The sequence below is a fragment of the Pseudomonas sp. TWP3-1 genome (genome assembly GCF_049896625.1).
GTDB lineage: Bacteria > Pseudomonadota > Gammaproteobacteria > Pseudomonadales > Pseudomonadaceae > Aquipseudomonas.
The window spans coordinates 184,589-380,434 of sequence record NZ_JAFCUQ010000004.1 but is presented as its reverse complement, the minus strand read 5'-3'; the positions used below and the strand labels follow the sequence as shown (position 1 = coordinate 380,434).

178 protein-coding genes and 4 pseudogenes (1 of these 182 running past the window's edge) are annotated in these 195,846 nt (G+C 58.6%); 71 read left to right on the top strand and 111 right to left on the bottom strand.

Annotated elements, in window-relative coordinates; genetic code table 11:
* Positions 1–204: 204 nt before the first annotated feature.
* The 3 genes from ACP7BN_RS08855 to ACP7BN_RS08845 form a co-directional block, all read right to left on the bottom strand.
* Complete coding sequence (locus ACP7BN_RS08855; RefSeq protein ID WP_426203284.1) at positions 205–1,218, bottom strand: GNAT family N-acetyltransferase; 1,014 nt, start codon at positions 1,216–1,218, stop codon at positions 205–207.
* An 87-nt stretch (positions 1,219–1,305) separates the two neighbouring features.
* A complete protein-coding gene (locus ACP7BN_RS08850) occupies positions 1,306–2,103 on the bottom strand; it encodes a substrate-binding periplasmic protein (RefSeq protein WP_426203282.1) in 798 nt (265 codons plus the stop codon).
* Positions 2,104–2,194: 91 nt separating this feature from the next.
* Positions 2,195–2,818, bottom strand: coding sequence for a TetR/AcrR family transcriptional regulator (locus tag ACP7BN_RS08845; protein ID WP_426203279.1), 624 nt, complete (start codon positions 2,816–2,818; stop codon positions 2,195–2,197).
* Between the two features lie 187 nt (positions 2,819–3,005).
* Here ACP7BN_RS08845 and ACP7BN_RS08840 point away from each other — a divergent pair, with 187 nt between their 5' ends.
* The 9 genes and pseudogenes from ACP7BN_RS08840 (at position 3,006) to ACP7BN_RS08800 (ending at position 12,285) form a co-directional block, all read left to right on the top strand.
* Positions 3,006–4,796 carry an acyclic terpene utilization AtuA family protein gene (locus ACP7BN_RS08840; RefSeq protein ID WP_426203277.1) on the top strand — a complete coding sequence of 597 codons (1,791 nt, stop codon included), beginning with the start codon at positions 3,006–3,008 and terminating at the stop codon, positions 4,794–4,796.
* A 12-nt stretch (positions 4,797–4,808) separates the two neighbouring features.
* Positions 4,809–5,678: an SDR family oxidoreductase gene (locus tag ACP7BN_RS08835; protein ID WP_426203274.1), complete on the top strand. Its 870-nt coding sequence runs from the start codon at positions 4,809–4,811 to the stop codon at positions 5,676–5,678.
* A gap of 3 nt (positions 5,679–5,681) precedes the next feature.
* Complete coding sequence (gene atuC / locus ACP7BN_RS08830) at positions 5,682–7,298, top strand: geranyl-CoA carboxylase subunit beta (protein ID WP_426203271.1); 1,617 nt, start codon at positions 5,682–5,684, stop codon at positions 7,296–7,298.
* A 27-nt stretch (positions 7,299–7,325) separates the two neighbouring features.
* On the top strand, positions 7,326–8,483 hold the full coding sequence (gene atuD / locus ACP7BN_RS08825) for a citronellyl-CoA dehydrogenase (RefSeq protein ID WP_426203269.1): 1,158 nt from the start codon (positions 7,326–7,328) through the stop codon (positions 8,481–8,483).
* The gene (locus ACP7BN_RS08820) at positions 8,480–9,277 is read left to right on the top strand and encodes an enoyl-CoA hydratase/isomerase family protein (RefSeq protein WP_426203267.1); all 798 of its coding nucleotides are present in this window, start codon (positions 8,480–8,482) and stop codon (positions 9,275–9,277) included. The genes atuD and ACP7BN_RS08820 overlap by 4 nt, the downstream gene beginning before the upstream one ends.
* Before the next feature lie 68 nt (positions 9,278–9,345).
* A pseudogene (locus tag ACP7BN_RS08815) lies at positions 9,346–10,813 on the top strand (acetyl-CoA carboxylase biotin carboxylase subunit); the annotation flags it as partial.
* A gap of 134 nt (positions 10,814–10,947) precedes the next feature.
* Positions 10,948–11,307, top strand: a pseudogene (locus tag ACP7BN_RS08810) (acetyl-CoA carboxylase biotin carboxyl carrier protein subunit); the annotation flags it as partial.
* Positions 11,308–11,376: 69 nt separating this feature from the next.
* Complete coding sequence (locus ACP7BN_RS08805; RefSeq protein ID WP_420650511.1) at positions 11,377–11,919, top strand: exonuclease domain-containing protein; 543 nt, start codon at positions 11,377–11,379, stop codon at positions 11,917–11,919.
* Between the two features lie 81 nt (positions 11,920–12,000).
* Complete coding sequence (locus ACP7BN_RS08800) at positions 12,001–12,285, top strand: pyrimidine/purine nucleoside phosphorylase (RefSeq protein WP_249482929.1); 285 nt, start codon at positions 12,001–12,003, stop codon at positions 12,283–12,285.
* Positions 12,286–12,357: 72 nt separating this feature from the next.
* Here ACP7BN_RS08800 and ACP7BN_RS08795 read toward each other — a convergent pair whose 3' ends face one another.
* Positions 12,358–13,164, bottom strand: a complete 807-nt coding sequence (locus tag ACP7BN_RS08795) for an MOSC domain-containing protein (protein WP_426203264.1) — start codon at positions 13,162–13,164, stop codon at positions 12,358–12,360.
* Positions 13,165–13,252: 88 nt separating this feature from the next.
* Complete coding sequence (locus tag ACP7BN_RS08790; RefSeq protein ID WP_420650509.1) at positions 13,253–14,188, bottom strand: chemotaxis protein CheV; 936 nt, start codon at positions 14,186–14,188, stop codon at positions 13,253–13,255.
* Between the two features lie 456 nt (positions 14,189–14,644).
* Between ACP7BN_RS08790 and ACP7BN_RS08785 the strand changes: the two genes are divergently transcribed.
* From ACP7BN_RS08785 to ACP7BN_RS08775, 3 genes are all read left to right on the top strand, one after another.
* The gene (locus tag ACP7BN_RS08785; RefSeq protein WP_426203261.1) at positions 14,645–15,100 is read left to right on the top strand and encodes a hypothetical protein; all 456 of its coding nucleotides are present in this window, start codon (positions 14,645–14,647) and stop codon (positions 15,098–15,100) included.
* 468 nt (positions 15,101–15,568) lie between these two features.
* Entirely contained in the window at positions 15,569–16,462 is an 894-nt protein-coding gene (locus ACP7BN_RS08780) for a sensor histidine kinase (RefSeq protein ID WP_420650552.1), read from the top strand.
* On the top strand, positions 16,459–17,118 hold the full coding sequence (locus tag ACP7BN_RS08775; RefSeq protein ID WP_420650507.1) for a response regulator: 660 nt from the start codon (positions 16,459–16,461) through the stop codon (positions 17,116–17,118). The genes ACP7BN_RS08780 and ACP7BN_RS08775 overlap by 4 nt, the downstream gene beginning before the upstream one ends.
* On the opposite strand, the gene yegS is transcribed toward ACP7BN_RS08775, so the two are convergent.
* Complete coding sequence (gene yegS / locus ACP7BN_RS08770; protein ID WP_426203257.1) at positions 17,102–18,019, bottom strand: lipid kinase YegS; 918 nt, start codon at positions 18,017–18,019, stop codon at positions 17,102–17,104. The two genes, ACP7BN_RS08775 and yegS, sit on opposite strands and share 17 nt — an antisense overlap.
* Before the next feature lie 313 nt (positions 18,020–18,332).
* Between yegS and ACP7BN_RS08765 the strand changes: the two genes are divergently transcribed.
* Entirely contained in the window at positions 18,333–18,641 is a 309-nt protein-coding gene (locus tag ACP7BN_RS08765; RefSeq protein WP_426203255.1) for a hypothetical protein, read from the top strand.
* Positions 18,642–18,698: 57 nt separating this feature from the next.
* Here the strand turns inward: ACP7BN_RS08765 and glp are convergent, their stop codons facing one another.
* Positions 18,699–19,886 (bottom strand): gephyrin-like molybdotransferase Glp, encoded by a 1,188-nt coding sequence (gene glp, locus ACP7BN_RS08760; RefSeq protein ID WP_426203300.1) that lies wholly within the window; start codon positions 19,884–19,886, stop codon positions 18,699–18,701.
* Positions 19,887–19,908: 22 nt separating this feature from the next.
* Positions 19,909–20,448, bottom strand: coding sequence for a molybdenum cofactor biosynthesis protein B (gene moaB / locus ACP7BN_RS08755; RefSeq protein WP_420650504.1), 540 nt, complete (start codon positions 20,446–20,448; stop codon positions 19,909–19,911).
* Positions 20,449–20,527: 79 nt separating this feature from the next.
* Between moaB and mobA the strand changes: the two genes are divergently transcribed.
* Both mobA and ACP7BN_RS08745 read left to right on the top strand, forming a co-directional pair.
* A complete protein-coding gene (gene mobA / locus ACP7BN_RS08750) occupies positions 20,528–21,130 on the top strand; it encodes a molybdenum cofactor guanylyltransferase MobA (protein WP_426203251.1) in 603 nt (200 codons plus the stop codon).
* A gap of 79 nt (positions 21,131–21,209) precedes the next feature.
* Positions 21,210–21,431 (top strand): YgdI/YgdR family lipoprotein, encoded by a 222-nt coding sequence (locus ACP7BN_RS08745; RefSeq protein WP_420650502.1) that lies wholly within the window; start codon positions 21,210–21,212, stop codon positions 21,429–21,431.
* A 74-nt stretch (positions 21,432–21,505) separates the two neighbouring features.
* On the opposite strand, the gene ACP7BN_RS08740 is transcribed toward ACP7BN_RS08745, so the two are convergent.
* From ACP7BN_RS08740 to ACP7BN_RS08730, 3 genes are all read right to left on the bottom strand, one after another.
* Positions 21,506–22,396 (bottom strand): pseudouridine synthase, encoded by an 891-nt coding sequence (locus ACP7BN_RS08740; RefSeq protein WP_426203249.1) that lies wholly within the window; start codon positions 22,394–22,396, stop codon positions 21,506–21,508.
* A gap of 80 nt (positions 22,397–22,476) precedes the next feature.
* Positions 22,477–22,794 (bottom strand): transcriptional regulator, encoded by a 318-nt coding sequence (locus ACP7BN_RS08735; protein WP_426203248.1) that lies wholly within the window; start codon positions 22,792–22,794, stop codon positions 22,477–22,479.
* Positions 22,795–22,966: 172 nt separating this feature from the next.
* A complete protein-coding gene (locus ACP7BN_RS08730; protein WP_420650499.1) occupies positions 22,967–23,203 on the bottom strand; it encodes a glutaredoxin family protein in 237 nt (78 codons plus the stop codon).
* 191 nt (positions 23,204–23,394) lie between these two features.
* Between ACP7BN_RS08730 and ACP7BN_RS08725 the strand changes: the two genes are divergently transcribed.
* The 9 genes from ACP7BN_RS08725 (at position 23,395) to ACP7BN_RS08685 (ending at position 36,672) form a co-directional block, all read left to right on the top strand.
* Positions 23,395–25,107, top strand: coding sequence for a cation:proton antiporter (locus tag ACP7BN_RS08725; protein ID WP_426203245.1), 1,713 nt, complete (start codon positions 23,395–23,397; stop codon positions 25,105–25,107).
* A 252-nt stretch (positions 25,108–25,359) separates the two neighbouring features.
* Complete coding sequence (locus ACP7BN_RS08720; protein WP_420650497.1) at positions 25,360–25,674, top strand: DUF883 family protein; 315 nt, start codon at positions 25,360–25,362, stop codon at positions 25,672–25,674.
* Positions 25,675–25,676: 2 nt separating this feature from the next.
* Positions 25,677–26,066 carry a phage holin family protein gene (locus ACP7BN_RS08715; RefSeq protein ID WP_420650496.1) on the top strand — a complete coding sequence of 130 codons (390 nt, stop codon included), beginning with the start codon at positions 25,677–25,679 and terminating at the stop codon, positions 26,064–26,066.
* Positions 26,063–26,401, top strand: coding sequence for a hypothetical protein (locus ACP7BN_RS08710; protein ID WP_420651172.1), 339 nt, complete (start codon positions 26,063–26,065; stop codon positions 26,399–26,401). The genes ACP7BN_RS08715 and ACP7BN_RS08710 overlap by 4 nt, the downstream gene beginning before the upstream one ends.
* Before the next feature lie 123 nt (positions 26,402–26,524).
* Entirely contained in the window at positions 26,525–27,688 is a 1,164-nt protein-coding gene (locus tag ACP7BN_RS08705) for an EAL domain-containing protein (protein ID WP_420650494.1), read from the top strand.
* 68 nt (positions 27,689–27,756) lie between these two features.
* Positions 27,757–29,085, top strand: coding sequence for a deoxyguanosinetriphosphate triphosphohydrolase (locus tag ACP7BN_RS08700; RefSeq protein WP_420651173.1), 1,329 nt, complete (start codon positions 27,757–27,759; stop codon positions 29,083–29,085).
* A gap of 313 nt (positions 29,086–29,398) precedes the next feature.
* Complete coding sequence (locus ACP7BN_RS08695) at positions 29,399–30,025, top strand: response regulator (protein ID WP_426203239.1); 627 nt, start codon at positions 29,399–29,401, stop codon at positions 30,023–30,025.
* Positions 30,026–30,033: 8 nt separating this feature from the next.
* Positions 30,034–33,678, top strand: coding sequence for a transporter substrate-binding domain-containing protein (locus ACP7BN_RS08690; protein WP_426203237.1), 3,645 nt, complete (start codon positions 30,034–30,036; stop codon positions 33,676–33,678).
* Positions 33,679–33,726: 48 nt separating this feature from the next.
* The gene (locus tag ACP7BN_RS08685) at positions 33,727–36,672 is read left to right on the top strand and encodes an HD domain-containing phosphohydrolase (protein ID WP_426203235.1); all 2,946 of its coding nucleotides are present in this window, start codon (positions 33,727–33,729) and stop codon (positions 36,670–36,672) included.
* Here ACP7BN_RS08685 and ACP7BN_RS08680 read toward each other — a convergent pair whose 3' ends face one another.
* Both ACP7BN_RS08680 and ACP7BN_RS08675 read right to left on the bottom strand, forming a co-directional pair.
* Positions 36,673–37,155: a GAF domain-containing protein gene (locus ACP7BN_RS08680; RefSeq protein ID WP_420646670.1), complete on the bottom strand. Its 483-nt coding sequence runs from the start codon at positions 37,153–37,155 to the stop codon at positions 36,673–36,675.
* Positions 37,152–38,042, bottom strand: a complete 891-nt coding sequence (locus ACP7BN_RS08675; protein WP_420646669.1) for an ATP-binding protein — start codon at positions 38,040–38,042, stop codon at positions 37,152–37,154. Before ACP7BN_RS08675 ends, ACP7BN_RS08680 begins: the two co-directional genes overlap by 4 nt.
* A gap of 165 nt (positions 38,043–38,207) precedes the next feature.
* Here ACP7BN_RS08675 and ACP7BN_RS08670 point away from each other — a divergent pair, with 165 nt between their 5' ends.
* Positions 38,208–40,529 carry a response regulator gene (locus ACP7BN_RS08670; protein WP_426203230.1) on the top strand — a complete coding sequence of 774 codons (2,322 nt, stop codon included), beginning with the start codon at positions 38,208–38,210 and terminating at the stop codon, positions 40,527–40,529.
* Here the strand turns inward: ACP7BN_RS08670 and ACP7BN_RS08665 are convergent.
* From ACP7BN_RS08665 to msrB, 3 genes are all read right to left on the bottom strand, one after another.
* The gene (locus tag ACP7BN_RS08665) at positions 40,513–40,974 is read right to left on the bottom strand and encodes a MarR family winged helix-turn-helix transcriptional regulator (RefSeq protein ID WP_426203228.1); all 462 of its coding nucleotides are present in this window, start codon (positions 40,972–40,974) and stop codon (positions 40,513–40,515) included. The two genes, ACP7BN_RS08670 and ACP7BN_RS08665, sit on opposite strands and share 17 nt — an antisense overlap.
* Positions 40,971–41,456: a glutathione peroxidase gene (locus ACP7BN_RS08660; protein WP_426203225.1), complete on the bottom strand. Its 486-nt coding sequence runs from the start codon at positions 41,454–41,456 to the stop codon at positions 40,971–40,973. Before ACP7BN_RS08660 ends, ACP7BN_RS08665 begins: the two co-directional genes overlap by 4 nt.
* Positions 41,457–41,557: 101 nt before the next feature.
* On the bottom strand, positions 41,558–41,953 hold the full coding sequence (gene msrB / locus ACP7BN_RS08655) for a peptide-methionine (R)-S-oxide reductase MsrB (protein ID WP_426203222.1): 396 nt from the start codon (positions 41,951–41,953) through the stop codon (positions 41,558–41,560).
* A 224-nt stretch (positions 41,954–42,177) separates the two neighbouring features.
* On the opposite strand from msrB, the gene ACP7BN_RS08650 reads away from it, so the two are divergent.
* Both ACP7BN_RS08650 and htpX read left to right on the top strand, forming a co-directional pair.
* Complete coding sequence (locus ACP7BN_RS08650; RefSeq protein ID WP_420646664.1) at positions 42,178–43,389, top strand: pyridoxal phosphate-dependent aminotransferase; 1,212 nt, start codon at positions 42,178–42,180, stop codon at positions 43,387–43,389.
* Positions 43,390–43,693: 304 nt separating this feature from the next.
* Entirely contained in the window at positions 43,694–44,581 is an 888-nt protein-coding gene (gene htpX / locus ACP7BN_RS08645; RefSeq protein ID WP_420646663.1) for a protease HtpX, read from the top strand.
* 55 nt (positions 44,582–44,636) lie between these two features.
* On the opposite strand, the gene ACP7BN_RS08640 is transcribed toward htpX, so the two are convergent.
* Positions 44,637–45,293, bottom strand: a complete 657-nt coding sequence (locus tag ACP7BN_RS08640; protein ID WP_426203217.1) for a thiopurine S-methyltransferase — start codon at positions 45,291–45,293, stop codon at positions 44,637–44,639.
* A 102-nt stretch (positions 45,294–45,395) separates the two neighbouring features.
* On the opposite strand from ACP7BN_RS08640, the gene ACP7BN_RS08635 reads away from it, so the two are divergent.
* Positions 45,396–46,163: a DODA-type extradiol aromatic ring-opening family dioxygenase gene (locus ACP7BN_RS08635; RefSeq protein WP_426203215.1), complete on the top strand. Its 768-nt coding sequence runs from the start codon at positions 45,396–45,398 to the stop codon at positions 46,161–46,163.
* 76 nt (positions 46,164–46,239) lie between these two features.
* On the opposite strand, the gene ACP7BN_RS08630 is transcribed toward ACP7BN_RS08635, so the two are convergent.
* Positions 46,240–47,913 carry a DEAD/DEAH box helicase gene (locus tag ACP7BN_RS08630; protein WP_420646660.1) on the bottom strand — a complete coding sequence of 558 codons (1,674 nt, stop codon included), beginning with the start codon at positions 47,911–47,913 and terminating at the stop codon, positions 46,240–46,242.
* Between the two features lie 421 nt (positions 47,914–48,334).
* Here ACP7BN_RS08630 and ACP7BN_RS08625 point away from each other — a divergent pair, with 421 nt between their 5' ends.
* Positions 48,335–49,126 carry a crotonase/enoyl-CoA hydratase family protein gene (locus ACP7BN_RS08625; RefSeq protein WP_420646659.1) on the top strand — a complete coding sequence of 264 codons (792 nt, stop codon included), beginning with the start codon at positions 48,335–48,337 and terminating at the stop codon, positions 49,124–49,126.
* Between the two features lie 109 nt (positions 49,127–49,235).
* Here ACP7BN_RS08625 and ACP7BN_RS08620 read toward each other — a convergent pair whose 3' ends face one another.
* Complete coding sequence (locus ACP7BN_RS08620; RefSeq protein WP_420646658.1) at positions 49,236–49,991, bottom strand: spermidine synthase; 756 nt, start codon at positions 49,989–49,991, stop codon at positions 49,236–49,238.
* Positions 49,992–50,143: 152 nt separating this feature from the next.
* Between ACP7BN_RS08620 and ACP7BN_RS08615 the strand changes: the two genes are divergently transcribed.
* Entirely contained in the window at positions 50,144–51,490 is a 1,347-nt protein-coding gene (locus ACP7BN_RS08615) for a class II 3-deoxy-7-phosphoheptulonate synthase (RefSeq protein ID WP_210700414.1), read from the top strand.
* A gap of 130 nt (positions 51,491–51,620) precedes the next feature.
* Here the strand turns inward: ACP7BN_RS08615 and ACP7BN_RS08610 are convergent.
* Together ACP7BN_RS08610 and ACP7BN_RS08605 are read right to left on the bottom strand one after the other, a co-directional pair.
* Positions 51,621–52,847, bottom strand: a pseudogene (locus ACP7BN_RS08610) (winged helix-turn-helix domain-containing protein).
* 64 nt (positions 52,848–52,911) lie between these two features.
* Complete coding sequence (locus ACP7BN_RS08605; protein ID WP_426203209.1) at positions 52,912–53,127, bottom strand: DUF1127 domain-containing protein; 216 nt, start codon at positions 53,125–53,127, stop codon at positions 52,912–52,914.
* A gap of 97 nt (positions 53,128–53,224) precedes the next feature.
* On the opposite strand from ACP7BN_RS08605, the gene ACP7BN_RS08600 reads away from it, so the two are divergent.
* On the top strand, positions 53,225–54,079 hold the full coding sequence (locus tag ACP7BN_RS08600; RefSeq protein ID WP_026000633.1) for a LysR substrate-binding domain-containing protein: 855 nt from the start codon (positions 53,225–53,227) through the stop codon (positions 54,077–54,079).
* On the opposite strand, the gene ACP7BN_RS08595 is transcribed toward ACP7BN_RS08600, so the two are convergent.
* On the bottom strand, positions 54,069–54,818 hold the full coding sequence (locus ACP7BN_RS08595; RefSeq protein ID WP_426203207.1) for a sulfite exporter TauE/SafE family protein: 750 nt from the start codon (positions 54,816–54,818) through the stop codon (positions 54,069–54,071). The genes ACP7BN_RS08600 and ACP7BN_RS08595 overlap by 11 nt on opposite strands.
* A gap of 111 nt (positions 54,819–54,929) precedes the next feature.
* On the opposite strand from ACP7BN_RS08595, the gene ACP7BN_RS08590 reads away from it, so the two are divergent.
* The 3 genes from ACP7BN_RS08590 (at position 54,930) to ACP7BN_RS08580 (ending at position 57,414) form a co-directional block, all read left to right on the top strand.
* Positions 54,930–55,892: a LysR family transcriptional regulator gene (locus ACP7BN_RS08590; protein WP_426203205.1), complete on the top strand. Its 963-nt coding sequence runs from the start codon at positions 54,930–54,932 to the stop codon at positions 55,890–55,892.
* 63 nt (positions 55,893–55,955) lie between these two features.
* Positions 55,956–56,420, top strand: a complete 465-nt coding sequence (locus ACP7BN_RS08585; RefSeq protein WP_426203203.1) for a MarR family winged helix-turn-helix transcriptional regulator — start codon at positions 55,956–55,958, stop codon at positions 56,418–56,420.
* A gap of 574 nt (positions 56,421–56,994) precedes the next feature.
* Entirely contained in the window at positions 56,995–57,414 is a 420-nt protein-coding gene (locus ACP7BN_RS08580; RefSeq protein WP_420646652.1) for an organic hydroperoxide resistance protein, read from the top strand.
* 68 nt (positions 57,415–57,482) lie between these two features.
* Here the strand turns inward: ACP7BN_RS08580 and ACP7BN_RS08575 are convergent, their stop codons facing one another.
* Entirely contained in the window at positions 57,483–58,052 is a 570-nt protein-coding gene (locus tag ACP7BN_RS08575) for an elongation factor P (protein ID WP_223483792.1), read from the bottom strand.
* Positions 58,053–58,100: 48 nt separating this feature from the next.
* Positions 58,101–59,243: an elongation factor P maturation arginine rhamnosyltransferase EarP gene (gene earP / locus ACP7BN_RS08570; RefSeq protein WP_426203199.1), complete on the bottom strand. Its 1,143-nt coding sequence runs from the start codon at positions 59,241–59,243 to the stop codon at positions 58,101–58,103.
* 124 nt (positions 59,244–59,367) lie between these two features.
* On the opposite strand from earP, the gene ACP7BN_RS08565 reads away from it, so the two are divergent.
* Together ACP7BN_RS08565 and ACP7BN_RS08560 are read left to right on the top strand one after the other, a co-directional pair.
* A complete protein-coding gene (locus ACP7BN_RS08565; protein WP_426203197.1) occupies positions 59,368–59,781 on the top strand; it encodes a hypothetical protein in 414 nt (137 codons plus the stop codon).
* 2 nt (positions 59,782–59,783) lie between these two features.
* Positions 59,784–60,266 (top strand): GreA/GreB family elongation factor, encoded by a 483-nt coding sequence (locus ACP7BN_RS08560; RefSeq protein ID WP_426203195.1) that lies wholly within the window; start codon positions 59,784–59,786, stop codon positions 60,264–60,266.
* A gap of 8 nt (positions 60,267–60,274) precedes the next feature.
* Here the strand turns inward: ACP7BN_RS08560 and cysB are convergent, their stop codons facing one another.
* The 5 genes from cysB to ACP7BN_RS08535 all read right to left on the bottom strand — a co-directional run bounded on the left by cysB (position 60,275) and on the right by ACP7BN_RS08535 (position 64,233).
* Positions 60,275–61,249: an HTH-type transcriptional regulator CysB gene (gene cysB / locus ACP7BN_RS08555; protein ID WP_093224933.1), complete on the bottom strand. Its 975-nt coding sequence runs from the start codon at positions 61,247–61,249 to the stop codon at positions 60,275–60,277.
* 112 nt (positions 61,250–61,361) lie between these two features.
* On the bottom strand, positions 61,362–61,865 hold the full coding sequence (locus tag ACP7BN_RS08550) for a universal stress protein (protein WP_420646648.1): 504 nt from the start codon (positions 61,863–61,865) through the stop codon (positions 61,362–61,364).
* A 99-nt stretch (positions 61,866–61,964) separates the two neighbouring features.
* Positions 61,965–62,870: a 5'-nucleotidase gene (locus tag ACP7BN_RS08545; RefSeq protein WP_426203191.1), complete on the bottom strand. Its 906-nt coding sequence runs from the start codon at positions 62,868–62,870 to the stop codon at positions 61,965–61,967.
* A gap of 23 nt (positions 62,871–62,893) precedes the next feature.
* On the bottom strand, positions 62,894–63,850 hold the full coding sequence (locus ACP7BN_RS08540; RefSeq protein WP_426203189.1) for a putative 2-dehydropantoate 2-reductase: 957 nt from the start codon (positions 63,848–63,850) through the stop codon (positions 62,894–62,896).
* Positions 63,847–64,233 (bottom strand): thioredoxin family protein, encoded by a 387-nt coding sequence (locus ACP7BN_RS08535; protein WP_426203187.1) that lies wholly within the window; start codon positions 64,231–64,233, stop codon positions 63,847–63,849. The genes ACP7BN_RS08540 and ACP7BN_RS08535 overlap by 4 nt, the downstream gene beginning before the upstream one ends.
* On the opposite strand from ACP7BN_RS08535, the gene ACP7BN_RS08530 reads away from it, so the two are divergent.
* A complete protein-coding gene (locus ACP7BN_RS08530) occupies positions 64,232–64,675 on the top strand; it encodes a PilZ domain-containing protein (RefSeq protein ID WP_426203184.1) in 444 nt (147 codons plus the stop codon). The two genes, ACP7BN_RS08535 and ACP7BN_RS08530, sit on opposite strands and share 2 nt — an antisense overlap.
* A gap of 141 nt (positions 64,676–64,816) precedes the next feature.
* Complete coding sequence (locus ACP7BN_RS08525; RefSeq protein WP_042560279.1) at positions 64,817–65,893, top strand: 3-deoxy-7-phosphoheptulonate synthase; 1,077 nt, start codon at positions 64,817–64,819, stop codon at positions 65,891–65,893.
* Positions 65,894–65,962: 69 nt separating this feature from the next.
* On the opposite strand, the gene ACP7BN_RS08520 is transcribed toward ACP7BN_RS08525, so the two are convergent.
* Positions 65,963–66,244, bottom strand: a complete 282-nt coding sequence (locus tag ACP7BN_RS08520; protein WP_420646642.1) for a GNAT family N-acetyltransferase — start codon at positions 66,242–66,244, stop codon at positions 65,963–65,965.
* 637 nt (positions 66,245–66,881) lie between these two features.
* On the opposite strand from ACP7BN_RS08520, the gene oprI reads away from it, so the two are divergent.
* Complete coding sequence (gene oprI, locus ACP7BN_RS08515) at positions 66,882–67,133, top strand: outer membrane lipoprotei OprI (protein ID WP_003199355.1); 252 nt, start codon at positions 66,882–66,884, stop codon at positions 67,131–67,133.
* Between the two features lie 124 nt (positions 67,134–67,257).
* Here the strand turns inward: oprI and ACP7BN_RS08510 are convergent, their stop codons facing one another.
* From ACP7BN_RS08510 to ACP7BN_RS08500, 3 genes are all read right to left on the bottom strand, one after another.
* A complete protein-coding gene (locus ACP7BN_RS08510) occupies positions 67,258–68,229 on the bottom strand; it encodes a L,D-transpeptidase family protein (RefSeq protein WP_426203178.1) in 972 nt (323 codons plus the stop codon).
* A gap of 137 nt (positions 68,230–68,366) precedes the next feature.
* The gene (locus ACP7BN_RS08505; protein WP_420646640.1) at positions 68,367–68,660 is read right to left on the bottom strand and encodes a hypothetical protein; all 294 of its coding nucleotides are present in this window, start codon (positions 68,658–68,660) and stop codon (positions 68,367–68,369) included.
* Between the two features lie 57 nt (positions 68,661–68,717).
* A complete protein-coding gene (locus ACP7BN_RS08500; RefSeq protein ID WP_420646639.1) occupies positions 68,718–69,323 on the bottom strand; it encodes an arylesterase in 606 nt (201 codons plus the stop codon).
* A 10-nt stretch (positions 69,324–69,333) separates the two neighbouring features.
* Here ACP7BN_RS08500 and ACP7BN_RS08495 point away from each other — a divergent pair, with 10 nt between their 5' ends.
* The 3 genes from ACP7BN_RS08495 to greB are packed head-to-tail and all read left to right on the top strand — an operon-like array spanning position 69,334 to position 73,053.
* Positions 69,334–70,017 carry an ABC transporter ATP-binding protein gene (locus tag ACP7BN_RS08495; RefSeq protein ID WP_420646638.1) on the top strand — a complete coding sequence of 228 codons (684 nt, stop codon included), beginning with the start codon at positions 69,334–69,336 and terminating at the stop codon, positions 70,015–70,017.
* On the top strand, positions 70,017–72,521 hold the full coding sequence (locus tag ACP7BN_RS08490; RefSeq protein WP_426203172.1) for an ABC transporter permease: 2,505 nt from the start codon (positions 70,017–70,019) through the stop codon (positions 72,519–72,521). Before ACP7BN_RS08495 ends, ACP7BN_RS08490 begins: the two co-directional genes overlap by 1 nt.
* A 34-nt stretch (positions 72,522–72,555) precedes the next feature.
* Entirely contained in the window at positions 72,556–73,053 is a 498-nt protein-coding gene (greB, locus tag ACP7BN_RS08485) for a transcription elongation factor GreB (RefSeq protein WP_426203170.1), read from the top strand.
* A gap of 3 nt (positions 73,054–73,056) precedes the next feature.
* Here the strand turns inward: greB and ACP7BN_RS08480 are convergent, their stop codons facing one another.
* The 3 genes from ACP7BN_RS08480 to ACP7BN_RS08470 all read right to left on the bottom strand — a co-directional run bounded on the left by ACP7BN_RS08480 (position 73,057) and on the right by ACP7BN_RS08470 (position 75,580).
* Entirely contained in the window at positions 73,057–73,365 is a 309-nt protein-coding gene (locus ACP7BN_RS08480) for a class I SAM-dependent methyltransferase (protein ID WP_426203168.1), read from the bottom strand.
* A 251-nt stretch (positions 73,366–73,616) separates the two neighbouring features.
* The gene (locus ACP7BN_RS08475; RefSeq protein WP_420646634.1) at positions 73,617–74,051 is read right to left on the bottom strand and encodes a DoxX family protein; all 435 of its coding nucleotides are present in this window, start codon (positions 74,049–74,051) and stop codon (positions 73,617–73,619) included.
* A 107-nt stretch (positions 74,052–74,158) separates the two neighbouring features.
* Positions 74,159–75,580 (bottom strand): transglycosylase SLT domain-containing protein, encoded by a 1,422-nt coding sequence (locus tag ACP7BN_RS08470; protein WP_426203166.1) that lies wholly within the window; start codon positions 75,578–75,580, stop codon positions 74,159–74,161.
* Between the two features lie 235 nt (positions 75,581–75,815).
* Here ACP7BN_RS08470 and ACP7BN_RS08465 point away from each other — a divergent pair, with 235 nt between their 5' ends.
* The 3 genes and pseudogenes from ACP7BN_RS08465 to ACP7BN_RS08455 form a co-directional block, all read left to right on the top strand.
* Positions 75,816–76,622 (top strand): TatD family hydrolase, encoded by an 807-nt coding sequence (locus ACP7BN_RS08465; RefSeq protein WP_426203164.1) that lies wholly within the window; start codon positions 75,816–75,818, stop codon positions 76,620–76,622.
* Positions 76,623–76,719: 97 nt separating this feature from the next.
* A complete protein-coding gene (locus ACP7BN_RS08460) occupies positions 76,720–78,201 on the top strand; it encodes a methyl-accepting chemotaxis protein (protein WP_426203161.1) in 1,482 nt (493 codons plus the stop codon).
* A 235-nt stretch (positions 78,202–78,436) separates the two neighbouring features.
* A pseudogene (locus tag ACP7BN_RS08455) lies at positions 78,437–78,655 on the top strand (terminase); the annotation flags it as partial.
* 44 nt (positions 78,656–78,699) lie between these two features.
* Here the strand turns inward: ACP7BN_RS08455 and ACP7BN_RS08450 are convergent.
* The 3 genes from ACP7BN_RS08450 to ACP7BN_RS08440 all read right to left on the bottom strand — a co-directional run bounded on the left by ACP7BN_RS08450 (position 78,700) and on the right by ACP7BN_RS08440 (position 80,735).
* Complete coding sequence (locus tag ACP7BN_RS08450) at positions 78,700–79,494, bottom strand: acyl-CoA thioesterase (RefSeq protein WP_426203158.1); 795 nt, start codon at positions 79,492–79,494, stop codon at positions 78,700–78,702.
* 120 nt (positions 79,495–79,614) lie between these two features.
* On the bottom strand, positions 79,615–80,379 hold the full coding sequence (locus tag ACP7BN_RS08445) for a CHAD domain-containing protein (protein WP_426203156.1): 765 nt from the start codon (positions 80,377–80,379) through the stop codon (positions 79,615–79,617).
* 77 nt (positions 80,380–80,456) lie between these two features.
* Positions 80,457–80,735 carry a hypothetical protein gene (locus ACP7BN_RS08440; RefSeq protein ID WP_401269573.1) on the bottom strand — a complete coding sequence of 93 codons (279 nt, stop codon included), beginning with the start codon at positions 80,733–80,735 and terminating at the stop codon, positions 80,457–80,459.
* A 215-nt stretch (positions 80,736–80,950) separates the two neighbouring features.
* On the opposite strand from ACP7BN_RS08440, the gene ACP7BN_RS08435 reads away from it, so the two are divergent.
* A complete protein-coding gene (locus ACP7BN_RS08435) occupies positions 80,951–81,997 on the top strand; it encodes a patatin-like phospholipase family protein (protein ID WP_420646628.1) in 1,047 nt (348 codons plus the stop codon).
* 141 nt (positions 81,998–82,138) lie between these two features.
* Here the strand turns inward: ACP7BN_RS08435 and ACP7BN_RS08430 are convergent, their stop codons facing one another.
* From ACP7BN_RS08430 to kdpF, 6 genes are all read right to left on the bottom strand, one after another.
* Positions 82,139–82,837: a response regulator gene (locus tag ACP7BN_RS08430; protein ID WP_420646627.1), complete on the bottom strand. Its 699-nt coding sequence runs from the start codon at positions 82,835–82,837 to the stop codon at positions 82,139–82,141.
* A 48-nt stretch (positions 82,838–82,885) separates the two neighbouring features.
* Positions 82,886–85,537, bottom strand: coding sequence for a DUF4118 domain-containing protein (locus ACP7BN_RS08425; protein WP_420651183.1), 2,652 nt, complete (start codon positions 85,535–85,537; stop codon positions 82,886–82,888).
* Positions 85,538–85,566: 29 nt separating this feature from the next.
* The gene (kdpC, locus tag ACP7BN_RS08420) at positions 85,567–86,112 is read right to left on the bottom strand and encodes a potassium-transporting ATPase subunit KdpC (RefSeq protein ID WP_426203151.1); all 546 of its coding nucleotides are present in this window, start codon (positions 86,110–86,112) and stop codon (positions 85,567–85,569) included.
* 194 nt (positions 86,113–86,306) lie between these two features.
* Entirely contained in the window at positions 86,307–88,373 is a 2,067-nt protein-coding gene (gene kdpB / locus ACP7BN_RS08415; RefSeq protein WP_426203148.1) for a potassium-transporting ATPase subunit KdpB, read from the bottom strand.
* Positions 88,374–88,383: 10 nt separating this feature from the next.
* Entirely contained in the window at positions 88,384–90,078 is a 1,695-nt protein-coding gene (kdpA, locus tag ACP7BN_RS08410) for a potassium-transporting ATPase subunit KdpA (protein ID WP_426203145.1), read from the bottom strand.
* 8 nt (positions 90,079–90,086) lie between these two features.
* Positions 90,087–90,176 (bottom strand): K(+)-transporting ATPase subunit F, encoded by a 90-nt coding sequence (gene kdpF / locus ACP7BN_RS08405; RefSeq protein ID WP_007899818.1) that lies wholly within the window; start codon positions 90,174–90,176, stop codon positions 90,087–90,089.
* A gap of 414 nt (positions 90,177–90,590) precedes the next feature.
* Between kdpF and eat the strand changes: the two genes are divergently transcribed.
* From eat to ACP7BN_RS08390, 3 genes are all read left to right on the top strand, one after another.
* Positions 90,591–91,955 (top strand): ethanolamine permease, encoded by a 1,365-nt coding sequence (eat, locus tag ACP7BN_RS08400; RefSeq protein WP_426203141.1) that lies wholly within the window; start codon positions 90,591–90,593, stop codon positions 91,953–91,955.
* A gap of 130 nt (positions 91,956–92,085) precedes the next feature.
* The gene (locus tag ACP7BN_RS08395) at positions 92,086–92,253 is read left to right on the top strand and encodes a DUF2897 family protein (RefSeq protein WP_426203139.1); all 168 of its coding nucleotides are present in this window, start codon (positions 92,086–92,088) and stop codon (positions 92,251–92,253) included.
* Positions 92,254–92,419: 166 nt separating this feature from the next.
* On the top strand, positions 92,420–92,977 hold the full coding sequence (locus tag ACP7BN_RS08390) for a TetR/AcrR family transcriptional regulator (protein WP_426203137.1): 558 nt from the start codon (positions 92,420–92,422) through the stop codon (positions 92,975–92,977).
* On the opposite strand, the gene fabF is transcribed toward ACP7BN_RS08390, so the two are convergent.
* The 4 genes from fabF to ACP7BN_RS08370 all read right to left on the bottom strand — a co-directional run bounded on the left by fabF (position 92,974) and on the right by ACP7BN_RS08370 (position 97,731).
* Positions 92,974–94,248: a beta-ketoacyl-ACP synthase II gene (fabF, locus tag ACP7BN_RS08385; RefSeq protein WP_426203135.1), complete on the bottom strand. Its 1,275-nt coding sequence runs from the start codon at positions 94,246–94,248 to the stop codon at positions 92,974–92,976. The genes ACP7BN_RS08390 and fabF overlap by 4 nt on opposite strands.
* A gap of 33 nt (positions 94,249–94,281) precedes the next feature.
* Positions 94,282–95,076 (bottom strand): SDR family NAD(P)-dependent oxidoreductase, encoded by a 795-nt coding sequence (locus tag ACP7BN_RS08380; protein ID WP_426203133.1) that lies wholly within the window; start codon positions 95,074–95,076, stop codon positions 94,282–94,284.
* A 214-nt stretch (positions 95,077–95,290) separates the two neighbouring features.
* The gene (locus ACP7BN_RS08375) at positions 95,291–95,626 is read right to left on the bottom strand and encodes a ComEA family DNA-binding protein (RefSeq protein ID WP_426203131.1); all 336 of its coding nucleotides are present in this window, start codon (positions 95,624–95,626) and stop codon (positions 95,291–95,293) included.
* Positions 95,627–95,736: 110 nt separating this feature from the next.
* Positions 95,737–97,731: a polysaccharide biosynthesis protein gene (locus ACP7BN_RS08370; protein ID WP_426203128.1), complete on the bottom strand. Its 1,995-nt coding sequence runs from the start codon at positions 97,729–97,731 to the stop codon at positions 95,737–95,739.
* A gap of 352 nt (positions 97,732–98,083) precedes the next feature.
* Here ACP7BN_RS08370 and cysC point away from each other — a divergent pair, with 352 nt between their 5' ends.
* The 3 genes from cysC (at position 98,084) to ACP7BN_RS08355 (ending at position 100,952) form a co-directional block, all read left to right on the top strand.
* Complete coding sequence (gene cysC, locus ACP7BN_RS08365) at positions 98,084–98,677, top strand: adenylyl-sulfate kinase (protein ID WP_426203127.1); 594 nt, start codon at positions 98,084–98,086, stop codon at positions 98,675–98,677.
* Positions 98,674–100,056 carry an FAD/NAD(P)-binding protein gene (locus ACP7BN_RS08360; protein WP_426203125.1) on the top strand — a complete coding sequence of 461 codons (1,383 nt, stop codon included), beginning with the start codon at positions 98,674–98,676 and terminating at the stop codon, positions 100,054–100,056. Before cysC ends, ACP7BN_RS08360 begins: the two co-directional genes overlap by 4 nt.
* Positions 100,057–100,187: 131 nt before the next feature.
* On the top strand, positions 100,188–100,952 hold the full coding sequence (locus ACP7BN_RS08355; protein ID WP_426203123.1) for an SGNH/GDSL hydrolase family protein: 765 nt from the start codon (positions 100,188–100,190) through the stop codon (positions 100,950–100,952).
* Positions 100,953–101,010: 58 nt separating this feature from the next.
* On the opposite strand, the gene ACP7BN_RS08350 is transcribed toward ACP7BN_RS08355, so the two are convergent.
* The 22 genes from ACP7BN_RS08350 to mtnA form a co-directional block, all read right to left on the bottom strand.
* Entirely contained in the window at positions 101,011–101,991 is a 981-nt protein-coding gene (locus tag ACP7BN_RS08350; RefSeq protein ID WP_426203121.1) for an NAD-dependent epimerase/dehydratase family protein, read from the bottom strand.
* A gap of 247 nt (positions 101,992–102,238) precedes the next feature.
* Positions 102,239–107,515, bottom strand: a complete 5,277-nt coding sequence (locus ACP7BN_RS08345) for a glycoside hydrolase family 99-like domain-containing protein (RefSeq protein ID WP_426203118.1) — start codon at positions 107,513–107,515, stop codon at positions 102,239–102,241.
* Between the two features lie 102 nt (positions 107,516–107,617).
* On the bottom strand, positions 107,618–108,994 hold the full coding sequence (locus ACP7BN_RS08340) for an ABC transporter ATP-binding protein (protein WP_426203116.1): 1,377 nt from the start codon (positions 108,992–108,994) through the stop codon (positions 107,618–107,620).
* Positions 108,984–109,802 carry an ABC transporter permease gene (locus tag ACP7BN_RS08335; protein WP_402811597.1) on the bottom strand — a complete coding sequence of 273 codons (819 nt, stop codon included), beginning with the start codon at positions 109,800–109,802 and terminating at the stop codon, positions 108,984–108,986. The genes ACP7BN_RS08340 and ACP7BN_RS08335 overlap by 11 nt, the downstream gene beginning before the upstream one ends.
* A gap of 811 nt (positions 109,803–110,613) precedes the next feature.
* Positions 110,614–112,572, bottom strand: coding sequence for a glycosyltransferase family 2 protein (locus ACP7BN_RS08330; RefSeq protein ID WP_426203113.1), 1,959 nt, complete (start codon positions 112,570–112,572; stop codon positions 110,614–110,616).
* Between the two features lie 283 nt (positions 112,573–112,855).
* Positions 112,856–113,887 (bottom strand): MraY family glycosyltransferase, encoded by a 1,032-nt coding sequence (locus ACP7BN_RS08325; RefSeq protein WP_426203111.1) that lies wholly within the window; start codon positions 113,885–113,887, stop codon positions 112,856–112,858.
* The gene (locus ACP7BN_RS08320; RefSeq protein ID WP_426203109.1) at positions 113,884–114,846 is read right to left on the bottom strand and encodes a UDP-glucose 4-epimerase family protein; all 963 of its coding nucleotides are present in this window, start codon (positions 114,844–114,846) and stop codon (positions 113,884–113,886) included. Before ACP7BN_RS08320 ends, ACP7BN_RS08325 begins: the two co-directional genes overlap by 4 nt.
* Positions 114,843–115,766 carry a glycosyltransferase gene (locus ACP7BN_RS08315; RefSeq protein WP_426203106.1) on the bottom strand — a complete coding sequence of 308 codons (924 nt, stop codon included), beginning with the start codon at positions 115,764–115,766 and terminating at the stop codon, positions 114,843–114,845. The genes ACP7BN_RS08320 and ACP7BN_RS08315 overlap by 4 nt, the downstream gene beginning before the upstream one ends.
* Before the next feature lie 56 nt (positions 115,767–115,822).
* Complete coding sequence (gene rfbA / locus ACP7BN_RS08310; RefSeq protein WP_402811585.1) at positions 115,823–116,713, bottom strand: glucose-1-phosphate thymidylyltransferase RfbA; 891 nt, start codon at positions 116,711–116,713, stop codon at positions 115,823–115,825.
* Positions 116,710–117,603, bottom strand: a complete 894-nt coding sequence (gene rfbD / locus ACP7BN_RS08305) for a dTDP-4-dehydrorhamnose reductase (RefSeq protein ID WP_426203105.1) — start codon at positions 117,601–117,603, stop codon at positions 116,710–116,712. Before rfbD ends, rfbA begins: the two co-directional genes overlap by 4 nt.
* Positions 117,600–118,676: a dTDP-glucose 4,6-dehydratase gene (gene rfbB / locus ACP7BN_RS08300; protein ID WP_426203103.1), complete on the bottom strand. Its 1,077-nt coding sequence runs from the start codon at positions 118,674–118,676 to the stop codon at positions 117,600–117,602. The genes rfbD and rfbB overlap by 4 nt, the downstream gene beginning before the upstream one ends.
* 230 nt (positions 118,677–118,906) lie before the next feature.
* Positions 118,907–119,146 (bottom strand): lipopolysaccharide assembly protein LapA domain-containing protein, encoded by a 240-nt coding sequence (locus ACP7BN_RS08295; protein ID WP_426203101.1) that lies wholly within the window; start codon positions 119,144–119,146, stop codon positions 118,907–118,909.
* A 27-nt stretch (positions 119,147–119,173) separates the two neighbouring features.
* Positions 119,174–119,470 (bottom strand): integration host factor subunit beta, encoded by a 297-nt coding sequence (gene ihfB, locus ACP7BN_RS08290; RefSeq protein ID WP_003189779.1) that lies wholly within the window; start codon positions 119,468–119,470, stop codon positions 119,174–119,176.
* Positions 119,471–119,619: 149 nt separating this feature from the next.
* On the bottom strand, positions 119,620–119,898 hold the full coding sequence (locus tag ACP7BN_RS08285; protein WP_420646597.1) for a hypothetical protein: 279 nt from the start codon (positions 119,896–119,898) through the stop codon (positions 119,620–119,622).
* Positions 119,899–120,111: 213 nt separating this feature from the next.
* Positions 120,112–121,803: a 30S ribosomal protein S1 gene (gene rpsA, locus ACP7BN_RS08280; protein WP_420646596.1), complete on the bottom strand. Its 1,692-nt coding sequence runs from the start codon at positions 121,801–121,803 to the stop codon at positions 120,112–120,114.
* Between the two features lie 119 nt (positions 121,804–121,922).
* Positions 121,923–122,612 (bottom strand): (d)CMP kinase, encoded by a 690-nt coding sequence (gene cmk, locus ACP7BN_RS08275; RefSeq protein WP_426203099.1) that lies wholly within the window; start codon positions 122,610–122,612, stop codon positions 121,923–121,925.
* Positions 122,609–124,816, bottom strand: a complete 2,208-nt coding sequence (locus ACP7BN_RS08270) for a bifunctional prephenate dehydrogenase/3-phosphoshikimate 1-carboxyvinyltransferase (RefSeq protein ID WP_426203296.1) — start codon at positions 124,814–124,816, stop codon at positions 122,609–122,611. Before ACP7BN_RS08270 ends, cmk begins: the two co-directional genes overlap by 4 nt.
* Before the next feature lie 28 nt (positions 124,817–124,844).
* Positions 124,845–125,957: a histidinol-phosphate transaminase gene (gene hisC / locus ACP7BN_RS08265; protein WP_426203096.1), complete on the bottom strand. Its 1,113-nt coding sequence runs from the start codon at positions 125,955–125,957 to the stop codon at positions 124,845–124,847.
* Between the two features lie 13 nt (positions 125,958–125,970).
* Positions 125,971–127,065, bottom strand: a complete 1,095-nt coding sequence (gene pheA / locus ACP7BN_RS08260; protein ID WP_426203095.1) for a prephenate dehydratase — start codon at positions 127,063–127,065, stop codon at positions 125,971–125,973.
* Entirely contained in the window at positions 127,065–128,150 is a 1,086-nt protein-coding gene (gene serC, locus ACP7BN_RS08255; protein ID WP_426203093.1) for a 3-phosphoserine/phosphohydroxythreonine transaminase, read from the bottom strand. The genes pheA and serC overlap by 1 nt, the downstream gene beginning before the upstream one ends.
* Before the next feature lie 103 nt (positions 128,151–128,253).
* Positions 128,254–131,043, bottom strand: coding sequence for a DNA gyrase subunit A (gene gyrA / locus ACP7BN_RS08250; protein ID WP_426203092.1), 2,790 nt, complete (start codon positions 131,041–131,043; stop codon positions 128,254–128,256).
* Positions 131,044–131,467: 424 nt separating this feature from the next.
* Positions 131,468–132,544, bottom strand: a complete 1,077-nt coding sequence (mtnA, locus tag ACP7BN_RS08245) for an S-methyl-5-thioribose-1-phosphate isomerase (RefSeq protein WP_420646591.1) — start codon at positions 132,542–132,544, stop codon at positions 131,468–131,470.
* Positions 132,545–132,652: 108 nt separating this feature from the next.
* On the opposite strand from mtnA, the gene ACP7BN_RS08240 reads away from it, so the two are divergent.
* The 5 genes from ACP7BN_RS08240 (at position 132,653) to ACP7BN_RS08220 (ending at position 137,481) form a co-directional block, all read left to right on the top strand.
* On the top strand, positions 132,653–133,987 hold the full coding sequence (locus ACP7BN_RS08240; protein ID WP_426203089.1) for a TRZ/ATZ family hydrolase: 1,335 nt from the start codon (positions 132,653–132,655) through the stop codon (positions 133,985–133,987).
* Positions 133,988–134,044: 57 nt separating this feature from the next.
* Positions 134,045–134,743, top strand: a complete 699-nt coding sequence (gene ubiG / locus ACP7BN_RS08235; protein WP_420646589.1) for a bifunctional 2-polyprenyl-6-hydroxyphenol methylase/3-demethylubiquinol 3-O-methyltransferase UbiG — start codon at positions 134,045–134,047, stop codon at positions 134,741–134,743.
* A 4-nt stretch (positions 134,744–134,747) separates the two neighbouring features.
* Positions 134,748–135,419 (top strand): N-acetylmuramic acid 6-phosphate phosphatase MupP, encoded by a 672-nt coding sequence (gene mupP, locus ACP7BN_RS08230; protein WP_426203087.1) that lies wholly within the window; start codon positions 134,748–134,750, stop codon positions 135,417–135,419.
* A 33-nt stretch (positions 135,420–135,452) separates the two neighbouring features.
* The gene (locus tag ACP7BN_RS08225; RefSeq protein ID WP_420646587.1) at positions 135,453–136,193 is read left to right on the top strand and encodes a YciK family oxidoreductase; all 741 of its coding nucleotides are present in this window, start codon (positions 135,453–135,455) and stop codon (positions 136,191–136,193) included.
* Positions 136,194–136,554: 361 nt separating this feature from the next.
* On the top strand, positions 136,555–137,481 hold the full coding sequence (locus tag ACP7BN_RS08220; RefSeq protein ID WP_420646586.1) for a GGDEF domain-containing protein: 927 nt from the start codon (positions 136,555–136,557) through the stop codon (positions 137,479–137,481).
* 55 nt (positions 137,482–137,536) lie between these two features.
* Here ACP7BN_RS08220 and ACP7BN_RS08215 read toward each other — a convergent pair whose 3' ends face one another.
* Both ACP7BN_RS08215 and ACP7BN_RS08210 read right to left on the bottom strand, forming a co-directional pair.
* Entirely contained in the window at positions 137,537–138,331 is a 795-nt protein-coding gene (locus ACP7BN_RS08215) for a TenA family transcriptional regulator (protein ID WP_420646585.1), read from the bottom strand.
* A gap of 46 nt (positions 138,332–138,377) precedes the next feature.
* Positions 138,378–140,837 carry an EAL domain-containing protein gene (locus ACP7BN_RS08210; protein ID WP_426203083.1) on the bottom strand — a complete coding sequence of 820 codons (2,460 nt, stop codon included), beginning with the start codon at positions 140,835–140,837 and terminating at the stop codon, positions 138,378–138,380.
* Positions 140,838–141,130: 293 nt separating this feature from the next.
* Between ACP7BN_RS08210 and ACP7BN_RS08205 the strand changes: the two genes are divergently transcribed.
* Positions 141,131–145,528: a hypothetical protein gene (locus ACP7BN_RS08205; protein WP_426203081.1), complete on the top strand. Its 4,398-nt coding sequence runs from the start codon at positions 141,131–141,133 to the stop codon at positions 145,526–145,528.
* 1 nt (position 145,529) lies between these two features.
* Here the strand turns inward: ACP7BN_RS08205 and ACP7BN_RS08200 are convergent, their stop codons facing one another.
* The 5 genes from ACP7BN_RS08200 to ACP7BN_RS08180 all read right to left on the bottom strand — a co-directional run bounded on the left by ACP7BN_RS08200 (position 145,530) and on the right by ACP7BN_RS08180 (position 150,028).
* On the bottom strand, positions 145,530–147,347 hold the full coding sequence (locus ACP7BN_RS08200; RefSeq protein WP_426203079.1) for an ABC transporter ATP-binding protein: 1,818 nt from the start codon (positions 147,345–147,347) through the stop codon (positions 145,530–145,532).
* Positions 147,340–147,942, bottom strand: coding sequence for a DsbA family protein (locus tag ACP7BN_RS08195; RefSeq protein ID WP_426203295.1), 603 nt, complete (start codon positions 147,940–147,942; stop codon positions 147,340–147,342). The genes ACP7BN_RS08200 and ACP7BN_RS08195 overlap by 8 nt, the downstream gene beginning before the upstream one ends.
* A 36-nt stretch (positions 147,943–147,978) precedes the next feature.
* On the bottom strand, positions 147,979–148,920 hold the full coding sequence (locus tag ACP7BN_RS08190) for a rhodanese-related sulfurtransferase (protein ID WP_426203076.1): 942 nt from the start codon (positions 148,918–148,920) through the stop codon (positions 147,979–147,981).
* A 274-nt stretch (positions 148,921–149,194) separates the two neighbouring features.
* Positions 149,195–149,494 carry a BolA family protein gene (locus tag ACP7BN_RS08185; protein WP_426203074.1) on the bottom strand — a complete coding sequence of 100 codons (300 nt, stop codon included), beginning with the start codon at positions 149,492–149,494 and terminating at the stop codon, positions 149,195–149,197.
* A gap of 12 nt (positions 149,495–149,506) precedes the next feature.
* Positions 149,507–150,028 carry a DUF2059 domain-containing protein gene (locus ACP7BN_RS08180; RefSeq protein ID WP_064676461.1) on the bottom strand — a complete coding sequence of 174 codons (522 nt, stop codon included), beginning with the start codon at positions 150,026–150,028 and terminating at the stop codon, positions 149,507–149,509.
* A 193-nt stretch (positions 150,029–150,221) separates the two neighbouring features.
* Between ACP7BN_RS08180 and ACP7BN_RS08175 the strand changes: the two genes are divergently transcribed.
* Positions 150,222–151,616: a class II fumarate hydratase gene (locus tag ACP7BN_RS08175; RefSeq protein WP_420646579.1), complete on the top strand. Its 1,395-nt coding sequence runs from the start codon at positions 150,222–150,224 to the stop codon at positions 151,614–151,616.
* 105 nt (positions 151,617–151,721) lie between these two features.
* On the opposite strand, the gene ACP7BN_RS08170 is transcribed toward ACP7BN_RS08175, so the two are convergent.
* Positions 151,722–152,681 (bottom strand): DMT family transporter, encoded by a 960-nt coding sequence (locus ACP7BN_RS08170; RefSeq protein WP_426203071.1) that lies wholly within the window; start codon positions 152,679–152,681, stop codon positions 151,722–151,724.
* A 208-nt stretch (positions 152,682–152,889) separates the two neighbouring features.
* Here ACP7BN_RS08170 and ACP7BN_RS08165 point away from each other — a divergent pair, with 208 nt between their 5' ends.
* On the top strand, positions 152,890–153,084 hold the full coding sequence (locus tag ACP7BN_RS08165) for a DUF6316 family protein (RefSeq protein WP_426203069.1): 195 nt from the start codon (positions 152,890–152,892) through the stop codon (positions 153,082–153,084).
* Positions 153,085–153,221: 137 nt separating this feature from the next.
* On the opposite strand, the gene ACP7BN_RS08160 is transcribed toward ACP7BN_RS08165, so the two are convergent.
* Both ACP7BN_RS08160 and pap read right to left on the bottom strand, forming a co-directional pair.
* Positions 153,222–154,406 carry a thiolase family protein gene (locus ACP7BN_RS08160; RefSeq protein WP_426203066.1) on the bottom strand — a complete coding sequence of 395 codons (1,185 nt, stop codon included), beginning with the start codon at positions 154,404–154,406 and terminating at the stop codon, positions 153,222–153,224.
* A 103-nt stretch (positions 154,407–154,509) separates the two neighbouring features.
* Positions 154,510–156,024, bottom strand: a complete 1,515-nt coding sequence (pap, locus tag ACP7BN_RS08155; RefSeq protein ID WP_426203064.1) for a polyphosphate:AMP phosphotransferase — start codon at positions 156,022–156,024, stop codon at positions 154,510–154,512.
* A 340-nt stretch (positions 156,025–156,364) separates the two neighbouring features.
* Here pap and mnmC point away from each other — a divergent pair, with 340 nt between their 5' ends.
* The 5 genes from mnmC (at position 156,365) to ACP7BN_RS08130 (ending at position 163,674) form a co-directional block, all read left to right on the top strand.
* Entirely contained in the window at positions 156,365–158,344 is a 1,980-nt protein-coding gene (mnmC, locus tag ACP7BN_RS08150) for a bifunctional tRNA (5-methylaminomethyl-2-thiouridine)(34)-methyltransferase MnmD/FAD-dependent 5-carboxymethylaminomethyl-2-thiouridine(34) oxidoreductase MnmC (protein ID WP_426203062.1), read from the top strand.
* Between the two features lie 158 nt (positions 158,345–158,502).
* The gene (locus ACP7BN_RS08145) at positions 158,503–160,275 is read left to right on the top strand and encodes an N-acetylglutaminylglutamine amidotransferase (protein WP_426203059.1); all 1,773 of its coding nucleotides are present in this window, start codon (positions 158,503–158,505) and stop codon (positions 160,273–160,275) included.
* 3 nt (positions 160,276–160,278) lie between these two features.
* On the top strand, positions 160,279–162,027 hold the full coding sequence (gene ngg, locus ACP7BN_RS08140; RefSeq protein WP_426203056.1) for an N-acetylglutaminylglutamine synthetase: 1,749 nt from the start codon (positions 160,279–160,281) through the stop codon (positions 162,025–162,027).
* A gap of 169 nt (positions 162,028–162,196) precedes the next feature.
* Entirely contained in the window at positions 162,197–163,387 is a 1,191-nt protein-coding gene (locus tag ACP7BN_RS08135; protein WP_426203054.1) for an osmoprotectant NAGGN system M42 family peptidase, read from the top strand.
* A gap of 59 nt (positions 163,388–163,446) precedes the next feature.
* Positions 163,447–163,674 (top strand): YheU family protein, encoded by a 228-nt coding sequence (locus ACP7BN_RS08130; RefSeq protein WP_205892131.1) that lies wholly within the window; start codon positions 163,447–163,449, stop codon positions 163,672–163,674.
* A 5-nt stretch (positions 163,675–163,679) separates the two neighbouring features.
* Here ACP7BN_RS08130 and csrA read toward each other — a convergent pair whose 3' ends face one another.
* The 3 genes from csrA to ACP7BN_RS08115 form a co-directional block, all read right to left on the bottom strand.
* Positions 163,680–163,868, bottom strand: coding sequence for a carbon storage regulator CsrA (gene csrA / locus ACP7BN_RS08125; RefSeq protein WP_426203052.1), 189 nt, complete (start codon positions 163,866–163,868; stop codon positions 163,680–163,682).
* Between the two features lie 149 nt (positions 163,869–164,017).
* Complete coding sequence (locus ACP7BN_RS08120; RefSeq protein ID WP_426203050.1) at positions 164,018–164,350, bottom strand: YnfA family protein; 333 nt, start codon at positions 164,348–164,350, stop codon at positions 164,018–164,020.
* A gap of 63 nt (positions 164,351–164,413) precedes the next feature.
* Entirely contained in the window at positions 164,414–165,229 is an 816-nt protein-coding gene (locus ACP7BN_RS08115) for an SDR family oxidoreductase (RefSeq protein ID WP_426203048.1), read from the bottom strand.
* A 268-nt stretch (positions 165,230–165,497) separates the two neighbouring features.
* Here ACP7BN_RS08115 and ACP7BN_RS08110 point away from each other — a divergent pair, with 268 nt between their 5' ends.
* Positions 165,498–165,656: a DUF3309 family protein gene (locus ACP7BN_RS08110; RefSeq protein ID WP_191626519.1), complete on the top strand. Its 159-nt coding sequence runs from the start codon at positions 165,498–165,500 to the stop codon at positions 165,654–165,656.
* A 62-nt stretch (positions 165,657–165,718) separates the two neighbouring features.
* Here the strand turns inward: ACP7BN_RS08110 and ACP7BN_RS08105 are convergent, their stop codons facing one another.
* From ACP7BN_RS08105 to ACP7BN_RS08060, 10 genes are all read right to left on the bottom strand, one after another.
* Entirely contained in the window at positions 165,719–167,812 is a 2,094-nt protein-coding gene (locus ACP7BN_RS08105; protein WP_426203047.1) for an LTA synthase family protein, read from the bottom strand.
* 315 nt (positions 167,813–168,127) lie between these two features.
* Complete coding sequence (locus ACP7BN_RS08100; RefSeq protein WP_426203046.1) at positions 168,128–168,733, bottom strand: START domain-containing protein; 606 nt, start codon at positions 168,731–168,733, stop codon at positions 168,128–168,130.
* 41 nt (positions 168,734–168,774) lie between these two features.
* Positions 168,775–169,029, bottom strand: a complete 255-nt coding sequence (locus ACP7BN_RS08095) for a YkgJ family cysteine cluster protein (protein WP_420646564.1) — start codon at positions 169,027–169,029, stop codon at positions 168,775–168,777.
* A gap of 166 nt (positions 169,030–169,195) precedes the next feature.
* Positions 169,196–169,642: a translation initiation factor 2 gene (locus ACP7BN_RS08090; RefSeq protein WP_426203043.1), complete on the bottom strand. Its 447-nt coding sequence runs from the start codon at positions 169,640–169,642 to the stop codon at positions 169,196–169,198.
* Between the two features lie 74 nt (positions 169,643–169,716).
* Positions 169,717–171,156, bottom strand: a complete 1,440-nt coding sequence (locus ACP7BN_RS08085) for a PLP-dependent aminotransferase family protein (protein ID WP_426203041.1) — start codon at positions 171,154–171,156, stop codon at positions 169,717–169,719.
* A 202-nt stretch (positions 171,157–171,358) separates the two neighbouring features.
* Positions 171,359–172,171 carry an OmpA family protein gene (locus tag ACP7BN_RS08080; RefSeq protein ID WP_426203037.1) on the bottom strand — a complete coding sequence of 271 codons (813 nt, stop codon included), beginning with the start codon at positions 172,169–172,171 and terminating at the stop codon, positions 171,359–171,361.
* Entirely contained in the window at positions 172,168–172,524 is a 357-nt protein-coding gene (locus ACP7BN_RS08075; RefSeq protein ID WP_426203035.1) for a DUF4398 domain-containing protein, read from the bottom strand. The genes ACP7BN_RS08080 and ACP7BN_RS08075 overlap by 4 nt, the downstream gene beginning before the upstream one ends.
* Before the next feature lie 9 nt (positions 172,525–172,533).
* Positions 172,534–173,355 (bottom strand): substrate-binding periplasmic protein, encoded by an 822-nt coding sequence (locus tag ACP7BN_RS08070; protein ID WP_426203034.1) that lies wholly within the window; start codon positions 173,353–173,355, stop codon positions 172,534–172,536.
* 80 nt (positions 173,356–173,435) lie between these two features.
* The gene (locus ACP7BN_RS08065) at positions 173,436–174,365 is read right to left on the bottom strand and encodes an electron transfer flavoprotein subunit alpha/FixB family protein (protein ID WP_426203032.1); all 930 of its coding nucleotides are present in this window, start codon (positions 174,363–174,365) and stop codon (positions 173,436–173,438) included.
* A gap of 2 nt (positions 174,366–174,367) precedes the next feature.
* Positions 174,368–175,117 (bottom strand): electron transfer flavoprotein subunit beta/FixA family protein, encoded by a 750-nt coding sequence (locus ACP7BN_RS08060; protein WP_024776877.1) that lies wholly within the window; start codon positions 175,115–175,117, stop codon positions 174,368–174,370.
* A gap of 550 nt (positions 175,118–175,667) precedes the next feature.
* Here ACP7BN_RS08060 and ACP7BN_RS08055 point away from each other — a divergent pair.
* Positions 175,668–177,332: an electron transfer flavoprotein-ubiquinone oxidoreductase gene (locus tag ACP7BN_RS08055; RefSeq protein ID WP_426203029.1), complete on the top strand. Its 1,665-nt coding sequence runs from the start codon at positions 175,668–175,670 to the stop codon at positions 177,330–177,332.
* Between the two features lie 93 nt (positions 177,333–177,425).
* On the opposite strand, the gene ACP7BN_RS08050 is transcribed toward ACP7BN_RS08055, so the two are convergent.
* On the bottom strand, positions 177,426–178,316 hold the full coding sequence (locus tag ACP7BN_RS08050; RefSeq protein WP_426203027.1) for an AraC family transcriptional regulator N-terminal domain-containing protein: 891 nt from the start codon (positions 178,314–178,316) through the stop codon (positions 177,426–177,428).
* Between the two features lie 190 nt (positions 178,317–178,506).
* Between ACP7BN_RS08050 and ACP7BN_RS08045 the strand changes: the two genes are divergently transcribed.
* Positions 178,507–179,559, top strand: coding sequence for an NAD(P)-dependent alcohol dehydrogenase (locus ACP7BN_RS08045; RefSeq protein ID WP_420646555.1), 1,053 nt, complete (start codon positions 178,507–178,509; stop codon positions 179,557–179,559).
* A gap of 4 nt (positions 179,560–179,563) precedes the next feature.
* Here the strand turns inward: ACP7BN_RS08045 and ACP7BN_RS08040 are convergent, their stop codons facing one another.
* The 10 genes from ACP7BN_RS08040 to ACP7BN_RS07995 all read right to left on the bottom strand — a co-directional run bounded on the left by ACP7BN_RS08040 (position 179,564) and on the right by ACP7BN_RS07995 (position 187,593).
* Entirely contained in the window at positions 179,564–180,367 is an 804-nt protein-coding gene (locus tag ACP7BN_RS08040) for an IclR family transcriptional regulator (RefSeq protein ID WP_426203025.1), read from the bottom strand.
* A gap of 152 nt (positions 180,368–180,519) precedes the next feature.
* Positions 180,520–181,668, bottom strand: a complete 1,149-nt coding sequence (gene dgoD, locus ACP7BN_RS08035; RefSeq protein WP_426203023.1) for a galactonate dehydratase — start codon at positions 181,666–181,668, stop codon at positions 180,520–180,522.
* Between the two features lie 60 nt (positions 181,669–181,728).
* Entirely contained in the window at positions 181,729–182,349 is a 621-nt protein-coding gene (locus ACP7BN_RS08030) for a 2-dehydro-3-deoxy-6-phosphogalactonate aldolase (RefSeq protein ID WP_420646552.1), read from the bottom strand.
* A 19-nt stretch (positions 182,350–182,368) separates the two neighbouring features.
* Positions 182,369–183,358 (bottom strand): 2-dehydro-3-deoxygalactonokinase, encoded by a 990-nt coding sequence (locus ACP7BN_RS08025; protein WP_426203021.1) that lies wholly within the window; start codon positions 183,356–183,358, stop codon positions 182,369–182,371.
* 89 nt (positions 183,359–183,447) lie between these two features.
* A complete protein-coding gene (locus ACP7BN_RS08020) occupies positions 183,448–184,368 on the bottom strand; it encodes a hypothetical protein (RefSeq protein ID WP_426203018.1) in 921 nt (306 codons plus the stop codon).
* A 188-nt stretch (positions 184,369–184,556) separates the two neighbouring features.
* Entirely contained in the window at positions 184,557–185,054 is a 498-nt protein-coding gene (locus ACP7BN_RS08015; protein WP_426203017.1) for a hypothetical protein, read from the bottom strand.
* 17 nt (positions 185,055–185,071) lie between these two features.
* Entirely contained in the window at positions 185,072–185,776 is a 705-nt protein-coding gene (locus ACP7BN_RS08010; protein ID WP_426203014.1) for an alpha/beta hydrolase, read from the bottom strand.
* A gap of 26 nt (positions 185,777–185,802) precedes the next feature.
* Positions 185,803–186,297, bottom strand: coding sequence for a PAAR domain-containing protein (locus ACP7BN_RS08005; protein ID WP_426203012.1), 495 nt, complete (start codon positions 186,295–186,297; stop codon positions 185,803–185,805).
* A complete protein-coding gene (locus ACP7BN_RS08000; RefSeq protein ID WP_426203010.1) occupies positions 186,294–186,953 on the bottom strand; it encodes a hypothetical protein in 660 nt (219 codons plus the stop codon). The genes ACP7BN_RS08005 and ACP7BN_RS08000 overlap by 4 nt, the downstream gene beginning before the upstream one ends.
* A gap of 157 nt (positions 186,954–187,110) precedes the next feature.
* Entirely contained in the window at positions 187,111–187,593 is a 483-nt protein-coding gene (locus ACP7BN_RS07995; protein ID WP_420646545.1) for a GNAT family N-acetyltransferase, read from the bottom strand.
* A gap of 111 nt (positions 187,594–187,704) precedes the next feature.
* Here ACP7BN_RS07995 and ACP7BN_RS07990 point away from each other — a divergent pair, with 111 nt between their 5' ends.
* The 3 genes from ACP7BN_RS07990 (at position 187,705) to ACP7BN_RS07980 (ending at position 189,102) form a co-directional block, all read left to right on the top strand.
* Complete coding sequence (locus ACP7BN_RS07990) at positions 187,705–188,373, top strand: HD domain-containing protein (protein ID WP_426203007.1); 669 nt, start codon at positions 187,705–187,707, stop codon at positions 188,371–188,373.
* 82 nt (positions 188,374–188,455) lie between these two features.
* Positions 188,456–188,800 (top strand): hypothetical protein, encoded by a 345-nt coding sequence (locus ACP7BN_RS07985; RefSeq protein ID WP_426203004.1) that lies wholly within the window; start codon positions 188,456–188,458, stop codon positions 188,798–188,800.
* A 47-nt stretch (positions 188,801–188,847) separates the two neighbouring features.
* Positions 188,848–189,102 carry a hypothetical protein gene (locus tag ACP7BN_RS07980; protein WP_420646542.1) on the top strand — a complete coding sequence of 85 codons (255 nt, stop codon included), beginning with the start codon at positions 188,848–188,850 and terminating at the stop codon, positions 189,100–189,102.
* Positions 189,103–189,229: 127 nt separating this feature from the next.
* On the opposite strand, the gene ACP7BN_RS07975 is transcribed toward ACP7BN_RS07980, so the two are convergent.
* From ACP7BN_RS07975 to araG, 6 genes are all read right to left on the bottom strand, one after another.
* Positions 189,230–190,159 (bottom strand): PfkB family carbohydrate kinase, encoded by a 930-nt coding sequence (locus ACP7BN_RS07975; RefSeq protein WP_426203001.1) that lies wholly within the window; start codon positions 190,157–190,159, stop codon positions 189,230–189,232.
* Positions 190,152–191,618: a purine-cytosine permease family protein gene (locus tag ACP7BN_RS07970; protein WP_426202999.1), complete on the bottom strand. Its 1,467-nt coding sequence runs from the start codon at positions 191,616–191,618 to the stop codon at positions 190,152–190,154. The genes ACP7BN_RS07975 and ACP7BN_RS07970 overlap by 8 nt, the downstream gene beginning before the upstream one ends.
* A gap of 66 nt (positions 191,619–191,684) precedes the next feature.
* Entirely contained in the window at positions 191,685–192,683 is a 999-nt protein-coding gene (locus tag ACP7BN_RS07965) for an ADP-ribosylglycohydrolase family protein (protein ID WP_426202997.1), read from the bottom strand.
* Positions 192,680–193,393 carry a GntR family transcriptional regulator gene (locus tag ACP7BN_RS07960; protein ID WP_420646538.1) on the bottom strand — a complete coding sequence of 238 codons (714 nt, stop codon included), beginning with the start codon at positions 193,391–193,393 and terminating at the stop codon, positions 192,680–192,682. Before ACP7BN_RS07960 ends, ACP7BN_RS07965 begins: the two co-directional genes overlap by 4 nt.
* Positions 193,394–193,621: 228 nt before the next feature.
* Positions 193,622–194,590 carry an L-arabinose ABC transporter permease AraH gene (gene araH, locus ACP7BN_RS07955; protein ID WP_420646537.1) on the bottom strand — a complete coding sequence of 323 codons (969 nt, stop codon included), beginning with the start codon at positions 194,588–194,590 and terminating at the stop codon, positions 193,622–193,624.
* Between the two features lie 12 nt (positions 194,591–194,602).
* Positions 194,603–195,846 carry the 3' portion of an L-arabinose ABC transporter ATP-binding protein AraG gene (gene araG / locus ACP7BN_RS07950; protein ID WP_426202994.1) on the bottom strand. 301 nt of this gene lie beyond the right edge of the window, so 1,244 of the gene's 1,545 nt are visible here — the last part of the coding sequence; its start codon lies off the right edge, out of view — the gene reads right to left on this strand; the stop codon is at positions 194,603–194,605.

Here is a 195,846-nt window from a genome sequence, read left to right as displayed (position 1 = left end):
GGCCCTGGTGATCCTGGCCCGCAAGCTTGCCCGAGTGGTATTTGCACTGTTGAAGGGGGAGGACGAATACCAACCGAAAGTCGGTTGAGGGCTTCCCCTCAACCATAGAATCTCCCACATAGTTCCGTGTACGCATAACCAATGTGGAAGCCAGCCTGCTGGCGATGGCGGCCCCAAGATCCCAGAGATCTTGAGGCCTGATCATCAACCCAACGTGCACCGATCAAAAAAACGTTCACGCCCGAGCATCATCAGCGCCGCGCGTTTGTGCGGGAAGTCGAATTCTTTTTCGCAGTGGAAACACTGGTTGTGCATGTGGCCGATCATCTTCGCGTTATCGGCACGCGGCTCTGCGACCACACGTTGCGTGCGCGGATCGTCCAGAAACAGATAATGCACCAGCGCCGACAGCCAGCTCGCAACCTTGTGCGGGCCACGATGGCTCTCCTCCCCCACCAGCATGTGGATGCCACGGTCGTAATTGTCGGCATCGTAGAACGGCGCGATGCGATCTTCCTTGGCCCAATAGGCTTCGAAATAGGCAAACGGCTGATCGTCGAAACAGCCGATCAACGTCAGTGTGTGCGGGTCAGCCTCGAGCTTGCTCAGATACTCGCGATGCTTTTCGATGCTGCCTTCTTCCTGCCAGAAACTGGCGACGCGCGGGCTGTTCTGCCAGCGGTTGAAGCGCGGCAGATCTTCTTCGATCTCTACCGTGCGCAAGGAAATCCACGCACCAAGACGCGAATCGAAACGCCGATAAACCTCACCGCGCGGTTTGACCGGGCGCAATGGATGGCGTTTGCCATTGCTGATGACCATCTGCTGCGGATAACTGCCAGTCAACGAAGTGCCGAGCCATGGCTGGGGCAATTGCCAGAACAGCGTGCGCTCGCAACGGTATTCGCCAGCCACCTCCGTGCTCACCAGCAAGCCGCTGAGCAAGGCTTCGGTCGGCGGCTGATCGAGCTGCCAGACCAATTGCTGACGCGCCGGATCGCGGCTGAACAACCAATAACACGCCGCCCACAGCGCCTGGCCTGGCGGCAGTGCATAGCGTTCGTCAATCTGGATCGGCCCTTGCGCCTCACGATCAAGGCGCAGGCGGATCAACGGTTGCCCGTCCAGGCTCAGGCTCAGACGGCTCTCGGTGGCATCGGCTTGCAGTTGACTGCCCGAAGGCAGGGCCAGGACAGTCAGGTCATTCAGATTGGACATGGGTCGGGCTCACGATAATCGTCGACAGTTCAACGATGTGACGTGATCCGCAGGGCAAAATTTAGGGTGCCCGGGTAAATCCGTCGTTCAATTGCCGGGCACCGGCACCACGGCAATCTTGTACGGATCAAAAATCTTCAACATCTGGCCGTTGTCGCGCAGGCGTTTGAGCATCGCGCCAAACGCCTCGCCGGTGATCGGCGCGGCCGGACGCAGAATCGCGTAGTGGTGATAGATCTGATCGATGCGCTGCGACACCAGCAATTCGTCGCGCACCTTTTCGTTACGCAGCAGGTAATCGAACAGATATGAACGTGTCACCAGCGCAATGTCGGCGCGACCGCGCAGCACCATCAGCAGGTTGCTGTCGTGAGAATAGGTCAGCGTCGCGCTGTAGGTTTCGGCGAGATATTTGGGGTCGGCCTTGAAGTTGGCGAACTCATAGTGATAACCGCTGTAAAGCGCCAGGCGTTTGCCCTTGAGGTCGGCGAAGTAGGCTTGCTGCCGACCAGGCTGGTTCTGCGCGACAAAGATTTCCGCGTCTTCCAGGCCCATATCGACGGTGGTGTGGGGAATGTCTTTCCAGCCCCATTCGGGATTTTCGAAGATCGCCATGTCGGTACGACCATCCTTGAAGTCACCGAAGCGGCGCGGAATAGAGGTTGGCACCAGCTCGAAACGATAGTCGCTCTGCAGGTCGTTCAACGCGGCGACCAGCTCCGGCAACAGACCGGTGTCGGCGCCGTTTTCCGGGCGAATGGTGTACGGCGGAAAATGCGCAGCGCCCACCCGGACAACTTGCGCCGCTGGAGCGGGCTGTACCCATATTGCAGCCAGCGCTGCGAGCATCAGCCCCGCGGCTGTCCGAATTGGCGAAGACTTCAAAACACCCCACTCCCCGAAAAAATACCGATCAATCTACTCAAGCTAGGCGGTTTCGCCCAGTTAGCCAGTTTCGCCGCACGATAGAAAGCGTCTAACGCTCCTCGAGTACCAGAATCAACGCCTCATCGGCCAGCTGATCGAGGCTCAAACTGCCGCCCGCGCGGAACCAAGTGGTGGTCCACGACAACGCCCCGGTTAGAAAGCGTCGGGTTACGAACACATCGCCACGGATGAACCCGGCGGCCTTGGCCTCGCCGAGCACTTGCAGCCACAGGTCCTCATAAATGTCGCGCAACGCCAGCACCTGGGCCTGCCCTTCTTCGGACAGCGAACGCCATTCGTAGACCAGCACGGCCATGGCTTCGCCGCTGCCCCCCATGATCGACTGCAATTCACAGCGGATCAGCGCCAGCACCCGTTCGCGCACGCTGCCGGCGTCGGCGAGTGCCGCACGCATCAGTGCAGTGTTGTAGCGGATGGTTTCTTCCATCACCGCACGGAGGATTTCGTCCTTGCTTTTGAAGTGATGAAAAATGCTTCCCGACTGAATGCCCACGGCACCGGCCAGATCGCGCACGGTGGTGCGTTCATAGCCTTTGTTGCGGAACAGGTGGGCCGCGACTTGCAGCAATTTGCCGCGCGCGCTGTCCGGGTCGGTCAACTGGCCAGCGTCCACCAGTTCGCGCATTACCCGCAGGGCTTTTTGCTCGTCCACCCGTTCTCTCCTACAGTCGATCAGTCGGCTGCCGCCTCGAAACCACAGGCTGGCGCGGGCAATTTAAGCCGCCGGCCGCGACCAAGCAAGCGCTTGGGCAGAAGATAATTTCAGCTGTTTACAAACCAAGCGCTTGCTTGGTAGCCTCGTCGCACTTCTGTCGCAGGTTTCTGAGTCGGAGACAACAATGCCAACAACAATCCGCATCGGTTGTGCCAGCGCGTTCTGGGGCGACACCTCGACCGCCGCCGCGCAGTTGGTGGAAGGTGGGCAACTGGACTATCTGGTGTTCGACTACCTGGCCGAGATCACCATGTCGATCATGGCCGGCGCACGCCTGAAAGATCCGCAAGCCGGTTTCGCCAGCGACTTCATCGAAGTCCTCGCCCCGCTGCTGCCGCAACTTACGGAACAAAAAATCCGCGTGATCAGCAATGCCGGCGGGATCAACCCGCAAGCCTGCGCCGCCGCGTTGCAAGCGGCGTGCGACAAGGCCGGCGTCGCGCTGAAAATCGCCGTGCTGCTCGGTGATGACCTGCAACCGCAGTTCAACCAGCTGCAAGCCCAAGGCATCACCGAAATGTTCAGCGGCGCACCGCTGCCGCCGATGTGCATCTCGACCAACGCCTATCTCGGCGCGCCGGGCATCGTTGAAGCGCTGCGCCTGGGCGCCGACATCGTGATCACCGGGCGCGTGGTCGACAGCGCGGTGGTGAGCGCGGCACTGGTGCATGAGTTCGGCTGGTCGTGGCAGGACTACGACAAACTCGCGCAAGCAGCGCTGGCCGGGCACATCATTGAATGTGGCGCGCAGTGCACTGGCGGCAACTTCACCGATTGGCGTGAGGTGCCGGACTACGAGCACATCGGCTTTCCAATCGTCGAGGTCAGCAACGACGGCCAGTTCATCGTCAGCAAACCCGAAGGCTCCGGCGGACTGGTCACGCCGCTGACCGTTGGCGAACAGATGCTCTATGAAATCGGCGATCCGCAGGCCTATCTGCTGCCCGACGTGGTCTGCGATTTCAGTCAGGTCAAACTGCAGCAGCAAGGCAAAAATGCGGTGCAGGTGCACGGTGCCAAAGGCCTGCCACCCAGCGACAAATACAAGGTCAGTGCGACGTATCTCGACGGCTTCCGCTGCACCGCCAGTTGCCTGATCGCCGGCATTGATGCGGTGGACAAGGCGCGCCGCGTCAGTCAGGCGATCATCGACAAGACCGCAGAGATGTTCAGCCAGCGCGGCTGGGCGCCCTACAGCGAAACCCATGTCGAATTGCTCGGCAGCGAAGCCACTTACGGCCCCCACGGCCAGCGTCGCGACAGCCGTGAAGTGGTGATCAAACTGGCGGTGCGCCATCCGAATAAACAGGCGCTGGTGCTGTTCTCGCGGGAAATCGCCCAGGCCGCGACTGGTATGGCGCCGGGGCTGACCGGGATCGTCGGCGGACGGCCGACGGTGTATCCCCTGATACGCCTGTTCTCATTCCTGATCGACAAAAGTGCCTGCACGCTGCAAATCGACGTTGCCGGGGAGCGTCATCCCGGCACCCTGCCCGTCCTCACCGCGCTGGACAGCGCAGAGCTGCCGATCTCCCACGAACCGCCCAAACCCGAGGGACGCGCCGACGCCAGTGTGGCGCTGGTGAAACTGGCCGTGGCGCGCTCCGGCGACAAGGGCAACCACAGCAACATTGGCGTGATGCCGCGCCGTCCGGAATACCTGCCGTGGATCGCCGAAGCGCTGAGGCCGGAGGTGATTGTCGAGTGGATGAGCCATGTGCTCGATCCGATTCATGGCCGTGTCGAACGCTGGTATCTGCCGGGGACGAACAGTCTGAACTTCCTGCTGGAAAACGCTCTCGGCGGCGGTGGCGTGGCGAGTCTGCGCATCGATCCGCAGGGCAAGGCATTCGCCCAGCAACTGCTGGAAATCCAGATCCCGGTGCCGCAGAGCATCGCCGAACAGCTCGACTAGAGGATTTTCGTCATGGCTTACGAGTCGATTTTCCGGGCTGATCTGTTCAGCGGACAGACCATTATTGTCACCGGTGGCGGCAGCGGCATCGGCCGCTGTACCGCACATGAACTCGCGGCCCTCGGCGCCACGGTGATTTTGGTCGGACGCAAAGCGGAAAAGCTGCAATGCGTCGCCGCGGAAATTGCCGAGGACGGCGGCCTCGCGCACTGGAAGGCCTGCGATATCCGCGATGAAGAAGCGGTCAAGGCACTGGTCAGCGAACTGATTCGCGAACACGGACCGATCCACGGACTGGTCAACAATGCCGGCGGCCAGTACCCGTCGCCACTGGCCTCGATCAATCAGAAAGGCTTCGAAACCGTGCTGCGCACCAATCTGGTCGGCGGTTTTCTGATGGCGCGCGAAGTGTTCAACCAGTCGATGAGCAAACACGGTGGCAACATCGTCAACATGCTCGCCGACATGTGGGGCGGCATGCCCGGCATGGGCCACTCCGGTGCGGCGCGTTCGGGCATGGACAACTTCACCAAGACTGCCGCGTTCGAATGGGGTTACGCCGGGGTGCGAGTCAACGCCGTGGCGCCGGGCTGGATCGCTTCCAGCGGCATGGACACCTATGAAGGCGCGTTCAAAGCAGTGATCCCGACCTTGCGTGAACACGTGCCGTTGAAACGCATCGGCACCGAATCGGAAGTCAGTGCAGCGATTGTGTTTCTGCTCAGTCCGGCAGCGGCGTTCGTCAGTGGCAGCACGCTGCGCATCGATGGCGCGGCGAGTCTGGGCGGTCGCGCCTGGCCGTTGCACCAAGCCACGCACAGCGAATCGTTCAACGGTTTTCACCGCGCGTATTTGCCAGATGTGCTCAAGGACAAGGAATAAGTCATGGCGCAGATCCAGTCCGAACTCGACCCGCACAGCGAAAGCTTTGCTCGCAATCGCGCGGCGATGCTCGCGGCTATCGAGCATGTGCAGCAACTCGAACAGAACCTGTTGAACAAAGCCGCCGAGGCTAAACCGAAATTCGACAAGCGCGGCCAATTGCTGCCGCGTGAGCGCCTGAATTTGTTGCTCGACCCCGGTTCGCCGTTCCTCGAACTGGCCAGCCTCGCCGGCTACAAATTGCACGACGACAAGGACGGCAGCTCGGCTGGAGGCGGTCTGATCGCCGGCATCGGTTATGTGTCCGGCGTGCGCGCGTTGGTGGTGGCGAACAACAGCGCAATCAAGGGCGGGACCATTTCGCCTTCTGGCCTGAAAAAATCCCTGCGCCTGCAACAGATCGCGCAAGACAACAAATTGCCGGTGATCACCCTCGCCGAAAGCGGCGGCGCCAACCTGAATTACGCGGCGGAGATTTTCGTCGAAGGCGCGCGCAGTTTCGCCAACCAGGCGCGGATGTCGGCCATGGGTTTGCCGCAGATTACGGTTGTGCACGGCTCGGCCACGGCAGGTGGAGCGTATCAGCCGGGGCTGTCGGATTACGTGGTGGTGGTGCGCGGCAAGGCCAAGCTGTTTCTCGCCGGCCCGCCATTGCTCAAAGCGGCGACCGGCGAGGTCGCGACTGACGAAGAACTGGGCGGCGCCGAGATGCATGCGCAAGTTGCCGGCACCGCCGAATACCTCGCCGAAAACGATGCCGATGGCGTGCGTCAGGTGCGCGAGATCGTCAGCCTGCTGAACTGGAACGAGCAACTGCCGTGGCTACCCGAGCCGCAATACAAAGAGCCGCTGTACCCCATCGAAGAACTGCTCGGCCTGATCCCGGACGATGCGAAAAAGCCCTACGACGTGCGCGAGATCATTGCGCGCATTGCTGATGAATCGCGCTTCCTTGAGTTCAAGGGCGAGTTCGATCAGCAGACCATTTGCGGCCACCTGAAAATCCACGGCCGTGCTTGCGGCTTCATCGGCAACAACGGCCCGATCACGCCCAACGGTGCGAGCAAGGCTGCGCAATTCATTCAGCTCTGCGACCAGAGCCAGACGCCGCTGCTGTTTTTTCATAACACCACCGGTTTCATGGTCGGCACCGAGTCAGAACAAAACGGCGTGATTAAACACGGCTCGAAACTTATTCAAGCAGTGGCCAATGCGCGGGTGCCGAAACTGACGATTGTGGTCGGCGGTTCCTATGGCGCCGGCAACTATGCGATGTGCGGGCGCGGTCTCGATCCGCGTTTCATCTTCGCCTGGCCCAACAGCCGCACGGCAGTAATGGGCGGCGCCCAGGCGGGCAAGGTGCTGCGCATCGTTACCGAAGCCAAACAGCTCAAGGACGGTCTGGTGCCTGATCCGAAAATGCTCGACATGCTCGAACAGGTCACCGCACAGAAACTCGACAGCCAGTCCACCGCGCTCTACGGCAGCGCCAACCTGTGGGATGACGGCCTGATCGATCCACGCGATACGCGCACCCTGCTCGGTTACCTGCTGGACATCTGTCACGAAGCCGACGTGCGCAATCTTTCGCCCAACAGCTTCGGCGTCAGTCGCTTCTAACGCCTCGATTTCAGGAGAACAATAAAAATGATCTTCACCCAGGAACACGAAGCACTGCGCCGCACTGTCCGCCAATTCGTCGAACACGAGATCAATCCGCACGTCGACGAATGGGAAAAGGCCGGGCGTTTTCCGATTCACGAGATCTTCCGCAAGGCTGGCGACCTCGGCCTGCTGGGAATTTCCAAACCGGAAAAATTCGGCGGCATGGGCCTCGATTACAGTTATTCGATTGTCGCCGCCGAAGAGTTCGGCACCATTCATTGCGGCGGTATTCCGATGTCGATCGGTGTGCAGACCGACATGTGTACCCCGGCTCTCGCGCGTTTCGGCTCGGATGAATTGCGCGAAGAATTTCTGCGGCCGGCGATCAGTGGCGAGCAGGTCGGGTGTATCGGCGTCTCGGAAGTCGGCGCCGGCTCCGATGTCGCTGGGCTCAAAACCACGGCGCGCAAGGACGGCGACGATTACCTGATCAACGGCAGCAAGATGTGGATCACCAACTCGCCAAGTGCCGATTTCATCTGCCTGCTGGCCAACACCTCGGACGACAAGCCGCACATTAACAAGTCGCTGATCATGGTGCCGATGAACACACCGGGGATCAGCCTCAGTTCGCATCTGGACAAACTCGGCATGCGCAGCTCGGAAACCGCTCAGGTGTTTTTCGACAATGTGCGGGTGCCGCAGCGCAATCGCATCGGCCACGAAGGCGCGGGTTTCATGATGCAGATGCTGCAATTTCAGGAAGAGCGGCTGTTCGGCGCGGCGAACATGATCAAGGGCCTGGAATACTGCGTCGACAGCACCATCGAATACTGCAAGGAACGCAAAACCTTCGGCAACGCACTGATTGACAATCAGGTGATCCACTTCCGCCTGGCCGAATTGCAGACCGAAATCGAATGCCTGCGCGCACTGGTGTATCAGGCCACCGAGCAATATGTGAAAGGCCAGGACGTGACTCGACTGGCGTCCATGGCCAAGCTCAAGGCCGGGCGGCTTGGCCGGGAAGTCAGTGACAGTTGCTTGCAATACTGGGGCGGCATGGGCTTCATGTGGGACAACCCGGTGGCCCGCGCTTATCGCGACGTGCGACTGGTGTCGATTGGCGGCGGCGCCGACGAAATCATGCTCGGGATCATCTGCAAACTGATGGGCATTCTGCCGGGGAAAAAGAAATGAGCGTCCTGCCCGATTGCCAGACGCTGTTACTTGAGGCCCATAACGGTGTGCTGCATATAACCCTCAATCGCCCCGACAGCCGCAATGCGATGAGCCTGCAAATGGTTGCCGAATTGCGCGCGGTGCTGGCGGCGGTGCGTGATGATCGCAGCGTTCGCGCGTTGGTGATCAGCGGTGCCGGCGGGCATTTCTGCGCTGGCGGCGACATCAAGGACATGGCCAACGCCCGCGCCCAAGGTTGCGAAGCTTACCGTGACTTGAACCGTGCTTTTGGCGCTTTGCTCGAAGAAGCGCAGCACGCGCCGCAAGTGCTGATCACCGTGCTGCAAGGCGCAGTGCTGGGCGGTGGATTCGGTCTGGTGTGTGTCAGCGATATTGCGATTGCCGATCACCAGGCGCAGTTCGGCCTGCCGGAAACCAGTCTCGGATTGTTACCGGCGCAGATCGCGCCGTTTGTGGTGCAACGCATCGGCCTGACTGAAACCCGCAGACTGGCGCTGACTGCCGCGCGCTTCGACGGCACACAGGCCAAGCGCATGGGGCTGGTGCACTTTGTCGAGCATGATCCGCAAGCATTGGCGGAACGGCTGGATGAGGTGTTGGCGCATGTTTTGTGTTGCGCGCCCGAGGCGAATGCCGCGACCAAAAAACTGCTGCTGGCCAGTGCCGGTCAGCCGTCGAGTGCATTGCTCGATGAAGCGGCGCAGTGGTTCAGCGCGGCAGTGACTGGCGCCGAGGGAATTGAAGGCACGATGGCCTTTATGCAAAAGCGTAAACCACGGTGGGCCACCTGACCCCTGTGGGAGCGGGCTTGCCCGCGATGAGGCCGCCACTTTCAGCGCAAATCTTCAGGAACCCCACCATGCCCGCTATCCAGAAAATCCTGATCGCCAACCGCGGTGAAATCGCCTGCCGCATCCAGCGCACCGCGCAAGCCTTGGGTTACCGCACCGTCGTGGTATTCAGCGACGCCGACACCGATGCCCTGCATGTACAAATCGCCGATCAAGCCGTCAACATCGGCCCGGCGCCCGTGCAACAGTCTTACCTGAACATCCCGGCAATCCTCGACGCCGCCCGGCGCAGCGGCGCCGACGCGATTCATCCCGGCTACGGCTTCCTCTCGGAAAACGCCGAATTCGCCCGCGCCTGCGAGCAGGCCGGCCTGACCTTCATCGGCCCCAGCGTCGAGGCCATCGAACTCATGGGCAGCAAACGCCGCTCGAAAATTGCCATGCTCGCTGCCGGAGTGCCGTGCATCGCTGGCTATCAAGGCGCCGAGCAAGATGACGCAACGTTGCTGCGCGAAGCCGAGCGCATCGGTTATCCGCTGATGATCAAGGCCAGTGCTGGCGGCGGTGGTCGCGGCATGCGTCTGCTGCACAGCGGCGATGATCTGCCAGCGCAGTTGCGCACGGCGCGCTCGGAGGCATTGAACGGCTTCGGCAGCGATGAACTGATCCTCGAACAAGCGCTGATCGAACCGCGCCACGTCGAAGTGCAGCTGTTCGGCGATCAACACGGCAACCTGATTTACCTTGGCGAGCGCGACTGCTCGATCCAGCGCCGCCATCAGAAAGTCATCGAAGAAGCGCCCTGCCCGGTGCTGACCGCCGAGCTGCGTCAGGCGATGGGCCAAGCGGCGCTCAAGGCCGGGCGCGCGGTTAACTATGTCGGCGCCGGCACCGTGGAGTTTCTGCTCGATGCGCGTGGCCAGTTCTACTTTCTGGAGATGAACACCCGGCTGCAAGTCGAGCATCCGGTGACCGAGTTAATCACCGGTCTGGATCTGGTCGCCTGGCAGTTGCTGGTCGCCGAAGGTCAGCCGTTGCCGCTGACCCAGGATCAAGTGCAACTGCACGGACATGCGATGGAAGTACGGCTATACGCCGAAGACCCGGCGCAAGGTTTTCTGCCGCAGACCGGGCGCATCGAAGCGTGGGAGCCGGCGCTGCAGGCAGGCACGCGGATTGATCACGGCTTGCTCGAAGGTCAGACCGTCAGCCCGTTCTACGACCCGATGCTCGGCAAACTGATCGCCCATGGCACTACCCGCGAAGAGGCGCGGCGCAAATTGCTGCGTGCGGTGCAGGACAGCGTGTTGCTTGGCGTGCAGACCAATCAGCGGCTGCTGGTCGAACTGTTGCAGCATCCGCAATTCATTGCTGGCGAATTCAGCACGGCGTTTATTGCGCAGCAGTTTGCCGATCACTCGTGTCTGCAAAAGCATGTTCCGAGTACCGAACAACTGGCCATCGCGGCGCTGCTGTTCTATCAATTCTCGGCGCAACGACATCGCGCGCCACTGGTCGGCTGGCGCAACAACGCCAGTGTGCCGCTGGATTACCGCCTCGGTCTGGAGGGGCAGGATTGGCATGTGCAATTACGCGCTGCTGCGAATGACACCTTTTCCGTACAGGTTGCTGAACATAGCTGCACCGTGAAGCTTATTGAACACAGCGACCGCGCCGTAACCCTGGAGATCAACGGCCTGCGCCAACGCCACGCCTATCGACTCGAAGCCGACCAGCTCTGGCTGTTCACCCACCCCGGCAGCCTGCGCCTGGAGGATCGAACTCACGCGGTAATCGACAGTCAGACCAGCGTCAGTTCCGGCACCCTCAAGGCACCGATGGACGGCGCGATCATTGATGTGTTGGTCAGCGAAGGCAGCCCAGTCAGCAAAGGACAGTTGCTGGTGGTGCTGGAGGCAATGAAAATGGAGCACCCGCTCAAGGCCGGCATCGACGGCGTGCTCAAACGGGTGCAGGTGAAAGTCGGCGATCAGGTAAAAAATCGTCAGGTTCTGTTGCAGGTCGAGTGAGTCACCGGGCGCATCCGCAAGGTTTGACTACGCTCTGAACATCAGAACGCGTAAATCAGGAACCCTGCGATGCCCCATTGGCTGGTCATAGATTTGGAAGCCACCACCGATGACGGTGGCTGGCCGGTTACGGAGATGGAAATCATCGAGATCGGTGCGACCCTGGTGGATCGCGCCGGCCGCGAGCAGGATCACTTCCAGCGTTTTGTGAAACCGACGCGGCGGCCGTTGCTGACGCCGTTCTGTCGCGAGCTGACGCACATCACTCAGGCAAATATCGACGCAGCACAGCCGTTGGAAGAGGTGTGGCCGGCGTTCGAGCGCTGGCTCGGCCAGCATCAGACCCGTCTTGAAGGCTGGGTCAGCTGGGGCGATTACGACCGCAAGCAATTACTTCAGGAATGGCAACGGCTGCAAATCGACAGCGCGCTGGGTCGCGTGCCGCACATGAACCTCAAACAGCGCTTTGCCAAGGCCCGGCGCCTCGAGCGTCCGCTAGGACTCAACGGCGCGCTGCAACTGGCCGGCATGCAATTCAGCGGTCAGCAGCATCGCGCGCTGGAAGATGCGCGCAACACCGCGCGATTACTGCCGCTGGTCTTGCCACTTTAGACAGATGACGACGCCGAGAGCCTTGTGCATACTGGCCGGCCATTTTCAGCCCTTTTATGCCCTTTTCGAGAGGAATCGCCCATGTTTAAAGTCAACGAGTACTTCGACGGCACCGTCAAGTCGATCGCCTTTGGCACTGCTGAAGGTCCGGCGACCATCGGCGTCATGGCCCCGGGCGAATACGAATTCGGCACCAGCCAGCGTGAAATCATGCACGTGGTTTCCGGCGCACTGACTGTAAAACTGCCAGACAGCAGCGACTGGGAAACCTTCGCCGCCGGCAGCCAGTTCAACGTACCGGCCGACAGCAAGTTCCAGCTGAAAGTCGCGGTTGATACCGCTTACCTGTGCGAATACCGCGGCTAAACCCGCAGGTATTCACAGCCATGAAAAATGCCCGTGTCGTTGGACACGGGCATTTTTCGTTGTGGCGCCGGGTTATTCGAGAATTTCCACCGGCATGCCGACTTCAAGTCGACCATCGCTGTCGTTGACCAGGTTCTGCCCAAACATCGCGCCATCCGCCTCGGAGCGGTATTTCTGCAAGGTCGCCAGCGGTTCGCGATCAGCACTGCGCTCGCCGCTCTGCGGGTCGATGGTGGTCAGGATGCACCGCGAGCAGGGCTTGACCACGCGGAACTCGACATCGCCGATACGGATGCGTTTCCAGCTGTCCTCGGCATAAGCCTCGCTGCCTTCGATCACCAGATTCGGCCGGAAACGCAGCATTTCCAGCGGACGTCCGACTTTCTGCGACAGATCCTGCAACGACGCTTCGCCAATCAACAGCAGCGGGAAACCGTCGGCGAATGCCACTTGGTCGTCATCTCTGCCGTAACCGGATTGCGTGCTTCGGGCGCGATCCAGCGGCACTTGCACCAGTCGCGTCGGTTTGCCGATGAACTCGCTGAGCCATTGCGCAGCCTCATTGCCGGCATCCGGCACGCGCAGAGTGTCACGCCAGATCGTCACGCCACGAAGCTCGGCGTTGGCGCCGGGCAAGTCGATATTGATCGGCGAATGGCCGGGTGCAGCCAGGGTCAGGCCACCGGTGGCATTCCACAACGCCGACAACTGACTCAACTGCGCCACGGCACGCTGGGTCAGGAAGCGCCCGCTGGCCTCGTCCACCAGCATCCAGCGTCGGTCGCCAGCCAGCCCGAGCTTGTCCAGAGCGATCTCTTGCAGAGTCTCGCCCTTGGCGGATTTCAACGGGTAACGATAAAGCGCACTCAGACGCAGCATGGCCAGCTCCCTGATGGGCAAAAACGCCACCCTATACGAGCTGAGCGGCGAATCAAAGGCTGACGCGAGATCAGCCTCATCCGGTGTGTCAGGCCGGTACTTCGTCGAGCATCAGGCGCTGGCGCACCACGTCGACCAGCTTGTCCGGCTGGAACTTGGAGAGGAAGTTGTCGCAACCGACCTTCTTCACCATCGAATCGTTGAAACTGCCGGACAGCGAGGTGTGCAGCACCACGTACAAACTGCGCAGACGCGGATCGTTGCGAATTTCGGTGGTCAGGCGATAGCCGTCCATTTCCGGCATTTCGGCGTCGGTGAAGATCATCAGCAGTTTTTCGGTCATGTTCACGCCGGTATCGGCCCACGCCTTGAGCATGTTCAGGGCTTTCAAACCGTCGCTGGCGATGTGCATCTTCACGCCCAACTGGCCGAGGGTGTCGCGCAACTGCGACAGTGCCACTTTCGAGTCGTCCACCAGCAGCACTTCGCGGCCAGCGGCGCGTTCGAGTACCGGGTCTTCGAGTTTCTCGCGCGATACCTTGGCGTTGTACGGGACGATTTCGGCGAGGACTTTCTCGACGTCGATGATTTCCACCAGTTGATCGTCGACCTTGCTGATTGCCGTGAGGTAGTGCTGGCGACCGGCACTAGTCGGCGGCGGCAGGATGGCTTCCCAGTTCATGTTGACGATGCGATCGACACCACCGACGAGGAACGCCTGCACCGAACGGTTGTACTCAGTGACGATGATTGTACTGGTCGGGCTCGGCACCAATGGGCGCATGCCGATCGCCTGCGACAGGTCGATCACCGGCAGCGTCTGCCCGCGCAGGTTGACCACACCGCAGACGAACGGGTGTCGCTGAGGCATCAGGGTCAGCTTCGGCAGTTGCAGGACTTCCTGAACCTTGAACACGTTGATCGCGAACAACTGACGTCCGGCCAGGCGGAACATGAGGATTTCCAGGCGATTCTCACCCACCAGTTGCGTGCGTTGGTCTACCGTGTCGAGAATGCCGGCCATCAATGACTCCTGGGCTTGTACTGATGAATTCACTATTGGGTGGTTTATCGGCTGTATCGCGCGATTCTTGATAGCCGCGAAAAGCGCTATCAAAATGCCACGCCAAAGCATTGATGTCACATTAACATCATGGTTTACTGAGGCCGCTGAATTCATCTGCTGCATTCCTCTCCAGCGCGACCTCGGTTTGCGCAACAGGTTCCCGCGCCTAAGGGTTTCCCCTAGGAATCATCAGGCCCAACCTGATGTTCGCAATATCCAATAGCCATTAATGTGACGCCATTCTCATTGCATGAACGGAGTCAGGCTTTTGTGTGCGATCGCAGGTCAGTGGATATCCACCCTCACGAAAATCCCGGCCAGAGCCATGGCACTGTGGGGCGCGATCTCACGACGATTCATGATCGTCGACACACACGACATTCGTCCATCAGACATGACGTTGTGGAGATAAGCATGCCGAACGACCGTAACGAGTGGGCGCAGCAATTCGCCGAGTTTCTCGTCGAGGCTGAAACGCTCCTGGCCAAGTCCGAAGAGTGCCTGAGCCACTTGCAACTGATCCGTAACGACAAGGATGCCGTCGATTGCATGCTCAGTACCCTGCTCAAACTGGCGAGCAAGGCCGATGCCTTGGCGCTGGAGCCGGTCTCCGGGTTTTCGCTGCATCTGCACGGGCTGCTCACTCAGGCACAAGACCATGTTGATCTGCACGCCCAAGCGCTTGAGGCACTGAAAGACTGCTTCACGTTGATCGCCTGGCAACTGGAACTGGTCGATCTGAGCACCGGTCAGTTGAGTCTGGATGACAGCGAACAGACTTCCCTGATTGAAGCGTTCGCCTTTCAGGTAGGACAGAGCCAGTTCCAACCGCCGATGCACGCCAAACCACTGTCGCTTGTCTCCTGCTAGGAGCGCGGCGCAGATAGCTTGAGCTGGCGATGTCGCAAATACATCTTTCATGCCTGCCAGCGACAATCAAAAATTAAATATCACTCTTGAGCGGCGCGAAGCTCTTCCGCCGGTGTCAGGGTTTTCCTGTGTACAACAAGCCCAACTTGTACAGCGTCGATATCTATAGAGTCCGGCTAATAACTTTCCATTATGGAACCGACGTCCAATGCAGAGGCATTCCTGACTCTTTGAACATATAGCGCGAACGCGACCAGCGGTATGTTAAGTGGTATTATCCCGCCCGTTAGTTGCTCGCGGTTAATGGCACTGTGACTTCAGCGATATGTTTTCCATAAAAGTTTTCGGCCGATTGGCAGTTAAAAAGCCCTTCGAAAGCGCCACATGAACAACAGCAGTTTCAGACAGAGATCGGCCAGCCTCGCTGCACGATCTACCCGCAGCGAACATTCATTGGCTCCATCCGCTATGTACGCCAGCCTCAAGTCAATCACCACATGGCCGCCCTCGCGAGCAAACGCACGCCGCTTCACGCTGTTGCTGTGCGTCGGCTCAGCGCTCGGCAGCGTGCTCACCTTTGGCCTGTCCGCTCCGCTGTCGTTCGGTCTGCTGGTGCTCAATGTGAGCGCTGCCGTTTGCGTCTTCGTCCACCATCGCTTGTCGCGCAAGTCGATCAAATTCCAGCCGCAGGAACTTGCCGACCGTTTACTGGAAGTCCAGGAAAACGAGCGTCATCGACTCAGCCGTGAGTTGCACGATGATATCGGCCAGTTGCTGACCGCCGCCAAACTGCAAAGCGACTGGCTCAAACGCCGCTTGCCCGATGACTTGCAGGAGCACTGCGCACTGCTGAGTACGACGCTGGATGAAACGCTGGATAAAGTGCGCGACGTATCGGCCATTCTTAATCCGCGACAGCTGACCAGTCTGGGGCTGGAGGCGAGTCTGCGTGCGCACCTGCTCAAGACATTGACCAACACTTCGCTGCACTGGAGCCTCGACTGCCAGCAGCGTCTGAACGGATTGCCGGAAGAAATGGCGGTTGCGGCGTTTCGCATTGCTCAAGAGGCAGTCACCAATATCTTGCGCCATGCGCAGGCGAACAATCTGTTGATCCGGGTCCAGCGTCTGCCCAAGGGTCTGACCTTGCTGATCAGCGATGACGGCCAGGGATTTGCGCCTGCCGCCGATCCCGGTCGCGAAGGACAACGTGGCATGGCCGGGATGGCCGAACGGATCGAGCAACTGGGTGGCACCCTGAACGTCACGAGCGAACCGGGCAAAGGCACTCAAATCGAAGCACTTTTCCCCTGGGCGCCGCGGGCACTCGAGCGGGCCAGTACGAATAAGGTTATGCGTTGACTTGTAACTTACTTCTGGTGGATGACCACTCGCTGATCAGGGCTGGCGTACGCGCTCTGGTGCTGGATATTCCGGGTTATGCGGTAATCGGCGAGGCCAACGATGGCTCGCAGTTGCTCGAAATGGTCGAGCAACTGAATCCCGATATTGTCTTGCTCGATATCTCGATGAGAGAAACCGGCGGCCTTGAAGCCTTGCAACGACTGCGACGCGTGCGCCCGCAGAGCAAGGTGCTGATTCTGTCGATGCACACCGACCCTGCGCTGATCATGCAGGCACTCGAATCCGGTGCGCATGGCTATCTGCTCAAGGACACCACCGCCACCGAGCTCGAGCATGCACTGGAAGCCCTGCGCAATAATGAACGCTACCTGAGTCCGGCCATCGCTCACACGGTGATCAACCAGGCATTGACCCGCAATCAGAAGCATCAGCCGGAAGTCGCCGAATCGCACAACCTGACGGCGCGCCAGCTGGAAATCCTGCGTCTGATCGTACGCGGAAAATCCACCCGCGAAATCGCCAACGGCCTCGGCCTCAGTATCAAGACTGTCGAAACCCACCGCTCGCAGATCATGAAGCGTCTGCAGATCTACGACGTGGCGGGCCTCGTTCTATTTGCCGTACGTGAGCAGATCATCAGCCTTGATGACTGATCGCCTGCGCTGAACTCAACAACGGCGAGTCTTGCGGCAAGTGCACCTGCAGCGCCGCCGGGCGCGCAGTAAAACGCATGTTCTCGCCTTCCAGCGGTTCGCCGTCGAGATTGATGTAAAGGCCCTCCGCAGCCTTGATCTCAACCCACGGCAACCGCGCTCGCACGAACATGTTGTCCAGACCGAAACCATCGCTGAGCAAGGTTTTCAGCGTGCCGACCAATTCCTGTGGCGCTGGCAAAATGCTGACATCCAGCAATCCGTCATCGGCCAATGCCTCGGGGCATAGCACGTGACCGCCGCCCGCCTGCCGACCGTTGCCGATACCCAGCGCCAGCATCTCCCCACTCCAATGAAAATCCGGCCCCTGCAATTCTCCGTAAGCAGCATGCAATTCACTGAAGCGTGATAACCCGGTGAACAGATAGGCTGCGCCACCGAGCACCTTTTTCAGATCTTCGGAAGTATTGGCGGTGACCTGACTGCCAAATCCGCCGGTGGCCATGTTCAGGAAAATCTGCCCGCCGACTTCACCCAGGTCGATTTTGCGAGGTGGCGCGTCCAGCAAATCGAGAGCCTCTTCGGGTTCAAGAGGGATGCCGGCAGCGCGGGAAAAGTCGTTGGCCGTGCCCAGTGGTAACAACACCAGACTGGCTTTGTCCGGGTGCGCGGCCAAGGCTTCGGCGATATCGCGCAATGTCCCATCACCACCGCCGGCGATAATTTTCGTGTATCCCGCTGCCAGCGCCTCCTCTACCAGACGTTGCGCATCACCGGCCTCCCAAGTCACCCGCACTGCGAGCTCCCAACCTTGTTCACGCTTGCTTTCGACGGCAGCACGCACCGCCTCGTTGAGTGCCTGCTTGCCATGCAGAATTAACAATGCCCTGCGTTCACTCATCAAGGTAGCTCCTAAAATTGAATCAGTTCGGGACATCTTGACCACTCAGACACGCAAAAAAGTCGCACGAATAACATTTAATTCTGATTTCCGGGCGGCTCGTCCTACAGGACGGTATCTTTTCTTACGAAATAACAGGAATTGGCTCAATTGACCGGGTGCAGTGTTTGCTTCAACGTGGCTCGGCGGTATCAATTTCCAACCCGACCACACAAGGATGTGCATGTAATGAATGGATACACTCTTAGTACTTTCGACTGTTCGAAAAACGGCGGTAGCCAACCGGCATCAATAGCATTGCATGGAGACGTCCATGCCAAGTCATGAAACCAAAGCAACCGCAAGTGCATTTATCCCACTTGCCGATAGTCGCGCCAATCATCAAAGCGAATTCAAAGGTACTGCCAAAAACGCTGGAGATACCGGAATGGAACCTCGCGTTACCGAACTGGAAACCCATCTGAAGTACATCCGTCGGGACATGGACGAGGTGCGGGGCGATGTAAAAGCCATCAAGCATCGCCTCGCCTATTCGGCTGGTGCGGCTGCTGTGGTAATGGGTCTGGTAGGCTGGGTGGCCAACAGTCGATTCGACCAATTGGTTGCACTGCTGGCCCGTTGAATGCATGAGTGCAGGCGATGGCTGTGGCGAGCCGCGCCTGCACACTCACGTACAGCGTCAGCCCAGCAACTCGGTCAGCGGGATGAAAGTCACCTCATCCCCTGCGGTCAACGTACGCCCCTCAAGCACTTCCACTAACCCGTCTGCCCACGCAGCACTGCGCAGGACGCCCGAACTCTGGTTCCGGTAGATGGTGGCCTTGCCCTGTTCCAGACGTCCGCGCAAGTATTCACGGCGATTGCCGGCCTGGGGCCAAGCGAACCCTGCCGGAACCTCGAACTTCAGTGGCTCGACATCCTGCACGCCCTGGCGGCGTAACAGATACGGCCGCGTCAGCAGGGCAAAAGTCACCAGAGTCGACGCTGGATTGCCGGGCAGGCCGATGACCGGAACCCCACGGAAATGGCCGACAGTCAGTGGCTTGCCCGGTTTGATCGCGAGTTTCCACAGGGTCAGCTCACCTTCTTCCCTGAGCGCGATGCCGAGAAAATCCGCCTCGCCCACGGACACGCCACCGGTCGACAGAATCAGGTCGACGTCCTGCAATTCGCCAAGCTTTGCGCGGGTGGTCGGCAAATCATCCGGAAGAATCCCGGCATCGATCACCTCACAACCCAGGCGCTGCAACCAGCTGCACAGCAACACGCGATTACTGTTGTAAATCTGCCCCGGGCCCAGCGCTGTACCCGGCTCGACCAACTCATCGCCAGTTGACAGAACAGCCACGCGAACCTTGCGCACCACATCCAGCGCGGCACAGCCCAAGGACGCGGCCAGACCCTGCTCGATCGGTCCCAGTCGGGTGCCTGCGGGCAAGACCAATTCCCCAACCGTGGTTTCCTGGCCCTGCGGGCGAATGTTTTGCCCCACGATCATCGGCTCAGTAAACACCACGCGCTCGTCGGCCAGCACCTGAACGTTTTCCTGCATTTCAACGCAGTCAGCACCCGCAGGCACCGGCGCCCCCGTGAAGATTCGCGCGCAGGTTCCGGGCTGCAATGGTTCTGGCGCCTGTCCGGCAAAGATTTTCTGGCTGACGAACATCGGCTCGCCACTCCAGTCCGCCAGGTTCAGGGCGTAACCGTCCATGGCACTGTTCGGCCAGGGTGGCAGGTCCAGCGTAGCAATCAGATCCTTCGCCAGCACCCGCCCTTCAACCTCGGCCAATGGCAGATGCTCACGCTCGCGAATCGGCGCAGCTTCGGCCACTTCCAGCAACCGCGCCAATGCCGCTTCCACCGGCATCAACGCCCCGGTTTTGCCCGGCTTATCCGCGGGATTCACAAGGCGCCGCCTGTTTCAGATGAGGCACGAAATTGCACGGGCGATGCCGCGAATCCAGTTGCTCGGCGAGAATGCCGTCCCACCCGGTGCGGACCGCGTTCGTCGAGCCCGGCAGGCAGCAGACCAGCGTGCCATTGGCCAACCCGGCCAACGCACGGGACTGCACGGTTGAGGTGCCGATATCGGCCACTGAAATCTGGCGGAACAATTCGCCGAAACCATCAACCTGTTTGTCGAGCAAACAGGCAACCGCTTCCGGGGTGCTATCTCGGCCGGTAAAGCCGGTGCCGCCGGTGATCAACACCACCTGCACCACATCGTCGGCAATCCAGTTGGCAACCTGGGCGCGAATTTTATACAGATCATCCTTGAGCAAAACCCGCTCGGCCAGGTTGTGGCCGGCAGCGCTGAGGCGGTCGACAAAGACCTGGCCCGAGGTGTCGGTTTCCAGGGTGCGGGTGTCGCTGACTGTCAGCACCGCGATATTCAGCGGTACGAAAGGTACATCAGCCTTGGCTTTCATAGGCTCGTCCAGTTGTAGGAAAAACAGCCCGGTGTTATATCACAGCGCTGCATTTTTTCGCCGCCCCGGGAGAGTTGCCATGACCTCGAATCCGCCATTGCCGCCCTGCTCCATCTTGCTCCTGGCAGGCGGACGCGGCCAGCGCATGGGTGGCCAGGACAAGGGCCTGATCGAGTGGCAGGGTGAACCGCTGATTGCACATCTGCAGCGCAAGGTGCGTCCGCTCACGGACGATCTGATCATCTCCTGCAACCGCAATCGTGAACTGTATGCGCCGTTCGCTGACCAGTTGGTAGCGGATGGAGAGGCTGACTTTCCCGGCCCGTTGGCCGGGATTCTTGCGGGACTCAAAGCTGCACGTCACAGCCACCTGCTGGTTCTGCCGTGCGATGTACCGAGCATTGATGAGCCGCTGTTGCGCGACATGCGCGAAACCGCCAATCAGCATCGTGAAAAACCTTTAATGTTGCGCCATGACGCGCATTGGGAACCTCTGCTTTGCGTAATACCGAAGGCGCTGTTGCCGGTATTTGAAGAGGCCTGGAACGCCGGCGAGCGCAGCCCCGGGCGGATCATGCGCAGCCTCGGCGCCAGCGCGCTGGAATGCCCGGACCACGACCCGCGACTGGCCAACCTCAATACCCCCGAACTGTTAAGTGCGCACAAGTCTGTGTCAGACTGACACCATGCAAGGAACTTGCACGCTTCGGATACGTCTCAAGCTCAGTAACCAAAAGAATTATCCCTTCGGAGACACACTCATGACTCAACGGACTCTCGCCACTTTCATGCTCGCACTGGGCCTCGCTTCCCTCGCCGGTTGCGCTTCGCCAACAGTGATCACCTTGAATGACGGTCGCGAAATCCAGGCTGTCGACGCGCCTAAGTACGACGAAGATTCGGGCTTCTACGAGTTCGAACAGCTGGACGGCAAGCAGACTCGCATCAACAAGGATCAGGTCCGCACCGTTAAAGAGCTGTAAGCTCTCAGGTTCGCATTTGATACAGAAAAGCCCGCATTCTTGCGGGCTTTTTCATGGGCGAAAGAAAAACGTGATCACCAGTGCAAGGTGATTTCACTCGCGAATTCACGTTGCTGCTTCGTCACCGGATCAACAAATCGTAACCCTTGCGCCAGCAACTTGAGCGGATTGGCGTAATCATCCTCGATGTCTTTCAAGACCTGCGGATAAAACGGATCGTTGCAGATACTCGCACCCAGCGCAGTCATGTGCACGCGTAACTGATGCTTCTTGCCGGTCACCGGATACAGCCCGTAACGCCACAGATCGCCATTCATTTCCCGCACTTCCACTGCCGTTTCAGTGTTGCTGACACCCGGCCCTTCCTGCATGCGGAAAAACGGTTCGCCATCGACCAGACGGCTCTTGTGCACCAACGGGAAGTTCAGTTCGGGCAGCGCAGCGGCAATCGCCTCATAGCGTTTTTCGATCTGCCGCGTCGGAAACAACGACTGATATGCCGAGCGCGTCTGCGGATTGGCCGAGAAAATCACCAACCCCGCCGTGTGCCGGTCAATCCTGTGCAAAGGCACCAGATGCGGATTATCCAAACGCCGGATCAGCCTGCGTAGCAGGGTCTGCTCGACGTATTCACCCGCCGGGGTCACCGGCAGGAAATGCGGTTTGTCCGCCACCACCAGATGCTCATCGGCGTAGAGAATCGACTCGAGCACCGGAATCGGTTTTTCATCCGGCACTTCGCGGAAGTAGTGAATGCGCAGGCCTTCCTTGTATGGCAAGTCCAGCGCTATAGGTTGCCCTTCGGCGTTCAGCACCCGGCCGCGGGCAATTCTGTCCAGCCACTGCTCGCGGCTGATAGCACGAAAATGTTCGCACAGACAATCAAGCACCGTAAGCCAGGGACCCGGTGGCAGATACAGCGTGCTGGCCTGATTGTGTGCCGCGGAAAATGTTGAACTGGACATACGAAATTCGAACCCTCAATGCAGACAGGCATTATCCAACACGCCGCGAAACGAACCTAGCGCCGATTCCTCTGCGTGATTCAGGCCGGAATCGATTTGAGCGCTGCGGCTTCGGTGAATTCCTTGAGCCAGCGCAACACATCGACGGCTTCCCAACGCTGCGGATCGTACAAGGCGTACAACAACCCCTGATAGCCAACCACATCCAGCTGCTTGTGGTAGCCGGCACGCTGGAACAGCGCCTCGATTTCGGCGAAACAGGTGTTGAAGTGCAATTTGTTGAACGGCGTCTTGCCCTCCGTGACCAAGCCGTCCAGGCGTAATTCAATGACGGCCTCGCGCACCACCTCTGCCGACATCCGGTTCACGCTGCTCTTCAACTGTTCGACATTGACCACGGTGCTGCCCTCTGACTTCCGGTTCGCCTGCCTGCCGCAAAAAAGCAACGATCCGAGCAGGCCAATCCAATTACTGTATGCACATACAGTAACCGAATAAACCCGAGAGTGCCAACCAAGGGGCGACCGATTGCGATCAGCGGAGTATTAAGCGATCAGGGGCAAGGAGCGCTTAACTGAGAAACGCCACGACCTCATCGGCACTGAACGGCCAACCCAGTTCCGCACCGGTATCGACCCGACGCAATACCGGAATCCGCAGGCTGTAAGCCTCGAACCAGCTTTCGTCTTCGGCAATATCCACCAGTTCAACCAGCAGGCCATGCTCGACAAAAGGCATCAGCTCGGCCTCGGCGACTTCACACAGATGACACCCCAAGGTGCCGAACAATTGGCATTCAGGAGGCATGATTGCTCGTCCAAAAATTCGAGTGCCCATTCTAAGCCTGCGTCGAAAGTCCGTCGACCCGCCTATGTGGCTCGATCCCGCCCTGCGCAAAATCCTGACGCAAATCAGTCAGGCGAATTCTGATTTGCAGCATGCTCCGGTGTTTTTTACTTCTACGCTTGAAATGCTTGACCCTGCCTGCGGAGTGTTTTGTGTTTGCCAACCTGTTGATCATTCTTGCGTCATCCCTGGTGATGATTGCCCTGTTCCGCCGCCTGCGCCTGCCGCCGGTGCTCGGTTACCTGTGCGTGGGCCTGATGGTCGGGCCGACCGCGTTCAACTGGATCAACGAAAGTGAACACCTGCCGGATCTGGCTGAGCTGGGGGTGGTGTTTCTGCTGTTTTCCCTTGGGCTGGAATTTTCGCTGTCGAAAATGATTGCCCTGCGCAAGGTGGTGTTTCGTCTGGGCAGCCAGCAGGTGTTGATCAGCGCGATCCTGCTCGGTGGCGTGTTGATGCTGCTGGGCATGCCGCTCACCCCTGCGCTGCTGCTCGGGGCAGGCCTGTCGCTGTCATCCACCGCCATTGTGACCAAGGAACTGGGCAGTCTGGGCGAGATATTCAGCAGCCACGGCCAGAATGCCGTCGGTGTTCTGCTGTTTCAGGATGTAGTGGCGGTTCTGCTGCTGACGCTGGTGCCAGTGTTCGCCGGCAGCAGTGAGCAAGCCTGGTATTGGGCGTTGCCGCTGACGCTGGGGAAAACCGTGGTGTTGTTTCTCGGCCTGCTGCTGGCCAGTCGCTGGCTGTTGCCGCGTTTGTTTCAGGAAGTGGCGGCGTCGAAGTCGGCGGAGCTGTTCGTGCTGCTGGCACTGGTGATTGTGTTGCTGACCGCATGGCTGACGCACCTGCTCGGCCTGTCCCCGGCTCTCGGCGCATTCCTTGCCGGTATGTTATTGGGGGAAAGCCATTATCGGCATCAGATCGAGGCCGATATCCGACCGTTTCGCGACATCCTGCTCGGGCTGTTTTTCGTCAGCATCGGCATGCTGATCGACGTGCATTTGTTCGTCAGCCACAGCCTGTTGATCGTCGGCCTGACCCTCGGCCTGCTGTTGATCAAGGGCACTGTAGTGGCGTTGCTGGTGAAGTGGCGCGGCAGCGACAGTGAAACCGCCTGGCGCAGCGGTCTGGCACTGGCTCAAGGCGGCGAATTCTGTTTCGCCTTGATGGCGCAGATGCAACAGAACCGCTTGTTGCCCGACGATCTCGGCCCCCTGCTCCTCGCCGCAACCTTCTGTTCGATGCTGCTGACGCCGTTACTGTTGCGTGCCGCCCCGCGCGTTGCCGGCGCACTGCACCGCAAACCGAATCAGGAAGCGCAGATCGAACAGATCAGCGCACTCAATGCCGGGCTCAATCAGCACGTGGTCATCTGTGGCTATGGCCGTGTCGGCCAATCCATCGGCCGCTTCATGCGCAACGCCGGCCAACCTTTCATTGCCCTGGACAGTGATCCGGTGCGCGTGCAGGAAGCCGCGGCTGCCGAAAGCGACGTGCACTACGGCGACTCCACGCGCGGCGAGCTGCTGACAGCTGTCGGCCTGCTACGCGCAAGGCTTTTGGTGATTGCCGTAGATCAGAGCGATATCGCCTTGCGCGTGCTCAAGGAAGCGCGGCAACTCAATCCGCGCGTGCCGATTCTGGTACGCACCCGCGATGACGGTCAGTGGGCGGAACTCAAAGCTGCCGGCGCCACTGAAGTGGTGCCGGAGCTGCTGGAATCGAGCCTGATGCTCGCGTCTCACGCCTTGATCCTGCTCGGGTTGCCCGCGCATCAAGTGCAGGAGAAAGTCGATCAGGTGCGCATTGACCGCTATCGCTTGCTACACGGCTTTTACCCGGGGGCTGAGGATGAAGAAAGTTAATCCTGCCTTACCGCGCCGATCGTGCGCAGCGACAGATCAGCACCGGAAACCGCGAAGCCGCCGCTATTATCCAGACCGGAATTTGTCCGGCTGCACGCCCGGCAACAGCGCATGGCAGTCGGTCAACGCACCACGACACAGCAAAAATTGTACCTGCGACTTGTAATGAACCTTCACGCATGGCTCATACTCGAACGCTTCAGAACGCGGCTTTTTACCGAAGCTATGAACAGCCAATTACGGAGATCACCCATGGCCAGCATCAAGGCAAAGACTGCTCAAGAAATCCTGATGAACGACTTCCAGACTCTGGTCAGCGACACCGAACGTCTGCTTGAACACACGGCAGCTATCGCCGGCGATCAGGCCGACGAGTTGCGCGATCAGATCCACGACAGCCTGCTGCGCGCGCGCGAAACGCTGAAGTTGACCGAGGACACCTTGCGCGATCGCGGTCAGGCCGCGGTTACCGCCACCGAGGACTACGTGTCGGCCAATCCTTGGCAATCGGTGGGCATCGCCGCTGGCGTGGGCTTTCTGATCGGCCTATTGGCCACTCGGCGCTGATTATGTCGATCGGCGAATCCGGCCCGTTTGCAGCGGGCACCAGTTCCTCCACGCGGCGTCTGGGCGCCGCCGTCCTCGGCTTGCTGCACAGTCATGTGGAATTGTTCGGCATCGAATTGCAGGAGCAGAAAGCCCGCACCGTCAGCCTGCTGTTGTTCGCAGGCCTGGCTTTAGTGTTTGGCTTGCTACTGCTGGTAGGTTTGTCGACTCTGGTGTTGATCGTGTTCTGGGACACCTATCGTCTGGCCGCGATCATCGGGCTGTGCGTGTTCTACACCCTGGCGGCAATTTTCTGTGGATTGCGCCTCAAGGCGGCGATCTTCGATGAGTCCTCGCCTTTCCACGGTACTTTGGAAGAGCTGGCCAACGACCGGGAGCGCCTGCTGCCATGAGCCTGCCTGAACTTCCACACAATGGCTCACGCCGGGAAATGCGCAAGGCGTTGATCCGTCTGCGCATGGAGATGCATCGCCAGGAAATTCGTCATGAAACTGCGCAAGTGCTGCAACCCTTGCAGCGCATGCGCGGCATGACGCAAAACCTGCAAGGTGGTTTCGGCATCAAGCACGCGCCGCTCTGGGGCGTAGCCGCTGTCACACTGCTCGGTTTCATCACCGGCAAAGGCGCGAAAAGCGGCGGTGTCGGTGGTCTGACCCGATTGGTTCGCCTGGGCACCAGCCTCGGGCCGCTGATCAAACTGGTCATGCAGAGCTCGGGCAAACGCTGACGCCGCGCATCTGGCTGCATTCTTGCAAAGGCTGCGGGATTGAATCTCTTATCCGGAGGTTCAATCCCGCGCGCCTATCCGGCCGACTGGAACATCCAGAACAAGAATGACTAAGGAGGCCCCGTGATCGACGGGCAACCGCTCGCCTGCTTTCAACCTTTCATCGACACCGCTACCGGACGCATTGCCGGCGTTGAAGCACTGGGGCGGCTGCGTCAGGCCGATGGTCAACTGACCTCGGTCGGCCCGCTGTTCGCCGTCCCGCACACTCCGGCAATTGCATTGCGACGCCTCGACCGACAGATTCGTGACAACGCCTTGAGTCGCCTGCATGAAGCGCCGCCCGACTGGTTTCTCAGCCTGAACATATCGCCGCGCTGGATCAGCCGCCTGCGCGCCGATCAGGATTTGCCGAGCCTCAAACAAATCGCCCGACACGGCGTCGATCCGCAGCGCATCGTCTTCGAAATCACTGAGTTGGGCGGCAACAGCCAGCGTCTGGTCGAGGTGGTCAAGCGCTACCGCGATGCCGGGGCGCGGATTGCCATCGACGATTTCGGCGCCGGGTATTCGCAACTGGACCGCGTGCTGGCCTTGCAACCGGACATCCTCAAGCTCGACATGCGTCTGTTTCAAGCGGCAGCCCTCGGCGGGCCGAGCAGCGATGTGGTCAAGGCACTGGCGCAAATGGCCGAGAAAACCGGCTGCTGGATTATTGCCGAAGGCGTGGAAACCGAAGCGCAGCTGAATTTCGCACTCGAATGCGGATCGCGCTACGTGCAAGGCTTTCTGTTTGCACGGGCGGAGGAAGCGTTTTTCTCCACCGACGCATTCGTCCCGCGCTTCGCCGAACTGCGTCAGCGCTATGTAAAACAGAAACTGGCCGAACGCGGTCAATTGATGAGCATGCGCCGCCAACTCGGCGAGCTGATGAGCATTCTGCAAACCTGGGCTCAAGCGCGCGCGCCACTCAGCGCCCTGCCGCAATTGGACGCCTTTCCGTGGCTGTTGCGTTTCTACCAGTGCGATCGGCATGGCACGCAACTGACGCCGAATCTGGAATGGCGCGCGAGCGGCTGGATCGCCGACAACCGTTATCTGGGCCACAACTGGTCGTGGCGACCGTACTTCTATCATCTGCTGGCAGAGGGCTGGGAAGAGCGTCGACTGACGCTGTCCAACACCTACCGCGACGCCACCAGCAACCAGTACTGCCTGACTGCCGGACAGTTTTTCGACAACGGCGAACGCCTGCTGCTGATCGACATCGACGCTGCGGGTCTTTAGTTGCGCTTGCGGATGCCAGCGCGAACCGGGAAGCTACGGCATCAGTCACCTGACGGAGAGAATCAGCCTTGGATTGGCAGACCCTGCTCAACCGCGAACGCCTCGGAAAACCGCTGCACAGCCCGCAAGAACTCGGCCGCAGCCCCTTCCACAAAGACCATGACCGGATCATTTTCTCCGGCGCCTTTCGCCGTCTGGGGCGCAAGACCCAAGTGCATCCGGTGTCGAGCAACGACCACATCCACACACGCCTGACCCATTCGCTGGAAGTCAGCTGTGTCGGCCGCTCGCTGGGCATGCGTGTCGGCGAAACCTTGCGCAGCGCCCTGCCCGACTGGTGTGACCCGAGCGACCTGGGCATGGTCGTGCAATCGGCCTGCCTGGCGCACGACATCGGCAACCCGCCATTCGGCCACTCCGGCGAAGATGCGATTCGTCACTGGTTTCAGCAAGCGGCCGGACGCGGCTGGCTCGATGCGATGAGCGAGGCCGAACGCGGCGACTTTCTCAATTTCGAAGGCAACGCCCAAGGCTTTCGCGTGCTCACCCAGCTCGAGTATCACCAGTTCGACGGTGGCACCAGGCTGACCTACGCGACTCTCGGCACTTACCTCAAGTACCCGTGGACTGCGCGCCACGCCGACGCCCTCGGCTACAAGAAACACAAGTTCGGTTGCTATCAGAGCGAGTTGCCGTTGCTCGAACAGATCGCCCACAAGCTCGGCCTGCCGCAGATCGAAGACCAGCGTTGGGCGCGCCATCCGTTGGTGTACCTGATGGAAGCGGCGGATGACATCTGCTATGCGCTGATCGATCTGGAAGACGGCGTCGAAATGGAGCTGCTCGAGTATTCCGAAGTCGAAGCCTTGCTGCTCGGCCTGGTCGGCGACGATCTGCCGGAAACCTATCGCCTGCTCGGGCCGGAGGATTCGCGCCGGCGCAAACTGGCGATCCTGCGTGGCAAGGCCATCGAACACCTGACCAACGCCGCCGCCCGGGCATTCGTCGAGCAGCAGGACGCCTTGCTCGCGGGTACCTTGTCCGGCGACCTGGTTGAGCATATGCATGGCCCGGCCAAACGTTGCGTGTTGAACGCCAAGGACATCGCCCGCCGGAAAATCTTCCAGGACAAACGCAAGACTCTGCATGAGATCGGCGCCTACACCACGCTGGAAATCTTGCTCAATGCGTTCTGTGGCGCGGCCCTGGAACAACACAATGGGCGAACGCCTTCGTTCAAGAGTCGCAGGATCCTCGACCTGCTCGGCAACAATGCGCCAGACCCGCAAGGTCCGTTACACGCTTCGTTCTTGCGCATGATCGATTTCATCGCGGGCATGACCGACAGCTACGCCAGTGATATGGCGCTGGAGATGACTGGACGCTCCAGCCATTGAAACACTGCCCGGGCCGCCAGTGATTGACCGGCCCAAGCATAATAAAACCTCAAATAACAACTGAAGATTAGTCTCCAGCTGTTATTTGAGATTAAACAAACAGACTTTCAGCAATACACGCAGCCCCCATCGAAATATCACAACTGCCGAAGCCACTTCTCTACCTACGTCATACCTAGTTCGCGCGTAGTCACATTCCTCATTACTTGTAGGATTAATCCTAGATTGCCGCTGAAGGCCTGTCAGTCCATGCGACCACTCGTCCATCTGAGCTAAGGTGCGCCCTTTATTTGCGCTCGTATGGGATTTGATTATGAACTCCGTTTTTATTGTCGACGATCACCCGGTCATTCGCCTCGCGGTTCGAATGTTACTGGAACATGAAGGTTATAAAGTCGTCGGAGAAACCGATAACGGGGTCGATGCCATGCAGATGGTTCGCGAATGCTTGCCCGACCTGATCATTCTCGATATCAGCATTCCCAAGCTGGACGGCCTGGAAGTCCTCGCCCGCTTCAACGCCATGAGCTCGCCATTCAAGACTCTGGTACTCACCGCGCAGTGCCCGACCTTGTTCGGTATTCGCTGCATGCAATCCGGGGCGTCGGGTTATGTGTGCAAACAGGAAGACTTGAGTGAACTGGTCAGCGCGATAAAAGCCGTACTGTCCGGTTATAACTACTTCCCGAGTCAAGCCTTGAACCCTGTTCGCAATGATGATGTGCGTTATGCAGAACTGGAACTATTCAAATCCGTCAATGACCGCGAACTCATGGTCTTGCAACTATTCGCCCAGGGACGTACCAACAAGGAAATTGCCAAAGGCATGTTTCTGAGCAACAAGACCGTAAGCACTTATAAAAAACGTCTGATGCAGAAGCTCAAGGCCAGGTCCCTGGTAGAACTTATCGAAATGGCCAAACGTAACGCACTTGTGTGAGAGCCAACATGCCCCGCGGTTTAAAGAATTTCCTGATTGCACTTGGCGCTGGTTTTTGTTTCAGCACTTTTGCGACCGCCACGCCCAATAGTGCGCAAGAGCTCACTTTGCTCAGTCGCTCAATGAAGGGATCAATACCGCTCTTGCTTGACCCCTCGCAACAGGAATGGCTGCGCACGCGCAACGAGTTGATTCTGGGCACGTCAGCTCCAGACTACCCACCGTTCGACATGACCGCCGGTGGCAACGATTATGAAGGTTATACCGCGGACTATGCCGGCCTCGTTGGCCAGGCGACGGGGCTACCCATCAAGGTCAAACGCTTTGCCTCGCGCGATGCTGCAATTCGTGCATTGATCGATGGCAATATCGACATGCTCGGTACCGCCAACGGCTTCGAGGCCAGTAACGCGAATATCGTCCTGTCGCGACCCTACGCCATCGACCAGCCAGTACTGGTGACCCGGGAAGGCGAAACCCGCGCCCTGTCGGAGGGGTTGGCCGGCTTGCGCCTGAGCATGGTTTATCACTATCTCCCGCTGAACGAGGTCAGGACTTTATACCCCAAAGCCCTGATCACCTCCTGGCCGTCCTATCAGAACGCGATCAATGCGGTCGCCTTCGATCAGGCCGACGTGTTCCTCGGCGATACCATTTCCACTCACTACATGATCAACAAGGGTTACCTGAACAACGTGCGGATGGCCAACTTCGGCAAGCACGAGGCCCATGGGTTCAGCTTCGCAGTGCTGCGCAGCAACGTGCAACTGCTGGGCGTCATCAACGCAGCGCTCAAGGCTGTGTCGGGCAACGAACGGGAAAACATCGCCAAGCGCTGGAGCGCCGGCAGCGACATATTGCTCACCGATCAAAAACTGCAACTGACCACACGCGAAGAGCAATGGCTGAAAAAGAACCCGGTGGCCAGCGTAGTGGTCAACGAGGCGTTCGCGCCGCTGACGTTCTTCGACAGCGAGGACAACTTCCGCGGCATCAGCGCTGACTTGCTCGAATTGATCCGCCTGCGCACTGGGCTGCGCTTCGAAATCCGTCGCAGCCGCAGCGATGCAGAAATGATCAAACAGGTTGAAAGTCATCAGGCAGATTTGATTGCAGCCTTGCTGCCAACCGATCAGCGTGAGGAAACCCTGAATTTCAGTCGTCCCTACCTCGAGAATTCCTACGTGCTGTTGACCCGCAAATCGGCCGACAGTCCAACCCATCTGGGACAGCTCAAACGCAAGCGGCTGGCGATTGCCCAGGGCAACCCGATGATCGCGTACCTGCGCCGCGAGTTTCCGCGGATTCAGTTGATCGAAACACCTGACACCTTCAGCGCAGTGGCAATGCTTGACGAAGGCCAGGTCGAAGGCGCGGTCAATTCGTTGGTCATTGCCAACTATTTCATCGGCTCACGGATCTTTGAACATCCTTTGCAGATCACCACCACCATAGGCACGCGCCAAGCGGCTTTCTCGCTGGCGACCGCCAAGGACAGCACCGAGCTGGCTTCGATCATCGACAAGACTTTGATGAGCATCACGCCTGAAGAGCTGGGCATCATCAACGGTCGCTGGCGCGGTTATTCGAGCCTTTCGCAAGGCACCTGGCGCCATTACCAGCGCCTGTTTTATCAAGTGATCGGCACGGGCTGTCTGCTGTTGCTGCTGTCACTGCTGTGGAATGCCTACATGCGCCGCCAGATCAATCAGCGCAAGGCCGCCGAGCGGGCGCTGAACGACCAGCTGGAGTTCATGGGTTCGCTGGTCAATGGCACGCCGCACCCGATCTACGTGCGTGACCGCCAGGGTTTGCTGCAAAGTTGCAACGACAGCTATCTCCAGGCGTTCAATGCCCGCCGCGAAGACGTGATCGGCAAAAGCGTGATGCAGGGCGCAATGAACAACGCTTTCGAAGCCAGGGTTTATCAGGCGGACTATCAGCGGGTGGTGGCCGAAGGCAAGGCGCTGGTGCTCGACCGGCCACTGCATATCGGCAATCGCCGGCTGACGATCTATCACTGGATCCTGCCGTATCGCGACTCCAGCGGCGAAGTGCAAGGGATCATCGGTGGCTGGATCGATATCAGTGAACGCCGCGAACTACTGGACGAGCTACGTAGCGCGAAAGAGCGCGCGGACGATGCCAATCGGGCCAAAAGTACCTTCCTGGCCACCATGAGTCATGAAATCCGCACCCCGATGAATGCCGTGATCGGCATGCTTGAGCTGACACTCAAGCGTATGGATCAGGAGCATCCGGACCGCTCCAGCATTGAAACCGCCTACCACTCGGCCAAAGACCTGCTGGGCCTGATCGGCGATATTCTGGATATTGCGCGGATCGAATCCGGGCGCCTGAGCCTGAGCCCGGAGCGGATCAATCTGATCGACACCATTGGCTCGGTGATCAGAATTTTCGAAGGTCTGGCCCGACAAAAAAGGCTCACCCTGCTTCTGAGCGTCTCGCCGGCGGAGTTGAACGTTGACGTCTGCCTCGACCCGTTGCGCTTCAAGCAGGTACTGTCGAACCTGATCAGCAATGCCATCAAGTTCACCGAAAGCGGGCATGTGCGGGTCACGCTGGATCTTCTGGCCAGTGATTCCCCGAGTTGCTCTCTGGTGCAGTTGACCGTCCAGGACAGCGGCGTTGGTATCAGCGCCGAAGACCAGCGCCAACTGTTCCAGCCTTTTACCCAGGCGCACAATCCCGGACTGAAAACCGGAGGCGGCGCGGGCCTTGGCCTGGTCATCAGCCGCAACCTGTGCGAAATGATGGGCGGCAAACTGCAGCTGAGCAGTCAGCCCGGAATCGGCACGCAAGTAAGCGTTTCCCTGCCCCTGAACATTCTGCCCGCCGAGGTCAAATCAGCAACCAGCCAACCTGAAATCCAGCCTGCCGCTGCGCCCCTGAGCGTGCTCGTGGTCGACGATCATCCGGCCAATCGCCTGTTGATGTGCCAGCAACTGGAGTTTCTCGGGCATCACTTCTGCATCGCCGAAGAAGGCGGCAGCGGGCTGGAAAAATGGAAGAACGGCTCGTTCGACCTGGTCATCGCAGACTGCAACATGCCGGTCATGAACGGCTACGAGCTGACCCGCGCGATTCGCCGACATGAACAGCACACTCGACGCCCGCCGTGCACCGTGCTGGGCTTTACCGCCAACGCTCAACCCGAGGAGATTGTGCGTTGCAAGCAGGCCGGCATGAACGATTGCCTGTTCAAGCCGCTGAGCCTGAGTGTCCTGAGCGAGTGGGTCAACAGCATCCAGCCGCTGTTTCAGACCCCGGCATTCAATGTGCAGGGCCTCAACCTGCTGACGGGCGGCAACCCACTCCAGGCGCGGCGCTTGCTGGCCGAGTTGCTCAACAGCAGCCGGATCGATCGGCAAGACCTGCTGGCACTGTCCGCCGAGCATGATCGTCAGGCGCTTGCGGCGATTGCCCACAAAATCAAGGGCGCCGCGCGCATTGCTCAGGCGACGCGCCTGATCGACAGTTGCGATGCACTCGAAGAAGCCTGCCTGCAAGCAATGCCGCTGGAAGAAATCGAACGGCGCTGCAAAGCAAGCAGCCTGGCTATCCTCGAACTCGAGCGGGCACTCGAACAACAACTTGTGCTGAGTGAGCAAAGCGAAATGAGCCCGGGTTAACTATGCTTGGGCGCTGAGCAGTGTGTTTAACATCACGGAGCGACCGCAATGCCCAGCCCACTGCGCCCGGATCAACGCCGGTTTCCTCTGCACGTACACATCAGCGTCATGTTCACCTTTCTGCTGCTGCTCACCGGAATCGTGCTCGGGCTGTTCAATTACCGGCAGACCACGCAGATCATCCTGTCGAGCAGCGAAAAGCTGTTCAACCGCATCGAGCAGGATGTGCGCGTTGACTTGCAGACCACTTACGCACCAATCCGCCATCTGCTGAGCCTGCTGGCGGATAACCCGGCCACCGAGGCGTCCGGTCTCGAACAACGGCTGGCGTTGCTCAAACCCTTTGCCCGCTCACTCACCGACAACCCGGATCTGGCGTCGCTCTACCTCGGTTATGCCAACGGTGATTTTTTCATGGTGCGGCCCTTGCGCAGCGCAGCACTGAAAACCTTGCTCAAGGCGCCAGAAACCGCGGCGTATCAGGTGTGGAGCATCGAGCATGACGCCACCGGCGAATCGCGTTCTCAATCCTTGTTCTTTGATCAACTGCTGGTGCCGCTGGGCCGCCAGGACAATCCTGACGACGCCTATGATCCGCGCAGTCGCGCCTGGTACAGCAACGCGCGGCAACAAACCGAGCAGATCACCACCGAACCCTACGTGTTTTTTTCCACGCACAACGTCGGCACCACCCTCGCCCGCCGCAGTGGCGACCATGCCGTCATCGGCGCCGATCTGACCCTTGATACCCTTTCCGCAACCCTGACCAAACACGTGGTGACGCCAGCGACGGAGATCGTCCTGTTCGATGCCGACGGCAACGCCGTGGCCTACCCCGATAGCAGCCGACTGATCGTCGATGATCGCACTGCGCGCCTGGCCAAAGCTGCCGACCTGAGTCCGAGCCTGCATGCACTGCTGACTGGTGAACATACCGGCAACCGCCTGGAAGCCGAGGGTCGGCAATGGATCGTCGCCCGCAGCAGCCTGCAGGAAGGCGGGCCGCAAGGTCTGCAGATGGCGTTGCTGGTGCCCGAAGACGAATTGCTGGTCGACGCTTACCGCATGCGCTGGCAAGGCGCGCTGATCACCCTCGCGACCTTGCTCCTGTGCCTGCCACTCGGTTGGCTGATTTCGCGCATTCTGGTCAAACCACTGCACGCACTGGTCAAGGAAGCCGATGCGATCCGCAGTTTCGATTTCAATTTTCCCGTGACCCGCCGCTCCCCGGTGCTGGAGGTCGATCAGTTGAGCGTGTCGATGGCGCGCATGAAGGAGACACTCTCGAGCTTCTTCCGCATCACCGACAGCCTGACCGCCGAAACCCGCTTCGCCCCGCTGCTGCAACGGGTGCTGTTCGAAACGGTGCAGATTGCTCAGGCCCAGGCCGGCCTGATCTACCTGCGCGAGAGCGACGGCAATCGCATGGAGCCTTCCGGATTGGTGATCGACGGGACTTCGCAAGCGCTGGCGTCGTTCGATATCCAAGGCCAGAGTCTCGACGCCGCGCAGAGTCCGGCATGGTTTGAGCAACTGACGAACGCCGACAATGTGGTGAGCAACCTCGGCTTCGAACAGGCCGCCGATTTGCAAAAAGTCCTGCTGGCCATGGCTGCGCCGCGTGTGCACCTGATCGGCATCCGTCTACGCAATCGCCACAATGAAACCGTTGGCCTGCTGATTCTGTTGATCAATGACAGCGGCGCTCAGGCCGATCTGGAGAAGCTGCGTCCTGACCGCATCGCCTTCCTGCAAGCGGTGTCCGGCGCGGCGGCGGTGAGTATCGAAAGCCAGCGCCTGCAAGCCAGACAGAAACAACTGCTGGATGCGTTCATTCAATTGTTGGCCGGGGCGATCGACGCCAAAAGTCCTTATACCGGCGGGCACTGTCAGCGCGTACCGGAACTGACGCTGATGCTCGCGCATGCCGCCGCTGCCAGTCAGAAAACCCAATTTCGTGACTACCAACCCAGCGAGGATGAGTGGGAAGCCCTGCACATCGCTGCGTGGCTGCACGACTGCGGCAAGGTCACCACACCGGAATACGTGGTGGATAAAGCCACCAAACTGGAAACCATCAACGATCGTATCCATGAAATCCGCACCCGCTTCGAAGTGCTTAAACGCGATGCCTGGATCAGTTACTGGCAGGCATTGGCCCTTGGCGGCGATGAAACGCAGCTGGCCAAATTACGCGACGAACTTCTCGCCGGTCTGGACGATGACTTCGCCTTCGTCGCGCGCTGCAATCTGGGCAGCGAAGCCATGGCGGAAGCCGATCTGCAACGCCTCGCACAAATCGCTCAGCGCACCTGGAGCCGCACGCTGGACGACCGCCTGGGCGTGTCCTGGGAAGAGAACCGGCGTCAGGCGCAAACACCGCCACCGATCTTGCCGGTCAGCGAATCGTTGTTGGCGGACAAGCCCGAACATCTGCTCGAACGCGCCGACAGCGAACTGATTCCGGCGGACAATCCGTGGGGTTTCAAACTCGACGTGCCGCGTTATAAATACAACCGCGGCGAGCTGTACAACCTGAGCATTACCCGCGGCACGCTGACGCGCGAGGAGCGTTACATCATCAACCATCACATGGTGCAGACGATCCTGATGCTCAGCCACCTGCCCTTCCCCGGCCACCTGGACAGCGTCGCGGAGATCGCCGGCGGTCACCATGAAAAAATGGACGGCAGCGGTTATCCGAAACGTCTCAAGCGCGAAGAGATGAGCCTGCCGGCGCGGATGATGGCGATTGCCGACATCTTCGAAGCGCTGACCGCCGCCGACCGCCCCTACAAGAAGGCCAAGACTCTCAGCGAGGCGCTGGGAATCATGGCCACCATGTGCCGCGAGGCGCATATCGATGCCGAACTGTTCGGGCTGTTCATCAGCGACGGCGTGTACCTGCAATACGCCCTGCGTTTTCTCGATCCAAAGCAGATCGATGCAGTCGACCCCGACGCCGTGTTGCTCAAGGCCGGGATCAAGCCTTGATCAGCAGTCGGTCAGACGCAGAAAGATCGCCGCCAGTTGCTCGATACCGGCCTGATCAGCAGCACCGAATCGGGCAATTTTCGGACTATCGAGATCAAGCACGCCGATCAGGCGACCATCCTTGACCAACGGCACGACCAATTCACTGTTCGACGCACTGTCGCACGCGATATGGCCGGGGAACGCGTGAACGTCTTCCACTCGCTGCGTCTGCAAACTCGCGGCCGCTGCGCCGCATACACCCCGACCGAACGGAATGCGCACGCAAGCGATCTGGCCCTGAAACGGGCCGAGCACCAGCTCTTCGTTGCGGTTGAGGTAGAACCCGGCCCAGTTCAGATCATCGAGCTGGTTAAACAGGAACGCTGAAAACTGCGCCGCGTTGGCGATAAAATCGCGCTCGTCCGCCAGCAGCGACTCCAGTTGCGCGGCCAACATGCCATAACCTTCCAGGCCCTGGCCGCTCTGTTGCAAATCAATCATGCCTTGTGCTCCAGCAATTTCAGTCCCACCCAATATCGGGCGAATTGGTACGCGCAGCGTCCGTTGCGATTGCCGCGGCCAGTGGCCCAGCGCACGGCGAGGATGTCCAGCGCTTCGTCGCGCTGCCAGCTCAGATTGGCCTTGGCCGCCAACTGGCCGATCCAGTGTTCAACGACGTTGAGGAAATGTTCTTGGGTAAACGGATAAAACGACAGCCACAGGCCGAAGCGATCCGACAGCGCGATCTTGTCTTCCACCGCTTCACTCGGATGCAGTTCGCCGTCGACGCGCTTCCAGTTTTCGTTGTCGCTTTCTTTCTCCGGCACCAGATGGCGACGGTTGGAGGTGGCGTACAGCAGCACATTGTCCGGCGCCTGTTCCAGCGAGCCATCGAGCACGCTTTTGAGTACGCGGTAATCGCCTTCGCCAGACTCGAACGACAAGTCGTCGCAAAACAACACGAAACGTTGCGGCAGCTTGCCGATCTGCTCGACCACGCGCGGCAAGTCTGCCAGGTGGTCGCGCTCGATCTCGATCAAACGCAGGCCGGCGCTGGCGTGTTCAGCCAGCAGCGCGCGCACCAGCGAGGATTTTCCGGTGCCGCGCGAACCCCAGAGCAAAGCGTGGTTGGCCGGCATGCCATCGAGGAACTGCCGGGTGTTGCGCCCCAGTTGCTCCAGCTGCCGATCCACGCCGATCAGGTCGGACAGCCGCATGTCGAGGCTGACGTCCAGCGGCAGCAAATAGCCCGTGCGGCCGTCACGCTGCCAGCGGGCGGCGAGGCAGGTGTTCCAGTCGATGACCGGGCGTGTTGCCGGCAACAACGGTTCGATACGTGCCAGAACCGACTCGGCGCGCTCAAGAAAAGCATTCAATCGGGAATCCACGTCTTCTCCTCGGGCTCGTTCACAGTGATGATGGCGATGCGGCGATGATGTACAGCGTTCGACACCGGCCCGACCCTTGTTACAAGGCGATTCGGGAACCCCGTTATCCGTACGTGATCGACTATGCTTGAGCAGCGAAGGGAAACGGAAGTGGTTCAACACCCCATGGATATCAAATTCACCCACCGGCTGTCATACAAACAGGCCCGGCTTACCGTGCTGGTCGGGTTCATTCTGGGCACGCTGCTCAGCCTGCTGCAAATCGGTATCGATTATGCCAGCGAAGACGCCTCCATCAACCGGGAAATCCTCTCGTTGCTGGAAATCAGCCATAACCCGGCATCGCGCATCGCCTACAACATCGACGCTGAACTGGCGCAAGAGCTGACACTGGGCCTGCTGCGCTCGCCCGCAATCATCTCCGCGCAGTTGACCGACAACAACCAGACGGTGCTGGCCAGCGTCAAACGCCCGGAGCTGCAAAGCGGTTACCGGATGATCAGCGACTTTCTGTTTGGTGCCAAACGCCAGTTCGAGGACCGCCTGTACCTCGATCACTTACCCAACGAATCCCTCGGCATCCTCAGCCTTGAAGTCGACACTTACGCGTTTGGCAGCCGCTTCCTGCGCCGGGCCGAGATCACTCTGCTCAACGGCTTCGCCCGCAGCCTGATCCTCACCGGGATACTGCTGGCGTTGTTCTACGTGATGCTGACCAAACCGTTCGTACGGGTGATCCGCGAACTCAGCAGTCGCGATCCGCGCAGCGCCGAACCGACCACACTGGAATGCCCGGCCGGGCACGCCAATGACGAAATCGGCGTACTGGTCAAAGTCGCCAATCAACAGTTTGAAAACATCGCCACGGAAATCCAGCAACGGCGCAACGCCGAAAATCGCCTGACCGAATACCTCGCGCGACTGGAAGACATCGTCTCGGCGCGCACCGCTGAACTCAAAGCGATCAACGCCCGGCTCAGCCAATCCAATCAGGAACTGGAAGTCGCGCGCAGCACTGCGCTGGACATGGCCGAAGCGCGCTCGGCATTTCTCGCCAACATGAGCCATGAAATCCGCACGCCGCTGAATGGCTTGCTGGGAATGATTGCGCTGTCGCTCGACGGCCCGCTCAACGCCGAACAGCAACAGCAACTGTCGATTGCCCACGACTCGGGCAAGGTCCTGGTGGAGTTGCTCAACGATATTCTCGACCTGTCGAAATTCGACGCCGGGCAACTGGAGCTTGAGCACATCCCGTTCGACCTCGGTTCGCTGATCGAAGACACCGCCAACCTGCTGTCGCAGAACGCCGCTCCTAGCGTCGAGCTGACTTGCCTGATCGATCCGCATTTTCCGGCGCTGGTACTCGGCGACCCCACGCGGGTGCGGCAGATCGTCAGCAACCTGCTGTCCAACGCGCTGAAATTCACCCGCTTCGGCCGGGTCGACGTGCGCTTGTCGACCTGCAAGGACGGCGTGCGCATTGAGGTCTGCGATACCGGCATCGGTATTGCGCAGGACGCGCAGGTGAAGATCTTCCAGCCATTCACCCAGGCCGGCGCCGGCATCACTCGTCAGTACGGCGGCACCGGGTTGGGTCTGGCGCTGACCTACAACCTGTGCGAAGCGATGCAGGGGCGCCTGACCATCAGCTCCGAGGCCGGGTTCGGCAGTCAGTTCTGCGCTGAGCTGCCGCTGCCCTGCCACACCCGCGCGGTAACGCCCCCGCCATTGAACGGCAAAATCCTCGCTATCACAGGCACCAGCAGCGGTCTGGCAGAAATGTTGAAAACCCAGCTGCCGGTCTGGGGGCTGAGTTATGAACAACGCACGATTGATGACTCGCTACTGGGCCTGGCGCCGGATGTGCTGATCACCGATTGCCCGGAATGCCTGTTCGGCCTGCGCCCGACGCTGACTGCGCCGATTCTGCTGGTGACGGCCTACGGCAGCTTTCTGCCCAGCGAAGAGGCCGCTGCACTGGCGCCGTTGCAGCAGCAGGCACGGCCGCTGGCGCGCAATGCGCTGTATCAGAATCTGCGCCGCACCCTGCAACCGGACATCGCCACGATCGACGACACGCGCCTGATAGCGCCGCCATCGCGACGACGCGGGCGCGTGCTATTGGTCGAAGACAATCCGGTCAACCAGTTGGTGGCCAAAGGCATGCTCGGCAAACTCGGTTGTGAGGTGGTGGTGGCCGCGCACGGCGCTGAAGCGCTGGATCAGCTGGAACATGACGAATTCGATCTGGTGCTGATGGACTGCAACATGCCGGTGATGGATGGCTACGAGGCGAGCCGGCAGATCCGCCAGAGCGGCCGCTGGCCAGCCTTGCCGATTGTCGCCCTGACCGCTAATGCGATGTCCGAAGAACGCGAACGCTGCCGCCAGGCGGGCATGAGCGACTACCTGGCCAAGCCGTTTCGCCGCGAAGAACTGGCCGCGCTGCTGGATCAGTGGATTCCCGCTACGCCAGCGCTTTGATCTGCCCCAACAGGTGATCGAGGCCGTTGCGCAAATCGTTGAGCTGATCCAGATCGACCCCGCTGTCACACAGCAAACGGGCCTTGATCGGCCCGACTTGCTCACGCAATGCCTGACCATCGGGCGTGAGGCTCAGATGCACCTCGCGCTCATCCCGCGCCGAACGCTGGCGCTGCACCAGTTGCAACTGCTCCAGGCGCTTGAGCAGCGGCGTCAGCGTTCCGGAGTCCAGTGCCAGACGTTCGCCCAGCGCCTTCACCGTCGGTTGCTCCGGCGCCGCGACCTGCCATTCCCACAACACCAGCATTGCCAGGTATTGCGGGTAGGTCAGGCCGAGCTGATCGAGCATCGGCTTGTAGGCGCGGATCACCGCGCGCGATGCGGCATACAGCTTGAAACACAGCTGGTTATCGAGCTGCAGCGAATCAACCGACAGCTTGCTCATTTGAGCAGGGCTTCGATCTCGCTGCTCAGATCCTGCGGCTTGGTGGTCGGGGCGAACCGCTTGACCAACTTGCCGTCCTTGCCGATGAGGAACTTGGTGAAGTTCCACTTGATGCCCTGTGAGCCGAGCAGACCGGGTGCGCGTTTCTTCAACTGCACGAACAGCGGATGCGCGTCGGAGCCATTGACGTCGATCTTCTTGAACAGCGGAAAGCTCACGCCGTAGTTGATCTCGCAGAACTCGCTGATCGCGCCCTCATTGCCCGGCTCCTGCTTGCCGAACTGATTGCACGGAAAGCCCAGGACCACCAGCCCTTGGTCCTTGTAGGTCTGCCACAACTCTTCAAGACCTTTGTATTGCGGGGTAAACCCGCACTTGCTCGCGGTGTTGACCACCAGCACCGCCTTGCCGGCGAAATCGGCGAGGGTCTTCTGCTCACCCTTGATGGTGGTGCACGGGATGCTCAGCAGGTTATCGCTCATGGTGCGCACTCGAAATAGTTGAGAAGCGCTAAAAGTAGCGAGCAATTGAATTGTGTGCAATTTAATTATCCGAAAGGCGACCCGTGGATCGCCCGGACACCCTATTCGCGCGGCACCAGATCCAGGCATACCGAGTTAATGCAGTAGCGCAGGCCAGTCGGCGCCGGGCCGTCGGGGAATACGTGACCCAGATGCGCATCGCAGCGCGCGCACTTCACTTCGGTGCGGATCATGCCGTGGGTGGTATCACGGATTTCGCTCATCGCATTGTCGCCGATCGGCGCGTAGAAGCTCGGCCAGCCGCAGCCCGAATCAAACTTGGTCTTCGAATCGAACAGCGGCTCATTGCAGCAGATGCAGTGGTAGACGCCGTCGGTCTTGGTGTCGTTGTATTTGCCGGAAAACGGTCGCTCGGTCGCACTCAGACGGCAGACGTTGTACTGCTCCGGATCGAGCATGGCTTTCCATTCTTCCAGGGTTTTCTGCAACTTTTCCATCATCACACCTCAGCGGCTGAAAAAGCCCGATCTGTACCTTTTCCACGGATCGGGTGGCACGTATGATTGCGCCTCGTCATACGCCAGTCTGGCAGCGGGATCCTGCGCATTCAAACGGATTCTGGTAACCGCCACTCAAGACACTTGCCTGTGTGAAGACGCAGCAATCCCAGCACGGTAGTCCATCCGCCGCCTGGATCGTTCATTTTCGGGATCACATCGCCATGCAGTTCAGCAAATCGAACAAGCTCGCCAACGTCTGCTACGACATTCGCGGCCCGGTGCTCAAGCACGCCAAACGTCTGGAAGAGGAAGGCCATCGCATCCTCAAGCTGAACATCGGCAACCCGGCGCCTTTTGGTTTCGAAGCGCCGGACGAAATTCTTCAGGATGTGATCCGCAACCTGCCGACCGCCCAAGGCTACAGCGACTCCAAAGGCCTGTTCAGCGCGCGCAAGGCCGTGATGCAGTATTACCAGCAGAAGCAGGTTGAAGGCGTCGGCATCGAAGACATCTACCTCGGCAACGGTGTGTCCGAGCTGATCGTGATGTCGTTGCAGGCACTGCTCAACAACGGTGACGAAGTGCTGGTGCCGGCGCCGGACTACCCGCTGTGGACCGCTGCGGTGAGCCTGGCTGGCGGCAACGCGGTGCATTACCTGTGCGACGAGGGTGCCGCCTGGTTCCCGGATCTGGCCGACATGAAAGCCAAGATCACCCCGAACACCAAAGCCATGGTGATCATCAACCCGAATAACCCGACCGGCGCGGTGTATTCGAAAGAAGTATTGCTGGGCATGCTCGAACTGGCACGCCAGCACAATCTGGTGGTGTTCTCCGACGAGATCTACGACAAGATTCTCTACGACGACGCCGTGCACATCTGCACCGCTTCACTGGCGCCAGACTTGCTGTGCCTGACTTTCAACGGTCTGTCGAAGTCGTATCGCGTGGCGGGCTTCCGCTCCGGCTGGATCGCGATTTCCGGTCCCAAGCACAACGCCCAGAGCTACATCGAAGGCATCGACATGCTGGCTAATATGCGCCTGTGCGCCAACGTGCCGAGCCAGCATGCGATCCAGACCGCCCTCGGCGGCTACCAGAGCATCAACGATCTGGTGTTGCCGCAAGGTCGTCTGCTGGAGCAGCGCAACCGCACATGGGAGTTGCTCAACGACATTCCCGGCGTCAGCTGCGTCAAGCCGATGGGCGCTTTGTACGCGTTCCCGCGCATCGATCCGAAAGTCTGCCCGATCTTCAACGACGAGAAATTTGTCCTCGACCTGCTGCTGTCCGAGAAGCTGCTGGTGGTCCAGGGCACAGCGTTCAACTGGCCGTGGCCGGATCACTTCCGCGTCGTGACCCTGCCACGCGTTGATGACCTCGACATGGCCATCGGACGCATCGGCAACTTCCTCAAGTCCTACCGCCAGTAACTGGCCATCAGTGCGCAACGGCCCCGGACGTTGCGCACTGTCTGATTCAGCAACACTTCTGCGCCCCCCATTCCTATACGCCTTCTACACTTGCGCTGCGTCTGCACTGCATGCGTCTGACGTAATGCCGACGGGGATTGCCTGTGCGTCGTCCATGTCGCTATTGCTCGTGGGAAATGCCTGCGGAGCACGGAATTCGCTGTAGGACACAGTTTGAAATAGTCACCCGGTTGAATAGCCCGGTGCCGCACCTTATATACCCCGCAGTACGCTACATCTTTAGCTCGAGGAGATTTCTACAACCATGATGCGCATCCTGCTGTTTTTGGCCACTAACCTGGCGGTCGTGCTGATAGCCAGCATCACCCTGAGCCTGTTCGGCTTCAACGGGTTCATGGCGGCCAACGGGGTTGATCTCAACCTCAGTCAGCTGCTGGTTTTCTGTGCGGTCTTTGGTTTCGCCGGTTCACTGATTTCGCTGTTCATCTCCAAGTGGATGGCGAAGATGAGCACCAGCACCCAGATCATTACTCAGCCGCGCACGCGGCATGAGCAATGGCTGCTGCAAACCGTCGAGCAACTGTCCCGCGAAGCCGGGATCAAGATGCCCGAAGTGGGTATTTTCCCGGCCTACGAAGCAAACGCCTTCGCCACTGGCTGGAACAAGAACGACGCACTGGTCGCGGTCAGCCAGGGTCTGCTGGAGCGTTTCTCGCCAGATGAGGTGAAAGCGGTTCTGGCCCACGAAATCGGTCACGTGGCCAACGGTGACATGGTCACCCTGGCGCTGATCCAGGGCGTGGTGAACACCTTTGTGATGTTCTTCGCACGGATCATCGGCAACTTCGTCGACAAGGTGATCTTCAAGAACGAAGGCGGCCAGGGCATTGCCTACTACGTGGCGACCATTTTCGCCGAACTGGTATTGGGTATCCTGGCCAGCTCGATCGTGATGTGGTTCTCGCGCAAACGCGAGTTCCGCGCGGACGAAGCCGGTGCCCGCCTGGCTGGCACCAGCGCGATGATTGGTGCGTTGCAACGCCTGCGCGCCGAACAGGGCCTGCCGGTGCATATGCCTGACACCCTGAACGCCTTCGGCATCAACGGTGGCATCAAACAGGGCTTCGCCCGCATGTTCATGAGCCACCCGCCGCTGGAAGAGCGTATTGACGCCCTGCGTCGTCGCGGCTAAGTGAACAGGCAGTAACAAGAAGGCCCGCAGCGATGCGGGCCTTTTTGTTGGTCGCTTACTTGCTGCCGATCCGATACACCCGCTCCGCCAGTCGCGTCGCCCCGGCCTGAAGGAATTTGTCGCTCTCGGCGAGTACGTCCTGCTCTTCCACAACTTCAACCGGCCATGCACCGGCAAACAAGCGCCGCACCTCGGCATCATCCACCGAAAACGGCGGCCCCGGGATTTGCGTTTGATCGTAATCCAGCGTCACCAGCAGTCCTCGGCATGCCGCTGGCAGGATCGCGTGCAGATGCGCCACATAGCGCTCACGCATCGGTGCCGGCAGGGCAATGATCGCGGCTCGGTCGTACAACGCCGAGCAACCGGCAACGTCGTCAGCCGTCAGCGCAAAGAAATCCCCGCACCGCAGTTCGATGGCACCGGCGCGATAAACCTTGAACGCACCCTCCTCGCTGATTTCCGGCTCTAACTGTTGCTCGCGAAAGAAATCCTCGACGGCTTTTTGCGTCAGCTCAACGCCGAGAACCTGATGCCCGCGCCCGGCCAGCCACAGCAAATCCAGACTTTTCCCACACAACGGCACCAACACGCGCGCCTGCGCCGGGATATCCAGCTCTGGCCAGTGCCGCGCCAGATACGGGTTCACCTCAGGCTGGTGAAAGCCGATCTGATTCGCTTCCCACTTCTTGTGCCAAAACTCCGGTTGCATGCATACCCCCAAAAATTCGATCAAAAGGCGTTAAAACTTATATTAGATTCAGATCAATCATCTGACTGAAGATGGGTCATCTTAACGCTCAGGAACCCTTCCATGTTTCCCAGCCTGTTTATCTCTCACGGTTCACCGATGCTCGCGCTGGAACCCGGGGCCAGCGGCCCGGCTCTGGCGCAACTGGCGGCCGAACTGCCCAGACCGCAAGCCATCGTTATCGTTTCCGCTCACTGGGAAAGCCACGAGCTGCTGGTCAGCAGCCATGCGCAGCCGGAAACCTGGCATGACTTCGGCGGTTTCCCCCGCGCCCTGTTCGAAGTGCAGTATCCGGCGCCGGGTAATCCGCAACTGGCCGCGCAAGTCGCCGAGCTGCTGACCGCCAACAACCTGCCGGCGCGCCTCGACCCGCGACGGCCATTCGACCATGGCGTGTGGGTGCCGCTGTCGCTGATGTACCCGCAAGCGGACATCCCGGTGGTGCAGGTTTCGCTGCCGACTCGTGGTGGCCCGGCGCTACAGACGCGCGTCGGCCAGGCACTCGGCAGCTTGCGCGCTCAGGGCTATCTGCTGATCGGTTCCGGTAGCATCACCCACAATCTGCGTGAACTGGACTGGCACGCCGGTCCGGAAAGCGTCGAGCCATGGGCGCGCGACTTCCGTGACTGGATGATAGAGAAACTCGCAGCCAATGATGAAGCGGCGCTGCACGACTATCGCCAGCAGGCACCGAATGCCGCGCGCAGCCATCCAAGCGACGAACACCTGCTGCCGCTGTACTTTGCCCGGGGTTCGGGTGGCGAGTTCAGTGTCGCGCACCAAGGCTTCACCATGGGCGCGTTGGGTATGGATATCTATCGCTTCGGCTAAGCCTGAATCGCAGGCAAAAAAAATCCCCGAACCAGTCGGGGATTTTTTATGTTCGATCAATCAGCCCAAGGGCGGATCAATCTTCGCGGTAGCGACGCAGCTTCAGCTGCTTACCGGCAACGCGAGTGTCCTTCAGCTTGGCCAGGAGTTTCTCCAGACCATCTTCCGGCAGCTCGACGAGGCTGAAGCTGTCACGCACCTGGATGCGACCGATCGCTTCACGGGCCAGACCGCCTTCGTTGAGGATGGCGCCCAGCAGGTTTTTCGCAGCGATACCGTCACGCGCACCCAGCGCAGTACGGCAACGAGCACGGCCTTCGCCCAAAGGCATTGGCGCACGACGCTCGCGCTCACCACGATCAGGACGATCACCGGTACGCTCAGGACGGTCGCCACGCGGTGCGTTGTTCGGCACCAGTGGACGTTCCTTCTCGATCGCAGCCAGAGTCAGCGCCTGGCCATTGGTGGCCTTGCGCAGCAGAGCAGCGGCCAGTGCACGCGGGGTGCAACCGATGTCGGCGGTCAGGCGATCAAGCAGATCACCGTGAGTCGCTTCGGCATCAGCCACCAGCGGCGACAGGCTGTTGGTCAGTTTCTTGATGCGCGCATCGAGAACGGCCTGAGCGTCCGGCAGACGGACTTCAGCAACTTTCTGGCCAGTTACACGCTCGATCACTTGCAGCATGCGGCGCTCACGCGGAGTCACCAGCAACAGTGCACGACCTTCGCGACCAGCACGGCCGGTACGGCCGATACGGTGCACGTAGGACTCTGGATCGTACGGCATGTCAACGTTGAACACGTGAGTGATACGCGGAACGTCGAGACCACGAGCAGCTACGTCGGTCGCTACAACGATGTCCAGACGGCCATCTTTCAGCGAGTCGATGACGCGCTCACGCTGGTTCTGGGCGATGTCACCGTTCAGCGCAGCGGCTTTGTAGCCTTTGGCGTCAAGGGCGCTTGCCAGATCCAGGGTCGCTTGCTTGGTGCGTACGAACATGATCAGTGCGTCGAAATCTTCCACTTCCAGCAAGCTGAGAACGGCCGAAGTCTTCTGGTCAGCGTGAACCAACAGGTGAGCCTGTTCGATCGCGGTAACGGTCTGGGTCTTGGTCTGGATCTTCACGTGTTGCGGATCGCGCAGATGGCGTTCGGCAATGGCGCGGATCGACTGCGGCAGGGTCGCCGAGAACAAAACGGTCTGACGGGTAGCTGGCAGAGCCTTGAAGATAACTTCCAGGTCGTCCATGAAACCGAGTTTGAGCATTTCGTCCGCTTCGTCGAGAACCAGGTGGTTCACGGTCGACAGGACTTTTTCGTCACGACGCAGGTGGTCGCACAGACGGCCCGGAGTGGCGACAACGATCTGTGCGCCATTACGGATTGCTTTCAGTTGTGGGCCCATAGGCGCGCCGCCGTAAACGGCCACAACGGTAACGCCCGGCATTTGCTTGGCGTAGGTTTCGAAAGCGGTTGCTACTTGCAGCGCCAACTCACGGGTTGGCGCCAGGATCAGGGCTTGCGGTTCGCGCTTTGCAGGATCGATGCAATGGAGAATTGGCAGTGCGAACGCGGCGGTTTTACCCGTACCGGTTTGCGCCTGACCGATCATGTCCTGGCCGGCCATGATGATCGGGATCGATTGCTGCTGAATAGCCGAAGGCTCTTCGTAGCCAGTCGCGATGACGGCTGCAAGAATGTTCGGATTAAGATTAAAAGCGGCGAATCCGCCGGTTTCCTGGGTCATGGGTCTGCCTCTAAGTGCATCCGCAAAGACCCATGCTCCAAAGCTGCGCATGCCGTGTAAGACTCAAGAGTCGCCCTGGCAGCTTTGTCGGCGGGGATTTGCGAAAACGAATGAAAGAAAAAAAGAAACGTCCTGGAAGAGCCCGCAGTGCGGACATGCAGCCGAAGCTGACTTCGGTAATTGCGCTACCTTGACGCGGCCCGGCTAAAGGCCGGCGCGCACTATACCGGAAATTACCGAAAAAGGGAGCTTTTTTTATCGCCTGAATCCGTCTGTCACCGCTGTGTCACGGGCTTTTGCGGATAATCGCGCAAAGGACTATTTTTCACAGGCCCGGCCCTGCTGGCGATGGCGCTTAAACGATTCACCGACGTGCGGCATGTGGTCGCTGCACTTTCCCTTCCCGCTCGAGGAAACTCCCATGAATCAGCCCTGTCCCGGCCGCGTCAGCCGTGAACGTCGTGGTCACGTCCATCTGATCGGGCTGGATCGAGCGGCCAAACGCAATGCCTTCGACCTCGACCTGCTGAACGAACTCAGCCTGGCTTATGGCGAGTTCGAGGCCGACAGCGAGGCGCGTGTAGCGGTGGTGTTCGCGCATGGCGAGCACTTCACCGCCGGGCTGGATCTGCTAAACGCCAGCGCCGCCCTCGCCGACGGCTGGCAAGTGCCGCCCGGCGGTTGCGATCCGTGGGGCGTGTTCGTCGGGCCACGGGTGAGCAAACCGGTGATCGTCGCGGCGCAGGGTTATTGCCTGACCATCGGTATCGAGTTGATGTTGGCCGCTGACATTAACCTGTGCGCGAGCAATACGCGCTTTGCGCAGATGGAAGTGCAGCGCGGGATCTTTCCGTTTGGTGGTGCGACATTGCGCTTTCACCAAGTTGCGGGTTGGGGCAATGCGATGCGCTGGTTGCTCACCGGTGATGAGTTCGATGCACATGATGCTTTAAGACTGGGGCTTGTGCAGGAGGTGATGGCCAGCGAAGACTTGCTGCCGCGCGCGATTGAACTGGCCGAACGGATTGCCCGACAGGCGCCGTTGGGAGTGCAGGCGACGCTGGAGTCAGCGCGGCAGGCGCGTTATGAAGGCGAGACGGCAGCCGCGCAAGGTTTGCCGCCGCTGGTGAAGAAGTTGCTCGCCAGTGAAGATGCCAAAGAAGGTGTGCGCTCGATGGTGGAGCGCCGACCCGGGGTTTTCAAAGGCATTTAAACACTCCCTGTAGGAGCTGCCGAAGGCTGCGATCTTTTGATCTTGTTTTTAAGGTCAAAGTCAAAAGATCGCAGCCTTCGGCAGCTCCTACAGGGGGGTATCGCCATATTCAGGTGGCGGGGCGAATCGCTTTGATCAACGACTGCAACGAGTAACCCAACTTGGGCGCCAGCGCTTCAGCTCGGGCGCTCAGTGCGTCCATGTCCAGTTCCTGATCGAGATCCGCCGGCACGATCAGAATCACGTTGCCCTCTTTCACCGGCAGTTCCCAGTAATGCCGGTGATAGAGCCCGCGCAGCAACGCCGCGCCTAGCGGCTTGCCGTCATCGGTGGCCCACTGATTGATCACCAGCCAGCCACCCGGATTCAGACGTTTCTGACAATCGCCGAGGAAATTCCACGCCAGATGCGCAGCGCCGGGGCCGACGTCGGTGTACAGGTCGACGAAGATCAGATCCGCAGGCTCGGCGGTCGGCAGCAGATCCAGCGCATCGCCAACGCGTATATAAAGCCGCGGGTCATCATCCAGCCCAAGGTATTCGATTGCCAGACGCGGCACATCCGGGCGCAACTCGATGGCTTCGACGTCTTCCAGCGGCAGAAACTTCAGGCAAGCCTGAGTCAGCGTTCCCGCCCCCAACCCCAGAAACAGCGCGCTCTCCGGATGTTCGTGGCACAGCGCGCCGATCAACATTGCACGGGTGTAGTCGTACTCCAGCCAGCTCGGGTCGGCGGTGAATACGCAGCTTTGCTCGATGGCATCGCCGAATTCCAGAAAACGGTAGTCGGCGACTTCCAGCACGCGAATCACGCCGAATTCATCCTGTACTTCGGCGAGCAACAGCTCGACGCGCTCCTCAGTCATTTCGTCTCCTGATGGTCACCGGGCGCGGTGACGCGATGGCGCACCGATGGCGCCGTGGCAAAGCGGCGATTGTCGGCGATGCGGCGCGAGCAGGTCACGCACTAATTGCTGCTAACATGGCCGTCCGTGCGTAGAACCTTTTAGAGAACATGATGAGCCAACCCTGGAGCCCTGACAGCTGGCGCGCCTTGCCGATCCAGCAACAACCCCAATACCCCGACGCCGCGCACCTGCGCCAGGTCGAGCAGACGCTGGCCAGCTATCCGCCGCTGGTGTTTGCCGGTGAAGCCCGGGAGTTGCGCCGTCAGTTTGCCGAAGTGACCCAAGGCCGCGCGTTCCTGTTGCAGGGCGGCGATTGCGCCGAGAGCTTCGCCGAGTTCTCCGCCGCGAAGATTCGCGACACTTTCAAAGTACTGCTGCAAATGGCTATCGTCATGACCTTCGCAGCCGGTTGCCCGGTGGTCAAAGTCGGGCGCATGGCCGGTCAGTTCGCCAAGCCGCGTTCGGCCAACGACGAGACCATCGACGGCGTGACCCTGCCGGCCTACCGTGGCGACATCGTCAACGGCATCGGCTTCGATGAAAAGAGCCGCGTGCCGGATCCGGAACGCCTGTTGCAGTCGTATCACCAGTCCACCGCCACTCTGAACCTGCTGCGCGCGTTCGCTCAGGGCGGGTTCGCCGATCTGCATCAGGTGCACAAGTGGAACCTCGACTTCATCGCCAACTCGGCGCTGGCCGAGAAATACAGCCACCTCGCCGACCGTATTGATGAAACCCTGGCGTTCATGCGCGCCTGCGGCATGGACAGCTCGCCGCAATTGCGCGAAACCAGTTTCTTCACCGCTCACGAAGCACTGCTGCTGAACTACGAAGAAGCCTTCGTGCGCCGCGACAGCCTGACCAACGATTACTACGATTGCTCGGCGCACATGCTGTGGATCGGCGACCGCACCCGTCAACTGGACGGCGCCCACGTCGAATTCCTGCGCGGGGTGAACAACCCGATCGGCGTCAAAGTCGGCCCGAGCATGAATCCGGACGATTTGATCCGTCTTATCGACGTGCTTAACCCGGACAACGACCCGGGCCGCTTGAACCTGATCGCGCGGATGGGCGCGAACAAGGTCGGCGATCATCTGCCAGCGTTGATCCGCGCCGTGCGCCGCGAAGGCAAGCAAGTGCTGTGGAGTTCCGATCCGATGCACGGCAACACGATCAAGGCCAGCAGCGGTTACAAGACCCGCGACTTCGCGCAGATCCTTGGCGAAGTGAAGCAATTCTTCCAGGTGCACGAAGCGGAAGGCACTTACGCCGGCGGCATTCATATCGAGATGACCGGGCAGAACGTGACCGAATGCATTGGCGGTGCGCGGCCAATTACTGAAGACGGCTTGTCGGATCGCTATCACACCCACTGTGATCCGCGGATGAATGCTGATCAGTCTCTGGAATTGGCGTTTTTGATTGCTGAAACCCTTAAACAGGTTCGACGCTGAGTTCCGAAATCTTCACTGATTGAACTGGCCTCATCGCGGGCAAGCCCGCTCCCACAGGATTGGTGTCGTACATTTATTTTGTGAACGACACGGACACTGTGGGAGCTGGCTTGCCAGCGATGAGGCCCGATCAGTCGCAGCCGATGTGAATCATAGCCACCCGGAGCCGACTGGCACTCTCGCGCTGACAATTGAGCTGCACTCGCTCAAGCCCCAACCAATCGGCCATCCGCCGCAGATTCAGCGCCAACGCCTGCATCCCCGCGTCATCCAGCCCCTGCTCCTCTTCATGCAGCGCATGCACCGCCAACCGCCCCAACGCTCGCTCCGCCCGCAGATCAACCCGCGCGGCAATCCGTTCGTTGTGCAGAAACGGCAACACGTAGTAGCCGAACACCCGCTTGTCCTGCGGCGTGTAGATCTCCAGCCGATAGCGGAAATCGAACAAGCGCTCAGTGCGGCTACGCTCCCAAATTAGCGAATCGAACGGTGACAACAGCGCACTGGCCTCGACCTTGCGCGGGATTTTCGACTCGGGCAGGCAATAGGCGATTTGCCGCCAACCGGCGACCTCGCAAGTCAGCAATTGCCCATCCTCGACCAGCTCAGCCAGACGCGGGCGGGCATCGCTGGGGTTCAAGCGGAAGTAATCACGCAGATCTTTCTCGGTGCCGACGCCCAACGCCGTTGCAGCGTGCAGCAACAAACCGCGTTGCGCCTCGGCCTCATCCGGCAACGGCTGTTGCAGGATTGACGCTGGCAGCACGCGCTCCGGCAAGTCATACAAACGCTCAAAACCACGGCGCCCGGCGACGGTGACTTCGCCCGCCGCGAACAGCCATTCCAGCGCATGCTTCTCGGCGCTCCAGTCCCACCAAGGCCCGGCCTTGTCCTGACGGGTCGAGACACTGCCCGCCCCTAACGCGCCCCGCTCCTCGACCAATCCCAGCACGCGGCGAATGGTTTCCTGCTGCTCACGACCAAACCGCGCCAATTGCTGATAAATGTCCGCGCCTTGTTTGGCGCGCTGCATACGCCAGTGCATCAGCGAATACATCGACAGCGGCAGCAACGACGCTTCGTGGCCCCAGTATTCGAACAAAGTACGACGCCGGCCCGAACTCCAGGCAGCCTAGTCGAGCAATTCAGAAGAGTAAGAACCAAGGCGGGAAAACAGCGGCAAGTAGTGCGAGCGCACCACCGCGTTGACGGAATCGATTTGCAGCAGACCGAGCCGTTCGATCAGCCGGTTGAGATGCGGCGCTTTGACGACCGGCGGCTGGCGCCCGTTGAACCCTTGGGCGGCCAGTGCCAGACGTCGAGCCTGTTTAATGGAAAAGGACAAAGTCGCGGGCATGAGCATCTCCGTGTCTGCTCGCAACCTACCTCACCGCAAAGGGTTTTGTGTAGCGCCGCCCTCATCATTTATGCATCGGATCGTCCCAGAACGGCCGCACTAACTCATGCTCGACATCGGCACGGCTAACGCCGATATCCTTCAGCGCTTCGTCGCTCAGGCTGGCGAGCAGTTCACGCTCGCGGTGCAGTTCGTACCAGCGGTTGAATTTATGCAACAGATCGGAAATGAGATGGACCGAAACGCGCTCATCACTTACATACGCTTTTTGACCTTTCATCGTGTCGCCCTCCTTTAGGGATGGCTTCAGTCTCGCGCCAGGACTACGATCAATCCAACGAATGTTTCTGATGGCAAGCATCACGGAGATTCATCAATTGTCCGCCTACCCCAGTATCGATACCGATGTTCTGCGCACCTTTGTCGCGATTGCCGATCAGGGCGGTTTCACCCGCGCCGGCGAAATGGTCAACCGCACGCAGTCGGCGGTGAGCATGCAGATGAAGCGTCTGGAAGAAGACGTGTTGCAGCGCCAATTGTTCGAGCGCGACGGGCGTCAGGTGCGACTGACTGCCGAAGGCCAGGTTTTGTTGGGTTACGCACGACGCATCCTCAAGCTGCACAGCGAGGTGTTCAACACCTTGCGCGAGCCGCACATGGTCGGCACGGTGCGGATTGGCACGCCGGACGACTATGTGATGCGCTTCCTGCCGGGGATTCTGTCGCGCTTCGCCCAGTTCTATCCGCTGATCCAGATTGAAGTGCATTGCGAATCGACCAAACAGTTGCTGCAACGTACCGATCTGGATTTGTCGATCGTGACCCGCGAACCGGGCAACGAGATTGGTCAGTTACTGCGCAAGGAGCGTTTCGTCTGGGCCGAGGCGCAGAATTTCAGCGCCCACGAGCAGACGCCGTTGCCGCTGGCGATGTTCAACAGTGACTGTTTCTGCCGCTTGTGGGCGTGCAATGCGCTGGACGCAATGGGCCGCGATTACCGCATCGCCTACAACAGCACCAGCCTGTCGGCGCTGATGGCGGTGGTCAGCGCGGGTCTGGCGATCACCGCGCAACTGGAAAGCCTGATCACCCCGGACATGCGCATTCTCGGCGCTGCCGAAGATCTGCCGCTGCTGCCCGAGGCGAGCATCATGCTGATCCGCAACTTGAACAATCCGTCGCCGATCACCGAGTGCCTGGCCGAGCACATCGTCGAAGGCTTCAAACTTTAAAGGCGAGCATCAGCGCGCACAGCACCAGAAAACCGCAGAACAGCCCACGCAGGAGTTTTTCAGGCATCGCGTGGGCGATCTTCACGCCCCAACTGATGCTCAGTAAACCGCCAACCGCCAACGGCAGGCCGATCATCCAGTCCACCTCGTGATGCACCGCGTAAGTCACCAGCGTGACGCCAGTGCTCGGCAAGGCAAGCGCCAGCGACAAACCCTGCGCGACCACTTGCGTGGTGCCGAACAGGCTGGTCAAAACCGGCGTCGCCACCACCGCCCCGCCCACTCCGAACAAACCGCCCATGGTGCCGGACGCCGCGCCCAGCACGCCAAGCCACGGCCATGAGTAGCGCATTTCGGAAGTGGTCGACGGCCGCGCGCCGAACATGCGGATCAGGTTGTACGCCGACAGCACCACCAGAAACGCGACGAAGCCGATGCGCATGGTTTGTGCGTCGATGCCCACCGCCCAGATCGAACCGAGCCAGGCAAAACAGAAACCCATCAGCGCCAGTGGCAACGCGTGGCGCAGTTCGATGCGATTGCGCTGGTGATAACGCCACAGCGCCAGCATCACGTTGGGCACCACCATCACCAGCGCCGTACCTTGCGCGAGTTGTTGATCGAGGCCGAACCACACGCCGAGCAATGGAATCGCGATCAGGCCACCGCCGATACCGAAGATGCCACCCAGGGTGCCGAGGGCGGCGCCAAACAACAGGTACAACAAGAACTCGATCACAGCACCATCCTCATATGTCAGGCGAGTCATCCTACGCAGTCGACGCTGGCACGGAAACGCACAGCAACGCACAATGGCTGTGCCAACTTCGCACAAGCAGCGGTTATAGCCATGAATCCCAATCAACTGACCGACCAGCTCGGCTTGTTTCTCGATGTTCTTGAGAGCGGCAGCTTTTCCGCCGCATCGCGCCGCCATCCGCTGACACCTTCGGCGGTCGCACGGCGTATCGACAGTCTCGAAGCGGCAGTCGGCAGTCAGTTGTTTATCCGCAGCACTCATGCGGTGCGCGCCACACCGGCCGGTCTGGCATTTGCTGAACGGGCGCGGCGGATTGTTGCCGAGCTGCAACTGGCTCGAGCGGAAGCCGTGTCGCTGAGCAGTGCACCGGAAGGCTTGATTCGGGTCGATGCCCCCGCCGCGTTCGGCCGCCGGCATCTGGCGCCGGTGATTGCCGATTTTCTGGTGCTGTACCCGGGGCTCGATGTGCAGTTGCATCTGATCGACAGTTTCGTCGACATGGGCGGCTCGAACCTGGGCAAGGTCGATCTGGTGCTGCGTGCCGGACAACTGGCTGACACGCGACTGGTCGCCACGCCGCTGGCGAGCATGGTGCGCATCGCCTGCGCCAGCCCCGAATACCTGCATCGGCGTGGCGTACCGAGCGATCCGGCGCAACTCGGCGAGCATGACGGCCTCGACTGGGAAGGCCTCGCCCCGCCCTTCGCCTGGCGCTTCGAACGCGACGGACAGATGCAATTGCAGCGTCCAGCGCGGATTCGCATGAGTGCCAACAATGCCGAAGCGCTGGTCTGTGGCGCACTCGCGGGGCTGGGCATCGCGCACTTGCCGACGTGGCTGGCCAGCGAATACCTGTTGCGTGGCGAATTGCTGCCGCTGTTTTGCGAGAACGGCCTGCCGAAGCCGGAATCCACAGGTATTTATGCACTGCGTCTTGAGCAACAAGCCAGTTCGCGCAGCCGTTTGTTGCTGGAATACCTGAAAACCCGCTTCAGCCCGGTACCGCCATGGGACTTGGCGCTGCAACGGGATCTGCAGCGGCACGCTGGCTAGAATTATCTGGCGCGTTAAAGATTCGGACGCTAGATTCATCCCATTACTGATCAAGGCTTTGACATGACCACCGACCGTACTACCACCGACCATTGCGCAGAACTGTTACTGGACAACCAGGCGTGCTTCGCGCTGCATTCGACTTCGCTGATGATGACCAAGGTCTATAAGCCGCTGTTGCAAGCGCTGGGCCTGACCTATCCGCAGTATCTGGCAATGATGGTGCTGTGGGAGAAGGATGGTTTGACTGTCGGAGAAATCAGCACGCGTTTGTTGACCGATCCGGGATCATTGACGCCGTTGCTCAAGCGACTTGAAGTCGAAGGTGTGCTCAGCCGCACTCGGAGCCGTGAGGATGAGCGGGTGGTGATTGTCGAACTGACCGCCAAGGGCCGAGCGCTGCAGGAGCAGGCGCGGAGTGTTCCGCCGTGCATCCTTGGCGCCAGCGGTTTTAGCCTGGAACGGTTGCAGAATCTACAGAGCGAATTGCAGGCGTTGCGCGGTCATCTGCAGGAAAGCCTGATCTAAGGCCTGCACCTGACTCCTGTGGGAGCTGACTTGCCAGCGATGGCGTCGGGGCGGGCGGTGGTTTTTTTTGGTGTGCATATCCGTTGCTGCGGTGATGGCTTATCGGGGTTCCGCCCTGACGGCGGGTCACTTTGGCAAATGCCCCAAAGTAACCAAAGGTCTTTCACCCTGACGTTAGGCCCTCGCTGTGGCTCGGGTTCCTTCGCTCCGGGATCGATCCGGGGGCATCGCCTACGGTTTGCTTCGCTGCACCTCCTCTCGATGTGTTTGGCTGCGCCAAACGTCGCTTCGCTCCCTCCCCCGGATCAATCCCTCCACTCAGCCTGCCGATGGGCGTTTGAGATCAAGAGCTTTACTCGAGCTAACGCTCATTGTGTTGAGTGGTGAAAAGCGAAGTGCGGTTCTCGGGTGTATCCCAGCCCTGTGGTAGCTGGCTTCCACATGATTTCCCACGAGACAGAAAAATCTGAATATTTATCTTGCGCACTAAACATTAGCGCGATACATTCGCCTCGCACTTAGTTAACGCGCAAACAATTAGCGCACATAACCCACATCGTTCGAGGCTCAGACCATGCAAACTCTCTACACCGCAATCGCAACCTCCACTGGCGGCCGTGACGGTCGTGCGATTTCCAGCGACAACGTGCTCGACGTAAAACTCGCCACTCCGAAAGAACTCGGTGGTGCCGGCGGTGCAGCGACCAACCCTGAGCAACTGTTCGCTGCGGGCTATTCGGCCTGCTTCATCGGCGCGCTGAAATTCGTTGCCAGCCAGACCAAGCGCACTATCCCGAACGACGCCGCGATCACTGCGCATGTCGGCATCGGCCAGATCCCTGGCGGTTTCGGTCTGGACATCGACCTGCACATCAGCCTGCCGGGCCTGGAACAAGCCGACGCACAAAGCCTGGTCGACGCCGCCCACCAGGTTTGCCCGTACTCCAACGCCACTCGCGGCAATGTCGAAGTACGTCTGCACGTCACCGTCTGACGGCAAATCGCAGGCACAAAAAAGCCCGACTCGATGGTCGGGCTTTTTCTTTCCGTAAAAAACGGTGCTTATTTGGCACGGCCTTTGTAGGAACCGCCTTCGCGGGTGTCGATCTCGATCTTGTCACCGATTTCGATGAAGTCAGCAACTTGCAGCTCGGTACCGTTGCTCAGCTTGGCTGGCTTCATTACTTTGCCGGAAGTGTCGCCGCGAGCCGAACCTTCGGTGTAGTCAACTACACGTACGATGGTGGTCGGCAGTTCTACCGAAACCAGACGCTCTTCGAAGAAGATCGCTTCGCAAACATCGGTCATGCCTTCTTCAACGAAAGGCAGAACAGCTTCGATGTCTTCAGCGTTCAGCTCGTACATGGTGTAGTCAGTGGTGTCCATGAACGTGTAGGAGTCGCCGCTGATGAAGGACAGGGTCGCTTCTTTGCGGTCGAGGATCACGTCGTCCAGTTTGTCGTCGGCGCTGTAAACGATCTCGGTCTTGTAGCCGGTCAGCAGGTTTTTCAGCTTGGTCTTCATGATCGCGCTGTTACGGCCCGACTTGGTGAACTCAGCTTTCTGCACCAGCCAAGGATCGTTTTCGAGACGGATCACCATCCCGGGTTTCAGTTCTTTACCAGTTTTCATTACGAATATCCGAATTTGGATGGGATTTACAAAAATCTAGGCCGCGTATCATATCCAATTTAGGTAAAAGCTTACCAGCGCTGCGGCAAGATCAGCCTGCAAGGCCTGTTCCAGACACCATTGTTCGGCATGCTTTTGCAGCTCGGGCCAATGTTCGCGGGCCGCGAGCCAGTGCGTGTCGATGGGTTGGCCGGCGTTCCAGGCGTGCCACAGACCGTTGATCGCCTCGGCCGCAGCCGGCGAGAGACCTTTCGTATAGATATTCAGGAAGGCGTCGAGCTTGTCCAGATGGATGTCTTCGTCTTGCTGATAGATGTGCCAGAGCATCGGTCGTGCGGCCCATTGCGCGCGCACGAACGAATCTTCGCCGCGCACCGCGTTGAAATCGCAGCACCAGAGCAATTGATCGTATTGATCCTGGCGCACGAACGGCAGCACCTGCACGGAGAGTGACTGACGCACGTGCAAAGCGCCCGCCGCCAGCGAATCCGCACCGAGCCAGCGCGCTACATCGCCGAGAATCCGCCCTTCCGGCACCAGCAAATGCGTTGGCGTGGCATCGGCGGCCAGCACATCCAGCCAACTGGCCAGCCCGGCGTTTTCGTAGGCAAACAGCGAAATCAGCTGTGATCCGGGGGCAGGGTCGATCCCCAGCTCTTGCAGGAATTGTCGCTGCGCTTCCGGATCTTGCTGAAATGTCTGACGCCGCTCCAGCAATCCGTGCTCACGCAACAACCCACCAGTGTCTGGATGAAAGCCAGGAAAGAAGAAGATCTTCTGCACCGACTTGTATTTCACCGACGGCAGACCATGGCAACCGACTACCCAGTCTTCGGCGCTGAGGTAATCGAGATTGAGCCACAACGGTGGCTTGTCCCGCGCGGCCATGGCGTCCATGTAGGCGCCGGGCAATTGGCAGGCGAACGCGGCGATCACTACGTCGGCAGAATCTGCTTGCGGCCACTCGCTTGGCCAGTGGCGAACCTCCACGCCTTGTTGGGTTTGCTGTTGAAGACTGGCGTCGATCTGCGGGCAGATCTTCTCGAACGCGCGCAAGTCATCGACCCATAACCGCACGTTCACTGCATGCTCGGCCACCAGTTGCCGGGCCAGTCGCCAGGTCACGCCGATGTCACCGAAGTTGTCGACCACGGTGCAAAAGATGTCCCAGCGGGTGTTCACTTGCGGCATTCCTGACTCCCGTTGGCAAAAGTGCTGATTGTCCGCATAAATCTGTCGGTGCAGAAGAGCCGACGGCGATTAATCTTTCTGCGACAATCGCCACTTGCCCGCATTCATCCGCCAGGAGGCAGTCATGCCCTACCGTCCCAACCCGCGTCGCCCCTTGCCTGTTCAGCTTAGCGCGCTGCAATTGACCGGCAGCATTGCCTTGGGACTGTGGCTGGGTTTCCTGGCGATCGCACTGACCTGCTGGCTGGCCTCGATGCTCTTTAGCAAGCAACTCGCGCCAGTCGCCGAAGCCGTGCAGCAGTTGAGCAAACCACCCGTGGTAATTCAGCCGGAACCCGCGCCGCAACCGGAGCCGCAAAACCGCATGTTCGAGCAATACGAAGAAAACCTGCGCAAGAATGAACAGGCGCAACGTCTGGATGCAGCGCGCGCCAGCAGTCGTAATCAGGCGAATCCGAAATGCCAGTTCTGGCTGCAACAGGACAAGAATGCCCCGAGCGAAAAAAGTCGCGCCAACGTCCTGCAATTTTGCGATTGATCATGAACAAGCAAACCGTGCACCAATTAATTCTCGACAAACTGCGGCTTGACCTGGACATCGCCGAGCGCGCCGCACAGACCGCTTACGAAACTGCGACTCACGAAGAGAACATCGCCGAAAACAAGTACGACACTTTGGGGCTGGAGGCGTCTTATCTGGCGGCCGGTCAGGCCAAGCGGGTCGAGGAAATTCGTCAGTCGTTGTTGCTGTGCCAGAACATGGTTCTGCGTGCATATGACGACCAGCGGGGAATCGAAATCGGTGCCCTGCTCGGTCTGGAAGACGAAAAGGGTCGCGAACAATGGCTGTTTCTGGCCCCGGATGCGGCGGGCCTGAAGATCGACATGGTCGGTCAGCCGATTACCGTCATCACCCCGCGCTCACCGCTGGGCAAAAGCCTGCTGGGCAAGTTCGAGGGTGATGAGGTGGAGATTCTGGTGGCGGGCGCTCGGCAACAGTTTGCTGTCACCGAGGTGCTCTAGAAGATCGCTTAGTGGACCGGCAGTTCGACGCCGTCGAACAGCTCTTCCAGTTCCTGCTTGTTGTGGCAGGCAATGGCTTTGGCCATGACTTCACGAGTCAGGTGCGGCGCGAATTTCTCTATGAAGTCGCACATGAAGCCACGCAGAAAGGTCCCGCGACGGAAACCGATCTTGGTCACACTGGACTCGAACAGTTCGCTGGCATCGAGCACCACCAGATCGTTATCGAGTTTGGTATCCACGGCCATCTTCGCCACGATGCCGACGCCCAGACCCAGACGCACGTAGGTTTTGATCACGTCGGCGTCGGCCGCGGTGAACACTACCTTCGGCGTCAGGCCACGATGGCTGAAAGCTTCGTCGAGTTTCGAACGGCCGGTGAAACCGAACACGTAAGTCACGATCGGGTATTCGGCCAATGCTTCGAGCGTCAGCTTCGGCAGTTTGGTCAGCGGGTGGCCCTGCGGCACGACCACGCAGCGGTTCCAGCGGTAGCACGGCATCATCACCAGATCGCCGAACAGCTCCAGCGCTTCAGTGGCGATGGCGAAATCGACGGTGCCGTCAGCGGCCATTTCAGCGATCTGCATCGGCGACCCCTGGTGCATGTGTAGCGCCACGTCCGGGTATTGCTTGATGAAATTGCTGATGACCGGCGGCAACGCGTAACGCGCCTGGGTGTGGGTGGTAGCGATCGACAGGGTGCCCTTCTTCTCGTTGGAGAATTCCTGGGCTATCTGCTTGATGCTTTCGACTTTCCGCAGAATCTCACCTGCGGTGGTGATGATGCGCTCGCCGGCCGGCGTGACGCGGGTCAGGTGCTTGCCGCTGCGGGCAAATACTTCGACGCCGAGTTCGTCTTCGAGAAGGCGGATTTGCTTACTGATGCCCGGTTGAGAGGTATAGAGGCTTTGGGCTGTAGCGGAAACGTTGAGGTCGTGGTGCGCCACTTCCCAGATGTAGCGCAGTTGTTGAAGCTTCATATGTGTCCCTCAAAGCAGGTAGACGCCACGGGCATCAGCGACGGTATATAACTATATTAATGGTTTGAAGAATAAATCTAGAACTTTTTTATCAAAGCGCCATTATTCTGCTTCAGCGATCCTCCCGGCGCCGACGCTCCACCAGCGGAACCATGTAAACCGGCACCGGGGCCATTTGCAGCACCCGCGCTGCCGTACGCCCCAGTGGTGTCTGCGCACCGACTCCATGGCTATGACTGCCTACGATCAGCAAATCGACAGAGAGTTTCTGCGCCTGATCAAGAATCACCTGCGCCGGATCGCCTTGCAGCACGCGTACCGCGCGAATCCGCAGCAGGTCTTGCTCGCCCTCGTCCCCCAGCTCTTCACGAAAGCTGTCGAGCACCCGCTGCTCGATATTGGCGATCACAGTTTTCAGACCCTGACTGTGAAATTCGTTCAACGCCTGCTCGTCGAGATAGCTCTGCAACACCGACTCGGCGAACAAGCCCATCGGCTCGACCGCGTGCACCACATACAAGTCGGCATTGAACGTTCGCGCCATCGCCAAGGCATGCTGCATCACTAACGGTGCGTACAGACCGAGGTCAGTGGCATACAGCATCGAACGAATCATATGACCTCCTCGCAAGCCAAGATTGGCGGAGATTTGATTCAGCTTAGCAGTGCCTTGGCGAGTACGACGTGTGACGCAACGTCTTGAACAATGTGGGCTTTAGGTCGCGGGCTCGTTGCTGATGCCGTGAGGCACGTGGCCGGTGGCGACCACTTCGCGCGCAAGCTCACAGTGACCGGCCTGATCGTCGAAAAACACGTCAGCGGCGAACGCTTCGAGAAATGCCGATTTGGTCAGTCCGCCAAGAAACAGTGACTCATCCAGACGAATATCCCATTCGCGCAAAGTGCGAATTACCCGCTCATGCGCAGGTGCCGAACGTGCGGTAACCAGCGCTGTGCGGATCGGGCAGTCCTCATCCGGAAACTCGCGCTGCAACAGATTGAGCGCCGCCAGAAAGCCTTTGAACGGGCCTCCGCGTAATGGCTCGCGTGCCGATTCGCGTTCTTTGGCCTGAAACGCTTCGAGTCCGCCGGACTGATAGACCCGCTCCGACTCATCGGAAAACAGCACCGCATCGCCGTCGAAAGCGATGCGCAATTCGTCACTCGCCGCACGACTGGCGCCACCGGACAAGATCGTCGCCGCGGCGAAACCAGCGTCAAGCGCGGCGCGCACATCTTCGGCGTGCGTGGAGAGAAACAGATCGCAGCCGAACGCCTTCAGATACGGATAAGGACTGCGCCCGCCAACGAACGCCGCGCGGGAAATCGCCAGGCCGTAATAAGTGATCGAGTTGAATACGCGCAGCCCGGTATCGGCGCTGTTGCGCGATACCAGAATCACCTCGACCCGCGCGCGACCGAGACGGCTGTTGAGGTTCAGCAGTTTTTCCACCAGCGGGAACGCATCACCCGGCGCGAGAATTTCGTCCTCGTGCTCGATCTGATATTGCCGGTAGGCCTCGACACCGCTCGCCAGATAAATCTTGTGGCTCTCGCTCAGGTCGAACAGCGCTCGCGAGGAAATCGCCAGCACCAGTTTGTCATCGATATTCTTGGCCATGCATTTCCCCCAAAGCGACCGGCTTAAACGCTACGCCGGTCGATAAAACTCAAACTGCGATACAGCGCTTCAATCCCCGGCAACTCACAACCGGCCGCCTTCGCCGCTGCCAGTGGCCGAGCGTAAATGGCTGCCAGTTCCAGCGGACGCTTGTGCAAAAAATCGTGATGCATGCTCGGCCAGTAATCGGGCAATTTCTCGGTCATGCCGAATAGAAAATCAGCGTAACCCGCCGGGATGTCGTGACCACAGGCCTTGGCGCCCTGCACTACTTCGGCCATCAGATCCTTGATCAGCGCGCGGCTGTCGGCATCGGCCATCAGCGGCGTAGTGCTCGCGCCGAGTAATACTGAAAGCCCGTTGTAAGGGATGTTCCACACCAGTTTCTGCCAGCGCGCCTGATGCAGATTGGCCATGGCCTGCGAGTCGATGCCAGCACTGCGGAACAGTCCGGCGCCCTCCTCGACGATTGCCATGCGTGCTGCGTCATCCGGCGCCGGGCCGCTGTGGTAGCCGACATTCACCGAGCCCAAAGCTTGATGAGTGATCAAGCCCGGACCCTCGCGGTGTACGCAAATCAGGCACAAGCCGCCGAGCAGATGCAGGGAGTCGGGCAACAACTCACGCAGGCTGTCTTCGACATCCAGGCCGTTTTGCAGCAACAGCACTTTCGCATCGGGCTTGGCCGCATGAATGATTGCAGGCGCCAGATCGGCGTTGCTGTGGGTCTTGGCACCGACCAGCAGCCAGTCGCAGGCTGGCATATCGTCGGCCTTGGAATAGGCCTGCGCAGGATTCAACGTGAGCAAACCGTGCACCGCGCTATCCACCTGCAAGCCGCGCTCGGCCACGGCGGCAAATTCGCTGCGCAACAGAAAGTGCACATCGAAACCGGCGCGCGCCAGCATCACGCCGTAGAAACCACCGATTGCCCCGGTGCCGATGATCCCGACCACCGGCTTATTGACTGCCCCCATCATGGCAACTCCTCTGCAGTTCGACCCAGCGCCTGGGCCACGGCTATGTTCAGCTCGTCGGCGCTCAGACGCGTGTGCAACGCCCCAAAGAATTCGCCGTCGCGCACCACAAACAGCGCCGGCAAATGAAACACCTGATAACGCTCGACCAGCCCACCGCTGTCACCGGCATCGATCCAGCACAGGCGATCGACGGCCAGTTCGAGCCCCGGCAAAACTTCGCGGGCAAAGCGGCAACTGGCGCAGCCAACACTGGTGAAAATCACCAGCGAAACGCCATCCATCGCCAGCAGCCGTTGGTCGGCGTCGAAATCGGTCAGGTGCAATTCGACCACTATACTGGGGGAAACAATGTCAAATGGCCGACACAGGGAGTCTGTGCTCATGGGACGTTTCATTCCTCATCCGGAAGATGTGCCAGTCGAACTGACTTTGCTCACACCTGAGTGTATTTCGCGACAACGGCTGCACACTATCAGCCTCGGCGGCATCGCTTGCAATTACCACCGCGCCTGGCGCCATGGCACGGCGCTGCAAGTGCGCATGCCGACGCTGAATGCCGACTTCGCCTATCCGGGCTATGTCGCCTGGTGCCTGCGCCGTAAAAAGGGCTATCTGCTGGGGATTGCCTTCACTGATGAACAGACGCTGTTCAGCGCGCGAATGGGTGAGCAGGTGTGTCAGATCGAGCGTTTTTGCCGCATCAACGAAGCCCACGAAGACCTGCAGGATATTCAGGCGCGGGCGCTGCAATGGGTCGAGCAGCACGCCGATGAGTTCTCCCACGACAACGTGCGCAAGGCTTTTGCCGAGCAAACGCCGGATTAACTGGCTGCAAAGCGCGGTTTGCCCATTGTCGAGCGGGCGTCTAACGCGCTAAGGTTCTGCTCCCCCGACGCGCTTAAATTCGCTGTGCTCCGCCGCGCGGGGATCGCTGGCGGCCGGCACCCGTGACCTGACGAGTAAACGATGGCTGATTTACCGATCAACGACCTAAACGTCGCTTCCAACGAGACGCTGATCACTCCCGATCAGCTCAAGCGCGATATCCCTCTGAGCGACGCTGCCTTGCGCACCGTGACCAAGGGCCGCGAAGTCATCCGCAACATTCTCGATGGCACCGACCACCGTCTGTTCGTGGTGATTGGCCCATGCTCGATCCACGACATCAAGGCTGCTCACGAATACGCCGAGCGTCTCAAAGTGCTGGCGGCGGAAGTCTCCGACACCTTGTATCTGGTGATGCGCGTGTACTTCGAGAAGCCGCGTACCACCGTCGGCTGGAAAGGTCTGATCAACGATCCGTACCTGGATGACTCGTTCAAGATTCAGGACGGTCTGCACATCGGTCGCCAACTGTTGCTGGATCTGGCCGAGAAAGGCCTGCCGACCGCCACCGAAGCGCTCGACCCGATCTCCCCGCAATACTTGCAGGATCTGATCAGCTGGTCGGCCATCGGCGCGCGTACCACCGAATCCCAGACTCACCGCGAAATGGCTTCCGGCCTGTCCTCGGCAGTCGGCTTCAAGAACGGCACTGACGGCGGCCTGACCGTGGCGATCAACGCCTTGCAGTCGGTGTCCAGCCCGCACCGTTTCCTCGGCATCAACCAGGAAGGTGGCGTGTCGATCGTCACCACCAAGGGCAACGCCTACGGTCACGTGGTGCTGCGCGGTGGCAACGGCAAGCCGAACTACGATTCGGTCAGCGTCGCCCTGTGCGAACAGGCGCTGAACAAGGCCAAGATCAAGCCGAACATCATGGTCGATTGCAGCCACGCCAACTCCAACAAGGACCCGGCGCTGCAACCGCTGGTGATGGAGAACGTCGCCAACCAGATCCTCGAAGGCAACCAGTCGATCATCGGTCTGATGGTCGAAAGTCACCTGAACTGGGGCTGCCAGGCGATCCCGAAAGACCTCGCCGACCTGCAATACGGCGTGTCGATCACCGATGCCTGCATCGACTGGTCCGCCACCGAAAACACCTTGCGCAGCATGCACGCCAAGCTCAAGGATGTGCTGCCGAAGCGTCAGCGCAGCTGATCGGCGTTTCGCACGCATAAAAAAACGCCGGGCATTGCCCGGCGTTTTTGTGTGTTCGTTTTGTCTGCGTCAGATCTTGGCAGCGCGGCGCTGGTGACGCTCCATGTAGCGCTCGACGTAGGAGCACGACGGAATCACGGTGTAGCCCATTTCGTCGGCATATTGCAGCGCCTGTTCAGTCAGGGCCGCTGCAATGCCTCGGCCGCGCAGGGCGTTAGGCACGAAGGTGCGATAGATATCCAGGGTCTGTTTCCCCAGATCCATATAGGTCAGATAGGCACGATGACCGTCCACATTGGTCTCGAACTGATGACCAGCCTGGTCATGGTGGATGGACAACGCCTCGCTCATCACTACTCCTCGCGGGTCTTGGATTCGACCCTACCTTACCGATGTTTTCCCGGCGAAGGAACATCTACGCCACCCCGTGCCTGCTGGTCACCGAGAAGAGCCACACCGATCTCGCGAACCCGAGCACGTTATAAATAGTAGGCACCATTGGCATAATTGCTCAAGGTGCACTCGTCATCGTGCTCGCCCGCGACGGGCTGCTCCGGTGGACGCAGGGGCGGCCGGGAGGAAATATCCTCCCGAAGCCAAAGCCTGAACATTGCCGGATGTTGAGACTTAAGACGTGCGACCTGTTTTAAAGTCACCTCAACATGGACAAAGATGTGCGAGGCAGCCCGCAAATTCACAACAAAAGTATGGACGAATCCATGTAGACAGACTTTAGCCAAGACTGGGTAAAGCAGTCTGTGACAGCGGGAACTTTTTTGCCTTGACTCGCTCAGCTCGGGGCTTGCAGCTGTTTATTTTTTAAACAATGCAGTTAAAAGTTGCTCGAAAAAGAATCAACGCCTACAATTTTTTTGCTTCTTGCCATACGTCAGTTTACTTACTACAAGTAATGGGTAGTATGTACGCCGGCTATTTCCTCAATCGGAGGAGACAGCCACTTAATTGAAAGTCCTTGAAGGGGAACACGATGAACAACGTTCTGAAATTCTCTGCTCTGGCATTGGCCGCAGTTCTGGCTACCGGTTGCAGCAGCGCATCGAAAGAAACTGAAGCACGTCTGACCGCTACTGAAGACGCAGCTGCTCGCTCCCAGGCTCGTGCAGACGAAGCTTACCGTAAAGCTGATGAAGCTCTGGCTGCTGCTCAAAAAGCACAACAGACTGCTGACGAAGCTAACGAGCGCGCTCTGCGTATGCTGGACAAAGCTAGCCGCAAGTAATAGTCCTTCGGGATTGTTATCAAGCCGACCCGTTTTTTGGGTCGGCTTTTTTTTGCCTGAAATTTTCTTCATGCAATAAAAAACCCGCCGACGCATCACGCATCGGCGGGTTTTTTGTCTGCGCTTACTGCTGCAGATCGAGCGGTGCGCTGGAAACCATCGGTGCCGCCGCACCTGGCGTGCCAATTTCAGTTGGCAGACCATCTTCGGCCGCGACCACGTCACGCACCACATTCCAGTCCATGCGCAGGTTGTTGGTGATGTCTTCACGCTTGAGCATCGCGTTGATCACAGCGGTGTGCTTGTCGACCACCGACGGGTTGCCCTTGTCGTCGATCGGCGTGTGCGCTTCCAGGTAGACCTTGCCGCCACTGCGACCAAACTTGTACGCATCGTTGATGATCCGTACCGAGGTGCCCACCGGAACCATGCCGGCCATTTCCAGCACGTTGTTGTTGAACATGCGGAAGCAACCGTGGCTGGTGCGCATGCCGATGCCGAACTTCTTGTTCGAGCCGTGGATCAAGTAGCCCGGCGTGCCCAGGGTGAACTTGAACGGACCCAGCGGGTTATCCGGACCGGCCGGCACAACGTTCGGCAGCGGATCGCCGTCGGCGGCATGTTCAGCCTTGATCGACGCTGGCGGAGTCCAGGTCGGATTCGGCGTTTTTGCGGTGATGGTGGTGTGAGCGATTGGCGAGCCCCAGCCCTCGCGACCGATACCCAGCGGGAAGGTGTAAACCACGTTCCGGCCTTTCGGGAAATAGTAGAGGCGGTATTCGGCAAGGTTGATCACGATGCCTTCACGCGGGCCCGGCGGCAGGATGAAACGCGTCGGCAGCACGATCTCGGTACCGGCGCCCGGCAACCAGGCATCGACGCCCGGGTTGGCCGCGACCATTTCCGAATAGCCCAGATCGTAGGTGGTGCCAAGGTCGGCGAAGGTGTCTTCGTACTTGGCCTTGATCACCTGCACCTGGCCGATGATGTCTTCACCGGGCGGTGGCAGGGGCAACTCCAATGCAGCAACGGGACCGGCCACACACAGGGCGGCAAGAGACAGGCAGCGGGTGACGGCAGGCAAGCGCGGCAACATCCGGAACATCCTTCGCATGATCAACAAGGGTATAAGAGCGCGATTGTACACCGCACTTCGGATATTCGGGCAGCCACAAGACCTGTGGCGAGGGGACTTGCCCCCGATTGGCAGCGCAGCGGCCCTCTTCACCCCAACTACAGCTCGAAACGCAACTCAGGCCAGATCGGCGAAGTCCCGCGCTTCTGCGATTCGAGAATAGCCCGGCACAGCGAACACAAACGCTGATCCTGAAACACCCGACGATCCACGCTCGACAGACGCGGTTGCGCTGGCAGCAGACTGCCGCACAGAGTGCGATCGGCCGAGCCGCCGAGCTCCAGCTGACGGGTTACCAGATGCACCCGCACTTCCTGGCAGGCGAACAGATCCAACTGCTCGTCAGGCTCGATCAGTTGATAGGCAAAAAGGGACCAGGCAGAACGCGACATCGGGGCCTCCGATCAGGGGGGCGCCACATTAGCCGAAAGCCTGCCGCTAGAAAAGCCTCAAAGCAGCGGTTTTAGCGTCGGCCAGACATTTTCCAGCAACTTGCCCTGCGCCCCGACCGCCGGGTGCAGACCATCAGCCTGCATCAAGTCCGGATGACCACCGACGCCTTCAAGGAAAAACGGCACCAGCGGGATCTTTTTATCCTCGGCAAGCTGGCCATAGACCTGCGCAAAAGCATCGGTGTAACGCTTGCCGTAATTGGGCGGCAGTTGCATGCCGAGCAATAACACCTTGGCGCCTTGCTTGCGCGAGCTGTCGATCATCGAGGCAAGATTTTGTTGCAATTGCGCTGGCGGCATTCCGCGCAGGCCATCGTTGCCGCCCAATTCGAGGATTACCAACTCGGGTTTATGCTCTGCAAGCAGCGCGGGCAGGCGCGCCTGGCCTCCGGCACTGGTGTCGCCGCTGATGGACGCATTGACCACTTTGTCGTCGAAACCTTCGGCCTTGAGCCGTTGCTCAAGCAGCGATACCCACCCCAAGCGGGTATCCAGTCCGAAACCGGCGCTGATACTATCGCCAACGATCAGGACAGTACCCGCCGCTGCGTTCTGGGCCATGCACATCAAGGCCAGGCCAGCACTCAAAAACCACACACGCATCGGATTCTCCATGGGCGCAAGTATTCTCACCGCGAAGAACCTTAGCAAAGTGGTTCCCAGCGCGGAAGGTGAACTGACCATCCTGCACGAACTCAGCCTGGAACTGAACAAGGGCGACAGCCTGGCCATCGTTGGCGCGTCCGGTTCCGGCAAATCCACCCTGCTCGGTTTGCTCGCCGGCCTCGATCTGCCGAGCAGCGGCGAAGTCACCCTCGCTGGCCAGGGCCTGAGCGGTCTCGACGAAGATCAGCGCGCACGCATTCGCGCCGAGCACGTCGGTTTCGTTTTTCAGTCCTTCCAATTGCTCGACAGTCTCAACGCACTCGAAAACGTCATGCTGCCGCTGGAACTCGACGGCCGCAAAGACGCGCGCCAACGCGCCACCCAGTTGCTCGAGCGTGTCGGCCTCGGCCAACGCCTGACGCACTCGCCGCGCCAGCTCTCCGGCGGTGAACAGCAGCGCGTGGCGATTGCCCGGGCGTTTGCCGCCGAGCCGGATGTGCTGTTCGCCGACGAACCCACCGGCAACCTCGATAGCCATACCGGCGAGCGCATCAGCGACTTGCTGTTCGAATTGAACAAGGAACGCGGCACCACACTGGTGCTGGTGACCCACGACGAACGCCTGGCACATCGCTGCCGGCGCCTGATCCGTCTTGAAGCCGGCCTGTTGGTCGCCCCTCTGGAGCCTTGATGGCACGTCTGCCGCTGTTGCGTCTGTTCAGTCTCGCCCTGCGCCAACTGATGCGCGATGCCCGCGCCGGCGAATTGCGCGTGTTGTTTTTTGCCTTGCTGGTGGCTGTGGCGGCGAGTACCGCCATCGGTTACTTCGGTGCACGATTGAATGGCGCGATGACGTTGCGCGCCACCGAATTTCTCGGCGCCGATCTGGTGCTCGAAGGCAGCTCACCGGCACGCGAGGAACAGATAAAAAGCGGCACCGAGCTGCGTCTTGATCATGCTCAGATCGTCGAATTCTCCAGCGTCGTCGCCACTGACAACGGCATTCAACTGTCGAGCATCAAAGCAGTGGACCGCGCCTATCCTCTGCGCGGAGAACTGAAGAGCGTCCCGGCGCCATTCGCTGCCGAAGAATCTGGCGGGGAACCGCAACCCGGTGAAGCCTGGGTGGAATCGCGCCTGCTGGTCGCACTGGATCTGAAGATCGGCGACAGCATCGACGTCGGCTCAAAGACGCTGAAACTGACGCGGGTGCTGACTTACGAACCGGATCGCGCAGGCAATTTCTACAGCCTGACCCCGCGGGTGCTGATCAATCTCGAAGACCTTGCCGCCACTGGCGTGGTGCAGCCCGGCAGCCGGGTGAGCTTCCGTGAGCTGTGGCGAGGTGAACCGCAGGCGCTGGAAACCTATCGTCAATTGATCAAACCGGGACTGGCGGCGAATCAGCGAATTCAGGATGCCCGTGATGGCAACCAGCAGATTGGCGGTGCATTGGGCAAGGCTGAGCGTTATCTGAATATGGCGAGTCTGGTCGCAGTGCTGTTGGCCGGGGTAGCCGTGGCACTGTCGGCCAACCGGTTCGCCAGCCGTCGATTTGATGCCAGCGCCCTGCTGCGCTGCCTCGGTTTGTCGCGACGCGAGACGATGGTGCTCTTCAGTCTGCAACTGACGGTGCTCGGGCTGTTCGCCAGCCTGACCGGCGCCATACTTGGCTGGCTCGCGCAACTGGGACTGTTTGCGTTGCTGCATGACTTGTTGCCGACTGCCGTACCACCGGGCGGTCTGCTGCCAGCGCTGGCCGGGATCGGCACGGGGCTGGTGGCGCTGGCCGGTTTCGCCTTGCCACCATTAGCGGCGTTGGGTCGCGTGCCACCGTTGCGCGTGCTGCGTCGCGACATGCTGCCGATTCCGTCGAGCACCTGGATGGTTTACGGCGCGGCACTGGGCGCGCTGGGCCTGATCATGTGGCGCTTGAGCCTGGATCTTCTGCTGACTTTCGCCCTGCTCGGGGGTGGCGTGGTTGCCGCTGTGGTTTTGGGCGGCCTGCTGCTGTTGCTGCTCAACAGCCTGCGCCGCCTGCTCGCCCGCGCGTCACTGCCGTGGCGCTTGGGCTTAGGACAGTTGTTGCGTCATCCATTGGCAGCGGCGGGTCAGGCGCTGGCATTCGGGCTGATCCTGCTGTCCATGGCGCTGATCGCTTTGCTGCGCGGCGAACTGCTCGACACCTGGCAGAACCAGTTACCGAAAAACGCGCCGAATTATTTTGCTTTGAACATTCTGCCGGCAGACAAACAGCCGTTCACTGATCATCTGATCAAAGTCTCCGCGCAAGCGGCGCCGCTGTATCCGGTGGTGCCGGGACGCCTGATCAGCATCAATGGCGAACCGGTGCAGCAACTGGTCAGCAAGGACTCGGCCGGTGACCGCGCGATTCAACGTGACCTGAGCCTGACCTGGGCCGCCGATTTGCCGAACGGCAACAAGCTCACCGCCGGTTCCTGGTGGACCGAGCAAGCGCCGGACGCTGTTCCCGGCGTATCGGTAGAAGGCAAGGTCGCAGAAAGCCTCAAGCTCAAACTTGGCGACCACATGGTGTTCACCGTCGGCGGGGTCAATCGCGAAGCCAGGGTCACCAGCCTGAGGGAGATCAACTGGGATAACTTCCAGCCGAACTTCTTCATGATCTTCCAGCCCGGCACTCTGAAGGATCTGCCAGCGACTTACCTGACCAGTTTCTATCTGGCACCCGGTCACGATCAGCAGATCGTCGAACTGTCGCGCGCGTTCCCGGCCGTGACCATCCTGCAGGTCGAAGCCTTGCTCGAACAGCTGCGCAGCATCCTCGCCCAGGTCACGCTGGCGGTGGAATATGTGTTGTTGTTTGTACTGGCGGCGGGCATGGCGGTGCTGTTCTCCGGGTTGCAGGCAACGCTGGATGAACGCATTCGCCAAGGCGCGCTGTTGCGTGCGCTGGGGGCCGAGCGCAAGTTGCTGGTCAAGGCGCGACGGATCGAGTTCGGACTGCTGGGCGCGGTCAGCGGATTGCTCGCAGCCATCGGTTCGGAAGTGGTGAGTCTGGTGTTGTATCGCTACGCCTTCGACCTGCCGTGGCATCCACATCCGTGGCTGTTGGTGCTGCCGTTGATCGGTGCGGCGCTGATCGGTGGCGCCGGAGTGTTCGGCACGCGCCGGGCACTGAATGCAAGTCCACTGACAGTGTTGCGCGAGGGTTGATAGACTCCCGCCGTCTCTATCACAAGAAATCGCCATGAGCCGTTATCGCCCTCCCCGCACCGCCGGCACCGCGCTGATCACCCCTGAAGGTGAAGCGCGGATGCGTGCCGAATTCCATGAGCTATGGCATGTGCGCCGCCCGCAAGTGACGCAGTCGGTCAGCGAAGCGGCAGCTCAGGGTGATCGCTCGGAAAACGCCGAGTACACCTACGGCAAAAAAATGCTGCGCGAGATCGACAGTCGCGTGCGCTTTCTGACTAAACGTCTGGAAGCGTTGAAGGTGGTCAGCGAAAAACCCAGCGATCCGAACAAGGTGTATTTCGGCGCATGGGTGACCATCGAAGATGAAGACGCCAAGCAGTCGCGCTACCGCATCGTCGGCCCGGATGAGCTGGATCTGAAACTGGGTCTGATCAGCATCGACTCACCGCTGGCCCGCGCCTTGATCGGCAAGGCGCTCGACGCCGAAGTCCGGGTCGAAACGCCAACTGGCGAGCAGTTCGTCTACATCGTCGCAATCGAGTATCTCTGACATTTAGCGCCGGGTAATCAAGCCCTGGCGGGCGACGCGCGTCAGTTGCTTGATCATTTCCGGGGCATCCTCGGTGCTCGGCGACTGAATCACCGCCAGATCAAAACTGTCTGTGGCGAACCGCGCGAGCGACTCACCGTCTTCGACAAACTGGATCAGGAACGCCGCAGGACCGCCGCTGCGACGTGGCCAGCCATCGAGATAACGCAACAGGGTCGGCTGGTGTTTACCGCCAAGCAGGATTTTCGGATTGCGCTGAGTGGCGTGTGCCGTGATCGGCGCGGGACGTGCTGGAGGGCGTAGTGCATTCATCGTGTCGTGTCTCTGCCTCAAAAGTCTGCATGGCAGGTGAGAGGCAACACCGAACCAGCGCTTTAGCGGTATTTCGAAGCCAGTGTTCCGGCTTCTGACGGCAACTGAAGTGTAGTCACCTGGCGCCCCGCAAGTAGCTGTTTAAATCGGCGCATGAGCGGCATCCTAGAGAACGTGACTGGCCAGTGTCAAGAATCAGCGGCAACAAAAAAGGCCCGCACAATGCGGGCCTTTGGCTTGAGCCAGAGCGGTCAACCGGCGATGGCGCGGTCCACCGACAACTTGCCTGCACCTTCGATCATGACTGCCAGGCTGCCACCGAGCAGCGCCAGCGCGAACTCATAACCGTTGTTGGCCATGAACAGGCCGTTGCTGATGTGCACGGTAAAGATAGCGACCAGCGACAGGAACGTCAGGCCAAGTGCTGCCGGACGAACCAGCAGGCCGATGATCAGCGCCAGACCGGCGAAGAATTCGGTGCCGCCAGCCAGTGTGGCCATCAGGTAGCCAGGGGTCAGGCCGAGGCTTTCCATGTACTGCGCTGTGCCAGCAAGGCCGTAGCCACCAAACAGACCGAAGAGTTTCTGCGCACCGTGAGCGGCGAAGATCACGCCGACGGCAATACGCAGAATGGTCAGGCCGTAACCGGCGCGGGTGAACAGTACCTTGTTGATCAGAGAGCTCATGTTGCGTTTCCTTGTTGTGAGAAGTGCTTGTTGGTTGGCCGCTATATTAATCAGTTAATTTCATGTTAAAAGCGTAAATATTCCGCCATAACAATCGATTTATTAGATCATTTGCGTGAAGCTACTTTTTGCGCACGGGGCTCCAGCGACTCCCGCTCCCGATCAAACGCCAAGTAATACTTGTTCACGCTATTAACATAGCTGACCGGGCCCATTCCCACCTGCTCCATGGCCACGCGCTCGACCTGGAAGAACCACTGATTGGGATTCAAGCCGCGGCGCCGCGCTTCGGCACGCATGCCTTGCACACGCTCGGGGCCGATGTTGTACGCCGCCAGGGTGAAGGCCATGCGTTCGCGCTCGTTGAGCTTGGGGCTGTTGAAGAACTTGCGGCGGATCATCGCCAGATACTTGGCCCCAGCCTGCACATTCGCCTCGAGATTCTGGATATTGCTGACGCCGACCCGCTGCGCCGCAGACGGGGTGATCTGCATCAGCCCGGTCGGGCCGCTGCCACTGCGCGCGTTGGGTTGCAGCCTCGACTCCTTGAAGGCCAGCGCCGCCAGGTTGAGCCAGTCCATGTTCTGCGCATCCGCATGTTTTTGCAGGGTCGGACGGAGTTTTTCCAGACGCTGGCGATCAGCCTTGGCCAACGGATAGTGGACTTGATAGAGACGGCGGTAGATGCGCAGGAATGCTGCATCTTCATTGGACGGTTTTTTGTAGCCGGTCAGGAAGCGGTCGATGCTCGCGCGCAGCATCGATGCATCACGGCGCACAAACCAGTATTCCTCGCCCGGTTCGCTGATCATCACTTGCCGGTCGACGCGCAGCTTGGGCAGGATCTTGCCCCAGCGCTCGGCTATCGGTTGCTCGACGATGGTCAGGTGGAAAATCCCGCCCTGGACCATTTCCAGCACGTCCTCGACCGCCAGCGTCGGATCGACCCATTCGATCTTGATCGGCGCGAGTTTGTGCAGCGCGAGTTTCTGGTTGATCTGGTTGACCGCCTCCCCCGCCACGCTGCCGGTCGGCAGTGCCACGGTTTTACCGGCGAGTTGTTCCACCTTGGCGTAGCGCCGTTCACCTTTGATTCCGACCAACACCAGCGGCACGTTGCTGGCGATCGGTTCGCTACTGGCGACGGCGAGGCCGGGTTGTAGATCGAGCAGTTCTCCCGGCGCCACCAGATCACCCTCGCCACGCCGTAACGCGCCGAGCAGTTGATCCTTGGCTTTGGGGATGATCTTGAGGGTAACTTCCTGGCCGTCGCGGGCATGGCCGTTGAGGTATTGCTCAAAGGCGCGCAGGCGATGGTATTCGACGCCGATGGACTGGCCCTGGACTTCGCCGGAGCTGTTGCGACTCTGGTTGACCAGCACTTTGAGCACGCGACTGCTGCGGATTTCCGCCAGATCGCGGACCTTGGCGGCCGGCACGGCTTGCAGCGGCCCGGGCAGGCGCGCGACCGCCGTCATCGGCAGCAACAACGAGCCACATAGCAGAAGCAAAACCGAGGGACGAACCATCCACTCTCCGGAAATAATACGGGGCGCAATCACCGTTGAAAGCGGCAACAACACCGACGAAAACAGAGCGCCTGAGCGCTGGCAAAGTGCAGCAGACTGGCACAGTGATAGCATCGCTGCCACCCCAACCGGTCACGCGGCCTCAACAGACAGTCATAAGTCTTTGTAGTTCTTGGATTTTTTTATAATCCGACAGCTCTGATATGCTTTCCGGCCTTCGGCCCGAGGTAGCACCATGCAACTCATCGATATCGGCGTCAACCTGACCAACCCGAGTTTCGCCGACAAACACCAGGCAGTCCTCGAGCGCGCCTATGCCGCCGGGGTCTGCCAACTGGTGCTGACCGGCACCAGCGTCGAGGGCAGCGAGCAAGCCCTGGAGCTGTGCCAACAGCTGGATGAAACCGGCCAGCGACTGTTCGCCACCGCCGGCATTCATCCGCATTCGGCGAGCGACTGGAATGCGGACAGCGCACGCCGTTTGCGCAGCCTGCTGAAGGAATCGAACGTGGTTGCGGTCGGCGAATGCGGGCTGGATTTCAACCGTGATTTCTCGCCGCGTCCGCAGCAGGAAAAAGTTCTCGAAGAACATCTGGCGCTGGCGGTCGAACTGCAATTGCCGGTGTTCTTGCATGAGCGTGATGCCAGCCAGCGTTTGCTGGAAATACTGCGCGACTATCGTGATCAATTGCCCGCCGCCGTGGTGCATTGCTTCACTGGCGAGCAGAAGGCGCTGTTCAGTTATCTGGATATGGATTTGCACATCGGCATCACGGGCTGGATCTGTGACGAGCGGCGCGGTACGCATCTGCATCCACTGGTCAAAGAGATCAAACGTGGACGGCTGATGCTGGAAAGCGATGCGCCGTACTTGCTGCCGCGCACCTTGCGGCCCAAACCGAAGAACGGGCGCAACGAGCCGGCGTATCTGACCGAAGTGCTGCGCGAGGTGGCGTTGCATCGCGGTGAAACCGAGGTAGATCTGGCGACGCATACCACCGCGTGTGCCCGGGCATTCTTCGGCCTGCCGAATCTCCCCTGATACGCGCCATTGATGCATATCAAGATTCGAACCTCTGTATAGCGGCACAATGCTGGCACCTTGCCAATGCTGTTTCCGCTATCAGAGAAGACCTTCCATGGGTGCCTGGCTTAGCAATATCTCGCTGAAATACAAATTCTGGGCGGTCAACGCGGTCGCCTTCGTCACCACGCTGCTGCTGGTGTTGTACGCCGTGCAACTCGAACAGCAGGCACGCAGCCATGCTGCGCAAATCTCTGCGCAAGCTCAGGCGCAATTGCTCAAGGCCTGGCCGGCCGATCAAGCGCTGCCCAAAGCCGATCAGGTGCTGACCTTCAAACGGGGCGCAGCACCGCGCCTCAACGATCAACCGTTGCTGGAAATCAGCGACAGCACGGGCTGGATCGAGATCAATCACCAGCCGCTGTTCGGTGACAACCTGCTGATCGGCGCCGAAGTATTCGGCCGTGCCGATGGTCAGCAGGTCGCAGTGATTGCCTACGGCCCGAGCCTGAGCCAGGTGTTCGGCGAGCGCTTCACCAATTACGCGGTCGCGGTGTTGATCCTGATGCTGGCGATGCTCGGCGCTTCGCAACTGCTGATTCGCTTCCTGCTCAGCCAACTCAACACCTTGAAAGACGTGATGCTGCACGTCGAGAAAACCGGCGATCTCGCCGCGCGCGTGCCGTTGGCCTGCACGGATGAAGTCGGACAGATGGCCAATGCCTTCAACGCGATGCAGGCCGGTTATCAGCGCGTGGTCACCACGGTGGCCAACACCGCGCGGCAACTGGATGTCGGCGCCGCGCGACTGGCAGCGAGCATGAACGAGGTACGTCACGGCATGCTTGGCCAGCAGAGCGAAACCGATCAGGCTGCCACCGCGATCAACGAGATGACCGCCACCGTTTACCACATCGCCCAACATGCCGGCGCCACCCGCGACCTTTCGCAAACTGCTGATGGTCTGGCTGGCAGCGGTCAACAAGTGGTGAGTCGCGTACAGACTTCGATTGCCAGCCTGTCCAGCGGCGTGCAGCAGACGGCCGAGATGATTCAACGGCTGGCCGAGGACAGTCAGAAAATCAACGGCGTAGTCAGCGTGATTCACAGCATTGCCGAGCAGACCAATCTGCTCGCGCTGAATGCCGCCATCGAAGCCGCTCGCGCCGGTGAGATGGGACGCGGTTTTGCAGTGGTCGCCGACGAGGTGCGCAACCTCGCCAAGCGGGTGCAGGCTTCAACCGATGAAATCACCACTATGGTCTCGGCGTTGCAGGCCGGGACGCGCGATGCGGTGGATTTCATGCAGGAGAGTTCGTACAAGGCCGATGACTGTGTGCAACAGGCGCAGGAGGCTGGCGAGGCATTGGCGGAGATCACCGGAGCGGTGGCGCAGATGCGCGAGAGCAACACGCAGATTGCCGTGGCGGCCGAGCAGCAGAGTCAGGTTGCCGAGGAGATGAATCGCGCGGTGGTGAGCATTCGTGATGTGACCGAGAACACCGTGCAGCAAACGGTTGATTCGGCGACTACCAGTAATGAACTGGCGACGTTGGCCGGGGAGTTGAGCAAGGCTATAGGCCAGTTGAAACTCTGAGGGCCTCATCGCGGGCAAGTCGAATCGTCGCACCGCCGCTCCCACAGGGATTTGCAGTGAACAAGGATTTTGTGAGCACCTGAAATCCTGTGGGAGCGGGCTTGCCCGCGATGGCGTCAGCCGCAGCGACATCAGATTTGGCCTATCGCTTCCATAGCCAACCTTGATTCGCCGCCCTTCCCGCCCGGGCCTATTCTTCAATCATAGAGTCGAACCTGGATTGAGGAGCAGCATCATGGGCAAACGTCATCCCAACCTTCCCGCGTGGCAATGGCGCACGGACCTGGGTAATCATCAGCACCCGACCAATCTGGGCCTGCACCTGATCGCCGTGCCACTGTTCATCGTCGCATTTCTGCTGATTGTTTCCGGCGTGTTCAGCACAAGTCTGGCAAGCGTCGCCATCGGCGTGATCGGCATCGTTGCCGCACTGGCGCTGCATCGCCACGGCAACCGCGAAGATTCGTACCGGGCGTGAGCGCCAGCGCTGGCAGTGAGTCAGGCGAAAATGGTCACGGTCTGCCGACTCATGGCGATCAGTTCACCCTGCTCGCTCCACAGCTTGGCGGCGACGTGGCCGTAACCGTCGGCCGCGTACTCGATTTCCGCCAGATACATGCACCAGTCCAGCGTGCTCAAATCGCGTAGCGGCTGAACGAATTCGATGGTCCAGGTCAGCGTACTGCCCGGCGCCGGCTTCTTCAGATACGGCAACAATGCCGGAGGCCAGGCATCGACCAGCGCCAGCAGATGCGCTTCGCTGACCGGTTCTTCCTTCACATCCCCACGCAAGCGCACCCAGCCGCCCATTTGCCGCGATTTGGTGCCGGTAAACGGCATGCCGCCGACGCTCCAGCGCATCGCCAAGTGACGCATGAATTCCGGGGTCACGCCTTTGATGTAGGGCAGTTCCTGGCACTCATCAAAGTGTTTCATCTCGGGCGCAGGTTGCGCATCCACAGCCACCTCGGACGTGCGCGAGGCGCCGAAGCTGCCTTGCACCATCGTCACCACCTGACCGTTCTGCATGGCTCGACCAAGTACCTGGATGACGGCTTTGCCTTCACGCAGGATTTCGACTTCGAAGCTCACCGGCACTTGCGGTTCGACCGGGCCGACAAAGGTGATCGCCAGCGAGCGTACCGGCCGCTCCGCTGGCACCTTGGCGCGCATGGCCTCGTATTGCAGCGCGGCAACCAGCCCGCCGAAACTGGCGCGGCCCTGACCCCATTCAGCCGGGATAGTGACCTCCGGTTTAACGCGGACGACATCGAGCAGATCGCTAAAGCGCATGGAAACCTCGGACACTGGAAAGGGAATGCAGGGATCTTAACCAGCATGGCAGAGCGGCGCAGCGTCTATTCCGGTCAAAGAGACTGACAGATAGGCCGCGCGCCGCATTTGATTTGAAGATTATTTGAAGCAGGTCGAGCTGAGTTTTTCGAGGACCCGGTCTGCCTTGGCTTCGGCCTTGCTCATGGTCGCCTGCCAAGTCGCAACGCAGGGTTGCAGATCGCTTTCCAATTCAGCCTTGGCCAGCCATTGCCAGCAATCGTGCCAGTCGCCTAACGCCGCTTGCGCCGACTTCAACCGCTCCAGCGCCGGCTCAGGCAGACGATCAAGCTCGGGATAGGCCTCGATGCCATAACGCACACGCTTGATCAGCAGTCGCAAACGATGGCGGTCATGGGCCGGATCGTGCAGCGCCACATCGAGATTCTTCCATTGTTTGCTCAGACGTTTTTCGATGCGTTTACCCAGACCATTCAGCAGCCCCTGACGCTGGGACGCGCGCAGAAAACGCGGAAACGCGTCGAGGATCATCAGCAGCGCAGCCACTTCGCCGCTCGCCGCCAGCGCTGGATACGCCTCAGCCATTTGCGCCATGCGCCGACGTGCAGCCTCGGGTTGATCATGCTCCAGCAGATAGGCCGCCAACACTTCGCGGTCGCGCCACGGTGTGGTCAGTTGGCCGACGCTGGCGGCCGCCGTTTCCAGCTGTTCGACACCCGGCAAGCCACGCAATGGCCGCAGCAGGCTGCGCAAGCGCCGCACCGTGGTACGCAAATCGTGCAGCGCTTCGGGATCGGTGCGCGCCGTCAGACGTGCCTGACAGGCCAGCAGCCGCACTTCAATGCTCAGCACCTGAGCCACCAACCGGTCAACCAACGCAGACATCACTTGCTCCTCGATCCAATGACTCGGCACGAATATGCGCTGGCGCAAGCCTTCGGCACTTGCGCCATGTCAGCAGCTTAGCGTCCGGCGCGCGATTCGCGAATGTAGAACCGCGCCTTCTCGGCCTTGCTCGCACAGCCTTCGAAACCTTCGAATTGCTGCTGAGTCTTGGCCGCCGTCAGCAACGACAGGGCTTTGGAGTAGCTGACGGTGCCGGCGAAACCTTCGGCCTTGGCCAGGTCCAGCTCATGCCACGCGGTATCCAGTTGGCTGCCGCAGCTGTCGCGGTACGCGGTTTTACCGGCGCAACCGGCCAAGGCCAAAGCCATCAACGGCACACAGATCCAGGCTTTCATCACTCACACCTCAAAGATAGGTCAACAGTCGTGCAGGTAAGACGGTCTGGCGCGCAAAAAGTGCCTTGCGCCCCGGTAATCCGCCGCAGCGCAAAGATAGCGTCAGCGGGTCATGAAGTATCGAAAAAACGACGCCGCCCCTGCCCCGAGCGACCTCGGCGATTGAAGCCCCGCCCTCGATGGGTGCATTGTGCAAGCTTGTCGGAGGAAGTTTGATGAAAAAGCGTGTTGCACTGGTTCTGGGTTCAGGTGGCGCCCGGGGCTATGCCCATATCGGCGTCATTGAAGAAATCGAAAGTCGTGGTTACGAAATCGCCTGTATCGCCGGCTGTTCAATGGGCGCCGTCGTGGGCGGAATCTATGCTGCCGGCAAACTTGACGAGTACAAGAACTGGATCGAAAGCCTCGACTACCTCGACGTGCTGCGCCTGGTCGATGTGAGTTTCCGCCTCGGTGCGATTCGTGGCGAAAAAGTCTTCGGGCAGATCCGCAAGATCGTCGGCGAGATCAACATCGAAGAACTGCGCATCCCCTACACAGCAGTCGCCGCCGACCTGACCAATCAGCAGGAAATCTGGTTCCAGGAAGGCTGTCTGCACCAAGCCATGCGCGCCTCGGCGGCGATTCCCAGCCTGTTCACTCCGGTGATGCAAGGCAATCGAATGCTGGTCGATGGCGGCATTCTCAATCCGTTGCCTATTGTGCCGGTGGTGTCGAGCCATTGCGATTTGATCATTGCGGTGAATCTGAACTCGACCAACCAGCGTCATTACAAATTGCCGGTCATTCAACGTCCACCGGCGTTTCGCAGCCGCTTCGACAACCTGATCAGTTCGCTGGGTTCGAAGATGCCGTTTCGCCGGACTCAGGCCGAGAAATTGCTGGAGCTGGAACGGGAAGCTCTGCGCGCGCAATCTGCGGAGGTCAATCCGTGGGTCGAAGGCGCGGAGCCGGAAAGTCAGCAACCGGCCGCCGCGCCTGAACGTGAAGGTGCGCCAAAATCCGCAACCGGTTCGTTCATCATCGATAACGTCGGGCCGGCATCGTTGCTGGACTTGATCAACCAGAGTTTCGAGGTGATGCAAACCTCGCTGGCGCAGTACAAGATTGCCGGGTATCCGCCGGACATACTGATCAACGTGCCGAAGCGCGTGTGCCGTTTTTTCGAGTTCTACAAAGCGCCGGAGTTGATCGCGCTGGGTCGAGAGATTGCGCGGGATACGATGGATCGGTATGAGAGTGAGCAGAGTAGAGAGCCCTGAAGTTCTCTATCGCCTGGAAGGGCCTCATCGCTGGCAAGCCAGCTCCCACAGTGATCGGTGTTTTACACAAATTTCATTCACACCCGAGATACCTGTGGGAGCTGGCTTGCCAGCGATGGCGTCAGTCTGGTCAACGCATAATTACAGGCTGTTCTCACTCATCAAGCGATAACCAACCCCCGCCTCGGTCACGATAAACCGCGGCCGGGTCGGGTCGTCGGCGAGTTTCTGGCGCAAATGCCCGACCACGATGCGCAGGTAATGGCTGTCTTCGGTGTGCGTCGGCCCCCAGATATCCTTGAGCAGTTGCTGCTGGGTAATCACCCGTCCCGGATGCCGCGCCAGTTGCGCCAACACCGCGTATTCCTTGCGCGTCAGGGCCACTTCGACGCCGTCGAGCAGCACCCGCCGATAAGCCAGATCCACCGTCAACGGACCAAAATTCAGCGCCGCTTGCTGCGCCTCTCCGGCCGGTGCCTGACGTAATAAAGCACGCACTCGGGCGAGAAATTCCTGAATGCCGAACGGCTTGGTCACGTAGTCATTGGCGCCGCCATCCAGTGCCTGGACTTTCTGCCCTTCGCTGGCGCGCACCGACAGCACCAGCACTGGCGCCGTTGCCCATTCGCGAAACTCGCGCAACACTTGCTGGCCGTCCATGTCCGGCAAGCCGAGGTCGAGCACCAGCAAATCCGGTTTGTTCAGCGCAGCTTGCGCCAGGCCTTCGGTACCGGTGCCGGCTTCGAGCACTTTGTAGCCTTGGGACACGAGGCTGATGCGCAGAAATTTGCGAATCTGCGGTTCGTCATCGATGACCAAAATGGTCGCGGTCTGGCTCATGAATTCACATCAATGCAAAAGATTGGCAAGAGAGTAGCGCAGGCGCGATCAGGCTTCATCGTCCATTCCCGGTTGTGTCGGCAGCGGCAGGTGCAAGGTGATGCAGGTGCCGTGGCCGTCGATGCCGTCATCGACGCTGATGCGGCCGCCATGCGCACCGACCATGCCCTGACAAATCGCCAGCCCCAGTCCCGTGCCCTGCCCGCCACGATCACCGCGCGCAGCGGTGTAGAACATGTCGAAAATCTTCGCGCGTTCATCGGCGGGAATTCCCGGGCCTTCGTCGCTGACCGAGAAAAACACTTCGCTGTCATCGGCCCCGGCGCGCAGTTGCAGACGGCCATTGAGCGGCGAGAAACGTGCGGCGTTTTCCAGCACATTGACCAGCGCCTGCTCGATCAGCGCGGCGTGCACGAATAGCAGCGGCAACTCGGCCGGCACATCGGTGCTGACCTGCAACGACGCCAACACCGCGCGCAGTCGATTCAGTGCGCTGCCAACGATATCTGCCGGCGACACCCAATCGCGCGCAAGTTTTAGCGCTCCGTGGCCGAGTCGGGTCATGTCCAGCAGGTTTTGAATGTAGCGGTCGAGGCGTTCGGCTTCGTCGCGAGTGCCTTCAAGCAGCTCGCGGCGATCTTCCAGCGGGATTGCTTCACCCAGTGCGAGCAGGCTGTCGATGCTGCCGCGCATCGAAGTCAACGGCGTGCGCAAATCGTGGGAAACGGAGGCCAGCAAGGCGCTGCGCAATTGTTCGGTTTCGCCGTGCAGACGCGCCGCTTCCAGATCATCCGCCAACTGCGCGCGCGCCAGAGCCTGAGCCAATGGCTGACTTAAAGCGGTGAGCAAACGCCGACGCTGGCCGCTCAAAGTCTGGCCTTCTTTGGCGCACACGCCGAGCAGCGCCAGCGGCCCGTCCTCGACCGACAGCGGCCACCACCACCAGCGCCCGAACGGCAAGGTGCCGGTGCCCATGCCTGCCGGTTGATCGTGTTGCCAGGCCCAGTCGGCGGCGGCGCGTTCCGATTCGCTGAATTGCAGCGGCCCACCGGTCTCGACTTTCCAGCCGCCCTGCCCGTCGCGATTGAGCAGGCACAGTTGCAGATCGCTCCAGCCATTGAGGTGCTGCGCGGCGGCGCTGACCACAGCCTGGCGGTCAGTGGCGGCGGTGAGTTTGCGCGACAGATCAAGCAGCTCCGTAGTTTCTTCCTGGGTGTCGCGCAACGCCTGCAATTGCCGACGCTGACGCGCCGCGAGGTTGCCGGTGAGCGCCGCCATCAGCAGGAAAAACAACAAGGTCAGCACGTCTTCTTCGCGCTGAATGCTGAAGGAGAAATTCGGCGGAATGAACAGAAAATCGTAGGTCAGAAACGACAACGCGGCACACGCCAGCGCCGGCCCCAGACTGCTGCGCACCGCCACCAAAAGCACGGCGGCGAGGAACACCAGCGAGATGTTCGGCAGCGGCAAAACACTCGATACCGCCCACGCCAGCGCAGTGGCCAACACTGTCGCCAGCAGCGCCAGCGCGTAGTCGAACCACACCAGCGTCGGCGCGGATCGTGTGCGCGGCTGATGCTGCTCGTGGTCACTGTCGAGGACGTTGATTTCCAGGCCATGCGCCTGTCGCAACAGTCGCGCAGCCAAACCTCCGCCAAACATTCTGCGGCGCAGACTCGGACGCGATTGGCCGACCAGTACCAGACTCGCGCGGCGTTCGGCGGCATGCTGGATCAGGGTTTTTGCCACCTCACCGGCGCGCAGTAAAACCACTTCACCGCCGAGGCGTTCGGCCAGTTGTTGAGCGCTCTGCAAGCGCAAGCGCGATTGCTCGTCGCGTACGGTTCCGTTGTCGACGTGCACCAGACTCCACGGCAGATGTCGACGCTGAGCGACGCGACTGGCATGCCGCACCAGACGTTCGGCATGCGCATCGCCATCGACTCCCACCAGCAAGCGCCCGCGCACCGCTGGCGCCGCTTGACCGAGTTGGCGATAACCTTGCGCCAGATCGTTATCGACTTGCGCGGCGGCGGTCTGCATCGCCAGTTCACGCAATGCGGTGAGGTTGGTCTGAGTAAAAAAGGCATCGATCGCCGCGCGCGCCTGCTCCGGCACGTAGACCTTGCCTTCGCGCAAACGCTCGAGCAATTCGCGCGGCGGCAGGTCGATCAGCAGCAGCTCGAAGGCTTCCTGCAGTACCCAGTCCGGCAGGGTTTCGCGTACCTGCACGCCAGTGATACCGCGCACCTGATCGTTGAGACTTTCCAGGTGCTGGACGTTGACCGTGGTGAACACGTCGATGCCGGCGGACAACAATTCCTGAATGTCTTGCCAGCGTTTGGCGTGGCGGCTGCCGGGGGCGTTGCTGTGGGCCAGCTCATCCACCAGCACGAGTTTGGGTTTGGCCGCGAGCAGTCCGTCGAGATCCATTTCTTCGAGGGTCACGCCACGGTATTCCGAGCGCACCAGCGGCTGTTGCGGCAGACCGCCGAGCAGCGCTTCGGTCTCGGCGCGGCCATGGGTTTCGACCACTCCGGCGATGACTTTCACGCCTTGGCGCAACTGGCTGTGGGCCGCTTGCAGCATGGCGTAGGTCTTGCCCACGCCCGGCGCAGCGCCGAGGAATACCTTGAGCCGGCCACGACCGTCGCGGGGCAGGTCTGCTAACAGCGCATCGGCGCGGCCGGAGTCACTCATGCTTGAAGTTCTCTGTCATTGATCATCGGTTAGAGCTTTTCCAGCGCCATGTTCAACGCCAGCACATTGACCACCGGTGGTCCCACCAGCGGCTGTTCGATATGCGCATCCAGCAACTGCTGCAAGGTCGACACCGGCATATTGCGCGCCGCCGCAACACGCGCCAGTTGATAGGCAATCGCTGCCGGTGGCAAGTGCGGATCGAGGCCGCTGCCGGAGGTGGTCAACAGTGCCAGCGGCACCGGGCCTTGACCGGGAACCTGCAACTTGTTGGCGTCATCGATCACCCGCGTGGCCAGCGCCGGATTGCTCGGTGCCAGGTTGCTCGCACTGCTGGAAACCGTAGCAAAGGCACCGGCCGAAGGCCGCGGATGGAACCATGCATCGCCGACGAAATCCTGAGCGATCAGGGCAGAGCCACGCACCTTGCCTTGAGCGTCGTGGACAAGGCTGCCATTGGCCTGCTCGGGGAACGCGACCTGCGCGACACCGGTGACCACCAGCGGATAGGCAACGCCGGTAACCAGGGTCATCAGCACCAGCAGGCTCAGGGCCGGACGTATCATTGTGGACATTTCAAGATCCTCTTCGAATATTCAACTCTGCATCACCTGTGGCGAGGGAGCTTGCTCCCGCCCGGCTGCGCAGCAGTCGTAAAACCAGTAAATGCGATGTGTCTGGCTATTTGTAGAGGCCGGGTTCGGGGCTACTTCGCAGCCCAGCGGGAGCAAGCTCCCTCGCCACAAAGGCACCTCCCGGCCAACGATCGTCAAACCAGATGCAACGCCGTCAACAGCATGTCGATCGCCTTGATCCCCACAAACGGCACCAGCAATCCGCCCACCCCATAGATCAACAGATTGCGCCGCAACAACGCCGCCGCACTCGCCGCCTGCACTCGAACACCGCGCAGCGCCAGCGGAATCAGCACCACGATGATCAGCGCGTTAAACACGATGGCCGAGAGAATCGCGCTTTGCGGGCTGCTCAAATGCATGATGTTCAACACACCGAGCTGCGGATAAATCGCGGCAAACAGCGCCGGCAGAATCGCGAAGTATTTGGCGACGTCGTTGGCGATGGAAAAGGTCGTCAGCGCGCCACGGGTGACCAGCAATTCCTTGCCGATCTGCACCACGTCCAGCAACTTGGTCGGGTCGCTGTCGAGGTCGACCATGTTCGCCGCTTCGCGCGCCGCTTGCGTGCCGTCGTTCATCGCCATGCCGACGTCAGCCTGAGCCAGCGCCGGGGCGTCGTTGGCGCCGTCGCCGCACATCGCGACCAGCCGACCGTCGTTTTGCTCGAGACGAATCCGTGCGAGTTTCTTCTCCGGCGTGGCTTCAGCCAACACATCATCGACGCCTGCTTCAGCAGCAATTGCGGCGGCGGTCAGCGGGTTGTCGCCGGTGACCATCACCGTGCGAATCCCCAGTTTGCGCAGCTCGGCAAAGCGCTCGCGAATGCCCGGTTTGACCACGTCTTTCAGATGGATCGCGCCGAGCAGTTTGCCGTCGACGCACACCAGCAACGGCGTGCCGCCGCTCTGCGCAATCTTGTCGATTTCCCGCGACAGTGGCGCAGCAAGATCGGCACGGGTCTGACCGATAAACGCCAGCAGCGAATCCACCGCGCCTTTGCGATACACGCGGCCCTGATAGTCGACACCGGACAGCCGGGTTTCGGCGCTGAACGGCACGGCGGTCAGGGTTTCCGGCGACGGTTCCGGTTGTGGATGCAGACCACGCAGGAACTCGACAATCGATTTGCCCTCGGCGGTTTCATCCGCCAGCGAGGCGAACAGCGCGCCTTCGGCCAGATCACGACCGCTCACACCCGGCGCGGCATACACCGCGCTGCAGCGACGGTTACCGAAGGTGATGGTGCCGGTCTTGTCCAGCAACAGCACGTGCACGTCACCCGCCGCCTCGACTGCACGGCCGGATTTGGCGATCACGTTCAGGCGCACCAGACGATCCATCCCGGCGATACCGATGGCCGACAACAGACCGCCAATGGTGGTCGGAATCAACGTCACCAACAGTGCCACGAGGAACACCAGCGGCAGGCTGCCATTGGCGAAGTGGGCGAACGGTTGCAGGGTCACGACCACCAGCAGGAAGATCAGCGTCAGGCCGATCAGCAGAATATCCAGCGCCACTTCGTTCGGGGTCTTCTGGCGTTTGGCGCCTTCGACCAGCGCGATCATGCGGTCGAGCGTCGACTCGCCGGGGTTGGCGGTGATCTGCACCAGCAACCAGTCGGACACCAGTCGCGTATTGCCGGTGACGGCCGAGCGGTCGCCGCCGGATTCACGAATCACTGGCGCGGATTCGCCGGTGATCGCCGCTTCGTTGACTGCCGCGATGCCTTCGATGACTTCACCGTCACCCGGGATCATCTCCCCGGCTTCGACGCGCACCACATCGCCTTTGCGCAGACTTGTTGCCGGCACTACCTGAAAGCTGCCATTGGCCAATTTACGACGAGCACTGAGGCCTTCGCTGCCAGCCTTGAGGCTGTCGGCGCGGGCCTTGCCACGACCTTCGGCCAAGGCTTCGGCGAAGTTGGCGAACAGCACGGTGAACCACAGCCACAACGCGATTTGTGCCGCGACAAAAGCCGGCACAGTTTCGTCGGGAATGAAGCACAGCACGGTGGTCAGAATCGCCGTCAGTTCGACCACCAGCATCACTGGCGAACGCTTCAGCTGGCGCGGATCGAGTTTGACGAAGGCTTGCACCAGCGCCGGGCGCCACAGGGCGCTGATCGCGGTTTTAGGGGCTTCGGCCGACTTGGCAGGCGCCACTGGTTTTGAAGCAGGAACATGCATATTCATGATGGTTTCCTTAGAAGCCCATGCTCAAGTGTTCAGCAATCGGACCCAGCGCCAGCGTCGGCAAAAAGGTCAGGCCGCCCACCAGCAAAATGGTCACGGTCAGCAACGTCACGAACAGTGCGCCGTGGGTCGGGAAGCTGTTCTGGCCAATCGGCGCGGTTTTCTTCATCGCCAGGCTGCCGGCCAGAGCCAGTACCGGGAGGATGTAACCGAAGCGACCGATCAACATGCCCAAGCCCAACATCAGGTTGTGGAACGGCGTGTTAGCACCCAGGCCACCGAACGCCGAGCCGTTGTTGGCGCTGGCCGAGGTGTAGGCATAGAGCAACTGACTGAAACCGTGCGGGCCGGGGTTGCTGATGGCTGCGGCCGGGCCGGGCAGACTGGCGGCTATCGCGCCGAGCACCAGCACACCGACCGGCATCACCAGCAAGGTCACCACCAGCAGTTGCACTTCACGCGCCTGGAGTTTCTTGCCGAGGTATTCCGGGGTACGGCCGATCATCAAACCGGCAAGGAACACCGCAATCAACACGTTGAGCAACATGCCGTACAGCCCGGCACCGACGCCGCCGAAGATCACTTCGCCGACCATCATGTTGACCAGCGCGACCATGCCGCTCAGCGGGTTGAGGCTGTCGTGCATGCCGTTGACCGAGCCGTTCGACGCCGCCGTGGTGGTCACCGACCACAACACGGTAGCGGTGGTGCCGAAGCGTGCTTCTTTACCTTCCAGCGGCGCAGTCTGTTCGACGGCGACGTTGTTCAGTGTCGGGTTTGGCTGAGATTCGGCCCACAGCGAAGTCGCGCCGCCGATGATGAACAGCGCGAGCATGCAAGCGAGGATCGCGCGGCTCTGACGCAGGTCTTTGACGTAGTGACCGAAGGTGAACACCAGCGCCACCGGGATCAGAATGATCGAGCCCACTTCAAACAGGTTGCTCCACGCCGTCGGGTTCTCGAACGGATGCGCCGAGTTGACGCCGAAGAAACCACCACCGTTGGTGCCCAGTTGCTTGATCGCAATCTGACTCGCTGCCGGGCCGAGCGGGATTACTTGATCGACGCCCTGCATGGTCACTGCGTTCACATATTGCGCGAAGGTTTGCGGCACGCCCTGCCACACCAGATACAGCGCCAGCAGCAGACACAGCGGCAGCAATCCATAGAGCGTGGCGCGGGTCATGTCGACCCAGAAATTGCCCAGAGTTTTGGTCGATTTGCGACCAATGCCACGGCACAGCGCGACCAGCACGGCCAGACCGGTAGCGGCGCTGACGAAGTTCTGCACGGTGAGGCCGACCATCTGGCTCAGATAGCTGAGCGTCGCTTCACCACTGTAGGACTGCCAGTTGGTGTTGGTCATGAAACTGACGGCGGTGTTGAACGCCTGCGTCCATTCCTGACCCGGAAGGTTTTGCGGGTTCAGCGGCAGGTGATCCTGGAACAGCAAAATAGTGAACAACAGCAGGAAACCCGCCAGGTTGAACGCCAGCAGCGCCAGCGTGTATTTCTGCCAGCTCTGTTCATCCTGCGGATTGACCCCGGCGACGCGATAGCAACCACGCTCGACCGGCCCGAGGATTGGCGACAGCCACGTGCGCTGACCTTCCATCACCTTGTAGTAAAAGCGCCCGAGGAACGGCGCCGGCAGCAAAACCAGCGCGAAGAACGCGATGATCAGCCAATAGTCATAACTGTGCATAGCCGCTCCTAGTTCCGATCCGCGCGCAACAGCGCAACCAACAGATAAATGAACAGCCCCACTGCAAGCAGCAGTGACACCCCGTCCAGAACGCTCATGGAAGATCTCCGTGTTACGGCGTATTGCCGCGTGTGGGGGCATTGTCGGAAAGGAGGCTGTAAAGGAACGAGAGCGAGGGGTGCGGCGGGACATAAAGAAAGCGTAAAGAGTGGGTTTACGCGCGGTTTACGGCGGTGTTTGCACGGGCCTCATCGCTGGCAAGCCAGCTCCCACAGGTTTCTCCGGAGAACATAATATTTGTGCACAACACGGGTCACTGTGGGAGCGGGCTTGCCCGCGATGACGGCGGTACTGTCAATATCGCACCCGACTGGCGCATGAAAATCCGCCCTACACCGGTAAACATCCCAGATACGACGGCATTCAACGCATTACGACGCACAAATACAAAATGGCACGCCCACTGCACGCGCCCTCCCCCGAGCTTTCCAAACCGTTCAGGGAGCAAGCGCATGAACACACAACTCAAACCCACACTGGGCACGCTGCACTTGTGGGGTATCGCCGTCGGGCTGGTGATTTCCGGGGAATATTTCGGCTGGAGTTACGGCTGGGGCGTGGCCGGGACGCTGGGTTTTCTGGTGACCTCGTTCATGGTTGCGACCATGTACACCTGCTTCATCTTCAGCTTCACCGAACTGACCACCGCAATTCCCCATGCTGGTGGTCCATTTGCCTATAGCCGCCGGGCATTCGGCGAAAAAGGTGGATTGATCGCCGGGCTGGCGACGCTGATCGAATTCGTCTTCGCCCCACCGGCCATCGCGCTGGCGATTGGCGCCTACCTGAATGTGCAGTTTCCGGCGCTCGATCCGAAGCATGCGGCGGTCGGCGCTTACATCGTATTCATGGGGCTGAACATCCTAGGAGTGAAACTGGCGGCGACGTTCGAGTTGGTGGTCTGCGTGTTGGCGGTGGCCGAGTTGCTGGTGTTCATGGGGGTGGTCGCGCCGGCCTTCAGCTTCAGCAACTTCGCTCTGAATGGCTGGGCCGGTTCGGATGTGTTCGGCGCGCCAGCAATTGCCGGGATGTTCGCGGCGATTCCGTTTGCGATCTGGTTTTTCCTCGCCATCGAAGGCGCGGCGATGGCTGCCGAAGAAGCCAAAGATCCAAAACGCACGATTCCCAAGGCTTATATCAGCGGCATCCTGACTTTGGTCTTTTTGGCGATGGGCGTGATGTTCTTTGCCGGCGGCGTCGGCGACTGGCGCACCTTGTCAAATATCAACGATCCACTGCCGCAGGCGATGAAAACCGTGGTCGGCGACAATTCCGGTTGGCTGCACATGCTGGTCTGGATTGGCCTGTTCGGACTGGTGGCGAGTTTCCACGGCATCATTCTTGGCTATTCGCGCCAGTTCTTCGCCCTCGCCCGCGCCGGGTATCTGCCGAGCTCGCTGGCAAAACTGTCACGCTTCCAGACGCCGCACCGAGCGATCATTGCCGGCGGCGTGATCGGCATCGCAGCGATTTACAGCGACGGTTTGATCAACCTCGGCGGTATGACCTTGACCGCAGCGATGATCACCATGGCCGTGTTCGGCGCCATCGTGATGTACATCATGAGCATGCTCAGCCTGTTCAAGCTGCGTAAGTCGGAGCCGAACCTGGAACGTACTTTCCGCGCGCCGTGCTATCCGTTGATTCCGATGATTGCGCTGGTATTGGCGGTGGTGTGCCTGGTGGCGATGATTTGGTTCAACACGCTGATCGGACTGATCTTCCTTGGGTTCATGGCGGTCGGTTTCGTTTACTTCATGCTGACCGGACAATCGCGTGCGAATGCACCGGCCGATGCGATGTTGACGGGCGTGTGAAGGGATTTCGGGTATACGGGGTGTAAGCGGCCTAGAATGGAACCACTGCGAATCAGCATCGCTCAAACGTGGTATGCAGCGTCGCACGGCGAAATCCTCGCCCGTCGATCTGCCCTTAAGGAGAGCCGTTATGCCCTGGTATGCCTGGTTGATTCTGGTCGTTGCAATCGGCTCGATCGTTGGCGGTTTGATGATGCTGCGCGACACTGCCACCAAGGTCGAGCTGACCGACGAACAACGCAAACGTATCGCTGAGCGCAATGCTGAAGCGGACGTCAAGGATGCGCAGGATCGCTGAATAAAAAACCCCGCCAGAAATGACGGGGTTTGTTTATGTCGCATTACATGTTTTTCGGTCGGCTTCAGATCGCATTGGACTCATCTGCACGCTTCTAAGAAGTAGAAGTACGGTCACCATTCAATCTTCATTGGTTAAGATGGGGTCCAAGTTGCGGAGAGTTTAAATGCGTTACTCGCAGGATCACAAAGCCCAGACCCATCAACGCATTATCGACGAAGCATCCGCGCGCTTTCGCAAGGATGGCATTGGTGCGACCGGCCTGCAGCCGTTGATGAAGGCGCTAGGGTTGACTCATGGCGGGTTCTATTCGCATTTCAAATCCAAAGACGAGCTTGTGGAAAAGGCTCTGCAAGCGGCCGGCGAACAAGTCGCAGGGTTGTGCGAGCAAATCTTTGCACAGGAAAAGCCGCTGCAAGCGTTCATCGACGCCTATCTGTCCGAATGGCACCAGACCTCGCCGCATGAGGGCTGCCCGTTGCCGACCATTTCTTCGGAGCTGGGGCTGCGCGGTCAAGCGAGCCCGACCAGCGATCAAGTGCTCAACGCTCGTCTGGATCAGATCGAGAATACTCTGGATGGCGAACATACCGCCGACCGGAGCATCGTCATCATGTCGACGCTGGTCGGCGCACTCCTGCTCTCCCGCAGTGTCGCGGATGTGGGGCTTGCCCAACGCATTCTCGATGTCACCCGCGATCACCTGAAAAACTCTGACGACTAGTCCTGCCAACGCTTGAACAGCACGCTGGCATTCACCCCACCGAAGCCGAAACCATTGGACAGCGCATATTCGATTGGCATCGAGCGCGCCCGACCATGGACGATGTCCACGCCAACGCTTGCCGGATCGGGGTTTTCGAAGTTGAGCGTGGGCGGCACGTTTTGATCGCGGATCGCCAACAACGTGAAGATTGCTTCGAGCCCTCCTGCCGCGCCCAACAGATGGCCGGTAGCGGATTTGGTCGAAGTCACCGCAATACTTTTCTTAGTGCCGAACAACGCTTTGATCGCCGCCAGCTCGCCGAGATCCCCGACTGGCGTGGATGTGGCGTGAGCATTCAAATGCTGCACCTGATCCGGTGTAATCCCGGCCTGGGCCAGCGCCAGCTGCATTGCCCGCCGCGCACCACTGCCATCCTCCGGCCCGGCGGTCAGGTGATAAGCATCGGCGCTGGTGCCGTAGCCGACCAACTCCGCCAACGGCTGTGCACCGCGTGCCAAGGCATGCTCCAGCGACTCAATGACCAGCAGGCCAGCGCCCTCGCCCATGACAAAACCGTCACGGCCGCTGTCGAACGGTCGCGAAGCGCGTTCAGGGGTGTCGTTGTAGCCGCTGGACAACGCCCGCGCCGCCGCGAAACCGGCCAGACTCACCCGGTCAATCGCAGCCTCGGCGCCGCCACACACCGCGATGTCGGCTTCACCACTGCGAATCAACCGCGCAGCATCGCCAATCGCTTGGACACCCGCCGCACACGCGGTAACCGGAGCGCCCAACGGGCCTTTGAAGCCATGCTGGATCGAGACGTGACCGGCCGCGAGATTGACCAGAAACGAAGGAATGGTAAACGGTGACAAGCGCCTTGGGCCTCGGCTGTCGGTGGTGCGCACGGCATCGGCAATCGCACCGAAACCACCGACACCCGAGCCGATAATGGTCGCTGTGCGCTCTTGCGCGTGAGCGTCTTCAGGCTTCCAGCCCGCTTGCTCCACTGCCTGGCGAGCCGCTTCCATGGCGAACATGATGAAGCGGTCCATCTTCTTCTGTTCCTTGGGCGGCGTGGCGCGATCCGGATCAAATCCGGCCTCGGCATCTTCTGCGAGCGTCGGCACCACACCACCGACGCGGGTCGGCAGATCGGCGATCACCGCGTCTGGCAAATTGCGCAGCCCCGAACGCCCGGCCAGCAAACGTTGCCAGACTTGCTCGACGCCAGTTCCCAAAGGTGACACCAGGCCCATGCCCGTGACTACTACTCGACGCTGGCTCATCCTGCTGATCCTTCTGACAATTTCAAAGAGGTATTACTTGTAGCGATCGGCCGCGGAACTGCGCGACAGATTCGGCGCCATTACATGCCGAGCGGCAACGAAGGCATGCCACTCGCCCGCATCGGGAAGTGATGGAATGGTGACCAGTTCGCCCTGATCCAGCCCCGCCAGCGAGGCGTCAACCATTTCCCCGGCTTCCATTACCATTTCAGGCGGGATACCGCTGGCGTCAATGCCGGAGCGCTCCCAGATTTCAGTACGGGTTACACCCGGCAACACCGCTTGCAACCGGACACCAGTGCCTTCGAGTTCGGCATTGAGCGATTGCGTGAGGCTCAAGACATAGGCCTTGCTCGCGCTATAGGTTGCGTTGAAGCGCTCGGGAAACAACGCGACTACCGAAGCAATATTGATGATCGTGCCGCGGCCGGCCTTGGCGAAACTCGCTGCGGCCGCTGAAGCCAGCCGGGTGACAGTAGTGATGTTGAGCTGGATGAGCTGCTCGAGTTGGTCCAGATCCGCGTTGGCCAACAGACCGTCGGCGGCGACACCGGCGTTGTTCAATAACAACGTGATGCTGGAATCACTGCGCAGACGTTGCTCGAGTTTGAGCACATCGTCCTTTTGCGTCAGGTCGGCTTTCAGTACTTCCACCTGCACGCCGTGAGACTCGCGAAGTTTGCTTGCGGCGGTCTCCAAACGTTCTTGATCGCGGGCCACCAGCAATAGATCAAAACCACGAGCGGCCAACCGGTCTGCGTAAACCGCGCCGATTCCAGACGAAGCGCCAGTGACGAGGGCCGTACCTTGGGACTGAGCGGAATTCATGGCGATACTCCTGCAATGCTTGAGAAATAAATGGATACCGGACCTACAAGGCTCGCAGGCTGCGGAATTTATTATAGGCATAATCTCACGACTATATGATAGCCGTAATTTTTAAGCACAAGACGAAAGGTCTTGAATCGCAGCCTCCTTTCATAACAGCCAGCAAATAAAAAAGGCCGGTCAATGACCGGCCTCTTGGCGTTGGACAATCAGCTTAGTTCACTTCCAGCTTGTCGCGATTGCGATCCAGGATCGCTTTGCCGATACCTTTGACCTCTAACAGCTCATCCACTGAGCTAAACGGACCGTTTGTATCTCTATATGCAACAATCGCCTGAGCTTTCGCCTCACCCACACCCGCCAGCTCCTTCTGCAAAGTTGCCGCATCAGCGCCGTTGAGATCTACTTTTGCAGTTTGTGCAGGAGCGGCCTGCCCCATCACCAGGGGCGCCTTCGGCACACCTTGGGTCGGCTCGGGCGCCGCAATTGCGGCAATCGAAGCGCTGGTGAGCAAGGCAAAAATCAGGGAATAGAAGTAACCAGTACGCATAAGTGACGCTCCATCATCATTTGAGAAAGCAGCTTTTCCGAAGCTGCTCTTCAAAAGTAGGCCATGGGGGAGGCATGTCAAAAATGCGTGCGTTACAGAATGTGAAACAATCAGGGTTCGAGGCGGCGCTGTTGGTAGATCCAGTCTACGATCTCGCCATCGGGGGTGTAGCCGCTGACGGTTTCCCGGAGGAGCTGGCGGACGCGCGAATAGTCATCTTGTTCGACCGCACTCAGCAGATCGCTCAACCTTGCCTTCAATACTTCCCAGGGCAGGTGATCTTCATTGGCGGACATGATCATCGGATGAGAGGTCGCCGCCACATTGTCACCGATCAACAGCTCTTCGTAGAGCTTTTCACCCGGCCGCAATCCGGTGAACTCGATGGATATGTCGCCTTGAGGATTACGTTCAGACCGAATACTAAGACCTGACAGGTGGATCATTTTCTCTGCCAATTCGACAATCCGTACCGGCTCGCCCATATCCAGAACGAACACATCGCCACCCTGCCCCATTGAGCCTGCCTGAATGACCAATTGCGCGGCTTCAGGGATGGTCATGAAATAGCGCGTGATCTTCGGATGCGTCACCGTCAGCGGTCCACCGGACTTGATCTGACTGTGAAATAACGGAATCACAGAGCCGGACGAACCCAGCACATTACCGAACCGCACCATGGTGAAACGGGTTTTGTTGACGCGGGAAACATTGGACTTGTCGCCGAGCAATACCGGAGCCAGTTCGCGACTGAGAGCCTGCAGCGTCAGTTCCGCAAGACGCTTTGTGCTACCCATGATGTTCGTAGGACGCACGGCCTTATCGGTGGAAATAAGGACAAAATTCGATACGCCCGACTGCAGCGCAGCCTGAGCAGTGTTGAGTGTCCCGATAACGTTATTCAAAACACCTTCAGCGATGTTGTGCTCGACCATTGGCACATGTTTATAAGCTGCGGCATGGTAAACAGTATCGACCTTCCATGTCTTCATCACATCCAACAGCTTGTCTTGATGCCGAATCGAACCGAGTATCGGCAGCAACCTGACCGGCGCCGACTCTCTGCAGCCGCGCGCTTCCAGTTCAGAAAGAATACTGTAAAGGTTGAACTCGCTATGTTCGAAGAGCAAAAGAGTGGTGGGACCGAGTGCAAAAATCTGCCGACACAACTCAGCACCAATCGATCCACCTGCGCCGGTCACCATCACGGTCTTGTTTTTAACGCATAGTTCGAGCAGATCGGGCTGCGCGGGGACCGAATCCCTGCCGAGCAAGTCAGCGATGTCAACTTCCTGAATGTCTTCGACTTTGACTCGACCGCTAGCCAGATCGGTAAAATTCGGAACGCTGCGTACATGAAGGGGAAAGCCTTCCAGCAGATTGAGGATTTCCCGACGTCTTGCCCGGGTGGAAGATGGCAACGCCAGAAGGATCTCCTGCGCCCCTGTCACGTCAATCATTTGTTGTATGTGTTTGGGCTTGTAAACCTGCAGCCCCGAAATGGAACGGTCGGAAATACCAGAATCGTCATCGATGAATGCTACTGGACGCAGCACTCTCCCCATGCGAAGTGCGGCGACCAGTTGATTACCGGCAACACCTGCACCGTAAATTGCAACCTTGGTCAGCCCGTCGTCTCGACTGGTGAAAGGAACGTGCTGTGCCGCTGTGAACCAGTCGCCCATGAAATATTGCCGCAAGCATAGGCGCAGTCCGCCGATGATGACCATGCTCAACCACCAATAGTTGAAGATGATCGACCGAGGAACGACGGATTCATGATTGCTGTACCAGAAAACCACGACAGCCAGTACCAATGAAGAAAGACTGACCGCCTTGACGATAACTATCAGCGCGTCGTTGCCAAAGTAGCGCATGACAGCGCGATACATGCCTAGGCGAATGAAAATGGGAATTGCGATCACAGGTGCACTTGCAAAAAGCCAGATGTGCGCTTTGATCGGGTTGTACATATCGTCGATGCCCAAACGCACAATGAAAGACAGCCACAACGCGAGCCATACAAGTACAACGTCCGTCACCACTTGTAACAATCGCTTTTGTTTGCGAGGCAAACCAAGCAAGAGCATCCGCACATTATCCATTCGCAAGTCAGAGCACGCGGCTCCCTCCTTCTACATTCGAGGTCGGGCATTGTACCCCCAATGCTTGGATTTTCAGCGCATTACTTGGTCCGCATGGCGCCATAAGCCAGTGGAGACGACGGTGCCCCCCGATCAGCACGAGCAATTTGGCCGGAGCATGGCTACAATCCGCCTACCGAAAATGCAAGACGCTCTTGAATTTGCGGGGCGATGACAAGCCCCTTGCTGCCGATAAGCTCCATCGAGACATGCAATGGATCAGAAAAGTAGGGGACATGGAATTCGCCCCAGCTCGCCCAGGCCTCTGATCCAGCAATTATCATTTTCCTATTTCAGTGTTCAACGAGAAATCATGTCCGAAAATCTTGTAGCTAATATCTCTGCCGTCGACGCCGAGCGCCGCAGCATCATAAAAAACCAGACACCTATCGTCATATGGCTAACAGGACTTAGCGGCGCAGGTAAATCATCCATTGCCAACGCTTTAGAGCTGGCACTTTGCAATGAAGGGCGTCATACCTATTTGCTGGACGGTGACAATGTCCGGTTGGGCCTATGTCACGACCTCGGGTTCAGTGACAAGGACCGCATTGAGAACATACGGCGCATTTCCGAAGTAGCCAAACTGTTTACTGACGCCGGACTAATTGTAATAACTGCATTCATTTCACCTTTCGTGCGGGATCGCGCTCTGGCCAGAGACGTAATCGGAAAAGACAAATTCGTCGAAGTCTTTGTCGATACCCCCCTCAATGAGTGTGAACGCAGAGATCCCAAGGGTCTCTACAAAAAAGCTCGCCAGGGACTGATCAAAGATTTCACCGGCATCGACTCTGCTTATGAGGCCCCGGAAAATCCCCAAATCAGGATTTGCACGCTGGAGGATGACCTGGAAACTGCGGCACGGCGCATCATCGACTTCATCAATAAACAACCGCGCACATGAATACTTTAGTCATCATCGGTGCGGGTTTTAGTGGAACCGTCGCCGCCATCGAGTTCTTGCACGCGGCCCCCGAGGGTGCCCGACTCATCATAATCAACCGCTCCGGCGCCATGGCCCGAGGTCTGGCTTACGGCACCAGCAGCTCAAAACATTTGCTGAATGTTCCGGCGGGCAACATGAGCGCTCTCGTAGATGATCCGGACTCCTTTCTGCGCGCCTGCCAACGTTCTTCACCCAGTACCACCTCTGGCTCCTTTGTCCCCAGAAAGCAGTATGGCGAGTATCTCGCCTCTCTTCTGGAAGCCGCGGAAAAACACGCCCTAGGGCGGATCGGTGTCGAACGCATCACTGCAGAAGTCACAGCACTGACGGCGCAGGAGCGGGCTTCACGAGTGGAACTGTCTTGCGGAAAAACAATCTTTGCCGATCACGTCATTCTGGCTTTCGGCCACTTTCCGCCACGCACACCACCTGCACTTGAAAGCATTCTCGACTCTCCACGCTACATTGCAAACCCATGGAGTGCGTCGATTACGGCTGCGCAGAGCAAAGACGCATCAGTGCTCTTACTGGGAAGCGGCCTGACTGCGCTGGATGTCATTTCCACCCTTGAAAAAGCTTCCGATGGCATTCAAATCCACATGCTGTCGCGACGCGGACTTTTACCTCAGCCTCACCGCGTGAGCAAAAGTACGCTACATGCGCCATTGTCTTTTCAGGATGATTTACTGAGCGGCCCAGCGACAGTCCTGAGTTACTTGCGCACAATCAAAAGGCAAATTGCATCCGGGAAAGCAAGCGGTCTTGATTGGCGGGATGTTATCGCCTCAGTTCGTCCGATCACCTCCCAACTCTGGATGCGTCTCCCGATTGAGGAGCGCAGACGGTTTCTTCGCCATCTGCAACCTTATTGGGATGTTCACCGCCATCGCGTAGCGCCAGAAACTTACGAGCTCTTTGAACAGGCGCTGAATCTCAAACAGATCATCCCGATTGCCGGCCGGATTCATTCAGTTGAAACCTGTGGTGAAAAAACATTGATCATTTACCGTCGCCGCGGAAACGAGAAATTGGAAAAACTGGAATTTGACCGCGTGATCAATTGCACGGGGCCAAACTCCAATCCGCACTTGATCAGCGAGCCACTGATTAGGCAGCTGATTACAGACGGCTTGATTTCTATCGATGAACTGGGCCTCGGGGTACAAGTCGATGACAGTCTGGCAGTCCTCGGCAAAACAGGTATGCCGTCCGAATGGCTGAGCTACGTCGGACCGATGCTCAAGGCCAACTTCTGGGAAGCCACAGCAGTACCCGAGTTGCGTTTGTATGCATCAGCCCTCGCCAGAAGAATAGCCAGGAAATTCAGCGCCATTTGATGATGCAGGGGCCAGTTGCCGGGTGCATACAGAACGTCTACTCAGCACGCGGCGCTCCTGTTTTGAACGATTTGAGCGGAAGTCACGGCTCTAATGCAATCGAAAGAACCTTTTCAGGACCTGATCAGATAATGAAGTCTGTACTTGTACTCGGCGATTCGCACGCTTTGGTTTTCAGTTCAGAGCAGATGAAGGCTTTGTTTCCCGAGCAAACATTTGAAGTGATTTCAGTGGGCGGTGCCACTGTGTCGGGATTACAGAACCCGAATTCCGCTACCCAAGCGATGCCGCAGTATCTGGCGGCGCTGCAATCGACTGCGGCTAAAACGGTAATCGTGATGTTGGGAGAAGTCGATACAGGTTTTGTGATCTGGTACCGCGCACAAAAGTACGGGAGCTCCGTGGAGCAGATGCTTGAGCGGGCCGTCGACAATTACCAAAAGTTCCTGATGAGGATCGCGCAATCATTCCATGTGATCTGTATCAGCACCCCGCTTCCGACCATTCGAGATGACATGCAGTGGGGCGATGTCGCTAACTTGCGAAAAGAGGTAACAACGTCTCTGCGCGAGAGAACTCGATTGACCATAAAATTCAATGCACTAATGGAATCGTTTTGCAATCGTCAAGCGATAAGCCATCTGAATCTGGATAAAACTTCCGTCGACGAGATGGGCCGACTCAAAGAAATCTTGCGCAACCCTGATCCTAATGATCATCACTATGAACCAACAGCCCACGCAATGATGATAGCGCCACTTTTGAAACCGTTGTTAAGGCAACACCACTGCACGGAGCGCGAAAGCTTCGAACAAGTTACCGCGACAGGCGAACGGCATACTGAAAAACGCTCCTTCCTCGGCAAGCTCTGCAGACGTCTTCTACGGCAGAAATGAATAAGCCCCGTTGATCACCCAACGGGGCTTATTCCCAGCAAAAATCAGCGAACTGCGTTCAAGGCAAACTGGCGGACGAAGTCTTCTCCAACCACTCCACAAACCGCTTCAGGCCCTCTTCAAAACTGACGGCCGGCGCCCATCCTAGTACATCCCTCGCTCGTTCGATGCTGAGAACACTAAAAGGCACGTCAAAACCGCGCGCATGTTGGTAATCCCTGATCGCTTTGCGCCCGGTAATCTTCTCGATCGCGTCAAGTACATCATTCAGGCTGTGCCCGCGACCAGAGCCGATATTGAATACGTGCTCCTTCCCGGAAGGCTCGAGAGACGTCAGCAAGGCTTGCACAACATCGGCAACGTGAATGTAGTCACGTACCACCGAACCATCTCCCCAGATCTCGATAGGCTCATTACGCAAGACTTTACCCAGGAATACCGCGACGGCACCTTGGCTCGCGTGCGTACGCTGACCTTCTCCAAATGGGTTCGCCAGTCGCAAAACCGTGTAATCAAGGCCGTGCAGACGATGAAAAAGTGCCAGGTACTTCTCGATCGCCAATTTTGCAATCCCATAGGAGCAAACAGGCTCCGTGGGATGTGTCTCAGGAATGGGTAACTCGACTGGATCGCCATAGACGGTGCCACCCGACGAAACGAAAATTACCTTCTTGATACCCGCCTCGACCGCTAATGTCAGCAAGCGGATCGTACCGACCAGATTGCTTTCGACGTCGAAAATCGGATCCGCGTTCGACGACTTGGGCAGAGTTGTAGATACGAGATGAAAGCAAAAATCGCAACCTTGCAAAGCCTCGCTTATATCGGCCTCGCTCGTGAAATCACCCTCACACAGTTCGAAATTTGGATTTTCTACGTGAGAGGCTCCAAGCGCGACTACGTTTGGTCGATCAAAACAACGCACGACATGCCCCTGATCGAGCAATGCATCGATCAGGGGAGTACCGACGAAGCCTCGCCCGCCCAATACCAGCGAACGTGTCGCTCTGACGGTTGAGGTGTTCTCGGGTTTTTTCAAGGTTAGCCTCCAATGCTCAACAGCCTGTGTCACCAGAGTCTCATGCAGTGACTGCATCACCGCGCAAGCCTGCATTCACAGAGCGTTGCAAATATAAAATGTATCAGTCACGGGCGAAGCGGTACAAAGCGAGTCGATAAAATACATTAACTCATTCATGACGCTTCGGATCTTACCCTACAACGTGTGCTGCATCTGAGCCGATCTACCGCCGCCAACATGCCGGCGGCGGTAGACGCAAGAGCGCTCAACCAGCCTGATCGCCTCGACTGGCCTTGATGTCGCGCTCGAACAGACGAACGTACTGCGCTGCCACGGCATCGATTCGATAGCGACGGGAAACCTCTTTGACCAATCCTAGCGCTGAGCTATACCGTTTGTTATCAGTCGCAAAACCGGCAATTACTTTCGCCGCCTGTTCAACTGGCACTTCCCAGTCTTCTAGTACAATCACATCCCCGGCAATTTTCTCATCTATCGTCAACATGTTTCTGATATCACCGACATCGGAAGCGATATACGGTTTACCGCCAAAAAGGCAGTCCACGATTGTCAGAGGGAAGCTCTCGGACTTGAACTTGGTCAGCATGATGCCCATGTCGGCAGCCGCATAGTGGCCGACCGAGTTGTCACTGAAACCCGCCAAGTAGACGAAATCAGGAACACCTACCCGGCAGTATTCGTCATAGACCGGACCATTACCGACGAGCAGCAAACGTATATCACGACCGGAGAGCTCGCGTGCCAACTCGACGGCTTGAATCGTCTCCTCCCAACCCTTGTCAGGAATCGCACGACTCACGCAGCAGAGTACAAAGGCATCCCGTGGAATACCCAGTTGCTCCCGCTCGATTGCCACTACGTCCTGAGGTTGCAGGCCGTTAGGCACTTTAACGAAGCGTTCGGAATCTTTGTCATACAACGAGAAATTCTCGAAAGGGACAATGTTCTTGTCGGCAGTGTAAACCCAGGTTGTTACTCCACTATCTGCAGCGCGAAGCTGTTCTTCAGTCACCGCGAATGCATCACCATGCTCGATCATGCCGTGCAGAGACGCTACGTGGGATCCGAGCTCCGAGAACACGTCGGAAAGTTGAGTCGGGTACTTCTGAATGTGCCATTGGTGAGTGTTCATGGCTTCAACGCCAAACTCATGAATGACAGATTTCACTTCGGCCAGATCAGAGGTTTCAACCAAGGGAACGTCTGGGCGAAGCATACGGCGAACACCGTCCTCACGAGCCGTCAGACCGGCGCTTAACAGGAAAACCGAATAGCCTTGACGCTTGAATTCGTTCGCCAGTCGAATCGGCAGAATTTCTGCCCCACCTGGGTAGAAACCAATCGTAGAAACCATGATGTTCGGCGACCGATTGGCGCGCGCTTCAAAGATGGCATCGCGGCCGTACCACACTTGAAACTCTTCACGTGAGTTACCGACGTTATGATTGTAAAGCCGTTCACTGCTTTCTTCACAAAGCTCAAGTACTGAAATCGGCACATTATAGAGTGCCTGAACTGTACGGCTTGCCATGCCGAGTTCGTTATAGAAGACTTCTCTCTTGTACGTCGTTTGTGCAGTACTGCCCACATACCGGCGGAAAAAATTCGTGCCTTCGATCGAATAGGCGATTTTGCCGCCACGAATCAGGTGCAGGTAGAAAACCCAATCGCCCGCCACACGCATGGAAAGCCACGATTCGTCCTCAAGCAACGGCATATCTACCGGACGCTTGAAAACAACGCCACTCGCGTTAGGAATAGTATTTTTAATTCCCAGCGCAGTACGTACTTCATTGTGGGCCGTCTCGACGTAAGACTTCCGCCACTTTTCGGCGCAATCCAAATCGCTCACGTATATATGGAATTCGTCATCCATGACGACTTCATCGCTGGTAACAAATTCACAACGAGCATAAGCCAGCATCACTGCTTCATCATCAAAGCAACGAACCAGGGCTGTCAGGAAATTTTCGTCGCAGTAGTCGTCACTTTCGGCAACCCAAACAAGATCTCCGGTCGCCGCTTTGATACCTTTCGCCCACTGCCGAAATACGCCACCGGAATTGGTTTCATTGAACAGCTTGATCGTTACGTCGGGAAACTTTTCGGCGTACTCACTTAATACCGCACGACTTTGGTCCGTCGAACAATCATCCATCAAAATTACTTCAATATTGCGGTACGTCTGGCCATAAATACTATCCAAGCGCCGACGCAAAAAGCGCTCATGATTGAAATTCGGCACAATGACTGAAACTTTTGGCATCAGTTGATTCGAATCAATATTCAATAAAGCGCAGCTTGTTTCGTTCAAACGACCGAAACCGGCGACCTTGTCTGGCTCAAGAAACAGGCCATTACTCCAGTCGTTCCAAGCGTTCACGAATACCAGTTGCCGATCCTCGGAGTGAATGCGCTGGGTACTAAGAATTGCGGCATCTAGCCAACGACGATATTCCGCGGAAGTGAAACGCGTGTACACCAGCGGCAAGTCTGCACTAACCGCAGATTCATCCCTTGCCAGAGTAATCCCGTTAAATACAGGCAACGAATGCGTCTGGGCGGTTTGGGTACGCTTGATGCCGTTGGCCACAACCACCGAATACGGAACTGCAGAAACTCCGGATCGGATACGAGGTTCGAACGCACCAGTTTCCCCCGGGACAGGCTCCACCGGAAGATCCAGCAGGGCGTCACACAAAGACGAGAGTTTATCGCTTCGTACAAAGTCACTCGTTTGAGCCGACCTGATAATCAGATAAGCATCAATATCAAGCTTGGCGAACTCGTTTTCTAGAAGTGTCAGCGCTTCGACATCGTTCTCACCCGAGCACTGCGTGATGATCACAGGGCGACCATCAATACGCAGATAACGCGGATCGCAAAGCGCTTCCGCCAGACGTACTGGCAACATACCGACGTCTTGGGAAACCATCACACAGAAATTTAAATCGATCTCCTTGTTATCAAGGAAAACATCTACAGGCTGTCGGGCCGCACCTTCCCATGTGAAACAAAAGCCATAGACTCCGTGATTTTTAGCCAACTCAGCCTGTTTACGCAGTACACGGCCATCAAGCGACTCATAAAAACCGAGGTAGTCATTCGGGATCAACTGTGCTCCGCCCTTAGACGATGAGCGAGCATTGCGCAACTTATCCCAGCATGGAGAAACATAAATAGCGATCAGCTTGACAATACTGTTCAAAGCGCCAAACCGGACATCTTCTTGATATCGGAGTGCCGAACTTGGCACCGCTATTCGATGCTCGGAAGCGCCAGCTACCACATAATGCCAAAACGGATTGATATCTGCTGCCTTGATATCTTTGTACATTTCAAGGTAAGAAAGAGTATCAAAATCATCGCACGGATTTTTCCCTTCTCGCCAACCACGCTCACAGTAGTGGCGTAGCGGATCCAGAACCGCCTGTTTCAGTTCCGGGTACATCGCAAAGTAATAACCCGCATCAAACATGCCGGACTTTTGAATGACGTCGACCTGCGCATCAACAATCGATGCAGGAATCGGAGAGAGAACTTGCTGGGGAGCAGTGGCATCAGCCCCAGGCGTAGTCACCGCGTCGATGCGCGAATGCGAGGCAATCGACCGCCCCTCCAGTTGACCACTTCTAAGGTAGTGAACCAACGGGTTCACACGACCTTGTGCGACGTCCGGATTATCCGAAAGATACTTGGAGGTACTGAAAAAACCAGATGGATCTCGACCTTCTCTCCACCCGTGAAGCATAAAATGCTTGAGCGGATCGACGCCAAGTGCGCGGACATCGTCGTTATTTGCGAGATAGTACTCTTTGTCAAACAAAGGGCTTTCGCGAAGCTGCGCAACAGTGGTCTTGTTGTAGAAATCACGACGATTCCTCAGCACTTCGACAACCTTGCCCAATGAAAGCATATGCCGTACTCGGCGATTCAGACCACCGGCCCTGCGCAACGGCTCAGTAACACGCCACGAACGAGACTTCAGGAGTTGATGGAGCTCTTGGCGAACCAAATCAATATCCGCATCTTTTTGCCGAGTGATACGCAATACTTCATTCTTTAGGCTGCCGACTTCACCGTCGCGCTCGACAATGGCGTGCTTCAGATTATTGATCTGGCCATCGCGCTCACCCACGACACTTTGGAGCTGGGAAATTTGTCCATCACGATCGAGCAACGCATGGTTAAGACTTTTAATCGTCTGAGTACAGTCGCTGATCTCGCCTTCACGAGCGTTATCAATATGCGTAAAGCCTCGCAACTGAGCTTCGAGCTCGACAACGGAATATCTCAGGCTGGTGATTTGTGCATCCAGCTCGGTGATTGTTTGCGTCAATCCGACGATCTGGCCATCTCGCTCGACCAACGCATGACACAGCTCAGTGATCTTCTCGTCATATTCGACGACACGGGCGTTGGTGAGGCTGTGATTCAATAAATCAGCTTCGAGCTCATCAATTCGACGCTTGAGCTTTCCTATCTCGGTCTCGCGATCAACCACTAGAAGAGATAGATCGTTGATTTGCACACTGCCTTCGCTCATGGAGGCGTTCAGCGACTCCACTTTTGCCTCAAGCGCGCTCGCTGTCTGACTGAGGACTGCAAGTTGCGCCGTGCGTTCGCCAAGGCGCTGATGGCGTCCACGGATAAGCATTATTGCGCGCAATGCCAACTGTAGCTCATCTTCGGAAAACGATTCTTTGGATTCTGGCAACTGCGTGTCATAACCGAAGACTGAAAAATCTTCGGCGTACAAAGTACGGATCAGGCTGGCGCTACGTTCCGTCAAAAACTCCGGAAGATAGGGAATCAGGCTCTCATTCGCCCGGCGTTCGGCAAAGGGATCAGGGAAGAATTGCCCCAAGTGCTCGGACAGTGCCTGACTCAGCGGCAGAGTCTCTTCAATTTTCACCAGCACGGTGTAATTGATCAGGTCTGGGCGTAACAACGTCACTTGAGGGGTCCAATGCTGATCCCAATAAGTTGGCGCCTCCTGAGTGGCAAGGTGCTCGAGGAAACCTTCGAACGCCAAGGCAATATCTTCGGCACCTTTAAGTGGTCGATGATAAAAATCTCTCTGAAGATAGGGGCCAACCTGCTGCGGTTCCTGCAGGAGCAATTTCGATTGCCAAGCCGAAAATATGCGCTTGTAAGGGTTTCTTACAACAGCAAATCGGAAGTAGGCATCTGATGTCAGCGCCTCTTGCAGTGCGTCCGGGTGCAGGCCGGTAACATGCGGTGCAACTCGGTGCATTTCATGCACGACTTGATCGGGATTACTTTCAGCACTATCGGTGATTTCGTTCAGAGCCTTAGAGCACCCTTCCAATGATGCAAACCACCACTTCAGAGAGGTGCAAGCAACTTTTGGAGTACTCACATAGAAAAGCTTGTGCCGCTCCGAACGATAGCCACTCCAGCGGAGATATTCAAATACTGTTTCTTCGTCACCTGGTGGCCAATCACTGATATTTAGCATGTACGTCATAAACCCTATGAATATGCTGCTATGCAGCATCAAACTTCCAAGCCGATTTAAATCAAACAGTCAACAACGCTGTTGTTGACTGTCAGACCTCACATCCAATTGCCTGCGAACAATCATGGCAGGCGCTTACATTTACTTAATCATGGATCCTTTCCCAACATCCGCCTGAGGCGCACTTGTCATCAAATCCACATAGCCGAAAGAATTCGATTTTTCTCCCGGGGCCACCCGAAACATGATTGCATCCATGATCCTGTGCGCACAATTTGGTTCTTGATTAGACCAAACTCCGCCTCCTACAAAGTAGGTGCCAGGTAATAAATTCATCTGAAAAGAAAATTTAACATTAAAGTCGCTCCCGGCACGGACGGGCTCAAAATAAGAACCGTCCTCGGGAAAACGCTGACCTGTCAAAACCGCGCCCGAAACGTTCCGGATATGAATACCCCAGAACGTAGCGTCAAAGTCCTGGTCGAAGTGCCCTGCCATTTGAATCTGATAGGTCTTCCCGGACTGCAAAACATTCACCAGCCGGCCTTCAGCATCAAAAATGGTGAAGGATTTGATTTCGGCACCTTGCGTGGGATAGATCGCGGTAGTTTCAGGAACCAAGCCGGCGTCAAATGCATCAGTCGCCTGTTCGCTGGAATTCACCGATCGCTCGACAACCGCTTTCTGAAGGTCAATATCCTCCCCGGACTTATCAGCCGCCAAATAGGCCTCAACGAGTCTTTTGTACTCTGTCTCAGGGGCATAGATGAGCTTTTGATAGGCTCTCACTGCCTGTGGAGCGGCGCCGTACATCAAACGGACACCATGATCCAGCAACAAGGTTCTGTCGCAGTGTTCGATAATGCTTGGCCCAGAGTGCGACACGAACAAAATCGAGGTGCCGTTGTTTTTCAGCTCTTCCATTCTCGCAAAGCACTTGCGCTGAAATTTTTCGTCCCCTACGGCAAGCGCCTCGTCAACGATGAGGATATCTGGCTTGATCATCACTTGAACCGCAAATGCCAGTCGAACGACCATGCCGCTCGAATAGCTTTTTACTGGCTGCTCAATAAAGCTACCAATATCCGCAAAAGCCGCGATCTCATCGAATCGCTGATCGACCTCTTCCCTCGCCACCCCGAGAACGGCCGCATTCATGTAAACGTTGTCTCGGCCAGAGAACTCTGGATCGAACCCGGACCCCAGCTCAAGCAAAGCTGCAATACGCCCGTTAGTTTGCACGGTACCGGAAGAGGGATTCAACGTCCCACAGATCATCTGCAGCAGAGTGGATTTACCACTGCCGTTACAACCGATGATTCCGACCGTCTCCCCTTTCTTTACTTCGAAAGAAACGTCGCGCAGAGCCCAGAATTCACGGAAGAATTGACTACGCTTCAAATGCACAGCGCCTTGCAGGCGAGGCACGATAAATTGCTTGAGCCGGTCACGCGGCTGATCATAGATTTCGTAGCACTTGCTCAGGTTCTCAACCTTAATCGCGACTTCAGAGGACATCAGCAAATCCTTTACGTGTTTTCTGGAACCAGGCAAAACCCAACCATGCGATGCACGTCGTGGCAACCCAATAGATTCCCAATACTTCAAAATCCGGCAACTTGCCCCAGAACAGAACGTCACGAGTCATCTCGATAGCTGGAGTCAGCGGATTGAGATAAAGCAGGTGACGATACGACTCGGGAAGTGCCGTCGCAGGGTAAAAAATCGGACTCAAAAACATCAGAACGGTAGTCAAAATCCCTATGAATTGTGAAACATCACGCAGGTAGACTCCCAAGGAAGCGAGTGCCCAACTGACCCCCATAATGAACATGATGAAAGGAATGATGATCAGCGGAAGGTAAAAGGCTGTGGCGTGTGGCACGCCGAAGAAAATCCCATAGGCGATGAACCATACGCCCAGACTGATCGCAGCATGAAACAACGCTGAGCCCAGCACCACTACGGGTAGGATCTCTAGGGGGTAAACCACTTTTTTTACGAAATTGACCTTGCCGAGAATCAAGCCGGGCGCCCGGTTAATGCACTCGGAGAACAAGTTGAAAATGATCAGCCCTGCAAACAGAATCAGCGCGAACTCAGTCTTCGAATCGCTATCCACGCTCCATCGGGCACGCAGTACCGCGCTGAAGACGAAGGTATAAACCGCAAGCATCAACAACGGATTGAAGAACGACCAAAGCAACCCCATCGCCGAGCCGCGGTATCGCCCAAGCACCTCGCGGATCGTTGAGGCTTTGATCAGGGCAGTATTGCGCCAGAGACTGGCGAACATTTCCAATGGATTGGCAGAAAATCGGCGCATCAAACAAAAGCCTCAACAAAAAAATACGTACCAGCGGCCATCATGGGCCGAAAGCGAAGGGGTCATATCCGATAATGAAAAGCGAAGCGCTCTGGAAAAATATCGCATTTTTCTACAGAAGGCGCGAGACAAGCCTATGCGTTGTCTTACAAAGTCAGTGAGTTCCATTCAATAGAAGCGCAGCTCCTTAAAATTTGCGGAGCCCATTATTGCCGAAGTCAGACCGGCCATGGGATTGGTGCGTGGGTAGCACGGGACACAAAAAAACAATGAGACGGGCAGCCAGATCTTCGAAAACCTGTGCGACCACGTCGAATGAGGAACAAGCTGTGCACCCCGGACCGCCATCTCGAATATAGAGGGAGCTGAAATCAACCGATGACTCGCCAGATATCCAATCGGCCCATGCTGCATTTTCGCAAGCTGGTCGGCTAGCTCAGCTCTCCGAGCAGACGTCTTCAAGCCAATATTCTGGCGGATGATAACATTCAAACTCACGCAGAAACACGAAATTTCCCACGCATCACGTCGACATCCAAAGCGAAAATGCGCTGAGCTACCGAGCGTTGGCGATGCTGCCAGAAATCCTAGCCCGACAGCCTAAAACTGTGGCATGCCCCCTACTCCGCCGAGCCTTTGCAGCAGCAACAGCAAAAAAGCCGCCTGAACAAGCTATTGCCGATCACCTGAGCCTTCTCGCTTGAAATCATCGAAGTACCCGATCATAAAGAAAAATGCCAGTCAGCTAGGCTGACTGGCATTTGCCTGAGCAGGCAGCTTTTTCCGGAGAGTCATAAGAAAAAAACAGAAGTTACTCATAGCCTGCACAAGATGCCACTGCACGACTCTTCGCTGTGTAATAGGCATCATGGAGTTGCTTATGACGCCCGACTCTCACGCTCGGATCCGCAGGCGTCCTGAATAAGGAAGTAGTCTTCGGAACATAACAAAAATGGTTCTTATAGCCATAACGCAACCAAAGATTCCAATCTTCAAGATTACTCATATCGGTTTCGAAACCGCCTCGTTCCACAAACAGGTCACGCTTGAACAATATAGACTGAATCGGTATGTAATTATGATCAAGCAGCGTCTCGTAGTCGAACTCCTGCTTATAGGCAGCATTCGTTTCGTAACTCACCTCGACATACCGCCCACTAGCCTCGTCGATGACGGTACCTACTTCCATGGCCAGAGAGTAAGCGGCAACTGCTTGCTGGTCTTTCAAAAGAGCATCCAAAAGAACTTCGACGTGATCAGGAAAAAGCAGGTCATCGTCGTCCAGGAACATACAATATTTTCCCGAGGCCATTTCAAGACCATAATTTCCAGTTACAGAGCGCCCGACCTTTTCCAAACCAAAGAATCGCACACTTGGCCCCCATAACAATGAAGCCTCTTCCACCTGAGCTTGCATTGTCCGCCCGCCATCCTCGACAACAATCAGTTCAATATTCTGGTAAGTCTGATTGATGACCGACATTATTGATTGCCTGAGAAACTCTGCTCTCCCTCGATAGGTCCGAGTGACAATCGTAATCAGAGGTTGCTCAACGAGAGGGCCACCAACCTTCCAGAAAGCTCCATCTCTGATCATTTCATAGTCAAACCCTCTGAACGGATGTTTGACCGCTTTCTCAGGTCCTTTACCTCTGAGAAAATGGGGCGCAGTTTTCACTAGGCGAAGAATATTCTTCGTTAAATGGAGGCGTGAGCCAGGGTACACCTGTGGTCGTAGCATCAACAAAATCTGAAGCGCGAGACCTCCGACTTTATCGAAAAAGCAACCATAACGAAATCTGATATTAGCGTTCGCCAGGGTGCTTCCGACATACTGAAGAGGCTTGACCTGGTTTTCGTGCTCATAGGTGTAGTGAAATACAACCGCGGAAGGACAGTATTTAAGCCGATAACCAAAAGACCTGAACCGGTAAGACAGTTCAACATCTTCACCATACATAAAAATCTGACTCTCATAACCGCCAACACGCAAATAAGCATCACGCCTGATAAGGATGCAAGCATGAGAAGACCAGTTAGTGTCCAGCGTGACAGGATCATAATATTTCGGGTGTTCAAAAGGAGCTTGCCTCATTTCCCATGAGGCGACGTCGTTTTGACCATGCGAAACAGCATGAGCAACTATCTGCTCAATTGCATCATCGGACAATTGGATATCTATATTACTAACCAGAAAATAATCCGCCCGGCCTTGGGCAATCGCACGATCATGCCCTGCACCAAACCCGACATTTTCTCCACGCAGTATATGAAACCCACCGACCTTGCCAACGAGTTCTCTTTGCCAGTGCTCAAGCTTTTCGACCGTATGGTCTACGGAGCCATTATCGACAAAAAAAAGGTTCAGTTTCTCACACGGATAACTTTGCCGTTTTAACGACTCAAAAAAATCGTCAACCCACTTCGAACTGTTATAAGTGACGATCGATATATCAATGACCAGATGCTCGCCGAGCTTGACTTTAGAAAAGACATGGGAGAACCGTTTTTCCGTCAACGCCTGTAGGGCGACGAGGTTATTTTTGGAGTTAACGAGGACAAGAAGCCTGGTCCGAGCGATCCGAAAGAAAATCCCTACTCTTACCCGAATACTCGCCAAAAAAGGGAATCGTTGATACACAGGCCGGAGAACTGCCTTCGGGTTAGAAAACGACAGGCGCAACCCTGCCAGAAAACGTGTGAATAGCGACTTTTTCGAAGTCCTCATATCGAGCAATTTATCCTTTAAAAACGAGTCTTTCTCTGTCAACCAATCAGACTGCTCATCGCTTGAGCGCAAATTTCAAGGCATTGTTCCGATTGGTAACCTGCCGTTGACTTGAAGGTGCGCATTATTCAGCAAATCCAAATCTGCACACAATTGTTTATTTTTTTGATTCCAGCAAGAAAGTGTACGTCTGCTGTTGATACCCTTCAGATCGGATCGCAGGCGCTTCGACTTCCGCATCTCCATCTTCGCAAAGAGCCAAAGCGGCGCGTGAAATAGAGGAGGGCCGGCCAGAGAGACAGCGAAATCGGATGATCTGGGAAAATTAGTTAATCCCCGGCCCTGATGCTTCCGGCACTCCGGCCTTGTATTTGATTGCGCCTAATATCAACGGAATGTAGGCAATGGCAAGCGCTAGCACCCCTGAGACCAAACCGATAGCGGTCATGACGGCGAGCGGAGTGAGCCAAAGCAGATTTATTGCCAGGACGGCATACACGACTGTCTTGTGGCTACCATGATGCCGAGAGGCATACTGATAAGCGTGGCTACGATGCGCTTCATAGATCCTGTCCCCCCGAGCAAGACGTCGCAAGAGAGTCCAAGTCGCGTCCACTATAAATACGCCCAATAGTATGAGCCAGCACCACAGCAAATCAGGCATCTTGCTACACGAAATAATTGCTAACAGTCCTACCATCAGGCCTAGAAAACCACTACCGGCATCCCCCATGAAGATTCGTGCAGGAGGAAAATTCCAGCATAGAAATCCAGCAACACAGGCTACCAGCAGCAAAGGAGTCCACATCAGAGCGTAATAACCGCTGACCCAATAAACCAGACATGCACAAAGGCAGACCGAGATAGCCTCAACACTTGCCAACCCGTCAATGCCATCCATAAAGTTGTAGAGGTTGAGCATCCAGACCAGGTAGACCGCAAGCAAGATTCCTGTAATCCAGTTCAAACCGATCAAATAACCAAACAGGGAAATCTGAGCTTCGCCACCCAGCCAGAACAATGCCCAACCGGCCGCCGCAAAATGGCCGACGAGTCGCCAGCGAGCGGCAATGTGCCCATGATCATCAGCAAAACCTAACATCGCAACCAGTCCACCTGCACCGCATAACCCGATCATGGTCGGAAAATCAACCAATTGCAGGTTGTACGATACAGGCAACGCAATCAGGAACGAGACGACGATGGCCACGCCGCCGCCTCGAGGAGTCGGAATGGAATGAGAACTTCGTGAATTAGGGATGTCGATCAGACTGTTGGCCAAAGCATACTGCCGGAGCGCGTAGGTCAGCACTAAAGAAGCGACGAACACCGTTAACAAAAATCCAGAAAATATCATTTTTTTTGAGCATCCAGATATTGAGCTACGGTTCGACGAATTGCGCGCTCAACACTCACGGGTGGAGACCATCCGAGAACAGTTCGGGTTCGGGAAATATCAACTTCGAGCGAATCAAACAAGCGCTGGGCAACTACTCGCCTCCCAATCAAAAACAACATACCTTTTAGAAGGCACGACGGAACTGGAACGAGATATGTGGCACGCCCGAGAGCTTCACTGATACTTGTAAGTAATCGTGTAGTCGAAAAACTGACGCCATCACTGACCAAAAACGTATTACCCGCCGCCGCAGGGTGATCTACGCACAGCACAACCAAATCGGCAAGATTACCAACGAAAACCAAGCTCCTCTGATTGGCGATGCCTCCAAAAGGAAGTGGAACACCCTTGCTAAGCCAATTCATCATACTCAAAAAATTTGCTTTGACGCCGGGACCGTAAATCAGTGGTGGACGAATGATCACCACTTCCATACCAGTCTCTCGACTGATCTCCAGCAAAACCTGTTCGGCTTCATGCTTGGATTGAGCGTAGGGGTCTTGGGGAGCAGGAACGTCGTCATATCGGAAGGGAGCGGCTTCAGATGTGCGCTCACCATTCACCTTGATCGAGCTTATAAAAATGAAACGCCGGACACCGGCCTCTGCAGCTTTGCGCGCGAGAGCCGCTGTACCATCGACGTTGATCTTCCGAAACTCCGCCAAAGCATCCTGCGCTACCTCATTCATCACATGAACGCGCGCAGCACAATGAACCACTACTGCAACGTCGTCCAGTGCGGGCAATTCTGAAGTATCACCGAGCGAAAAAGGTACGACCCGGCAAAGACCAGACAAACGCAAACTGCCACGGACGGCGGCTACGGGCACGTATTTACGGTCGAGCAACAAACGAAGCAATACCGCTTCACCCACAAAACCATTTCCGCCAGTCACCAAAACTTGCCGTTTATTCATTCAACTTTTTTCCCGATTATTGCTGTGGCCCAGCAAATAAGGAAAAAAAACACCTTGTCGCGTACACGCCGGCGGCAATTCCAAGCCTTTAATGAGAGAGCGATCAATTGTCGGCGCTCCAGTCGAAACCAAGGGCGAACGAATGGATCCTCGCGCTTGCCCACTAGAGCGGCAATCAGCTTTACTTGAGAAAACCACCAACCATCGTGAATGGCTTTATAGCGCATCAATAGCGAGTTGATCCCGACGTTGGCGCCGACCTGATTGCTCTCATGTTGACGATACTTCATAGAAGGCACGGGATCGGTGTACCACCGAAAACCATTACTCCTGGCGAACGCATAGCAATACCAGTCATGCAAACCAATATCCTGTACTTGATGCCAATTGGCACATACCGCAGCCTTGAATTCGACGGCAAGCTTATTACCTAAAACATAAGTACAGCCTGGCCCGGCGGCTTCGAACAGATAGTCCCAAGACGCCTGAGGTTGAGCCTTGTCGATCAAATGCGTTTTGCCGCTACTCCAAAAGGCAATGACGTTGCTGGAGTAGCCATCAAGCTTTTGCGTTCGAAGTATATGGATTGCCCGATACAGCTTATCTTTATCCCAGACGTCATCCTGATCAGCGAATGCGACAAAATCATAGCCGTCGAAGTTAACGTCTCGAATCAGTCGGAAAAAGTTGCGCGACGCGCCGCCGAAGTTGCCCGCTGGCGGCAAGACGACGACACCAGGGTTAACAGCAGCGAATTCGTAGCACCAGTTCTCGGTACCGTCCGATGAAGGATCGATACTGATGTATACCGTCACATCAACCGCAGTCTGCTCGAGAATCGAGGCAAGTTGCTCCTCGATCCAATGCATACCGTTAAAGGCAGCCAGCAAAACCGCAACCCTGGGATGTCTTACTGGCATACCAATCCTGTTAAACCGGTTGGAACGTTGCCGTTCGGAAAGGAGAATACCCTCTCTTAATGAGAAGGCGCGTCCAGCAACTTTTGCAGGTATTGCCCGTATCCGGTCTTTTTGAGAGCTTCAGCTTGCGCACCCAACTGCTCGGCAGTTATCCAGCCGTTGTGAAATGCGATTTCTTCCAGGCACGCGACTTTCAGCCCCTGACGTTGCTCGATTGTATGCACGAAATGGCTGGCCTCCAGCAACGAATCGTGAGTCCCGGTATCCAGCCATGCAAATCCACGACCGAGCATCTCGACCTTCAGTGTTTTGCGCTCCAGATACGCTCGGTTCACATCCGTGATCTCTAGCTCTCCGCGCTCCGAAGGTTTGATGCTCTTGGCGATTTCCACCACATCGTTGTCATAGAAATACAATCCTGTGACCGCATAGTTGGACTTTGGCTTCAGCGGTTTTTCTTCGATGCTCAGAGCACGACCCGACTCGTCAAACTCAACAACCCCGAAACGCTCGGGATCGGAAACGTGGTACCCAAAGACAGTAGCACCCTGTTGTTGAACACTGGCCGAACGCAGATTGTCCGAGAAGTGCTGACCGTAAAAGATGTTATCGCCAAGTATCAAGCAGCAAGGATCATTGCCGATGAACTCTTCACCAATGATGAACGCTTGCGCCAAACCATCAGGGGTAGGCTGCTCGGCATAAGTAAGTTTAATTCCGTAGAGGCTACCGTCGCCCAGCAACTTGCGGAAACAAGGCAGATCTTCCGGGGTAGAAATGATCAGTATTTCACGCATACCTGCCAGCATCAGCACGGACAGCGGATAAAAAATCATCGGCTTGTCGTAGATCGGCAACATTTGCTTGGACACGCCAAGAGTCAACGGATGGAGACGCGTGCCCGAGCCGCCTGCGAGGATGATGCCTTTACGATTTGTCGTAGTCATTTGTTCAGAACTTCCCTAAGCATTCGGGTTACACCACTTTGCCAATCCGGCAAGTGTAGAGAAAAGTTGTCGCGCAGCTTCTGAGTATTCAATCTTGAATTCAGAGGACGACGTGCGGGTGTCGGGTAAGCAGTGGTATCGATCGGGTTGACGTTCTTGACGGCGAGTTGCTCGCCGTTGTGTTTTGCGAACGCGATCACATGGCTTGCGTAACCATGCCAGGACACCTCGCCGCTGGCTGCCAGATGGTACAAACCCGACAGCTCGGGACGCTGCATGACTTGGCGGATGGCCAGGGCCGTCACGTCGGCAATCAGGTCAGCCCCCGTCGGCGCGCCGATCTGATCAGCGATAACGTTCAGCGTGTCTCGATCCGTCGCCAGACGAAGCATGGTCTTGGCAAAGTTGTTGCCACGTGCGCCATACACCCAGCTCGTGCGAAAGATCAGGTGCTTGCAACTCGACGCGCTGATGGCTTGCTCTCCCGCCAGCTTGCTCGAACCGTAGTGATTCACCGGCGCGACTGCGTCGGTTTCCTGCCACGGCGTCGAGCCTTGTCCACTAAAAACATAATCGGTGGAGTAATGAATCAGCCACCCCCCCAGACTCGCCACTTCCTCGGCCATGAGCTCGCTGGCTTGACTGTTCACACGGCAAGCAAGATCCGTCTCCGACTCAGCCTTGTCGACTGCCGTGTAGGCTGCTGCGTTGACAATGACATCAGGCTGGACTTTCCGAATAGTTGCGCGCAACTCATCCAGGTTGGCTAAATCACCGCACAAACCATCAACGGCATGGCGATCGAGCGCTATCAGCTCGCCAAGCGGAGCGAGGGAGCGCTGCAGCTCCCAACCTACCTGACCGTTTTTGCCCAGCAAAAGAATTTTCATGCCTTGTTCGAGCGATCTGCGTAGTTCTGATCAATCCACTGCTGATAGCTACCGCTTTTGACGTGCTCTACCCATTCAGTGTTGGTGAGGTACCACTCGACAGTTTTGCGAATACCGGTTTCGAAGGTTTCTTCCGGCGTCCAGCCCAACTCGCGCTGGATTTTGCTCGCGTCGATGGCATAACGCTGGTCGTGACCCGGACGATCCTGAACATAAGTGATCAGGCTGGCATGCGGACGGTGAGCAGAATCCGGACGCAGTTCATCAAGCAAGGCGCACAGTGTGTGCACGACTTCGATGTTTTGCTTCTCGTTGTGGCCACCAATGTTGTAGGTCTCGCCGATGACGCCCTCGGTTACGACTTTGTACAACGCACGAGCGTGATCTTCGACATACAGCCAGTCACGAACCTGATTGCCTTTGCCATAGACCGGCAGCGGCTTGCCTTCCAGCGCATTGAGAATGATCAGCGGGATCAACTTCTCAGGGAAGTGACAAGGGCCATAGTTGTTCGAGCAGTTCGTCACCAGAGTTGGCAGACCGTAGGTACGAGCCCACGCGCGAACCAGATGATCGGAACTTGCCTTGCTGGCCGAGTATGGCGAGCTTGGCTGATAAGGCGTGGTTTCGGTGAAGAGATCTTCCGGACCTTCAAGGTCGCCGTAAACTTCGTCAGTCGAAATATGGTGAAAGCGGAAAGCAGCTTTGCGGGTGTCATCCAGCGCCGACCAGTACTGGCGGGCTGCTTCCAGCAGAGTGTAAGTACCGATGATATTGGTCTGGATAAACTCGGACGGACCAGTGATCGAGCGATCGACATGCGATTCTGCGGCCAGGTGCATGATTGCATCCGGTTGGTGCTCACGCAGGACACGGTCGATTTGGTCACGATCACAGATGTCAACGCGCTCAAATACGTAGCGCGAATCACCGCTGACTTCGGCTAGCGACTCAAGGTTACCAGCATACGTCAGCTTATCGACGTTGATGACTGCGTCGGAAGTATTGGAGATGATGTGACGGATCACTGCGGAACCGATAAACCCGGCGCCGCCGGTTACTAGAATTTTCACGCGAAACCATACCCTTGAGTTGCTGACAGGGCCGTCGAGCGAGCGCTGTCTAATCCATGAATGCAAAAGCCATCATTTCAGCTGTGGCTTCTGACGATGTCAGTCTGAACCGATATGGAAATCTGCCAGTATCGGATAAGCGCAGCATTTTACAGCTTAATGAACGTTTTACTAATGGATATAGACAAGCAGTGGCCAAAGTCTGGATCGCGGTTTGCTTTACGCCGATGTCAGACCAGGCGCTTGCGGTTAGCTCTGGACGTACGCCCCAGAAACCAGCCAAGAACCGGTCCGATCAACATACCGATCAGCAACGCCAGCACGAGAACCACTGACACCGGAAGTTGCGGCCCCGCCCAACCAAGAAACAGCAATGAAACCGATTGCTGGTTCTCCAGAACGAAGGCGAGCACTGCCATTACCAGCACGAGAATAAGCACGGCCAACAGGATGCGTTTTAGATTACGCATGCGCAGTCCCTTTGAGTACGGTAACAATCAAACCCCCTCCTCCTCTTCTTCGTTGACCCGATCTCGCAGTTCCTTTCCAGGCTTGAAATGCGGAACGAACTTGCCGTCCAGACTGACGGACTGACCGGTTTTCGGATTGCGACCTACGCGCGGCGCGCGATAGTGCAGGGAGAAGCTGCCAAACCCACGGATCTCGATGCGATCGCCGGTGGCCAGACATTGGGACATTTGTTCAAGCATGGTCTTGATGGCCAACTCCACATCCTTGGATGAGAGCAGCCCTTGATGGGTGACAATTCGTTCGATCAACTCCGACTTCGTCATATTTTTCCCTTCTTTTTCAAGCAGCTAGATCAGCGCTTGAAAGGTTTTAGCACGCCCGGAAGAATTTGAACAGCCCAGGGATTGACATATCTTCTTCGTCGTCGGAGCGCACTTTTTCAGGGCGGCACTACGTTTGGATATTTGCCCTTTCAACGACAAATCACCAACATATTGCGCGTGAGATAACCGGCCGGATTGAAACCAAACGGAAAATCATCCTCCTCCTTGGCGTCATCGGATCGCACTACAACCTTGTAGCCCGCCCCTTTGCATTCTTTCGCGGCACGCTTCTGGCATTTTTCCCAGCCAGAGCCCAAACCTGAACAGTCGACTTCGATACCACTTACACCACGCACCGCATGGGTTTTGGCGCTGGTGGTACACCCTGCCAACAGCATGACTGCGATCAGGACGATAAACTTGTTCATTCACTTCCTTATGCCAGGCACGCTGCCCGACTACTGCGATCTTCAGCCTAAGCCTAGTCGCGAATAGACATTTGTTCCGACTAAAGAACAGACAGTCCGGCGAAGTGATTGGTTTCATTCGTAATCCGAGCAAGCCATGCATGGCATAAGCACCAAATCGCAGGCAATAAAAAAGGGCGACCTAAGTCGCCCTTTTTACAGCCCAATCAGAACTTAGTTCTGTTTGGCCGCCATTGCCTGGCGCAGAAGGCCAGCCATGGTGGTGTCAGCTGCGCCTTCAGCTTCCGGAGCTTGTTTCAGGCTCTGGATAGCTTCTTTCTCTTCAGCATCATCTTTCGACTTGATGGAGAGTTGGATTACGCGGCTCTTGCGATCAACGCTGATGATCTTGGCTTCTACTTCCTGGCCTTCTTTCAGAACGTTGCGCGCGTCTTCAACGCGGTCACGGCTGATTTCGGAGGCTTTCAGAGTCGCTTCGATATCGTCGGCCAGAACGATGATGGCGCCTTTGGCGTCAACTTCTTTCACGGTGCCAGTAACGATTGCGCCTTTGTCGTTAACCGAGACGTACTCGGAGAACGGATCGCTTTCCAGTTGCTTGATACCCAGGGAGATACGCTCGCGCTCTGGGTCAACCGACAGGATAACGGTGTCCAGCTCGTCGCCCTTCTTGAAGCGGCGAACGGCTTCTTCGCCCACTTCGTTCCAGGAGATGTCGGACAGGTGAACCAGACCGTCGATGCCGCCGTCCAGACCAATGAAGATACCGAAATCGGTGATCGACTTGATGGTGCCGGAGATTTTATCGCCCTTGTTGAACTGGCCAGAGAAATCTTCCCACGGGTTAGATTTGCACTGCTTGATGCCCAGGGAGATACGACGACGCTCTTCGTCGATGTCCAGAACCATAACTTCCACTTCGTCGCCGACTTGTACGACTTTCGAAGGGTGGATGTTCTTGTTGGTCCAGTCCATTTCCGAAACGTGTACCAGACCTTCAACGCCTTCTTCCAGCTCAGCGAAGCAGCCGTAGTCGGTCAGGTTGGTTACACGAGCGGTAACGCGAGTGCTTTCTGGGTAACGGGCTTTGATAGCAACCCATGGATCTTCGCCCAGTTGCTTCAGGCCCAGGGAAACACGATTGCGTTCGCGATCGTACTTCAGAACCTTAACGTCGATTTCGTCGCCAACATTAACGATCTCGGAAGGATGCTTGATGCGCTTCCAAGCCATGTCGGTGATGTGCAGCAGGCCGTCCACGCCACCCAGATCGACGAATGCGCCGTAATCGGTGAGGTTTTTGACGATACCTTTGACTTGCTGGCCTTCCTGCAGGGATTCCAGCAGAGCTTCACGCTCGGCGGAGTTCTCGGCTTCCAGGACACTGCGACGGGAAACGACAACGTTGTTGCGCTTCTGGTCCAGCTTGATGACCTTGAATTCCAGCTCTTTGCCTTCCAGGTGCGTGGTGTCGCGCACTGGACGGACGTCAACCAGGGAACCTGGCAGGAACGCACGGATGCCGTTAACGTCGACAGTGAAGCCGCCTTTAACCTTACCGTTGATAACGCCCTTGACCACTTCCTCAGCTGCGAAGGCTGCTTCCAGAACGATCCAGCACTCAGCGCGCTTGGCTTTCTCACGGGACAGCTTGGTTTCACCAAAGCCATCTTCAACCGAGTCCAGAGCAACGTGAACTTCGTCACCGACATTGATAGTCAGATCGCCAGCATCGTTGTAGAACTGTTCCAGCGGGATCAGAGCTTCAGACTTCAGACCAGCGTGAACGGTTACCCAGCGAGCCTGGTAATCGATATCAACGATAACACCGGTGATGATGGAGCCTGCCTGAAGGTTCAGGGTTTTTAGGCTTTCTTCAAAGAGTTCCGCAAAGCTTTCGCTCATTTTAATTCCTGAGTATAAGGGCGAAGAATACGCCCATCTCCACATCCCAGACGACGTGGGTTACGTTCATTTAAAGAAACAGCGCAGGACTATGACTGGTCCCCTGCGTCGCTTCTTGGTCACCCGGCGATATCGCGGATTGCGATCTCGCTCATGATGCGTGCAAGCACCTGATCGATGGACAACTCCGTGGAATCCAGCTGTATGGCATCAGCCGCCGGCTTGAGCGGGGCTACTGCGCGCTGGGTATCACGCTCATCGCGTGCACGGATCTCATCTAGCAGACTCGACAGACTAACACCCTCGACTTTGCCCTTCAACTGCAAATATCGACGGCGCGCCCGCTCCTCGGCACTGGCGGTGAGGAAAATCTTCAGTGGTGCACCTGGAAAAACCACGGTACCCATGTCGCGACCGTCAGCCACCAGGCCCGGCGCTTCCTGGAAAGCACGCTGACGCTGCAGCAGCGCCTCGCGCACAGCGGGCAATGCAGCCACTTGCGAGGCCCCCGAACCGACGGTCTCGGTGCGGATCACATCGCTGACCTCATCACCTTCCAGAATGATCCGCTGCAACTGACCTTCGGTCGCCGCGATGAACTGAACATCCAGATGAGCGGCAAGTTTTTTCAGCAGCTCTTCATTGGTCAGATCGACACCATGGTTATGCGCAGCGAATGCCAGCAGGCGATACAGCGCACCGGAATCCAGCAGATTCCAGCCCAGACGCTTGGCCAGAATTCCGGCTATCGTGCCTTTGCCCGAACCGCTTGGCCCATCGATGGTGATGACCGGTGCAATGTTGTTCACGACTGAGCCTCTTGTGCCACACGAATGCCGACCTGCGCGCACAGCGCGAGGAAGTTCGGGAACGACGTCGCGACGTTGGCACAATCATGGATGCGGATCGGCGCAGTGGCGAGCAGCGAAGCCACGCTGAATGCCATGGCAATCCGGTGATCGCCGTGACCATGCACTTCACCGCCGCCGATCTGCCCGCCATCAATAATGATGCCGTCCGGAGTCGGCTCGCATTTGACGCCCAATGCCAGCAAACCGTCCGCCATCACCTGAATGCGATCCGATTCCTTGACCCGCAGCTCTTCGGCGCCAGTCAAAACGGTACGACCCTCGGCGCAAGCAGCCGCCACGAACAGCACCGGGAATTCGTCGATAGCCAGCGGAACCAGTGCTTCCGGGATTTCGATACCTTTGAGTTTAGCTGCCCGCACGCGCAGGTCGGCTACAGGCTCGCCGCCGACTTCACGCTGGTTTTCCAGAGTAATGTCAGCGCCCATCAGACGCAGGATGTCGATCACGCCAGTACGGGTTGGATTGATGCCGACGTGCTCAAGCACCAGTTCCGAACCTTCGGCAATCGATGCCGCCACAAGGAAGAACGCCGAAGACGAGATATCGCCCGGTACTTCAATGTGGGTTGCGCTCAATTTGCTACCGGACTCGACCGATGCAGTCGCGCCATCGACGCTGACCGGGTAGCCGAAGCCGCGCAACATGCGCTCGGTGTGATCGCGAGTCGGTGCAGGCTCGGTAACCGTGGTCTTGCCTTCGGCGTACAGACCGGCGAGCAGCAGGCAGGATTTAACCTGCGCGCTGGCCATCGGCATGGTGTAAGTCAGGCCTTTGAGCTTGTGCCCGCCGCGAATAACCATCGGCGGACGACCTTCGGCGGCGGTCTCGATCACTGCGCCCATTTCGCGCAGCGGATTGGCCACACGATTCATCGGACGCTTGGACAGCGAAGCATCGCCGGTCAAAGTGCTGTCGAAGTTCTGCGCGGCCAACAGACCGGAGAGCAGACGCATCGAAGTACCGGAGTTGCCCAGATAGATCGGGCCCGGAGCCGGTTTCAGACCGTGCAGGCCGACACCGTGGATGGTCACGCGGCCGTGGTGCGGGCCTTCGATGACCACGCCCATGTCGCGGAACGCCTGCAAGGTTGCCAGAGCGTCTTCGCCCTCGAGGAAACCTTCGACTTCGGTGACGCCCTCAGCGAGGGAACCGAGCATGATCGAACGGTGGGAAATTGATTTGTCACCCGGTACGCGAATCCGACCGGAGAGGCGTCCACCAGGTTGAGCCAGGAAAATCAGATCGTTGGAATTCATAGCGTCCACATAGGCCCGGCGGGCCAGGATTTTACTGAAATGCTCGCGGGCAACCCGGGCGCGCGTGAAGACGCCCAACAATTGGTGCCCATCCCCTGCATCGACCGCGTCGCGCAAGGCGTCGAGGTCGCTGCGAAATGTATCAAGTGTGCGCAGGACAGCCTCGCGGTTGGCGAGAAAGATGTCGTGCCACATGACCGGGTCGCTTCCGGCGATTCTTGTGAAATCGCGAAAACCGCCCGCAGCGTACCGGAAGATCTCAAGGTTTTCATTGCGCTTGGCCAACGAATCGACCAGACCGAAGGCCAGCAGGTGCGGCAAATGACTGGTCGCAGCCAGCACTTCGTCGTGACGCTCGACCTGCATGTGCTCGACATCGGCACCCAGTTCGCGCCACAAGCGATCTACCACTGCCAGTGCTTGCGGATCGGTTTGCGCCAGCGGCGTGAGGATCACTTTGTGCCGACGGAACAGCTCGGAATTGGAAGCTTCCACCCCGCTCTGCTCAGAGCCGGCAATCGGATGACCCGGCACGAAGCGCGCCGGCATGCCGCCGAACGCTTCAGTTGCTGCGCGCACCACATTGCCCTTGGCGCTGCCAACGTCAGTCAGAATCGCTGACCCCAGTTCCATGCTCGCCAACCGGGCGAGGACTTTTTCCATGGCCAGGATCGGCACTGCTAACTGAATCACGTCCGCGCCCTGGCAAGCAGCAGCCAGATCGTCTTCACAGCGATCAACCACACCCAACTCGACCGCCAGCTTGCGCGATTGCGGATCGAGATCGACGCCGACCACTTCGCGGCACACGCCGCTTTCACGCAAGCCTTTGGCAAACGAACCACCGATCAATCCCAGACCGACCACTACAAGGCGACCGATCATAGGTGCAGCAGATTGCAGTGCAGTGACATCAACCACGGGCCAGAACCTTGCGCAGCGCTTCGAGGAAGCGGCTGTTTTCCGCTGGCAGACCAATGGTCACTCGCAGGTGGTTCGGCATGCCGTAGTTGGCCACCGGACGCACGATTACGCCTTCGCGCAGCAAGCCCTGGAATACCGGAGCTGCAACCTGAGCGAGATCGACGCAGATGAAATTGCCTTTGGACTCGATCCAGCCCAGACCCAGCTCACGGAAACCTGCTTGCAATTGCTGCATGCCGGCTTCGTTGAGCGCACGGCTTTGCGCCAGATAATCCTCGTCCTTCAACGCCGCACACGCCGCAGCCAGAGCCAGGCTGTTGACGTTGAAAGGCTGGCGAACACGGTTCAATACGTCCGCCACCACCGGGGTGGACAAACCGTAACCAACGCGCAGCGCTGCCAGACCGTAGGCCTTGGAGAAAGTGCGCGAGACCAGCAGGTTCGGATAGGCGGCGAGGAAATCCAGGCCGTCCGGTAGATCGCTGCCTTCGGCGTATTCGATATAGGCCTCATCGAGCACTACCAATACATGCTCAGGCACGTCTTGCAGGAAATCGTCCAGCGCTTCAGCGCCGAACCAGGTGCCGGTCGGGTTGTTCGGGTTGGCGATGAACACCACGCGGGTGTTGGCGTCGATTGCCGCCAGCATCGCCGGCAGGTCATGCCCCCAATCCTTGGCCGGAACCACTTTGGCCTGCGCGCCGACAGCTTGCGTGGCGATCGGATAGACCGCAAACGCGTGCTCGCTGAACACCGCATTCAGACCCGGCGCCAGGTAGGCACGCGCGACCAACTCGAGAATGTCGTTAGAGCCATTGCCCAGCGTCACTTGGTTGAGTTCGACGCGGCACTGTTCGGCCAGCAATGACTTCAGCGCGAAGCCATTGCCGTCCGGATAACGGGTCAGCTCGGCCAACTCATTACGGATCGCCTCAAGCGCCTTCGGGCTCGCGCCCAGCGGATTTTCGTTACTCGCCAGTTTGACGATGCTCGCCGGATCCAGATCCAGCTCGCGCGCCAGTTCGTCCACAGGCTTGCCCGGAACGTATGGCGAAAGTTGTTGCACGCCCGGCTGTGCCAGAGCGAGGAAGTTGCCACTCATTTGCTACTGCCCCTTAGAGAACTGCTTTCGGGTAAGAACCCAGCACTTTGAGTGCGACTGCTTCCTGACTGATCTTCTCCAGCACACCCTTGATCAGCGGATCACGGTGGTGGCCGACGAAATCGATGAAGAACACATAAGTCCACTTGCCGCTGCGCGACGGACGGGTTTCGATCCGGGTCAGGTCGATGCCGTTGTCATGGAACGGCACCAGCAGCTCATGCAGCGCACCGGGCTTGTTGCTCATGGAGACGATGATCGAGGTCTTGTCGTCGCCAGTCGGCGGCACTTCCTGGTTACCGATCATCAGGAAGCGCGTCGAGTTGTCCGGGCGATCTTCGATCTTCTCGGCCAGACGCGTCAGGCCATACAGACCGGCCGCCATGTCGCCGGCAATCGCCGCCGAATTCCACTCACCCCTGACCCGCTTGGCCGCTTCGGCGTTGCTCGAAACCGCCACGCGCTCGACATTCGGGTAATGCGCGTCCAGCCATTTGCGGCACTGGGCCAGCGACTGCGCGTGAGAGTAGATGCGGCTGATGCTGTCGGTCTTGGTGTTCTCGCCAACCAACAGATGATGGTGAATGCGCAGCTCGACTTCGCCGCAGATCACCATGTCGTGCTCGAGGAAGCTGTCGAGGGTGTGGTTGACCGCGCCTTCGGTGGAGTTCTCCACCGGCACCACGCCGAAATTCACCGCACCGGCAGCCACTTCACGGAACACTTCATCGATCGCCGCCATCGGCTTGCTGATCACCGCGTGACCGAAGTGCTTCATGGCCGCCGCTTGGGTGAAGGTGCCTTCCGGGCCGAGGTAAGCCACTTTCAGCGGCTGTTCCAGCGCCAGGCATGAGGACATGATTTCGCGGAACAAGCGCGCCATCTCTTCGTTGCCCAGCGGCCCCTGATTGCGCTCCATCACCCGCTTGAGCACCTGAGCTTCGCGCTCGGGACGATAGAACACCGGCACTTCGCCTTCGGCCAGCGAGGCCATTTTGACGCGCGCGACTTCCTGGGCGCAGCGCGCGCGCTCACTGATCAGCTCCATGACCTTGGTGTCCAGAGCGTCAATGCGTACGCGCAGCGCCTTGAGTTCTTGCTCAGACATTAGCCGTGTTCCTTCTCGAACTCTGCCATGTACGCCACCAGCGCGTTGACGGCGTTGATGTCGACGGCGTTATAGATGGAGGCGCGCATGCCGCCCACGGAGCGATGGCCCTTGAGGTTGAGCAGACCGCGCTCTTCGGCACCGACCAGAAACGGCTTGTCCAGACGATCGTCAGCCAGACGGAACGGCACGTTCATCCACGAGCGATCCGACTTGTTGATCGGGTTGCTGTAGAGACCGCTGGCGTCGATGAAGTCATACAGCGTGCGCTGCTTCACTTCGTTGAGCTTGCCGATGGCTTCTACGCCACCCTGCTCTTTCAGCCACTGGAACACCAGACCGGACAGATACCAGGCCAGGGTCGGCGGCGTGTTGTACATCGAGCCGTTATCCGCTGCGACTTTATAGTCGAGCATGGTCGGGCAGAACGAGCGCGCCTTGCCCAGGAGATCTTCGCGGATGATGTTGACGACGATGCCGCTCGGGCCGATGTTCTTCTGCGCGCCGGCGTAGATCATGCCGAAACGCGAGATATCCACCGGACGCGAGAGGATGTCGGAAGACATGTCGGCCACCAGCGGTACATCACCGGTTTCCGGGATCCACTGGAATTCCAGACCGCCGATGGTTTCGTTCGGCGCGTAGTGAACGTAGGCCGCGTCTTTCGACAGGCTCCATTCATTCTGGCCGGGAATAGCGAAATAGTCGTAAGGCTTGGAGGTAGCAGCCACATTAACGTGACCGTAGCGCGAAGCTTCTTCGATAGCTTTCTGCGACCAGATACCGGTGTCGATGTAGTCGGCGCTGGCGCCTTCAGGCAACAGGTTCAGCGGGATCTGCGCAAATTGCTGGCTGGCGCCACCTTGCAGAAACAGCACTTTGTAGTTCGAAGGGATATCCAGCAGGTCACGCAGATCCTGTTCGGCCTGGGTCGCAATGGACACGAACTCATCGCTGCGATGGCTCATTTCCATGACCGACAGGCCTTTGCCGTGCCAGTCGAGCAATTCGCCCTGGGCGCGTTTGAGGACAGCTTCGGGAAGCGCCGCGGGACCGGCACAGAAGTTATAGGCTCGCTTGCTCACATCCAATCTCGCTCTGATCTGTTGGTAATCAACGCTGCTTCAAACAATTCATACGGGACAAACAACAAGGGGGCGAATTCTCATCCGCCCCCTGTTTGTCCGCTTATTCCTGCGGTTCTTCGTCAGCTGCGGCGTCGAGTTGCTGGTCCTCGGCAACGTCGTCGATCACGACGTCCGCACCGGTCACCAGCCCTTCTTCACCTTCAAGCTCTTCGCCTTCGACTTCCGATGGCTCCTGAACCCGCTCCAGCCCGACCAAGGTTTCATCAGTGGCCAGTTTGATCAGCGTCACGCCTTGGGTGTTACGACCCAGGCTCGACACTTCATCAACCCGGGTACGCACCAGCGTGCCCTGGTCGGAAATCAGCATGACTTCCTCGCCTTCCTGCACCTGGATCGCACCGACCAGCTTGCCGTTGCGGTCTTTGGTGACCATCGCGATCACACCCTGACCACCGCGACCGCGGCGTGGGAACTTGTTCAGCGCGGTGCGTTTGCCGAAACCACGCTCGGAAGCGGTGAGAATCTGCGCGCCCGACTCAGGAATCAGCATGGAGATCAGCTTCTGATCCTTGAGGATGCGCATGCCGCGAATACCGCGAGCACCACGACCCATCTCACGCACGGCCGCTTCAGCGAAACGAATCACCTTGCCGGCGTCGGAGAACAGCATGATTTCTTTCGAGCCATCGGTGATGGCCGCCGCGATCAGGGTGTCGCCTTCTTTCAGCTTCAAGGCGATCAGGCCGTTGGAGCGCGGACGAGCGAAGCGTGCCAGCGGGGTCTTCTTGACGGTACCGGAAGCGGTGGCCATGAAGATGAACTCACCAGTCGGCTCAGCCACCAGCTCGGAGGTTTCGCCGTCGACTTCTTCCAGCTCGGCGACTTCTTCAGCTTCAACCAGCTCACCTTCGATGATTGCATCGTCGGCGTCATCTTCATCTTCGGCGCCAGCGCGTTTTTGCAGCGCTTCGAGATCTACCGGCAGCATCGCGGTGATGGTCTCGTCCTTGTCCAGCGGCAACAGGTTGACCAGTGGACGACCACGGGCAGCGCGCGACGCTTCAGGAATTTCGTAAGTCTTCAGCCAGTACACTTTACCTTTGCTGGAGAACAGCAGCAGCGTGGTGTGGCTGTTCGCGACCAGCAGGTGAGCGATGTAGTCCTCATCCTTGACGCCGGTCGCCGATTTGCCTTTGCCGCCACGACGCTGAGCCTGGTACGCAGCCAATGGCTGGGTCTTGGCATAGCCGCCGTTGGAAATGGTCACGACGCGCTCTTCTTCCGGGATCATGTCACCCAGGGTCAGATCGAGACGCGCATCGAGAATCTCGGTGCGGCGCACGTCGCCGTATTCGGCGCGGATCACTTCCAGCTCTTCGCGGATCACTTCCATCAGGCGCACAGCGCTGTTGAGGATGCGGATCAGCTCACCGATCTGGTTGAGGATCTCTTGATACTCGGCCAGCAGCTTCTCGTGCTCGAGACCGGTCAGACGGTGCAGACGCAGTTCGAGAATGGCTTGCGCCTGTTCCGGCGACAGGAAGTACTTGCCTTCGCGCAGACCGTATTGCGGATCCAGGGTCTCTGGACGGCAAGAGTCAGCACCGGCACGCTCAACCATCGCGACCACAGCGGAGGATTCCCACGCAGTCTTGATCAGCGCTTCCTTGGCTTCCGACGGCGTCGGCGAAGCCTTGATCAGGGCGATGACCGGGTCGATGTTCGACAGGGCAACCGCTTGACCTTCGAGGATGTGACCGCGTTCGCGGGCTTTACGCAGTTCGAACACGGTACGACGGGTCACCACTTCGCGACGGTGACGAACGAAGGCTTCCAGCAGATCCTTGAGATTCAGAATCCGTGGACGGCCGTCGATCAGTGCAACGATGTTGATGCCGAACACGCTTTGCAGCTGGGTCTGGGCGTAGAGGTTGTTGAGGATCACCTCAGGCACTTCGCCGCGACGCAGCTCGATCACAACGCGCATACCGTCCTTGTCGGACTCGTCGCGCAGTTCGGTGATGCCTTCGAGCTTCTTCTCTTTGACCAGCTCGGCGATCTTCTCGATCAGACGCGCCTTGTTCAGCTGGTACGGCAGCTCGGTGATGACGATCTGCTGACGGCCACCGACCTTGTCGATGTCTTCGATGATCGAGCGGGCGCGCATATAGATGCGGCCACGGCCGGTACGGTAGGCCTCGATGATGCCGGCGCGACCGTTGATGATCGCGGCAGTCGGGAAGTCCGGACCGGGAATGTATTGCATCAGCTCATCGACGGTCAGCTCGGGATTGTCGATAAGGGCCAGGCAACCGTCGATGACTTCACCGAGGTTGTGCGGCGGAATGTTGGTCGCCATGCCCACGGCGATACCGCTGGAGCCGTTGACCAGCAGGTTGGGAATACGCGTTGGCATGACCGCCGGGATCATTTCGGTGCCGTCGTAGTTCGGCACCCAGTCCACGGTTTCTTTGTGCAGGTCGGCCAGCAGCTCGTGCGCCAGCTTGGTCATGCGCACTTCGGTGTATCGCATGGCCGCGGCGTTGTCGCCGTCCACCGAACCGAAGTTGCCCTGACCGTCAACCAGCAAGTAACGCAGCGAGAATGGCTGCGCCATGCGGACGATGGTGTCGTACACCGCGGTATCACCGTGCGGGTGATACTTACCGATCACGTCACCGACAACACGGGCAGATTTCTTGTACGGCTTGTTGTAGTCGTTGCCCAGCTCGCTCATCGCGAACAGCACGCGACGGTGCACGGGCTTCAAGCCATCGCGCGCATCCGGCAGTGCACGGCCGACGATCACGCTCATCGCGTAATCGAGGTAGGACTGTTTCAGCTCGTCTTCGATATTGACCGGGAGGATTTCTTTGGCCAGTTCGCCCATGAGAAGCCTGATTCCTTTTTCTGGTGAAACCTCGTCATATCCATAGGGATCACGAAGCTCGTCGATGCAGGCCGAGTGCCACGCGCCGACTTACGACAAATCAACAAGTTGAACCCTGGATTTGCGCAGTTAAGACAACCCCGTGGGACTGCCTCGGAAAACGCCGGATGCTACCACAAACGCCGCCACGCACCTATCCCCCACAAGCGCATGGAGCATAGTTAGTTGGCCGGTATTCGTCTGAAAGGGGGACGAGAGAGGCTTAGAGAGTTATTGAATGTGGATTTTGTGATCGGTTTAGGCTTGTTTATTGACTTTCAGGGCCTCATCGCTGGCAAGCCAGCTCCCACAGGATTTGCGGTACTCACGAATCGTGTGGGAGCTGGCTTGCCAGCGATGGCGTCCTTTCAGGCGCCAATGGCAATCAATGCAGGCGCTTGCGGCACATCAGCTGCGCCATTTTCGCGGTATCCGGGCGCTCGACGATGCCTTTCTCGGTAACGATCGCATCGATCAGGTCCGCCGGGGTCACGTCGAACACTGGGTTGAACGCCTCGACATCCGCGCCGACGCGTTTGCCGCCGACTTCAAGCAACTCGGCGCCGTCACGCTCTTCGATCGGAATGTCATCACCGCTGGCAAGGTTCATGTCGATGGTCGAACTTGGCGCCACCACCATGAAGCGCACGCCGTGGTGCATGGCGTTGACCGCCAGTTGATAGGTACCGATCTTGTTGGCTACGTCGCCATTGGCAGTGATGCGGTCGGCGCCGACAATCACCCAGGTCACGCCTTTGGTTTTCATGATGTGCGCGGCTGCAGAGTCAGCGTTGAGGGTCACCGGGATGCCTTCATTAGCCAATTCCCAAGCAGTAAGGCGCGAGCCTTGCAGCCACGGCCGGGTTTCGTCGGCGTAGACACGTTCGACCATGCCTTCGAGGAACGCTGCGCGGATCACCCCCAGCGCCGTGCCGAAACCGCCGGTGGCGAGTGCGCCAGTGTTGCAGTGGGTGAGAATTGCCTGGGCATTGCCCTGATGCTTGCGGATCAGGTCGACACCGAGTTGCGCCATGGTCAGGTTGGCCTCGCGATCACTTTCATGAATCGCGATGGCTTCGGCTTCCAGCGCCGCCAGCGGATCGGCGTTTTGTTTCAGGCGATCGAGCCGGTCGTGCATGCGCCCCAGCGCCCAGAACAGGTTGACGGCGGTCGGGCGGGAGTCGGCCAGCAGCGCGAAATCCTCTTCCAGCGCCGCGTACCAGTCGCCACCTTCGGCAACCCGAGCACGCGCGGCGAGCACGATGCCATAGGCCGCGCTGATGCCGATGGCCGGCGCGCCGCGCACGACCATAGAGCGAATCGCTTCGGCCACACCGGCGGCGCTGGTGTAGGCGATCCAGTTTTCCTCGAACGGCAAAACACGCTGATCCAGCAGGTAGAGCGCGCCATCGCGCCAATCGATGGCCTTAACTTTCTCCGCAGCCAACAGTCGATCGCGCATCCCACACCCCGCACTCATGAACAAAAGCCGCCGATTATAGCGATCCCCCCGCGAAGACGCTCGGGTATACTTCGCCATCCTTTACAAAAGCACTGGAACCGACCCTCGATGCCGAAACCTGCCATTGCGCTCGACTTATTATTGCTGCCGACCTGGCTGGTACCCGTCGAACCCGCAGGCGTGGTGCTCAAGGAGCATGGTCTGGGCATCCGCGACGGTCGCATCGTGTTTATCGGCCCGCGTGCCGAAGCGCTGAAGTGTAACGCCACCGAAGTGCGCGAATTGCCGGACGTGCTGCTAAGCCCCGGCCTGATCAATGCCCACGGCCACGCGGCGATGACACTGTTCCGTGGCCTGGCTGACGATCTGCCGCTGATGACCTGGCTGGAAAATCACATCTGGCCGGCGGAGGCCAAGTGGGTCGATGAAGATTTCGTCCGTGACGGCACCGATCTGGCCATCGCCGAGCAGATAAAAGGCGGCATTACCTGCTTCTCGGACATGTATTTCTTCCCCAAGGTTGCCAGCGAGCGCGTGCACAACAGCGGCATCCGCGCGCAGATCGCGATTCCGATCCTCGATTTCCCGATCCCGGGCGCCAGCAGCGCCGATGAAGCCATTCGCCAGGGCGTCGAACTGTTCGGCGATCTCAAGCACCACGAGCGGATCAAGATCACTTTCGGCCCTCACGCACCCTACACCGTGGGCGATGAGAACCTGGAGAAAATCCGCGTGATCGCCGAGGAGCTGGACGCCGCGATCCACATGCACGTCCACGAGACTGCATTAGAAGTGCAGCAAGCCGTCGAGCAAACCGGCGAGCGCCCACTGGCGCGTCTCGGCCGCCTGGGCTTGCTCGGGCCGCGTTTCCAGGCCGTGCACATGACCCAGATCAGCGATGAAGACCTGGCGTTGCTGGTAGAAAGCAACACCAATGTGATCCATTGCCCGGAATCCAACCTGAAACTCGCCAGCGGCTTCTGCCCCGTCGAGCGTCTGTGGCAGGCTGGCGTCAACGTCGCGGTCGGCACCGATGGCGCGGCGAGCAACAATGATCTCGATCTGCTCGGCGAAACCCGTACCGCCGCGTTGCTGGCCAAAGCCGTCGCCGGCTCGGCCACCGCCCTCGACGCCCACCGCGCGCTGCGCATGGCTACGTTGAACGGTGCGCGGGCGCTGGGGATCGAAGCTGAAACCGGCTCGCTGGAAATCGGCAAAGCTGCCGACATCGTGGCTTTTGACCTGTCCGGGCTGGCGCAGCAACCGGTGTACGACCCGGTTTCGCAACTGATCTACGCCACTGGCCGCGACTGCGTGAAACACCTGTGGGTCGCCGGCAAACAATTGCTCGACGATCGTCGCCTGACGCGCATGGACGAACAACAGCTAGGCGCCATCGCCAAAGCCTGGGGCCAGCGCATCAGCGGCCACACCGAATCGTAAACACTGCGGAGCAAACTCCGCAGCTACAGCCTTTTTCAAGTTTCAGAGGATTTAACCATGAGCAACGTCGACCACGCCGAAATCGCCAAATTCGAAGCCCTGGCCCATCGCTGGTGGGACCGTGAAAGCGAATTCAAACCGCTGCACGACATCAACCCGCTGCGCGTCAACTGGATCGACGAACGGGTCAATCTGGCCGGCAAGAAGGTGCTCGACGTCGGTTGCGGCGGCGGCATCCTCAGCGAAGCCATGGCCCAGCGCGGCGCGACCGTGATGGGCATCGACATGGGCGAAGCGCCACTGGCGGTCGCGCAATTGCATCAACTGGAATCCGGTGTCAGCGTCGAATACCGCCAGATCACTGCCGAAGATCTCGCTGAAGAGATGCCTGAGCAGTTCGACGTCGTGACCTGCCTGGAAATGCTCGAGCACGTACCCGATCCATCCTCGGTGATCCGCGCCTGCTTCCGCATGGTCAAGCCTGGCGGCCAAGTGTTCTTCTCGACCATCAACCGCAATCCGAAGGCGTATTTGTTCGCCATTGTCGGCGCCGAATACATCATGAAGCTGCTGCCGCGCGGCACTCACGACTTCAAGAAATTCATCCGCCCGTCCGAGCTCGGCGCGTGGAGCCGTATGGCTGGCCTGACCGTCAAGGACATCATCGGTTTGACCTACAACCCGCTGACCAAGCACTACAAGCTGGCGGCGGACGTTGACGTCAACTACATGATCCAGACCCTGCGCGAGGAGTAAATCGATGGCCATCAGAGCAGTCCTTTTCGACATGGACGGCACCCTGCTCGACACCGCGCCGGATTTCATCGCGATTTGCCAGGCGATGCGCGCGGACCGTGGTTTGCCGCCGATCAACGACCAACACATTCGCGACGAGATTTCCGGTGGCGCCAAAGCCATGGTTGCGGTGACCTTCTCGATGGACCCGGAATCGCCGGGCTTCGAAGAACTGCGCCTGGAGTTTCTCGAGCGCTACCTCGCCGGCTGCGCGGTGCACAGCAAGCTGTTCGACGGCATGGGCGAACTGCTGGCCGACATCGAGAAAGCCAATCTGATCTGGGGCGTGGTCACCAACAAGCCGCTGCGTTTTGCCGAGCCGATCATGCAACAACTGGGGCTGGCCGAGCGCTCGGCGCTGCTGATCTGCCCGGATCATGTAAAAAACAGCAAACCGGATCCTGAGCCATTGATCCTTGCGTGCAAGATGCTTGATCTGGATCCGGCGACGGTTCTGTTTGTGGGCGATGATCTGCGCGATATCGAATCTGGCCGCGATGCCGGAACCAAGACCTGCGCCGTGACCTATGGCTACATTCACCCCGACGACAACCCGAGGCATTGGGGCGCGGACGTGGTGGTGGATCATCCGCTGGAGCTGCGCAAAGTCCTCGATAACGCGCTCTGCAGCTGCTGACCGAAATCAAAATGGATTTGTGTAGAGGTTTTTATGTTTGATTATTCCGCTCGTCCCGAATTGCTCAAGGATCGGGTCATTCTGGTCACCGGTGCAGGTCGTGGCATTGGTGCGGCTGCGGCGAAAACCTACGCTGCGCATGGTGCGACCGTGCTGCTGCTGGGCAAGACCGAAGCCAACCTGTCGCAGGTCTACGACGAAATCGAAGCCGCCGGCCATCCGCAACCCGCGGTGATCCCGTTCAATCTGGAAACCGCCCTGCCCCATCAATACGATGAACTGGCAGCGATGATCGAAACCGAGTTCGGCCACCTCGACGGCCTGCTGCACAACGCATCGATCATTGGCCCGCGCACGCCGATTGAACAGCTGTCCGGCGAAAACTTCATGCGCGTCATGCAGGTCAACGTCAACGCGATGTTCATGCTGACCAGCACGCTGCTGCCACTGCTCAAACTGTCGCAGGACGCCTCGGTGGTGTTCACCTCCAGCAGTGTCGGGCGCAAGGGCCGCGCGTACTGGGGCGCCTATGGCGTTTCCAAGTTCGCCACCGAAGGGCTGATGCAAACTCTGGCTGACGAGGTTGAGACCGTAGCGCCGGTGCGCTCCAACAGCATCAACCCGGGCGCAACTCGCACCAGCATGCGTGCCCAGGCGTATCCGGGGGAAAACCCGCTGAACAACCCGACGCCGGAAGAGATCATGCCGGTCTATCTATACCTCATGGGTCCAGACAGTACCGGCATCAACGGCCAGGCTTTCAACGCCCAGTAGTGCCATACGTCGCATTTGTTGCCGTGGCGGTTTCCCGTCGCGGCATACATTTGCCGCTATCAGCCGAGCTAATTCAGTCAAATAACCAGCGCCGAATCTCGCCAACAACCTTCAAGCCATTGATTCAAAACGGTTTTAATAAACATGAACCGAATGGCATGACTTTCGCTCTAATTTCCCACGAAGCACGCCGTGTGAAGGCACTGGGGCATGACTTGATTCGATAGCTTACTAATCGACATCAGGCAGACTAAACTTACGCCATACGTCCTACGGGACTGATGGATCAGTATGACGCGCAGCCCATAGCCGCTCTCACCCAGCCTGTAAGACAGACTTACTGCTTAGGGGCTCACGCCATATGAAATCACCATCCCAGACCAATGCAATTGACTTCGACAGTGCCAAATTGCAACGCCTGGGCTTCGGTCAGCAGCTTGCGCTTTTGCAACGCCCGGTCAGTCTGGCGCAACTGCGCCAACAACTGAGCTTGCAGCTGCAAACCAGTCTTGAGCCGCAACGGATCCTCGGTCTGTTTTTTCGCGAAATTCAACGCCTTGTGCCGCTTGATGCCTTGAGCTATGTGCATCAGGGCAGTGATTTGCGCCTGGAGCTCGGCACACGCGGTCATCACTCGCTCAGCTACAGCCTCAGCCATGAAGGCGAGCACATGGGCGAGCTGGTGTTCCGCCGCAATCAGCGATTCAGCGAGCAAGAACAAGGCAATCTCGAATCATTGCTGTCATCGCTGCTGTTCCCGATGCGCAATGCGCTGCTGTACCGCGCGGCGACTCAGAGCGCTTTGCGCGATCCGTTGACCGGCACCGGCAACCGCATCGCCATGGAGCAAACTCTGCAGCGCGAAATCGAGATGTCACGCCGGCATCAGCAACCGCTATCGCTGCTGATGCTCGATATCGACCATTTCAAACGGGTCAACGACAGTCACGGTCACAGCGCCGGCGACGATGTACTCAAAGCCGTGGCCGCGTCGATCAAGGGCCAGTTGCGCAATGTCGACATGGTGTTCCGTTACGGCGGCGAAGAGTTTTTGATTTTGCTGTCGAACACCAGCCGCGATGCCGCAGCGATGGTCGGCGAGCGCTTGCGCAGTGCCGCACAGGCTCAGGAATATTACGCCAATGATCAGTTGATCGAGCTGACCGTGAGCCTCGGCTGCTCGACGCTGCTGCCGGGCGAGTCGGCCGACAGTCTGTTGCGCCGCGCCGACAGCGCGCTGTATGTCGCCAAGCGCGAGGGTCGTAATCGCCTGGCGATGGCCGGTTAGATCCACACCAACCAAAACGGGAGCCTTGCGGCTCCCGTTTTTTTATCAGCTGAAATCAGCTTTCAACCAGCGCTCGGCGTTCGCGCCCGACCATTACTCGCTCCGACAACTCGAGCTGCATGCAACGCTCGAGAAACAGGAACATGTAGTCGTAGCTCTTGCACACGGCCTGACGCAGTTCCGCCTGCAATGCCCTGCTCGGGTTCATCCCGGCCAGCGTGCAGATGATTTCCAGCGCTTCCCAAGGATGCGCATCGTCGTACTGGGCGTGCATCTTCAGCCACTTCATCGCACGCTTTCGATCCTCTTCCGGGAACGCCGCAGCGTATACCCCGGTGGAACAGACCACCGCTGACCACTCCCCGGTCGCGCCCTCGATTGCATAGTTGGTCGCAGCGATCGCCACGATCAGCGAATCCGCCGAACTGGTGTGCCAGCACCAATGACTCAGCGCATGCAGTTCCGGTGGCACTTGTTGCGCCTGCAAGTCTTCGAGGCTCACGCCGTGCGCCCGACTCCAATGCACCCAGTAATCGGCGTGGTTGAGTTCGACGCGGATATTGCGCATCAACCAGCGCCGCGCCATGTCTTCGCCCGGATGCCGGGCGAACTTGGTTTTAGTCAGATTCTGCGCCATGTACAACGCGAATTGCTCAACGACGGGCCAGCCCCCGATCAGGTACTGGCGCATGGTTTTGGCGCTGAGCTTGTTATCACGCATACGCAGATAAAGTTCATGTTCGACAACCCGGCGTTTGCTCTCGCTGCAATCCTGGATCAACTGTTGTGCCCAGGCGGGGTAACTTGCAGCTTCCATGAGTGGTCCGGTTCGGTTGAATGTGTCGATCACTGTTCGGCTCCTTTTGATTTGTGATTATACGGATCGGCGAGAGACTTCAACGGAACGTGCCAGGCGCTTTGAATAACAGCGGTTGCGGTCTGGCGGGGCGACTTTGCAAACTGTCGCAGGTAAACAACTGCGGGCGTTCAATCACATAACCCTGAGCGTAATCCACACCGATCTCAAGCAATGCCTGCTCGATCTGCGCTGTTTCGACAAACTCGGCAATTGTCTGTTTACCCATGACATGCCCAATGTGATTGATCACTTCGACCATTGCGCGGTTAATCGGGTCGTCCAGCATATCCTTTACGAAACTCCCGTCGATCTTCAGGAAGTCTACAGGCAAATGTTTCAGATAAGCGAATGAAGACATTCCGGCGCAAAAGTCATCAAGCGAAAAGTAACAACCCAAGCCTTTGAGTTCATTGATAAAACGGATTGCACTACCCAAATTCGCAATAGCGCTGGTTTCAGTAATTTCAAAACAAATCATTTCAGGAGGTATGCAGTAGTTATCAAACTGTTCGCGCAGGAAGTGCAAAAACGCGTCATCTCCTATAGTAATGCCTGAAAGATTAATCGCACACATCGCCAATGGACCTTCGTGCTGCTCTTTAATACATTGAGCAATTAACTTGAATACGTTAGTAACTACCCAGCGATCCAGCGAAGTCATCAAGCCGTAACGTTCGGCTGCCGGTATGAAGCTGTCCGGAAGAATCATGCGCCCCGCCTCGTCATGCAGACGCAACAGAATCTCGATGTGCCCGCGACCACCGGCGCCAGATCCCAACGGGGCTATTTCCTGGGCGTAGAGACAGAAACGGTTTTCTTCCAGGGCCATGTGCAGACGCTGGACCCAGGCCATCTCGCCGAAGCGCAGCGACAACTCGGAATCGTCGGCGTGATAGACCTGCACTCGATTCCGCCCCTTTTCCTTGGCCATATAGCAGGCCATATCGGCCGCGCGCAGTGAGGCTTCAAGGGTGGTCGGGGCCTGCGCAACGTGCACCAGGCCGATGCTCACGGTGGTCAGAAACGGCCGGCCCTTCCAGACGAAGTGCAGGTTCTGTACGGTCTGCCGCAGGCTGTCGGCAATCTTCTCGGCCGCTTCTGGCGCGCAGTTCTCCAGCAGAATGCCGAACTCGTCGCCACCCAGGCGCGCCAGCGTGTCGCCCTCGCGCAGGCCCGATTGCAAAAGAGCACAGATATGCCGCAGCAGTTCATCGCCCGCCGCATGCCCGCAGGTGTCGTTGACCAGTTTGAATTGATCCAGATCGAGGAACATCAGCGCATGGCGCCCGGGCTGGCGCGTGAGATTGTGCAGTGCCTGCTCGAGGCGATATTCGAACTCGCGGCGGTTGGCCAGCCCGGTCAAGGCATCGTGAGTCGCCTGCCACGACAGGTTGGCGATGTACTGCCGTTCTTGAGTCATGTCATGCAACACCAGCACGGTGCCGCTGACCTTGCCGGCGTTGCGGATCGGCGCGCCGACCAGCGTCACCGAAACCGTGCTGCCATCGAGGCGCTGGATCAGTTTCGAATGCTCGCTACCACCGCTGAGCTGACCGCTGAGAATGTGCTCGATCAGCGTCAGCCCCTCGGTCTGGGCGTTGTCATCCAGCAAGTTGAATAACGCAGCCAGTGGCAGGCCGGCAGCCTGCTCGGCTTTCCAGTGAGTCATGGCCTCGGCGGCGGGGTTCATGTAGTCGATCGCGCCGTCGACATCGGTGGTGATGACGCCATCGCCGATCGATTGCAGCGTGACGTGCGCGCGATCCTTTTCCATCTGCAGCGCCTCGGCAAACGCATGCCGCTGCTTGAGCAATTTGTCGGTGCGCCACAGCGCCAGCACGATCAGCCCGAGTGCCGTGGCCAGGTTGGTCAAGAGCAGCAGGCGCAGGATCATCCGTGAGCCTTCACCCAGTGCATCGCTGAAACCCTTGGCGGCCGGGGTCACGCTGTCATTGATGGCGAAGATGCGGTCTTTCCAGCGCCGGATATCGCCTGCGCTGGCAGCATTCGTGCTGATGCGCTGATGCATCTCCTGCGCGACGTTATCAAGCTCCACCAGATAAGCATCACCGACGGTCCAGCGCTCGATGGCGGTTTCCAGATAACTGAAGTGACGAAAATTCAGATACAGCCAGATCAGGCTGGAGACATCGTCGGGATGGTTGCCGCCCTTGAGGATGCCCTCACGCGCCGCTTGCAGATCCGGCGGTTGCCGATCCAGCGCCAGACGCAACTGATGACCGCCCTGCGGCACGGCAATCGCACTCTGGTACTTGAGGAAAATCTCTTCATCGCGACTGTCGGCGTACAGGTTGAGGTAATAGATGGCGTCCTTCTGGCCCTTGGACCAGAGGCTCTCGCCCGCCACATACCCGCGCACGGCGGAAAGAACATAGAGGCTCACACCGCCCAACAACGCTTGAAACAACACGACGGCAATAAATGGCCAGACGATGCCCAACAACCGTGGGGTTCCGAGAGTGCGCTTTTGCTTCATGGTTTTCCTTGCATGAGCACTGTCCGCTCGTCATCCGGACGAAATCGCTAGGAGGAGACTAGGTGGGGTTCAGGGTCTAGGCAAGCGGCACTTTGGTCAGTCTTCAGCCAGAGAATCGCCAGCCTGCAGCCAACACCGTCCAGCACAGCGGATCTCGCCCCCCATCGACACTGCATATATATGTACCGCCGTAGAGACCCGCGTTCTCGGTTTACTGCGATCAGCTTCCATGACTTGCCCGCTCAGCTCGGACAGAAGCTCCCCCAGTACTCCTCCTCTACAGGTAGTCCGCTATGCACGAAGCTTCATCTCAACTACTGACAACATCACCGTCGACGCCCGCGTCGCGTTATCAGGGTCTGCTCAACGACTACGACATCCTGCTGTCGCTCCTGCGCGACACGAAAAAATCATCTGCTGTGTTGGCGAAGACATCCGTCAGACCCGCACCCTCATCACCACTGGAACTTGCCAGGCGCCTGGGGATGTCTCCGTGGAACACCGAGGATGCCAACGAACATCGCGCAGCTATCAACGCACTGGCAGAAAGACGCGCCAGTCACATCTTGCAATTGAACAATGGCGTTAGCGTCGAAGACTTGAGCTCTGCGCTGACGGATGCTGATCGCACAGCCATCAGAGCCGCGCGGCGCACGCCGGAAAAACGTGGATGGACCACCGCGCAATTGCTGACCGACTTGACCCAACGAAAAATACACGAAGCTGTGCAGCAGTTTTTGCCCGAGGGGGAAACGTCGCTGCTCGAATATCTCGTCACCACCAGCCGGCTGTACATCAACACCCAAAATGTGCGCGCGACACCGATGGCCTATCTGGAGAAAATCCTTAACACGCCTCAATCCTCTCAGTTGGCCAAGGCGTTGCTGGAAAAGCTGAATTGGTACGGTGCAAAAGCCGATGAAGCTGCATCTCCGCACATACGCATCAAACTATTGAGCCACGCCATCCGCCTGTGGGAGGCACGATCGAAATCGCATAGCGCCAGAGATATAGCCGGATATGCCTGGCACCAGCGCTCCAACTACGGGGAAAGTTATCAGGCCATCTGGAAAAAATTCGAGGATCATCTATTCGAGTCCGGGCAAGCCGCCACGGAGATGGGCGCGATCTTTCTGGCGCGTTTATACCAGCATGAGTTTCCGGGTGACTTCCAGATCCCTGATGTTGCGCCAGAACTGTCCTACCGAGGCTCGGCCGTCTGGGTCAACTTCGCCCACGGCGTGAGCCTTGCGCAAGTTCTTGAGCCGCAAAGCATTGCGCAAATGAGTTTCCAGCATCTGCTCGAATTTCCTATCGAAACATTGGCCAATGCTGCCGAGGCGGAAACACAACTGGTTGCCGCGTGCCGGATCCCACCCACTCTCGAATGGGCCGTCGCCCATGGCATCCTACAAGAACGAATCGACTCTGATTACTCGGATGAAGAACAGACGCGCGCCCTGACCGCACTGGACAAACATAACGACGCGTTGAAGAAAGCCATCGCCGAGCTCGGCGTAGATGTACCGCAGCGACCATTGATTGCGGATCGGGAATACACCCGCATCTTCCAGAATCAGCTGTTCAGCTCTGGCGGACACAAATTGAAGCGGCATTTCGAGGAATCTGGTGGTGACTCCACCCGCTCTGCGCCAGGCCAGTTCAACGACAACAGCTATTCGTTTCGGGACGTCTACATGGCGGGACAACTAAGCCACAAGACATGGTCCATCACGCTGCGCGACGGCGTTACTCCAAGTACGGCAAAAATCGGTCTGGACGCCAACCGCCGGATTGTTTCCACGGCAGGCTGGATCACGGAGGAGATGAAACAGACAGCACTGCCCGATGTGGAAGCATTGTTCTCCTCGGAGTACAGCGCCTATCTGTCCTCAAGCAAACTCGCCTACCAGACATTGCTGCACAGTCTGTTTTGCTCGATTCCTCAGCTTGATCGAGAAGCCATTGAACATGGCGAGGTCCGGATCTACACCCTGAGGGGGAGCAGCGGCAAAGACAAAAGCGAAGACACATCGACTATTACTGACGCACTCAAACTGCGCATGGGGTTCATCCTCCACCTGACTTACAAGGGTCAGACTTGCAGTTATGAATGCCATGCCCGCGCCGGGCTCATTCGCAAATGTGCAGATATTTCACTGGATATGCTTGGCGGCAGGGTTGACTCGCAAGTCTTCAAAAGTTTTCCAACCGTGACCAAGCGGCACATGCGAGTCGGGATCAAGGTGCCATTCGATTGGGCAGCGTATGAATCCGGTAGCCTGCCGAAGAGCAACGCGACATGCGAGGCGATAATCGAGCAACTTGGGCAAACCTTCGAACCTATTGCTCCTACTGGCTATCCAGTACCGATATCCTGCGGCCGCGCCACTGAATTAGCGGCATTTATTGCCAAAAACTTCTTCTATTACCATGAAGACAAACTATTAGAATTTGCCAGGGCGGAAACCGATCTGGATCGCAGAATTGCACGCCCGCACTGGCTGCATTCAGTCAAAAGCTTCCTACCGTTTTTCGGCAGCATCGAAGACCTGCAATCCGACGACTCCACCCGCAGGGCATGGGGCATATTCGGGCTGATTGTCGACATCGTGTCCTTCGCTTTTCCGATTGGAAAGTTTATCTCGGGAATAGTGAAGCTGGCAGCGGTGATCATTCGGTCGGGCTTCAGAGTGGCCCTGCCGAAATTCGCCTCTATATCGCGGAATTTTTTGACCGCATCCCTGAGGAATATGAACCCGCTGGACGGCGTACCTTCGTTATTGAAGATGTCTTTGCGCGGCGTATATACGATCAACAAGATTGCTTTGAGGGCTGCAGGGAGACAACTCTACAAAGCCCTTGGCCGCTCGGGACAGTATGACCTCATCAAGGGATTACCTCAGATATCGGATCCGGGTACTTATAGAGCTCTCGCGGCCTCCGACGATTTGGCCATGACTCGTGGCATCCACGATATTCCGGTACGCCGGATGGGTAACCCCGATGTACCCGAGTATCGAATGATCGACCCGCTTTCCAATAAACCCTACGGCCCGGCATTGCCTGACAAGATTTCCCGGCTGTCGGTCGGACGCTCCACTTATGAATCCCAGGAGGTTGCAGACAACCATGTAACGGTAGAACTGGCCGAGCATGCCAAGGTGCGCGAGGTGCTCGAGATCGACGGTCGCACTACGGTCTTTATCAACGACGTGCCCTACCGGCTGGACGGTGATGCGCTACGGCGGATCGAATTGATAGATGACACCACGCGGATGAAGCGCATCCCGTGCCGGATCAAACGCATGCCGGGGGGAGCGGTCTGTATCAATCAATACGTCACCCACACGCCCCACGCCGATACGCCCGCACTCGGGTCATTCGATGAAGCCAAGGATTACGCACCATGGTTCGGCGAGCGTCAATGCACTCCGGGGGCGCGCAGTGGACTGCCGGGAGAGTTTTACGTGCGAGATGGCAGGCTCTACCAAGTATTGAACGGTGCTGCGAAGCAGTGGACAGGTGACCTTGTGACCGCGGGTTTTCCCACCCGATTGCTGGTCCCCAAACAGCAACTTCTGGCCAATATGCAATTTCGCAAAGGCATTTATGTGCGCATCGAGATTCAAGGCGCGTACGAGGGGAGTAATGAATTACATCGGGTCGGAGCGATCATAGTGCCGAACATTGACGAGACCACGACGCATATTTTCGCCCGTCCGAATTCTGATACGTGCTATCTCGCAACTCTGCCCGCAGGCGAAACACTCAACGCCCATAACACCCTGCTCATGAAAAAACTGACAGCTGCCGAACTGCACGAAAGCCAACTCGGAGGAGAACTGCAACGCGTCTATGACGGTTCCGTCACGGCCAATAACGTCGCGGCCATTTACGGCGTTCCGGCAATCAATCGAGCAATGACCACCATGGAGCGGATTGCCATCCCAATCGGCACCACTGCCAATCCGCCCGCCAACATGAAATGGCTCAAAGTCGACACAAGTCCGGGCGAGGCATTGATGTTCGACAATTCGACTCGCATGATCGTGACGCAACTACCGGCAGGTTCGACCACCTGGTCGCGCAGCCGTGATGCCTCGGACGTTCTGAAACAAAGAACAGCCGAGGTGTTCGACACGCTGTTCGATGGGCCGGCGATCAATCAGACCGCGGGCAGTGTTTATCGAATCAACAACACAATGCAGAGACTTAATAATTCGCTGGGTCATCTGCGCAGGCCCAACCCTAGAAATATCGCCTATGCCGAAGTGATAAAAGCAGACGGTGCGCGCGAGGTCTACGTCAGCGTTTCCGGCGGGCAGAAGGTCACCGCGAAGCTGCCGCTATTCAAGAACAACCCCGGATCGGATCGAGTCGTGAAGGACGGCACGCTCTACATCAATGCTGATTGGGGACCACGCCCACCCACCACCGCGTTGCGCGTGGACGGCTCGGATAATCTGCTGGCGATCCCGAGAACACCGGCGCAATTGCCCGTAATGCCCACCTCACTGGACAGCGAAAGCAAGTTGATCAGCGCTATCGGAAGGGCGTATCCCGATAAACAATCGATCCAATCGGTGAACATCGCCACCACCATGGCACCGTGCCAATCATGCGCGGTGGTGATGAAAGCCTTTGGTCATGATGGAGGACAAGATTTTCTCAACGTCGTTTGGTCGTGATTTACAACCGCTGCAAATGCCCATAAAGCTTGGCGTACAACCCGCCATCGGCAATCAGTTGCTGATGGTCGCCATCCTCGGCCACTTGCCCGCCATCAAACACCAGTACCCGATCAGCCTGCTTCACCGCTGACAGGCGATGGGCAATGATCAGCGTGGTGCGGCCATGGAGAAAGCGCGCCATGGCCTGATGCAGGTTGTATTCGGTGGCGGCGTCGAGGGCCGAGGTGGCTTCGTCGAGGATCACCACTTTCGGCTCGGCGAGGATCATCCGCGCAATCGCCAGGCGTTGGCGCTGGCCGCCGGAAAGGCGCACGCCGGAGCGGCCGACGATGCTGTCGAGCCCTTCCGGCAGCGCGCGAATGGTCGCTTCGAGCTGGGCGATTTCCAGTGCCTGCCAGCAGGCTTCGTCACTGCAGGTGCGGCCCATGGTCAGGTTCGCGCGTACTGTGTCGTTGAACAGCGCCGGATGTTGCAGCACCACGGCGACGTTTTCGCGCACGGTGTCGAGGCCGATTTCCTGCTGGGTCGAACCACCGAATCGAATAGTCCCGGACAACGGCGTGTACAGCCCGAGCAGCAACTGCACCAAAGTACTTTTGCCGCCGCCACTGGCCCCGACAATCGCGACTTTCTCGCCCGGTGCAATCGACAGATTGAGTTGATCGAGCACCAGATCATCGCCATATCCGAAGCTCAGTCCTTGCACCTGAATGCCCACGGTTTCGCGGCCCTTGAACGGATCGACGCCGCCCGGATATTGCGGCTCGTCAGCCCGCGCCAGCAGTTCGTTGATCCGCGTCAGCGCCCCGCCGGCCGCGTAGTAGGCGTATTGCAGATTGAGCAGTTGTTCGACCGGGCCGATCATGAACCACAGGTAGCTGAACACTGCGAGCATCTGCCCGATCGACAGGTCGGAAAACAGCACGGTCAGCATGGCCGCCGCGCGGAAGATATCGATGCCGAACTGAAACAACAGACCACTGGCGCGGTTCGACGCATCGGTTTTCCACTGCGAGTTGACCGCGTAGTTGCGCACTTCCTGCGCGCGCAAACCAAGCCGTCCGAGGAAGAAACCCTGACGGTTGCCGGCGCGCACTTCCTGAATCGCATCGAGGGTTTCGCTCAGCGCCTGGGTGAAGCGCGCAGTGCTGTCGTTCTCGAGTTTCTTCAGGTGTTTGACGCGTTTGCCCAACTGCACCGTGGCGTAGATCACCAACGGATTGAACAGCAGAATCAGCAGCGCGAGTTTCCAGTGCATCCACATCAGGATGCTCGCGGTGCCGACCAGCGTCAGCATCGCCACCAGAAACCGGCTGAGGGTTTCGCCGACAAACTTGTCCAGCGTGTCGAGATCGGTGACCAGATGCGTGGTCACCGTGCCGCTGCCGAGGCTTTCGTACTCGGCGAGAGAGATGCGCTTGAGGCGATCGATCAAACGCACGCGAATGCGGTAGACGATGTCCTTGGCCAGCCGCGCAAACAGCCGCGACTGCAGGACGCCAAAGCATAGCGAGCCGCAGCGCAGGGTCAGTGTGACCAGCAGCATCAGGCCGATATAGCCCGCCGCTTGCTGCCACATCGACGGCAGCAGATGGTTCATGACTTTCAGTGCGGAATCGCCGTGGCCGAGCAGGACTTCGTCCACCAGCAACGGCAGCAGCAACGGAATCGGCACGCTGCACAGCGTCGCCAGTACGGCCACGCCGTTGGCGATCCACAGGGATTTTTTGTGATGCAGTGCCAGTCGCCGGACTTCTGCCCAGCTCAGCCGGTCGACACGCTTTACGGCTGGCGTGTCATCGGCCGGGTCAGACACAGGCGGCGCGCTCCAGCCATCGGCCGAGCAGCGGCGACAGTTCGCTGAGCGGCTGGTAACCGTTGGTCAGCAACGCCAGTTGGCCGTTGCGTTCGGCGAGCAGGGTCGGAAATCCGGCGATGCCCAGATCCTGCACCCAGGTGAAATCGGCTTCGGTGGCGAGGTGCTGATCGGCCCGGTCGAAAGCAGCGGCAAATTCGATGCGCGGTACGCCGGCCTGTTCCGCCAACTCGACAAGCACGCTGGCGCGGGTGACGTCGCGGCCTTCAACGTAAAACGCTTGTTGAATCAGACCGAGCAGAATCCATGCGCAATCCGGTGCCAGACTGCGCGCGGTGACGATGGCGCGACAGGCAGGCTCGGTGTCGTAGACAAAACCATCGGGCAGCGCACCGTCGAAATTGAACGGCTGACCGGTGGTGTCGGTGACTGCTTGCCAGTGCTCGAGGATATAGCGCCGGGTGGTCGGCTCCAGCGCCGAACCACTGCCGGTGCGCAAGCCGCCGACCACCAGGTGCAGCTCGACCCCGGCTGCCTGCGCCTGCTCGACCAGTGCCTTGGCCACCGGAGCGAACCCCCAGCACCAGGAACACATCGGGTCCATCACGTAGAGCAGGCGCGCAGACATGGTTCAGGCCTCGGTGGATGCTTGCTTATAGTTGTAGCCGATCGGGTGCGGCATGTTGCGTGCCTTGGCCAGTTCGATTTGCTTCTGGCGGTCGATCGCACTGCGGCGGGTCTTCTCGCTCAGCGTGTCCCAGCAATGTGGGCAACTAATGCCGGCCACGTAGTGCTCGGAAGCGCGATCTTCAACACTGACCGGGGTGCGGCAGGCATGACATTGATCGTAGTCGCCTTCGCTGAGGTCGTGGCGCACGGTCACGCGGTTATCGAATACGAAGCAGTCGCCCTGCCACTTGGTTTCTTCCTGCGGCACTTCTTCGAGGTACTTCAGAATCCCGCCCTTGAGGTGGTAAACCTCCTCGTAGCCCTCGCCGAGCATGTAGCTCGAGGCCTTCTCGCAGCGGATGCCACCGGTGCAGAACATCGCGACCTTCTTGTGCACGGCCGGGTTGAAGTGCGCTTTGATGTAATCAGGGAATTCGCGAAAACTGGTGGTTTTCGGATCGATGGCGCCTTCGAAGGTGCCGATCGACACTTCGTAGTCGTTGCGCGTGTCGATCAACAGCACTTCCGGGTCGCTGATCAGCGCGTTCCAGTCTTGCGGGTCAACGTAGGTGCCGACCTTTTTGTTCGGGTCGACGCCTTCGACACCGAGGGTCACGATCTCTTTCTTGAGCTTGACCTTGGTGCGGTAGAACGGCTGGTCGTCGCAGTACGATTCCTTGTGATCGATGTCGACCATACGCGGATCGCTGCGCAGCCAGGCGAGCAGGCCATCGATGCCTTCGCGGCTACCGGAAACCGTGCCGTTGATGCCTTCTTCGGCGATCAGCAGCGTGCCTTTGATGCCGTTGTCGACCATTGCTTGCAACAGTGGCTCGCGCAGGTTGACGTAATCTTCGAGGGTGACGAACTTATACAGTGCCGCCACGACAATCGGTTGTGTCATGGTAATTCTCCAGGTGGCTACCCTCGTAAAGGGTGAACCGGATGCGAAAAAAAACGCGCCGGGTGAGCGGCGCGTTGCGGATTCTAGCAAAAACACGAAGATTTTAGGATGCACAGTTCTCTATGTGGCGAGGGAGCTTGCTCCCGCTCGGCTGCGAAGCAGTCGTAAAATCAGCAATCGCGCTGCTTCAGTCACAACATCGTTGCAGGTTTTGGGAGTGCTGCGCACTCCAGCGGGAGCAAGCTCCCTCGCCACAGAAGCCCTCCATACGTCTTTAGTGCTTGCTGCCGCCGGCACACGTCGGCGACGCCGGAGCGGCGCCAACGTCTACCCATTCCTGCGGGGTGTAGGTGTGCAGCGCCAACGCATGAAACTCGCCCATCAGCTCGCCAAGCGTGCCGTAGACTTTCTGGTGGCGCTTGACCCGGCTCAGGCCCTCGAACTGCACGCTGACTACCACAGCCTTGTAGTGGGTCTGTAACCCGCGACTGTGCATGTGGCTTTCATCCAGCACTTGCAGATGCTCGGGCTGTAGCAGGCCCAGCGTCGATTCGATGCGTTGTTGCATGCTCATCACGAACTCCGCTTATGGCTTTTTCTTGGCCGGAGCGGCGCCTTTAGGCTCCAGCTCGGCGGTCATGTCAGCCAGCAGTTTGTTGACCACAGGCACCGCGCTTTCCAGCTTGGCCTGAGTCATCTGGGCCGATTGCTGAGTCAGCTGCGGCATTTTTTCCAGGACTTTCTTGCCCAGTGGCGACTTGTAGAACGCGACCAGGTCTTTCAGCTCGGATTCGCTGAAGTTGGTGGTGTAGAGCTTGACCATGTCCGGCTTGAGCTTGTTCCAGCCAATGGCCTGGTCCAGCGCGGCGTTGGCCTTGGCCTGGTAGGTTTCCAGAAGGGCTTTCTTGGATTCCGGGGCTTTGGTCTGCTCGAAGCGCTGAGCGAACATTTGCTGAACTTGCATGTACACCGGAGTGCCCAGTTTGTCAGCGTGTGCCAGGGTCAGGAAAGCTTCGGCACTGGCGTTATGGCTGGCGGTATCGGCAAAAACCGGGCCGCTGGCGCAAACCAGAGCTACCGCGGTACAGATGGCACGAAGACGAGTCATCGAGTTTCCTTTTCTAGCAGGCGAGGTAATACCCCAAGGGCGACCATTCTGCGCCTGAATAACGCTGCGGCTCAACCCCCCGAGCCTTGCCGCGCTTGATTGCCCGGCGTTGGCGGTCAACAATCGGATCGATGGAACCACTTGGGTCGAGTCCGGCCTAAACAGCGCAAACAGACCAACAGGAGTGTGCACGATGAGCCGTATCGAAACCGACAGCCTGGGCCAGATCGATGTCCCGGACGACGCCTACTGGGGCGCTCAGACGCAACGCTCGCTGATCAATTTCGCCATCGGCCAGGAAAAAATGCCGCTGCCGGTGCTGCACGCGCTGGCCCTGATCAAGAAAGCCGCAGCCCGGGTCAACGACCGCAACGGTGACCTGCCGGCGGATATCGCCCGGCTGATCGAACAGGCTGCCGACGAAATCCTCGACGGCCAGCACGACGAGCACTTTCCGCTGGTGGTGTGGCAGACCGGCAGCGGCACGCAAAGCAATATGAACGTCAACGAGGTGATTGCCGGACGCGCCAACGAACTGGCCGGCAAACCGCGCGGCGGCAAGTCGCCGGTACACCCGAACGATCACGTCAACCGCTCGCAAAGTTCCAATGACTGCTTCCCGACGGCCATGAGCATCGCCACCGTGCAAGCGGTGCAGGCGCAACTGCTGCCGGCCATCGCCGAGCTGTCCGGCGGTCTGGCTGAACTGGCGGCGCGCCATATGAAACTGGTGAAAACCGGGCGCACGCACATGATGGACGCGACGCCGATCACCTTCGGCCAGGAAATTTCGGCGTACATCGCCCAACTGGATTACGCCGAACGCGCGATTCGTGCGGCATTGCCGGCAGTGTGTGAGCTGGCGCAGGGCGGCACCGCGGTCGGCACCGGGCTGAATTCGCCGCATGGTTTTGGTGAAGCGATTGCCGCAGAACTGGCGGCGTTGTCCGGTTTGCCGTTCGTCACGGCGCCGAACAAGTTTGCCGCGCTGGCCGGTCACGAGCCGCTGACCACCCTCTCCGGCGCGCTGAAAACCCTCGCCGTGGCGCTGATGAAAATCGCCAACGACCTGCGTCTGCTCGGCTCAGGTCCCCGCGCGGGTTTTGCCGAAGTGCGGCTGCCGGCCAACGAACCGGGCAGCTCGATCATGCCCGGCAAGGTCAACCCGACGCAGTGTGAAGCGCTGTCGATGCTCGCCTGTCAGGTCATGGGCAATGACGTCGCGATCGGTTTCGCGGCGAGTCAGGGTCACCTGCAATTGAACGTGTTCAAACCGGTGATCATCCATAACCTGCTGCAATCGATTCGCCTGCTGGCCGATGGCTGCAGCAACTTCCAGCAGCACTGCATAGCCGGGCTGGAACCGGATGCCGAAGTCATGGCCAAGCATCTGGAACGTGGCTTGATGCTGGTGACGGCACTCAATCCGCATATCGGTTATGACAAATCGGCGGAGATTGCCAAAAAGGCTTACAGCGAGGGGCTGACCTTGCGTGAGGCGGCGCTGCAACTGGGTTATCTGACCGATGCCGAGTTTGACGCGTGGGTGCGGCCGGAGAACATGATCGAGGCTGGTGCCAAGGGCTGAAATTTGTAGTGATTTATAGTCCGCCATCGCGGGCAAGCCACGCTCCCACAGGAAATTGCATAACCCTGTGGGAGCGTGGCTTGCCCGCGATGAACGATGACGCGGTTAACCGGCAGCCATCCGTAACCGCCGCGCGCGTAATCCGGCAATCAACGAAGGCCCCAACGCCACCAGCGCCGATCCAACCACCACCAACACCGCCCCGCCGTACCCCAGCGCATTGATATGCTCGGCATGCACATATTCCGGCCATACCCGCGCCGCAATCGCCACCGCACCGAACGTCACCAATGGTGTGATCGCCAGCGTTGCGCTGACTCTTGATGCCTCCCAATGCGCCAGCGCTTCGGCAAACGCGCCGTATGCGATCAAGGTATTCATGCAGCACGCCAGCAGCAGCCAGCCTTGCAATGGGCTCAGTTCCAAGGCCTCGAGCGGATGCACCCACGGCGTCAGCAACAGCGCGCAAAACAGGTAGATCACCATCATCACCTGCAGCGAATTCCACACCGTCAGCAACTGCTTCTGGCCCAGCGCATAAAACGTCCACACCGTCGAAGCCAGCAGCACCAACAACACGCCAGCGGTGTAATCGGACAACGAGGTCAGCAGCTCAGCCAGGCGCTGATTGAAGAACAGCGCAAAGCCAAGCAACAGCACCAGCAGGCCGATGCCCTGGCCGATGCTGAAGCGCTCCTTGAACACGAACAGGCTGGCGATCAGCAGCATGATCGGCCCCATCTGCACCACCAGTTGCGCGGTGCCGGGGCTGAGCAAGTTGAGGCCCATCAGGTACAACACGTAATTGCCGACCAGCCCGAGCACCGCCATCAGCACCAGCCAGCCGCCCTTGGGCCCGAGCACCTTGCGACTCGGCAAACGTCGGGTAGCCGCCAGATAAATGAACAGACAGCCGCCTGACACCAACAAACGAAACCAGGTCACCGTGACCGGGTCCATCACCAGCAAAACCTGTTTGAGTTTGATCGGCAGAATTCCCCACAGCACCGCGGTCAGCAAGGCGAGGAACATTCCGTAGACCCAGCGACCCGATGAAACGTGCATGAGAACCCCAGGGAGAAAACCACAAGAGCGGTCATTCTAGGCGCGATGGTGGAGGCGACACAGGGACAGTTACGTTCAGGCCGCAAATGAAACTGTGCAGGTCGCGGCGCAAATTTGACGGATCGCCGTTGATCGGCTGACCGGGCGTGGTAAGTGGTTCAGGCATAAGCTCGATGGATTCATTGCAACCAGACCAAGGAGACCCATCATGTTCGGCATGCGCGCCCAGGATCCTGCCCCAGCCACGCGTTTTCGCAGCGATCGCCTGTGCCGGGTGAATGGTGAACTGTTTTTCAGTACGCGGGAGAATACGCTTGAGGGGCCGTTTGACAGTCCCGAAAAAGCCGAGCAAGAGATCCGCGCCTATGTCGCGCGGATGCAACTGCTGGATTCCAACAGGTAAGTTGTGGTGATCCAATTGCTGGCAAGCCAGCTCCCACAGTGTTCGCTGGTGTACACAATATCGGTGTCTACCCCGAAAACCTGTGGGAGCTGGCTTGCCAGCGATGACTATCCAACTGACAAAAAATATCTCAGAGCTTAACGAACCGCCTCAAACAACCCCGTCGCCCCCATCCCGCCCCCCACGCACATGGTCACAATCCCATAACGCAAATTGCGCCGCTGCAACTCGCGCACCAGGTGCCCGACCTGCCGCGATCCGGTCATGCCGAACGGATGTCCAATCGAAATCGAGCCGCCATTGACGTTGTACTTCTCGTTGTCGATCTCCAGCCGATCACGGCTGTACAGGCACTGCGAAGCGAACGCCTCGTTCAGTTCCCACAAGTCGATATCCGCCACTTGCAAACCTTTGGCCTTGAGCAGTTTCGGCACCGAGAACACCGGACCGATGCCCATTTCATCCGGCGCGCAACCGGCCACGGTGAAACCACGGAAAAACGCTTTCGGCTTGAGTCCCAATTGCAGGGCTTTTTCCAGGCTCATCACCAACGTCATCGACGCACCGTCGGACAGTTGCGATGAATTACCAGCGGTCACCGAACCGTCCTCGGCGAATACCGGTTTCAGTCCGGCAAGGCTTTCGTAAGTAGTGTCCGGGCGGTTGCAGTCGTCGCGATCAACGATGCCGTCAAGGATCTGCACGGCGCCAGTGTTCTTGTCCTCAACCCGGTATTTCACCGCCATCGGCACGATTTCATCGTTGAACAGACCGGCAGCCTGCGCTCGCGCGGTGCGGATCTGGCTTTGCAGCGCATAACGATCCTGCGCCTCACGGCTGACGTCATAGCGACGTGCGACGATTTCAGCCGTCTGGCCCATGGTGTAATAGATGCCCGGCGCCTGCTGCTTGAGCAGCGGGTTGATCAGGTGATCGGTGTTGACGCTTTTCATGGTCAGGCTGATCGACTCGACGCCACCCGCGACGATTATCTCGCTGCAGCCCGAGGCAATCTGGTTGGCGGCAATCGCAATCGCCTGCAGGCCCGACGAACAGAAACGGTTGAGGGTCATGCCCGCCGTGCCAGTGCCCAATTGCGAGAGCACCGCCACATTACGGCCGATGTTGTAGCCCTGCGCGCCCTCGTTGGAACCGGCGCCGACGATGCAATCTTCGACGCTTGCCGGGTCGATGTCATTGCGCGAGAGCAGCGCGTTGACGCAATGCGCAGCCATGTCATCGGGACGGGTCTGGTTGAACTTGCCGCGAAAGGATTTGGCCAGGCCGGTCCGTACGCTGTCGACGATCACCACTTCACGCATGGCATACCTCATTGTTGTTGTCGGTTGAGAGTGGACCGAGCATAAGTCCACCCGATTCCCGACCGCGACAATCATTCACCTCGCGTATGCGTGTTCATCGTTTTCAGTCTTTGTGTTTTTTGGCCTTCTTGTCGGATTTCTCGAATGCCTCTTCCAGCGCCTGGTTGATGGTGCGCAACACCTTGACCCGCGCCCAGCGCTTGTCATTGGCCTCGACCAGCGTCCACGGCGAAATTTCGGTGCTGGTGCGGTCGACCATGTCGCCGACTGCCGAGCGATACGCGTCCCACTTGTCGCGGTTGCGCCAGTCGTCTTCGGTGATCTTGAAGCGCTTGAAGGGGATTTCTTCACGCTCCTGGAAGCGCTCCATTTGCGTGTCCTTGTCGATCGCCAGCCAGAACTTGACCACGATCACCCCGGCATCGGCGATCTGCTCTTCGAAGTCGTTGATCTCGCCGTAAGCACGCATCCAGTCGGCGGTGCTGCAAAAGCCCTCGACCCGTTCCACCAGCACCCGTCCGTACCACGAGCGGTCGAACACGGTGAACTTGCCGCGTGCCGGAATGTGTCGCCAGAAACGCCACAGATACGGCTGCGCCCGCTCTTCTTCGGTCGGCGCGGCAATCGGCACGATGTTGTACTGACGCGGATCGAGCGCCGCCGCCACCCGGCGAATCGCCCCGCCCTTGCCCGCCGCATCATTGCCCTCGAACACCGCAATCAAAGCGTGGCGACGCATGCGTTTGTCGCGCATCAGACCCGACAGCCGCGCCTGCTCGGTGATCAGTTGTTCTTCGTAGTCTTTCTTGTCCAGATGCTGGGTCAGTTTGAGACTGTCGAGCAGGTTCAACTGATCGACAGCGATACCCAGCGGTTGGGCGCTGACATCTTTTGGACGGACATCCGGACGCTTCAGCGCCGCTTGCAGGCCCTCAAGCAAGATCTTGCCCACCGCCAGACTGCGGTAATGCGCGTCCATGCCTTCAATCACATGCCACGGCGCGTAATCACGACTGGTGCGGCGCAGCACGCGCTCGCCGAATTTGACGAACTTGTCGTAAGTTGCCGATTGCTGCCAGTCCAGCGGGCTGATGCGCCAGCTGTGCAGCGGGTCGTCGGCGAGTGCCTTGAGGCGTGCCTTCATCTGTTTCTTGGACAGGTGGAACCAGAATTTGAAGATCAGCGCGCCTTCGTCGCAGAGCATCTTTTCCAGGCGCTCGGCACCCGCGATGGCCTGATCGAGTCGCGGGTCCTTGAACATCCCGTGCACTCGCGCCTGCAGCATCTGGCTGTACCAGTTGCCGAAGAAAATCCCCATGCGCCCCTTGGCCGGGAGCATCCGCCAGTAGCGCCAGGCCGGTGGTCGCGCCAGTTCTTCGTCGGTCTGCTGATCGAAAGTGCGCACTTCGATCAGGCGCGGGTCCATCCACTCGTTGAGCAGTTTGACCGTCTCGCCCTTGCCGGCGCCTTCGATGCCGTTGATCAAAATGATCACCGGAAAACGCTTTTGCTGCTGCAACTCGAACTGCGCTTCGAGCAGCGCTTCACGCAGCGCAGGGACTGCGGCCTCGTAAGTTTCTTTGTCGATGGCGTGACCGATTTCAGCGGATTCGAACATGGGCGACTCCTTTTCAGAATGCAGCAAGACTAGCGGATTGGGCACGAGCGTGGCGCAGAAATTCCTGCCTTAAAGCAAGTTGCATGAATGCACATCCTGTGGCGAGGGAGCTTGCTCCCGCTCGACTGCGCAGCAGTCGCAAATCAGGCAGTTGCGTTGTGTCAGGTTTAATCGAATCGCCTGATTTCAGGGCTGCTTCGCAACCCGGCGGGAGCAAGAGTTCGCCGACTCATCTCCAACCATCGAGTGTGCTTCAACCTGCCAATGCCCGGCTTGCCATGGATCAAGCGCCGCCCGCCTGATCGGCTAGAATGGCGCCCTTGTCGTTGCCGAGCCTGCCATGAAACCTGTATTGCCCCACGCCCAACTCGACTGGGATGACCAGGGACTCCCGCGTTCGCGGGTGTTCGATGATGTGTATTTTTCCGACCTGTCGGGGCTGGATGAAACCCGTTATGTGTTCCTCGAACAGAACCGCCTGGCCGAGCGTTTTGCCGAGCTGGCGGTGAATGGGCGGCTGGTGATTGGGGAGACCGGGTTCGGTACCGGGCTGAATTTTCTCTGTGCCTGGCAGTTGTTCGAACAACACGCGGTGGCGGGTGCGCGACTGCATTTTGTCAGCGTGGAAAAGTACCCACTGAGTCCTGCGGATCTGCAACGCGCATTGGCACTGTGGCCAGAACTCAAGCCGATGGCCGATCAGTTGCTGACGCAGTATGTGGCGATCCATCAAGGCTTTCAGCGGCTGGTACTGGCGGGCGGGCGCGTGACTTTAACGCTACTGATCGGCGATGCGCTGGAGCAACTGCCGCAACTCGACGCGCAGGTCGACGCATGGTTTCTCGACGGTTTCGCCCCGGCGAAAAACCCCGACATGTGGACTGCCGAGCTATTCGCCGAACTGGCGCGACTGGCAGCGCCTGGCTCGACCATCAGCACCTTCACCAGCACCGGCTGGGTGCGGCGCCTGCTTAATGCCGCCGGTTTCAAAATGAAACGCACGCCGGGCATCGGTCATAAATGGGAAATCCTGCGTGGCGCGTTTCTTGGCTGGCCAGAAGATGCAGCGCCACCGCTCGCGGCCAAACCATGGTTCGCCCGCCCTGCGCCTCTAAGCGGTGAACGCCGCGCGCTGGTGATCGGCGCTGGTCTGGCGGGTTGCGCCAGCGCTGCCAGTCTCGCCGCACGCGGTTGGCAGGTCAGCCTGCTGGAGCGTCACGACGCGGTGGCGCAGGAGGCCTCGGGCAATCCGCAAGGCGTGCTCTATCTGAAACTGTCCGCGCATGGCACGGCGCTTTCGCAAATGATTGTCAGCGGTTTCGGGTACACCCGACGTTTGCTCGAAAGCCTGCAACGCGGCACCGACTGGGACGATTGCGGGGTGCTGCAACTGGCGTTCAATGCCAAGGAAGCCGAACGTCATGCGCAAATCGCCGCGGCGTTCCCCGCGGATCTGGTGCACTGGCTCGACCAGCCGCAGGCGCAAGCCCGCGCCGGTGTCGCGCTGGCCCACGGTGGTCTGTTCTACCCGGAAGGTGGCTGGGTGCATCCGCCGGCGTTGTGTCAGGCACAAGCCGCGCGACCGGGGATTGAATTGCTCAGCCATCAAGAAGCCGTGGAACTGCGCAAAGTCGGCGATCAGTGGCAGGCGTTCGATGGCGAACGGTTGATAGCCGAAGCACCCGTGGTGATTTTGGCCGGCGCCGCCGAGATCAAGCGCTTTGCGCAAAGCGCCGACTTGCCACTCAAGCGCATTCGCGGACAAATCACCCGGCTGGCGCAGACCGGGGAGAGCCAGGCGCTGACCACCGTGGTGTGCGCCGAAGGCTACGTCGCCCCGGCGCGATTGGGCGAGCACACTCTCGGCGCCAGCTTCGATTTCCACAGCGAAAATTTGACCCCGAGCACTGCCGAACACCTGGGCAATCTGGCAATGCTTGAAGAAATATCCTCGGATCTGGTCAGCCGTCTGCACATCAGCGAACTCGACGCCGAAAGCCTGCAGGGTCGTGCCGCATTTCGTTGCACCAGTCCGGATTATCTGCCGATCGTCGGCCCGCTCGCCGATCGTGAAGCCTTCGCCGAGGCTTATGCAGCACTCGGCAAAGATGCCCGCCAAGTGCCAGACATTGCCTGCCCATGGCTCGACGGTTTGTACGTCAACAGCGGCCACGGTTCGCGCGGTTTGATCACCGCGCCGCTGTCCGGCGAATTGCTCGCAGCGTGGCTGGACAACGAGCCGCTGCCACTGCCGCGCGCCGTCGCCGAGGCCTGTCATCCCAACCGTTTCGCCTTGCGCCAGCTTATTCGAGGCAAATAAATCCAGCGCGGCGGATGGCCCTTCCGCCCGTCAGCCACTGCGGCTTATAACTTATCGTTCTAAAACTCCCACATCCGCACCGGGTCAGTTTCTGAGTGCGCGCCCTTCGGGCGCAGAAACGATTGACCCTCCCCAACGGAAAAACCGGTAAGGAATTTATGTGCGGATTAGCTGGCGAGTTACGTTTTGATCATCAACCTGCAGACCTTGCAGCAGTAGAACGAATCACCCATCACCTGGCGCCTCGCGGGCCTGACGCGTGGGGCTTCCATGCTCAAGGGCCGATTGCCCTGGGCCATCGGCGGCTGAAAATCATGGACCTGTCGGACGGCTCGGCGCAGCCGATGATCGACAGTCAATTGGGCTTGTCCCTGGCCTTCAACGGCGCGATCTACAACTTCCCCGAACTGCGCGCCGAACTCGAAGCGCTCGGTTACGCGTTCTATTCCGGTGGCGACACCGAAGTGCTGCTCAAGGGCTACCACGCTTGGGGCGAAGCGCTGCTGCCCAAACTCAATGGCATGTTCGCTTTCGCGATCTGGGAACGTGATGCGCAGCGGCTGTTCATCGCCCGCGACCGTCTCGGCGTGAAGCCTTTGTACCTGTCACGTACCGGTCAGCGCCTGCGTTTTGCCTCGGCTTTGCCGGCGCTGCTCAAGGGCGGTGACATCAACCCGATCCTCGATCCGGTGGCGCTCAACCATTACCTGAATTTTCACGCGGTGGTGCCTGCGCCGCGCACCCTGCTGGCCGGTATCGAGAAACTGCCGCCAGCCACCTGGATGCGCGTTGAAGCGGATGGTCGCACCGAGCAGAAAACCTGGTGGACCCTGCCCTACGGCCCGCATGACGACGAGAAAAACCTGACGCTGGAAGACTGGCGCGACCGTGTGCTCGACAGCACCCGTGAAGCGGTAGCAATCCGTCAACGTGCGGCAGTGGATGTCGGCGTGCTGCTCTCGGGCGGTGTCGATTCGAGCATGCTCGTTGGCCTGCTCCGCGAAGTTGGCGTAGAGAATCTGTCGACCTTCTCCATCGGTTTTCAGGATGCCGGCGGCGAGCGCGGTGACGAGTTTCAATACTCGGATCTGATCGCCAAGCATTACGGCACTCAGCATCATCAATTGCGCATCGACGAAAAAGAGATCATCGAGCAACTGCCCGCCGCGTTCCGCGCGATGAGCGAGCCGATGGTCAGCCACGACTGCATCGCCTTCTATCTGCTGTCGCGCGAAGTGGCCAAGCACTGCAAAGTTGTGCAGAGCGGACAAGGCGCCGACGAGTTGTTCGCCGGTTATCACTGGTACCCGCAAGTTGACGGCGCGGCCGATCCGTATGCGGCTTATCGCGAAGCATTTTTTGACCGCAGCTACGACGATTACGCCGCCACCGTGCAACCGAAATGGCTCACGGCAAGTGACGCTGCCGGTGACTTCGTGAAGGAACATTTCGCCCAACCCGGCGCCAGCGCAGCGGTCGACAAAGCGCTGCGTCTGGACAGCACGGTGATGCTGGTCGATGACCCGGTAAAACGCGTCGACAACATGACCATGGCCTGGGGTCTGGAAGCGCGCACACCGTTTCTCGACTATCGCCTGGTCGAGCTTTCGGCACGCATTCCCGGCCAGTTCAAACTGCCCGATGGCGGCAAGCAAGTGTTGAAAGAAGCCGCGCGACTGGTGATTCCAAGCGAAGTGATCGACCGCAAGAAAGGTTATTTCCCGGTGCCGGGTCTCAAGCATTTGCAGGGCGACACGTTGAATTGGGTACGCGACCTGCTGCTCGATCCGAGTCAGGATCGCGGCCTGTTCAACCCGACCATGCTCAACAAACTGCTGACCGATCCACAAGGTCAACTGACCCCGTTGCGCGGCTCCAAGTTGTGGCAATTGGCGGCCCTGAACCTGTGGCTCAGCGAACAAGGAATCTGATCGATGAAACCTCACGCCACGGCGATCAACCAACGCCTGCTGCGCGGTCAGACACCGTCTTACGAACGCTTGCAGGCGCGTCTGGCCGAAGACGGCAGCGCGCTGAGTGCCGAGCCGATTGCCGTCCACTGCGGCTGGGGCCGGTTGCTGATCGGGCATACCTTTCCCGACCCGGCGAGTCTGGCTCAGGAACTGCTCAACGAGCAGCCGGGCGAGCGCGACATCGCGCTGTACGTCGCCGCGCCGCAACAGATTCTCGGGCTGGAACCGACGCAGTTATTTCTCGATCCGTCCGACACTTTGCGTCTGTGGTTCAGCGACTATCGCCAAGCGACGCGGGTGTTTCGCGGCTTCCGCATTCGTCGTGCGCAAAGCGCAGCGGACTGGCAGGCGATCAATCAGCTGTATCAGGCGCGCGGCATGTTGCCGATCGATTCTGCTCTCCTGACGCCTCGGCATCAGGGCGGGCCGGTGTACTGGCTGGCAGAGGACGAAGACAGCGGCGCGGTGATTGGCAGCGTCATGGGCCTGAATCATGACAAAGCGTTCAACGACCCGGAACGCGGCAGCAGTCTGTGGTGCCTGGCCGTTGATCCTGTGTGCTCGCGGCCGGGTGTCGGCGAAGTGTTGGTCCGCCATTTGATTGAGCACTTCATGAGCCGTGGTCTGAGCTATCTCGACCTGTCGGTTTTGCACGACAACAAACAGGCTAAAAACCTCTACAACAAGCTCGGCTTTCGCGCGCTCTCGACGTTCGCCGTCAAGCGCAAGAACGGCATCAACCAGACGCTGTTTCTCGGGCCGGGGCCGGAAGCCAACTTCAATCCGTATGCGCGGATCATCGTTGAAGAGGCGCATCGGCGCGGTATCGATGTGCAGGTGGATGACGCCGATGCCGGGCTGTTCACGCTGAGCCACGGTGGGCGCCGCGTGCGTTGCCGCGAATCGCTGAGCGACCTGACCAGCGCGATCAGCATGAGCTTGTGTCAGGACAAAAGTCTGACGCACAAGGTACTGAAGGCTGCCGGACTGAAACTGCCATCGCAGCAATTGGCGGGCAATGCCGACGACAATCTTGCGTTTCTCGATGAGCACCAGCGAGTGGTGGTCAAGCCACTCGACGGGGAACAGGGCCAGGGCGTAGCGGTCGATTTGCAAAGTATTGAAGACGTACAGCAGGCCATTGAAGCGGCCAAGCAGTTCGACACCCGCGTGCTGCTGGAAAGCTTCCACGAAGGCCTCGATCTGCGGATTCTGGTGATTGGCTTTGAGGTAGTCGCTGCCGCCATTCGGCGTCCGGCGGAAGTGGTCGGCGACGGTCAGCATTCGATCGGTGCGCTGATCGAAGCGCAGAGCCGGCGTCGGCAAGCGGCCACCGGCGGCGAGAGCAAGATTCCGCTGGATCACGAAACCCAGCGCACCCTGCACGCAGCGGGTTACGACTACAGCAGCATCCTGCCGGCTGGCGAGCATCTGTTCGTGCGGCGCACGGCGAATCTGCACACCGGCGGCACCCTGGAAGACGTTACGGCGATTCTGCATCCGACGCTGATCGACGCCGCAGTACGCGCGGCACGAGCGCTGGATATTCCAATGGTCGGCCTCGATTTGCTGGTGCCAGCGGCGGATCAGCCGGAATACGTGTTCATCGAAGCCAACGAACGCGCCGGACTGGCCAACCATGAACCGCAGCCGACGGCTGAGCGCTTTGTGGATCTGTTGTTTCCGCACAGTCAGCCGGCAGTCTCGTAATCATGTAGTGCTCGTTATGGCCTCATCGCGGGCAAGCCCGCTCCCACAGGATTTGTGGGCGCCGCCGAACCTGTGGGAGCTGGCTTGCCAGCGATGAGGCCCTGACAGCCGCGACAAATCCTCCCTCCTCATCGAAACCATCGATGTGCCCAACCCATCAGGAGTTTCCATGACCACCCAAATTCCCGAACCGGATCTGGTCTACCTGCAAAAAGTCCTGCTGGAAATGCTCGCCATTCCCAGCCCTACCGGTTTCACCGACACCATCGTGCGCTACGTCGCCGAGCGTCTTGAGGAACTCGGCATTCCGTTCGAAATGACTCGACGCGGGACCATTCGCGCCACGCTCAAGGGCCGCAAGAACAGCCCTGACCGCGCAGTGTCTGCGCATTTGGATACCATCGGCGCCGCCGTGCGGGCGATCAAGGACAATGGTCGCCTGACCCTCGCCCCGGTTGGCTGCTGGTCGAGCCGTTTCGCCGAGGGTAGCCGCGTCAGTCTGTTTACCGACAACGGTGTGATTCGCGGCAGCGTGTTGCCGTTGATGGCATCCGGGCATGCGTTCAATACCGCCGTCGATGAGATGCCGATCAGTTGGGATCACGTCGAACTGCGCCTGGATGCTTATTGCGCGACCAAGGCCGATTGCGAGTCGATGGGCATCAACGTCGGCGACGTGGTGGCATTCGATCCACTGCCGGAGTTCACCGAAAGCGGCCACATCAGCGCCCGCCATCTGGATGACAAGGCCGGGGTTGCAGCACTGCTGGCGGCATTGAAAGCGATTGTCGACAGTGGTCAGGAATTGATGATCGATTGCCATCCGCTGTTCACCATCACCGAAGAAACCGGCAGCGGCGCCGCGGCGGCATTGCCGTGGGATGTCAGCGAATTCGTCGGCATCGACATCGCACCGGTCGCACCGGGGCAACACTCCAGCGAACACGCAGTGAGTGTGGCGATGCAGGATTCAGGCGGGCCGTACGACTATCACCTGTCGCGGCACTTGCTGCGCCTGGCCGGTGAACATGAACTGCCGGTGCGGCGCGACCTGTTCCGCTACTACTTCAGCGATGCGCACTCGGCGGTGACCGCCGGCCACGACATTCGCACTGCCCTGCTCGCCTTCGGCTGTGACGCGACTCACGGCTATGAGCGCACGCACATCGACAGTCTCGCGGCGCTGAGTCGCCTGTTGGGCGCGTACATCCTCAGCCCGCCGGTATTCGCCAGCGATGCCCAACCGGCGAATGCCTCACTGGACCGCTTCAGTCACCAGATCGAGCACGACACGCAGATGGAAAGCGATACCCGCGTGCCGCCGGTGGACAGCCTGGTCGGGCAACGCTCGGACAGTTGAGTCTGGCCCTCGGCGATCATTCGCCGTAGCATCGCGAGATTGATTTGACCGAGGTGCCCATGCTCATTCCCCACGACCAACTTGAAGTCGACACCCTGACCCGTCTGATCGAGGATTTCGTCACCCGCGACGGTACCGACAACGGTGACGACACCCCGCTGGAAACCCGCGTGCTGCGGGTGCGTCAGGCATTGAGCAAAGGCCAGGCACTGATCGTGTTCGACCCCGAAAGCGAGCAGTGCCAATTGATGCTCAAGCACGACGTGCCCAAGCATCTGTTCGACTGAAACTGTCAGCTGCTTTTGGCGCTGGCGGCGTTTTTGCGCTGGATGCGTTCATAGACTTCGGCGCGGTGCACGTTGACATGCTGCGGCGCTTCGACCCCGAAGCGCACGCTGGAGCCGTTGACCGCGAGCACGCGCAGAGTGATGTTGTCGCCGATGGAAATCAGTTCGCCTACAACCCGACTGAGTACAAGCATGGGGATCGTCCTTCAAGGTTTGCCAGCCTTGAAGATGCGCGGCTTGCGGCCGCTCTACAATGCGCTGCGGGCAAATCAGTCATGCCCTACACGGGCTCGCGCGATAGCCTTCAGACGTTTCCTGCAAGCCCGGTAAATTTTCCCGCGAGTCAGCTGGCGGAAAACTTCGGCCCGAACAGAATCACACTGGCGCCGATCACGCACAACGCCACGCCGATCCAGTCCGAACCCAGCGGACGAATGCGCTCAACCACCGCCAGCCAGCCAATCGAAGCAATGATGTAGATGCCACCGTAGGCGGCATAGGCACGCCCGGCGTAGGCCGCTTCAACCCGGGTCAGCAGCAGCGCAAACAACGTCAGGCTGAGTAGTGCCGGGATCACCCACAAGGCACTTTTGCCTTGACGCAACCACATCCAGAACGCGAAGCAACCGGCGATTTCAAACAGCGCGGCGAGGAAAAACCATAAGTAATTAAGCATGTACACGTCTCGTCAGGGTGACCGTTGCGGCCATCCTGACGATGCAACTACAGCAGAGCAAGTTCAGCTGGGGCTGTGCTTGGCCTTGGCGCGCATTTTCTCGGCCATGGAAATCATTTCGTTGTAGAGCAGTTGTGGATTTTTCTGTTTGATCGCCCAGGCCATGCGTCCTTGTTCGTGGGGCAGAATCATGAACTCGCCAGCGGCTACTTGCTGGTAGATGTAGTCGGCAATGTCCGCAGCGGAAATCGGCGAGCTTCCCAGCAACTTGCCGACCTGAGCTTTCATCGCCGGGGTCGGGCCGCGGAACGAGTCGAGCAAGTTGGTCTGGAAGAACGACGGGCAGACCACATGTACCGCGACTTCCTGCTGCGCCAGTTCGATCAACAGGCTCTCGGACAATGCAACTACGCCGGCCTTGGCCACGTTGTAGTTACTCATCGCCGGCCCCTGCATCAGCGCGGCCATCGAGGCGATGTTGATGATCTTGCCCTTGCTGTGCTCGAGCAGCGGCAGGAACGCCTTGCAACCCTTGACCACGCCCATCAGGTTGATCGCGATCTGCCAGTCCCAGTCCTCCAGCGACAACTCGCTAAAGAAACCGCCCGAGGCCACACCGGCGTTATTGACGATGATGTCGATGCCGCCGAGTTTCTCTTCACACGATTGAGCGAACGCGGTGAGCTGGCTGTAATCGCGCACATCGCAGCGCTGAGTGAAGCCGTCACCACCGGCCTCGCGCACCAGTTTCAGGGTTTCCTGCAAACCGGCTTCGCTGACATCGGACAAGGCCAGCCGCCAGCCTTCACGCGCCCAGCGCAGCGCGATTTCGCGACCCAGGCCTGAGCCTGCACCAGTGATCATCATGCGATTTTGCATAGCGGACAGCCTTGTTGTTCTGGAGAAGTTGCCCGCAGTGTAGCGAAGGACATGCGCTGGACCACGCTTCATCAAGTTGCTGAATGGTGCGGAAAAACCGGGGCGCTCTTTTTCGCCGAAACGAAATAAGCCTGCGTTCCAAATACATTAAAAAAACATTGAATTTTCTTTCACTGGCACCGGTCGGAATTTGTAAGCCCGCTGGATCTAGTTCACATCCAGCTGCCTCTAGAACATCAAGACTTCTCGAACGCTATAAACAAGGAAAATCGCCATGGGCACAATTCTAATCATCATCCTGATCCTGTTGCTGATCGGTGGTCTGCCGGTCTTCCCGCACTCCAGAAGTTGGGGTTATGGTCCGTCGGGCATCATCGGCGTGGTATTGGTAGTACTGTTGGTGCTGCTGTTACTCGGTCGGATATAACGATCTGACAGGCAAAAAAAGAGGCCCTTGAAAAAGGGCCTCTTTTTTATTGCGCGGACTAATCAGTCCGGCTTGCCATCAACTACACCAGCGGTGTTGTCGATCAGGCTTTTGGTCGCAGTCTGAATGAACGACTCGAGTTTCTGCTTCAGGGCAGCTTCATCTTCCGATGCCGGGATCACCTCGCCTTTCGGATTGGCGCCGAGTTCGTAACGGTAGAGTTTCGGCGGCATTTCCTTGGGCAGTACCAGCACACGGTCAGCGGTGAGCAACGCCACGGTCTGGTCGCTGCCAGACGGTTTGATCACGCCGAAACCCTTGTCGCCTTCCGGCAGGTTCAGCAGGTCACGACCCCAGCACTGGTGCAGGACTTCGCCACCGATGCGACCCATGATCGTCGGCACGATGTCGATCTGGGTGCCCACGGTATGGTCACGCTGACCGAATTTCTCCTGCACGCCCGGCCCGATCAGCAGCATCGGCACGTTGAAACGACCGAGGTCCATTTCGGTGATCTGCTGCTCGTTGCCAAAACCATGGTCGCCGACAACAACGAACAGGGTTTCCTTGAAGTACGGCTCCTTGCGGGCCTTCTCGAAGAACTGACCGAGTGCCCAGTCGGAGTAGCGCATGGCGGTCAAGTGTTCGTTGAGGCTGCCACGGTCGGTCACGCGCTCGACCGGCAAAGGCGTCGGCAGTGCGTACGGCGTGTGGTTGGACAGGGTTTGCAGCAAGGCATAGAACGGTTTCTTGTCCTTGCCATCACGCGCTTTCAACTCTTCCAGACCACGGTCGAACATGTCCTGATCGGACACACCCCACGTCGGGTCGGAGAACACCGGGTTAACGAAATCGTTACGCCCGATGAAGTTGGTCATGCCCTGGTTGCTGAAGAAACCCGACTGGTTGTCCCAGGCGAAATCGCCGTTGTAGACATACACGTCGTCGTAGTCACGCGCGCTGAGCAACTGCGGCAGGCCGGACAGTTTGTGGCTGCCTTCCGGGGTCTGCATCAGGTATTCGAAGCCCGGCAGATTGGGGAAGCACGCCATCGTGGCGAACATGCCCTGGTGGGTGTGCGTGCCGTTGGAGAAGAAGCGATCGAACAACAGGCCTTCTTTGGACAGTTGGTCGAAGTACGGCGTGATGTTGCCCGGACGGCCGAGCGCGCCAACCGAGTGACCGGCGAAGCTTTCCATCAGGATCACTACGACGTTCTTGATCGGCAGGGTTTTGTCGGCATTCGGCGTGTAGTTACGGCGAACGGCGGCAGTCTCGGCATCGACCAGTTTGTCGCTCGGGGTCAGCAGCATGTCACGCACGGTCTGCTGCGCCACGGGTTGCTCGATGGTGGCTTTCCAGATGTTGTCGCGATCCTCGCCCAACCGGCTCTTGGCGGCGGCGATCAGCGACAGCGTACCGTTGAGGCCGAGCTGGTTGGCGAAGTTCGAATCGGTGGTGTAGACGTCACCCCAACGCAGTGGCGGGCCTTGACGCAGGGTGCCACGCGCGGCAACCACACAGATCAGCAGGCAAACCACGAACACTGCCGCACGTGCATACCACGGAGCAATCTGCCGCGTGCCAACGCTGCCGCCGCTGAACGGGCCGCGTGGACGGGTCGCGCGGTCGGCGCCTTTGAATGCAAGGGTGAGGATCAGCGTGCCAACGGCCCAGGCCAGCAGGTAACGCACCACCGGGAAACCGTACCAGAGCATGCTCATCACGGTTTTCGGGTCTTCCCTCACGTACTGGAACACCAGGCCGTTGAGACGCTGGTGAAACTCGCGGTAGAAGTCCATCTCCATCAGGCCGAGGAACAGCGCGATGCTCGAAGCAATGGTCAGCCACAGACGGAAGAAACCGCGCGCCGCCATCCCGCGGGCACTGAACAGTGCCAGCACCAGCGGAATGCACAGGTAAACCACCAGGCGCAGGTCGAAACGCAGGCCGTTGAAGAAGGCTTCGAGGAACGTCGAGGCCGGGGTATCGAGGATCATCTCGCGGTTGTAGACCAGCAGCGCGAGGCGCAGCACGGAAAACATCACCATCATGACCAGCGCACACAACAGTGTGTAGGCCAGATGCGATTTGACGGTCGGTTGCAGCAGGCGACTGGAAGATCGCTGCTGATTCAGGGCGTCCGGGTTTGCCATGTCGTTTTAGGACCCATTGGAAGTTTAAGTTGCAAAAATACAGCTGCGCTTTGCCCTCTGTTGGCCAATCCAGGCCCCGGGGCTTGCGCGGTGCGCAAATGTTGCACGATCAATCGCGCCAATGCCATTGATTACTGTCTCGGCGCTCGACTGTTTCATCCAGGCCATGCATTAGCGGGACAGGTGCAAACAGCGCGGGCGGATTGTCTTGGAGGCTTTGTGAAAATTTCGTGCAACGCATATCCGGAAACACAATTTACCCACAAAACAAAACGCCCCGAATCACTCGGGGCGTTTGTGCATTGAGCCAGACGATTACTTCTCGGCGCGTTCTTTCAAAGCTTGCAGGGTTTTGAACGGTGCATCGACCACGAACTTGTTGGCGATCATCGACGGCACGCTGCCACCTGGCTCGGTGTGCACTTGATAGGTCACTTCAACCTGATCACCTTTTGGCACGAACTTCCAGAAGCCTTTGACCTGAGTAACTCGCACGAAACCCTTTTCTTCAGGTAAGTATTTCGGCACGCCTTCGAGATTGCGCGTCAAGCTGCCATCGGCGCCTTCGACCGTGGTGACGTGGATCACCGAATCGCGCGGTGTAACCGGCCATGGCGTGTTGAACTGACTGTAAGTCCAGCTCTGATCGCCTTCATGCTTGAGCAACTTCTGCGATTTGCACTCGTGAATCCAGGCACAGGCGCCAGCAACGTCTTCCTGCAATGCACGCAGTTTGGCGACAGTGGTCTTCATCATGGCAACGCCCTGATACGACTTGTAGTCCGAACCCGGAATTTCGCTCAGGGAAACCTTGATCCCGTCTTCATTCTTGGCGACCTTCCAGTCTTCAGCCTGCGCGGCCGAGGTGGCCAATACAGCAGTCAAACCAACCAACACAGCAATACGATGCAGCGAACCCATAGTCTTATTCCTTATTGTTGAAGTTCCGTTCGTTCGACTCATCACGCCGCCGTCATTTCTTCCCACCAGCCGATCAATCTGATCGCGTCTTGCTGGCTGCTGCCACAGACTTCGACATCCGCCTTGAATCCGGAACAGACGGCCGGACGCTCGGCCCGACCGAAAATGTTGCACAGGTTTTCGACCGAAAGCTGCACACAACGTTCGCCCGCCGGTTTGCCCTCGGGCATGCCGGGAATCGGTGAACTGATGGAAGGGGCAATGCAGCATGCGCCACAGCCTTCGCGGCATTTCATTTCGGCGAGTTCCTCGCGGCGGGTGATGTGTGAAAGGGACGCGGCACAGAGTAACCGCTAAGACGGTTGTTTCAAATTGCTTCAGGCGGGGTTTTTGCGCTTAAACCAATGTGACTGACCAGTCTCCGACAAAGTGTCTGGCCCGCGGGTCTCGGATCGCAGTGATTTACTGTTTGAACTCGAAATCCAGCGCCGCGCCTTCAACTTCGCGACGCTCCTCGTTGCGCAGTTGCAACTGCATTTCGTTGCTGAGCAGACGGCCGTTGAGCTGGAATCCGGTGTTCTTGTCACCGAACATCTGCGGCAGGATCGGCTCGCGCTTGGGCATGATCACCGTGCCCGGCGGTTTCAATTCCTGAACCAGTTCCTTGGGCAGGCTCAAGTCGAGCCTGGCCGGCGGCAATGGAGTTTTGGCGATTTGTTTGGCGGACTTGGACTTCGAGGCGATCGGTGCCCGTTTCTTCGCTGGAGCAGCTTTTTTGCTGGCTACCGGTTTTTTCGCCGTTGTGGCTGTCGGGGTCTTTTCCTGAACGGAAGCCGCCATGACACCGGGCACTTGGCCCATCATCAACAGGCAGATCACAACCCAGGCGGCAGGAAAAATCGCTTTCATGAACCCAACGCGGCTAACGGCAGAGGGCCATATGCTCGCCTTTTGGGCGGCACATGACAAGCTCTGCCTTGTGTTCAGAAACCGCTGGCCGTCTCCTGGCAGAGTTGGGTGGCCAACATGCCGAGGGTCATCAGCGCCCGCTCTGCCTCGCGATTCCACGGGATTCCGCAGTTCAAACGGATGCAGTGATTGAATTGCTCGGTGTTACTGAAGATCAGCCCCGGCGCAATGCTGATGCCTTGTTGCAGGGCGCGCACGTGCAGTTCCTGGGTGTTGACCCGCCCCGGCAGGCTCACCCACAGAATGAAGCCGCCAGTGGGCCGGGTCATCTGTGTACCTTCGGGGAAGTGCTGCTGAACCGCCAGCTGGAAGGCGCTGAGATTTTTTCGGTATTCCTGGCGGATGTACCGTAAATGTCGGTCATAGCCGCCGTTTTCCAGATACGCGGCAATGGCCATCTGCGTGACGCTGCACGCGGAGTGCGTGCTGAAGGTCTGCAAGCGCTGAATTTCCTGCTGGTACTTGCCGGCGAGCATCCAGCCGATACGCACGCCCGGCGACAGGGTCTTGGAAAAGCTCGAGCAGTAGATTACCCGGTCGAGCCGGTCGTAGGCCTTGAGCGCTTTGGTGCGGCCCTGCTCGAACATCAATTCGCCGTAAATGTCGTCTTCGACAATCTGAATATCGAAATCCGAGGCCAGCCGCAGCAGCTGTTTCTGGCGCTCCTCGGGCATGGTGCCGCCGAGCGGATTGCTCAGGCGGGTGGTCAGCACCAGTGCCTTGATCGACCATTGGTTGGCCGCCAGTTGCAGGGCTTCGAGGCTCATGCCGGTGGCGGGATCGCTGGGGATTTCGATGACTTTCAGGCCAAGCAGATCGGCCAGTTGCAGCAAGCCGTAATAGGTCGGCGATTCGGCGGCGATCAGATCACCCGGCCGCGTGAGTACGCGCAACGACATCTGCAACGCATCGACACAACCGTGAGTGATCACCACTTCCGACGGATCGACCACCACGCCGGCATCACGCATGCGGATCGCCACTTGCCGGCGCAGCGGTTCGAAACCGGGGCTGAACATATAACTGAATGCGCGGGGACTGTGAAACCGGGTGACCTTGGCCAGTTGCTGATGCAGCGCGCGCACCGGCAGGTAATCGACACTCGGCACCGCTGCACCCAGCGGAAACACGCCTTCGCGGCGCGATTCGACCAATACTTGCTGAATGATGCTGCTGCGCGTAACCAGACCGGGCCGTTCCACCCGGGCGATGTCCGGGGTCGGTGCGGTCAGCGCAGGCGTTTGGTGCACGTAATAGCCGGACTGCGGCCGCGCGCGAATCAGGCCCTGATCCTCGAGATTGGCGTAAGCCTGCAACACAGTCGCATGGCTGACGTTGAGCTGCGAACTCATCTTGCGCACCGAAGGCACGCGCTCCCCCGGTTGATAGACACCACGGCGGATGTCCTCGGCCAGTTGCTGAGCAATACGTTGGTAGAGCAAGAGATTGGTCATGACGCAGCACTCGATTTCACGGGCATTTTATTCTTGTGTGAAACAATACCGGAACAGTTTAGAAGTGTACTGGGACAGTTGCCACAATACTCGACCATACAGTGCAGTGTCAGCCACAGCTGTACTGTTTTTGCGAGTCATTCGACAGACGTAAAAAAGCCCGGCACTGCATGACAGGCCGGGCTTTCCAGAGACGCAGCCCTTAGCGGGCGGCGCCGAGCTGGCCTTTTTCGTCGGAGAACACAATTTCCACTCGACGGTTCTGCGCACGCCCACGTTCGGAAGCGTTCGCGTCTACCGGGTATTCATCGCCATAGCCTTCGACCTGAATGCGTTTTTCGTCGATGCCCAGGTCAGTCAGCACATCAGCCACCGACTGCGCACGATCGCGCGACAGTTTGAGATTTTCCTGCTTGCCGCCGGTGCTGTCAGCATAGCCTTCGATGCGCACCACGCGTTTAGGGTTGAGTTGCAGGAATTGCACAATCTTCAGCACCACACGGTTCGCGGAGTTTTTCAGCTCGGCTTCGCCGGTGTCGAACAACACGTCGCCAAGGGTCATCACCAGGCCGCGATCAGTCTGAGTGGTGGCCAGCGCCACGATCTGCTCTTCCAGCCACTTGCCCTGCTGCTGCACGCTGAGCAGTTTGGATTCGCGCAAGGCCAGTTGCAGGCGTTGACGCTCGAGTTCCAGTTTCGCCGCGCGCTCCCCATTGAGCACCTGATTGGTGTGCTCGCGGGCAATCGCGCTGTAGCGCTGGCTCAGGTATGAGTAATGCACCACGTCCGAACCGCTGCCCCAGTAGGTGGACAAACGATCGGCGCGAGCCAGGGATTCACCCGCGCGGATCACGTCTTTCGGCGCGATACGCAGCACGTTGGAATCTTCCTTGACCTTCTGGAAGTCGGCACTCGCCTCTTGCAAGGCAGATTCGCTGTGCTGACCGGCGCAGCCGAACAGGCTGACGCAACCGGTGAGGATCACGCCGCCAAGGATTCTGGATTTGAGGCTCATTGGGCATCTCCCAGTTGCTTGCGCAGGCGGACGATGCGGGTGTTGAGTACGTTCAGTTGCGCTTCACTTTTCTGGGTCAGGACTTTGGCTTCGGCCAGACGTGCATCCAGTTCGGCCTGCTCAAGACGCATGCGCGCGTTCTTGAAGGATTCGCCGGCCATGCTGCCTTTGGCGCGGTTGAACTTGTCTTCGGCCAGTTTCATTTCCGGCACTTCGTCAGCGGTGGCGCCGACAGCTTTGGCTTGTTCGAGGGCCTGTTCGGTCAGGCGCATTTGTTCATTGGGTGCCGGATCGCTGGCGCAACCGGCCAGAGCCAGAACGGCCAGGGCCGCGAAAAGAAGTCGATTACTCACTAAAAATCCCTACTGTTTTGGGGCACTGACGGGTTGTTGCGGCTGTTGCTGCTGCGCCTTCCAGCGCTCGATATTGCGCTGCAGCGCGGCTTCCGTCAGTCCGGACGCGGGCAATTCTGTCATCTTTTTGGCCAGCTGTCCGCGCAACCACGGGTCGTTGCAGGCCGAGTTATGCGAAAGCGCGAGAAACAGGCCGGGCCGGTCGACCGGTTGTTCGAAGGCGAGCAAGTCGTTGGCCATGCCCAATGCCTGCGCGGCGGCCATGCCTGAGTAGCGGCCAGCGAGTACATATTCCACCTCGCCCAACAGAAGTTTCTGCAGGGCCTGAGTGAGGTTTGCTGTCCGCGTGAGGGTCAATTGCTGCTCGGCGAAAGTGAAAAATGCCTGGGTCATTCGAGACTTTTCCGACACCGCACCGCTATGACCATGCAGATCCTGCGCTGCGCTGTAGACCAGCGTCGAGCCTTTGCGCGTCCACACCAGATAGTCGTTTTCCAGCAGTGGCGGATGGATGTAGTCGAGGTTTTCCAGCTCATTGAGGGTCAGCGACGCGTCGGCCAGCATGTCCATGCGTCCGCTGCGCACTTCATCCAGCGCCTGCGCGCGTTTGCCGGCGTAGAGCAATTCGACTTTGATCCCCAGATCCTTGGCCACTTGCTGCAACAGATCAGCGCTGGCACCGATCAACTGTTTAGGATTTTGCGGGTCCTGCCACAAATACGGCGGTGCATCCGGGCTACCGGTGACAATCAGACGCTCGCACTTGCCGGCGGCCGTGGCCAAACCTGGCAACAGGGCCAATCCCAACAACAATCCGCAGCGCAGATCCATGGCAAAACGCTCCCACTCAAATCCGAGAAAAAAAAAAGCCCGACCAAAAGGCCGGGCTCTTTATAGTTTAAGCCGCTGGTTTAGACCAGCTTCTCGAACTCGGGGATTGCTTCGAACAGATCAGCTACCAGACCGTAATCGGCTACCTGGAAGATCGGCGCTTCTTCGTCCTTGTTGATCGCAACGATCACTTTGGAGTCTTTCATGCCGGCCAGATGCTGGATCGCGCCGGAGATACCGACGGCGATGTACAGCTGTGGCGCAACGATTTTACCGGTCTGACCGACCTGCATGTCGTTCGGTACGAAACCTGCGTCGACCGCAGCGCGCGAGGCGCCAACAGCAGCGCCCAGCTTGTCGGCCAGAGCGTACAGGTGCTTGAAGTTGTCGCCGTTCTGCATGCCGCGACCGCCGGAAACGACGATCTTGGCAGCGGTCAGCTCTGGACGATCAGACTTGGCCAGTTCTTCGCCAACGAAGCTCGAAGTGCCCGCGTCGTGTGCCGCGCCAACGGCTTCAACAGCAGCCGAACCACCTTCAGCAGCAACCGGGTCGAAACCGGTGGCACGCACGGTGATCACTTTTACCGCGGCAGTCGATTGCACGGTGGCAATCGCGTTACCGGCGTAGATCGGACGCTTGAAGGTGTCGGCGCTTTCTACCGAGATGATCTCGGATATCTGGTCAACGTCCAGCTGAGCGGCAACGCGCGGCAGGATGTTTTTGCCGTTGGACGTGGCGGCAGCCAGGATGTGGCTGTAGCCAGCGCCCAATTCTGCAACCAATGGAGCAACGTTTTCTGGCAGTTGGTGAGCGTAAGCAGCGTTGTCGGCCACCAGCACTTTAGCCACACCAGCGATTTTCGCAGCGGCTTCAGCCACGGCGCCAGCGCCAAGACCTGCAACCAGAACGTGGATGTCGCCGCCGATTTTGGCAGCAGCAGCCACGGTGTTCAGCGTGGCCGGAGCCAGCACTTTGTTGTCGTGTTCAGCGATTACCAAGATAGTCATGATCAGATTACCTTCGCTTCGTTTTTCAGTTTCTCGACCAGTTCAGCCACCGACTTGACCTTGATGCCTGCGCTGCGTGCAGCCGGCGCTTCGACTTTCAGAGTCTTGTTGGTGGAGGCGGTGGAAACGCCCAAAGCGTCCGGAGTCAGCACTTCGAGAGGCTTCTTCTTGGCTTTCATGATGTTTGGCAAGGACGCGTAGCGCGGCTCGTTCAAACGCAGGTCGGTGGTGACGATGGCCGGCAGTTTCAGGGAAACCGTCTGCGCGCCGCCGTCGATTTCGCGAGTCACGGCAACGCTGTCGCCGGAAACTTCGACTTTCGAAGCGAACGTACCCTGACCGTAGCCGCTCAGTGCAGCGAGCATCTGGCCGGTCTGGTTGTTGTCGCTGTCGATGGCTTGTTTGCCAAGGATCACCAACTGCGGTTGTTCCTTGTCGACAACGGCCTTGAGCAGCTTGGCCACGGCCAGCGAAGTCAGCTCTTCAGCGGATTCGACGAGGATGGCGCGGTCGGCACCCAGAGCCAGTGCGGTACGCAGCTGCTCCTGAGCGGTAGTCGGGCCGATGGAGACGACGACGATTTCAGTCGCAACGCCTTTCTCTTTCAGGCGTACGGCTTCTTCCACTGCGATTTCGCAGAACGGGTTCATCGACATCTTGACGTTGGCGAGGTCTACGCCGGAATTGTCCGCCTTGACGCGAACCTTGACGTTGTAATCCACAACACGTTTGACAGCTACAAGAACCTTCATGGATTCCTCGTTACTCTCCGGTGAAAAGAAGTCGCCTAGGCGAACCTGGCGGTTGATGCTCATCGGGCACAAGGGCACCTCTAAAAACGCCGGCTTGTGTACAGGGTGATCTCACGTCGCAAAGGAGTGTGACCGTTCGTCAGTGGTGACCGACAAGTCATGCATCTTTGCGGTGTGTAAACTGCGCGCCAGACTTGCGCTACGCATCACCGGGTACCGCCTGCGCCCTGTCTTTAGAGGTGCTCTTGAAACCACCATTCAGCCTACGGCGAACGCAAAACCGACCGTATCTTGACCGGAACGCCCATTCTGGTCAATACGCCAAAATGCCCTGTCATAAGCCGCGCTTCTTTGATTTCTCTGGGCTGGAGGCAATTCAAACAAACGTTTGTATTGGACGCTAGGAGTGGTGTAGATATAATGCGCCGCCTAGAGAGAACGGTGGTTTCTCCTATATTCCCTTTGACGTTAACGTAAAGGCAATAAAGGATGCGACATCAAACCTCCAAATTAGAAAAAAAACTGTTGAGCCTTGAGTAGGAGATAGCCTGTGGAACGCGAATTTATGGAATTCGACGTGGTCATCGTCGGTGCCGGCCCCGCTGGCCTGTCCGCCGCCTGCCGTCTGAAGCAGAAGGCCGCCGAAGCCGGTAAGGAAATCAGCGTCTGCGTGGTCGAAAAAGGCTCCGAAGTCGGCGCACACATTCTGTCTGGTGCGGTATTCGAACCACGGGCCCTGAACGAACTGTTCCCGGACTGGAAAGAACTCGGCGCGCCGCTGAACACGCCAGTCACCCGCGATGACATTTTCGTGCTGAAAAACGCCGAAAGTGCGCAGAAAATCCCTGACCTCTTTGTGCCCAAGACCATGCACAACGAAGGCAACTACATTATTTCCCTCGGTAACCTGTGCCGCTGGCTGGCTCAGCAGGCCGAAAACCTCGGCGTGGAAATCTACCCGGGCTTCGCCGCTCAGGAAGCGCTGATCGACGAAAACGGCATCGTGCGCGGGATCATCACCGGCGACCTCGGTGTCGATCGCGAAGGCAATCCGAAAGAAGGCCTGTACACCCCGGGCATGGAGCTGCGTGGCAAGTACACGCTGTTCGCCGAAGGCTGCCGTGGCCACATCGGCAAGCAACTGATCAAGCGCTTCAACCTCGACAGCGAGGCCGACGCCCAGCACTACGGCATCGGCCTGAAAGAAATCTGGGAAATCGACCCGGCCAAACACCAGCCGGGCCTGGTGGTGCACACCGCCGGTTGGCCGCTGGACATCATGGGCACCGAGAACACCGGCGGCTCGTTCCTTTATCACCTGGAAAACAATCAGGTGGTGGTCGGTCTGATCGTCGATCTGTCCTACAGCAACACCTACCTGTCGCCGTTTGACGAGTTCCAGCGCCTCAAGCACCACCCGGTGCTCAAGCAATATCTGGAAGGCGGCAAGCGCATCAGCTACGGCGCTCGCGCAATCTGCAAGGGTGGCCTGAACTCGTTGCCGAAGATGGTGTTCAAGGGCGGCGCACTGATCGGTTGCGACCTCGGCACCCTGAACTTCGCCAAGATCAAAGGCAGCCACACCGCGATGAAGTCGGGCATGCTCGCTGCTGAGTCGGTGGCTGAAGCGCTGTTCGCCGAGAAGGATGGTACTGAAGAGCTGACCACTTACGTCGACGCCTTCAAGAAGAGCTGGCTCTACGACGAACTGTTCGCCAGCCGCAACTTCGGCCCGGCGATCCACAAGTTCGGCGCTATTGTCGGCGGCGGTTTCAACTGGCTGGATCAGAACATCTTCGGCGGCAAACTGCCGTTCACCCTGCACGACACCAAGCCGGATTACGCCTGCCTCAAGCTCGCGGCCGACTGCAAGAAGATCGACTACCCGAAACCCGACGGCAAACTCAGCTTCGACAAACTCAGCTCGGTGTTCATCTCCGGTACCAACCACGAAGAAGAACAGCCGTGCCACCTGAAGCTGACCGACCCGAGCATCCCGATCAGCAAGAACCTGCCGCTGTACGATGAACCGGCGCAGCGTTACTGCCCGGCCGGCGTGTACGAAGTGATCACCAAGGAAGACGGCGAGAAGCGCTTCCAGATCAACGCCCAGAACTGCGTGCACTGCAAGACCTGTGACATCAAGGACCCTTCGCAGAACATCACCTGGGTTACGCCGGAAGGCGCTGGCGGCCCGACTTACCCGAATATGTAAGTTGAACCGTTGACCATCAAGGCTCCCGAAATGGGGGCCTTTTTGTTACCCGCGATTCAGTACATCACCTCAATCCCTGTGGGAGCTGGCAGATCAGGCAGCGCGTTCGTCGCCCGGGCTACGCTCAAAGTAGCGCTTGTACTCGCGACTGAACTGCGACGTGCTCTGATACCCGACCCGATGCGCCACCTGCGCCACACCCAGTCCTTCTGCGACCAGCAGCGTCTGCGCCTTGAGCAAGCGCAAGCGCTTCAGATACTGCACCGGCGACAACAACGTGCTGCGCTTGAAATGCTCATGAAAGGTCGAAACGCTCATGTTCGCGCAACTGGCCAGCGTCTCGACATTCAACGGCTCGGTGTAATGCGCATGCAAATGGCTGATCGACGCGGCCACCCGCGCGAACTGGCCCTGCTGCTCGACCAAGGCGCGCAACACATCCGCCTGCGGCCCGCGCAATGCGACGAACAACAATTCACGCACTCGCGCCGGCCCGAGAATCTGGCATTCCAGCGGATCGTGCAGACAGCGCAACAACCGCTCGACACAACCGCGCATATCATCGTCGAGCACCACCGAGGTCATCGACTCCGGTGTCTGCGCCGGAATATGCCGCCCCGGCGCCAGTCCCATGGCCAATACCAACTCGCCGAGCAACACCCGATCAATCGCCACCGAAACCGCAAACAATGGCGCATCCGGCAAGGCGAAGGTCTCGCATTCGAACGGCACCGGCAGCGCCTGGATCAAGTAATGTCCGGCACCATATTCCATGGTGCGCGGCCCCAGATACGCGAGTTTGCTGCCCTGCGCGACAATCATCAGGCTCGGCTCGTACATATGCGGGCCACGCGCGACGTCGCTGCTGGCGCGCAACATTTGCACGCCCGGCACTCCGGTCGGACTGTAACCATCGCGCAGAGCCAGCGGTTCGATCAACGAAACCAGCGTGGCATTGGCATCAAGGTGACGGGTTAGCTGCATCAAAGGTCTTCACAAAAAAGTTACGGAAAAAGGCACGAAAGCATCATCGCAGATCCTTCTGCCAATGCGACGGTGCAAACCCGCACGCCGGAGGATTAGGCATGAGACCCGGAGGAATCGTCATGGCCGCACGCGCGCACGACGCCCAAAATGCACCGCCTCACCTGTCACTGCTTTTGCGAGGTTCACCATGTACACCGCTATCGGATACGCCGCTCAATCGGCCACCACTCCCCTCGCCCCGATGAAATTCGAACGCCGCAGCCCGCGCGCCGACGACGTCGCCATCGAAATCATGTACTGCGGCGTCTGCCACTCCGACATTCACCAGGCACGCAACGAATGGGGTATCGCGGTTTACCCGTTGATGCCCGGCCACGAGATCGTCGGCAAAGTTACCGCCATCGGTACGAATGTCACCAAGCATAAAGTCGGCGATCTGGTCGGCGTCGGCTGCATGGTCGACTCGTGCCGCAGCTGTGAAGCCTGCCAGGCCAACCTAGAGCAATACTGCCTCGAAGGTCCGACCATGACTTACGCCACTCCCGATCGGGTCGACGGCAGCAACACCATGGGCGGTTATTCCGACAGCATCGTGGTCAGCGAGCACTTCGTGGTGCGCATCCCGGAAAAACTCGATCTGGCGGCAGCCGCGCCGATTCTTTGCGCCGGCATCACCACTTACTCGCCGCTCAAGCACTATGGCGTCAAGGCTGGCGACAAGGTCGGGATTCTCGGCATGGGCGGCCTCGGCCACATGGGCATCAAGTTCGCCAAAGCCATGGGGGCCGAGGTGACGCTGTTCACCCGTTCCGCGAGCAAGGCTGAAGAAGGCCGTCGCCAAGGTGCCGACCACGTGATCGTGTCCACCGACGCCGAGCAGATGAAAGCCGCTGCGGGCTACTTCGATTTCCTGCTCGACACCATTCCGGTGCAGCACGATCTCAACCCGTACCTCGACACTCTGCGCTTCGATGGCGTGCACATTCTGGTGGGCCTGATTGAGCCGATCGATCCGCCGGTACACGCCGCCAAACTGGTCTTGGGCCGTCGCGTACTCGCCGGTTCGTTGATCGGTGGCGTCGCAGAAACCCAGGAAGTGCTGGATTTCTGCGCCGAGCACAACATCACCTGCGACATCGAAATGCTCGACATCCGCCAGATCAACGAAGCCTACGCCCGGATGATTGCCGGTGACGTGAAGTACCGTTTCGTGATCGACATGGCGACACTGAAAGTCTGATTCTTCAGACCTTCAAGCCAAGCTCCGCCGACAGCCGGGCTGTGACCCCTTTGATCAGGGGAATCAGCTCGGCCATTTTTTCCAGCGGCATGTACGGCACGGTGCTGGCGATGCTGATCGCCGCAACGATGCGCTTGCTCGCGTCACGAATCGGCGCCGCCACGCAGCGGATCGACGGTTCGTTATCTTCCAGATCGAAGGCGTAGCCACCGGCCACGTACTCGGTCATGCGCTGTTCAAGCTGTTCCCACGACTGCTGGGGATGCTGCGGCCAGAACTGACTTTTCCCACCCGCCGGCAGACTGATGTCGTACAGCCGCTGCCAATCCTGCGGCGAGTCATCCAGCATCAACGCCTTGCCGATCCCGGTGCGCGCCAGCGGCATACGATGGCCGACCCGCGAGCGCATTTCCGGGCCATTGCGCCCCGGATTCTTCAGCAGGTACAACACCTCGTCGCCTTCGCGAATGCCCAGATGCACGGTGTCGCCGGTCAACGCCGACAACTCGTCCAGATACGGCCCGGCCAGGTTCACCAGCGGCAATTCTTCGCGCGCCTGAAAACCCAGTTCGATCAGTTTCGGCCCCAGCAGATAACCGACTTGCGGCACCACGCGCAGGTAACGCTCGTCCACCAGGCAACTGGCCAGACGATGGGTCGTGCTCCGCGTGGTGCCGATCAGGCGGGCGATTTCCTTGAGATCGCGGGCGCCACTGGCGACGGCCTGCACCACACCCAACCCGCGAAGCAGGGTCTGAGTGCCGGTGGGCGCGGCGTCCTTGGCAGTTTTTGCGGCGTCTTCCTGCATATCCAGCCTTTAGCGTTGAGCGAGGGAACGGGCGGCATTATGGTCGCCCGATGCGCACGACTACAACTTGATGCGTTCGACCTAGCCCACCAGCCAGCCGCCGGGGGTCTGCATCGCGGCGTAGGTCGGGTGCATGTGGAGTCAGAGATAACTCACCACTCGGCAAAACTGCCATCGGCATGGCGCCAGATCGGGTTGCGCCAGCGATGGCCGACCGCCGCACGCTCGATCACGTATTCCTCGTTGATTTCGATGCCCAGCCCCGGGCCATTGGGGATTTTGACGAAGCCCTTGTCGTAATCGAACACCCGCGGATCCTTCACATAATCGAGCAGGTCATTGCTCTCGTTGTAATGGATGCCCAGGCTCTGCTCCTGGATAAACGCGTTGTAACAAACCGCGTCCAGTTGTAAACACGCCGCCAGCGCAATCGGCCCCAACGGGCAATGCAGCGCCAGCGCCACGTCATAGGCTTCGGCCATGTTGGCGATTTTGCGGGTTTCGGTGATGCCGCCAGCGTGCGACGCATCCGGCTGAATGATGTCGACGTAGCCTTCGCTCAACACGCGTTTAAAATCCCAGCGCGAGAACAGTCGCTCGCCAAGAGCAATCGGTGTGCTGGTCAGCGGCGCGAGTTCTTTCAGCGCTTCGTAGTTTTCGCTGAGTACTGGCTCTTCGATGAACATTAACTTGAACTGATCAAGCTCCTTCATCAGCACCTTGGCCATGGGTTTGTGCACCCGGCCGTGGAAGTCGACGCCGATGCCGACGTTCGGCCCGACCGCATCGCGCACGGCCGCAACATTGGCCAGCGCCAGCTCGACTTTGTCGAAGGAATCGAGGAACTGCAGCTCTTCAGTGCCGTTCATTTTCACGGCGGTGAAGCCACGGCTGACCGCTTCTTTCGCGGCGCGCGCAGTGTCTGCCGGCCGGTCGCCGCCGATCCACGAATACACGCGAATCTTGTCGCGCACCTGCCCACCCAGCAGATCGCTGACCGACACCCCGAGTGCCTTGCCCTTGATGTCCCACAGCGCCTGATCGATACCCGCCAGCGCGCTCATGTGGATCGCGCCGCCACGGTAGAAGCCGCCGCGATACAAAACTGTCCAGATGTCCTCGATGTTGCGTGGGTCTTTGCCGATCAGGTAGTCGGACAATTCCTCGACCGCCGCCGCCACGGTGTGTGCGCGGCCTTCGACCACGGGCTCGCCCCAACCGGTCACGCCCTCATCGGTTTCGATCTTGAGGAAGCACCAGCGCGGCGGCACGATGAAGGTAGTGAGTTTGGTGATTTTCATCTCTGCTCTCTTTTTGTAATGCAGCTCTTGTAGATGCAGCGCTCGCGGCGCCAAAAAGTCTTAGCGAAGCGCTTTCCAGGCAGCGACATAGGCCTTGGCATTGGCTGCTACTTGCTCAACGCTCATGCCCGGTTTGAACAGCCCGGAACCGAGGCCGAAACCCTTCACGCCTGCGTCGATAAACACCTGCATGTTGTCCGGGGTAATGCCGCCGACCGGCGCCAGAATCGTTCCGCTGGGCAACACCGCCAGCCAGGCTTTGACGACTGCCGGGCCCATCTGCTCGGCCGGGAACAGCTTGAGAATGTCCGCGCCCTCCTCCAGCGCCGCGAAGGCTTCGGTCGGCGTAGCAACACCCGGCGACAGAAACAATCCCGCCGCTTTCGCCGCGCGCAATACCTTGGCATCGCTGTGCGGCATGACGATCACCTGACCGCCCGCCTCCTTGACCAGTTCGACCTGTTCCGGCGTCAACACCGTGCCGGCCCCGATCAGGCAATCGGCAGGCAAGGTACTACGCAGGATGCGGATACTTTCGTACGGCGCAGGGGAATTCAGCGGCACTTCGATGACGCGAAATCCGGCGGCGTAAAGGACTTCTCCGATAGCGGCGGCTTCCTGCGGATGCAGGCCACGCAGAATTGCGATCAGACCGTTTTGCGCCAATGCTTGCTTGAGCATGTCAGGCCTCCAGTCAGGGTTAACGGGATGAGGAATCGATCAGTCCGGCGGCAACCGCCAGTCGCCACAAACCACGCTCGGTGGCTTGTTCGGCCAGCGTCACGCGAGCGAAGCCGCAAGCGTCGAGCGCGCGACTGTAGCGGGCGCACAATTGCGCGTTGCCGATAAGGATGATCGAAGGCAGATTCGGGTTGTTGCGTCGGCGCCGTTGCACAGCGGCAAGCGCCGCCAATTCATGGCCGATCAACAGGCCAGACAGATAATCCGGCTGTGCGCTGGGGCTGAGCTCGCCGGTCAGGCCAAGACTGCGGGCGCTGAAAAGGGTCGAAAGCACGCCGATCTCGCCGTCCGCCGACAGCGCCACTTGCACGCCAAGGTCGAATGCCTGCGCATCGAACGTTGAGCTGTGCTGTTGGGTGCGGCCAAGAATGCTGTGTTCGCTGAGCACGGCAAACACTTCACCGGTCATGAAGGTGTCGAAACGGGTGATGCAGCCGTCGTCAACTTCCACCCATTTCGAGTGGCTGCCCGGCAGGCCGATCAGCAGATCGGCGCCCTCTTCGACCGGCAGACTCTGCAGGACGCCGAGCACTTGAGTCTCTTCACCGCGCATCACATTCGGCAGCGCCGAACGCTGAATCACGCCCGGCACGATATGCACATCGACACCGCGAAGACTGCGCACGATTTGTAGGGAGTTTCCGAGATCGGCCACGTTGGCCGGCGTATCGCGGTAGGACGCTTCGCACCAGCCCTGAGCGCTGCCGACCATGCCACAGGCAATCACCGGCAGACCCGGCTGCGCATCGAGCCAGTCGCCGCACGCCTGGTCAAACGCCAACTCGAACCCGTCGGCACATTCGCGATCGTTGATGATGCGCGGGGTTGTCGGCAACTGCATGATCCCGGACGACAGCGAGCGCTGCTCCAGCACCCGACCACCCGCCGCGAGTTTGTAAGCACGTAATGAGGTCGTCCCCCAATCGAGCGCGATCAATTGCGCCAGCATCGCTTCACCTGTTTTGTTATTGGCAGTGAGTGCGACGGACTATAGACCTCCCAGAGACGAAATCTCAATATGTAATTTTGCGTCTCATATTATGGGATGCTTTCAATCCATGGGGTCCAGCGTTCCACTGGTTGCAGATTCTTGTTGAGGATGACTCGCAGCACTTCATGCTCGCTGGCTCCGACCTCATGGGTGCGACCTTCCTGATCAGTTATTCCAGGCTCCAGACGCCCATCTCCCCTGATGATGGTGTACGCCGCCAGAGGTGCAGGTGTTTCATCTACCTCGGAAACAAGCCGCAATTTCGTCTTGCTCGGCGCAAATGAGGCCAGCATCCCGGCGTAGGGCACATCACTGCACAGACCTAGACTATCGATCTGGTCATAGGCCGGAGACGCTTCATATCGCCAGCGCACAACGCACAGCGGAGCAAATGGCACCCACAAGCGCGGTTGATCGGAAGGTTTGAGCAATACCCGTGCAGGCGCCACCCGAGGATTCTCCACCGCAGCAATAAATCTCGACGTGGGCATGTACATAACTTTCGAGTAATAAGCCACGAACGGAAATGCAGTAATCACTACTTTGCAGGGAATGTATTGCTGCGGCTTGAGAAGTTGCACCAGTTCAACCGCTCTCACATCGTTATGGCCGTCGTTGATAGCGCGATTCTCCACCCTGATACTCGCGGACATCTCATACCGACGGTCGCCTTCGATCAAACGCATGCTGCTGACTGATCCCGAAGCTTGCAAAGCGATTTTGTGTTCGACGGAAAAGTCCAGATCACCATTCAATGAGCAGTGGATCGAGGTACCAATCTGACCTTGTCGTCCGTGATCGCGATACAAGTTGATCAGGTTCCGGTCTGCCGTGAACCGCAGATCGTAGTAAGAGGAAAAAGTGTTATTGACGGAGACAAACTCAAGCCGGGCCGGCGGAACGTCGAGATGCAGGCACGACGAACATAATAAAAACCCTCCCAGCAGCAGCCACTTGGAAACACGCAAATTCAACGTCCATCCCCCTGCGGCAGAACACGAGTAGTTTTTTTCAGAAACACGCAAAACTTAAAAAACATGCCTTGAATCAATGCCACATACTCTGCAGACAAAATAAATCACTCTTTAACACCGTATACGCGAAGCGACGGGAGCCGCACTCCAGAGATTGTGACAAGCCGAGAATCTAACAAACGCTATCTCCCTGGCGCTGGCGGAGCGCCCATTGCTCGAATTACACTTTCGACTGGCACATACATTACATTGGAAAAATATGTATCTATCATTGTTGCGCTGGCAAAAAACCTGCATGAAACATGGTCTTTTTTCGCCAATATTTGCTCTACTTCTACCGGGCTCAAATCTCTCTCACTACTGCCATTCGCTATTTTCTCACTGAAAACCATTCGCGAAATGAAATCAAACCTCGCCCCACTGGTATCTCTTCTGACTCCACCATCCATAAAATATCTCATTTTATGATTCTCATTAAAATCCTCGTCATCCTCCAAAGCGCAGAGCAAACCGATGCCAATCAATGATTTATAAGTCCCTTTAATGTCGACATCTGAAGAAAAGTACAGATCATACAAAGCGGTCTCACCAACTCGTTCTATTTTTGCGAACTTAAGATTAGCGGGAGGTTTATCTTGTTTGAATGCACAACCTACGAGCACTATCAAAAACAGAGACAACAAAATTCTCGAGATCATCAAATTTCGCCTCTAAAATGTTTGTTGAGTGAGTTAATAATGTAACGCAAGGCTGATTTCTCATCCGCCAGCACGGTCGTAAACATTATATCCGCTGACTCGTGATTCACATCCATTATGCAGTTTACATTAGGGCCGCTTTCCAATAGCCATTGCTCACCAATCCCGGCGATCCAGTCTGACATATCAGAATCCGAGGACTTCGCAAGAATATTTATCCACAACCCGGCATTTGGCTGAGGTGTATCAGGATAAATATTAGAGATACTTCCAACCAGCGCACCTTTTCCGACTGGGTCTAGGGTAACCAAGACCCTAACGGAATAACCCATTTGAGTAAGCAGGCTGGATAAGTGTGCTCCATTCCATCCGCCGAGACTATGTCCAACGATGTAAACAGCGTCATTTTTACAGAGTGCGCTTAAAACATTCGCGTTGATATTTTCCTCGCCGATTACTTCATTGTATCCAAGGTGATAAGAGGTAACACCGGCTGCCCAATTCGCGAGCTTTACGGAATCGGTAAAAGGTTTTCTAGCACGATTCACGTTATATTTCGGACCAAAACCGTAGTAACTTTCTTTATCACCTGCCCCTCCGATAAAAAAAGCAACTGCCCGCCGCATGTATTTAAATTCTTTAATCGCCTCATCTGTTGGGCAGGTGAGCGTATGCGAACCAAGATTTTTTTTGCTGTCGTCCATAGCCGTGTTATCCGCTCCCACTGCGATCACTCCGCAAACAGTTGAATGGTTTCAGCAAGATGGGAGCTGACCGCATGTGTAAATCCGGCCGCATCGGTTACGCCGTGTTCTTCACTGCCATCTCCACGTTTGATTGTGTATGGATGATTGGCGACAGGTTCACCTGAGAACTCATCGACCAGCCGCATCTTGTCCGTGAAATGCACCGGCATCGGCAACAACCCACTAAACGCCGCCCCTCCGCCGCTCTGGCCAATAATCACCGTCCCCGAACCACCGACCACGACGTTGCCGTGGCCTCCGGTGCTGTCGAGCATGGCGGCGTTCAGGCCGTTGATGAATACGGTGCCGGAGACGGCGCCGGTGATCGGGCTGCCGCAGGCCGATTTATCGGTCATGCGCGCGGCGGCGAGGCCGTCGAAGAATACGTCGGGCGAGCCTGAGACGATCGGGTTGTTGCCATGGCCTGGCAATGGGCATGCGGTCGGGTCGGTGACGCGTGCTGCGGGTTTACCACTCAATTCAAAGCTCCTTGCTTCAGAGGTTCCGGGGACGGCTGGTAGATGTCGACGTCGGTCGCGGCGAAGCGCCAGCGGTTGTCGACAGGGTCGAACAGCGCGTGACGATGCTCACTGTTCGGGGATGGGGTGAACTGCAGTTGTTGCCAGGCTTGCTCGGCATGCCACGCCAGTTCGGAAGGCGCGGCATCGTCGAGTTGGTTGAGCCAGGTGTTGTAGCTGATCAACTGATTGCGCTCGTAGGTGGTTTGCAACAGCTCGGTCATTTGCGCGCCGAGATCCAGATGATGCTCAGGCGTCCAGCGTCCAATCTCGGAATAGACGTACCAGCCCATCGGCGACAGCGCGCCTTTGTGCAATAACGATTGACCTGCTGGCGCAACAAATCCGCAGCACACGTGCAGGGTCAGCCAGCCTTGATGGGCGTCGAGAAACGGATTGGGGTCGAAGGTGCGCAGCGGAATCACGCGATAAGCTTCGAACCCGGCGCCGCGTGCCATCAACTCGGCGTCGAGCCGCGAGACAAACGCGCGAATGGCTATGCCGCCCATACGATTGACCGTACACAGAATGTCCACCGGTTGGCGACTGGGGTTGTCGCTCGATCCGAGGTTTTTCACCAGACCGTACAGACGCATTGTCGCCCGGAGTCCGCTCATCGCCGGTCACTCGTTGACGCGGCGAAGGCTCCACGGGCGTGGAGAATTGTTGCCAGAGGCATTGCAGGTGTCGTCCATGAGCGCGCAAAAATGCGCGCGTAGAATGCCGGACTAGAGCCTCGCCGACAATCGAATAAATCTCAGAGTGCCATCATCGTCACTGGCCCTCGGCGAACTCGCGCAACACCTTGCCGTCCATGCGATAGCGCACCCATTCTTCCTGCGGTTGGGCGCCGAGGGATTTGTAGAATTCGATGGCCGGGGTGTTCCAGTCCAGCACGCTCCATTCGAAGCGCCCGCAGTCGTTGGCGCAGGCGATTTTCGCCAGTTGCCGCAGCAGGGTTTTGCCGGCGCCGCCGCCGCGTTGTTCGGGGGTGATGTAGAGGTCTTCGAGGTACAGGCAGTTGCTGCCGAGCCACGTCGAATAGCTGAAGAAGAACACCGCGAAACCGATCGGCATACCATCGCGCAGGCAGATCAGGCCGTGAGCGGTGGCGCCTTCGCCGAACAGGCTGCGTTCGATGTCGGCGACGCTGGCGATGACTTCGTGACGCGCCTTTTCGAAATCCGCCAGTTCAGTGATGAAGGCGAGGATTTGCGGTGCATCGCTGGGGGTCGCCGGGCGGATCTCGATCGTCATGGACGGGCCTTGTCGGAAAATGGAAAACGCCATACTAAGGCCGCGCGCGGTGCTCGTCACATGGCAACGCACAGATTAGGCTAGCGCCGTCGACAATTTGAAAGGATGCGCATGAACACTTCCGCCTTCGCGCCACTGGAGAGCCTCGCTGCCGAGTTGCTGCCGCATGCTTTGGAGCCTTCCGAGGATGGCGCTCACGATCTGTCCCATCTGCAACGGGTGTGGCACAACGTGCGCACTTTGCAGGCCGAAGAAGGTGGCGACCTTCAGGTGCTGCTGGCGGCGGTGTTGCTGCATGACTGTGTGGCGGTGGAGAAAAACTCGCCGCTGCGCTCACAGGCATCGCGACTGGCAGCGGAAAAAGCGGCCGTCGTCCTCGCGGGGTTGGACTGGTCTTCGGCAAAAATCAGCGCGGTGACTCACGCCATCGAAGCCCACAGCTTCTCCGCCAACATCACCCCGGTGACACTCGAAGCGCGGCTGATGCAAGACGCCGACCGCCTCGACTCGCTGGGCATGCTTGGAGTGGCGCGCACTTTCTACATTGCCGGGCGTATGGGTAGCGCGCTGTACGACCCGGTTGATCCCGAAGCTAGGCAACGCGACTACGACGATAAGCGCTTTTGCCTCGATCATTTCCAGACCAAGTTGCTGCACCTCGCCGACGGTTTCCAGACGGATGCCGGCCGGCGTCTGGCGCAGATCCGCCATCAGCGTTTGAAGGGTTTCATGGAGCAGTTCAAAGAAGAAATCGGCATCACACCCACACCACCGCAATAGACCGTTCGTCGCTCATCCGGCACCAATTCCGCGCGAGGGCTGACCAATCAAGGGTAAGGATTCCAATCACTGGAGATACCCTATGATCTCGTCAAGGTTGACTGCTCTCGTATTTGCCACTTTGCTCAGTCCGGCAGTTTTTGCCGCCTCCACTACCGCAGCAGGTACCGGCCCTACCGACCCTGTCACCACGCCACGCGCACCCGCCATTAACAGTGCCCCCGGGATGAATACCGACGGCTCGGGCGTGCCGGTGATCAATCAGCCGCCCGCCACTGGCACCGATCCGCGCACCCAAGGTGCCGACCCGGGCCGGCAGGGCGGAATGAATACGCCCGACTCCCCAGCGACTCCGGATAACGCCGGCCCCGGCATCGGCTCGAAAACCACCACCGGTGGCTCCGGCTCCGAAGGCGGCAGTCAGTAGTTGCAACACGCTCGTAGTCCTTATCCACATCCATGAAAGAGGTAACCATGAACGTCGATAAAAACCTGGAAAAAGAAGTGCTCACCCGTCTGCTGCACGCTCACCCAAGTGGGCTGGGCAAGGAAGTGCTGGACAATTACCGCGGCGAAAAAGTCGTGGCCAGCGCCCTCGCCTCGCTGCAGGATCGCGGACTGATTCATCATGGTCATGTGACCTGTAACGAGGCCGGCGAGCACTCGTTGAATTTGCCGATCAAGTTGAGTGCTGCTGGGGTTGAGGCGGCTCGCAAGCTCGACAGTTAAGTTAGTTACTGGGTGGGGCTGATGGCCCCATCGCGGGCAAGCCCGCTCCCACAGGATTTGCGGTGTTCACTTCATTTGTGTTCACGCAGAAACCTGTGGGAGCGGGCTTGCCCGCGATAGCGAGGGTTCAGACGCCAGAAGACTCACGGATCAACGCATCGACTTCAGCCGTTGCCGGCGAAGTGGCAGGCCCCCAGCGAGTCACCGCCAACGCAGCCGCCGCATTCGCTCGCCGCGCCGCATCTACCGCCGACAACCCGTGCGCTAAACCGGCCAGAAACACTCCGGCATGCGCGTCACCGGCGCCATTGCTGTCCACCGCTGTCACTTTGAAGCCCGGCACATGCGTGCGCTCGCCGCGCTGATGAATCCAGCAACCCTGTGGCCCGTCACGCACCACCATCAAAACATTTTCCGCTAGATGATCAGCCAGTCGATCCAGCGCGCTCGCAATGTCCGCCGCCCCGGTAAAGCGCAGCGCCTCAACACTATTACTCGTCCACACATCGATGCGCGGCAACAACGCCTGCATCAACGGTGAATCCGGAGACTCCACAAGCGGCCCCGGATCGAAAACCACGTTGATCGTGGTCTGCAGCCCCAACGTCCAATCCAACAAGGCTTGAGCCTTGCCCTCGTGCAGCAGGCTGTAGCCGCTCAGATAAACGTAGTCGCCAGCCTCGGCCGGCACACTGTTCAAGTCTGCGACGCTGACCTCACCCTCGGCGCCGATGTAGGAAATAAAGCTGCGCTCGGCCGACGCATCGGTCAGCGCGACGCACAAACCGGTGTCGCGCTGCGCAGGTTGTGCGATGCCGATCTGGATGCCCTCAGCGTTCATCGCCTCACGCGCCAGATCGCCGAAACGGCCATTGCCATGGCGGCCCAGATAGACCACCGACAAGCCATTACGCGCCGCTGCCGCCATCACATTGAAGCCGCCGCCGGCTTCGAAACTGGCTGATTGCGCTAGCACATCGCCGCCGATCTGCGGCAGTGCATCCACCGCCATGACCAGGTCGATGATGACCTGGCCGGTATGCAACATCTTAGGCATGAGCGTTCTCGACCTGCGCGGCGCGGCGATCTTTCGCGCCGCCGAGTACCCAATAAAGTCCGCCGGCGACCACAAACGTCACGATCCAGCCGAGGCCGTTATGCCCAAGCCACGAGTCGGACAGAAAGCCTTTGAACCAGACGTTCTCGGCAGTGGTGCCGATGGTGGTGAAACTGAAACCAAGCACGATCGCAATCGCCCACGCGCCGAATGCGCGCCACTCGATGCCGCCGCGATACCAATAGGCGCTGCTCGGGCTGACGTCGAGCAAGTCTTTCGGGCTGTAGTAATGGCGGTGAATCAGGTCGACGACGAAGATACCGACCCATGCGGTAATCGGCACCGCCAGCAGCGAAATGAAGGTAATGAACGGGCCGTAGAAACTGTCAGCGATCAGCATGAAATAAATCGAACCGGCGAAAATTGCAACGATGTCGACCACCACTGCGTACACCCGTTTTACTTTCAAACCGAGGGTCAGCGTGGTCAAACCGGCGGAGTACACCGACAGGTTGTTCGACAGCAGCAGGCCACCGAATGCGGTGATCAGATACGGCACCGCCATCCACGTCGGCAGCATGTCGCGGATTGCCACGATCGGATCGGTGGCCGACGCCAGATCGTTGTTGCCCACCGACAACAAACCGCCGAGGGTGATCAGCAACACCAGCGGAATCCCCGCGCCGAACGCCGCCGAAGCCACCAGCCGCACAGCCTTGACGCTGCGATGCTGATAGCGCGACATGTCGGCGCCAGCGTTGGCCCAACCGATCCCGGTGCCGGCAGCCATGGTGCCGATGCCGATGATCATCGCGCTCATCGGTGCCGGGGTGGCGTTGAACACCGCGCTCCAGTCGATGGTCGCGCAGAGGAATCCGCCGACCAACAGGTTCAGCGCGCCGAACACGTAGGTCGCCCACTTCTGGATCACCAGCAAAGTCGCGTGGCCGAGGCCGGAAACGGCCAACGTCAGCAGCACGAAAATCGCGATGAACAGCAGCGTCAAGGCCGGCGCACTTTTCGCTTCGACCGGCGAGCCGAACAGGATCGAGCACAGCGACAGCAGCACGAACGCGGCAGTGGTTGTGTTGACGGTTTCCCAGCCCAGGCGTGACATCAGCGAGACCAGCGTCGGGCCGATATTGCCGCGCACGCCGAAGATCGCTCGCGACAGGGTCAGGCTCGGCGCACGGCCACGACGACCGGCAATCGAGATGATGCCGACCACCGCAAACGAACCGGCAGCACCGATGATCGCGACGATGATCGCCTGCCAGATCGCCAGCCCGCGAAACGCCACCAACGTGGCGCCCAGCGGCAGGCCGAGGATGGAAATGTTCGCTGCAAACCAGACCCAGAACAGTTGCAGCGGATGCCCGTTGCACTCGTTTTCCGGCACCGGTTCGATGCCACGGGTTTCCAGTTGCCCGGCGCTTTGCCCGGCGTTCAATGAACTCATGAAAATGCTCCTGTTGCCATTTTTGTGGTTGTGGGCAAGACAGATTTGCCGTGTGGCGGGCTGCGCTCAACGCAGCGTGAGGAGTCCTCTCACCAAGGGTTCCAGGTGCAGATCGTTCACGGTTTTCACCGTGTCGAGCATCTCGGCAGGCCAACTCTCAAGACCCAGGCAGGCCCCAAGCATTGCACCGAGAATCGCCGCGATGGTGTCAGTGTCGCCCCCCAGGCTGGCGGCCATGCACAGTGCATCAAACGCGCTCATTTCACCGACCGCGACTTGCTGCGCGAGGGCGAACGAAACCACTACCGATTCCTGCGACGCCACCGACGTGCCGATGACGTTGTAGAGCAGATCTGCCAGCAAGGCCTGATCACTATCGACGCTGATAGTGCGCGCCCAACTGATGCGCGAAGCGATGCGCCCACCGGCGACCCAATGCCCGTGGGCTTCGGCTTGCTGAGCGATCTGCTGACCAAGGTTCAGCGCCTCGCCCAGATCCATGCCATTGATACCGGCCGAGACCACTGCCGCGACCGCCGCCGCGCTGGAAATGCCCAGCGTGGTGTTATGGGTGACCTGGCAGGCCTGCACCACGGCAGCAATGAAACGCTCGGGATCAGCAACATCCGAGGCGATGCCCACTGGGGTGATGCGCATCGCCGCGCCGTTGGTAGTGCCATAGCGCCCGGCCTCTTGCGGCGAGTGGCCGGCGAGGATCATTTCGATGGCACGTTTGGTCGAGGGGCCGAGCAAATCCTGCGATCCTTTGGCCTGCATCGCGGCTTCCCATTCGATCAGCCGTTGCGCGAGGATCGCCGGTTCGATCTGCCCATTGCCCTCAACCAGCAACTGGCCAACCAGAATCGCCTGTTCGGTATCATCGGTGATCGAGCCTTTGGGCATATTCGCGGCGATCGGTTGCAAGGGACCTGCGTCTTGCAGATCGGTGATCTGGCCGAAGCGCTGTTTGATCGTTTCACGGCTTAGCGATTGGGTCGGCATGCCCAGCGCATCACCGAGGGCCAGGCCATAAAACGCACCGAGGGCACGGTTGAGCGCAGTCATCTCGATTCTCCAAATTGCAGGTGCATGCGGAAATGCACTGGGTCGAGCAGGCTTTCGACCTGTTCCATGAAACGGTTTTGTCGGTCGTAGGTGGTGCGCAGCGTTTTAAGGAACACCGTGCCTTGCGCGCGACCAAGCAGTTGCGCATCTTCGGAATTCAGCGGCTCGGCGCTGATCCATTGATCGCCGCGTTCGCCAACGTAGCCGTAAGCGGCCAGGGTGATGGTCAGGGAGTTATCGATCAGGCCCACGCGCGGCAGGCTTTCCAGGCCGCCAGTCGCAGGCATCAAAGAGCGTTCGAGGGACACCAGCGTGCCGTCGTTCGAACGGCGGCGACGTTCCAGAAGTATGAATTGGTCGGAGCCGAACACCGCCAGCAGATCGCTGCGAGTCACGGCTTCGAGCCGCAGCACCTCGGTGTTGATCAGCACCCCGGTATCGGCCAGCGCTTGCGCCCAACCACTTTGCTGGTCGAGCACCACGCCGTCGAAGGTGACAATCGAGCCCACGCCACTTTGCGTGGCGATGTACTTGCGCCGCTTCAGCTCGGCCAATGCTTCACGCAAGGTGCCACGGCTGACCTTGAATTCTTGAGCCAACTGATGCTCGCCGGGCAACAGAAAACCGTCCTCCATCAGGCCGCTTTCGATGCGCCGGACGAGTTCGTCGACCACCCGTTGTTTCTTGTCAAATCGTACCTGTCTAATCATGTACAAAGTGATAACTGAAACGGGGTTGTTTGGGCAAGTGATATTTTTTGGGAGTGATCACCCTCACCCTAGCCCTCTCCCAGTGGGAGAGGGGACTGACCGCGGAGTTCTTTTGAGCTACATCGACCTGAAATATCGAGTCGAACTCAGGCTTTGAACAGCATGGAGATCTGCTCCCTTTCCCCCTCTCCCTTTGGGAGAGGGCTGGGGTGAGGGTAGCTTTTGACTTTAGCGTTGCTTGAGTCGGTCAATAACCACAGCCAACAACAAAATCGACCCACGAATCACATACTGATAAAACGTATCAATGTTCTTCAAATTCATCGCATTCTCGATGATCGCCAGAATCAACACCCCGGCAATCACATGCCGGATCATGCCGATCCCGCCACTCAGCGACACCCCACCCAACACGCAAGCGGAAATCACCGTCAGCTCGAAGCCCTGACCAATCATCGGCTGCCCGGAGGTCATGCGCGACGCCAGAATCACCCCCGCCAACGCACCGATCAGACCATGCACGGCGAAGATGATGATCTTGGTCCGATCAACATTCACACCCGCCAGCAACGCTGCTTCCTGGTTACCGCCGATGGCCATGGTGTTGCGCCCGTAGGTGGTGTAATTCAACAGCCAGCCGAAAAACAGGAAGCACACGATGGTGATCAGGATAGGCACCGGCACACCGAACAACTGGCCGTTACCAAACACGAAAAACGATTCCTGCGACACGCCGACCGCTTTGCCGTTAGCGAAGATGTAAGCCAGACCGCGCACGATCTGCATGGTCGCCAAGGTTGTGATCAGCGCATTGACCCGCAATTTGGCGATCACAATCCCGTTGATCAGCCCGACAATCAGGCCCATCGCCAGCGCTGCGCTGACGCCGAGAAACACGCTGTCGGTGTCACGCATCACCACTGCCGCGACCACGCCGGCGCAGGCAATCACCGAACCGACCGACAAGTCGAAATGCCCCGATGCCAGGCAATACAACATGGTGCACGCAGCGATGCCGGTGGTGGAGATCGCCAGACCCAAACCGCGCATGTTCAGCGGCGACAGGAAGTTGTCGATCAGCAAGGTGCAGGCGACAAAGATGCCGACCGCCGCCAGCAGCATCACCCAGTCATCGAGGAAGCGGCGCATGTCCAGAGGCTTGCGTTCGGTCGGCAGGGTTTCGTTTTGGGTTGTCATCATAGTCACCTCTCAGTTCGCCACGCCGTCAGCGCGGTGGCGCGGCAAAGCCAGTTGCAGCAGGTTGGATTCGTTGGCCTGGTCGCGGCTGACTTCGCCGCTCAGGGCGCCTTCGCAGAGCACCAGAATGCGGTCGGAAATACCCATGACTTCCATCAGGTCGCTGGACACCACGATCACTGAAATGCCGTCGGCGGCCAGGTTATGGATGATCTGGTAAATCTCGGCTTTGGCACCGATGTCGATGCCGCGCGTCGGCTCGTCGAGCAGCAGGACTTTCATCGGCATCGACAGCCAGCGACCGAGAATGGCCTTCTGCTGATTGCCGCCGGAAAGAAACTTGATCTGCTGGCCGGCGTGCGGGGTTTTGACTTTCAGCGCCTTGATCTGCTTGTCGGCGTTGGTCTTTTCCCAGAGTCCGCGCAGCAGGCAACCGAGGCCCGAATGCGCGCCGCGCGCACTGATGTTGATGTTCTCGGCGACACTCGCCAGCGGAATAATCCCTTCCTTTTTGCGATCTTCGGGGCACAGCAGAATTCCGGCGGCAATCGCATCACGCGGTGAACGCAATTTCAGTTCATGCCCGCGCAATTCCAGCCGCCCGGCGCTGTGACGCTCCAGACCACTGAGCAGGCGGAACAGCTCGGTGCGCCCGGCCCCGACCAGTCCGAACAGACCAAGAATCTCGCCTTTGTGCGCATCGAAGCTGATCGGTTTGCGCAGGCCCGGGCCAAGCAATCCGTCGACCCGCAGTGCAACGGCGCCGCGCGGGCGGCTGCGGTAATCGTAGATGTCCTGAATGTCGCGCCCGACCATGCAGGTCACCAGTTGATCGTGGGTCAACTGGCTCATGTCGTCGAAGGTGCGCACGTAACGCCCGTCCTTGAACACCGTCACCGCGTCGCAGATGCGGAACACTTCTTCCATGCGATGCGAGACGTAGAGCACGACTTTGCCTTCGTCACGCAGGCGGCCGATGATCGCCATCAAACGATCGATCTCGCGTGCCGAGAGGCTGCTGGTCGGTTCGTCGAAGGCGATTACATGCGCGCCACGCGACAGCGCTTTGGCGATTTCCACCAACTGGCGCTGGCCGAGCGACAGGCGCCCGACTTTAGTCTGCGGGTCGATTTCATCCGCCAAGCCTTTGAGGCAGTCCAAGGCTTGCTGGCGCAGCAAGCCGCGATTGATCAGGCCGAAACTTGCCGGCAAGTGACCGAGAAACAGGTTCTCGGCCACGGTCATTTCCGGCACCA

Coding starts and splice junctions, on each gene's coding strand:
- ACP7BN_RS08855 (WP_426203284.1), bottom strand. CDS start 1,218: ATGTCCAATCTGAATGACCTGACTGTCCTGGCCCTGCCTTCGGGCAGT.
- ACP7BN_RS08840 (WP_426203277.1), top strand. CDS start 3,006: ATGCCAACAACAATCCGCATCGGTTGTGCCAGCGCGTTCTGGGGCGAC.
- ACP7BN_RS08835 (WP_426203274.1), top strand. CDS start 4,809: ATGGCTTACGAGTCGATTTTCCGGGCTGATCTGTTCAGCGGACAGACC.
- atuC (WP_426203271.1), top strand. CDS start 5,682: ATGGCGCAGATCCAGTCCGAACTCGACCCGCACAGCGAAAGCTTTGCT.
- atuD (WP_426203269.1), top strand. CDS start 7,326: ATGATCTTCACCCAGGAACACGAAGCACTGCGCCGCACTGTCCGCCAA.
- ACP7BN_RS08820 (WP_426203267.1), top strand. CDS start 8,480: ATGAGCGTCCTGCCCGATTGCCAGACGCTGTTACTTGAGGCCCATAAC.
- ACP7BN_RS08805 (WP_420650511.1), top strand. CDS start 11,377: ATGCCCCATTGGCTGGTCATAGATTTGGAAGCCACCACCGATGACGGT.
- ACP7BN_RS08800 (WP_249482929.1), top strand. CDS start 12,001: ATGTTTAAAGTCAACGAGTACTTCGACGGCACCGTCAAGTCGATCGCC.
- ACP7BN_RS08795 (WP_426203264.1), bottom strand. CDS start 13,164: ATGCTGCGTCTGAGTGCGCTTTATCGTTACCCGTTGAAATCCGCCAAG.
- ACP7BN_RS08790 (WP_420650509.1), bottom strand. CDS start 14,188: ATGGCCGGCATTCTCGACACGGTAGACCAACGCACGCAACTGGTGGGT.
- ACP7BN_RS08785 (WP_426203261.1), top strand. CDS start 14,645: ATGCCGAACGACCGTAACGAGTGGGCGCAGCAATTCGCCGAGTTTCTC.
- ACP7BN_RS08780 (WP_420650552.1), top strand. CDS start 15,569: ATGTACGCCAGCCTCAAGTCAATCACCACATGGCCGCCCTCGCGAGCA.
- yegS (WP_426203257.1), bottom strand. CDS start 18,019: ATGAGTGAACGCAGGGCATTGTTAATTCTGCATGGCAAGCAGGCACTC.
- ACP7BN_RS08765 (WP_426203255.1), top strand. CDS start 18,333: ATGCCAAGTCATGAAACCAAAGCAACCGCAAGTGCATTTATCCCACTT.
- glp (WP_426203300.1), bottom strand. CDS start 19,886: ATGCCGGTGGAAGCGGCATTGGCGCGGTTGCTGGAAGTGGCCGAAGCT.
- moaB (WP_420650504.1), bottom strand. CDS start 20,448: ATGAAAGCCAAGGCTGATGTACCTTTCGTACCGCTGAATATCGCGGTG.
- mobA (WP_426203251.1), top strand. CDS start 20,528: ATGACCTCGAATCCGCCATTGCCGCCCTGCTCCATCTTGCTCCTGGCA.
- ACP7BN_RS08745 (WP_420650502.1), top strand. CDS start 21,210: ATGACTCAACGGACTCTCGCCACTTTCATGCTCGCACTGGGCCTCGCT.
- ACP7BN_RS08740 (WP_426203249.1), bottom strand. CDS start 22,396: ATGTCCAGTTCAACATTTTCCGCGGCACACAATCAGGCCAGCACGCTG.
- ACP7BN_RS08730 (WP_420650499.1), bottom strand. CDS start 23,203: ATGCCTCCTGAATGCCAATTGTTCGGCACCTTGGGGTGTCATCTGTGT.
- ACP7BN_RS08720 (WP_420650497.1), top strand. CDS start 25,360: ATGGCCAGCATCAAGGCAAAGACTGCTCAAGAAATCCTGATGAACGAC.
- ACP7BN_RS08715 (WP_420650496.1), top strand. CDS start 25,677: ATGTCGATCGGCGAATCCGGCCCGTTTGCAGCGGGCACCAGTTCCTCC.
- ACP7BN_RS08710 (WP_420651172.1), top strand. CDS start 26,063: ATGAGCCTGCCTGAACTTCCACACAATGGCTCACGCCGGGAAATGCGC.
- ACP7BN_RS08695 (WP_426203239.1), top strand. CDS start 29,399: ATGAACTCCGTTTTTATTGTCGACGATCACCCGGTCATTCGCCTCGCG.
- ACP7BN_RS08690 (WP_426203237.1), top strand. CDS start 30,034: ATGCCCCGCGGTTTAAAGAATTTCCTGATTGCACTTGGCGCTGGTTTT.
- ACP7BN_RS08685 (WP_426203235.1), top strand. CDS start 33,727: ATGCCCAGCCCACTGCGCCCGGATCAACGCCGGTTTCCTCTGCACGTA.
- ACP7BN_RS08680 (WP_420646670.1), bottom strand. CDS start 37,155: ATGATTGATTTGCAACAGAGCGGCCAGGGCCTGGAAGGTTATGGCATG.
- ACP7BN_RS08670 (WP_426203230.1), top strand. CDS start 38,208: ATGGATATCAAATTCACCCACCGGCTGTCATACAAACAGGCCCGGCTT.
- ACP7BN_RS08665 (WP_426203228.1), bottom strand. CDS start 40,974: ATGAGCAAGCTGTCGGTTGATTCGCTGCAGCTCGATAACCAGCTGTGT.
- ACP7BN_RS08660 (WP_426203225.1), bottom strand. CDS start 41,456: ATGAGCGATAACCTGCTGAGCATCCCGTGCACCACCATCAAGGGTGAG.
- msrB (WP_426203222.1), bottom strand. CDS start 41,953: ATGGAAAAGTTGCAGAAAACCCTGGAAGAATGGAAAGCCATGCTCGAT.
- ACP7BN_RS08650 (WP_420646664.1), top strand. CDS start 42,178: ATGCAGTTCAGCAAATCGAACAAGCTCGCCAACGTCTGCTACGACATT.
- htpX (WP_420646663.1), top strand. CDS start 43,694: ATGATGCGCATCCTGCTGTTTTTGGCCACTAACCTGGCGGTCGTGCTG.
- ACP7BN_RS08640 (WP_426203217.1), bottom strand. CDS start 45,293: ATGCAACCGGAGTTTTGGCACAAGAAGTGGGAAGCGAATCAGATCGGC.
- ACP7BN_RS08635 (WP_426203215.1), top strand. CDS start 45,396: ATGTTTCCCAGCCTGTTTATCTCTCACGGTTCACCGATGCTCGCGCTG.
- ACP7BN_RS08630 (WP_420646660.1), bottom strand. CDS start 47,913: ATGACCCAGGAAACCGGCGGATTCGCCGCTTTTAATCTTAATCCGAAC.
- ACP7BN_RS08625 (WP_420646659.1), top strand. CDS start 48,335: ATGAATCAGCCCTGTCCCGGCCGCGTCAGCCGTGAACGTCGTGGTCAC.
- ACP7BN_RS08620 (WP_420646658.1), bottom strand. CDS start 49,991: ATGACTGAGGAGCGCGTCGAGCTGTTGCTCGCCGAAGTACAGGATGAA.
- ACP7BN_RS08615 (WP_210700414.1), top strand. CDS start 50,144: ATGAGCCAACCCTGGAGCCCTGACAGCTGGCGCGCCTTGCCGATCCAG.
- ACP7BN_RS08605 (WP_426203209.1), bottom strand. CDS start 53,127: ATGAAAGGTCAAAAAGCGTATGTAAGTGATGAGCGCGTTTCGGTCCAT.
- ACP7BN_RS08590 (WP_426203205.1), top strand. CDS start 54,930: ATGAATCCCAATCAACTGACCGACCAGCTCGGCTTGTTTCTCGATGTT.
- ACP7BN_RS08585 (WP_426203203.1), top strand. CDS start 55,956: ATGACCACCGACCGTACTACCACCGACCATTGCGCAGAACTGTTACTG.
- ACP7BN_RS08580 (WP_420646652.1), top strand. CDS start 56,995: ATGCAAACTCTCTACACCGCAATCGCAACCTCCACTGGCGGCCGTGAC.
- ACP7BN_RS08575 (WP_223483792.1), bottom strand. CDS start 58,052: ATGAAAACTGGTAAAGAACTGAAACCCGGGATGGTGATCCGTCTCGAA.
- earP (WP_426203199.1), bottom strand. CDS start 59,243: ATGCCGCAAGTGAACACCCGCTGGGACATCTTTTGCACCGTGGTCGAC.
- ACP7BN_RS08565 (WP_426203197.1), top strand. CDS start 59,368: ATGCCCTACCGTCCCAACCCGCGTCGCCCCTTGCCTGTTCAGCTTAGC.
- ACP7BN_RS08560 (WP_426203195.1), top strand. CDS start 59,784: ATGAACAAGCAAACCGTGCACCAATTAATTCTCGACAAACTGCGGCTT.
- cysB (WP_093224933.1), bottom strand. CDS start 61,249: ATGAAGCTTCAACAACTGCGCTACATCTGGGAAGTGGCGCACCACGAC.
- ACP7BN_RS08550 (WP_420646648.1), bottom strand. CDS start 61,865: ATGATTCGTTCGATGCTGTATGCCACTGACCTCGGTCTGTACGCACCG.
- ACP7BN_RS08545 (WP_426203191.1), bottom strand. CDS start 62,870: ATGGCCAAGAATATCGATGACAAACTGGTGCTGGCGATTTCCTCGCGA.
- ACP7BN_RS08540 (WP_426203189.1), bottom strand. CDS start 63,850: ATGATGGGGGCAGTCAATAAGCCGGTGGTCGGGATCATCGGCACCGGG.
- ACP7BN_RS08530 (WP_426203184.1), top strand. CDS start 64,232: ATGGGACGTTTCATTCCTCATCCGGAAGATGTGCCAGTCGAACTGACT.
- ACP7BN_RS08535 (WP_426203187.1), bottom strand. CDS start 64,233: ATGAGCACAGACTCCCTGTGTCGGCCATTTGACATTGTTTCCCCCAGT.
- ACP7BN_RS08525 (WP_042560279.1), top strand. CDS start 64,817: ATGGCTGATTTACCGATCAACGACCTAAACGTCGCTTCCAACGAGACG.
- ACP7BN_RS08520 (WP_420646642.1), bottom strand. CDS start 66,244: ATGAGCGAGGCGTTGTCCATCCACCATGACCAGGCTGGTCATCAGTTC.
- oprI (WP_003199355.1), top strand. CDS start 66,882: ATGAACAACGTTCTGAAATTCTCTGCTCTGGCATTGGCCGCAGTTCTG.
- ACP7BN_RS08510 (WP_426203178.1), bottom strand. CDS start 68,229: ATGTTGCCGCGCTTGCCTGCCGTCACCCGCTGCCTGTCTCTTGCCGCC.
- ACP7BN_RS08505 (WP_420646640.1), bottom strand. CDS start 68,660: ATGTCGCGTTCTGCCTGGTCCCTTTTTGCCTATCAACTGATCGAGCCT.
- ACP7BN_RS08500 (WP_420646639.1), bottom strand. CDS start 69,323: ATGCGTGTGTGGTTTTTGAGTGCTGGCCTGGCCTTGATGTGCATGGCC.
- ACP7BN_RS08495 (WP_420646638.1), top strand. CDS start 69,334: ATGGGCGCAAGTATTCTCACCGCGAAGAACCTTAGCAAAGTGGTTCCC.
- ACP7BN_RS08490 (WP_426203172.1), top strand. CDS start 70,017: ATGGCACGTCTGCCGCTGTTGCGTCTGTTCAGTCTCGCCCTGCGCCAA.
- greB (WP_426203170.1), top strand. CDS start 72,556: ATGAGCCGTTATCGCCCTCCCCGCACCGCCGGCACCGCGCTGATCACC.
- ACP7BN_RS08480 (WP_426203168.1), bottom strand. CDS start 73,365: ATGAATGCACTACGCCCTCCAGCACGTCCCGCGCCGATCACGGCACAC.
- ACP7BN_RS08475 (WP_420646634.1), bottom strand. CDS start 74,051: ATGAGCTCTCTGATCAACAAGGTACTGTTCACCCGCGCCGGTTACGGC.
- ACP7BN_RS08470 (WP_426203166.1), bottom strand. CDS start 75,580: ATGGTTCGTCCCTCGGTTTTGCTTCTGCTATGTGGCTCGTTGTTGCTG.
- ACP7BN_RS08465 (WP_426203164.1), top strand. CDS start 75,816: ATGCAACTCATCGATATCGGCGTCAACCTGACCAACCCGAGTTTCGCC.
- ACP7BN_RS08460 (WP_426203161.1), top strand. CDS start 76,720: ATGGGTGCCTGGCTTAGCAATATCTCGCTGAAATACAAATTCTGGGCG.
- ACP7BN_RS08450 (WP_426203158.1), bottom strand. CDS start 79,494: ATGCGCTTTAGCGATCTGCTCGATGTCGTCCGCGTTAAACCGGAGGTC.
- ACP7BN_RS08445 (WP_426203156.1), bottom strand. CDS start 80,379: ATGTCTGCGTTGGTTGACCGGTTGGTGGCTCAGGTGCTGAGCATTGAA.
- ACP7BN_RS08440 (WP_401269573.1), bottom strand. CDS start 80,735: ATGAAAGCCTGGATCTGTGTGCCGTTGATGGCTTTGGCCTTGGCCGGT.
- ACP7BN_RS08435 (WP_420646628.1), top strand. CDS start 80,951: ATGAAAAAGCGTGTTGCACTGGTTCTGGGTTCAGGTGGCGCCCGGGGC.
- ACP7BN_RS08430 (WP_420646627.1), bottom strand. CDS start 82,837: ATGAGCCAGACCGCGACCATTTTGGTCATCGATGACGAACCGCAGATT.
- ACP7BN_RS08425 (WP_420651183.1), bottom strand. CDS start 85,537: ATGAGTGACTCCGGCCGCGCCGATGCGCTGTTAGCAGACCTGCCCCGC.
- kdpC (WP_426203151.1), bottom strand. CDS start 86,112: ATGTCCACAATGATACGTCCGGCCCTGAGCCTGCTGGTGCTGATGACC.
- kdpB (WP_426203148.1), bottom strand. CDS start 88,373: ATGAATATGCATGTTCCTGCTTCAAAACCAGTGGCGCCTGCCAAGTCG.
- kdpA (WP_426203145.1), bottom strand. CDS start 90,078: ATGCACAGTTATGACTATTGGCTGATCATCGCGTTCTTCGCGCTGGTT.
- kdpF (WP_007899818.1), bottom strand. CDS start 90,176: ATGAGCGTTCTGGACGGGGTGTCACTGCTGCTTGCAGTGGGGCTGTTC.
- eat (WP_426203141.1), top strand. CDS start 90,591: ATGAACACACAACTCAAACCCACACTGGGCACGCTGCACTTGTGGGGT.
- ACP7BN_RS08395 (WP_426203139.1), top strand. CDS start 92,086: ATGCCCTGGTATGCCTGGTTGATTCTGGTCGTTGCAATCGGCTCGATC.
- ACP7BN_RS08390 (WP_426203137.1), top strand. CDS start 92,420: ATGCGTTACTCGCAGGATCACAAAGCCCAGACCCATCAACGCATTATC.
- fabF (WP_426203135.1), bottom strand. CDS start 94,248: ATGAGCCAGCGTCGAGTAGTAGTCACGGGCATGGGCCTGGTGTCACCT.
- ACP7BN_RS08380 (WP_426203133.1), bottom strand. CDS start 95,076: ATGAATTCCGCTCAGTCCCAAGGTACGGCCCTCGTCACTGGCGCTTCG.
- ACP7BN_RS08375 (WP_426203131.1), bottom strand. CDS start 95,626: ATGCGTACTGGTTACTTCTATTCCCTGATTTTTGCCTTGCTCACCAGC.
- ACP7BN_RS08370 (WP_426203128.1), bottom strand. CDS start 97,731: ATGGATAATGTGCGGATGCTCTTGCTTGGTTTGCCTCGCAAACAAAAG.
- cysC (WP_426203127.1), top strand. CDS start 98,084: ATGTCCGAAAATCTTGTAGCTAATATCTCTGCCGTCGACGCCGAGCGC.
- ACP7BN_RS08360 (WP_426203125.1), top strand. CDS start 98,674: ATGAATACTTTAGTCATCATCGGTGCGGGTTTTAGTGGAACCGTCGCC.
- ACP7BN_RS08355 (WP_426203123.1), top strand. CDS start 100,188: ATGAAGTCTGTACTTGTACTCGGCGATTCGCACGCTTTGGTTTTCAGT.
- ACP7BN_RS08345 (WP_426203118.1), bottom strand. CDS start 107,515: ATGCTGCATAGCAGCATATTCATAGGGTTTATGACGTACATGCTAAAT.
- ACP7BN_RS08340 (WP_426203116.1), bottom strand. CDS start 108,994: ATGTCCTCTGAAGTCGCGATTAAGGTTGAGAACCTGAGCAAGTGCTAC.
- ACP7BN_RS08335 (WP_402811597.1), bottom strand. CDS start 109,802: ATGCGCCGATTTTCTGCCAATCCATTGGAAATGTTCGCCAGTCTCTGG.
- ACP7BN_RS08325 (WP_426203111.1), bottom strand. CDS start 113,887: ATGATATTTTCTGGATTTTTGTTAACGGTGTTCGTCGCTTCTTTAGTG.
- ACP7BN_RS08320 (WP_426203109.1), bottom strand. CDS start 114,846: ATGAATAAACGGCAAGTTTTGGTGACTGGCGGAAATGGTTTTGTGGGT.
- ACP7BN_RS08315 (WP_426203106.1), bottom strand. CDS start 115,766: ATGCCAGTAAGACATCCCAGGGTTGCGGTTTTGCTGGCTGCCTTTAAC.
- rfbA (WP_402811585.1), bottom strand. CDS start 116,713: ATGACTACGACAAATCGTAAAGGCATCATCCTCGCAGGCGGCTCGGGC.
- rfbD (WP_426203105.1), bottom strand. CDS start 117,603: ATGAAAATTCTTTTGCTGGGCAAAAACGGTCAGGTAGGTTGGGAGCTG.
- ACP7BN_RS08295 (WP_426203101.1), bottom strand. CDS start 119,146: ATGCGTAATCTAAAACGCATCCTGTTGGCCGTGCTTATTCTCGTGCTG.
- ihfB (WP_003189779.1), bottom strand. CDS start 119,470: ATGACGAAGTCGGAGTTGATCGAACGAATTGTCACCCATCAAGGGCTG.
- ACP7BN_RS08285 (WP_420646597.1), bottom strand. CDS start 119,898: ATGAACAAGTTTATCGTCCTGATCGCAGTCATGCTGTTGGCAGGGTGT.
- rpsA (WP_420646596.1), bottom strand. CDS start 121,803: ATGAGCGAAAGCTTTGCGGAACTCTTTGAAGAAAGCCTAAAAACCCTG.
- ACP7BN_RS08270 (WP_426203296.1), bottom strand. CDS start 124,816: ATGATCGGTCGCCTTGTAGTGGTCGGTCTGGGATTGATCGGTGGTTCG.
- hisC (WP_426203096.1), bottom strand. CDS start 125,957: ATGAGTGGCAACTTCCTCGCTCTGGCACAGCCGGGCGTGCAACAACTT.
- pheA (WP_426203095.1), bottom strand. CDS start 127,065: ATGTCTGAGCAAGAACTCAAGGCGCTGCGCGTACGCATTGACGCTCTG.
- gyrA (WP_426203092.1), bottom strand. CDS start 131,043: ATGGGCGAACTGGCCAAAGAAATCCTCCCGGTCAATATCGAAGACGAG.
- mtnA (WP_420646591.1), bottom strand. CDS start 132,544: ATGCGCGATCGACTGTTGGCTGCGGAGAAAGTTAAGGCCATCGATTGG.
- ACP7BN_RS08240 (WP_426203089.1), top strand. CDS start 132,653: ATGCCGAAACCTGCCATTGCGCTCGACTTATTATTGCTGCCGACCTGG.
- ubiG (WP_420646589.1), top strand. CDS start 134,045: ATGAGCAACGTCGACCACGCCGAAATCGCCAAATTCGAAGCCCTGGCC.
- mupP (WP_426203087.1), top strand. CDS start 134,748: ATGGCCATCAGAGCAGTCCTTTTCGACATGGACGGCACCCTGCTCGAC.
- ACP7BN_RS08225 (WP_420646587.1), top strand. CDS start 135,453: ATGTTTGATTATTCCGCTCGTCCCGAATTGCTCAAGGATCGGGTCATT.
- ACP7BN_RS08220 (WP_420646586.1), top strand. CDS start 136,555: ATGAAATCACCATCCCAGACCAATGCAATTGACTTCGACAGTGCCAAA.
- ACP7BN_RS08210 (WP_426203083.1), bottom strand. CDS start 140,837: ATGAAGCAAAAGCGCACTCTCGGAACCCCACGGTTGTTGGGCATCGTC.
- ACP7BN_RS08205 (WP_426203081.1), top strand. CDS start 141,131: ATGCACGAAGCTTCATCTCAACTACTGACAACATCACCGTCGACGCCC.
- ACP7BN_RS08195 (WP_426203295.1), bottom strand. CDS start 147,942: ATGTGTTCCTGGTGCTGGGGGTTCGCTCCGGTGGCCAAGGCACTGGTC.
- ACP7BN_RS08190 (WP_426203076.1), bottom strand. CDS start 148,920: ATGACACAACCGATTGTCGTGGCGGCACTGTATAAGTTCGTCACCCTC.
- ACP7BN_RS08185 (WP_426203074.1), bottom strand. CDS start 149,494: ATGAGCATGCAACAACGCATCGAATCGACGCTGGGCCTGCTACAGCCC.
- ACP7BN_RS08180 (WP_064676461.1), bottom strand. CDS start 150,028: ATGACTCGTCTTCGTGCCATCTGTACCGCGGTAGCTCTGGTTTGCGCC.
- ACP7BN_RS08175 (WP_420646579.1), top strand. CDS start 150,222: ATGAGCCGTATCGAAACCGACAGCCTGGGCCAGATCGATGTCCCGGAC.
- ACP7BN_RS08170 (WP_426203071.1), bottom strand. CDS start 152,681: ATGCACGTTTCATCGGGTCGCTGGGTCTACGGAATGTTCCTCGCCTTG.
- ACP7BN_RS08165 (WP_426203069.1), top strand. CDS start 152,890: ATGTTCGGCATGCGCGCCCAGGATCCTGCCCCAGCCACGCGTTTTCGC.
- ACP7BN_RS08160 (WP_426203066.1), bottom strand. CDS start 154,406: ATGCGTGAAGTGGTGATCGTCGACAGCGTACGGACCGGCCTGGCCAAA.
- pap (WP_426203064.1), bottom strand. CDS start 156,024: ATGTTCGAATCCGCTGAAATCGGTCACGCCATCGACAAAGAAACTTAC.
- mnmC (WP_426203062.1), top strand. CDS start 156,365: ATGAAACCTGTATTGCCCCACGCCCAACTCGACTGGGATGACCAGGGA.
- ACP7BN_RS08145 (WP_426203059.1), top strand. CDS start 158,503: ATGTGCGGATTAGCTGGCGAGTTACGTTTTGATCATCAACCTGCAGAC.
- ngg (WP_426203056.1), top strand. CDS start 160,279: ATGAAACCTCACGCCACGGCGATCAACCAACGCCTGCTGCGCGGTCAG.
- ACP7BN_RS08135 (WP_426203054.1), top strand. CDS start 162,197: ATGACCACCCAAATTCCCGAACCGGATCTGGTCTACCTGCAAAAAGTC.
- ACP7BN_RS08130 (WP_205892131.1), top strand. CDS start 163,447: ATGCTCATTCCCCACGACCAACTTGAAGTCGACACCCTGACCCGTCTG.
- csrA (WP_426203052.1), bottom strand. CDS start 163,868: ATGCTTGTACTCAGTCGGGTTGTAGGCGAACTGATTTCCATCGGCGAC.
- ACP7BN_RS08120 (WP_426203050.1), bottom strand. CDS start 164,350: ATGCTTAATTACTTATGGTTTTTCCTCGCCGCGCTGTTTGAAATCGCC.
- ACP7BN_RS08115 (WP_426203048.1), bottom strand. CDS start 165,229: ATGCAAAATCGCATGATGATCACTGGTGCAGGCTCAGGCCTGGGTCGC.
- ACP7BN_RS08105 (WP_426203047.1), bottom strand. CDS start 167,812: ATGGCAAACCCGGACGCCCTGAATCAGCAGCGATCTTCCAGTCGCCTG.
- ACP7BN_RS08100 (WP_426203046.1), bottom strand. CDS start 168,733: ATGGGTTCGCTGCATCGTATTGCTGTGTTGGTTGGTTTGACTGCTGTA.
- ACP7BN_RS08095 (WP_420646564.1), bottom strand. CDS start 169,029: ATGAAATGCCGCGAAGGCTGTGGCGCATGCTGCATTGCCCCTTCCATC.
- ACP7BN_RS08090 (WP_426203043.1), bottom strand. CDS start 169,642: ATGAAAGCGATTTTTCCTGCCGCCTGGGTTGTGATCTGCCTGTTGATG.
- ACP7BN_RS08085 (WP_426203041.1), bottom strand. CDS start 171,156: ATGACCAATCTCTTGCTCTACCAACGTATTGCTCAGCAACTGGCCGAG.
- ACP7BN_RS08080 (WP_426203037.1), bottom strand. CDS start 172,171: ATGAGCCTCAAATCCAGAATCCTTGGCGGCGTGATCCTCACCGGTTGC.
- ACP7BN_RS08070 (WP_426203034.1), bottom strand. CDS start 173,355: ATGGATCTGCGCTGCGGATTGTTGTTGGGATTGGCCCTGTTGCCAGGT.
- ACP7BN_RS08065 (WP_426203032.1), bottom strand. CDS start 174,365: ATGACTATCTTGGTAATCGCTGAACACGACAACAAAGTGCTGGCTCCG.
- ACP7BN_RS08060 (WP_024776877.1), bottom strand. CDS start 175,117: ATGAAGGTTCTTGTAGCTGTCAAACGTGTTGTGGATTACAACGTCAAG.
- ACP7BN_RS08050 (WP_426203027.1), bottom strand. CDS start 178,316: ATGCAGCTAACCCGTCACCTTGATGCCAATGCCACGCTGGTTTCGTTG.
- ACP7BN_RS08045 (WP_420646555.1), top strand. CDS start 178,507: ATGTACACCGCTATCGGATACGCCGCTCAATCGGCCACCACTCCCCTC.
- ACP7BN_RS08040 (WP_426203025.1), bottom strand. CDS start 180,367: ATGCAGGAAGACGCCGCAAAAACTGCCAAGGACGCCGCGCCCACCGGC.
- dgoD (WP_426203023.1), bottom strand. CDS start 181,668: ATGAAAATCACCAAACTCACTACCTTCATCGTGCCGCCGCGCTGGTGC.
- ACP7BN_RS08030 (WP_420646552.1), bottom strand. CDS start 182,349: ATGCTCAAGCAAGCATTGGCGCAAAACGGTCTGATCGCAATTCTGCGT.
- ACP7BN_RS08025 (WP_426203021.1), bottom strand. CDS start 183,358: ATGCTGGCGCAATTGATCGCGCTCGATTGGGGGACGACCTCATTACGT.
- ACP7BN_RS08010 (WP_426203014.1), bottom strand. CDS start 185,776: ATGGACGACAGCAAAAAAAATCTTGGTTCGCATACGCTCACCTGCCCA.
- ACP7BN_RS08000 (WP_426203010.1), bottom strand. CDS start 186,953: ATGAGCGGACTCCGGGCGACAATGCGTCTGTACGGTCTGGTGAAAAAC.
- ACP7BN_RS07995 (WP_420646545.1), bottom strand. CDS start 187,593: ATGACGATCGAGATCCGCCCGGCGACCCCCAGCGATGCACCGCAAATC.
- ACP7BN_RS07990 (WP_426203007.1), top strand. CDS start 187,705: ATGAACACTTCCGCCTTCGCGCCACTGGAGAGCCTCGCTGCCGAGTTG.
- ACP7BN_RS07985 (WP_426203004.1), top strand. CDS start 188,456: ATGATCTCGTCAAGGTTGACTGCTCTCGTATTTGCCACTTTGCTCAGT.
- ACP7BN_RS07980 (WP_420646542.1), top strand. CDS start 188,848: ATGAACGTCGATAAAAACCTGGAAAAAGAAGTGCTCACCCGTCTGCTG.
- ACP7BN_RS07975 (WP_426203001.1), bottom strand. CDS start 190,159: ATGCCTAAGATGTTGCATACCGGCCAGGTCATCATCGACCTGGTCATG.
- ACP7BN_RS07970 (WP_426202999.1), bottom strand. CDS start 191,618: ATGAGTTCATTGAACGCCGGGCAAAGCGCCGGGCAACTGGAAACCCGT.
- ACP7BN_RS07965 (WP_426202997.1), bottom strand. CDS start 192,683: ATGACTGCGCTCAACCGTGCCCTCGGTGCGTTTTATGGCCTGGCCCTC.
- ACP7BN_RS07960 (WP_420646538.1), bottom strand. CDS start 193,393: ATGATTAGACAGGTACGATTTGACAAGAAACAACGGGTGGTCGACGAA.
- araH (WP_420646537.1), bottom strand. CDS start 194,590: ATGACAACCCAAAACGAAACCCTGCCGACCGAACGCAAGCCTCTGGAC.